The following is a 225,943-nucleotide window of genomic DNA, read 5'->3' as shown; positions in this document are numbered from 1 at the left end:
ATCGTCTGCGTGAGGCTATATCTGAACTCAATGCAGGCGGCGGCGCGGAAAAAGAGCTGATCGTTGAAGCTTAAATTCGCCAGCCTTGCTTGGGCCGATTACATTTTCTGGCAGACGGCAGACACCACGATCCTCTTCAGAATCAACGTCTTGATTGAGGAATGTCGCAGGCACCCGTTCAGCGGAACGGGCAAGCCAGAGGCGTTGAAAGGCAACCTTTCCGGGTTTTGGTCACGAAGGATCACCGCAGAACACCGCCTCGTTTACCGGGTTTCAGGCAGCGGCGACAATCAGATTCTGGAAATCGCGCAATGCCGCCATCATTACTGACCTTGGGTGCCGATAAGGCGTTTCCCCTCACCCCCAAGCGTAATTGAAACTCACGCTGATCCGGTCCTCTTCCGCCATGTTCATCGGCACTTCGTGGCGCAGCCAGCTTTCCCACATCAGCACCTCGCCCGCCTCAGGCGCACGGTAGATAAAGGTCCGCAACTCATCGCGCACCTTGGCCTTGCGCGGCGGGGCGGCCATCATCATCGCAAGCCTTGGGTCTTCAAACTTGATCGCCGAGGTGCCCATCGGCATCGTCACATAGCACGTCCCCGAGATCACGCTATGCGGATGGATATGCGCGCTGTGCATCCCGCCCTGCGGCAAAATATTGATCCACAGGCTGTCGAGTTTCAGCTTTTTCTCGCCCAGATCAAACTGCACATCCTTCACAAAGCCCTCGAGATGCTTGTCCAACACCTTGACCAAGGCTTTGAAAATCGGAAACCGCCACGGCAGATCGTCCAGCGAAGCATAGCTGGTATAGCCCGCATAGCCGTGCTTTTCGCACCAATCCTGCCCCGCCTCATCATCTTCGGCGATGGCGAGGCACGAGTTTTCCAGCTCTGCCAGATCAATCGGCTTGCCCTGCTCGGCCAAAGCCGCGCGATAAAGCCGGGTGACGAAGAGCGATTCAATATTAGACATAATCCGATGTTCTCCTGATGTGGGCAACGCGGTCAAAAGTTAACAAACCCTGAATGACCCCTATCTAACCCATTGATTTTTCATAAACCGATAGCCTGTCCACGCGTGGACAGCTATATCCCCAACCGATCAAACGCCGACTCCAACGGCGCCCAATCCTCAATCCGCAGCCTGACCGGCAGGGTCAAAACCCGAGCCCGGAACGCCTCGGGCAGCCGCACCGCATCCTTTTCCGTCGTCACCAACTGCGCCCCTTTCGCGAAGGCCTCGATTTCCAACCGGGTCAGCAACGCCTCGGACAGCGGCTGATGATCGTCCAAAGCCTCGCCCCGGACCACCACAGCCCCCTCGCCCAGCAGGGTCGCAAAGAACTTCTCTGGCCGCCCGATGCCCGCAAAAGCCAGCACCCGCTCGCCCGTCCAAGCCATCCCCATCGCCAGCACCTCAAGCCGCCCCCGCAAGCAAGCCACGCCTTCCACCGCAAAATCCCCGCCAATCGCCAGCACAAAATCTGCCCGCTTCAGCCCCGCCTCAACCGGCTCCCGCAGCGGCCCCGCCGGAATGCAACGCCCGTTGCCGAACCCCACCGCCGCATCGACCACCACAATCGACAAATCCTTCACCACCGACGGGTTCTGAAATCCATCGTCCAGCAGCACAACATCCACGCCCGCAGCCTCGGCCGCCCGCACCCCCGCCGCGCGATCCTTCGAGACCCAAACCTCACAAAACGCCGCCAGCAACAGCGGCTCGTCCCCCACCTGATCCGCCCGGTGCCGCGCCATATCCACCCGCATCGGCCCCGTCAAAGAGCCGCCATGTCCGCGACTGACCACCGCCACCCGCCGCCCCCGCGCGCCCAATCGTTCCACCAAGGCAATCGCTGTCGGGGTTTTCCCCGTCCCACCCGCATTGATATTGCCAATGCAAATCACCGGAACGCTTGCCTTATACCCCGGCTGCCGCAACCGCCGCGCCGTAGCCCAGCCATAGATCCAGCCCAGCGGCGCCAACACCCGCGCCCAAAGCCCCGGCCTCTCGGGCGGGTTCCGCCAAAATCCCGGCGCACGCATCAGCTCCTCCCGTCCAGCACATCCCGCGCGAAATCAACCACGCGGTCCGTCACCTCAACCCCGTCCGAGGCCAGAGTCCATGCCGCCTGCGCCAGCCGAGCAGCCCTATCCGGCGCCAAAAGATCGCTCAGCGCATCGCCCAGATCGCCCGCCGAGCCCACCGCCCGCGCCGCCTGCGCCGCACCCAAGCGGCCAAAAACGGATCCATACCCCCCCGGCCTTGGCCCGTAAACAATCGCCGATCCCAAAGCCGCAGGCTCCATCGGATTGCGCGCGCACCCCTCGCCCAACAGCGATCCGCCCATATAGCTGACCGGGGCCAGTCGATACCACAGCCCGTATTCAGCATCAGAATCCGGGATATAAACTTCGGTTTCGGTGTCGGGTTCCTGATCCAACGCGCGCTGAGCCACCGTCCAACCCTCGGCTGCTTCCATACCCGCAGCCAGTTCCGCCGCCCGCCCGGCATCCTGCGGCACCAAGATCAGCAGCAACCGATGCGCCAACCGCAACGCCGAGCGATGCGCTGCGATCACCGCCGCCTCTTCCGCCGCAGGCACATCCACCGCCAACCACACCGGTCGCGTCGCCATGAGCCCCGCCAGCATCGCCCGCTCGGGTTCATGATAGCTTAACGCCGCCGAAGGTTCCTCCATCCGCCCCGCCACCGCGACTTCGCCCGCACCCGCGCGTCGAAACGCCCGCGCCGCCGCCTCGTCCACCGCCAGCACCTGCTTGATCGAGCGCAATGCCGTGCGGATCAGCCCCGGATACCAGCCCTCGCGCCCTTGCATCAGATAAGGCGCGCGCGCATCAACCATGATCACAGCCAGCTTGCGCTGTTCGGCCTCGTGCAGCACCGCAGGGCGCAACTCGCCCTCGGCCATGATCACCAAAGCAGGGGCCCAATGTGACAGAAAAGCACGGGCCTCGGCGGGCGTGTCGGCGGGCGGATGCTGATGCAGCATATTGGCGGTAAGTGGCACCTCGTCGGGGCAGGTCAGCAAAATTGTGACGCCCAGTTCCTCGACCAGACGCAGGGCCAGTTGCCGCAACCCACGCGAACAGCCGACCTCGGCCGCATGCAGCCAGATCAGGTCACCCGGTGGACGCGCCGGGCGAGCATCATCACCCCCGCCCGCCCGCCGCGCCGTCAGATTGTAAAGCGTGCGGCCGAGAGAGAGCACCATGAAAAACGGTCGCTTTTACGCGCCCATCTCCTCGGTCAGGGATCCCGGCACACCTTCTTCGCGCAAGCGGTGAATATGCGCGATGAAATAGCGCATATGGGCGTTGTCGACCGTGCGCTGCGCCTCGGCTTTCCATGCGCCAAAGGCGGTCGCATAATCGGGATACATGCCCACAATATGAATCTGGCTGACATCCTTGAACACATTCTTCTGCGGGCTGACAAGTTCGCCGCCAAACACCAGATGAAGTCGCTGCGCCATGCTGAAAATCCTGATTGCTGCACTGCCGCGCAGGGTAGCCTCTGCGCGGGCGCGGTTCAATGGCGCACTTGCGGCGGCGCACTTGCGGGCAAGGCCTGCTGCGCCCATTCTGGCAAAGATGCAGGAGTATGCGATGCGGGTTGTGACAATAGGGGAGTGTATGGTCGAGCTGTCGCCCACTGGTGGCGGTCTGCTGCGGCAGGGCTTTGCTGGCGATACGTTCAACATGGCATGGTATCTGCGCCGGTTGTTACCCGCGGCTTGCAGCGTTGATTATCTGAGTGCCGTCGGAAGTGATGCGTTGTCAGATCAAATGCTGGGCTTCATGCAAACCGCAGGCGTTGGTGTGGCGCATGTTGCGCGCGTCGATGGCCGCTCGGTCGGGATCTACCTGATCACGCTGCAAAATGGCGAGCGTAGCTTTAGCTATTGGCGCGACAGTTCGGCGGCAAAGACACTGGCCGATGATCCCGCCGCCTTGGCGCAAGGATTGGCCGGGGCCGGGTTGGTGGTGTTCTCTGGTATCACTTTGGCGATCCTGTCGCAGGCCGGGCGCGCGACTTTGCTGGCGGCAATCGCGCAGGCGCGCGCGGCGGGCGCGGTCGTGGCCTTCGACCCCAATATGCGCGAACGGCTTTGGCCTGATGCCGCCGATCTGCGCTATTGGATCGCGGCTGCCGCAGCGGGCGCGGATGTGGTTTTGCCGTCGTTTGATGAAGACGCGCGGGTGTTTGGTGACGCCAGCCCTACGGCTACCATCGCGCGCTATCGCGGTTGGGGCGCGGGTTGCGTGGTGGTGAAAAACGGCGCGGGAATCGTTCAGGCTTGGGACGGTGCCACGCATCAGATGCAGCCAGCGCCCAGCCCCGTAGTCGATAGCACGGCGGCGGGTGACAGCTTTAACGCGGGGTTTCTGGCGGCCCGGATACAGGGCGCGGCGATGGCCGCGTGTTTGCACGGTGCCGCGAACTTGGCGGCACAAGTGATCGCAGCACCCGGTGCGTTAGTGGCACCAAAAGCTTAACGATAGGTGAATGACACCCCTCTAAGGCATTGAAATCATATAAAGCGCAAGCTTGTCCACGCGTGGACAGCCACGCTCAATTGAAGCGATTGTCCCGCGGGAAGCCACGCGGCGCCATCCGCCCAGCCGTTGCCCGCGCCCCGATCCATTCGCCCAGATCAGTTTCAGTCCGCGTCCGCCCAGCCGGGTCTTTCCACGCCAATCCAGCCGCCAAAACAAAGGTGGTGGCATCCGAAAGCCCACCGTCCTTATATTTCTGCAGCCGCACGCCCTTACCCTTGGCCATCTCAGGCAAATCCGCCAGCGGGAACACCAGAACCTTGCGGTTATCGCCGACCACGGCGACATGATCACCCACAACCTTGCGGCAGATCGCGGTCTTGACCCCGGCCCCCAAAGACAGCACCTGCTTGCCCGCGCGGGTCTGCGCCAGCACCTCATCCGAGGTGACGACAAAACCATCCCCCGCCGACGAGGCCACCAACAGCTTTTCACCCGAGCGGAAGATTTGCAAATCGACGATCTCGGAATCATTCGGCAGATCAACCATCAGCCGCACAGGTTCCCCCATGCCGCGCCCGCCGGGCAGGTTGACGCCGACCAAAGTATAGAACCGCCCATTCGCGCCGATCAGCAGGATTTTGTCGGTGGTCTCGGCATGGAACGCGAAACGCGCGGTATCGCCGTCTTTGAATTTCTGCTCGGTCGCCAGATCGACATGACCTTTCAACGCCCTGATCCAGCCCATCTGGCTGCAAACCACGGTGATCGGCTCGCGCTCGATCATTGCTTCAAAGCTGACTTCCTCGACCTCGCCCGCCTCGGCGAAGGCGGTGCGACGGCGACCCAAAGCCGTTTCCTTGCCGAACCGCTTGCGAATATCGTCCAGTTCCAGCCCGATCTGCTTCCACTGCAACGCGTCGCTTTCCAGCAGATCAACCAACCCGGCACGCTCGGCCATCAAAGCATCGCGCTCGGCCAGCAGCTCCATTTCCTCAAGCCGCCGCAAAGAGCGCAGGCGCATGTTCAGGATGGCTTCGGTCTGCACCTCTGAAAGCTCACCCTCGCCGGGTTTCGGTGGGACATAATCCTTCTCGGACATCGCGCGCTTGTGCGGCTTGCCCCAGTGTTCAGCCATCAAAGCGGCCTTGGGATCGGTGTCATAGCGAATGATGTCGATGACGCGATCTAGGTTCAGGAACGTGATGATAAAGCCTTCGAGCACCTCAAGCCGGTGATCAATCTTCTCCATCCGATGCGTGCTGCGGCGCTTGAGAACATCGCGGCGGTGATCGAGAAAGGCGCGCAGAACCTCTTTCAGGCTGCACACTTTCGGCTGCCGCCCGTCGATCAGCACGTTCATATTCAGGCTGAACCGCGCCTCAAGATCCGAGCTTTTGAACAAGGCCGCCATCAGCATATCGGCCTCAACCGTGCGAGAGCGCGGTTCAAGCACGATGCGAATATCATCGGCGGATTCGTCGCGCACATCGGCGAGCAAAGGAATACGCTTGGTCTGGATAAGTTCGGCCAGCTTTTCGATCAGCTTGGATTTCTGCACCTGATACGGGATCTCGGTGATGATGATCTGCCAAGTGCCACGGCCCAAATCCTCGACATGCCATTTCGCGCGGGTGCGGAAAGAACCACGCCCGGTGCGATATGCCTCAACCATCGTCGCGCGAGGTTCGATCATCACACCGCCAGTGGGGAAATCTGGGCCGGGGATGATGTCAACCAAGGCGTCATCGCTGATCGCGGGATCGGCCATCATCGCATGGCAACCGAGGATCAGTTCTTCGAGGTTATGCGGCGGAATGTTGGTGGCCATGCCAACGGCGATACCAGACGAGCCATTCGCCAGCAGGTTCGGGAAGGCAGCGGGCATCACGACCGGCTCTTCCAGCGTGCCGTCATAGTTCGGACGGAAATCGACCGCGTTTTCGGTCAACCCCTCCATCAGCGTCTCGGCAATCGCGGTCAGGCGGGCCTCGGTGTAACGCGATGCTGCTGGGTTATCGCCGTCAATGTTGCCGAAGTTGCCTTGGCCATCCACCAGCGGATAGCGGACGTTGAAATCTTGCGCGAGCCGCGCCATCGCGTCGTAAATCGCGGAATCGCCATGCGGGTGATAGTTTCCCATCACATCGCCAGATATTTTTGCAGACTTACGGAACGCAGAGGTCGCTGAAAGCTTTAGCTCTCGCATAGCATAAAGGATACGGCGATGAACGGGCTTCAGACCATCGCGTGCATCCGGCAGGGCGCGATGCATAATGGTGGACAAGGCATAGGTCAGATAGCGTTCACCAATCGCGCGGGCCAAAGGCTCCGCGAGGGTAATCGGCTCTATCTTGGGGTCATCTTCGGCGTCGGACATGGATGTGGTGTAGAGCGGGGGGCGAGGCTGGTCCAGCCGAAAAACGCAAATTCAGCGCCGGCCCTGCGCAGTTTAGGGGGAGAAATCGCTGCTTTTTCCACTCTGTTTCTGGTAGCATTGTGCTATGGCTGCGGGCGATCAGTGGGGTGCCTGTAAGATGTTCAAATTAACTCTGTTTCTCTGTGCGGGCCTTTATGCTGCAATGGTTTTCGGCGGCGTTGATCGTGGCCAGCAACGCTTTGGCATGATAGCGGCGGTGCCCGTGGTGGCCGCACCTGTGATGCTGTCGCAAACCCCAGAACCTGCGGTTTTACCTGTGACGCAGGCGGCTTTCGTGCCGGACGCGCCGCTGATGGCGACGCCGGTTTCAGTCCAAACTACGCCAGAGCCTGTAGTGGCTGCAGCGGGCCTGGTGATGGTGATTGCCTCAACATCCGCTAATGTCCGCTCTGGCCCGGGCAAGGATTATGACGTGGTTGACCGGCTGACCCGTGGCGAATCGGTTCTGGTGGTGGCGCAAGGTGAGGGCGTCGATGGCTGGTCCCTGATCCGCGTCGAAGGGGATGGGATTGAGGGCTATATCGCATCGCGTCTGTTGCGCGAGTGATTTTGCACTGAATGATTGTCGAAACCTGCCGCAGCACCTAGGAAGGGGAAAACCCACAAAGGGGCACAGGCATGGAACGCACAATTTTGATCACGGGATGCTCGTCTGGCATCGGGCTGGACGCGGCGCGCGGCTTGCGGGCGCGGGGCTGGCGGGTGTTTGCAACCTGTCGGCAGGAACCCGATTGCGAGCGTTTGCGCGCCGAGGGCTTGGAAAGTTTCGCGCTGGATTACGCAGATGAGGCAAGCGTCGAGGCCGCGGTAGCGGAGGTGGTCGCGCGCACCGGCGGCAAGCTGGACGCACTTTACAACAATGGCGCTTTTGCCTGCCCCGGCGCGGTGGAAGACCTGCCGCGTGGTGCGTTGCGCGCGATTTTTGAGACCAACCTGTTCGGCTATCACGACCTGACGCGGCGGGTGATCCCTTTGATGCGTGCGCAAGGCGGCGGGCGGATTATCAATTGTTCCTCGGTGCTTGGCCTTGTCGCGCTGAAATGGCGTGGCGCTTATGTGGCGACCAAATTCGCCATGGAAGGGCTGACGGATGTGCTGCGGATTGAGATGGCCGACACCGGCATCAAGATCATTTTGATCGAACCGGGGCCGATCGGAACATCCATCCGCGAAAAGGCGATTCCGCATTTTGAGCGCTGGATTGATTGGCAAAACTCGGCCCGCGCTTCGGAATATGCGTCACTGCGTGGCAGGCTTTATGAAGCAGGCCCGCCTGATCGTTGGGAGTTGCCCGCCTCTGCGGTGACAGAAAAGCTGATCCACGCTTTGGAATCAGCGCGACCAAAGGCGCGGTATTTTGTCACAACGCCGACGTATCTGATGGGCTTTGCCCGGCGGATTCTGCCAACCGCGATGCTGGATTGGCTGATCGCCAAAGGCTGAGGCGTTTTCCGCCTCGCTTTTTCTGCGCAAGCGCCTAAATCAGGGGCAAAGCGAAAGGAGCTCTCATGCCCAGCGACCCGATTTTCATCATCGGCATCCTTGCCTGTTTTCTGGTGCTGATCATCCTGATGATTGGCATCGGCAGCTTTGCCAAGGGTGGCGATTTCAACCGCAAACACTCTAACCGCCTGATGCGCTACAGAATTATCGCGCAGGCCGGGGCAGTCATCATCATCGTGGGCTACGCCTATTATCGCAGCCGGGGGGGCAACTGATGGTCGTTCTGTCAAAGATTTACACCAAAACCGGCGATAAGGGCGAAACCGCTTTGGGCAACGGGGTTCGGGTAGCCAAACACTCGGCCCGCGTCACCGCCTATGGCACGGTGGATGAGACCAATGCGACGGTAGGCTTGGCACGGCAACACAGCAGCGGCGATCTGGATGCGGCTCTGCAGCGGATTTCCAACGACCTGTTCGATCTGGGTGCGGACCTTTGCAGCCCAGACATGGATAAAGATGCCGAGGCCACCTATCCGCCGCTGCGGATGATTGCCGGGCAAGTGGCGCGCCTAGAATCGGAAATTGACGCGATGAACACGCGGCTGACGCCCTTGCGCAGCTTTATTTTGCCCGGTGGCAGCGCTTTGGCGGCGCATCTTCACCTGTGCCGCACAGTCAGCCGACGGGCCGAGCGTTTGGTGGTGGAACTTGCTGCCTCCGAGGCAGTGAACCCCGAGGCGGTGAAATACCTAAACCGGCTGTCCGATTGGTTCTTCGTCGCGGGCCGTATCGCCAACAATGATGGCCGCGATGACGTGCTCTGGGTGCCGGGCCTCACGCGCTAGACGCGACGTAGCGCCGCTTATTTCTGTCGGTTTTGGTCTGTTATACGGACTTGCAACACGATATGACGGCTGCGAGAGCTTGGGCGGCCTTCGGGCCATTGAACGGAGAGATGCGCGATGAAGGTTCTTGTACCTGTCAAACGTGTGATCGACTACAACGTGAAAGTGCGCGTGAAAGCGGACGGTTCCGGGGTTGATCTTGCCAATGTGAAAATGTCGATGAACCCGTTTGACGAGATCGCTGTCGAAGAAGCGATCCGGCTGAAGGAAAAGGGCATCGCAACCGAGGTTGTGGTGGTTTCCATCGGCGTCAAGCAAAGTCAGGAAACCCTGCGCACCGCTTTGGCGATGGGTGCGGATCGCGCGATCCTGATCGAAGCGACTGACAACGTGCATACCGACATTGAGCCGCTTTCGGTGGCGAAACTTCTGGCCGCTGTGGTCAAGGAAGAAGCCCCCGGTATCGTGCTGTGTGGCAAGCAAGCCATTGATAACGATATGAATGCCACCGGCCAGATGCTGTCGGCGCTGCTGGGCTGGTCGCAGGCGACTTTTGTGTCCGAGCTGGCGATTGACGGCGACAAAGCCGTGGTCACCCGGGAAGTGGACGGCGGTTTGCAGACGATTTCGGTGAAAATGCCGACCATCGTTTCGGTCGATCTGCGCCTGAACGAACCGCGCTATGCAAGCCTGCCGAACATCATGAAAGCCAAGGCCAAGCCTTTGGCGATCAAAACCCCGGCTGATTTCGGTGTGGATGTGGCACCGCGTCTGAGCATTGTGAAAACCGTTGAACCTGCGGGCCGCAAGGCTGGCGTCAAAGTAAGCTCGGTTGCCGAGTTGATTGCGAAACTCAAAGACGAAGCGGGGGTGATCTGATGGCCGTTCTGCTGATTGCGGATGTAAACGAAGGCGCTTTGGCGACCGACGCCGTTGCAAAAACCCTGGCTGCCGTGGCTTCGCTGGGCGAGGTGCATGTGCTGGTTGCTGGCACGGGTGGCGATGCTGCGGCGGCCGAAGCTGCCAAATTGTCCGGCGTTTCCAAAGTGTTGTTCGCCGACGATCACGCCTATTGCCACGGCATGGCAGAATCGACCGCAGCTTTGGTGGTTGGTCTGGCTGGCGGTTACAGCCACATCTGTGGAGCTGCCACCGCTTTCAACAAGAACGTGCTGCCGCGTGTGGCTGCCTTGTTGGACGTGATGGTGATCTCTGATGCCACCGCAGTGATCGACGCCGACACGTTCGAGCGCCCGATCTATGCAGGCAACGCTGTGCAAACCGTCAAGTCGGCGGATGCCAAGAAGGTGTTCACCGTCCGCACCGCGACGTTTACCGCCGTTGAAGCCAACGGCTCGGCAGCTGTCGAGAAAATCGGCGGCCCGGGCGAAGCCGGTCTGTCGGCTTGGGTTGAGGATAAAACCGCAACCTCTGATCGTCCCGAGTTGACCTCGGCGGGGATCGTGGTTTCAGGTGGCCGTGGCGTTGGCAGCAAGGAAAGCTTTGATCTGATTGAGAAACTGGCTGACAAGCTCGGCGCCGCCGTTGGTGCTTCGCGTGCGGCTGTCGACAGTGGCTATGCGCCAAACGATTGGCAAGTGGGCCAAACCGGCAAAGTCGTCGCCCCGCAGCTGTATGTCGCGGTTGGGATTTCTGGCGCGATTCAACACCTTGCCGGGATGAAGGACAGCAAAGTCATCGTCGCGATCAACAAGGATGAAGAAGCGCCGATTTTCCAAGTGGCAGATTACGGGCTGGTGGCCGATCTGTTCACCGCAGTGCCGGAACTGATTGAAAAGCTGTAAGCTGTTTGAAGTATGACAGAAGGGCGCCTTAGGGCGCCCTTTTTACATCAACTGATGGATTGCGGGCATCAACATATCTGCGATCTCTTGATGTGCGGCTGGCCCCGGCAGGCCTGCCGCCGCAGGTGCCTCCATCGACGCGAAAGCCATGCCATCCACACCCTGAGACAGTGCCTGAGCGCTGAACACCGCCTGCACATAGCGGGCCACGGGGGCGCGAATCGCGTTGATCATCTCGGTGTCGATCAGCAGCGGATTGCAGGTAAGATCAACCCGGCGCGTAGGCTGCGGCGGCGGCAAGTCAGACGCCCAGAGCAGAATTGTGGTTTTGCCCAGACGTGACAGCAGCAGCTTCATCCGCGTCACCCAAGCCGCGCGCAACTCGTCTGCGACCACCTCAAACTTGTCCACAGAGGCAGACTGCAACGCCATCAGCATGTGGCGGGTAAAATTGAACTCTGTAAAATCCACGCGCGGGAAGATCGTCCGCAGCAACGGCGTTGCCCCCAGAAACCGATCATTGCGGCGCGGATGCACAGCGTAATAGCGATTGGACAGGTTCAACGCCCCCAGCACCTGCACCACAGTGACAGAGGCTTGCGCTGCGATCTCTGTCACTCCTGCTTCGTTGATGAACACATCGGGGCCGGCATTCATGCACCCCAGATTGACAACGGGCATACCCAACTGCCGCTCGATCAGATCGGGGAATGGCACCGGTACGAATTTGCCATAGGTTTCGGTCCCCCCCAGAACAGCAACATAGGCACGCTCGATATCTCGTCTTGGCCCGCGGAATAACACCCGCGAGCTGCCATATCGGCATGGAAAATAATCCAGCGACCCCTCGCCGGGAAACACATAAGCCATAGCCCACCCAATCGTCTTAGCACCCAAGATCAACTTCGCCCGAATCGTCTTTCCAAATTGCTAATGGGCGGATTTATGACAAATTCTAGGCGCTGCCCCGGCCTTGCGCCCGGCGCTTTGGGCTGCGATTGTGCCGCACAGCAGAAAAGGGGCGTTTGGCATGGAAATCCGGTCGGTGGGCATCGTTGGAGCGGGGCAGATGGGCAACGGGATTGCACATGTGTTCGCGCAGGCCGGGTTCGAGGTGTTGCTGAATGATGTGAACCCCGAAATGCTGGCCAAAGCTATCGCCACCATCGACAAGAATATGGAGCGGCAGGTTTCGCGCGGCAAGCTTTTGGCCGAGGATAAGGCGGCGGCGATGGCGCGGATCAGGACCACGGCGGTTTTGGCGGATCTGGGGCCGCTTGATCTGGTGATTGAGGCCGCGACCGAGAAAGAAGCCATCAAGAACGCGATCTTTGACGGGCTGCTGCCGCATCTGGCGCCGCAGACGATTCTGACCTCGAACACCTCATCCATCTCGATCACCCGGCTAGCCAGCCGGACAGACCGGCCCGAGAAGTTCATGGGCTTTCACTTTATGAACCCGGTGCCGGTGATGCAGCTGGTAGAGCTGATCCGGGGTATTGCGACCGATAAAGCAACCTATGACACCTTGCTGGCCGTGGTCGGCAAGCTGGGCAAAACGGCGGCAAGCGCCGAGGATTTCCCAGCTTTCATCGTCAATCGGATTTTGATGCCGATGATCAATGAGGCCGTTTATACCCTGTATGAGGGCGTGGGCTCGGTGAAGTCGATTGATGAGTCGTTGAAATTGGGGGCCAATCATCCGATGGGGCCGCTGGAGCTGGCGGATTTTATCGGGCTGGATACCTGCCTTGCGATCATGAATGTGCTGCATGAGGGCCTAGGCGACACGAAATATCGGCCCTGCCCGCTGCTGTCAAAATATGTCGAGGCAGGCTGGTTGGGCAGGAAAACGCAGCGCGGGTTTTATGATTATCGCGGTGAGGTTCCGGTCCCGACGCGGTAAGTGTCCACGCGTGGACAAATTTTCGATTTAATGAAATCAAAGGGTTGCGAGGGCTGATTAAGCATTTCTTAAGACTTTCGCAGCAAAATCGCCAACCTGGCTGCGAAAAGCCTTACGGCTTTTTGCCCAGATCAAGCGTGTGTTGGCGCAGCCAGGCCAAGAAGCCACGCGGGTTGCCATCCCATTTATCCAACTCGGATGCCGGGATCGGCGCGCCGATATAGGGGCGCTGTGGCTTGAACAAAGCCCGCTTGATCTCGGACAGCAACAGGCCCTGCCGCAAGGTATCTGAAAGCTTGTTGGCAATCAGGAAGGACCGCGAATTCTGCCCGGTGAAATGGATCGGCAGGATCGTCGCCCCCGAGCGCTGAATCATCTTGTGGGTAAAGACGTTCCATTCAGCCTCTATCGCCGGACCAAAAAAGCCTTCGGACATCGCAACCTTGCCCGCCGGAAACACGATAATCACGCCGCCAGCCTTCAGATGCGCCATGGTTTCATTGCGCATCTGCAAGCCCAATTCGCGCGCGTTTTCCTCGTGCGGGAATGGCACCGGGATCATGAATTCTGCAACTTCGGGAATACCCGTCAGAAGGCTTCGGGTCAGGATCTTAAAGTCGGACCGCACCCGGTTGACCATTTCGGCCATGATCATGCCATCGACCAGCCCATGCGGATGGTTCGCCACCACAACCAGCGGCCCGGTCGGCGGAATAAGCGCGATCTCTTCCGGGGGCGTGTCGATTCGGATGCCCATTTGCTTGATCGCTTTGGGCCAGAACGGCGAGCCAAACGGCGCACCCGAGCGCTCAAAATCGCGGATCAGCTTCAAAAGGGTGATCTTGGCGGTCAACCATTCAATCGCGCGAATCGTGCCCGCCTTGAAAGGGTTGCTGAACGTCCCCGCATAGGACAGCCGCCGCATGTCATATTCACGCTTGGCCGGAGCCTGACCTGCGACGGTCTCTGTCTGTGGCGTGTCTGTCACGAAGCGTAAGCCTTCCCCGTCGCGCCTCAGAATTCTTCTCCGAAGCGATTGGCCACCAGAGCCGCCAGAGCCTCGGCAAGCGCCGCAGCGGCTGGCCCACTGGTATCGACCTCAATAGAGGTTCCGCGTGATGCTGCCAACATCAAAAGCCCCATGATGCTGTCGCCCGAGACTGTCATGCCGTCTTTGCTGACCTGTGCCGTCGCGTCAAATTCCTCGACCACCTCGACGAACTTGGCCGAGGCGCGGGCATGCAGGCCCTTTTCGTTCACGATATACAGCGTCTGCGGCGCCATTTCAGGCCCCCCCGCCCAAATCGAGCGAGTTTATATACTTGCGACCCGCTTCTAGCGCAGCCGCGACAGCCTCTGTCACCGGCAGATCACGGGATTTGGCCAGCTTGATCAGCATCGGCAGGTTTGCGCCGTAGATGATGCGCCGCTCGGACGCGGCACAGGCCATCAGCGACAGGTTCGATGGCGAGCCGCCGAACATATCGGTCACCATCACCACACCCTGCCCCTGATCCACCGCATCTGCGGCGTCACAAATTTCGCGCTGCTTGGCGCTGCGGTCATGGTCGTCCTCAATCGCGATCGCCCGCATGGAGGTCTGCGGACCAACCACGTGTTCGACCGCCGAGAGATACTCCCGCGCCAAGCCACCATGTGCCACGATCACGATACCGATCACGCGTGTCTTACCTCGACCCTAGAGCAGGCATAGTCGCTGCCCTGCGTTCCAATTCACGATGCCGTTTTGACACCGGCCAGCCCGCTTCTGCAAGCACATTGCCGAGTTTTTCTGCAACTGCAACAGAGCGATGTTGCCCGCCTGTGCAGCCAAAGCCAATCGAGAGATGCGCTTTGCCTTCCTCAAGATGGGCTGGCAGTAGCATCAGCACAAGCCCCTGCAACCTTTGGAAGAAATCAACAAAGCGTGCATCGGTTTCAATATGGGCGGTCACGGCGGGATCGCGCCCATCCTTGTCGCGCAATTCCGGCTGCCAGTAGGGATTCGCCAGAAACCGGCAGTCAAACACCATATCCAGCCCGCGTGGCAGCCCACGTTTATAGCTGAAGGATTGCAGCGAAACCGCCATTTGCGTCGATTTGCCATGATCAAACCAGCGGCCAATCTCGGCCTTGAGATCGTGCGGTGACATTTCCGACGTGTCTATCAGATGATCCGCGCGCACCCGCACCGGGGTCAGCAGATCAATCTCGCGCGCGATGCCTTCGGTCGGGGTTTCCTGCGGCGCAAGCGGATGGCGGCGGCGGGTCTGCGAATAGCGGCGGATCAGTTCTGACGGGTCGCAGTCCAGATAAATCAGCTCAAGACTGACACGCGGATCGCGGGTTAATGTGTCAATCAGTTCGATCAGTGCGGTGGTGTTGAAATCACGGTTGCGCACATCCAGGCCCAGCGCGATCGGGCGGCCCAGACTGGGGCCATCAATCAACCGCGGCACCAGCGACAGGGGCAGATTGTCGATCACCTCAAACCCCAGATCCTCCAGCGCGTGAATAGCGGTCGAGCGGCCAGCGCCCGAAGGGCCGGTGATCAGCACCAGCTGATGCTCTGCAACAGGTTCCGAATGTTGTGTCACGCCATCCTCATGCCAGTCGTGTCCCTTTGAGATAACACAGAACTGAGGCTGGAAAATGGTTGCTTTGGCTGCCAAGGACAAGGGGCAGTGTGACGTCCAGCAAAGATATCCTGCGGTGTGGCGGCAGGCGATCGGTTTCGGGCTGGTCGAGGTCAATCACAAGGCTGATCGGGGTGGGGCCACAGGCGGGGCTGTGCAGGATGCCGACACCGCGCGCCTCTATCTTACCGCTGATCGAGGCGGGGCATGTGGCGATAAGCTCTTGGTTTTGCGCTGTGATTTCGGTTTGATCATCCGCGACCAGTGCGGCGCCTAAGGCGATCAATTGTAAGGCCAGCGCCGACTTCCCCGCACCCGACGCCCCGAGGATCAACACGCCGCGCCCGTTCACCGCAACGCAAGCGGCGTGCAAAAGCGCCTTTGTCACACCGGCAGACCGACCACAAACCGCGCACCCAGCGGTTCCGAGGTGGGGTCGGCGTTGGTTGGGCGGATGTTTTCTGCCCAGATCACGCCGCCATGCGCCTCGACAATCTGCTTGGAGATCGACAGCCCAAGGCCCGAGTTATTGCCGAAATGCGTCGCGGGACGGTCAGAGTAAAACCGCTTGAACACCTTGGTCAGCGCCTGTTCCGGGATGCCCGGCCCGGTGTCTTCGACCACGATCAGCACGCGGTTTTCCCGCCTGCGCGCCCAAACCCGCACCGCATCGCCATCATCGCAGAACGACACGGCATTGGTGATCAGATTGACGAACACCTGCGCCAAGCGCCCCTCTAGCCCGTGGATCTTGATGGCTTCGGTTGGGAAATCGGTGATAAATTCAACTTGCTTCTCACGCGCCTGATCGCCGAGATATTCGGTCAGGTTGGTAAGGGTTTTCAGCAGGTTGAACTCTTCTTCCTCTTCCTTGACCAGCTCAGAGTCCAACCGCGACGCGTTCGAGATATCGGAAACGAGGCGATCCAGCCGCCGCACATCATGTTCGATCACGTTGAGCAGCTTTTCGCGGTGCTCTTCCTTTTTGACCATCCGCATCGACCCCACGGCAGACCGCAGCGACGCCAGTGGGTTCTTGATTTCATGCGCCACATCGGCGGCGAATTGTTCATTCGCGTCGATGCGGTCGTAAAGCGCCGCGACCATGCCGCGCATGGCAACAGACAGACGGCCAATTTCGTCGGGCCGCGCAGCCAGATCCGGGATTCGCACCCGGCCGGGCGACATTTTGCGGGCATCGCGGTCACGGCCAAGCTCTGCCGCGGCGGCCAAATCAGACAACGGATTGGCGATTGTCGAGGCCAGAACCAGCGACAGGCCAATCGACACCAGCAACGCGATCACGAACATCTGCAAGATCTGCTCGCGCTCATAGCGCACCAGACGGTCAATTTCGCCCTCCGCCGAGATCAGAACGACCGCGCCGATGACAGCGCCGTTCTGTTTCACCGGGCTTGCCACCGAGAATTGCGCGCCGCCATCGACACCGCGCCCGGTGTTCGCAGCCACGTCACCGCCCAGCGCCTTTGAGTAAAGGTTGCGGGCCAAAGCCTCGCCATTCGGGGCAGTGGGCGCAGATGTGCCCGCGCCAAGCAGACCCGAAACGCCCTGCCAAATCGCATCCAGAAAATGGGTGATCACGGTCTTGCGGTCATCGCGCACCGTATCTGTCGCACGGGCCTGACCGATGCTGCGCGACACCAACAAGCCCTTGGTATCAAATACAAAAACCTCAACTCCGGGGCCGATGGCTACGGTGTTCAGACTCGTGGGCAGCACGCCATTCGCATTGGCAGCAAAGCTTTCCACCACATTGGAGGTCAGTTGCGCCTCGGTCACCAAGGCCTTTTCGCGTTGCAACACCAGACTGTCGCGGAACGGGTTCATGAACAAAACACCGGCGACCAGAATAACCAGCGCCATCAGGTTGAACACGATGATCTTGCGCGCCAGCGGCGAGCGGTTCAACGAGACAAGTCCCCGCCGCCCCCGCCCCTCGGACAAGGCGCTATCGGCCACCACTTCGGGCGAGACCCAATCTTCGCCCAAAAGCAGCTCTCCCGGTTTTTTCGCCGGGGTTGCGTCTTTCATGGATATGTTTTGCGCCGCTGTCATCGGATGCGGTCACTCTTCGTTGTAGCGATAACCAATGCCATACAGCGTCTCAATCGCTGCAAAATCATCATCAACCGAGCGCATTTTCTTGCGCAACCGCTTGATATGGCTGTCGATTGTGCGGTCATCGACATAGACCTGATCATCGTAGGCGACATCCATCAACTGATCGCGGCTTTTCACAAAGCCGGGGCGCTGTGCCAAGGCTTGCAGCAACATGAACTCGGTCACGGTCAGCGAGACATCGCGGCCTTTCCAAGCCACCGAATGGCGCAACGGGTCCATGCGCAGATGCCCACGCTCCATAATCTTGGTTTCCTCGGTGACGGCGACTTCACCCGTCACAATCGCATCATTGCGGCGCAACAGCGCGCGGATGCGTTCGACCAAAAGCCGCTGGCTGAACGGCTTTTTGACGTAATCATCAGCCCCCATCCGCAGGCCGAGAACTTCGTCAATTTCATCATCTTTCGAGGTCAGAAAGATCACCGGCATGGTGGATTTCTGGCGCAGACGCTGCAACAAATCCATGCCATCCATCCGGGGCATCTTGATGTCGAGCACGGCCATATCCGGCATGCGACGGTTGAAGGCATCCAAAGCGGATTGCCCGTCGTTAAAAGTTTCAACTTCGAAACCTTCAGCCTCAAGAGTCATTGATACAGACGTCAGGATATTCCTGTCGTCGTCTACAAGGGCGATCCTTGCCATGTTTGGGCTTCCCTATTCTGCTCGGCTTGCCTGATTTTTGACATATATTCCGTTTTCCCGGCCAAGTTAGCAACTGCTAACTGCGAATCACCCCTGACCTGAGAGTCCATCAGGCGCTAAATTTCCAAATGAATGACTAATATGACGCAGTTTTCCTATCGACTCCATTTTGGTTGCGCTAACCCGAAAATGGTTGCGCTAACTGTCGGTTGGCGTCCTATTCCGTGAAAAATCCGTATGTTATAGCGCGAATGTCGGGCCAAAAACTTGGTTCCGCGCGAAAACGCGTGCTTCGCAGGGCGTTTCAGGGATGGAAACTTTATCCCCCATATTGGCGGGAACGGGAGCTTACTATGATGAATGGACGTGTGAACCCATCGCAACGGTTGGAAGATCAGGGCATCAGCGGTCTGGGTCACGTCTATTACAACTATATCGAGCCTGCTTTGGTCGAAGCCGCAGTGTCGCGGGGCGAAGGCCAACTGGGCAAAGGTGGTGCGTTTTTATGCTCGACCGGGCAATTTACCGGCCGCTCGCCCAAGGATAAATTTGTGGTGCGCACCGCTGGCGTCGAGGAGACGATCTGGTGGGACAACAACGCGCCGATGGCCCCCGATGCGTTCGAGCGGCTGTATGCCGATATGCTGGCGCATATGCAGGGCCGCGACTATTTCGTGCAGGATCTGTTCGGGGGCGCCGACCCGGTGCACCGTCTGGACGTGCGGATGGTGACGGAACTGGCATGGCATGGCCTGTTCATCCGCCACATGCTGCGGCGTCCCGCGCGGGCTGAATTGGACAGCTTTGTGCCGGAGTGGACGGTGATCAACTGCCCGTCGTTCGAAGCCGATCCCGCCAAGCATGGCTGCCGCACCACAACCGTGATCGCGCTGAACTTTGAGCGCAAGATGATCCTGATTGGTGGCACCGCTTATGCCGGCGAGAACAAGAAAGCCGTGTTCACGCTGCTGAACTACCTTTTGCCGGAAAAGGGCGTGATGCCGATGCATTGCTCGGCCAACCATGCGATCGGCAACCCGGTGGATTCGGCGGTGTTCTTCGGGCTGTCGGGCACGGGGAAAACCACCTTGTCGGCGGATCCGTCGCGGATCCTGATTGGCGATGATGAACATGGCTGGTCGGATCGCGGCACCTTCAACTTTGAGGGCGGCTGCTATGCCAAGACGATCCATCTGTCGGCCGAGGCGGAACCCGAGATCTATGCCACCACCTCGCGCTTTGGCACGGTGGTTGAGAATATGGTGTTCGATCCCGAAACGCTGGATCTGGATTTCAGCGACACCAGCCTGACCGAAAATATGCGCTGCGCCTATCCGCTGGACTATATCTCGAACGCGTCGGATACGGGCATGGGCGGGCATCCCAAGCATGTGATCATGCTGACCTGCGATGCCTATGGCGTGCTGCCGCCGATTGCGCGGCTGACGCCGGCGCAGGCGATGTATCATTTCCTCTCGGGCTTCACCTCGAAAACGCCGGGGACCGAGCGCGGGATTGTGGAGCCGACGCCGACGTTCTCGACCTGTTTCGGCGCGCCCTTCATGCCGCGGCGACCGGAGATTTACGGCAAGCTGTTGCAGGCCAAGATTGCGCAGTTTGGTGCGTCGTGCTGGCTGGTGAATACGGGCTGGACGGGCGGCAAATATGGCACGGGAAAACGGATGCCGATCAAGGCGACGCGGGCACTGCTGACGGCGGCTTTGGATGGGTCATTGGGCGCGGGGGCGTTCCGGCGCGATCCGAACTTTGGCTTTGAGGTTCCGGTCTCGGTTCCGGGGGTCGATGCGGCGCTGCTGGACCCGCGCGCGACCTGGGGTGATGCGGCGGCTTATGATGCGCAGGCTGCGAAACTGGTGGGGATGTTTGCCGATAATTTCGCGCAATATGTGCCGTTCATTGATGCCGATGTGAAGGCTGCGGCGATTGGCTGAAAAGGAGCGGTCCCAACTCGGGACCGTTTTGCGCCTTTTGATTTCAAGGGCTTACGGCCGCGCCTTTAGGAAATCTTAATCTTTGGCTTGCGGCAGTAAGGCTGGGGGCTTCACACCCCCAGACCCCCGTGGGATATTTGAGCAGAGAGGATGAAACTTTTAAGCAAGTTTTAGCGATTAGAGGCCGAGGGCCCGGCGCATCAGGTTAAGGCCTGTCAGCACCAGCAGGATTTGTGTCCAGCGGCGGAATTTTGATTGATCGAGTCGGTCTTGAATCGCGACGCCGAGCGATTGGCCGATCATGGCGGGCAGCACGAGGGCGGCGGAGAAGGCAGTGGTGCTGGGGGTCATCACGCCAGACTGCAAATGCGCCGCCAGCAGCACGGCGGCACCGATCAGGAACACCACGCCTTGCACCCGGACGGTTTCCAACTTGTCGGCTTTGATCGACAGCAAGTAGACCAGCAGCGGTGGGCCCCAGACGCCGGACAAGCCACCATAAAGCCCGCCGACTGCGCCCAGAATCCACTCCGCGCGGCTGCGATGCTCCAGCCGCAGGGCGAGGCCGACGCCTGCCAGTTGCAAGGCGGCGAAAGCGGTGATCGGCAGGCCCAGCAGCAGCAGGAACAGGTCTTGCGGGATGATGCGGACGAATTGCGCCGAGATCACGATAAAAATCACAGTGGCGATCAGCATGCGGCGGTAGGTGACGGCGGTTTGCCATGCCGGGGCTACGCCTTGGCGGAAGGCTTGGCTGAGGTTTGAGATCAATGTCGGCAGGATCAGGCCTGCAAGCGCGGTTTCGGGCGGCAAAAAGCTGGAGAAGGCGGAGATCATGATCATCGGCATGGCAAAACCGACGGCACCTTTGACGAAGCCTGCAAAGCAAGTGATGGCGAGCGCTGCCACGAAGGCTTGCGGCGTCATGCCTGCCATAAGATATTCCATGTCTACTCTCCCTTGCGCCGCATGTCTAAAGCGAGGTGTCGTGCTGCGCATCCTGAAAATCCAGTGCGACATTTTCGGTCTTATCGCTGCATCTAAGTGAATTATTGTTGCGCTGCGGATGCGAAGGGATTAGGCATTTGCAGATGCAGCATAGGGTGAGGACGCAATGGCTTTGGATCAGAACTCTGGCGTTATGACCGATCTTTTGCGGCTGACCGCCGAAGCCTTGCCCGAGGTTGAGGCGCTGTTTGGGCGCGGGCGCGAGGCTTTGCGTGGGCGGGTTTCGGTGGGCGGAAAAGTCGCCTCTGCCGCGATGGAAGACCATCAGTTTGCCGCGCATAGCCTGTCGTGGCTGGCGACCTATACCGAGGCTTTGCGGCAGTTGCGGGCTTGGGCGGGGCGGCTGGACGCCGATGGCACGTTTGGCGAGATGGAGGCGCTGATCCTGCAGATCGGCTTTGGCGAGTATCTTGCCCAGATCTATGGCGGGATTCCGATGTCGCAGGGCGAGATGGCGCGGCTGGGCGATTTGGGGATTTCGGCGGCTCCTGGGCTTGCTGCGGCGGTGTTGATGGCCGAGGGCAACAGCCCTGCGGCGCGGATGCGACTGGTGGCTTTGATGCAGGACAATCAGGGGCGGGCGACGTTTGGCGCCAGTGGTCTGGATGATGAATTGGAGATGATCCGCGACCAGTTTCGCCGCTTTGCCGATGAAAAGGTCGCGCCCCATGCGCATGGCTGGCATCTGCGCGATGAACTGATCCCGATGGAGATTGTCGAAGCTTTGGCCGAGATGGGGGTGTTTGGCCTGACGATTCCCGAGGAATTCGGCGGCTATGGCTTGTCGAAAGCCTCGATGGTGGTGGTTTCCGAAGAGTTGTCGCGCGGATATATTGGAGTGGGGTCGCTGGGCACCCGGTCCGAGATTGCTGCCGAATTGATCTTGTGCGGCGGGACGGATGCGCAAAAAGCGCAGTGGTTGCCAAAGCTGGCGAGCGGGAAAATTCTGCCAACGGCGGTGTTTACCGAACCGAACACCGGCAGCGATCTGGGGTCTTTGCGCACGCGGGCGGTTGAGGGGAACGGGGCTTGGGAGATCACGGGGAACAAAACGTGGATCACCCATGCGGCGCGCACCCATGTGATGACCCTGCTGGCGCGGACCGATCCTGACAGCACCGACTACAAAGGTTTGTCGATGTTTCTGGCAGAAAAGCTGCCGGGGACCGATGCCGAACCCTTTCCGACGCCAGGGATGACCGGGGGCGAGATTGAGGTTTTGGGCTATCGCGGCATGAAGGAATACGAGCTGGCGTTTGACGGCTTTAAGGTGAAAGGCGAGAACCTTTTGGGCGGGGTGCCGGGGCAAGGTTTCAAGCAGTTGATGCAGACGTTTGAGAGCGCCCGGATACAGACGGCAGCGCGGGCGATTGGGGTGGCGCAGAATGCTTTGGAAGTCGGGATGCAATATGCCACGGACCGGCGACAGTTTGGCAAAGCCTTGATCGCGTTCCCTCGAGTGGCGGGGAAGCTTGCGATGATGGCGGTCGAGGTGATGATCGCACGGCAGCTGACCTATTTCAGCGCTTGGCAGAAGGATCACGGCAAGCGCTGCGATCTGGAGGCGGGGATGGCCAAACTGCTGGGCGCGCGGGTGGCTTGGGCTGCGGCGGATAATGCGTTGCAGATCCATGGCGGCAACGGCTTTGCGCTGGAGTATCAGATCAGCCGGATCCTGTGTGACGCGCGGATTCTGAATATCTTTGAAGGGGCTGCGGAAATTCAGGCCCAGGTGATCGCGCGCAGGCTGTTGGATTAGGGGTTTCCACGCGAGGGCCGCAAGGAGCCCAAGCGCGGATGCAGGCCACCCGCAATGAAATAGGCGGCGGCGAAGGCAAGGCCCGAGGCGGCAAAGATGAAGTTCAGCGGGGCCACCCATAACACAAGCCACGCCATGCCGGGCGTCGCAATACCCGACACATCGCGGAAGCTGGAATAGACGGCGGCCATCTCGGCCCGCTCGGACGGTTTGACAGACATCATGAACGGCAAACCACCAGAGACATCCAGCATCACAAGGCCGAACGAGCCTAAGAACAGGCAGGCGATGGTGATCCACGGCAATGGGGCGGCGATGGTGGCCAAGCAGAACAGGATGGCGCAATAGGCCAGCGCCCAGCGCAACGCGATGCGGACGGACCGGCGGCGCACCCATGATGCCATGAACGGCGACAGCAGCAAGGTGGCGTTGGACACCGACAGCATGAAGCCCCCGAGCTTGTCGCCCAATCCGGCCTCGATGCAGAACACCGGGACATAGACGACATAGACCCACCAGCCGCAGGACCGGATCACCGCGAACAGCCAGCCTGCGATCAGGCGGGGTTGCCGGAAGAATCGCCCAAGATAGGCGAGCGGATTGACCGCTGGGCCCTTGGCGCGGGTGATTTGCTTGCCCGAGCCCAGGCGCAGATACCAGAACACCCCAAACAGGATCACCGAGAACACCGCGGCCACGATGAACGGCAATGGTGCCCAAAGTGCCCGCATATACACCCCGCTCATCGGGCCAATTGCCCAAGGGGCTGCGGCATAGACCATTTGCAAGCTTTGCGTGCGGCCCAGATCGGCGCGCGGCACATAATCCAGCACATAGGCGTTGAAGCAAACAAAGCAGGTCACTGTGGCCATCGACATGATCAGGATGCCCAGTTGCACCGACCATTGCGTGCCCGTCACAAACAGCACCATCGAGATCAGATAGAACACGCATCCCGCCGAATAAACCCAGCGGCGCGGCCAGATCTGCGTCAGGCGCGGCACCATCAGGCCCCAGAACAGGGTGATAACGCCCGCAGTCAGATAGACGGTGGACAGATTCTGCGCCGACCCGAACGCGTCATAAACCGCAATCGGAATCGTGGAAATCAACGTGCCGCGCACCGCCGCCTCTAGCCCCGCAAGCAAAGCGAAATGCTGGAGTTTTGGGTTGGCGGAGTGTTTCAACTCCAAAGACTGATACCGCAGGGCCATGCTGGTATATGGCTTTGCTTGCGGCCCGATATCTGGCTTGCCCGCGACGGCGACTATGCCATCCGCGACTATTATTGCGCGGATTGATCTCGCGCCAAGATGCCCAATAAGCGGGCACGCGCTTCGGGCAGGGGCTTGCCGTTCAGGGTCGGCTCCAACGCGCGATTCAGGAAATGCCCGGTCAGCGCGAAGCCTTGGGCGATTTCGACCGGGCTTGCAGGCCCCTGCCCCAGCAAAACCGCTGGCAACGGCAACAACCGCCCGGCCCAATCGCCTGCCGCATCGCGGTTGACGGCCCGTCCGGTTTTCGGGCTGACATAGGCCAGATCCTCACGGCTGCCAGTGATGGCGCAGCGGGACAGATCCAGCGCAAAGCCCAATTCCTCCAGCAAGGCCAGCTCCCAGCGCAGGTAATCGGGCGGCCAGCCGGGGGTTTCCAGCGCATCCAGCAAGGCAATCGAGCGCGCATAAAGATTGGGATGCGATTCGCGGTCAGGCAAGGCCGCGCGCAGCATGGCACAGACGGCGTTCAGTCCGGCAAGGTTCAGACGGTCAGACAACAGCGCCGCCCGGCTGCGCAAAGGCTCGACCTTAAAGCTGCCGATCTGCTCTGACAGCCGCGCCTGCCAGACCACATCCACCTGACTGCCGGGTTGCAACACTGCCGCCATCCGGCGCGAGGCACCGCCGCGCACCACCCCGGCGTGCAGGCCATGCGCATGCGTGAACACTTCGACAATCGCCGATGTCTCGCCCTGCGGGCGCACCGAAATCACCGCCCCCTGATCGCGCCATTCCATAGACCGCAGTATCGACGCAGCGTCACGACAGAGCAAGGCTTGCTATTTGATCAAATTGGCGCAGATTGCTGCCATGTTTGCGCGTATGTTCGCCTTTGTCCTTGCCATCATCGGCCTTGCCGCTCTGCGCGCCCAGTTTGACGCGCTGATCGGAGTGGCATTGGCAACAGATCGTATCTGGGCGATGGCGGGGTATTTCACCATTTTGACCAATGCCTTACTGGTGACGCACCTGCTGGCGATCACCAAGGGCTGGCAGATCTCGTCTGCGCGGGCAGCAGGTCTGCTGGTCTCGATCGGTGCGGTGGGAATCATTTATCACGCGCTGCTGGCCAGCCAGTTTCCGACGGAAGGCCTGAGCTGGTGGGCCGATCTGGGGCTGCATACGGCGATGCCTTTGGGCTTTGCGCTTTGGTGGCTGGTGTTTGCACCAAAAGCCGTGCAGTGGCGCGATCTGCCACAATGGCTGATCTGGCCCGCGCTTTATGGCGGCTATGCGTTGATCCGCGGCGCGCAAACCGGGTTCTGGCCCTATGCATTCCTGAACGCAGACGCCTTGGGCTGGGCGCATGTCGGGCGCAATCTGGCCGCTTTGGTGCTGGCCCTGACGCTGCTTTGCCTTGCCGTCGCAGCCGCCGCGCGCATCCTGCACGCCAATCGGTTTCAATCGGCCAAACCCGCCTGATCCAACAGACTGCGACCTTGTCGATCCTCTAACTCTATCACCCAAAGATCAGGGTCGCGGCTGCGCTGACGGGCCAACAGCGCGTCCACCTCGGTCTCGGCCCCCTCAGCCAACACCACCCAAACTCGCGCATCCGCCTGCAGATCAAACGAGCGTTGATAGGCCCGCGCCTTGCCATCCAAACTGGCGACCTTGACCAGGACCGCCCCCGCCGTGGGATCGCCCTTGGCGGTGACATAGACTGGTATATCCGCCAACCGCAGCCGGGCGAGATAGGCCGAAACCCAAAGATCAGATGTCAGTCGCGCGACCATCGTTGCTCTTTTTCAAATACTCCCCGCCGGGAGGCTTCACCAGACCCCAAAAGCGCGCGCGTTGACATATCGAATCCGAAATTTGTCACAAATTTCGTGCCGGAATTCGACTGCGAATTCCGTCTGCCTCACGCCTCGCCGTCTTTGAAATCCAGACCCATTTCGGAATAGCGCTCGGGCTCATCCTGCCAATTCTCGCGCACCTTCACCTGCAAGAACAGATGCACAGTGCGGCCCAGAAATTCGGAAATATCGGCGCGCGAGGCTTGGCCGATCGACTTGATCGTCTCACCCTTGTTGCCCAAAACGATGCCCTTATGGCCATCGCGGGACACATAGATGATCTGATCAATCCGGGTGGAGCCGTCGGGTTTGTCTTCCCATTTCTCGGTTTCCACCGTCAATTGATAGGGCAATTCCTCATGCAGCCGCAGCGTCAGCTTTTCGCGCGTCATTTCTGAAGCGATCATCCGCATCGGCAGATCGGCGATCTGATCTTCGGGGTAGAACCATGGGCCATCGGGGATCTGCGCACCCAGCCACTCGCGCAAGTCTTTGACGCCATAGCCTTTTTCCGCCGAGATCATAAAGGTTTTCGCAAACGGAAACGCTTCATTCATCTTTTCTGCCAAGGCCAACAGCACCTCGGCCTTGACCTTGTCGATCTTGTTGATCGCCAAAGCCACTGGTTGGCCCTGCGGGATCTGGTCTTTCATGCGGTCGATGATGGTTTCAACGCCCTCGGTCAGGCCACGGTTCGCCTCGATCAGCAGCACGATGACATCGGCATCGGCAGCACCGCCCCAAGCGGCTTTGACCATGGCGCGGTCCAGACGGCGGCGCGGGCGGAACAGGCCCGGCGTGTCGACGAACACGATCTGCGCAACACCTTCCATCGCCACACCGCGAATACGGGTGCGGGTGGTTTGCACTTTATGCGTCACGATGGAAACCTTGGCTCCCACCACCCGGTTCAACAGGGTGGATTTACCAGCATTCGGCTCGCCGATCAGCGCCACAAAGCCTGCGCGGGTGCCGGGGCCGTCGGGCATGCGCCCGGTCAATTTACTGTCTTCAGTCATCAGAAGTCTCCATCCGGGCCAAAAGGGCGCGGGCTGCGGCTTGTTCGGCCACACGTTTCGATCCGGCGCGGGCAATTTCAGCCTCGCCGCTTTCCAGCTTTACTTCAACGGTGAAGATCGGCTGGTGGTCTGGGCCAGTCCGGCCCTGTTCGGTGTAAACTGGCGGCGGCATGGCGCGGGCCTGAGCCCATTCCTGCAGCGAGGTTTTTGGGTCGCGGGCGTCTTGCTCGACCGCCCCGATGCGCGGCCCCCACAGCCGCAGGATCAGCGCGCGGGCGGCATCAAAGCCGCCATCTTGATAAACGGCGGCAATCACCGCTTCCATCGCATCACCCAGCAGGGCCTCTTTGCGGCGCCCACCTGACAGCATTTCCGAGCGGCCGAGTTTCAGCACATCGCCCAAACCCACCTCGCGCGCGACTTCGGCGCAGGCCTCTTTGCGCACCAATGCGTTGAAACGTGGGGCAAGTTGGCCCTCTGAGGCGGCGGTATCTGCGCTTAGAAGGGCTTCGGCCATCACCAGCCCCAAGACCCGATCGCCAAGGAATTCAAGGCGTTGGTTGTCGGGCCGGGTGCTTGAGGAAATCGACGCATGGGTCACGGCGCGCAGCAGCAGTTCGGGCTGGCTGAATTGATGCCCGATGCGCGCCTCGAAGGCCTTAAGATCCGCCGCGAGCCTCACTCCACCGCCTTGAAGAAGCGGTCGGCGCGCCAAGTCCAGAAATACAGCATCGAGGTGCCAGCAGACGAGAAGATGATGCGGTCGGCGCGGCCGATCAGATATTCGGCGGGCACAAAGCCGACGCCACCAGCGGCCTGCGAAAAGCGGCTGTCCTGAGAGTTGTCGCGGTTGTCGCCCATGAAGAAATACTGGCCTTCGGGCACGGTGAACACATCGGTGTTGTCAGCAAAACTGTCGTCTTCAATGTTCATCACATCATGCACGACCCCGTTCGGCAGGGTTTCGCGGAAGCGCTCTTTCTCGCAGATCGCGCCATCGCCGACCGCGCCATTGCTGCAACGCGGGCGGGATTTCATCGGGCCCTGCGGCTCCATCACTTCTTGGAAGGTGCCATCGGCGACTTGCGGCACCATGGCGCCGTTGATGTACAGCACGCCCGCTTTCATCTGAATCTTGTCACCCGGCAGGCCGATCAGACGCTTGACGAAATCCGAGCCGTTCACCGGATGGCGGAACACCACAACATCGCCGCGCACAGGATCAGAGGCAAGGATACGGCCCGAGATCGGGCAAAGCGCGAAAGGGCAGGAGTATTTGGAATAGCCGTAGGCCATTTTGTTGACGAAAACGAAATCGCCGACCAGCAGGGTGTCTTTCATCGATTCAGACGGAATCCAGAACGGCTGGAAGAACAGAGTGCGGAACGCGCCCGCGATCAGCAGGGCATAGACCACGGTTTTCACCGTCTCGACAATGCCGCCTTCGTTTTTCGCCATGATGCCTGATCCTCAAGTTTTGCCGCTACATGCGCGCCGGGGGGGCGGGAGTCAAGTTGGCGCGGGGCCGGGGCGGGCCTCGATCACCACGAAAGCCTGCGCCCAAGGGTGGTCGTCGGTCAAAGTGACGTGAATGATCGCGTGATGATCGGGCGGCGTCATGCTGGCCAAGCGTTCGGCGGCCCATCCGGTCAGGTGCATCACGGGCTGGCCGGTGCGCAGGTTGGACACCGCCATGTCTTTCCACGAAATCCCCATGCGCAGGCCGGTGCCGAGGGCTTTGGAGCATGCCTCTTTTGCTGCCCAGCGTTTGGCATAGGTGGCAGCAATTGCGCGAGGGCGGCTTTCGGCCTTTTTCTGCTCGCGTTCGGTAAAGACGCGGGTTTTGAAGCGGTCGCCGTGGCGGGCCAAAGTGGCTTCGATCCGCTCGATATTACACAGGTCAGAACCGATGCCGAGGATCATCTAAGCGCGGGCCTGATCCATCAGAACACGCATTTTCTCAATGGCGGCTTCCAGGCCGACATAGATCGCCTCACCAATCAGGAAATGGCCGATGTTCAACTCTGCCACTTCGGGGATAGCGGCGATGGGGGTGACGTTGTCGTAGGTCAGCCCGTGACCGGCGTGGACTTCGAGCCCAAGGCTGTGGGCAAAAGCGGCACCTTTGCGCAGGGCATCCAGTTCAGCCTTGGCCTCTGCCAGACGGCCCTCGGCGTGCAGGTCAGAGTAGTGGCCGGTGTGCAATTCCACCACGGCCGCACCAATGCGGGCAGAAGCCTCAATCTGGGCAGGCGCGTGGCCAATGAACATCGACACCCGGCAACCAGCTTCGCGCAGGGGCGTGATGAAATGGGTCAGCCGATTGGCGTCCGAGGCCACATCAAGGCCGCCTTCGGTGGTCCGCTCGGCCCGGTTTTCCGGCACAAGGCAGACGGCATGCGGCTTCAGGCGCAGAATGATCGCGGCCATCTCATCCGTCGCGGCACATTCAAAGTTCAACGGGATACCTATGCCTGCGGCAAGCGCTGCCATATCTTCATCGCGGATATGGCGGCGATCTTCGCGCAGATGTGCTGTGATGCCATCCGCCCCAGCAGCCTCGGCAATAAGCGCAGCACGCAGGGGATCGGGCCAGACCGAGCCACGGGCGTTGCGCACGGTGGCGACGTGATCAATGTTGATGCCAAGCCGTTGCCGCGCCAGATGTGCCATGCTGTTCTTTCCCGTGATGTCCCAGCCGAATATAGCGGCGAATTTACTGCGCGCCAGCGCCTGTATCATCGCCAGCGGGGCGGCTTTCGCCATCTTTGTCAGTGCGGTGCAACAGGCGGTTCTTGGCGTCTGCGACCGCGAGTTTCAGGCGGTGCCTGCGCTCGCGGCGATCATCGGCCTTGGCGGCGCGGGCCTTCTGATAGGTTTGCACCAAGGGGATGGTCAGGTAATAGGCAACCGCCGAAATCACCAGACCGGGCAGCAATGCACCGATAAAATAGGGCACATAAATCTCGTGCCAAAACCGGATCAGACCGCCCCAATGCATCTGCGCTGGGGTGAACAGCGCCACGAAATTACGCCACAGGTCGGCGCCAGCGACGCCAAAGGCGTCAATAATAGCCTCGAAACTCAGCTTTCCCGGCACTCCCATGATCCAGTGGCCAAAGGACATCGCAAATACGGCAAAGAACGGAGTGGTGACGGGATTGGTGTTGAACGTGCCCAGCAATGCCGCCAGCAAATTGCCGCGCACCAGACGCGCTGCCGCCCAAGCCGCCACGAATTGCAATCCCGGCAGCGGCAGGAAGCCCACCAGAAACCCCGCGAAAATGCCGCGGGCGATGCGGTGCGGATCATCGGGAAGGCGGCTCATGCGGTGGATGACGTAGCGGGTTGCACGTTTGAAGCCACCCTTCGGATAGACCATCTCGCGCATCCAAGCGAGCCATCCCAGCGGTTGCCGACGTTTGAAAACCATAGAGCGGCCCCGCTTCCTTTCTGCCCAACGGGCTAAGCCTTGCGGATATTCCGTTAAGGCTTGCGTGTCATATCACGATGCCGCGACACTTGTGCGACATCGGTTTCAGCCTCGAGGGCCGTCATCACCATGTGCAAGTGTTCGACGTCGCGCAAGTCCACGTCAATGATAAGTCTATAAAAATCCGGTTTGCGTTCGGTAAAGCGCAGATCGGATATGTTGGCTTTCTGCTCGCCAATCAAGGTGCAGATCCGACCTAAAACGCCTTGGTCATTCGAGATGGCAACATCCAGCGCAACCGTGTTGGTGGCTGCGTGACGGCCCGCGTGCCATTGCAGATCGACCCAGCGGTTCGGCTGTTCTTCAAACTCTTCCAAGGCCGGGCAATCAATCGCATGGATCAACACACCTTGGCCGCGATAGGTGATCCCGACGATGCGTTCGCCCGGAAGCGGTTGGCAGCAGGGTGCGCGCCGGAAGGTCTGATCATCCGGCATACCGATGACGGCACGGGCAGATTCGACCTCATCCGCGCCGCGTTGCACCAGTTCCGGGTAAAGGGTTTCGACCACTTTGCGGGCGGTCAACTCAGCCGAGCCGAGGGCCGCCAGAAGCTCGGTTTCATCCGGCATCCCCAGCATTTTGGCGGCGGTGCGCAGGGCCTTGTCTGTGGCCTTTTTGCCGACATGCTCAAAAGCGGCGCGGGCAAGTTCTTGACCAAGCCGCATAAAGCGGCCGCGATCCTCTTCGCGCAGTGATTTGCGAATCGCAGCCTTGGCGCGGCCCGTGGTGACAATGTCGATCCAGGATGCCTGCGGACGCTGACCTTCGGCGGTGATGATTTCAACCGACTGGCCGTTTTTCAGCCGCGTCCACAACGGCACGCGGATGCCGTCGATCTTGGCCGAAACGCAGGAATTGCCGATGCGGGTGTGGATGGAATAGGCGTAATCGAGCGGCGTGGCACCACGCGGCAGTTGCACCACATCACCCTTCGGGGTGAAGCAGAACACCTGATCGGAATACATTTCCAATTTGACGTTTTCGAGGAATTCGTCGTGATCCCCCTCGTCCAGACGTTCGGTCATCGAGGCGATCCATTTGGCGGGATCAACCGCAAACGGGTTCTTGGCGCGCACGCCTTCGCGGTAGGACCAATGTGCTGCGACGCCTGCTTCGGCAACCTCGTGCATCTCACGGGTGCGGATTTGCACCTCAACCCGCTTGCCGTCGCGGCCAGACACCGTGGTGTGGATCGAGCGGTAACCGTTGGATTTCGGCTGAGACAGGTAATCTTTGAAGCGACCTGGCACTGCGCGCCAGCGTTGATGGATCACGCCCAGAATACGGTAGCAATCGGCGACCGAGGCGCAGATGACGCGAAAGCCGTAGATGTCGGACAGGCGCGAAAACGCCAGATCCTTTTCCTGCATCTTGCGCCAGATTGAATAGGGTTTTTTGGCGCGGCCATAAACGTCGGCGTCGATCTGCACCTTTTCCAGCACAGTGCGAATGTCAGCGGTGATCTGATGCACCACATCGCCGGATTCGCGCTGCAAGGTCAGGAAGCGGCGGATGATCGAGTTGCGGGCCTCGGGGTTCAGCACGCGGAACGACAGGTCTTCCAGTTCCTCGCGCATCCACTGCATACCCATACGCCCGGCCAAAGGCGCATAGATTTCCATGGTTTCGCGGGCCTTCTGCGCCTGCTTTTCCGGCTTCATCGACTTGATCGTGCGCATGTTGTGCAGACGGTCGGCCAGCTTGACCAAGATCACCCGCAGGTCTTTCGACATCGCCATGAACAGCTTGCGGAAGTTCTCGGCCTGCTGCGATTCGGTGTTGGACAGTTGCAGGTTGGTCAGCTTGGTGACGCCATCGACCAGCTCCGCCACTTCCTCGCCAAACAGCTTGGCGACCTCGGCATAGGTGGATTTGGTGTCTTCGATGGTGTCGTGCAACAAAGCCGTGATGATGGTTGCATCATCAAGCTGCTGTTCGGTCAGGATGGCGGCAACGGCGACGGGATGGGTGAAATAAGGCTCACCCGATTTGCGCATCTGGCCGTCGTGCATCGCAGCGCCGTAAGCATAGGCACGGCGGATCAGATCAGAATTGCAACGCGGATTGTAGTTTTTGACAAGGGCGATGAGGTCTTCAACGTCGATCATCACCGCCCCGCATTTCGGGAAAACCCGTAATTAAAGCTCGTCCAGACTTACAATTCGCCCTGAGCTTCCATCAGCGCGCGCAGCAGCTTTTCTTCCGACATATCGTCCTGCATCGGGCGATCAACTTCACCCGACATCAGCAAAGCCATCTGGTCTTCTTCCGGCTCGTCCACTTCGATCTGGGTCTGATGACCTTCGATCATGCGTTCGCGCAAGCTGTCCGCCAATTGGGTTTCCTCGGCGATTTCGCGCAAGGCCACCACCGGGTTCTTATCGTTGTCACGATCCACCGTCGCGGCAGAGCCGGACTGGATTTCGCGCGCCCGATGGGCCGCAAGCAAGACAAGTTCGAACCGGTTCGGAACTTTATCGACGCAATCTTCAACCGTCACGCGGGCCATGAAAGACTCCAGTAGGGGAGGGGCTTTGAAGCGGCCTATTTAGGCGCGATGTTGCTGCTTGACAAGGACATAATCAAGCGGACGGCAGCGGGACCACTTCGGCACGGTCTTTTGGCGGCAAGGCGGCCAACATCTGCGCCACATTCAGCCCGGTGATCGGGTGGCGCCAATCTGGGGCCACATCATGCAGCGGCACCAGAACGAAAGCACGCTCGGCCAGACGTGGATGCGGCAGGATCAACTGATCAGGTGCGATGGTGCGCTGATCCTCGGCAGCCAGACCCTGCCAATGCATATAGGTTTGCAGATCAGGCAACACCGATTCGCCCAAAGCCAAAAGGTCGATATCAAGGCTGCGCATGCCCCAACGCTGCACACGTTCGCGTCCGAATTGCGCCTCGATACGATGCAAGCAAGCCAAAATGTCAGCTGCAACCATGCTATGACGCAACGTCACCACGCCTGCCGCATTCACATAATCGGGCCCTGCCCCCGCCGGAAAACATGGCGTTTGATACAGGTTGCTCAGTCGCGTGACCGGCAGCCCAACCGCCGCAAGTTCCGCTATAGCGGCAAGAATTGTTGCCTTTGGCGGCATCTCGCCGAAATTCAGGTTGGCGCCAAACGCAATCAGAGCGTGCTTTTCTGTAAACATGGTTGCTGATATCCTCACAACAGATTGGCTTGCCCGTCCTGCGACGACCCTGCTATTCACGTTTTATTCGCCGCCGACCATCTACATTAGGTAGACCACTCACGAAAGCGCGTTTGGCGATATGTTTTTCGAGGGGAAGACTTATGTTTTACAAGGACGAACGGCTTGCGCTGTTCATTGATGGATCAAACCTTTACGCGGCCGCCAAGGCACTTGGGTTCGACATCGACTACAAGTTACTTCGTTCCGAGTTCATGCGTCGTGGCAAGCTGCTGCGTGCCTTTTACTACACTGCACTGCTGGAGAATGACGAATATTCACCGATCCGCCCGCTGGTGGATTGGCTGAATTACAATGGCTTCACCATGGTAACCAAACCGGCGAAAGAATACACCGACAGCCAAGGCCGCCGTAAGGTCAAAGGCAATATGGATATCGAGCTGACGGTCGATGCGATGGAACTGGCTCCGCGGGTCGATCATATTGTGATCTTCTCGGGGGACGGCGATTTCCGCCCGCTGGTCGAAAGCCTGCAACGGCAGGGCGTCCGGGTTTCGGTGGTCTCGACCATCCGCAGCCAACCGCCCATGATCGCTGATGAATTGCGCCGTCAGGCCGACAATTTCATTGAGCTTGACGAGTTGCGTGACGTGATCGGCCGTCCGCCGCGCGAACCGCGCCTTGAGCAAAACGAACTGGCTGTTGAGGTTAAGTGACAGAAATTCCCCAGATTTCTGACACTGTTTTTGAAAAGCCGAGGCGGGAAACTGCTTCGGCTTTCACCGTTACACCCAGCCGTGATTTTGATGGCGGCTTGCTGCGACGCTGGACCTATCGTTTGGATCGCAGCGACGCATTGGCCTATCTGCAGCTAAAGCGGGAATGGTCCGGCCGGGCAAAATGGGCTTTGGGCGCGTGGTTTATGGCCGGGGACATCGTCTTTGGCTTGCTGCCGGGGTGGATCAAGGGGCCAGATGACGGCTGGCAATCCTGGGCGGTTTTTCTGGGTGCGATGGCGTTGCAATGGGCTTTGGTTTTGCTCGGCATCAATATCTGGCAGAGGTTTCGCGCCGCACGCATGCTGCCCGCCCCGATCCATGCCGAATTTGAAGAATGGGTGGATTGCGTCGCGGGCACCGATATTCTGACGTATGACTGCGCCTATCTGTCGCCCGAATTGATCGGTCAGGTGCTGGAAACCCCAACCCATATCTTCGTGCTGAACTATGACACCGCGATTGTGGTGCCGCTGCGGGCCTTTGCTGATCGTGAAGAAGCTGCCCAGATCGCCCGGCATCTGCGCGCGCTTGCCGCAGGGCCGTATTACTTTGACGCCGAACCCTAGACGCGGCAAACCTCTGGGCTTAGGTCTAGCTGAAACATGAGAAATCCGATGACCCAGCCCGCATTAACCCTCTACCTCGCCGCCCCGCGCGGATTTTGCGCCGGTGTTGACCGCGCGATCAAGATTGTCGAACTGGCGTTGCAGAAATGGGGCGCGCCAGTCTATGTGCGGCATGAAATCGTGCACAACAAATATGTCGTCGATGCCCTGCGCGCCCAAGGTGCGGTGTTTGTTGAAGAATTGGATGAATGTCCGCTCGATCGCCCGGTGATTTTCTCGGCCCACGGCGTGCCGAAATCGGTGCCCGCCGCCGCCGAGGCCCGAAAGATGATTGCGGTTGATGCCACCTGCCCGCTTGTCACCAAAGTGCATAACGAGGCCGAGCGTCATCACCTTGCCGGCCTGCAAATGGTGATGATTGGCCATGACGGCCACCCGGAAACTATTGGCACCATGGGACAATTGCCATTGGGCGAGGTGTTGTTGGTAGAAACCGCCGAGGATGTGGCCGGGCTGGTGGTGCGCGATCCGGGCAAGCTGGCCTACATCACGCAGACGACGCTCTCGGTGGATGACACGGCAGGGATTGTAGCGGCGTTACAGGCGCGGTTTCCGGGAATCGTCGGCCCGCATAAAGAAGACATTTGCTATGCCACCACCAATCGCCAAGCGGCAGTGAAGGCGATTGCGCCGAAAATCGACGCGCTTTTGGTGATTGGCGCACCGAATTCGTCCAACTCGCGGCGACTGGTCGAGGTTGGCCGCTCGGCGGGGTGCACCTATGCGCAACTGGTGCAGCGGGCGACTGATATCGACTGGCGCGCGCTGGAAGGTATCAGCGCTGTTGGGGTGACGGCTGGGGCCTCGGCGCCGGAAATTCTGGTAAACGAAGTGCTGGACGCGTTCCGTGCGCGGTTTGACACCACGGTGGAATTGGTCGAAACCGCACAAGAAAACATCGAATTCAAAGTGCCGCGTATCTTGCGGGAAAGTGTCTAACATGCCGGAATTGTTCGCTTATGCTGATGGCGCGTGCTCGGGTAATCCCGGCCCCGGCGGCTGGGGTGTTCTGATGCTGGCACGCGAAAACGGTGCCGTGGTGAAAGAGCGGACCTTGTCGGGCGGCGAGGCGCATACCACAAACAACCGCATGGAACTGCTGGCGGCGATCTCGGCACTGGAAGCGCTGACTCGGGTGTCAGAGCTGACGATTGTGACGGATTCCGCCTATGTGAAGAATGGCGTGACCGAATGGATTCACGGCTGGAAGCGTAATGGTTGGAAAACCGCAGGCAAAGATCCGGTGAAAAATGTCGATCTTTGGCAAAGGCTTGATGCAGCGCAGGCCAAGCATAAAGTGGTCTGGCGCTGGATCAAAGGCCATGCGGGACACGCCGAAAATGAGCGTGCCGACGAATTGGCGCGGGCAGGCATGGCACCATTCAAGCCAGTAAAATTGCCATAAGCACCGTGCTTGGCTATAAAGTGAATATTTCGTCACATTGGATTTGCAATTCTTGAACATCTGGTCATATTGACTGCATGGCACGCACAAAGCGCATTTCTGATCAAAGCGTTTTCGACATGGTTCTGGCTTTAGCGCTGGAACAGGGCGAAAAATATGTGACTTTCGCAGCGATTTCGGCCGCGACCGGGCTTGCAGCGCCAACACTCGTGCAGCGCTATGGCAGCTGCAACGCCATGATCCTGACGGCAATCAGTCAAGCCTGGGATGGCTTGGATGCCTTGGCAGAAACCGCCGCAATCGACGCCACAACCCAAAGCAAAGGCGTGCCCGGCTTGTTGAAAGCGCTGACTGGGCCAATTGATCCTGGCGCATTGCTGACGCTTAGCCTGCGCGATACAGAGCTTGTTGCCCGGGCGAAATCCTGGCGTGCAGGAGTGGAACAGGCAATCGCCGCACGGCTGGATGTCAGCGCCAAGGCCAAAGAAACCGCCGCGATGATATTTGCGGCATGGCAGGGCCGGATGATGTGGGATGCCGCCGGCGGTAAAGGATTCAGGCTGGGCGATGGGATCAAGCGGCTGGGCTGATCATCGCGCGATATAGATTTTGTAAAGCCAAATCAGCACGATAGCGCCAAGTATCGCGCCGACCAATCCGGCCAGCCAGCTGGTGATCAACACCAGACCGCGCAGTAAGAAGCCGCCGATCAACGCGCCCGCAACGCCTATCACGATCGTTGTTGGCACATCGGTGTCAATTCGCATCAGCCGAGTCGCAAGAAAACCTGCCGCTGTGCCCACAATCACCAAAAACACCAAACCCATCCGCGCCTCCTGACTTGTGCTAGGTCATATGGGCACGGATTGGCGAAATGGAATAGCGCAGTCTGCCGATGCACAAGCAACTCAGACCTTTTGTTCACCGGGCATAGGCAGCCGAGTTACCCTCAGCCAGACATGCGGCTTTAAGCAGTTTTTGGCAGGATCAGACCAGAAATTCCGGCAGTTTCAATCCATTCAGCACCTCGGATGCCAACATCGCGCGCTTGCCTTCACGCTGCGCCGCGACAATTTCAACCGCGCCCTGCCCACAAGCGATATGCAAACCACCAAGCACCTGCCCCGGAAGCCCCGAAGCCGTGGTCACGCGCGATTTCAGCAGCTTTATACGCTCGCCATTGATCTCGCACCACGCGCCGGGGAACGGCGAAAGGCCGCGGATTTTACGATCCACCTCATGCGCAGCCTGCGACCAATCTACCCGTGCCTCGGCCTTGTCGATTTTGGCGGCATAGCTGACGCCCTGCTCTGCTTGCGGGGTCGCGGCCAGTGGCAGCTTCGCAATCGTTTCACAAATCAGCGCGCTGCCAATAGCGGAAAGTCTGTCGTGCAACTCGCCCGTCGTCTCTTCCGCGCCAATCTTGGTGGCGCTACGGGCGAGCACCGGGCCAGTATCAAGCCCGGCCTCCATCTGCATGATACAGATGCCAGTTTCAGCGTCGCCCGCCATAATCGCACGCTGAATTGGCGCCGCCCCGCGCCACCGCGGCAGCAGTGATGCGTGGATGTTCAGGCAGCCCAGACGCGGCATATCCAGCACGGCTTGCGGCAGGATCAGCCCATAAGCCACGACCACGGCGAGATCAGCGCGATGCGCCGCGAAGGCCTGCTGTGCGTCCGTTGAACGCAGCGATACCGGGTGATGCACGGGCAGATCAAGCGCTTCGGCGCAAAGTTGAACCGGGCTTTTCCGGTCTACTTTTCCGCGCCCTGCTGGACGGGGAGGTTGGCAGTAAACCGAAACGATTTCATGATGTTGGGTCAGTGCGCGCAGCACAGAAACCGAAAAATCGGGCGTGCCCATGAAGATGATTTTCATTGCCGTTTCCGCAATTTTTCGGCGCGCGCGATCAGCATTTTGCGCTTGGTTGCCGACAAATGATCGAAGAACATCTTGCCTGCCAGATGGTCGATCTGGTGCTGCACCGACGTTGCCCAAAGGTTCACAAAATCGCGTTCCTCGACTTGGTTGTGCGCGTTCAAAAACCGCACGGTCACGGCGCGCGGACGGCTGATCACCGCAAAAACACCGGGCAGATTTGGCGATGCCTCTTCATGCTCGCGGAACTGTCCCGAGGCATGCAAAACCTCTGGGTTGGCCATCAAAATCGCCTGCCCGCGCTGATCAGAGCAATCGACAACAGCCAGTCGCAACGGCACGCCGATCTGCACAGCCGCCAGCCCGTAGCCCGGCATCGCATCCATCGTATCGACCATATCCGCCCAGATTGCCCGTACTTCATCGGTGATTTCGGGCACCGAAGCCGCTGGCGTTCTAAGGCAGGGATGCGGGTAGGGCAGGCAAAGTCTGATGGTCATGCAAGGGCACTTTCCGCTGTCGCGCGGGCGGTCGGATCAAGGTGATCCAGCGTCAGCACACCGTTCAAGTGGTCAAATTCGTGTTGCGCACAGATCGCAGCAAAGCCAGTGAACATTTCTTCACAAATCTTCCCGGACAGATCCAGCCAGCGCATGTGCACCGATTTCGCACGGGTAATTTCGGTTACTATTCCGGGCAAAGACAGACAGCCTTCGGGGCCTGCAGCGGTCTCTTCCGACTTCCAAAGGATCTCCGGGTTGATCAGCACGCGCGGCGCATAAATGCCCTCTTTCCACGTGCAATCCATCACGAAAATCCGCTGCGTCACGCCAACCTGAGGCGCTGCCAAGCCGCGTCCCGGCGCATCATACATCGTTTCCAGCAGATCGGCGGCCAGCGCACGCGCATCACCGGTGATTTCTGAACAAACAGTTGTTAACCGTGAATCCGGCCAGCGCAGGATCGGCAGAACCGCCATCAGTAATCTGCGCCTGATCGTGCCCGTTCGCGTTTCAGCTTTTCCATCTTGCGGGTTATCATCTGCCGCTTCAGCGGCCCAAGATAATCAATGAACAATTTGCCATCCAGATGGTCGATCTCGTGCTGCACACAGGTCGCCCAAAGGCCCTCAAACATGCGTTCCTGCGCGAGACCTTCGGTGTCCATCCAAACAACTTTCACGCCACTTGGCCGCTTTACCTCGGCATATTGGTCGGGAATTGACAGACACCCCTCTTCGTAGGTCGCAAGATCTTCGGATGACCACAGCACCTTGGGATTTAGCAGAACCATCGGCTCGGGCGGGCCATCTTTGATACAATCCATCACGATGATCCGCTTCATAACGCCAATCTGCGGCGCAGCCAGACCAATTCCGGGCGCATCATACATGGTTTCCAGCATGTCTGACGCCAGAGTCAAAATCTCAGCCGTCACCTCTGCGACAGGCTCGCAGGGCTTTTTCAAACGCGGATCGGGATGGATTAGGATATCGCGGATCATGTTTGGGATTTACGGCGTGGGGGCAAATCGTGCAAGAGGGAGCTGAGATTTCGGTGAAATTCTCGACGCTACGCCACCTCAGGGACGGATTTCCAAGTATCGTTGGTATTTTGGAACTACGTGCTGATATTTTTATTATATTAGGTAAGATTTTCTGTTTTACTTAATATAATCAGAACCAAATACCAACAGCCAGCAGGACAATCATGAGCTTCAACACGCCGATCAATCGCTTTGGAACACATTCCGTCAAGTGGGATTCGATGGAGGCGATCTACGGCGTGCCGGCGGATGACGGCATTGCGATGTGGGTGGCTGACATGGATTTCGCGCCGCCGGCCTGCGTCCAGCGCGCGCTTGAAGGCATGCTGGCGCATGGCGTCTATGGCTATTACGGCGATGATGCTGGCTATCTGGATGCGATCCGTTGGTGGATGCAGACACGTCACGGCTGGACGGTCGAGCGTGATCAGATTTTCACCACCCATGGTTTGGTCAACGGCACGGCGATGTGCATTGACGCTTTTACCAAACCTGGCGACGGCGTTGTGCTGTTCACGCCAATTTATCATGCTTTCGCGCGGGTGATCAAAGCAGCGGACCGGCAGGTGGTGGAGTGCAAGCTTGCCAATGTGAACGGGCGTTACGAAATGGATTTCGACGCTTGGGATGCCCAGATGACCGGCAATGAGACCATGCTGATCCTATGCTCGCCGCATAATCCGGGGGGCCGGGTTTGGTCGGTTGAAGAATTGCAGGGCGTGGCTGATTTCTGCAAGCGCCACAACCTGTTGTTGGTCTCGGATGAAATTCACCATGATTTGGTAATGCCCGGCCAGAAGCATACCGTGATGGCGACCTTGCCCGATATAAGTGAACGTTTGGTCATGATGACGGCCACTACCAAGACATTCAACATTGCAGGCGCACATTCTGGCAATGTCATCATCGCAGATCCAAAATTGCGCGCGACATTTGCGCAACGGATCAATGCAATGGGGGTGTCGCCGAACTCTTTCGGATTGTTCATGGCGGCTGCGGCCTATTCGCCCGAGGGAGCTGCTTGGGTGGACGAGCTTTGCAGCTATTTGCAAGGCAATGCGCAGATTTTCAACGAAGGGATCGCGCAGATCCCAGGTTTGAAATCCATGCCGCTGGAAGCCACCTATCTGGCTTGGGTAGATTTTGCCGCAACCGGCATGCCCGCTGCCGAATTCATTGACCGGGTGCAAAAAGGCGCACGGATCGCCACAAATTATGGCACGCCATTTGGTGCAGGCGGCGAGTCCTATCTGCGCTTTAACCTTGCAACGCCCCGCGCCGTCGTGGTCGAGGCCGTCAAACGTCTGCAAATGGCTTTTGCCGATCTGCAATAAGTTTGTGTAACTAAGCCCGTGGCAACAGCGCCACGGGTGCGTTTTCGTCCCGTTCATAATCCAGCGCGGCGCGGTCCGATACCAGCGTCAGCCGCTTGAATTCGCAGACCAAATCGCCGTTCTCAACCGAGGAAGCCACGATCAGACACTGGAAGATATGGCGCGCCCCGTCATAAACATCGACCAGACCGCGCAGATGCGGCGTCAGCGCCGCGTCCAGAGAAAAGCCGCCATTCCAGAACCGGGTCACCGGAAAGACCGCTTCGCCCACCTGCACCCGCAGCCGCGATTTGCGCGTCGTTTCACGCTTGCGCGCGGCGTCGAGCCCGTCTCGGATATCTTGCGGTAAGAATTCAAGCATTTGTGCCTCCATCACCGGCAAGTTTGCCTGTTAACTGCTTAATTTTGTGACAGGCTTGGGTCGCCACTGAAAAAGCACAGGCCGGAGTGGCGAAAATGTCGCAAACGACCGATGAGCATGCCGAAAACTGGTCTATCGTTGGGGGCAGACTTAGAAAAAGGCGGGCTTGCGATGATCACTTTGGCCGAATTGGATGCGGCGCTGCCGGGTATTTTGGCCGCCCCCAAAACCGATGCACCGATTCGCGGGCTGTGTTTGCGGCCCGGCATCGGCCAACGCGCCTTCCCCGATCGGATCAGCATGAGCAAATCAGGCGGGATTCCGGGCGAGCGTTGGACCACCACGCCGTGGATGAAATTGCCCGATGGCAGCCCAGATCCGCGGATTCAGGTTTCAATTCTGCAAAGCCGGGTGTTGGATCTGGTGTGGCAAGATCGCGGCCAGCCGCATCCCGGCGATCCTATTGTGGCGGATTTAGAGATGTCGGTGGCCAATCTTCCGGTCGGCACGCTGATACAGGCCGGGACGGCGGTGCTGCGGGTGTCGGATGTCTGGAACGACTCCTGCGCGAAGTGGAAGGTGCGCTATGGTCGCGATGCCTATGACTGGGTGCGGCGCGCGCCAGAACTGCGGTTGCGCGGGATTTTGTGCTCCATCGAGGTGGATGGCGAAGTTGGTTTAAACGACCGTTTGCAGGTGCTTCGTTAACATTTTTGGCGTCACATACCCTCATCCCGCTGCCGCGTCACCCGCCGCCAAGTGACGCATTGTGCCACCATTTTCGCGGTTAACTCTGCCCAAAGCGGCAATGTCGCAAGCGTGGCGCGCTGGGTGATCCGGGTTTCACCTTGGTAAATATCCATCGGCGCCTCAGGATGCAGGGCGTTCCAAGCGGCGATCTGTGGGTCGCTTGCGCGCAGCGGCCAAGTTTGTGCCAGCTGCCAGATATTGTCGATTTCCCGCACAGTGAACTCTGGCAAAGCCGGGTTGCTGCGCGCGTAGATCACGTCATCCACCACCTCAATGCCGGTGAAACCAGCCGCGCGCAGGGCTTCTTCCATCACGCGACCAAAGCCTCGGCGCGTTTCAGATCGACCGAGACCAGCTGGCTAACGCCTTGTTCCGCCATGGTAACACCGAACAATCGATCCATCCGCGCCATCGTCACCGCATGGTGGGTGATGATCAGGAAACGGGTTTCGGTGCGGCGCGTCATCTCATCCAGCAGATCGCAGAAACGGGTGACGTTGGCATCGTCCAAAGGCGCATCAACCTCGTCCAACACGCAAATCGGTGCAGGATTGGCAAGGAAAACGCCGAAGATCAGCGCGAGTGCTGTCAGAGTTTGCTCGCCCCCTGACAGCAGCGAAAGTGTCGCCAGCTTTTTGCCGGGCGGTTGGCACATGATCTCTAGCCCGGCTTCCAGCGGATCATCGGATTCAACCAAAACCAGCCGCGCCTCGCCGCCGTTGAACAGATGGGTGAACAAAGTGGCAAAGTTGGCGTTAACCTGTTCAAACGCGGTCAGCAGGCGTTCGCGCCCCTCGCGGTTCAGGCCCGCGATGCCAGAGCGCAGCTTTTTGATCGCCTCTTCCAGATCAATTTTCTCTTGCGCAAGCGCGTCATATTCGTCGGAAACCGATTTCGCATCGTCTTCGGCACGCAGATTGACCGCGCCCAAAGCCTCGCGTTGACGCTTCAGGCGCTGCACATCGGCATCAAGGCTTTCAGCATCCGGCATTTTATCGGGATCGACTTTCAACGTGTCCAAAAGTTGATCGGGGGTGGCGCCCTGTTCTTCGGCGATACGCTCGGCGGCCAATGCCACGGTTTCGCGGGCGGCGTCGGTGCGGGCCTCGGCGCGGGCGCGGGCCTCACGGGCGTCACCCGACAGACGCTCGCCCTCGTGTTCGGTGTCGCGGGCGGTGCGCAGGGCGGCTTCGGCCACGGAAAGCGCATCGGCGGCGACAGCGCGGCGGGCCTCGGATTCGGTGATCGCATCGCTAAGTTCTTCACGCTTGATCGCGATTTCTTCCGGCGCGGCAGAGGCTTCCAGCAATTCTTCCTGCGTCTCGGCGCGGCGGGCGGCAAGTTCGGCGATGCGCTTGGCTGCGGTTTCAAGCCGATGCTTCCAGCCCGACAATTCCTTGACCGCTTCCTGACGCCGTTTCAGCCGCGCATCACCCTCGCGGCGCAACTCATCATGCGCCGAACGCCGCGCCATCATCGTGATGCGGGCGGCTTCTACGGCCAGCTTTGCGGCCTCGACACTTTCGCGGGCGGCGTCCAGATCGGGCAGGTCTTCTTCAGCGGCGACTGCGGCATCCAAACGCTCGCGGGCCTCTGAAGCGTCGCTTTCATAGCGTTCCACGGACAGACGTGCCGCGTCTAACTTACCGCCCGCAATAGATTTATCGGCCTCGGCCCGCGCGGCCAGACGGTTGGCTTCTGACACGCGGGTATCGGCGGCGCGGCGGGCATCACGGGCGCGTTGATCGGCGCTGGCCAGTTCGGCCAGCCGGGATTGCAGCAAAGCATGCGCCTGCGAAGCCCCGGCAGCGCGGGCCGCAACCTCTTCAAGATCGCGTTTCAGCGCGGTTAGGCGGTTCAATTGTTGCAGGCGCAAAGCCGCGGCAGAGGGCGCATCTTCGGCCCCTGCGCGAAAGCCATCCCAGCGCCACAGATCGCCTTCGCGGCTGACCAAACGCTGTCCGGGTTGCAGATCGCCTTGCAGGCGCGGGCCATCGGCGCGGGAAATCAGGCCGATTTGTCCCATGCGGCGGGCCAGAACGCCGGGGGCCCGCACATGGTGTGACAACGGCACGGCCCCGGTTGGCAAGCTTTGCGGTGTTGCGTAATCGGGCAGCATGACCCAACCAGAGGGCTTTTCCGCAGCCACTTCCGGCGCGCGCAGATCGTCGGCCAAGGCGGCCCCGATCGCCTTTTCAAGCCCCGGTTCGACCACCAAAAGATCAAGCAATTGATGGCCAGCCTGCGCCTCGCGCTGCACCAGACGGGTCAGCGCTGCGACCTCGGCGCGCAGGGCACTGGCCTCGCCTTCGGCTTCGGACCGGGCCGCGCGCGCCTCGGCTTCGCGGGATTGCACCTCGGCGCGGGCATCTTCGGCGGCAAGCAGCACCTCTTCAGCGGCTTCGGCAGACTCTGCGGCGGAAATCTGTGATTCCTCTGCGGCTTCAAATGCTTCGGCGGCAGAAACCAGAGCGGATTCCGCAGCACGCACCGCTTCAACCGCACGCGCAGCCTCAGTTTCGGCCTTGTGCACGGCAGCTTTTGTATCGGCCAGCATGCGCTGCACGGATTGGTGGCGGGCAGCAAGGCGCGCGGCATCTTCGGTGGCTTGCGACAGCACGCCTTCGCGGTCAGTCAGCACGGCAGAGGCTTCGCGCGCGATGTCAGAAGCCTCGATCAGGCGATCTTCATGGCCTTCATTGGCGCGCAAAAGCTGCTCGATTTCCCATTCAAGCCGCCCGATCACCTCGCCCGCATCGCGGTTCAGGCTGGCTTCCCGCTCTGCATCGCGGTCAAGTTCAACGATGCGACCACGCAGGGTTTCGATCATCGCGCGGGCGCGGGTTTCCTGTTCGCCCAATTGATCGCGCTGTACCATCAGGCGCTGCAGGATCGCCGCCGCAATGGCCTCCTCTTGGCGCAACGGCGGCAGCGCATCCTCGGCGGTCTCGCGCTGTTTTGCGGCAAGGCGGGCGGCGGCGTCGGCCTGCGCGGCCAAGGTTAAGCGTTGGCGCAGAAGCGTGTCAGCCTCGGCGCGGGCAATTTCGGCCTCGCGCCAGCGGCGATACAACAGTTGACCCTCGGCGCGGCGCAGTTCCTCGCCGATTTCACGATAGCGGGCGGCTTGTTTGGCCTGCCTTGTCAGTTGCGACAACTGCTGCGCCATCGATTCCAACACATCGTCGACGCGCAAAAGATTGGTTTCAGCCCCGGACAGCTTTAGCTCTGCTTCATGCCTGCGCGCGTAAAGTCCTGAAATCCCGGCCGCTTCTTCCAAAATCCGCCGCCGGGCCTTTGGCTTGGCGTTGATCAGTTCGGAAATCTGCCCCTGCCGCACCAAAGCCGGGGAATGCGATCCCGTCGAAGCATCGGCGAACAGCATCTGCACATCGCGGGCGCGCACATCTTTGGTGTTCAGCTTGTAGGCAGAGCCCGCATCACGGGTGATCCGCCGGGTGATTTCGATCATATCGGCGTCGTTGAAGCCCGAAGGCGCGAGGCGGTCGGTGTTGTCCATCACCAAGGCCACTTCGGCGAAATGCCGCGCCCCCCGGGTGGCGGCCCCGTTGAAGATCACATCCTCCATCCCGCCGCCGCGCATCGCCGAGGGGCGGTTTTCGCCCATCACCCAGCGCATCGCCTCCAGCAGATTGGATTTGCCGCAGCCATTCGGGCCAACCACGCCGGTCAGCCCGTCGTGGATGACCAGATCGGTCGGGTCCACAAAGCTTTTGAAGCCATTCAGCCGCAGCTTGGTAAAGCGCAAGTGGGTTTGTCCTGATTCCGTTGGAGGCTGAGTTTCACCCTACGCTTGCGCTGAGTCAACGCAAGGCGGCGGGCAAGATCCGACGCGCAAAGCCGCTAAGCCAGATGCGGGCGAAAACTGGTGACGACTTCCTCATAAACAGCACGCTTGAACGGCACGATAGAGGCGACCATTTCATCCGCGCCAATCCAGCGCCATTTTGAAAACTCGGGGTGATCGGACGCGATATTGACCTGCGCATCCTGCCCCAGAAAACGGAACAAAAACCACTTCTGCCGCTGGCCACGATATTTGCCGCCCCAGACGCGGCCCAGCAATTCGGGTGGCAGATCATACGTCACCCAATCATCGGTCTTGGCCACAAATTCAACCAGATCGGCAGTGACGCCGGTTTCTTCCCACAGTTCACGCAGGGCCGCAGCACGCGGCTTTTCGCCCTCATCTATGCCACCCTGCGGCATCTGCCAGGCGGGCACCGGGTTGTCCAACCGCTGACCCGCAAAGATCAGCCCTGCGGCATTGATCAGAACAACGCCAACGCAAGGACGGTAGGGCAGGCTTTCGGGATCAATGCGCATCGTGGCCTCGGGCAAAAGCAGCCGCGCCAAGACTGTGTAAAGTCATGGCGCGGCAAGGGGTTACAGGATTCTCAGCTTAGGGCGTCGGGGCCACGGCGTTCAAGCCGCGCAAAATATCCACCGCATAGGCCAGCTGATAATCTTCATCGCGCAGCTTGGCTGCTTCTTCGGTGCGGGCGCGCTCATCTTCCAGCTGCTTTTTCTCGTCATCGCTCATCGAGTCATTGCTGATCGCCCCCCGCAACGAGGCTTCGGTGCGCTGTTTGGTCTGATCCTCTGCAGCCTTGGCCTCGGTGCCCTCTGCGGTCGGATCGACCACCGGCTGGTTGACCACGATATCAGGCATCACCCCCAAAGACTGGATCGAGCGGCCCGACGGCGTGTAATACCGCGCCGTCGTCAAGCGCATCGCGCCGTCGCCTTTCAGCGGGATCAGCGTCTGCACCGAACCTTTGCCGAAGCTTTTGGTGCCGACCACAATCGCGCGGCGGTGGTCTTGCAAAGCGCCAGCAACGATTTCAGAGGCCGAGGCCGAGCCGCCATTGATCAGCACCACGATCGGCTTGCCATCGGCCAGATCGCCCGGCGTCGCATTTTCACGCGAGCTGTCTTCCGCAAGTCGCCCACGGGTCGAGACGATTTCACCCTCATTCAAAAACGCGTCCGAGGTCAGGATCGCCTGTTTCAGCAAGCCTCCGGGATTGTTCCGCAAATCAATCACATAGCCTGCGATTTTATCCTTACCGCCAGCTTCTTCGGTCAGCTTCTTAATGCCATCCTGAATACCCGGATAGGTTTGGTCGTTGAACGACGACACCCGCATCACGCCGATATTGCCAACCAAGCGCGACTTTACCGCAGCGACTTTGATCGTGTCGCGGATGATTGAGACATCGAACGGCTCGGCCACACCTTCGCGCACCACCGAGATCACGATTTCAGAGCCAATCGGCCCGCGCATCTTGTCAACGGCAGCGTCCAGGGTCAGCCCCTGCACGTTCTCACCATCAACCGTTGTGATGAAGTCGCCGGGCTTGATGCCAGCCTTATCGGCAGGCGTGCCATCCATTGGCGAGACAACTTTGATATAGCCCTCTTCCATCGTCACTTCGATGCCCAGACCGCCGAACTCGCCGCGCGTCTGGGTGTTCATGTCCTCGAACGCCTTGGCGTCCATATAGCTGGAATGGGGGTCAAGCGAGGTCAGCATGCCGTTGATCGCGGCTTCAACCAGCTTTTTGCTGTCGACATCCTCGACATATTGCGCGCGGATGCGTTCAAACACATCGCCAAACAGATCAAGCTGTTCATAGACGCTCGCGTTCTTCGCCGCGTCCTGCGCGATCAGCGGGCCAGCCACCTGCGTCGTCAGCACACCGCCCGCAATCGAGCCGCACAGCGCCGCGATAATCATCTTCTTCATCGGCTCGTCCTATTCCTCTGCTTTGGCTGTTGCCGCGAACCACGCCATCGGGTCCACTGGCGCAGCGCCTTGCCTCAACTCTATGTAAAGCGTTTCCGTCTCGCGTCCGCCACTGCCTTCTTTAGCCGGTGCCAAAAGATCACCGCTTGCCTGCGCCCCGCCGCCCATCAAACCCAGCGCAGCACCCTTTGCGATCACTTCGCCCACTTCGCCATACACCTGATCCAAGCCGCCCAGAACCATAAGATAGCCGCCGCCGGGCTCTATGATCATCACGTTTCCGTAGTCGAGCAAAGGTCCGCGATAGCGGATGGTCGCAGCCCAAGGGCTTGTCACCAATGCACCCGGCCGGGTGGCAAGCGTCATGCCGGGGCGGGTGACACCGCGCACATCGGTTTCATTCGGTTTCAACAGCAGCGTGCCCAGCGCGGGCAGATCGAGTTTGCCCTGTTGATCGGCAAAGCTGGCATTGCCGGTATCGTCCAAGGCAAGGCCCGCCGCGAAGGATTCCAGCGTATCCGCAGATTCCAATAGGCCCTTCAGCACCTCGGGGTCTTCGGTAAAGCGTTTGGGCAATTTGGTCCGGTCTGACATGGCTTGGCTCAGCTCGGACCGCGCAGTTTGTGCCGCCTGCAGACCCTGCCCCAAAGTTTCGCCCGCGGCTTTCTGCAGGCTGCGCAGATCGGACAGTTCTTGCAATTGCCCTTTCAAATCATTGACTTCGGCTTGTAGCGCTGGCGTCACATCGGCCAGCATCATGCCCGAACGCACCGTGCCCAAAGGCCCGGTCGGGTGCAACAAAAGCAGTGGCCCCGGTTCTGCATCAATGCGCGCAAGCACCCCCAAAAGCTGGGCAATGCGGTCGCGTTTTGCCTGAAATTGCAAGGTCAGCGCGGTTTCGCGCAGCTCGGCCTGCCGCAGGGCTTCACGCAATGCCGCCAGCCCCTCTTCATAGGCCTTGATCGTCTGCGTCAGCGCCGCGACACGATCCTTCGCGCCCTCGGCCTCTTGCAGCGCCGCTACCGCTTGTTGCAACTGCGCGCTGGCCTCTGCCGCATCTTCCGCCACGCCGCCCCACGCCACAGAGGTGGTCAGCATCAAAGCAATGGCAGTTTTGCGGATCATGCCGCGTTAAATCCCGGTCTGCATCAGATCACGCCCGGTCATCTCGGGCGGCTGCGGCAGCCCCATCAGCGCCAGAATTGTCGGCGCAAGATCACCCAAGCGGCCCCCATCGCGCAAAACCGCGCCCGCTGGCCCGCCAACCAGCACCACCGGCACCGGATTGACCGTGTGCGAGGTGTGCGGCCCGCCGGTCACTGGATCAATCATCAGCTCGCAATTGCCATGATCGGCGGTGACAATCATCGCGCCGCCTTTGGCCTGCAACGCCACCAGCGCGCGACCCAGACCGATATCCACCGCCTCACACGCCTTGATCGCCGCCGTCAGGCTGCCGGTATGGCCCACCATATCCGGGTTGGCAAAGTTCACCACGATCAAATCATAGCCCTTCTCAATCGCCATCACGAGGTTATCGGCAACTTCAACCGACGACATCTCCGGCTGCAAATCATAGGTCGCAACCTTCGGCGATTTCGGCATCGCGCGGTCCTCGCCTTCAAACGGCACCTCACGCCCACCATTCAAGAAAAACGTCACATGCGGGTATTTCTCGGTTTCCGCCAGCCGGAACTGCGTCAGCCCCTGCTTGGCCACCCACTCGCCCAAAGTATTGGAAATGCTGCGCTTTGGGTAAGCCGTGGCCATATACTCATTGTGGTCGGTGGAGTATTCCACCATGCCCAGCATCGCCGCCCATTCCGGCCGATCCCCGGTGGCAAAGCCCGCAAAACCGGGTGCCGCCAGTGCGCCTAAAATTTCCCGCGAACGATCCGAGCGGAAATTCAGGCAAAACACCCCGTCGCCGTCAATTGCGCCCTGATAATCTCCGATCACCGTGGGGGCGATAAATTCATCCATCTCGCCCTTGGCGTAGGATTGCGCGACGGCCTGCGCGGGCGTCTCGGCATGTTCGCCATTGGCCATCACCATCGCATCATAAGCGCGCTGCACCCGCTCCCACCGATTGTCGCGGTCCATCGCCCAATAGCGCCCGATCACCGTGGCCACTTTCGCGCCGCTCGGCAGCTGCACCATCAGCACGTCAATGAATTCCGCAGCCGACGAAGGCGACACATCCCGCCCATCGGTGATCGCATGCAGCGCCACAGGAATACCCATCGCCGTGATCACCCGACACGCCGCGATCACATGGGTGATATGGCCATGCACCCCGCCATCCGACACCATGCCCATCAAATGCGCGGTGCCCCCGCTCGCCTTCAGCTTGGCCACAAATTCCAACAGCGAAGGATTGGTGGCAAAGCTGCCATCCTCCACCGCCAGATCAATCGCGCCCAGATCCATCGCCACCACCCGCCCCGCGCCGATATTGGTATGGCCCACTTCCGAGTTGCCCATCTGCCCGGTCGGCAGCCCCACATCCGGACCATAGGTGATCAAGGTAGAGTGCGGACACGTCGCCCAGATCCGGTTGAAGTTCGGCACATTGGCTTGCGCAGGCGCGCTAGAGGTCGGATCGGCATTGATCCCCCAACCATCCAGAATGCACAGAACAACAGGTTTGCGGGACATGTCAGAGCCTTTCCAATGCGTCAGATGCTTCTAGCGCCCTGATTCTGTCAGAGCAACGCCTGCCCCACGCGGGTCGATTTTTTTAGAAAAAATCGTGCCGAATTCCGCGCCGGAATTCGCTTACGCCCGGTGATACGGGCCGCCGCCCAGAATCGTTGCCGCCCGATACAATTGCTCCGCCAGCATCACCCGCACCAGCATATGCGGCCAGACCATGCGCCCAAAGCTGAGGCTAAAGCCCGCCTTCGCGCGCAAGGCTGGGTCAATCCCATCGGCGCCGCCGATCACAAAGGCCACATCCTGCCGCCCGCCATCGCGCCAGCCTGCCAGCATCTCAGCAAATTCCGGCGACGATAAAACGCGCCCGCGTTCATCCAACGTCGCAATCAGCGCCCCCGCAGGAATGGCGCGCTCCAGCAAAACCGCCTCTGCGGCCATGCCAAGGTTTTTCTTGTCTTCAACCTCAAGCTCGCTCACCGGGCCAAGGCTTAGCGCCCGCCCGGTGCGATCCAGCCGCGTGTAGTAGTCATCGACCAGATCGCGTTCAGGCCCAGCCCGCAGCCGACCGACCGCACAGACATGCAGCCGCAAGCCTTACGCCCCGCGATGCGCGCTTCCCGGAAGCCACATCTTTTCAAGATCATAGAACTCACGCACTTCGGGCCGGAAGACATGGACGATCACATCGCCCGCATCAATCAGCACCCAATCGCCGGTCTCTTTGCCTTCCATCCGCGCCGAAAGGTGGAACTGCTCTTTCAGCCGATCCGCCAATTTTTCGGAGATCGAGGCCACTTGCCGGGAGGAGCGGCCCGAGCAGATCACCATATAATCGGCCACATCCGAGCGCCCACGCAGATCAATCTGCACGATCTCTTCAGCTTTATCATCGTCAACCGAGGCCAGCACGGCGGCCAGCATATCTTCGGCGGTATAGTCATCAGAGGCGCGGGCAGCGCGTGGGCCAACCGGCAATCCGGTGGCAGGATCAGAATGTGACAGGACAACGTCCTCCAATTAGCGGGCCGATGCGGGCCCGGCGCAAGATTGATTCCAGCCTATCATTGCAAGGCAACAATCTCAACGGCAGGCGAAGGCGCGCGTCTACCCTGCCAATCGCTGCTTCGCAAGGGCTTGGATCTGCCTCTTGGACAGCAGGCCCGACTAAAAAACGCGCAGAAAGCCATGCGCCCACTGCATGCCAGCAATACTTATTGCATACCTACACATCTACGCTGCAACGCAGCATATTGTCAGCAGGGAGGGAACAACGGAGTAAACACCATGACCAAGTTCCTTAAACTGCTGCCGCGCCGCAAAACGCGCGACGAGGCAGAGCTTGAATATCTCAACGGCGCTGTCAGCATCTATGACCTGGAATGCCGCGAGCGCGAAATCGAACGCGGACGTTTCGCGCAGTTCTGATGCGCCTCGAAGCCTAAATCTGCATCGGGGGCGAACCCGCCCCCGGATGCCCGCGCCAGCAGCGCGCATTTTGCCATAGCGCTTTAGATGACCCTGCCTCGACCCTTGCCTGCAAAGCGGCAAAGGCGTATATCCCCCGCATGATCCGGTTTTTTGACATCGCCGACCATGACCGCCTGCCGTGGCGGTTTTACGGGGCCACCCGCGCCATTCTTGCGCACGTCTGATCGGTTTTCAGGGCTTCATGCCCCGCCTCACGCCAATCCCCTTTCCAAATTCCGAGGATGAGCCAGCCATGACCGCTCGCACGCTTTACGACAAAATCTGGGACGATCACGTCGTTCACCAAGCCGAAGACGGCACCTGCCTTTTGTATATCGACCGCCATCTGGTGCATGAAGTGACCAGCCCGCAAGCCTTTGAAGGCCTGCGGATGACGGGTCGCAAAGTACGCGCACCCGAAAAAACCATCGCCGTGCCGGATCATAACGTGCCCACCACGCTGGACCGGGCCAATGCCGCGACGATGACCGAAGACAGCCGCATCCAGGTGCAGGCCTTGGATCAGAACGCCAAAGATTTCGGCATCCATTACTATCCGGTCTCGGATGTCCGCCAAGGCATCGTGCATATCGTTGGCCCCGAACAGGGCTGGACCCTGCCCGGCATGACCGTGGTGTGCGGTGACAGCCACACCGCCACCCACGGGGCATTCGGCTCTTTGGCGCATGGCATCGGCACCTCGGAAGTCGAGCACGTTTTGGCCACCCAGACGCTGATCCAGCGCAAGGGCCTGAATTTCAAAGTTGAAATCACCGGCTCACTGCGCCCGGGCGTTACCGCCAAAGACATCACCATGGCAGTGATCGGCGAAACCGGAACCGCTGGCGGCACCGGCTATGTCATTGAATATTGTGGCCAAGCCATCCGCGAATTGTCGATGGAAGGCCGCATGACCGTCTGCAACATGGCGATTGAGGGCGGCGCCCGCGCTGGCCTGATCGCACCCGATGAGAAAACCTTCGCCTATTGCATGGGCCGCCCGCACGCACCGAAAGGCGCCGCATGGGAAGCTGCTGTGACCTATTGGAAGACGCTGTTCACCGACGAAGGCGCGCATTTCGACAAGGTTGTGACGATCAAAGGCGAAGACATTGCGCCGCTCGTCACTTGGGGCACCAGCCCCGAAGACGTGCTGCCGATCACCGCAGTCGTGCCCTCGCCGTCTGATTTCACTGGCGGCAAGGTCGAAGCTGTGCAGCGCGCGTTGGACTATATGGGCCTCGTCCCCGGCCAAAAGCTGAGCGATATCAAGATCGACACCGTGTTCATTGGTTCTTGCACCAATGGCCGGATTGAAGACCTGCGCGCTGCAGCCGCGATCCTCAAGGGCAAGAAGAAGAAAGACGGCATCCGCGCGATGGTCGTTCCCGGCTCTGGCCTTGTGCGCGCGCAAGCCGAAGAAGAAGGTCTGGCGCAGATCTTCATTGACGCTGGCTTTGAATGGCGTCTGGCGGGCTGCTCGATGTGCTTGGCGATGAACCCGGACCAATTGGCACCGGGCGAGCGTTGCGCTGCCACCTCTAACCGCAACTTTGAAGGCCGTCAGGGTCGCGGGGGCCGCACCCACCTGCTGTCGCCGGGCATGGCCGCCGCCGCCGCAATCACCGGTCATCTGACCGATGTGCGCGAGTTGATGGCAGAGACGGTTTAAGGAGCTGTAAAGATGGATAAATTCACCACCCTCACCGGCATTGCAGCACCTATGCCCTTGGTCAATATCGACACCGATATGATCATCCCCAAGCAGTTTCTAAAGACCATCAAGCGTTCGGGTCTTGGCGTGAACCTGTTCGACGAGATGCGCTATAATCTTGACGGGACAGAGATCGAAGGTTTCGTGCTGAACCAGCCCGCCTACCGCAAGGCCGAGATCATCGTGGCAGGCGACAACTTCGGGTGTGGTTCGTCGCGCGAACATGCGCCTTGGGCTTTGCTCGATTTCGGCATCCGTTGCGTGATCAGCACCTCTTTCGCCGACATTTTCTACAACAACTGCTTCAAGAACGGCATCCTGCCGATCGTGATGCCGCAAGAGGTTGTCGATGTGCTGATGGCCGATGCGAAAAAGGGTGCCAATGCGCGGCAGACCGTTGATCTGGTGGCCCAAACCGTCACCACCTCCGACGGTCAAAGCTTTGGCTTCGAGGTGGACGGCCACCGCAAGCACTGCCTGATCAATGGACTGGACGATATTGGCCTGACTTTAGAAAAAGCCTCGGCCATTGATTCTTTTGAGAAAAAGAATGCTGTGCTGCACCCTTGGGCCTAAAGCGCCACAAACCACTACATCTAGGGCCGCCCCTTGGGGCGGCCTTTTTGTTACCGCCAGTTTGATTCAATCCTGCAACACCTTGAACACGGAATCGCCACAGATATTACTGATCGTTAAGCCAACTGTTGCCGTGCAGACCGAAAGAAGGCAAGAATTGGGCAATATTGAGGCAACCCGCCTTAAAGTGCGGGATATCTTCGGAACCTTGGCGTGGCAAAACACGAAACAGGGCCGATTGAAGGGTGGCAGGGCAGTGTTTTCGCGGCTAACAGGCGCGATCGTTCGCATGGTTTTGGTGATGGTGCTGGTCGCCACGCCCTCTGTGCTTTTGGTCGACGCAACAGCAGATGCAAAACAGATGGTGGCGCTTGTGGCGCTGTTCATCGGCCTTTTGACCTTTGTGGAATACAACGCCACCTACCCCAGCCTTGTCGAATTCCGCGACGCCCCGCCCTTCAACCGGGTGCGTTTTCTGATGCTGCTGGCCACAGTTGTGTCGCTGTCGATGATCGCGCGCGGCAAGTCCATGCCCTCGACCCTGACCGATTTTACCGATGCCGTCGGCACGCTGATCGGGATTTCGATGGATTTCCCCTATAGCCCGGTGCGGTTGGCGACGCTGATGGTTGCCAATGATGCAACCGCTCAGCAGATCGCCGATGTGCGCACCGCTGCCGGAATGGCTTATCTTATCTCTTTGATTTCGCTGTCCGTTTATGTGGTGATCTTGAAAGCGGGCCGCTGGCCGTCGCGGGGGCGGGCGTTCAACGTCTGGGTCAATCTGCCGACCTTCGATCCGACAGCGGGCGCGGATGTTGTCACCCGGCTTACCCGCGATGCACGCATTAACATTGCATTAGGGTTTTTGCTGCCATTCTTGATTCCAGCCGTGGTGAAGATCGGGTCGACGGGGTTTGAACCGCTGACGCTGACCTCGCCACAAACCTTGATCTGGACGATGACGGCATGGGCCTTCCTACCCGCCAGCCTGTTCATGCGCGGCATTGCGATGAGTCGCATCGCCGACATGATCACCGAAACCCGCGCCGCCAACATGCTTGGCGCCGATGGCAAGCAGTATGCCTCGGCCTGATCTGGCTTTGGGCGTGGCCCGCTTGCGCTGATCTGCGCCCCACTCTGCGCATTGCCACCTATAACATCGACTTTTGGGCAAAAGGTCCCGGTTTGGCGCTGCAATCTTTGCGACGTGGTGACAATCCGGCGCAGATGGCGGCGGTGCAGGTGATTGCCGATCTGGATGCCGATGTGCTGCTGCTGACCGGCATCGACTATGATCTGCAGGGCAAGACTTTGGCCGCGCTGGAAAGCCGTCTGGCAGAGGCCGGGGTGCCCTACCCCTACCGCATGCCACTGCGCCCGAACACCGGGGTTGCGACCGGGTTGGACCTTGATGGCAACGGCATATTTGGCGAGCCGCGCGATGCCCAAGGCTATGGTCGTTGGGTGGGTGAGGGCGGCATGGCCGTGCTGTCAAAACTGCCGATAGATGACAAAAACATCCGCGATTTCAGTGGGTTTCTGTGGGGCGATCTGCCCGGCACATTGATGCCCCCCGACACGCCCCGCACGCAACTGCTGTCCACCACCGGCGCTTACGAAGTGCCGATCCTGCTGCCCAACGGCGAAAGCCTGCGGTTGCTGGCCTATTACGCCAGCCCGCCGATCTTTGATGGGCCAGAAGACCGCAACGGGCGGCGCAACCATGACGAATCGGCGTTCTGGCTGCACCTGCTGGCGGGTGATTTGCCGTTCAAACCGCCGAAACCGCCGTTTGTGATCCTTGGCCAAAGCAACCTTGATCCCGCCGATGGCGCGGGCCGCAAAGATGCGATTGCCGCTTTGTTGCATCATGCCGCGCTGCAAGACCCGAAACCCCGCAGCACTTCGATGCGACATGACCCCGGGCAGACCGGCGATCCGGCGCTGGATACCGCCCTTTATCCGAAAATTGGCGGCCTGCGGGTCGAAGTGATCTTGCCGTCGAAAGATATGCGCGTCTCAGCCGCTGGGGTGGAATGGCCGCCTGACAGCGATCCGGGCGCTGCCAGCCTTGCCACGGCCTCGCGCCACCATCCGGTTTGGCTGGATCTGCTGCCTTAACGGCCATTTCCGGGCGCTGAACCTTGACCCTGCCCCCCCCATTGGCTAGGCCATCGGCAACCCTTCAACGACGGAGCCGAACATGGCCAATCCTTCCCTGCTTATCCTCGCCGGCGACGGCATCGGCCCCGAAGTCATGGCCGAGGTCAAGAAACTGATCAGCTGGTTCGACACCAAAGGCATCGTCAGCTTTGACGTGTCCGAAGGTCTGGTCGGCGGCTGTTCCTACGATGCCCACGGCACGCCGTTGACCGATGAAACCATGGCCCGCGCGCAAGAAGCGGACGCGGTGCTGCTGGGTGCAGTCGGCGGCCCGAAATACGACACGCTCGATTTTTCCGTAAAGCCCGAGCGGGGCTTGCTGCGTCTGCGCAAAGAGATGGACTTGTTCTCTAACCTGCGCCCGGCCCAGTGCTTTGACGCGCTTGCCGATTTCTCCAGCCTGAAACGCGATGTGGTCGCGGGGCTTGATATCGTCATCGTGCGCGAATTGACCAGCGGCGTCTATTTCGGCGAACCGCGCGGCATTTTCGTTGAGGGCAACGAGCGTGTGGGCATCAACACCCAGCGCTACACCGAATCGGAAATCGCCCGCGTTGCGCGATCGGCGTTCGAGTTGGCCCGCAAACGCAACAACAAGGTCTGCTCGATGGAGAAGGCCAATGTGATGGAATCCGGCATCCTGTGGCGCGAAGTTGTGCAGGAAATCCACGACAAGGAATACCCCGACGTGGCGCTGACGCATATGTATGCCGACAATGGCGCGATGCAGCTCTGCCGTTGGCCCAAGCAGTTCGACGTGATCGTAACCGACAACCTGTTCGGCGATGTGCTGTCGGATATGGCCGCGATGCTGACCGGGTCTTTGGGCATGCTGCCCTCGGCCAGCCTTGGGCTGCCGATGGCCAATGGCCGCCCGAAAGCCCTTTACGAGCCCGTGCACGGCTCTGCCCCCGACATCACCGGCATGGGCAAAGCCAACCCGATCGCCTGTATCTTGTCGTTCGCAATGGCGCTGCGCTATTCGTTCAACATGGGGGCGGAGGCCACGCGCGTCGAAAAAGCGGTCGAAAAAGTGCTGGCGGACGGCGTGCGCACGGCCGATCTGATGGGGCCAGAAGGCGGCTCGCCAGTGTCGACGACGCAGATGGGCGATGCGATCATTGCCGCGATGGAAGCCAGTCAGTAATCTGGTCACGCTCAAACTCTCTGGCCTTGGGGGATGACTTCCAAGGCCAGAATGGCCCTTGGGCGACGCGGTTTCGCCACAGACTTTGCGGCCAAAGCGGGCGGGCGCCGCAACCGAGCTAAGCTGCCGAAAAATGATGCAAAATTGCGCCGCATCGCGCTTGCCTCTTGAATTATCCGCCGCAACGCAGGACATCTGTGCGCAGCCGCAACCCCCTCGACCTTGCCCGGATGCCCGCCATGCCTCTTGCCCAATCGAACCTGCGCGGCGCGCTTTTGTCGCTGGCAGCTTTCGGCGTTTACGCCACGCATGACGTGCTGGTGAAACTGCTGGGCGCGCATTACAGCGCGTTTCAACTGATCTTTTTCTCGGGTCTGCTCAGCTTTCCGCTGATCTCGATCATGCTGATGAGCGATCGGACAGATGGCAACCTGATCCCGCGCCATCCGTATTGGTCGGCGCTGCGCACCACCTCTACCGTGCTGAATGGGCTGACCGGGTTCTATGCGTTCTCGGTGTTACCGCTGGCGCAATGCTATGCGATTTTCTTCGCCATGCCTTTGGTGATTACGCTGCTGGCGATCCCGATGCTGGGCGAAAAGATCGGTTTGCATCGGGGTATGGCGGTTTTGATGGGCCTGATCGGCGTGATGATCGTGCTGCGACCGGGGCAAGAACCGCTTAGCCTTGGCCATCTTTCGGCCTTGGCGGCCGCGATTCTGGGCGCGCTGTCCTCGGTGATCGTGCGCAAGATCGGCAGCGAAGAACGCTCGGCTGTTTTGATGCTCTACCCGATGGTGGCGAACTTTGTGGTGATGGCTGTGGCATTGCCGTTTGTCTATGTGCCTGTTCCAATTGGCCATTTGGGCCTGATGGGCACGATGGCCCTGTTCAGTCTGCTGGGCGGGTTTTTGACCATCGCCGCCTACCGTCGCGCGCCTGCGATCATTGTCGCGCCCATGCATTACAGCCAGATTATCTGGGCTTTGGCCTATGGCTATCTGATCTTCGGTGAAGAGGTCGATTTCTGGACGGCCGTTGGCACCGGCGTGATCATCGCGGCTGGCTTCTATATCGTGCTGCGCGAGGATAAGCCCTCGGTCTCGATCAACCGACCAGTGCTAGAGACCCGCTCGCGCTTTGATTTCGGGGCTTTCCCCCGCATCGGTCTGTGGCTGCGCCTGTTTGACCGCCGCCGCCTGCGCGACAAAGTTGAAGGTCTGTCGGGCAGCGAAGGCGACGCATAAATCCTGCACCGCCCTATTGCAAACTGTCCCGCAACGGTTTAACCCCGCGCCACGGTCGGAGCGTAGCGCAGTCTGGTAGCGCACCTGCTTCGGGAGCAGGGGGTCGGAGGTTCGAATCCTCTCGCTCCGACCAATTCAAAAAATCCCGAAAAATCAATGCCTTGAAAATACAACCTGATTGCCCCCGGAACACTTTTTCTGCCCATAGGCCCGGAGCAGTGCTATGCCCGTAAATGAAGAAGCACCTTTTTGGAGTCGCTATTCGGACTAATGATACTTTCGCTCTGGATTTTCTCCATCGCGCCTTCAGTGAGTTCACATCGACCATCCGCTGACCATTGTTTTCGAACGACCAATGACCACGATCCAGGGGCTTTGGGCTGACACAACGGACCTCCTCCAAGCGCGCAAAGATAAGACGCTGAGGCGACCGGTGGTAGATACCACAACAGCAACGCCGCCTTCATGTCAGGGTGGCGCAACCTTCGGTCCTCCAATATCTACAGTCATCAATATAGCTGCGCGCGTCTTGGCTCAGCCTCGCGATTCCCAGCAGCCGTGATAGTTCCAAAACTGGATCAACTGACGCCGAAATACGCGCCGTGTGCCGGTCTTCCATCCAGGCGATTTCGGTCCGGGACACCTCTCTAAGACTTCGCCCTCCAAGCCCGGCGAAGGGAACGCGCGGCACGACACCGCCCTTTGGCCAGAAGAATACCGTGCCATTTTCATCCTGCTGGTCGAGTAACCTATGGAACGTCGCTACCCTTGCCTGAATGCGGCCACCCGTGCGCTGCCAACCATGCAACTGGGCGACGCTGCGTGCCAAGGCCGCCTCTGTCATGGCACCTTGCGTCTGGACCAGTTTGAGCACCAGCGCCGCCAGCGTCGCGGAATAGCCCTCGTCGAAAAAGTTGTCTGGCTGTAGCGTATGCTGGCTCAGCGGCTCCATCTCAGGCTGAGCGACAGGTAGATCAACCGACGCAAACTGAACTGCAGCGGCCGACTCAGGCATGCAGACTGTCACCGGCATAGACGGCAAAATTGGTTTGGACTCCATAGGTGCGGTCGGCGTTTCAGTGGCGATGTCGTCGAGCCGCAGATCAGGCGTGATCTGTGCAGCGTCGCCTAAGCTGTCAGCTTCGGTCACTTCGACTTCGACCACTGCCAGTCTGCGCTGGCGATCCCTCTCCAACACCTCACGCAGCAGCACATCCACCCGATCAGCCGTCGCCACAGGGTTGCGGAACCAGTCGGTGGACCAAATGCGCAAGATCGACCAACCAAGACCTTCCAGAACGGCTTGCCTGATCCGATCACGGTCGCGCGCGGTTGCAGAGCTGTGATAGCGTGCGCCATCGCATTCCACGCCCACAAGCCAGGTTCCAGCATGGTCGGGATGCCGCACGCCAAGGTCAATGCGGAAACCGGAAACGCCGATCTGGCTGTGCAACTCCCATCCCTTCGCGGTAAGGGCAGCCAACACCGCCTCTTCAAACGGCGATTCAACCGGGCCCACAGAGCCTTTGTCTTGTGCCGATAGCGCAATCGCGCCGCGTGCTGCGAAATCGAGGAAGGCTTTAAGATCTTTGACCCCACGCGCGCCTGTCCTCGTCAGGTCAATCTGATCTGCGGTAATCGAGGCAAACACATGCAACTCTGCCCGCGCCCGCGTCACAGCAACATTCAAGCGTTTCTCACCACCGTCCCCATTCAGCGCGCCGAAATTCATCGCGAGCTTACCCGCACCATCCGGCCCGAAGGTGATCGAGAACAGCATCACATCGCGCTCATCACCTTGGATATTCTCAAGGTTCTTCACGATCAACGGCTCCTCACGATCATCTGAAAAGAACCATTCCAGCGCCGGATTGGCTTGGCGTTCGGCATCCAGAAGATCAAGGATCAGGCTTTGCTGCTGCGCGTTAAAGGTGATCACCCCCAGCGTCGGGCGATCTTTTTCCGGCAGTTTCAGCCAATCGTCCAGCCGCTTGCGGATCATCTGCACGATGGCACGGGCCTCATCAGGGTTGGTGCGCCCGGTGCCGCGCATATAGGTGCCAGCGATCTTGTGCAGCTCGACCGCATTGCCCGAGGCATCTGGCGACGGGAAGGTGACAAGGCTGCCGCCATAGTAAAAATGGTTGGAAAACGCGATCAAGGCCTCATCCCGGCTGCGGTAGTGCCAGTTCAGCAGTTGCGTCGGCACACCGGAGGCCGAGACTTCATCCAAGATCGAGGGCATATCCTTTTCGTATTCTGCAAGGTCATCGCCGTCGGCACCATCATCGCTGCGGCCAAAGAAATTGGTCGGCGGCAATTGACGCGGATCACCGACGATGATCGCCTGCTTGCCGCGCGCAATCGCGCCAATCGCATCCCACGTGGAAATCTGTGAAGCCTCGTCGAAGATCACCAGATCAAACTGCGCCTGGCCCGCAGGCAGATATTGCGCAACCGACAAAGGCGACATCAGCACACAAGGAGCGAGTTTGCCGAAGGTTGTCGGCATCTGGCTGATCAGACCCCTGATGGCTGCTGTCGGGCGTTGCAGCCCAAGTTGATGCCGAAGGATGCCGAGTTCGGAATTGCGCGGCACGGAATCGCGCGTCGGCAGATCATTGCCAAGCCGCCGCATCACTTCCGCCGAAGCCATCCCGGTCATCGCATCGTCCAACGCGCGGAACCGCAGGATTAACGCATCGTGTTCCCAATGCGCAAAACTGCGCAACATCGGCGCGGCATCCATAGCAAGGCGCAGCCACCACGCCATATAGGCGCTTTCAAACGCAGCCTCTGCCGCGCCGATCTCCGCGCCTGCTTGAAGCGCGTCGATGATCGGCTGCAACCCCAGTGCCGCTGCCTGCCCGCGCGTCGCCAACCATTTCATCCAATCGGGCAGCCGCGCCTGCAACGCTTCGATGGCCAAAAGGTGCGGCATCAACTGATCAGCGCTGACGTTTGCATCCCCCCCTGCAGCCGTGAACCCCGAAACATCGGCGGCGAGCGCGGTCTCTGCGGCAACCAGACGGCGCAACAGCGGCTCAAATGTGCCACCATCACGCTGCATTAGATTTGCGCGCTGGTCCATCAACCGGGCGCGCGGCAGGCCTGCGTCTGTCAGTGTTGCTTCAAGCCGGGCAAAACCGTCGGCCTCTTCCAGCGCAGCAGACATGGCACCTATATCCGTGCGTTCGCCTGCAAAACCGGGCAATGCAGACAGCGTGGACTTGACGATCAGCGCCTGCGCCCGCAGCAACCGTTTAAGCGCGGCAATATCCGTAACCGGATCAGCGGTGCCGCCGTGCGCATAGGATTGCAGCAGTTTTTGCAGCTTGGTCTTCGCCATGCCGGCCAGGGGCCACATCTTGGTTTGCGCCTCGCGCCATTGAATATCCAGCGCTTCCAAAGGCATATCGGCGATCACATCATCCGTATAACTGGCAGCCAAGGCCTGCCGTTGATCACGGCAGGCCCGCAAAGCTTCGGCAAATGGTGCCAGTTCTGCGCGCAACGCCGGGGCCGCGTTCAAAGCAATCTCTGATACCGCAGGGTGGCCCAAACGGGCGGCAGGCACTTTGCCCAATGCCGCCACAACATCAGCCAAACCGACAACTGCGGCGGGATATCCCAACTGCTGCGCCAACCCGAGCCGTGCTTCTTGCGTTTCGTGCAGCGTGACCCGCAGACGACGTGCCGCCGCAAGAAACGCATCCTGCCAGCCAAATGACCACTCCCCCGGAGCCACCAGCGCCAGCGGACCACCCGTGCTCAGATCAGCCACAATCCGATGCCGCTGACCCAGTTCCGCAGCCAGAGCGCGCAGTCGCAGCCAAGTATCCTGATCGTGGCAATCCTTATTCGGGAACGCCAAAGATAACATCGCAGGCCGCTTCGCCACCCGCCCAATCGCCTGATAAACGCTGAAGCCCTGCGTTCCGGGTGAATGCAGCGCCGCGACATAACCGTTCAACTGATCACGCGTCACCCGCAGATCATCGGTGACGCGCACCCAATCCGCAGCCCCCTGCGTGCTGGCGCGATCCCACGAACGGCCAAGTTGCGTCAAAACCGCCTTGCGGTCAGCTTTGTTCGAGTGCAGCTCTAACACCGCCGTGCCCAATCCATGCCGCTCTAGCCTCCGATGCACCACATCCAATGCGGCGGCCTTCTCGGCCACGAACAGCACGGTGCGGCCCCGGCCCAGCTGATCCGCAATGATGTTGGTGATCGTCTGGCTTTTGCCGGTGCCGGGCGGCCCGATCAGCACATAATCGCGCTGCTGCGCTGCCGCCATCACCGCCGCGAGTTGCGAGCTGTCGGCGGGCAGAGGTGCCAGCAGATCGGCCGGCGCATGTTTGCGGTCAATGTCGGCAGGCTGTGGCATCACCCCGGTGCTGCCTGCAAAACTTTCGGTCGGGCTGTCTACCAGATGCCGCACCAAGCGGCTTTCGCGCAAGTTGTCGGTGCGGTCGACAAGATCTTTCCACATCAGATATTTCGCAAACGAAAAGGTCGAAAGTGCGCAATCCTCCAGCACCTCAAACCCAGCCACATCCCGGACTTTATGGCGTAAAATCTGCAAAATGCGCGGAATGTCCAAACCACTGGCATCGCGCGGCAATTCACATTCCAACTCGGGCATCCGCAATTCAAAATCGCGCTTCAGAAATTCAAGCAATGTGGCGTTGATGCGCACCTCATCTTCAAGCTGCGATAGCCGGAACTCTGATTGCGCGGAGCGACGCTCCAGCTTGACAGGCAGCAAGAGCAACGGCGCGCGGTAATGGCGCGGGTCGCTGTCAGTGCGTTTCCAGCGCAGAAAACCTACCGCCAGAAACAGGGTATTGGTGCCACCCTCAGCGGCATCGCTGCGCGCCTTGCGGTAAAGCTCGGTCAGACGGTTGATCATGTCGCGGCTGGTCAGCGGCACGGCAACCTGCCCCCGCGCCATCGCATCGCGCGCCAACCCGGCTTCAATCTGACGCGCTTCCTCAGCGGCCAAATCGCGGCCAGACACCGCATGTTCATCCTTCAGCGCCAGCAACCTAAACACCGCGCCATCGGCAAGCTGGTCTTCCAGCCCGGAAACATCCGGGCAAATCATCGGGATCGCCAGCTTGGTATCCTTGAAGTTCAGCAAGCGGTTTGCCAATGACAGATCCAGCAACTTGCGCTGCCAGCGCTCAATCCGACCCAAAGCGGTGGTGGGCGCAATTTCGATCAACTCGCCGGGCAGACGGCCCAAATCAAGTGGGCGTGGCAGGGCAGCAGCGGCCACAGCTTCATCATTATTACTCGCCTCTTGCGCCACATGGTGGCTTGCCAACGGGCGAATCCGCGCCGCCCGCGCGCGGTTGATATCGACGACCTGAATGAACTCGGTCTCGCGCGCCTCAGACAGCCGGTCCCGGCCCGCATCAACGGCAGCCTCAAACCCCGTGCTAGGGCGTTTGGTCAAAAGCGTGGTTTCCAGCGGCACGAAATCTCGTGCAGCTGCCGCTTTGCGCACTGCAACCACATCGGGCTCCACCAGCCGCCCAAAATCGCGGGCTACCAGCCAGACACCCACCCAAGCGTGGCCGTGCGAAAACAAGATCGCGGTGTTCAGCCCCGCCGCCTCGAACGCCGCAGCCAGCAACAAGGTGCTGTCCAAACAGGTGGCAAGACCCTCGGCCACGATCCGTTCGGGGTCGCGCACCTTTTGGCCCATCCGTTCAAACGAGGCAGGCGGCACGGCATAGGTCAGCCCCAGCCCGGTCGCCGCCGACCAGATCGCGCCTGCGATCATCCAGACCCGCATAGGATCACCTGACTGATAGCCTTCGAGTGACCCTGAATGCCCTGCCGCCTCTAACAACCGCGATGCCTCTTTCAACAGTCGCGCCACCGCCGACTGGTTGGGCGAGACGAAGGCCGCTAGGATGTTATCCATCTCGGCCAAGCCGCCCCATTCATCGCGGGCAAGGAGTTCAATACGATGCTGAATTTGATCGGTCACCTGACCGTCAATGCTGATTTGAAAACTGATTTGGCCGATTTCGGCCTCATCCAGCCCGCCCAAAATTGCAGTGTCCAGCGGCGTTTCGAGATCGACCAGATCAATCCCCGTCCCCGGTGCGATCCGGTCGATCCGCCAGGATTTATCGCGCAGAATCGCAGGCGTGGCCGTTAACCTTAGCGTCACATTGACCGCCGCCGCCGTCCCCTCATTCACCAGCCGCAAACTGCGAAGCACCGAAACGCCGTTTTGCGCGGACGCAAAGTTCACCTTGCCCGCCAAAACCGCCTTTAGGACGACCAGCGGCTTGGGCTCCGCAAGCTGTTGTTCGGCTTTGGTGGCATCGGTCACATCGGTGGACATTTCGGCTCCAGTTCAACGCAAATCAGAGGGCTTGCAAATCAGTCACCCGCACGTCGGGACAAGCAGCGCGGGCGATATCGCAGAGGTGGCGGTGGTGGGTGAGGTAAATCACCTGTCCCGAGCGCGACATCTCGGCCAGCAAAGTGAAGGCCGCAGCGGCCCGGTCGTCATCAAAGGTTTCCATGATGTCATCGGCGATGAACGGCACGGTGGGGCGACTTTGCGCCAACTCGTGATATCCCGCGATCCGCAGCGCGAGGTAAAGTTGAAACCGCGTGCCCTTTGACAGATCGGCGGCCAGTTTCCCACCACCCGCAGCAGACAAAGCCACCAGCACCTCGGTTGCGCCATCGGGTTGGGCCGCAAGGCCAGTATAAGCGCCCCGGCTTAAGCTGTAAAACGCCGCCGAGGCGCGATCAAGCATGGCGCTGCGGTGGCTGTCGCGGTAGCGGCACAGGCCTTGCTCCACCGCGATCAGACCAAAGCGGCGGGCCAGATGCGCCTGCGCGCCGTCGCGCAGTGCGTTCAGCAGATTGGCACGTTCAGCTTCAAGGCGCGCCACGGCATCATCGCCGCCCACCGCGCTTAGTTGACGCTTTGCTTCAAGTAGGAGGGCGAAAGCGGCCTGCGTTTCGCTGTGCCGCAACTCCAACGCTGCCTGTGTCGCAGCCTCTTGTGCTGTCAAGGCGTTGATATCCAAGCCCTCGGTGGGCTCTGGACGGTTGGCAAGATCAGCGCGCAGGCCGATAACATCATGTCGCAACCGCGCTGCGCGCTGGCAATCCGCGACATGGCTGCCAAGGCTGCCACCACCTTCTGCCCAGCCAACGGCCGCGCCCAATGCGCTTAACGCCAGGGCATTGGCTTCAGCCTGCCGCTGATCTTGCCCCTGCGCGTCACGATCATCGGCCAGATTGCGCGACAGTTCGACCAGCTTTGTGCTGGCATCTTCGGCCTGGCGCAGACGCGCAGGCAGTTCCACCCAAGGTGTTTCAGGCGGCAGTTGGATCGCCGACAGGATCAGCGCCACTGCATCGCGAAAGCCTGCGCGGTTCTGCTCCATCTTGCCAATGCGGTCCGACAATCCGGCGAGCAGCGCTGCATCGCGCCCCAACGCATCCAGAAGATCAAGCATATTGCCCAAGCCTGCGCTGTCAGCGGGCAGCCCTGCAAGCGAAGTGCTGGCACAGGCGGTCTGCCACGCGGCCAGCCATGCCGTTGCATTGGCCTCTGCGGTGGCGTGATCTTTTGCGCGGTCTTGCAGATCAGCCTGCAATTCGGAAAGTTGTCGGCGCGCATCGCGGTGCTTGTCGGAGGCGTCCAGCCGTGCGGTGGCACTCGCCCAAAGCGCATCAAAACCGCCGTGATCGGGGGCAAGCCCAAGTGTGGCCTGCAACGCCGATGTGGCAGCCCGCAAATCTGCCTCAGCGCGGGCCAGAGTATCCTCGGCCTGCCGCAGCGCCGCGCGCACACCCAGCGCTGCAATCCGCAGATCAAGCCAGCGGCGCAAGTCTGCCAACGCGGCCCCCGGCAAACCAAGCGCGGCACAGGTGGCGTCAAGCGTCGCGGTAAGCGCATCGCGTGCAGCGTAGGCCTGCGCCAACTGATCTTGCGCCGCAGACACCGCCGCCGCCAGCTCGACGCGCCGCGTGGCATCTGCCGCGCCCAACCGCGCCCGCGCCATCGTGTCGGCCAAAAGTGCAGCAATCTGATCATCCTGCCGCAGTGCTGCTTCAAAGGCATCGGCACTTGCAGACTTCAAATCAGCGCGGTGGGCGGCCCAGTGGGCTTCGCGCTGGCTGCGCGCCGCAGCCGCCTCAGCTAAAGTGACTCCCGCTGCTACCTCAGCCGCCTGCCCTGCCAACGCCTCGGCACTGGCATGGGCTGATTGCGCCTGTTGCAGCGCGCGCTCGGTATCCGTCACCGCTTGGCGTGTGCGTTCCGCATCAGCAACCCATGCCTCAACCTGCCAACTGGCTGGAACCGCCAACGCAGCCAGCGCATCGGCTTCATCCTGCCACGGCACAAGCGTTTGTAGCGCCGCTTGCATCTGCGCCGCGCAGGCGTCTCGGTCACGCAACGCCATACGCAAAACACCACTTGGATCTGCCGTGCGAAACCGCGTCAGCAACGCCTGCAAACCCGCAAGATCCTCGGGTGTGCCAGGATCACCAAGACGGGTTTGCGCAGCTTCCAGTTTGGCCTTGGCATTCGCGGCCTCGCCCCTCGCACGCTCAACAGCGGTGACGACGCCCGAGCGTTCGGCCAGCAAGCCACGCAACGCGCTAAGCCGCACCGGGTCAAGCAACAGCGGCTCAACAGCAGCACCCGGCCGACCCAAACGCACAAGCGTTTCGCGCAACGCCGTCTCGACGCTTGCCGCCTCATCGCGACGCCGCGGCAAATCCTGCACGGCGGTGTCATGCGCCGAACGCAGCGCATCAGCCGACAAGATTGCATCCCGCACGCCCAAGATCGCGGCGTCTGGCGTCAACGCGGCGCTGCGGGCAGCCAATGTCTCGATCCGCGCGGCACGGTCAGCGATCCGGCTGGCCAATGCGTTGCGGGCCTCATCCAGCGCCTGATGGTTCTGCACCACCGCATCAGCAGCGTCAGGCAAATGCGCAAGCGGGGCATGATCGGCCTCTAGCCGCGCCAGACGGTCGCGCAACGGCAACACGGCCAGCGCATCTTGCAGATCGCGCAGGGCCTGGCTGATTGCCGCTTCGGCATCGCGTGCAGTGGTCCAATCCCGCTCGGCCACAACCACTTCGCGCCCCAAGCGCTGATAGGTCGCAGCCGAGGTATCCAGCGCGCGCCGCTGGCGATCCAACTCGGCCAGCCGGGTCTTTGCCTCATACACCACGCCCTTGCGGCCCCCGGCGCGGTGAAAGCCGTCTAACTCGGCCCGGATTGCCGCAAGCTGCGGGCCAAGTCCGGCAAGCCCGGCGCTGGCCGAAAACAGCATCTCGCCCAGATCGCCGCGGCTGGCAAGAATACCCTCGCCGCCCTTTTCAAGCGTGTCATCATCCAGCGAAAACATCGCCATATAGCCTTCGCGCGAAAGCCCGCCCAACGCCGATTGCAACAAAGTATCGGGAACCACAGCCTCATGCGCATCCAGCAAACTGGAGCCGGTGCGCTTTTGCCGCGCCAGATCCAGCACACCCCCGGCATGGCTGATCTGTGCGCCGATCCGCATCGTGGGCCCGGCATGTTTGAAGTCGTAACGGCTACGCAGCGGGATACCGTAAAGGAAATCCAGCCAAGCCGAGAACAGCGTCGATTTGCCGGCCTCGTTCGGGCCAAAGATCACATGCAGATCAGCGCCACCGGGGGCAGGTGCGGGAAACGCCAGCTTTGCCTCGGTAAAGCGGCCATAACGGGTCAGATCCAAACCTTCCAAACGCATCAGGCAACCTCACCCGCGCCAAGCCGGGCGACGATCTGCACACTGCCCTCCGCCAACAGCAAACCACTCGCGGCGGCAACAGCGGCGGCATCATCGCCCAAGAGATCGCGTAACTCGGGCGGCAAATCGTGCATCAACACGCGCGCAGCTTCGGCCAAGGCCGCCAGAAGTGCCGGATCATTTGGCAGATCAGCCATAACGATCCCGACCAGATCGATAGGCAACTGACTGGTGATCCCGGCCCCCTGCGAGGTGGTGCCATTCTCCAACTTGTCGATCCAGATCCCCCCAACCGAGGCCGCGATGGTATGGGCTTCCTCTGTCAAGCGGTCCAGATCACGGGCAATCCGCCACGCAAGCGGCGTCACCCCCATCAGCATCGGGCGCAGCACCAGATACGCCTCGTGGCGTGTTACATGCGCGATGTCACGCAATGCGGCATCCAATGCCTCAATCACCTCAGCCCAGTCAGACATATCTGCCAGATCAATGCGCAGCCGATCAAACCGCAGCGCCGCAACACTGCACTGTTCAGTCACCACAGCGCCCGCATCATCCACCGTCACTAGCGTCACCGAACAAGTCCCAGCCTCACCAATATCACGGCCCTGCGGGATACCGGGCATCACCACAGTTGCACGGCCACAATGCTCTGATCTGCGATGAATATGGCCAAGCGCCCAATAATCATACCCATGCGCGTCCAGATCAGCGACGCTGCACGGCGCATAGACATCATGCCCGACGCTGCCGTTCAGGCTGCTGTGCATCATGCCGATGTTAAACGCCCCCGCCATCGCCACAGGATACAGTGGCAACAGGCTGCCTGGTGCCACAGGCTCGGCAAAGCTGACGCCATGCACCGCGATCAGATGGCCGCCTGCCTCGAACGTTTCGGTCTTGGCCTTCGGCCCAAACACCCGCGCCCCGCTAGGCGGATCAAGCTCGCGCGTGACCTTTGAGATCGCATCGTGATTGCCCCGGATGATAAAACAGCGAATGCCCGCCTCGTCCAACCGCAGCAATTCCTGCTTCAGAAACCGTGGAGTTTTGGCCGAACTCAGCCCGCCATCCCAAAGATCACCCGCAATCAGCAGCGCATCAACGGCCTCGGCCAGACACAGGTCGACAATCCTGGTCAATGCCGAACGGCTTGCCACACCCACCTGATCAGCAAGATCAGCATTGCGCAGCGCGAGCGAGACCAAGGGCGAGTCTAGATGCAAATCAGCGGTATGGATGAAGCGGAAAGCCAAACTGTGAAACACCATTTATCAAATCGGGCGAGTCACTACACCGAGCGTGCCGCTCTGATTGATTATTCGCAGCGCGCTGCCCAAAATCAAGCGCTATCGGTGCTTGATCTGTCTTTTCGCGTTCGGGTGATGGCAAACAGGACTCGTGAAAGTATTGAAATTAAAAGCTTGCCGGATCTGAACCGGCGAGCTTTTGTCATGCTGCGAAGATCGAGTTTAGGCAGCTTTCAGCTCGAGTTCCTCAATTTCATCCACTGCAACTACAGGACTTTTCATGTCCGCATATTCAGGTGTGGGCAGAGTGATCTCTTCTGGCTTCGTGGCCTTTGACGCCACGGGTCCCGGTCTTGGCATCGAGTTCTCGGTTGCTTGCTTCACGATGATAACCTCAGCAGCTGCGCCGATAACGACAGCGAAAGGGACGAGTTGGAGTTCAACTTCTGACACAACCTCTGACTTCATCCAGCTGCTCGGCATACAGTATTTTCTATTTATAACAGATGTTTACGGCGGTCATGTCACCGCATCCACCGCTATAAATAGGTCATGAAAATTGATAACAGGACGAGATCATGACCATCAAACCGCACAAAGACACCGCGCTCGCGAAGTTCCTCCAGGTGCGCATCCTCGAGTTGAAGCCCAAGACTCAGGCCGAGATCGCGCATGAGGCCGGGTTTCTGAATGCAAACGTTCTCTCGATGCTGCGCTCTGGCAGCACCAAGCTGCCACTCGACCGTGTTCCGGCCCTCGCGCTTGCACTGGACTGCGACCCGGCACGCCTTCTGCGGCTTGCACTCGGTCAGGCTGTCGGTGACACCGCTGCAACTGCGATCGTCGAGATTATGGGAACGCCGATCAGCGCGAACGAACGGGCTTGGATCGAGGAAATCCGCAGCGCCACCGAAGACAGTGATCCGCTTGTCACCGCCCGGTCCCGCACAGCACTGCGCGGGATTTTCGGCAAATGACACGCAAGATGTTCGAAGGCTTCGTAGCGCCGCAAGATGGCTCGCTCACCAAGGCAGAGGAAGGCTGGGTCGAGTTCCTTAGGGTGATTTGCTTTGATAGCGTGCCGCCACCAAGCCTTGAAGTTGTGCAGGCGCTCCGGGGCGCGTTGGATCACCAGAGAAGGCTCCGCGGAAGGGACTGGGAGGTGAAAACAAGAGCAACACCATAACCATATCCATATTCGTCACCGCGCTATCGCAACAAACCAGTTCGTTTATGATCCAACTGGTTGACACCGTAACTAAATTGCGTTCGTCCGTGTCAACCAACCCCCGCAATTCAGCAAAAGATGAGGAAATGCTAGTCGGTGACGGGCTATTTGTCAGAGCAAGAAAAACTAAAAAGACCATTTTGGTTGACAGGAGGTTATGGGCCCGCCGAGCCAGACCTTCATGTTATCCAAACAGCCCTTTCGCGAACATGTTCACTGTGTCATGTTAGAAAAATCCAGATTTTCGAACACGTCGAGTGCAACATGTTAAAACCGACATACAAGCTGCCGACCATGCCGCCTGATGTGACACTGGAAACAGTGGCCGTGCTGAAAGCGCTCAACCGGGCGTCCCGAGCACTGGCAGACCTCAAAGGCCACGCTAAGACGATCCCGAACCAAGGCATCCTGATCGACACGCTGGCGCTTCAGGAGGCGAAGGCGTCATCCGAGGTCGAGAACATTGTCACCACCCAGGATGAGCTGTTCCAGGCCGATGTGTTTCCCGACGAGCCCCCGTCCCCGGCTGCCAAAGAGGTTGCACGCTATCGCGACGCGCTGCGCCTCGGTCACAGCAGGTTGCAAGAGACTGGCGGTCTGATCCCGAACTCGACCTTGATCGACATGTTCAGGCTGCTGAAAGACCGCAGCGACGGCTTCCGCGCAACCCCCGGCACCGCGCTGAAGAACGAACGCAGCGGAGAGGTCGTCTTCGTGCCGCCGCAGGACCCGAACGAGATCGTGGCGCTGATGACGGCGCTGGAGCGGTTCATCAACGACGATGAGATGTCCAGCCTGGATCCGCTGATCAAGATGGCACTGATCCACCATCAGTTCGAGAGCATTCACCCATTTCCGGACGGCAACGGCCGGATCGGCCGCATCCTGAACGTGCTCTACCTGACCCGGACAGGCCTGCTGGATATTCCGGTGCTCTACCTGTCGCGGCACATTACGCGGCACAAGGCTGACTATTACCGGCTCCTTCAAGCAGTCCGTGACGACGGCGCGTGGGAAGACTGGGTTATCTTCATGCTCGATGGCGTGGCCGAAACAGCGGCTACGACCCTACGGCTGGTCGAGGGTATCGGCGATCAGATGCGCGCCGCCAAGCACCGGATGCGCGCCGAGTTGCCGAAGCTCTACAGCCAGGAACTGCTGAACAACCTCTTCCGCCACCCCTACACACGGATCGACTACGTCCTGAACGATCTGACAGTCGCCCGCCAGACCGCAGCCCGATACCTCGACACGTTGGCCGAACACGGCTTTGTCGAGAAGCACCGCGCAGGCAAAAACAACTACTACGTCAACACGGGCTTGGTGCAGCTGCTGATGACTGTGTCTGAGGAAGAACTGAACATCTGAACTTTAGCGCGACGCAGTCTAACACCATATACACATCGTCACCTGCCTAAGAATTCCGGCGACTTCTGGACAGCTCACCCTCCATTTAGAGACGGCACCAGATGATCGAGGAAGAGACCCGGATAGGCAATCGCATTTACCAGTTCTACGCGCTGCTCCAGCATACCCTGTGGCATGATGCCGTAGCGGCCAGTCATGGATTGTTCTGTGTGACCCAGAATGAAGCCGAACTGATTGTCCAAATAACCTGCCCTTCGCAAAGCATCTGCGGCACCATGCCGGAAGGAATAAAGCTTGAGGCCAGGTGCTTACTTCAGGCCAATGCGCGCCAGATACTTGCCAAACTCACGCGAGAAATCTGCCATCATCTGACCTCGCTCATTCCTTTTTGCGCCAGGAAAAAGTTGCTTGTCTCCAGCTTCAACACGCTCGGCATGGTATTTGAGCAACCCAAGGCGCACTAGTTCAGGATGTATGGGGATTACCCGCATTGAACCTTGCGTTTTGACCGACTTCCCCTCGCTGTGGGTTTCGCCCTCAATGGTGATGTGCATAAACCACTGCCCCTGCTGTTGGCGCAAGTCGCTGACAGCGAACTGACCAATCTCTCCGGGCCTCGCACCGGAGAAAAGCATTATAAGCGGCACCCAAAAGCGGTGATCGCGGATCAACACATCTCCGGGCCGTGAGATTAATCGCCACTCGGTCTCGCTCTGTGCTCCTGCGAACAACGGCGATGTGAACAGGATGTTCATCTGTTCGCTCGTGAAGGGCAACGTCGTGGCTCGACGTTCCTTCGGCAAGGCCATACCCGTGCAGGGATTTGCCGGAATGTAGCCGTTTACCTCGGCCCATGAACAGAACGCAGAGAGGCTCGACAGATAGCGATTCACAGTCCTGTCGGACAACACCTGCCGCTTTAGCTCATCATTCGCCATAACGATCTGGCTAATGCTCATCCCGCGAAACGCTACAACCTCTGTCGCACGCACTGGATACTTCATCAAAAGCGCCTTCCACTCGCGAACATGCTTTTTATTGATTTTCGCCACAGGAAACCCGGGGCCGACCGTCTCAATAAAGATGCCAATGTCGCGACATGACTCGTTCATTCGGCTTTTAGAGACGTTCCTCGGATTTTCCTTCTTAAACGCTTTCACTGCCTCAGCAATGCTTTCTCCAACGACAGCAATTTCAGCCGTAGCTCGTCGTTCAAGAGTTGGTGGCTTCACAAGCACATCACGGGGGAGCCCTGAGAAGTCGCCTTGGTCGCGCTCCAGCGTGCGCTCCAAGGCGTCGATCTCCGCACGCATCATGCGCCGAGCGAGGCTCACCCAGTCAGGGGTTGAAGGCTCCACAAACAAGCGATTCACGCGCAGATATTCATCGACTTCATGTGCGATCAGCGCAGTTTCGCCCTTCGCAAGGTGCTTTCGCATCTCAGTCAATTTGACAGTGCGAGCCGTAGTAGATAGCTCCCCGGCCCTCTGAGCAACCTGCAATTCGATTGTCGCCTCCAAGATGGACAGTGGGTCGATCCCCTTGAACTCGCCCCTTTCCACGCGCCCCAGCAAATCAGCTCTCATGGCTTCGATTCCTGCTTCTCCTGGCATCTGCGACCGCTCAACTTCATCACGCTCCAAAACTGCTTTGTGATGATCCCAAACGGCGTGTTCGCGGTCCGCGTCGACCAAGGCCCGACGGGTGCGCAAATCGTCGAACTCGCGTTGCCACTCGGCAATCACAGGCCATAGTCTGAGCTTTGCCTGCCCCAGATCCTTAGTTTTGAGCGACAGCTTCCTCGTCTGTGTTTTGAGGACCGTCACGAGGTCTTCTGGCACATCAATGCGCGCATAGTAGACGGAACCGCGCTTGCTCAGATGAGAAATGTGGCCCATAATACTCTCCAAAGATCACCCTCCGAGACACATGCCCGGAACAGTCGACCGGAACACTGATTTTACTATAAAGTGCTTGTAGTCAATAGGTTGAGTTAGATCAAAAGGTTGAGTGAAACCGGGTTATGTTCCTCTCGCTCCGACCAAATTTTTCCCGACATATCATCATCATACAGCGCGCGGCAGGCACTGGCTTAACCGCCTCATTGCAGCACAACCAAAGCTGCAAGAAAGCCCCGGCACGGCGTCCGCACCGGGGCCTATTGGGATTACATCGCTGGCATCACGGTGAAATCGGTCAGATCGCCCTCGATGCCTTCCAGTTTGCCGACTTCGGTGGCAGCCCCAGTTTCAAGATTGACGGTGTAGAGTGTGCTGGCAGCGATCAACCAAGCGGTGTTGGTGCCATCCGCCGCGGTTTGGATATCAAACGCCGGAGTGGTGTCATCCATCGTGATGCCCAGCTTGCCCACTGCCGCCAAAGTGCCGTCGTTTGGTTTGGTCTGGCGAATAAGCGCGCCGATCTTGGTGTCGATGTCATACATCGCGGTCGCTTCGGGCTTGCCGTAGGCGTTGGTGTAAGCGGCAGCGGCGATCATCGGGGCTTCACCGGCATGCATATCGGCGGCCTCATAGGCAAGGCTGCCATCGACGGTGACTTCTCCGGTGTCCACATTGACGCGGTGATTGGTGGTGCCCGTCATCAGCCGCAGTTTATCCGCCATCGGGTTGAAATCGACCACAACCGGCGTGTCCGCCATCGGCAGCGGCGTGCTCAGCGTCGACAATGCCGTGGCAGCCCCGGTTGCCGGATCAATGGTGACAACCTTGCCATCCGCCGTGACCCCGACCAGCGTTTTGTTTGACGGGCGCAGATCAAGACCAACCAACGGCCCCGCGCCGCTGACCTCAACCATTGACACTTTGGCCGGTGTATCGGTGTCAAACATCACCAGCGTGCTGCCTCCGACCAAACCCACAACCGGGGCCGCAAATGCGACGGTTGCGGAAAGGCCAAAAGCCATGCCTGCGTAAAGAGCTGTGCGAGACGTGTTCATCGTAAGGTCCTTCCAGTGCTGGACTGGCATCATGCCATCCTTGACCCAAAGACACGCCAGCCCCCCGCTTTGGATGCAGCCCCGCTGAATTTTATTTCGCTTTGCATCCAAATGCCCCTGCAGCGTGTCATTAAGACAAGCAGCGGAGCCAGAAAAACAATGCAGGAACTGGACCATAACCACCTCGCCGTGCAACGATGCAAGCCAATGCCCCCTTTGCGCGCAGCCGGGGGCCAATCGCTTGGGCTGCAAGGAGGACCGTGTATGACTCTATCCCCGGCCCCCCGGCCAGATGCCGATGATCACGCCACAGATGATCTGACGGCGGCGCTTGCTGGCTGTGCCGCTGGCGATCAGGCAGCGCTGCGGCTTATTCTGGATCAGGAAGGCGGGCGGATGCTGGGCATTGCGCAGCGCATGTTGCACCGCCGTGATCTGGCCGAAGAAGCCGTGCAGGATGCCTTGGTGCAAATCTGGCGCAAGGCGCAGCAGTTTCGCGCGGGGGAAGGCGCGCCGCGCGCTTGGATCTTTGCCGTGCTGCGCAACCGCTGCCTGAATATCCTGCGCGACGGCAAGCGGCTTTCCACGCTGGCCCCCGACGATCTGACCGCGATGCAAGACGCGCGCTTGCAGTCGGTTGGCGCGGGTTGGGACAGGCTTGGCGACAAAGTGGCGCTGAAAGACTGTTTGGCGGTGCTAGAGCCGCCAACCCGGCATGCGATCCTGTTGGCCTATATCGGCGGCTATAGCCACGGCGAGATTGCCGCGCTGCAATCGGTGCCGCTGGGCACCTGCAAATCCTGGATCCGCCGAGGCTTGGATGCACTGCGGGGGTGCCTGTCATGAATCAGGATTCTGTCATGAACCAAGATTTAGACACCCGCGCCGATGCTTATGTGCTTGGCCTGTTGGATGAAACGGCTTTGGCCGATCTGGAACAGGCATTGGCCGATGACACTGCTTGGCGCGCAGCCGTCACCCGCGCCCGCGACAGGCTGCTGCCGCTCGACATGACCGCCGCGGTCGTGCCGGGTGCCGCGCGGCTTTGGGATGGCATTGCGGCACAGCTTGGCCGCCAAGACGCCGCCCCCGCGCCAAATATTCCGCCGTCCCTGCCGCCGCAAACACCGCAGCCCGCCAACCTGCAAACCGCGCCGCGTCGCTGGTTGCAGCTGGGCTTGGTCGCCTCGGTCGCTTTGTGCATCGGCACGGTTTTTGGCGGCAATTGGTTCACAGCCGAGCCTGTGGTGATCGCCGTGCTGATGGATGACAAAGGTGCGGCAACAGCCATAGTCGAGGATTTTGGCAGCGAAAACGCCCGCATCCGCTTCGTCAATGCCGTCTCCGTGCCCGCTGGCCGTCAGATGCAAGTCTGGACCCTGCCCTCGGCCGAGATGGGGCCAGTGTCCTTGGGCCTGTTGCAGACGGCCAGCACCGAGGGCCTGCACCCGCCCGCGCTGCCGCGCCCTATCGCGGGCCAATTGTATGAAATCACACTGGAACCCGAAGGCGGCTCGCCGACCGGGCGGCCAACCGGGGTCATCCTTGCCAAGGGGCTTGCCGCCCTTCAAACTGGCACTTAGGGCGGGGCCGCGTCAGCGCTGCCGCCAGCAGTCCAGAATATAGGCCGAGGTCATCAGATCCAGATGCGCGCCGCCACCGTTCTTGGCGACGGTGATTTCATCATCGCTGCGCCGGGTATAAAGCCCCTGCGCGATGTCGTAAAAGTCGGCCTTCACATCGGCCTCGGTGATGGTCCCATTGGCAATCGGGTCGATCAACTCGCCAATATGGTGGATCGTCGTCGCCCGCGCATCGACGAATACCGACGCGCGCTGCATCACCGCATCGTCGGCCTCGCGCATCGCCGGGGTATATGCGCCGATCAGGTCGATATGCTGACCCGGTTGCAGCCATGCGCCTTTTATCAGCGGCGCTTTGCTCATCGTGGCCGAACAGATCACATCCGCGCCGCGCACCGCTGCCTCCAGATCGCTGACCGCCGTAACCCTTGGGTCAGCCGCAGCCATCGCTTCTGCCCCGGCGGGCGAACGGTTCCAGATGCTGAACCGCGCATCGGGGAACAGCGAAGAATAAGCCTCGACCATTGATCGCGCCACCGTTCCGGCACCAATCAGCAGGATATTGCGGCTGTCTTTGCGCGCCAGTTTGCTGGCTGACAGCAGGCTGTCGCCAGCGGTTTTCCACTTGGTCACAAGGTGGAAATCAACCAATGCCTCCAACGCGCCGGTGGTATCGTTGAACAGATTGACTGCGCCGTGGATGCTGGGCAGACCACGCGCAGCATTGCCCGGCACCACATTGGCGACTTTCACCAGCGCACCCAGACCGTCGATCCAAGCCGCACGATCCAGCATCGTATCCGACCCGCGCAGCAGCAAAAGGTCGCTGATCTTGGCCTTTGGCAGCCGGTGTCCAGCCTCGATCGCCGCGCACAGACCCTGCCACGACAGCAAGGCTTCGGCCTCTGGCCCAACGATTTCAATGCTCATAACCCTGCCTCTGTTTTGGTCAGCAAGCCCTCGGCGACCAAACGGCCCGCCCAGCCTTGCCAGCTTTCAAATTGATGCGTGCGCCACCCGCGCCGCGCCGCCGCAACTATATTTTCGGGTTTGTCATCGGTGAACAACAAATCCTGCGGCGCGATGCCGCAATCCTCCTCAACCATCTGATAAATCAGCGGATCAGGCTTGATCACGCCCATTTCACCCGAAACATAATGACGGTCGAAATCGGCCAGAAAATCCATCTTTGGCAGGGCTTCTTGAAACGAATAGCGGCCAAAATTGGTCAACGCAAACACCGGAATTCCCTTGGCGCGCAAGGCCCGCTGCAAGGCAATGCTGCCCTCGATGCGGGGCGAGGCAAGCTCGATCCAGCGATCATACCACATGCGGATTTCGTCGGCCCAATCCGGGTGGCGGTCGGCCCATTCATAGATCGTCTCGCGGAACAAAGCGCCTTCATCGACGCGGTCGTTCATCCCATGCAGATCGACCGCCGCGAACAACGCCTGCCTGCGCTCGGCACCAATCGCCCGGTCATAAAACGCCTCGGGCTGCCAGCGCGTCAGCACATTGCCAATGTCAAATATCACCGCTTGGGGCTGCAACATCCAGATCCTTCTTCTTGCGCACCGTCTCACGCCACAGGGTATAAAGCCCCGCACCGCAGATCAACGCAATCCCCACCCAAGCGATATGGTCGGGCACGGTGCCAAACACCACCACCCCCCAGAAAATCGCCATCGGCATGCCGATATATTCAAACGGTGCCACCAGTGCTGCTTCGGTGGTCCGATAGGCCTGCGACATCATCAAACCGCCAACGCCCACCGCAACGCCCGTCGCCAGAAACGCCCACCAATCCGCCATCGGCGGCGTGTGCCATGGGCGGAACAGGAACTCCCATGTGCTGCCCGGCGCTTGCGCCAAATGGCCATCGCCGCCAATAAAACCAAAGCTGAGGCTGACGATGATAAAGCCGATTTGCACAAAGAAATTCAACGTCATAGCGCTTTCGGTGCCACGCATCCTCCGCGTCATCATATGGCTTGAGGCATAGCAAAACGCCGAGATCAGCACCAGAATCGCCGCAGGCTGGATGATCCCCGCCCCCGGCCGCGTCATGATCACCACGCCCAACATCCCCACCGCCACAGCCGCCCAGCGCCTTGGCCCGACCTGCTCGCGCAAAATCAACGCCGACATCAGCGTGACAAACAAAGGCGCCACAAACGCCGTCGCCACCGCATCCGCCAACGGCATCAGCGACAGCCCGACAAAATAGGTCACATTCGAGCACATCACGATGCAGACCCGGAACAGATGATCCAGCGGCCGCTTGGTCAGCAACTGCCGAAAGCCACCGCCCGACACCCAGATCACCCCCAGCACAATTGCCAGACTGATGATCGCACGCAACAAGATCACCTGATGCAGCGCATAAGTCCCCGACAACGCCTTGATCGCCAGATCATTGACCGAAAGCACGATCCCGCCGCCAAGCGCAAAGAAGATGCCGGTATTGGGTTTTTTCGACGTATCAGACATGCCTTAAATTTGCGCAAGGCACCGGGCAAATCTATCGCAGCCGCGACATCACAGCTTCGCTTGCCGCACAACCCGCTCTAAAACTTCCAGAAACCGACTGCGATCCGCCTTCGAGAAAGGCCGCCCACCGCCCTGCCGAAACGGATCAGCGCTGCGCAAATCCTGCATCAGATCCCGCGTCGCCAGCACATTGCCGATGTTCGCCCCGGTCAATTCCTCGCCATTGTGCTTGACCACTTTCGCCCCCGCCGCCACGCATTTCGCGGCCAGCGGAATATCCCCGGTCACCACCACATCGCCGACACCGCAAGCCTCGGCGATCCATTTATCGGCCTCATCCGGGCCAGCCGCGACAAACACGCTTTCCACCAGCGGATTGGCGCTTGGCCGGATACCGCCATTCGACACCAGAATCATCCGCATCTGATGCCGCGTGGCCACCCGCTCTGCCTCGGCTTTCACCGGGCAGGCATCGGCATCAATGAAAATCCGACCACTCATTCCAACACGCTCATGGTCGCGCGAACACCTGAACCCAGTAATATTTCATCGCATAACTCTGGCCCTTCAAGGGCTTGTCATCCGGCTGATAGACCACCGCAATTCCGGTTTCGGTCAGCGCGCAATCCAGAATATTCTTGCGATGCCCCGCACTGCCCAGCCAATCCTTCATGATCCCGGCGGCCGAGGATTGCCCCGCGCCGATGTTTTCCGCGACCTTGCTATAGCGATAGCCCTGCGCCTTGATCCGCCCCGAGAATTTGCCGCCATTCTTGCTGGCATGGCCGAAGAAATTCTGCTCGGCCATCGCCCGCGCATGCCCCCGTGCCGCTGTCTCCAGCTTGGTGTTCGTGGTCAGCGCGCTACAGCCCGCGCTTGCACGCGCCTGATTGACCGCCGCCAACACCTGATCTTCGGCAGCACCAGCCCAGACCGGCCCTGCCAAACCTACCGGGCCTGCCAAACAAGCCAATACCAGTGCAAGTTTACGCATTAAGCGCCCCCGCGTGAAACGCCACATGCTCTTCCATGAACGTGCTGACGAAGAAATAGCTGTGATCATAGCCCTTCTGCATCCGAAAACTGCCGCCCTGACGCCGCTCTGCCATCGCGCCCGCCAAAGCTTCGGGCTTCAACAGATCAAGAAATTGATCGCTGGTGCCCTGATCAATCAGCATCGGACCATCAAAGCCGCGCTTTTTCATCAACAGCGTTGCGTCATGCGCGGCCCAACTTGCCTCATCTGGCCCCAGATAGGCTGCAAATTGCTTGCGGCCCCAATCACTTGCCGTCGGATTGCAGATCGGCGCAAAGGCCGATACCGACCGGAACCGCCCCGGAAAGCTCATCGCGATGGTCAGCGCCCCATGCCCGCCCATCGAGTGGCCCGAAATCGACTGCGCCGCTTCGGCAATCGGAAACGCCTTGAACAATTCGCGCGGCAGCTCTTCCGTCACATAATCCCACATGCGGAAATTCTTGTCCCACGGGCTTTGCGTTGCGTTCACATAGAACCCCGCGCCCTGCCCCAAATCATAGGCCGCGTCATTCGGCACATCTTCGCCGCGCGGGCTGGTATCGGGGAAGATCAGCGCGATGCCGACCTCTGCCGCCCACCTTTGCGCGCCCGCCTTCACCATGGCATTTTCATGCGTGCAGGTCAGCCCTGACAGATACCACAGCACCGGCACCAGACCTTCTTCGGCCTCGGCAGGCAAAAACAGCCCAAAGGTCATATCGGTTCCGGTGGCGTCCGAAGCATGGCTATACACGCCTTGCACGCCGCCAAACGCCCGGTTTTCGGAAATGGTTTTCATCGTCTTGCCCCTTTAGCCCATCTTATTTTCGCAGGCCGTTCAGCCCGTCACAAACGCAATCACCGCCGTCACACTCAGCACCGATGCGGCGGTCGAGATCAGGATAGCGGTCGATACCCGCTGCGGCGCCACCCCGAAATGCTGCGCCAGAATGAACACATTTCCCGCCACAGGCAAAGAGGCCGCCGCCACCATCACACCCGCCGCATAACGCTCCACCGGGAAAATCACCAGCGCGGCCAACGCCACTGCCGCGGGATGCAGCACCAGCTTGGCAAAACTCAGCCAAGCCGCCACCTCCAGCCGCTCTGCACTGCGCCCGGCAAGGCTCGCGCCAATCGCAAACAGCGCGCAGGGTGTCGCCGCAGCCCCGAGCATGGTCATGAATTCGTTCACTGGCACCGGCAGCGCCCATCCGGTCGCCCCCCAAGCCATTCCCAACACCACCGAAACGATCATCGGGTTTTTCAGCAGGCCAACGCCCAGCACCTGAAAGATGCCCCATGACATCCGCCCCTCGCGCAGGCCCACCACAACCAGCGTCAGAACGGAGGTGAACACCAACAAATCCACCGCCAGCACCAACAGCACCGGCCCCACCGCCGCGCGCCCCAAAAGCAGCGTCAGCATCGGGATACCCAGAAAACCGACATTGCCGATGATGCCGGTATGCGCCTCAAACACCGCGACTTCGGGCTTCGCGCCGCGCAGCAGCGCCACCCCCGCCACGATAGCCCACACAAGGCCCGAGGCCAGAAAATACGCCCAGACAAACGCCCATGAGAACACGTCGCTCAGGTCCAGATTGGCGGCAAAGCCAAACAGCATCGCCGACAGCGCAAAGTAGAACACAAATTTCGTCAGATAAGCCGTGGCCTCGGCGCTGAAAAACCGCAGCCGCCCCGCGCCGTAGCCAAGGCCAATCACCGCAAAGAACGGCAGAGTTTTCAACAGGATCGCAAGCATGGGGTCAGAGTTTCACGCGCGCCCGCCCAGCACAAGCCCAGATGGTGCGGCCAGCAGGTTGAGGCTGAAAACTCTGAACAAATCGTTAATTTTTGAAAATTTCCGGCATATCCATTTGATTTGAAAGCAATATATTCTGTCCCCGCGGGGACAGAATTAGCCCCCGTCCCCGTGGGGACAAATCTAAACGCCCGTCCCCGTGGGGACAAATCTAAACGCCCGTCCCCGTGGGGACAAATCTATACGCCTGTCCCCGCGGGGACAGATTTCAAACCTGTCCCCGCGGGGACAGACCCTCAACCGCCCCCAATCAGCACCCCGGTGGCAAATACCAAAGCGCCGCCCACAACCACCTGCAAGGCCGCCCGCAAAAACGGCGTTTCCATGAACTTGTTCTGAATCCACGCAATCGCCCACAATTCCACGAACACCACCACCATCGCGATCGTGGTCGCCGTCCAGAAATCCGGGATCAGATAGGGCAAAGCATGGCCGAGCCCCCCCACCGCGGTCATCACCCCCGAGGCCAACCCCCGCTTGAACGGAGAACCCCGCCCCGAAAGCACCCCATCATCATGCGCGGCCTCGGTGAACCCCATCGAGATCCCCGCCCCCAAGCTGGCCGCCAAGCCCACCAGAAACGTCGTCCAGGTATTCTGGGTCGCAAAAGCCGTCGCAAAGATCGGCGCAAGGGTGGAAACCGACCCATCCATCAACCCCGCCAACCCCGGCTGCACCCAAGTCAGGATAAACTGCCGCTTGGCCACCTTATCCTCACCCGCGCGCACCTGCGGTCCAACCAACTCCGCGCCCAAATGATCGGCATGTTTTTCATGCCCCGCCTCTGCAGCCGCCAAATCCCCCAGCAATTTCCGCGTCGCCGCATCAGATGTCCGCGCCGCCGCCCGCGCATAAAACGACGCCGCCCCCGCCTCCATCGCGCGGGCCTCGTCGCGGATTCGCTCCAGCCCCAGGTTTTCAGTCAACCAAACCGGACGCCGCGCAAAGAACCCCGCCACATGTTCGCGCCGGATCAATGGGATAACCGAGCCAAACCGCACCACATGCAAATCAATCAGCATCTGACGGTGGCCGTCCTCCTCAGCTGCCATCTCATCGAAAACCGCGGCAGAACCCGGATAATCCACCCGCAACCCATGCGCATAACTGCGATAAATCCGCGCGTCATCCTCTTCCGAGGAAATCGCCAGCGCCAACACCTCTTGTTCCGTCAAATCCGAAAAGCGCCTGCGGTTTGAAATGCCAATGCCCATGCTCACCTCAATCTGGAATCATTCTAAATATGCGCAAACCTCAAGGATTGCCAAGTCCAAAACTGAATCTGAACTCAACAGTTCAAAATACTCTTGCCAAACTGAACGAATCGGTTCATTTACATATCTGAACCGTTCAGTTCAAAACAAAGGAACCCATGATGACCCGCTTTGCTGCTGCCCTGTTGCTTTCGCTTGCCGCCGCCACCCAAGCCTCTGCCTTCTCGATGAACGTCAATCTGCCCGACCTGACCTTCCCGCCCAGCACCACCACGATCTCGGCGCAAAATGCCATCCAGCCCAACAAGTGACCAACCGCTTGCCCGCCCCCCTTTGGCCGCTGTAGACTAGCGCCAAGGGGGACAGCATGACTGCCAAGCCGCAACTGATCGTCAAAGGTCGCAAGTTCGATCAAGTGCTGGAAGGCGCGCGCATCGTGTTCATGCGCGACGGGTTCGAGCGCGCCTCTGTTGATGATATCGCGCGCGAAGCTGGGGTGTCGAAAGCCACGCTTTACGCCTATTTCCCCGATAAACGCCTGCTTTTCCTTGAAATCGCCAGCGCCGAATGTCGCCGTCAAGCCGCCGATGCCGAATCCGACATTGACCGCGATGCGCCGATTGACGTGGTTTTGCGCGTGGCGGCGCAGCGGATCACCGCTTTTATGCTGTCGGATTTCGGTCAGCGCATCTTCCGCATTGCCGTCGCAGAATCAGAGAATTTTCCCGCCGTCGCGCACGAATTCTACCACTCGGGGCCGAAACTGGTGAAAGACCGGATCGCTGAAGCCCTGCGCTGCGCGACTGAACGCGGCGAATTGGTGATCGACGACATTCCCTTTGCCGCCGCCCAATTCGCGCAGCTTTGCAAAGTGGATATTCAGGATAGGGTGATCTTCACGCCGCAGCCCTGCTGCACCAAAGCCGACACCACCCGCGTGATTGAGGGGGCGGTGTCGATGTTCATGGCGCGCTATGGGGCGAAAACCTAGCTGTTCTCGCGCAGAACGCCGCCCGCCAGATACAACGAGCCACAAATCAGCACCCGCGCATGAGGCGAGGCCGCTGCGATTGCGGCCAAAGCCTGCGCAACCGAAGCGGCGACCACCGCATCCATGCCCACCGCAGCCGCAGCATCGCGGGTTTCTTCAGCCGGCAATGTGTTCTTTTCACCCGGGATAGACACAGCATGCAGACGGGTCACCTGAGACGCCAGCGGTGCCATATAGCCGCGCACATCTTTTGTGTTCAGCATGCCGCAGATCAAATGGGTTTCGCGTTCTGGCATCCGCGCCAAAGTGGCCGCCACGGCAGCCCCGCCAGCCGGGTTGTGCCCGCCATCCAGCCACAATTCCACGCCCGGCGCAGACTCGACCAGTGGCCCGACCCGCAGCCGCTGCATCCGCGCGGGCCAGAAGGCTTTGGTCACCGCCGCCTCGCACGCCGCCGCATCCTTGCCCAACGCCCGCAAAGCCGCAATCGCAGCGCCCGCATTCTGGATCTGAAACGGCCCCGGCAGGTTCGGCAATGGAAGATCAAGAAGGCCATTTTCGTCCTGATAAACCAGCCGCCCGCGTTCTTCCCAAGCGCTCCATTGCTGACCAAAGGCCAACACCGGGCTGCCCAGCCGCGCCGCCCGAGCTTCGATCACCGCCATCCCGGCGCCATCTTGCGGGCCAATAACGCAAGGCACGCCGCGCTTGATAATCCCGGCCTTTTCGCCCGCAATCTCGGCCAAGGTTTCGCCCAGATATTGCTGATGGTCGATCGACACCGGTGTGATCACCGTCAACACCGGGTTTGCCACCACATTGGTCGCATCAAGCCGCCCGCCAAGACCAACCTCCAGCAAGGTATAATCCGCGTGCACGCGGCTGAACGCGAGGAACGCCGCGCAGGTGGTAATCTCAAAAAACGTGATTTCATCCGGGCCGTTTGCGATCACACATTCGTCCAGCAAATCGGTCAGCGCTTGTTCCGAGATCAGCTCACCCGCAAGCCGGATCCGCTCATGAAACCGCGCCAGATGCGGCGAGGTATAGGCATGCACCAGACTGCCGCCCGCCTCAAGCCCGGCGCGGATCATCGCCTGAGTGCTGCCTTTGCCATTGGTCCCGGCAATGTGGATCACTGGCGGCACGCGGCGTTCGGGGTTGCCCAAAGCGGCCAACAGCCGTTCAACCCGATCCATCACAAGGTCGATCACCTTGGGATGCAACGACATCATCCGCTCCAGAACGGCGTCAGAGCTCACGCTTTGGCCTCGGCTGCCTCGGCGATCTCGCCCGGGGGCGGCAGATCGCCCTTCACTGCCGGACTTTGCCGCATCAGCATGCGCAAGATCGTCACCAACTCTTCGCGCAGGGCTTTGCGATGCGTCACGCGGTCCAGCATACCATGGTCGAGCAGATATTCCGCGCGCTGGAAACCTTCGGGCAGCTTTTCGCGGATCGTTTGTTCAATAACCCGCGGCCCTGCGAAACAGATCAGCGCATTGGGTTCGGCAATCTGCACATCGCCCAGCATCGCATAAGACGCCGTTACGCCGCCGGTGGTCGGATGCGTCAAAACCACGATGTAGGGCAGACCCGCCTCTTTCAGCATCTGCACCGCAACGGTCGTGCGCGGCATCTGCATCAGGCTCAGGATGCCTTCCTGCATGCGAGCGCCCCCGGCCGCCGAGAACAGCACCAACGGTCGTTTGGTTGCCACCGCGCGCTGCGCCGCGGCGATGATGGCATTGCCGACATACATCCCCATCGAGCCTGCCATGAAGCTGAAATCCTGCGCCACAGCGATGATCGGCGTGCGGCCAACCTCACCTTCGGCAACCAACATCGCCTCGCGCTCGCCCGTCGCCTTCTGCGCCGTTTTCAGACGATCCGGGTATTTTTTCTGATCGCGGAATTGCAGGGGATCAACGACAGGCTCCGGCACTTTCACTTCGACAAACACGCCGACATCGAACAGCCCGGTAAACCGATCACGCGGGCTGATCGCCATATGATGCTCGCACGAGGTGCAAACGTTCAAATTCGCCGCAAGTTCGCGGTGAAACAGCATGGTTCCACATTCCGGGCATTTCGTCCAAAGGTTCTCGGGCACCTCGCGGCGCGAAAACAACGAGTTGATCTTCGGGCGGACGTAGTTGGAAATCCAGTTCATCGCGTGTCCTGCGGTAACATCGGTCTATCGTCAGATAGTCCGAGGGGGGCGGAAATGCAATCGCTGCAACGCCCGCGCGCACAGCGGCTGGCAGGGGTGGCCAGAAAGCTGCTGACGTTTTAGGCCATATCCAGCCAAAGCTGTCCATCTCGATACCCGCCCGCGATCACATGGCCGGGGGCGGCCACCTCGGGATGTGCGGTGCGCCAGTCGCGGAAGCGATCATTGCTGACAATCCGCGCGCCCAACGCCTTGGCCGAGGCAAGAATAACCGGATCGGCCGGGGTGCCTTTGTCGACGACCATGACCTGATCAGCGGGCAATCCCAATAGTTTGCCGAGGGCGTAATCGTGCCGATACTTCCCCGCCAGCTTGTAACCCGCGTTGGCATCGAACACCACGCCGGGCGCATAACCTGCAAACCGCAGCCTGTCGACCACCGCCTGCACCGCCTCAATCTGCGGCACGCCATCCTTCCAATGCATCACATTGGAACCGTCAATCACCACATATTTCTGTTTGGATTGCGGGCCCGCAAATAACTTGGGTTTTGGGCGCCCAAACAGCCTTCGACGGGTTGGTTTTGCATCTTGCGCAGAATGGGTATTGCGTCCGTGTTCTAAATCGCGCTGTGCCACGCCACGTCGCGCGTGCGCGCGCTGCAGCAGCCACAGGCTTGCCAGTAGAACCGGCCCCGCCAGCATGACCCAATCTTGCAAACCCGGCAGGGCAATTGCCGAAACCAGCCCGACCAATCCAGAAATTGCCAGTATACATGGCACAATCATCGCAACCCTCCGGCCCAAACGCCGACCTATTCAACCCAACGCAAAACGACGCGGCGTGAATCCGCCAAACCTGATCAGACCCTCAAATGCTTAAGAAACCCGTAATCGAATCGCCAAAACGGGCGACGCAGGCACGCCAGCGCCGACGGTCTAAACTTAAAGTTGCGCGCATATTGCGGTGAACTTACGCATAAATCTGGGCATTGCGATGGCTTCCGCGACGGACCTCGCCGGGTAGCAAAGCGGCGGCAAGATGTGCTGCCGCCGCTTTCTCGCGCTATAATCTTGCTGGACGACTAGCTGGACGACTAGGCAGCCAGCAGATCGTGCACCATTGGGATAACTTTCTCGCCATAAAGCTGGATGCATTTCAGCAACTGATCATGCGGTTGCGGCCCGGTGGCGTATTTCATGTCAAAGCGTTGGATTTTCAGATCCCGCATCGCGCCCGCAATCTTTTTCGCCACGGTTTCCGGCGAGCCTACATAAAGCGAGCCATGATGCACCTCTTCCAAGAACCGTTCTTTGGTTGTCGGCGGCCAACCACGTTCGCGCCCCAAACGACCAAACATGGTCTGGTAATGCGGCCAAAGCGCTTCCTGAGCGGCCTCATCCGTCTCGGCCACAAAGCCCGGCGAGTGAATCCCAATCGGTCGGACGGTTCTACCCAGCTGATCCACCGCCCGATGATAAAGGTCGATATAAGGCAAAAACCGCCGCGGATCGCCGCCAATGATCGCCAGCATCAGTTGCAAATCCTGCCGCACTACCCGCACCACAGATTCCGGGGAACCGCCCACGCCGACCCAAGTGGTCAGCGGCTTTGCGGTTGGCGGATAGACGATCTGATTGTTCAACGCAGTCCGGGTTTGCCCAGACCAAGTCAAACTGGGTTCGCGCACCAGTTTGGCGAAGATATCCAGCTTTTCCTCGAACAACAGCTTGTAATCATCCATCGCATAGCCGAACAACGGATAGCTTTCGGTAAAGCTGCCCCGGCCCAAAATCACCTCGGCCCGGCCGTTTGAGATCGCATTCAGCGTCGAAAAGCGTTGAAACACCCGGATCGGATCATCCGACGACAATACTGTGACAGCCGTCCCAAGATGGATTTTGCTGGTGCGCCCGGCAATCGCAGCCAAGATGACCTCGGGCGCCGAGATTGCGAAATCGGGACGGTGATGCTCGCCAAGGCCAATGAAATGCACGCCTGCCTGATCGGCAACCACGGCCTCTTCAACCACATCGCGGATTACCTGATCCATCGGTTTTTGCTGGCCATTGGCATCAACCGTCACGTCGCCAAAGGTATCAAGGCCCAATTCATACGTCATATCTGTCTCCTGAAGCACTGCCGGATGATCCCGCGATGCTTTTTGTTAAGACAGAGATAAGGGCAGCCGCGCGTCCGGGGAAGTCTGCGCGGCTGCACATCAGCTGTTCAATACGGGATCAGCCGATGTAAGCGCGCAGCGCCGCCTCGCAGCCTTCATCGCGCACGCGGGCAAGCTGGGTGGCAAATGCGGTCTGGAACACCGGATTGTCGGCCAGATCGCCATAGATGGTGCGCTGATCCAACCAAGCCTGCGGATTTTTCTGCGCCAGCTTGGCGGTGGCCTGCAACGCATCCCAATTCGGATCGTTCGGCTCAATCGCCGTGCCTTTGTCGGACAAGCCGTTGCAATAGCGGCACCACAGCGCCGACACCAGCGCCAGACCATCGCAAGACTGCCCCGCCGCCAACCGATCGCGCAACGGCGGCACGATGAATTTCGGCTGCCGGTTTGAGCCATCAAGGCATAGCCGCCGCTCGGTATCTGCCACTTCGGGGTTCGAGAACCGCTCGACGATCTTAGCGTAGTAATCCACCAGATTGGTGTTCGGCACCGGCGCCACCGTCGGAATGATCTCGGTAGTTTCCAGCTTGTTCAAAAAGCCAAGGATCAGCGGATGCGCCATCGCCTCGTGTACATATTCGATGTCCAGCAACCCGCCGGGATACGCGATGGTGGCATGGCCGCCGTTCAGGATGCGAATTTTCATCGCCTCATAGGCATGCACATCGTTGGAAAACGTCACGCCGACGCGCTCCAAGGGGGGGCGGCCAGCGGGGAAGTTATCCTCGACCACCCACTGGCGGAACGGCTCGCAGGTCACCGGCACGGGGTCATCACCAAGGCCGAAAGCGGCGGCCATACTGCGCTCGCGCGGGCCGGTCGCGGGGGTGATCCGGTCGACCATACCATTTGGGAAAGCCACAGTGGCGTCGATCCAATCGGCCAAGGCCGGATCAGACAGCCGCGCAAGGCCAACCACGGCGGCCTGCGCCACATGGCCATTGCCGGGAAGATTGTCGCAAGACATCACTGTAAAGGGTGCAATACCCGCCGCGCGCCGCGCCTTCAGCGCTGCAATGATCGCCCCGAAAGCTGTGCGATGCGGATTGGCGGCATCGGCAGCAATATCGGGCGCGGTCGGATCAAATGCGCCCGTCGCGGGGTCGATGAAATAGCCGCCTTCGGTGACGGTCAGTGACACGATGCGGATCTCGGGCTTGGCCATCGCCGCAATCAAAGTGGCGTTGTCCGGCTGAACCTCGATAAAGCCAATCATCGCGCCGATGCGACGGGCAGATTTGCCTTTCGGGTCCAATTCGATGATCGACGACAGGCAATCCTGCGCCAACATCGCGTCGCGCATCCGGGCATCACCCTCGCGCACGCCAGCGCCCAAGATAGCCCAATCATGCGCCAGACCCAGAGCGAACAGATCATCCAGATACACCGCCATATGCGCGCGGTGAAAGTTGCCCAGACCGATATGCACAATGCCGGGGGTCAGCTTGCTGCGGTCATAGGCGGGCAGTTTTGCTGTTTGTGAAGATGCGTTCATGTTCATGCCATCCAGTTGCCGCCGTCAACGCCGAAGCATTGCGCGACGATGTAATCAGCCTCGGGGGTCGCAAGAAAAACCGCCATTCCGGTCAAATCGGCAGCGGTGCCCATCCGGCCATACGGCACAGCCGCACCCACTTCGCGCTTTTTCTGCCCGGGCTGCTTGTTCTCATATTTGGCGAAGAAGGCATCGACGCCATCCCAATGTTCGCCATCCACCACACCCGGCGCGATCGCGTTGACGTTGATGTTATGCGCGATCAAGCCCAGCCCGGCACTTTGAGTCAGGCTGATCACTGCCGCTTTAGTGGCACAATATATCGCGACCAATCCTTCGCCACGGCGGCCCGCTTGGCTGGCCATATTGATGATTTTGCCACCTTTTCCAGCAGCAATCATGTGACGCGCCGCCGCCTGCATACAAAAGAGCGTGCCAGAGACATTGACTGCGAACAGACGTTCATAATCAGCGCGGGAAATCTCGGCAATCGGCGCGGCTGAAAACAAAGCCGCGTTATTCACCAGAATATCCAACCCACCCAAGCGCGCGATGGCCTCTGCAAACCCCGCATCAATCGAGACCTGCTGCGTTACATCCAACACCACCCCAATCGCCTGCGGCCCCAAGGCTTCGGCAGCTTTGGCGACGGCATCCGCGTTGATATCCGCCAAGGCAACTTTGGCCCCCTCGGCGATATAGGCGCGTGCAAACTCCAACCCTATCCCACGGGCCGAGCCTGTGATCAAAGCGGTTTTGCCTGCCAGTCTCATACCAAAGCCTTGCCGTCTTGGCCAAAGCGGTGGGTTTTGCCCGCCTGCGGCGTCAGATAAACCGTATCGCCGTGGCGCAGATTGACATCACCGCCGCCGCGCACCGTCATCGTGCCGTGGCCTTCGACATTCACATGCAGGAACGTATCCGAACCCAGCAATTCCGCCACCGCAACCGTACCCTTCCACTGCCCCGCCGTGGTCGAAATCTCTAGGTGTTCAGGCCGCACGCCGATGGTCTTGGCACCAACGGCTGCCGCATCCGCACCTTCCAGCAGGTTCATCCGGGGCGAGCCGATAAAGCCCGCAACAAACGCATTGGCCGGGTGGTTGTAGAGTTCCAGCGGCGAGCCGACTTGCTCGATATTGCCCGCCTGCAGCACCACGATCTTGTCAGCCATGGTCATGGCTTCGACCTGATCATGCGTCACGTAGATCATCGTGGTTTTCAGCGTCTGGTGCAGTTCGGTGATCTCAAGCCGCATATTGCCGCGCAACGCCGCATCCAAGTTCGACAAGGGCTCGTCAAACAGAAACGCTGCAGGTTCGCGCACAATCGCGCGGCCAATGGCAACGCGCTGGCGCTGACCACCGGAAAGCTGGCCCGGCTTACGCTCCATGTAATTGGTCAGGTTCAGCACCTTGGCCGCAGCATCGGCTTTCTTGGTCGCGGCTTCTGGGTCCATCCCGGCCATTTTCAGCGGGAACATGATGTTCTTGCGCACCGTCATATGCGGATACAAAGCGTAGGATTGGAACACCATCGCCAGCCCACGCTTGGCGGGCGGCAGCATCGTCGCATCCTTGCCGTCAATCTCGATGGTGCCCGAAGAGGTATCCTCCAACCCTGCGATCAAGCGCAGCAAGGTGGATTTGCCGCAGCCCGAGGGGCCAACGAACACCACAAATTCGCCATTCTCAATCGTCAGATCGACGGACGGGATCACATGCACATCGCCAAAGGATTTGCGGACTTGTTTTAGAACGATTTTACCCATGATATCCTCACTTCACCGCGCCGAAGGTCAGCCCGCGGACGAGTTGTTTCTGGCCAAACCAGCCCATGATCAGAATTGGCGCGATGGCCATTGTCGAAGCCGCCGAAAGCTTGGCGTAGAACAGCCCCTGCGGTGCCGAAAAGCTGGCGATAAAGGCCGACAGCGGGGCCGCGTTTACCGTGGTCAGCGTGATGGTCCAGAACGCCTCATTCCACGCCAGAATGATGTTCAGCAGCATGGTTGACGCGATCCCCGGCACCGCCATCGGCGTCAGAATATACAGGACCTCGTTCTTCAGGCTGGCCCCATCCATCCGGGCGGCCTCAAGGATCTCACCGGGGATTTCCTTGAAATAGGTGTACAGCATCCAGATGATCACCGGCAGGTTCATCAGCATCAGCGCCAGCACCAATCCGATGCGAGTGTCAAACAACCCGGTTTTCTGAAAGATCAGATACATCGGGATCAACACTGCCGCCGCAGGCATCATCTTGGTCGACAGCATCCACATCAGCAGATCTTTGGTCTTTTTGCCCGGAACAAAGGCCATCGACCATGCCGCCGGAATGGCGATCATCAGCCCCAGCAAGGTCGAGCCGATCGAGATGATCACCGAGTTCAGAAAGAAACGTGGGTAATCCGAGCGCGCCCAGACATCGCTGTAATTCTGCAATGTCCAGTCGGCTGTGAACAGTTGCGGCGGCGTGGCCACGGCACTGGCCTCGGTCTTGAAGCTGGTCAGTATCGTCCAAAACACAGGAAAGAAGATAAGCAGGGCGACGGTCCAGGCGGCGAGCGTGAAGAACAGCTTGCGGCGGGGTGTAACTGCGCGGGCCATAATGGTGTTCTCCGAACTATCAGGTGTCTAGATGCTTGCCCATGCTGCGCATGAGGAAGACGGCGACGATGTTGGCAAGGATCACCGCGATGATGCCCCCGGCAGCCGCTCGGCCAATATCCTTGGCGATCAGGGCTTGCTTGTAGATCATGTAGGGCAGCGTGGTAGAGGCCGATCCCGGCCCACCTTGGGTGGTGGTGAAAATCTCGCCGAAGATGCTCAGCAGGAAGATCGTCTGTATCAGGATCACCACGGTGATGGCGCGGGTCATATGCGGCAGGGTGATGAAACGGAACCGGCTTAGGGCAGATGCGCCATCCATCTCGGCGGCCTCAAGCTGCTCGGATGACAAGGATTGCAGCGCGGTCAGCAGGATCAGCGTCGCAAACGGCAGCCATTCCCACGAGGTGATAAAGATGATCGACCCCAGCGGATAGGATTGCAGGAACAAAATCGGCTCCATCCCCAGCCCCTGTGCGGCGGATGCCAGCAGGCCGTTTTGAGGATGCATGAACAGGTTTTTCCAGATCGAGGCAGCCACCGGCGGCATCACGAAAAATGGCGAGATCACCAAAATCCGCAGCGGACCCTGCCCCCAGACCGGCTGATCAATCAACAAGGCAATCAGCACACCGAAGATGATGGTGATCGCCAGCACACCGCCAACCAGCAGCAGGGTGTTGCTGATCCCCAGCCAGAAATCCGGCGAGTTGAAGAACCATGTGTAGTTGCGGATGCCCGCCCAGCCTGTCCGATCCGGCGACAGCAGCCGATAGATGCGGAACGAAAACCAGATCGTCATTGCCAGCGGCACAATCATCCAGACGAACAGCATGATGACAGAGGGCGCGAGCATAAGTCGTGCAGTGGCGCGGGAAGATTGCGTCGCCATGAGGATTCTCCGAAGCAATGACGGGAACGGAAGTCTGAAGTGAAGGGGCAAGCCAAGATCAACAATCGGTTGGCGGCCAGTCTTGTGCGACCAATCTTTCCCTGTTGTCTGGAAACCCTTCCCCGCGCCTTGGGAGATCGCGGGGAAGGTGGCGAAGGCCAGCCGAGGAGGAGCGGCCTTCGGTAGCAACTTGGTCGTCAGCGGTTACTTGGTGTAGCCCGCAGATGCCATCTCATCGACCACCAGCGCTTGTGCTTCGGCCAAAGCCTCGTCAGCGGTCTTCTGGCCAGCCAAAGCTGCCGAGAACAACTCACCCACGCTGGTTGCCATGCCCGCAAATTCCGGGATAGCGACGAACTGCACACCAACATAAGGCACCGGCTTGACGGTCGGTTTGGTCGGGTCAGCCGAGTTGATGCTGTCCAGGGTCATCTTGGCGAACGACACCTTCTGGTATTCCGGGTTTGCGTAAAGCGAGGTGCGCGTGCCCGGAGGAACGTTGGCCCAGCCTTCTTTCGACGCAACCAAAGCCAGATAGTCTTTGTTGGTCGCCCAGTTGATGAACGCCTTGGCAGCGTCTTGTTTTTGCGAAGACGACGGGATCGCCAAAGACCAAGCCCACAGCCAGTTGCCGCGCTTGCCCAGACCGTTATCCGGTGCCAGAGCGAAACCAACCTTGTCAGCGACGGTGCTGTCTTTGCCGGTCACGAACGACGCCGCAACGGTGGCGTCGATCCACATGCCGCACTTGCCTTGTTGGAACAGGGTCAGGTTTTCGTTGAAGCCGTTGTTCGATGCGCCTGCGGGACCGTAGTTGGTCATCAGGTTCAGGTAGAAATCGAGCGTGGCTTTCCATTCAGGCTGATCGAACTGGGCAACCCAGTTTTCATCAAACCAACGCGCGCCGAACGAGTTCGACATCGCGGTCAGGAACGCCATGTTCTCGCCCCAACCAGCTTTGCCGCGCAGGCAGATGCCGTTGATTTCGGCGTCACGGTTGGTCATCGCCTTGGCTGCAGCTTCGATGTCAGTCCAGGTCGGCGCGTCTGGCATGGTCAGGCCAGCGGCTTCCATCAGGTCTTTGCGATACATCACCATCGACGACTCGCCGTAGAACGGTGCGGCCAACAGGTTGCCGTCAACCGTCAGACCGCCAGCGATTGCGGGCAGAATGTCGGCGGCATCATATTCAGCGGGCAGATCGTTCAGGCTGGCGAGCCAACCTTGCTTGCCCCAGATCGGAACTTCATAAGTGCCGATGGTCATCACGTCGTATTGGCCGCCACCAGTTGCGATGTCGGTGGTCACGTTCTGGCGCAGAACGTTTTCTTCCAGCGTAACCCACTCAACTTTGATGTCGGGGTTCTTGGCGTAGAAATCGTCCATCAGCCCTTGCATACGGACCATGTCGCCGTTGTTCACGGTTGCGACAGTGATCGTGGTTTCGGCCGATGCAAGACCCGCAAGGGTAAGCAGAGCCGTCGCGCCAAGCAGCGCGCGAAGCGTCATGTTCATTGGTATCCTCCCAGATCAGCGATTGAGCATTTCATCGCTTACTGAGTAATTGCTCACACAATGGCGTGATACGTCAAGCATTTTCTTTATGCTGCACCTGCGAAGGCAGACAGCCTAATCCATGCCTAAAATTTCAGCAGCAGTGCGCTCATCCGTCACAAGACCGTTCAGAATCTTGCCAAGCAAAGCCGCCCGAATGGCACGGGTTTTGCCATGCCCGCCCGCCACACCAATCACCGGCTGCACCCGCCCCGGCTCTATCCGCAAGGCCCCAACCATCGCATCGCGGTCCGATTTGATATACTGGCCATTGTCGTCATAGACCCAGCTTGCAATCTCGCCCGCCGCCCCTTTGCGTTGAAAACGCGCCATTTCTTCGCGGCTGACAAAGCCATCCACCAACAAGGGCGCATCGTCGCTCATTTGCCCCACACCCACAAAGGTCACATCGGCCTGCTCGACCAAAGCCACCACCGCCTGCACTGGGCGCAGGTGATGATAAAAGGCGCGCTCTTCGGCAGTGTCCGAGATAACCGGCACCGGCATCGGGTAATATGGCGCCACCAGTTTTTCTGCGACGCGGCGAATGACGTCATATAATGTCGCCGAGCCATCCGGCGCGATGTTGCCGATCAATGAGACGATTCGGTGATGCCCGGCTTCGGTCGGGTTGAACAGCTCTGCCATCGCCCGCAATGCCCGGCCAGTGCCAAAGGCGATCACCTGCGGCTCTGGCATCCGCAGGAATCGCTCCAGCTCGGTCGCGGCACTGGGCGCGATTGAATGAACAGGATCACCGCCTGCGCCAAGGCTGGGTGCCACCCGGCAACGCAGCAGATCAAAGCGTTCCGTCAGCCGGGTTTCCAGATCAAGACAATTGCCGATGCGGTGATTCAGCCGCACATGGATCAAGCCTTCGGCCATCGCCCGGCTGACCAGACGCTGCGCCCGCTGACGGCTGACCCCCAATTCCGTCGCGATCTGATCCTGCGTCAACCCGCCGACATAATACAGCCAGCCCGCCCGCGCGGCATCATCATTCAGCGTCGGCTCGGGATCGTTGCGGATCATGACTGCACCTTCAATTCGCGCTCTTCAATTCGGACTCTTCAATTCGGGCGCAATGTCGTAGAAACCGTCAAAGGATGCAAACCTCATATGCGGGCGGGCATCGTCAGGCTCGTCCAGATCGCGCCCGCGCAAATGACTGCCGCCGGTGAACCGCCACACCTGCATGCCCGCAGCCAAGCCTGCCCTGATCCCGGTCAAACTGTCCTCGATCACCAGACAGCGCGCAGGCGCGACCCCCATCTTTGCCGCCGCATACAAGAACAGATCTGGCGCAGGTTTGCCGCGTGCCACCAAAGTCGAGGTGAACAAATGCGGCCCCGCCAGATGCCCAAGCCCCACCAGATCCAGCGATTTCGCCGCCCGCATCGGGCTAGAGGAAGTCGCCACACAATACGGCACCCGCATCTTGGCGATCACCTCGGCGACCCCTGGCATCACCTTCAGATCACGCTCGAACCGCTCCAGCAACTTGGCGCGATAATCGGCTTCAAAATCGGCGGGCAGCGTCAGGTGGAACTCTTCGCGGATGGTGTTCATGACCGTGGGATAGCTGCGCCCCAGAAAGTTCCGCGCCACATAGGCCAGATCAATCTGCACCCCACGCGCGGCCAAAGCATCAATCAGCATCTGCGCCGAGATGATCTCTGAATCGATCAGCACCCCGTCGCAATCAAAGATCACCAGATCAAACATCAAAACAGCGCGGCCAATCTTGCGGTGTCAATTCCCGGCACCATCTGCCCGGCGGGCTTCACCGTCGCCACGTCCTCGCCTGCGACAATCGCATTCACCACCGATTCCTCGACCGCCTGCACCGCCGCCAGATACAATGGATCAATCAACTCGCCATTGATCTCGGTCTTGATCACCACCGCCCCCGCCCGCTGCGGCATCGGCCCCGGATTGGCCACCGACAGCGCCAGAAAAATATCGCCCGACGAATTACCCCCCGGCGTGCCACCGCGCCCGATCCCCAAAGCCGCCCGCTTGGCAACCTGCCGCAGCGACAGCCCCGACAGTGGCGCATCCGTGATCAACACCACTATGATCGAGCCCATTTCCTTTTCGGGCAAGCCCCGGTCAAACACCCCTTCCGGCATCGCCGCCCCCACAGCACGGCCCAACACCTGAAAATCCGGTCGCCGTCCGTGGTTGGCCTGCACCAGACAGCCCATGGTATAGCGCTGCCCGCCAATCTCGAACACGCGCGAAGCCGTCCCCGTTCCTGCCTTGAACTGATAGGCAATCATGCCATTGCCGCCACCGATGGACCCTTCTGCCAGCGCGCCGGACTTCGCCGCCAGCAAAGCCGCCACCGCATGATCAGGCGTCACATGCAACGCATTGATATCGTTCAACACGCCGTCATAGGTTTCGGCCACCACAGGCATTGCCCAGCCGTGGTCTGCTTGAAAGAATTCGCCATAATGCTCGATCATCCAGCGGGTGACGCCGTGATGCACCGCACCCACACCATGCGTATTGGTGATGCAAACCGGCCCGATCATATAGCCCGCATCATCAATCCAATGCGTGCCCGTCATCTCGCCATTGCCATTCAGCGCGTAATGCCCGGCCCAAACCGGCACCGGCACACCTTTGTCGTCGCGCGGACGAATGGCCGTCACCCCCGTCCGCATCCGCAAGGCCGGATCGGTCAAAGTGGTGAACCCCACCGCAACCCCGGCGACATCAGTAATCGCGTTCAACGGGCCGGGCGTCCCCGGGAATGGCAGACCAAGCGCGCGGGCGCGGGGTTTGTGCATCGCATCCTCCTAGTTCAGCCCATCAAGCACGGCATAAACGCAATCGACAAGCCGCTTGCGGCGCGGGTCGATATCATCATCAAAGCCAAGCATCTGGTTGGTTGTATACCCCATGCCAAAGCCCGCCCCCGGATCAGCAAAGCCAAAACTGCCGCCCCAGCCCGAGTGGCCAAAACTGCCTGCCCGCGCGCCTTGCTGCAACAGACCAAACCCCGCCCCGTAGGCAGCAGGCCCACCATGCGCCGCATCCACACCGTCAAACCGCACCTTGGTCGCCTCGGCCAAAGCCTGCGCCGACAGCAACTTGGACGCCCCCGAGACAACATCGCCATAAATCAGCGCCAAAGCCTTTGCCGTCGCCTGCCCGTTCGCCCCCGGAATCTCAGCCGCCCGCCAAGTGCGGGTGTTCGGCTCCACGGGTCGGATCGCCGGATTTTGCCATGCCTGCGGATGCGGCCCCGCCAACACCGCAGCAATCCCATCCGCCGCCCCGCGACCCTCGATAATCTCGGCCACCCTAGGTTCTTCAGCCTCGGGCAGGCCAACAAACATATCTGCCCCCAACGGCCCGGCAATTTCTGCGGCCAAAAATGCGCCAAAACTCTGACCGGTGATCCGACGCAATGGTTCCGCCACCAGACTCCCCAAAGAAATCGCATGATAGACCGACAGACTGCGCGGCGGCCACAAAGGCGCCATCGCTGCCAAAGCCTCGGCATAGGGCGCGCCTGCATATAGCCCGGCTAGATCCATCGTCACCGAAAGCCCGTCAACACCGCCCTGATGCGACAGACATTCGCCGACCGTCAGATCGCCCTTGCCGCCCGCCGCAAATTCCGGCCAATAGCGCGCCATTGGCTGATCATAGTCAATCAATCCCCGATCCACCAACATCGCCATCGCCACCGAGGCAATCCCCTTGGTGCAAGACCACACATTGACCAATGTATCTTGCTGCCAAGGCCGCGTGGCCGCCGCATCCGCAAAGCCACCCCACAGCTCGGCCACCAAAGCCCCGCGATGCACCACCGAGACCGAGCCGCCATGCTGCCCCAGCGCAAAGCAATCCTCAAACGCCGCCCGCAATGGCGCAAATTCCGCCGTCGTTAAACCCTGAACCGACATGCAAATCCCTCTATCCTGCCACAGCCAGCATAATCAGAGCCTACGGCCAAAGCCACCATGCCCTGCGACGCCTTTTGTCGGTTTCCCCCGAAGTTGCGTCGGGAAATGCCGCCGACTCCGCCCATTTTCTACGCTGCACCGCAGCATGTCGCCCATAATTCCGGCAAACCTTTCGCCATGCTGCATTTGCGAGCGGAATCCCGCGCAAGACCGTTGCCGCAAACCGCCCCCCAGCCTTTGCTGCATCTGCTTGGGTCTGCCCGGGCGAAGGCTGTGCGGTAGCGATTGGTTTTCAACGGTCCGACACCGCAGGTTTGCAACAAAAGCTGCCCTCTCATCACGGTCGTTCTTCCCTTGAATGGAAGCGCCAGAGTGGGCCCAACAGGGGACATAAAATGAAACTGACCAGACGCGCGCTCTTGGCTTCCGGCATCGCCTCGCTTGCCCTGCCGCGCATTGCCTTTGCCGCCGGCGAAACCATCAAGATTGGCGTTCTGCACTCGTTGTCGGGCACGATGGCGATTTCGGAAACCACGCTGAAAGACACCATGCTGATGCTGATCGAGGCGCAAAACGCCAAGGGCGGTCTGCTCGGCAAACAATTGGAAGCCGTCGTCGTCGATCCGGCCTCGGATTGGCCGCTGTTCGCCGAAAAGGCCCGCGAGCTGCTGACGGTTTCCAAGGTTGACGTGATGTTCGGCTGCTGGACTTCCGTTTCCCGCAAATCCGTGCTGCCAGTGATCGAAGAACTCAACGGCCTGCTGTTCTACCCCGTGCAGTACGAGGGCGAAGAATCCTCCAAAAACGTGTTCTACACCGGGGCGGCCCCGAACCAGCAAGCCATCCCGGCGGTGGACTACTACCTTGAAGAACTCGGCGTGAAGAAATTCGCCCTGCTGGGCACTGACTATGTCTACCCGCGCACCACCAACAACATTCTGGAAGCCTATCTGATCTCGAAAGGCATCCCGAAAGAGGACATCTTCGTCAACTACACCCCGTTCGGCCATTCCGACTGGTCGAAAATCGTCGGTGACGTGGTGGCCTTGGGTGCTGACGGCAAAAAGGTCGGCGTGATTTCCACCATCAACGGCGATGCCAACATCGGCTTTTACAAAGAGCTCGCCGCCGCTGGTGTGACCGCTGACAAACTCCCCGTCTGCGCCTTCTCGGTCGGTGAAGAAGAACTGGCGGGCCTTGATACCTCGAACCTCGTCGGCCATTTGGCGGCTTGGAACTACTTCATGTCCGCCGATACCCCAGAAAACAAAGCCTTTATCGAGCAGTGGCACGCCTATATCAAAGACACCAAACGCCCGACCAATGACCCGATGGAAGCCCACTATATCGGCTTCAACATGTGGGTGAACGCGGTGACAGCCGCCGGCACCACCGCCGTCGACGCAGTATCCGACGCGATGATCGGTCAGAAATTCCCCAACCTGACCGGCACCGTCGCCGAAATGCTGCCGAACCACCACCTCACCAAACCTGTGCTGATCGGCGAGATTCGCGCCGATGGCCAGTTCGACATCATCTCCCAGACCGAACCGGTTCCGGGCGACGCATGGACCGATTTCCTTCCAGAGTCGGCAGTGCTGGAAGCCGATTGGAAAGACCTGAAATGCGGCATGTATAACAAAGACACCAAAACCTGCGTGCAGATGAAGTCGAACTACTGACACCGCCCAACTGAAACATGCGGAGGGGCCATTGGCCCCTCCCCTCCTCCCCACGCCCGGAATCCTCATGCGCATCCTGCTGGCCTGCCTTCTCGCGCTGCTGTGCGCCGCCCCGCTGCGCGCCGAAACCGCCGCTGAAATCCTCACCGCCAACGCCGCTTTGGTGGAAAAAGCCTCGCGTCAGACCATTGCCCCGGTGATCGACGCCTTGGGCGCCAGCGGCGATCCGACCGCAGCCGCCGTGCTGGAAGCTTGGGCGAATAAGGGCCTTGGCATCCGCAAATCCGACGGCCTGTTCTTTCTGATCACCGCAAATGAAGGTGGCTACGCCCTCACCGATCTGGCAGGCGCGCCCGCAGGCGAAGCCGCCAAATCCGACATCACCGAGTTGAAACCCAACGCAGGTGTGCGCGGCATGATCGCCACCGCTCTGGTGCAATTCACCCTGTCGGACCCTGATGCTGCCAAACGCGCCGCAGCCCTCGACTCCATTGCCAAAGACCCCAAACCCGAGGCCCTCGCCCCCCTCCGCGCCGCCATCACCAACGAACCTGACGCCACACTGAAGGCGCAAAAACAACGCCTCGAACGCCTGCTGACCCTGCGCTTCGACCCCGAGTCAACCGCCCGCATCGCAGCCATCAACAGCTTTGGCGCAGACCTCGGCCTCGATTTGCGCGGCGCGCTCAACCCCCTGCTGGCCACAAAAAAGCTGGCAGCCGCCGAACCGCCAACCGCCAACATCGCCCAAGAACTCAAACCCGGCCGCGACCTGTCCGAGGCCGAAGCCTATGACCTGCTGGTTTCCGCCAACCTCGCCCCAGCCCGCCTGACCATCGAGGCCGCCCGCACCGCCCTGATCGCCAATCTTGCAGGCGGCGCGGTCGGCGGCATCCCCCTCGCTGATCTCAACACCCAAGCCGCCCGCGACCGCGCCTACACAGCGCTGGAAGCCGCAGGCACCGTCCCGCAAGCCGCCACCGATGACGAAGCCGCCGCCGCCCTCAAAGCCCACCACTTCTACGACATCTATATCGAGCCCGACCCCGGCGTCACAACCGCAGCCGCCGCAGCCCTGAAATCCATCGGCCACAAAGTCGCCGCCATGCAGGCCGCCGACCTCGCCCTTGATGGCCTCTCGCTCGCCTCGATCTACTTCCTTGCCGCCATCGGCCTCGCCATCACCTTCGGCGTGATGGGCGTCATCAACATGGCGCATGGCGAGTTCATCACCATGGGCGCTTACACCGGCTATGTCGTGCAGCTTTACGTCCCCAACTACACCGCCTCGATTCTGATCGCCCTGCCGCTGGCCTTCGCCGTCACCTTCGCCGCAGGCGTCGCGATGGAGCGTCTGGTGATCCGCCACCTCTACAAGCGCCCGCTGGAAACCCTGCTCGCCACCTTCGGCATCTCGATCGCACTACAACAAATCCTGAAAAACGTCTTCGGCACCCAAGCCCGACCATTGACCTCCCCAGCATGGCTCGACGGCGCCCTGACTCTCAACGACGTGGTCTCGATCAGCTACATCCGCATCGCCATCTTCGTCCTCGCCCTGCTGTTCCTCACCTTCTTCCTCTGGCTGATGAAACGCACCCGCCTGGGGCTTGAGGTTCGCGCCGTCACCCAAAACCCCACCATGGCGGCCTCCATGGGCATCAACCCCGACCGTATCAACATGCTGACCTTCGGCCTTGGCTCTGGCATCGCAGGCATCGCGGGCGTCGCCATTGGCCTCTTCGCCAAAGTCACCTCCGAACTCGGCACCGACTACATCGTGCAAAGCTTCATGACCGTGGTGGTCGGCGGCGTCGGCAACATCTGGGGGGCACTTGCAGGCGCGACCATGATCGGCGGCCTGCAAAAGCTGATCGAGGTGTTCAACCCCTCAAACACCCTCGCCGCCCAAACCTACATGATCCTGTTCATCATCCTGTTCATCCAATTCCGCCCCCGAGGGATCATCGCCCTCAAAGGCCGCGCGGCAGGAGATTGATCATGCAGCCCCGCTTTCCATTTTCATCTGTTCATAAATATCCCGGGGGTGCGGGGGCTGGCCCCCGCTGCGTAAAGGCATCCAAATGACCCGCAGCTTCTTCCTCCGCACCCCGTCACTGCTGATCTTCCTGATCTGCCTTGCGCTGTTCACCTTCGCCACCACCCTCGCCGCCCACTACGGGCTGATGTCGACCTCCTTCGTGAAAACCCTCGGCAAGACCCTCTGCCTCTGCCTCGCCGCGCTGGCGATGGACCTGATCTGGGGCTATGCAGGCATCCTGTCGCTCGGCCACATGGCCTTCTTCGCGCTTGGTGGCTATATGATCGGCATGTGGCTGATGTATGCCCGCACCGAGGAAATCGTCATCACCTCACTGGCCAATTCCGGCCTCCCCGCCACGCCCGAGGAAATCCAGCAAGGCATCGCTTCCCAAATCTTCGGCGTCGTCGGGGCATCCGATTTGCCCACGATCTGGGCCTTCGCCCACAGCCTGCCGCTGCAACTGTTCCTCGTCATAGCTCTCCCCGGCCTGCTCGCCCTGATCTTCGGCTGGCTCGCCTTCCGCAGCCGCGTCACAGGCGTTTACCTCTCAATCCTGACCCAAGCGATGACCCTCGCCCTCGCCCTCTACCTGTTCCAGAACGACTCTGGCCTGCGCGGTAACAACGGCCTCTCTGGCCTGCAAAACATCCCCGGCCTCGACGCCACCAGCCAAGACAGCATCAGCCTGTGGTTCTTCTGGGCCTCTGCCGCCGCCCTCGCGCTGGCCTACCTCGCCCTGACATGGATCACCTCCGGCAAATTCGGCTCGGTGATCCGCGCCATCCGCGATGACGAAGCCCGCGTCCGCTTCCTTGGCTACTCGGTCGAAGGCTACAAACTGTTCGTCTTCACCCTCACCGCCATCATCACCGCCATCGCAGGCGCGCTCTATTACCCGCAAGCTGGCATCATCAACCCCGCCGAACTCGCGCCCATCGCCTCGATCTATCTCGCGGTCTGGGTCGCCATCGGGGGCCGTGGCCGCCTGTACGGTGCCGTCATCGGGGCCGCTGTCGTCTCGCTGCTGTCCAGTTGGTTCACCGGTGGCCGCGCCCCCTCGATCCCGCTGGGGTTCATGACGATCAACTGGGTTGATTGGTGGCAAGTCCTGCTCGGGGCCGCCTTCGTCTGCGTTACCCTGTTCGCCCCCAAAGGCATCGGCGGCTTGTTTGACCGCTTTGCAGGCTTTCACGCTCCAGACCGCAAAGGCGCCCCCCTCGGCCCAGACCAAGGATCGCTGCAAGAGAAAGAGGCGCTGGAATGAGCCAACTTCTCGAAGTCTCCGGCGTCACCGTCAGCTTCGATGGCTTCCGCGCCATCAACAACCTGACCTTCTCGATTGGCCCTGCCGAACTCCGCGCCATCATCGGCCCCAATGGCGCGGGCAAATCCACTTTCATGGATATCGTCACCGGCAAAACCAAACCCGACAGCGGCACCGTCACCTTTGGCGAGAAATCCGCCTCGCTGCTGAAACTCTCCGAAGCCAAAATCGCCCGCGCAGGTGTGGGCCGCAAATTCCAGCGCCCCACGGTGTTTGAAGACCAGACGGTGACAGAAAACCTCACCCTTGCCCTGAAAGCCGCCCGCAGCCCGTGGCGGGTGCTGGGCTGGCGCGTCAAAGGCCCCGACCTTGACCGCATCACCGCACTGGCGCAGCAAGTCGGCCTCGCAGATCACTTGCCGCGCAAAGCGGGCGAGCTTAGCCACGGCCAAAAGCAATGGCTGGAAATCGCCATGTTGCTGGCGCAAGAGCCTCGCCTTTTGCTGGTCGACGAACCCGCCGCAGGCATGACGCTGGCGGAACGCGAAAAGACCACCGAACTCTTGGTCGATATCGCCAAAACCCGCGCGGTGGTGGTGGTCGAACACGATATGGAATTTGTGCGCCGCCTGAATTGCCGCGTGACAGTGCTGCACGAAGGCTCGGTTCTGGCCGAAGGCTCGCTTGACCATGTGACGAAAAACCAAGACGTGATTGACGTCTATTTAGGGCGCGGATGATGATCAAAACCCAAGGCCTCACCCTGCACTACGGCGGCTCACAAATCTTGCACGGCATTGATTTCACCGCCAAAGCAGGCGAAGTCACCTGTATCATGGGCACCAATGGCGTCGGCAAAACCAGCTTTCTGAAAGCCCTCGCAGGCACCCATATGCGCTCTGCGGGCACGGTCGAACTGGATGGCGAAACCTTGGGCAAACTCCGCCCGCAAGACATGGCCCAGCGCGGCCTCGCCGTTGTGCCGCAAGGCCGTATGATCTTCCCGCTGCTGACCGTCAAAGAAAACCTGGAAACTGCCTTCGCCCTCCTCCCCAAACCCGATCATAAAATCCCGCAGGAAATCTACGACCTGTTCCCGGTGCTGAAAGACATGACCGCCCGCCGTGGCGGCGATCTTTCCGGCGGCCAACAACAGCAACTCGCCATCGCCCGCGCCATGATCATGCGCCCGAAAGTCCTGCTGCTGGACGAGCCGACCGAGGGCATCCAGCCCAACATCATTCAGCAAATTGGCCGAGTCATCGAATACCTGAAGGGCAAAGGCGACATGGCGATCATCCTTGTCGAGCAATACTTCGACTTCGCCTATAACCTTGCCGACCATTTCTATGTGCTGCGCCGCGGCGCTGTCGCCAAATCCGGCGCGCGCGCCGATTTCACCCGCGAAGATCTGCGCGCCGAAGTTTCGGTCTGAACCTTTACCCATCTAAACGTCCCCGCACGGGAACCAATTGCCCAGCACAGCGTTTCGCTAACGGGGTTGACACACACCCCGCCAACGCACCCTCTGGTCTTGGCAATCTTTGGGGCGAAAGGGCGTATATGCCTGGGTATGAACTGACACCACTTCCGCAACAGCCCGGCGGTGGCGCCCGCATCACGATGGCGCAACTTGCCACCGTGGTCGCCGTGGCAGCCGTGCTTTTTGTCGCGCAAGACGTGTTTGTGCCGCTGGCGATTGCCATGCTGATCACCTTTGCGCTGTCGCCTTTGGTGACCGCCCTGCGCCGTCGGGGTCTGCCGCTGTTGTGGACAGTGCTGCTGGTGGTCGCCCTCGCGTTTTCGGCCATCGCCTTGTTTTCATTCATTGTTGCCGGGCAACTCGCGCAGCTGGCGCAGAATCTGCCGATCTTTCAGGCCAATATCATCGCCAAAGTTGAAAGCCTGAAAGCCACGGGCGGCGACAATGGCCTTGTCGCCAAACTGTCGGACATGATCACCGCAATCAACTCCGAGATTGGTGCGGCCCTGCCCACAGGCGTCGACAAACCGATGCCGGTCGAGGTGATCCAATCTTCCAACGCTTTGGCTTTCCTAGAGAATCTGGTGCTGCCGCTGATCAGCCCCATCGCCACCGTCGGCCTTGTCATCGTGGTGGTGATCTTCATGCTGTTGGAACGCGAAGACCTGCGCGACCGCTTCATCCGGCTTGTCGGCACCAACGATCTGTATCGCACCACCCAAGTGCTGGAGGAAGCAGGCTCGCGGGTCGCCAATTACCTGCTGGTGCAGCTTTTGGTGAACACCATTTACGCGGTTCCCATCGGCATCGGCCTGTATTTCATCGGCGTGCCGAACGCCGCCCTATGGGGCATGCTGACCCTGATCCTGCGGTTCGTGCCCTATATCGGTTCGGTTCTTGCCGCCGCCTTCCCGCTGTTTCTGGCCTTCGCCGTCTCGCCAGACTGGTCAGCACTGCTGTGGACCGCAGCGCTGTTCGCCAGCGTCGAGTTGATCACCTCCAATGTGATCGAGCCTTGGCTTTACGGCGCACGCACCGGGGTCAGCCCGCTCGCAATCATCGTCGCCGCAATCTTCTGGACCTTCCTTTGGGGCCCTCTCGGCCTGATCCTGTCAACGCCGCTGACCGTCTGCCTTGTGGTGCTGGGCCGTCACATCCCGCAATTCGCGCTGTTCGACATCCTTTTTGGCGACGAGCCTGTGCTGGCCCCGCATGCCAAACTGTATCAACGCATGCTGGCGGGCGATGCGGTCGAGGCCACCTTTGGCGCGACCGAGGCGATGGAAGAGCTTGATATCGTTGACTACTATCAAACCACGATGATCCCGGCGCTGCTGTTGGCACAAGATGACAGCGAACGCGGTGTGCTGACGCCAGCGCAGCAAGACCGCCTCGCCATGGTCGCAATGCAAGTGGTGAACGATCTGGAAGCCGAGGTTGAGGCAGAGCGCGCCGCGCCGACCGAGACAGCCCTGCCCGGTCTTGGCATCCGCATCGGTGTGATCGGCGGGCGCACGTCGATCGACGATGTCGCCGCCGCCGTTCTGGGGCAAAGCCTCCATGCCGAAGGCGCTGCGGTGCAATCCTATCCGCACACCGATCTGTCGCCGACGCGGCTTGCCGCGCTTGATACCGACAGCACCGATTGCCTGCTGCTGTGCTACCTTGACCCGCGCCCGACCCGCGCATCGCTTCTGCACATCCGCCGGATCAAACGCGCGGCACCGCACCTGCGCGTTGGCGTGGTGATCCTGCAAATGCCGTCCGATCTTCCCAGCGAAGCCTCGGGCGTGCGGCATCTGCAAATCGTGCAGACCGCCAAACTGGCCGAAGCCGAAGACCTCGGCGCTGATTTCGCCGTCACCAGCCTAGAGAGTGCGATGGATGCAGCTTGGCTGCGCGATCCCGCCAAGCCGCTGCCCGCGATGAAAAAGCCGCAGCCGCGCGTCGTTGCCCGCCGCCGCAGCAAGACCCCCAATCTGATACCCCAAGCCTGACACACTCGTCTGAAGAGGATACCATGCCCAAAACCGCAACAGACCAAGACCTTGCCCGGCTCGAGTCCCAGATCGCCGCCCTGCGCGACGACATCGCGCAGATCGTCAGCACCTTGGGCGATCTTGGCCAGACTGGCGCGGAAACCCTGCGCACCACTTTGGCTGCGACTTTGGGCGGCAAACTTGCCGATGTCACCGGGCTGACCGATCTGGGCGAAAGCGCCGAGGCCAAATTGTCCGCCCTGCGCAGCCATACCAGCCGTAACCCGTTGCAGACGCTTGCTTTGGCGGCGGGTGCCGGGCTGCTGCTGGGTCTGATCTGGGGGCGTCGCTAGATGTTGGCGGTGATGATACTGGCGCTGCGTCTGGCCATGGCGCATGCGGCCCGGCGATTGGGGCAGGCGACGGGCCTGTTCGCAGCCGCCGCAATCTTTGCCATCATTGCGCTGATCGGCTTTGCCGCCGCGCTATGGATCTGGCTGGCGCATGTCTTGGGGCCGATCCCCGCGGCTCTGCTGATTGGCGGCAGCGGCCTTGTGCTGGCCGTGGTTTGCCTGCTGCTGGGCCGCGTCAAGCTGCGCTCTGCCAGCCCGCTGCAATCCCCCGCAGCCCAAGCCCTGCTGACCGAGTTGAAGACCAGCAATGTCGATGCCAACTTGTTCACGCTGCTTGGCCCGGCACTGGGGGCCGCACTACTGGGCCTGCTGGTCGGCAAGCCGAAAGGTCCCAAGGAATAGGCGCAGGCGTACCGGGTGGGTGTCAAACCCACCCGAGCCCACCTAAACCGCCACCGAAATCTTGCCCATTGGGTTGGAACAGCAGGCAAGGATATAGCCCTCGGCAATATCATCATCCGAAATCCCGCCGTTGTGCACCATATGCACCTCGCCTGAGAGTTTCTTGATCTTGCATGTCCCGCACAGACCAAAGGTGCAGCCCGATGGAATGTTCAGCCCAGACCGCTTGGCAACCGCCAAAACCGTATCGGTCTCACCACAGCCCACCACCAAGCCACTGTCGGCAAAGGTAATCTCGGCCTTCACACCCTCGCCCGGCGTCACATCGTCGATCACCGGCGCATCAGCCTCGGTCGAGACCGCCAGCCCAAAGCTTTCCTGATGATAGCGCGACATGTCATAGCCAAGGCTTTGCAGCATCTCGCGCACCGCCTGCATGAACGGCTCGGGTCCGCAGCAGAACACTTCGCGCTCCAGATAATCCGGTGCCATCAGGCCCAGCATGATCTGGCTCAAGCGCCCCTTATACCCCGGCCAAGCCCGGAACGGGTCCGACTCTTCGACCGTAAAGCGCAACTGCAACCCCGGAACCCGGTTGGCAAACTGCTCCAGCCGCTCGCGGAAGATGATTTCCGACGGGCGCTTGGCGGCATGCACGAACACGATGTCCGGCATCTGCCCCGAATCCCACGCCCATGTCGTCATCGACATCATCGGCGTAATGCCCGACCCCGCCGAGATCATCAGATATTTCTGCGCCGGATGGCGATGGAAACTGAAAATCCCCGCCGGACCAAACGCCTTGATCTGCATCCCCGGTTTCAGATTGTCCAACATCCAGCGCGTGCCAATGCTGGTGCTTTGCGCCTTCACCGTGATCGAGATCGACAGCGGCCGCGAGGGCGACGACGAAATCGTATAGGTGCGCTGCACATTGCCCTTCGCACCCTTTTTCGGGTCCACCGGCAAATCTAGCGTGATGAACTGCCCCGGCTGATAGTCAAACCAAGCCCCGTTCGGCGCGCGGAAGGTAAAGCTGGCGGTGTCGTCATTTTCCGGCACCACCATCGCACATTCCAGCATCTGGCTGTCGTTCCAAGGTGCGACTTCCCAGTTCAGGCTTTTCTTCGCCATGATCTACTCCGCCGCCATCGCGGGTTTGGGGGCCATGCGCTCGGTCATGGTTTTGCAATACCAATCCACAAACTGGATCACGCCCTCTTCCTGAATCGTCGAGTAGGGGCCGGGCTCATAGGCTGGTGACAGGATGCCCTTCTGGTTTTCCTCTACCACCTGACGATCTTCGTCATTGGTGTGCATCCACACGTCAGTCAAACGCGGCAATTCATAGTCCACACCCTCAACCGCGTCCTTATGCACCAGCCAGGTCGTCGTCACCTGCGTTTCCGTGGCCGAGATCGGCAGCACCCGGAACGTGATTGCGTGATCGCCCAAGAAATGGTTCCAGGTGTTCGGGTAGTGATAGAACAGCAAGCTGCCCGCATCATTGAACGGCATCGCGCCCATACGCTTGGCCACTGCCGCCTTGGTATCCATCGTGTAGCTTTCGGCATTATTCAGCAACGGCACCCGCGCCAGCCGCCATTGCATCGCCGCATCATGGGTAAAGCGCGACGGCAGCCCTGCGGCCTCACACCGCGTCCAATGCGCCAAAATCTCGTCGCTGGCCTCAGTTGGCCCGTTCATCGCACCGATTTTCGGGTTGTCCGAGAACGTCCGGCACAAAGACGGATGCGCGCCGCCGCAGTGATAACACTCGCGGTTGTTTTCGATCACCAGCTTCCAGTTGCCATTTTCCACGATGGTCGAAGAAAACGCCACTTTGGCCTCCTTCAATCCCGAGGGCGCAAGATAGGTCATTGCCGTCTTGGCCAGTTCCGCAATCGGCGGCGGCACCTGCGCGAGGCAAATGAACACCATGCCGCCCAGATCTACGCAATGCAGTTTCTTCAGGCTGTGCTGGCTGGGATCAAAGCCTTCCTGCATATCGCGGGCATATTGCAGCTTACCGTCCAGATCGTAGGTCCACTGATGGTAAGGGCAAACCAGCTTCGGCGAAGATCCGGTTTCCTTGGCGCACAGCCGCTGACCGCGATGGCGGCAGACGTTGTGAAATGCCCGGATCATTCCGTCATTGCCCCGCGTGATCACCACCGGATAAGCGCCAATCTGCAACGTCATGAACGAGCCGTTTTTCGGCAATGCCGCCGCAGGGGCCGCAAACAGCCATTCGCGGTAAAATATCTGCTCAAGATCAGCGTTGTACACGCCCTCATCGCAGTAAAGCGCATGGCTCAGCGCGTAATCCTTCCGGCGCGCACCCAGTTCAGCGTAGATTTCAGCGGGATTCAACATCTGGCACCTCGTAGGTCCACGCCTCCCGCGGGGACAGTTGCATTGGCAAGCCGGCGCGCACGCCCGGCCTTAGGCTGGTCTTTCCGTCGTAAGGCTGGTTTCCGGGCTGCAAGACTGGCCCTTCGGCCCGCGCGACACCTTCCCAAAGCTTGCGCCTCAGTGGCCTCCTGTCACACGTTACGTCTCATCACCGTTGCGGGGGCAGCGCCGGATATGCCCCGGCTTCCCAATTCTCCACCCTTGCGGATGGCACCTTACACAGCGATTAAAACACGGGCGACCGAGTCGCGATAGATCATTTGCGACCAGTCTGAACACGCCAAAGACGCCGCCCCAAATCGCCGCAGATCAGCACCCCAACCGCCCGATTCGCAGGCAACAAAGCAACCCACCCACACGCCGATCGTGCTTAAATCCCGAACGGCACGCCGCCGCTGACAGGAAGGTTGATACCCGTCACATAGGCCCCCTGCGGCCCAGCCAGAAACGCCACCGCATTGGCCACATCCTCGGGCAAACCTGCGTTGCGCAAAGCCACCTGCGCGTAGCGGTCCTGCTTGATCTCGGCCACCGAAAAACCGCGCTCTTTTGCCAAGCGCTCATTCGTCGCCAGATGCATGTCGGTGGCAATATAGCCGGGGCAAACCGTGTTGCACAAAATGCCGTCCGGCCCGAACTCTGCAGCGATGGTTTTGGACAGCCCGACAAGCCCGTGCTTCATCGTGGTATAGGCCGCAAACCCCGGCTCTGCCCCCAGACTGCCCGTCGAGCCAATGTTGATAATCCGGCCACCCCCTGCCTTGCGCATATGCGGGATAACCGCCTGCGCCAGCAGCATCGGCCCCAACAGATTGACCTCAAAGCTTGTCTGCCACTGCGCGGGCGTCGCCGCCAGAAACTCACCCACACCCGACAGCGAGCCCGCATTGTTCACCAGAATATCCAAGCGCTGAAACTGCGCCAGCGTGGTCTCAACGCCAACCGCAATATCAGCAGCACTGGTCACATCCAGCTTCTGTGCAAAGGCCACCCCACCCATTGCCGCAATCTCGGAAACAAGCCCATCCAACAGCGTCAGGCGCAACACATCCGCGCCGTCGATCACCAGACTGCCGGCAACATCCGTCACCACAACCGCCGCGCCATCCGCAGCCAGCCTCAGGGCAATCGCCCGCCCAATGCCGCGCGGCGCAGAGGCCCCCGTCACCAACGCAACCTTGCCCTGTAGTGGCAACATATCGCCCCCCCTCACCGCAGCAGAACCCTGCGCCATCAGCGCCACAGCCCGCTCCATGCTTCAAGCGATTTCTCGTTCGGCAAGCCTTCACCCGCCAAACACAAAGGGCCCGACCGTTGCCGGTCAGGCCCTTAAGTGATGGTGGTGAGCCGGACGGGACTCGAACCCATGACCCGCTGATTAAAAGTCAGCTGCTCTACCAACTGAGCTACCGGCCCACAACTGAGGCGCTGATTAGGGTGAGGGGCGCGGGGGGTCAAGGGGCAAAACGTCACCCTCTGGCAAAAAGCTGCAGCGCGGCGTATATGCGGCGCATGGAAAACGTCGCAAACTCCCCGAAAACCCCAAGCGCCATTGCCTTTATGAAGATGCATGGCGCGGGAAATGACTTCGTGATCATCGACTCGCGGGGCCGCGATGCGGTGGTGACGGCCAAACTGGCACAGGCTTTGGGGGATCGCCACCGCGGCACCGGCTTTGACCAACTGGCCGAGATCCGCGATTCGCAAACCGCCGATTTCGCGTTGGATTTCTGGAACTCTGACGGCAGCCGGGCCGAGGCTTGCGGCAACGCCACCCGCTGCGTCGCCAACTATATGATGCACGACCTTGGCCGCGACGCGCTGACCCTGATCACCAAGCGCGGCCTGTTGCGCGCCGCCCGCCAAACCGATGGCCGGGTTTCCGTCAACATGGGCCACCCGCAACTGGATTGGTCGGAAATCCCGCTGTCCCACGCCACCGACACCCTGCATCTGCCGCTTGCCGGTGATCCCACCGCCGTCGGCATCGGCAATCCGCATTGCGTGTTCTTCGTCGCCGATGCTGACTCCATCGACCTCGCAGCCCTTGGCCCCGGTCTCGAACATCACCCGCTGTTCCCGCAACGCACCAATGTTGAATGGGCGCAGCTGATCGCCCCCGACCATCTGCGCATGCGGGTGTGGGAACGCGGCGCGGGCATCACCCTCGCCTGCGGTTCCGGCACCTGTGCCACCGTGGTCGCCGCCCATCTGCGCGGCCTGACCGGACGCGCCGTCACTGTCGAGGCCGATGGCGGCACCCTGCATGTCGATTGGCGCGATGATGGCGTCTGGCTCACCGGTCCCACCGCGCATATCTTCGACGGCACCCTGACGCCCGCATTTCTGGCCGCGCTATGAACGCCACCCCGCCGATCTTCGCCACCCTCGGCTGCCGCCTGAACGCCTACGAGACCGAGGCGATGAAGGAACTCGCCGCCGCCGCAGGCATATCGGGGGCCGTGGTGGTCAACACCTGCGCCGTCACGTCCGAGGCCGTGCGCAAAGCCAAACAGGAAATCCGCAAACTCGCCCGCGAAAACCCCGGCGCGCAAATCATCGTCACCGGCTGCGCCGCCCAGACCGAGCCTGAAACCTTCGCCGCCATGGCCGAAGTCACCAAGGTGATCGGCAATACCGAGAAAATGCAGGCCGCCACTTGGGCGAACCTCAAAGCCCCCGATCTGATCGGCATCACCGAAAAGGTGCAGGTCGATGACATCATGTCGGTCAAGGAAACCGCAGGCCATCTGATCGACGGCTTTGGCCGCCACCGCGCTTATGTGCAGGTGCAAAACGGCTGCGACCACCGCTGCACCTTCTGCATCATCCCCTACGGTCGCGGCAATTCCCGCTCTGTCCCCGCAGGCGTGGTGGTCGAACAGATCAAACGCCTTGTCGACAAGGGCTTCAACGAAGTCGTCCTCACCGGCGTTGACCTGACCTCATGGGGCGCAGACCTCCCCGCCACCCCACGCCTTGGCGATCTGGTCATGCGCATCCTGCGCCTTGTGCCAGACCTGCCCCGCCTGCGGATTTCTTCCATCGACAGCATCGAGGCTGACGACGCCCTGATGGCGGCCATCGCCACCGAACCCCGGCTGATGCCGCACCTGCACCTGTCCTTGCAGGCAGGCGATGATATGATCCTGAAACGCATGAAACGCCGCCATCTGCGCGACGACGCCATCCGCTTTTGCGAAGACGCCCTGAAACTGCGCCCCGACATGATCTTCGGTGCCGACATCATCGCAGGTTTCCCGACCGAAACCGAAGAAATGTTCGCCAACTCGCTGAAACTGGTCACAGACTGCAATCTGACTTTCCTGCACGTCTTCCCGTTCAGCCCGCGCAAAGGCACCCCCGCCGCCCGCATGCCGCAACTGCAAGGCCCCGAGATCAAAGCCCGCGCCGCCCGTCTGCGCGCCGCAGGCGATCAGGCCCTTGCCCACCACCTGAGCGCACAAGTCGGCCAAACCCACCGCATCCTGCTGGAATCTCCCCGCATGGGCCGCACCGAACAATTCACCGAAGTCGCCTTCATCGCCGCACAGCCGGAGGGTGAAATCATCACCGCGACGATCAGCGGAACCGAAGGCGGTCGATTGCTGGCCTGATCCTTGGCTGCCCTGCAGGAAGCCTCCAGCGAGGAAATTTAGGCCCAAAGATGACCAAGAGCCTATTCTCTGGCCCTTCACATTGGCCTAAATATTCCCGCCGGAGGCTTCCCCAGCCACCACAGACGCAACACCCGCCGCTCATCCCCCGCCTGACCACTCAGACCTAACGCCAGCCCCCACTCCCAAGCCGCCCCGGACTCGATCCGGGGCCTCATGGCCTCAGACAGGCGCACCCGTTCCGCAGCCCCGCACACCGCGCAAACCCGCGCCAAATCTGAACAATATGTTAACGGATGCCCCTTAACCTATTGATCTTACATAAACTGTCGATCTGTCCACGCGTGGACACTGCTCAAATCCGAAACCCTTCTGGGACCGAATCCCGCCCTTCCAACACCAGATCGACCATCACTTCCGCCACCTTAGGGGCCATCCCGAACCCGATCTTGAACCCGCCATTGGCGACAAAATGCCCATCCCGCCCCGGCCACGCCCCCAGCACCGGCGCGCGAGATTTCGACTTCGGCCGCAGCCCTGCCCAGCGCGCCACCACCTCTGCCCCCGCCAGCACCGGCAGCGCCGCCACCGCCCGCGCGTGCAGATCATCAGCCCGATGATCGACGTTCAGATCCTGAAACTCCCGCTCAGACGTGGACCCAACCGCGACAGTGCCATCGACATGCGGCACTACATGCAGCCCCCCCACCAAAAGCTGCGGCAGATCAGGCGCGGCATGGCGCAACAAGATCGCCTGCCCCTTCTCGGCCCCGCCGATGTCGCACCCCAAATCCGCCCCCAGTTCCGCAAGCCCCGCCGCCCCCGTGGCCCAGACCACCGCCCCGACCTCCTCGGCCGCGCCGACAATAACGTCACCCCCCGCCGCCCTGATCGCCGCAACCAGCGCCGCGCAAGCCAGCCGAGGATGCAGCCGCGCGCTCAGATCATCCGCAACCAGCCAGCCCGACGGCGAAACAGGCTCCCACGCTGCCCCCGTAGCAGCCACCACCCGCCAAGCTGCCTGCCCCCGCCACAGCCCCTCCGCCGACACCCCCCGCGCCCGCGCCAGATCAACCGCCGCCTGATCCGCCAATGGCTGCAACCGCCCCAGCCGCCCATATCCCGAAACCAGCCCCGAAGCCGCCTCAACCGCCGCCCACCAGCCAGCTGCCATCAACAGACTCTCCAGCTGAAACGCCTTCTTCTCGTTCCAATTCTCCGGCACATGCGGGCTGAGCGCCCCGACCACCCCGCCCGAAGACCCCGCCCCCACCGCAACGGCCTCGATCACCCGCACCTTCGCGCCCCTCCGCACCGCCTCCCACGCCACCGACAGCCCGAAGATCCCCGCCCCCCGCACCGTCAGATCAACCCTTGCCATTCCGTGCCGCCTTCCCCATGGTCCGCCCGACGCAAGGCATATGACAATGATCCCCTCCTCACAATCTGCCCTCACATGGCAAGACGGCGTGATCCCGGTCTCGACTCGCTTTGATGACCCGTATTTCTCGAAAAACGATGGCCTATCCGAGACCCGCCACGTCTTTCTGCAAGGCAACGACCTGCCCGCCCGCCTGACCCCCGGCTTTCACATAGCCGAGCTTGGCTTCGGCACCGGGCTCAACCTGCTCGCCCTTGCCCTGATCGCCGAAACCCCCACCCGCTTCACCAGCTTTGAGGCCTTCCCCCTCGCATCAGACGACATCGCCCGCGCGCTGGATCACTTCCCCGAAGCCCGCACCATCGCCACCCCCTTCCTGAGCGCATGGGAGCATGGCCAAACCCGCTTCCAGATCGGCCAAGTCAGTGCCGAAATCATCATCGGCGACGCCCGAGAAACCCTCGCCCAATGGCGCCACAAAGCCGACGCATGGTTTCTCGACGGCTTTTCGCCCGCGAAAAACCCCGAACTTTGGTCGCCGGAAATTCTGCACCAAGTTGCCCGCCACACCGCCGCAAACGGCACGTTCGCCACCTACACCGCCGCGGGCCACGTCCGCCGCGCGCTGCAAGATGCGGGCTTTGACGTCACCCGCCGCCCCGGCCACGGCAAAAAGCGCCACATGTCGGCGGGCGTGCTGCGATGAACAACCGCACAGGCATCCTGCTGATGATCGCCGCCATCGCGGCCTTTGCGGTGCAAGACGCATTGTCGCGCCTGCTCGCGGGCAACTACAACACGCTGATGGTGGTGATGATCCGCTATTGGGTGTTCGCCGCCTTCGTGATCACCCTCGCCTTGCGCCGCCCCGAGGGCCTGCGCGCCGCCCTGCGCAGTCGCCGCCCCATCGCCCAAGCCCTGCGCGCCACCCTGCTGGTGGTGGAAATCTGCGTCATGGTCTACGCTTATACCCTGATCGGCCTGATCAACGCCCATGCGGTCTTTGCGGTCTGCCCCTTGATCGTCGTCGCCCTCTCTGGCCCGATCCTTGGCGAAAAGCTGACATGGCAGCGCTGGGCCACCGTAGGCGTCGGCCTGATCGGTGTGCTGATCATCCTGCGCCCCGGTCAAGGCGTGTTCACTTGGCCTGCCCTGCTGCCATTGATCACCGCGCTGTTCTTCGCCGCCTACAGCGTGCTCACCCGCCTGACCGCGCGGGACGAGGCGTTTTTCCCCAGCTTTTTCTGGCCCGCCTTTCTGGGCGCCATCATGATGACAGCCCTTGGCCTGCCGCAATGGCAATCGATCCAACCACAGGATTGGCCGATCTTCGCCGCCTATGCCTGCATCTCGATCCTGTCGAACTGGCTGTTGCAAAAAACCTACGAAAAGGCCGAGGCTTCTGCCGTCCAGCCCTTTGCCTATCTGCATTTCGTCTTTATCGCAGGCATCGGTGTGGCATTCTTCGATGAAAGCCTCGCTGTGCCGGTGGTGATCGGAGCAGCCCTGATCATCGCCGCCGGCTTGTATTCCCTGTGGCAGACCCGTCCGAACGCAAAGGCCAGCCTATGAAAACCGAGCAGAATCTGAAACTCGGCATCTGGCTGATGGTGGCCAGCGCAGTGGTTTTCGCCTTGCAAGATGGCATCTCACGGCATTTAGGCGGCGCTTACAACGTCTACATGGTGGTGATGATCCGGTTCTGGGTGTTCGCGGCCTTTGTGATCGCATTGGCCGCCCGCAGCCCCGGCGGCATCCGAAGCGCCACCCGCACCCGCTTTCCCCTCCAGCAAATCGCCCGAGGCGTTATCTTGGTCGCCGAAGTCTGTGCCATGGTGTTGGCCTTCGTCAATCTGGGGCTGATCCAAAGCCATGCCGTCTTTGCCTGCTACCCCTTGCTGGTCGCTGCCCTCTCCGGCCCGGTTCTGGGCGAGAAAGTCGGCTGGCGGCGTTGGACTGCCATCGCGATCGGCTTTGCAGGCGTGCTGATCATTCTTGAACCGGGGTTTGCGGTGTTCTCACCTTGGGCGCTGATCCCGTTCGTCAGCGCGTTCATGTTTGCAATCTACGGCCTGCTGACGCGGTTCGTCGCCCGCAAAGACCCCGCTTCGGTATCGTTTTTCTGGACAGGCGTGATCGGCGCCATCGCAATGACCCCGGTGGGGCTGTGGCACTGGCAAGCCATGCTGCCCAGCGATTGGTTGTGGATGGGCGCGCTCTGCTGCACCGCAATCATTGGCCACTGGCTGCTGATCAAAGCCTATGCTGTGGCCGAGGCTTCCGCCGTGCAACCCTTCGCCTATCTGCAACTGATGTTCATTGCCCTGTTGGGCGTGTTCCTGTTCGGCGAAACCCTGCGCCCGAATGTCGCCATCGGTGCCTGTGTGGTGGTCGCCGCCGGCCTGTTCACGCTGTGGCGGCAGCGGATCAAAGCGGTGGAGCCGCCGCAGATCTAACGACTGCAGATCTAACGACTGCGGCACTCCCCCCCATCCAACGCCGCCCCGGACTTGATCCGGGGCATCATGGGCAACACAGCCGATTTGAACCCCACAGGGTAAGGCTACACCCCACAGGCCAAATTTACATTCACAACACCGGGCAATGCTCCCCCAATAGGGGGCTGATAAGCAATCAGAAACCCTCCTGATGCCCGCGATTCGCCAACATGGTTAATCCAAGCGTCCATCCAGAAAACGCGCCCGCTCTAAGGCCGCTTTCCAGATTAAATATGGCCGCTTTCTGGGTGATTAACCTTTGCGAAACCGCCCAATTAACAATGCGTTCCCAAGCGCTTACCGCTCAGCGCCCCGTCAACTCGGCAGAAATGCGCACCGGCCCCGCCACGCCCTTCAGCTTAGCGCGATAGATCACCACCCCTTCCGCCACCCGCATCACATAGGTCCGGGTTTCGCCAAACGGGATCATCTCAACCCAATCGACCACATCCACGCTATCCTTGCGCGGATCGCCAAACTGCGTGATCCACTTGCGTGGCCGCCCCGGCCCCGCATTATACCCCGAGGCGATCAGCGCAATCGCAGGGCCAAATTCCTCAATCATATGGCTAAGATAGATCGAACCCATCTTCACATTGAACGGCGGATCGTTGATCAACCGCCGCGCCGAAGATGTCTCACCCAAGCCTTTTGCGACATGATCGGCGGTCGCTGGCATCACCTGCATCAAGCCTCGCGCCCCCGCCTTGCTCTGCGCGCTCGGATCAAATTCGCTTTCACGGCGCGAAATCGACAAAGCCAAAGCCCGGCTGACCGCCAACCCATCGGGCACCATCGCGGGCACCGGATAATAGGCGCGCGGCAAAATCACCCCCCGCTCAGCCGCCTGCTTTGCCACCAGCAAAGCGATATGCGGCTCGTTCAAGCGCAAAGCCAAATCTGCCAGCTGTTCCAATCCCTTAGCGTCCAGCCCCTCCGCCACCTGCAAGAAAAACCGCTTCGCCAAAGTCCGATCCCCAGCTTTCACCAGCGCCATTCCCGCCGCCAACACCGATGAATTGGCAAAGCCCGCAGTCCGCCATTCCGGCGTAGGCTCGCCCACATTCACCAGCGCGGGGTCCAATGGCAGCCCGATTTTCTCGCTGGCCAACATGCCATAATACGCCGTCTGATTGCGCGCAGCCCTTGCATAAGCCGCCTCTGCCCCGGCCTTGTCACCCTTGGCCGCCAGCGCCCGCCCCATCCAATACTCCGCCCGCGCGACGGAAATCGGCGTCGCCACCGCTTCCTTCAAGTGCTTGAAATGCTTGATCGCCACATCCGGCTCACCCAGTTTCCGCAGGGCAATGAACCCGGCTAGAAACTCCAGATCGACATATTCCGTGCCGCTGCTCAGCTGATGATTGGCCGCCACCCGCAAGGCCGTTTTAGGCTCGCCCTGCCGCAACAACACCCGCACCAAATCCGCCCGCCGCTTCGCCCAAGCCTGCGGATCGCCCAAACTGGCAGCCGACTTGCTGCGCTCAAGGATCAATGTGGCCGCATCGTCATAACGATCCGCCCGCATGCGGTAAGTATAGCGCTCATACGCCAACCCCGGATCACCCAGAACCGCCTTTGGCACCGCATCGACCAGATCCACCGCCGCCGGACTATCCGCCCGCAAGGCCATCCGTGCCGCCGCCAAAGCCTGCCAATCCTTTGAAACTCTTGGCAACATGCGCAAAGCCTCGGCCTTGCGCCCGCCCTCCCACAGGATGCGATCCAGCCGCACCTCATGCGCCACCGACAGCGGTTCTGCCATCATGGCCAACATCGCCGCCTCATCTGCCGCGTCAAACTTCAGCGAAGTCCACGCCCGAAATGCAACTGCCTCGGCATCACCAGACCGTCCCAAAGCGTTCAGCGCCCGCACCAAAGCCACAGCCCCGGCCCCGGTCTTGGGCCTGTCCTTGCCAAAATACGCCACCACCCGCGCCGGATCGGTCGAGCGTGCCACCGCAGCCTCGCCCTTTTCACGCAGCAAGGCCAGCCCCGGCCAATCCGGGCGGCGGGCGACAAATCCCTCGTAATCCCCCAGCTTTCCTTGCCCATCCCGCAGCCATTGCCACAAGATCACATCGCCCCCAGCTGCCCCCGCCCCCTGCGCCGCCGTCAGGGCTGCAGGCCAGTCCCCCGCATTCGCCAACCGCAAAGCAGCGGAAAACTCCGCCGCCTGATCAGCGCGCGCCGTGGAAGAAACCGCTAAAGAAATGCCGAATATGATCGCTTTTGCGACCTTGATTATGCTGCTCATCACCAAATTCTGCCCTACCCCCCGGATTCCCACAACCCAAAACCCCGTGAACCCGGCAAATCGCCGCCTATACTTGGCAAAACGCCGATCCCCGGTTAGGTAGGCAGCGCTTACACATTGGCGATTCCAACTCGCCCCAATCAGGAGACGCGCACCATGATCAAAGGGTCCATTCCCGCACTGGTTACGCCGTTTAAAGACGGTGAACTCGATCTGGTGACGCTGAAGAAGCTTGTTGAGTGGCATATCGCCGAAGGCTCGACGGGCCTTGTCCCGGTTGGCACAACCGGCGAAAGCCCGACGTTGAGCCATGAAGAGCATCAGAAAGTCATCGAAGTGGTTGTCGAAACCGCCGCAGGCCGCGTGCCGGTGATCGCGGGAGCGGGCTCGAACAACACGGTTGAAGGCATCTCGCTGATCCGCTTTGCGGAGAAAGTCGGCGCTGATGCGGCCCTTGTGGTCACGCCCTATTACAACAGGCCGACGCAAGCCGGGCTGGTCGCGCATTTCACCGCGCTGCACGACTGCTGTGCGCTGCCCATCGTGATCTATAACATTCCGGGTCGTTCCGTGGTGGATATGTCGCCCGAAACCATGGGCACTCTGGCAAAGCTGCCGCGCATCATCGGCGTCAAAGACGCCACCGGCAAAATCGAGCGTGTGTCGATGCAGCGCGCGACCTGCGGCGCTGATTTCATCCAACTGTCGGGCGAAGACGCCACCGCCTTGGGCTTCAACGCGCATGGTGGGGTCGGCTGTATCTCTGTCACCGCCAACGTGGCCCCTCGCCTCTGCGCCGAATTTCAAGCGGCCACACTGGCTGGCGACTACGCCAAAGCCCTGACCTATCAAGACAAACTGATGCCGCTGCACGAGGCGATCTTCCTTGAACCCGGCCTTGTGGGTGCGAAATACGGTCTGTCCCTGCTGGGCCTTTGCGCCGAGGAAGTCCGCCTGCCATTGGTCACCCTGACCGATCCCACCAAAGCCCGCATCAAAGCCGCGATGCAGCACGCAGGTCTGCTCTAACGCTTTCACACTGGTCTAAATATCCCCGCCGGAGGCTGCCTCGGCCAACCACCGGAGCCTCCGGCGGGAGTATTTCAAAAAGAGCAAATCCCCGAGTGTCCCGATGACCCCTAACCTGCGCGGCAGCCTTTTCATGACCGCCTCGATGGCGGGTTTCGCGGTTGAGGATGCTTTCGTCAAAGCCGCCAGCCGTGATATTCCGGTGGGTCAGGTGGTCTTGATCATGGGCCTGATCGGCATTGCAGTGTTTTCCGCCTTGGCTTTGCGGGCGGGGCATCGCCCGGTTCCGGCGGCGATGTTCACCCGAACCATGGCTTTGCGCTCGGTGTTTGAGATAACCGGGCGCTTGTTCTACGCGCTGGCTTTGGCCCTGACACCGATTTCCAGCGCCTCGGCGATCCTGCAAGCGACACCTTTGGTGGTGGTGCTGGGTGCAGCTTTGCTGTTTGGTGAAAAGGTCAGCTTGCAGCGGTGGCTGTTGATTTTCCTAGGCTTTATCGGCGTTCTGATCATCCTGCGCCCCGGCGTCGCGGGGTTTTCGGCGCTGTCTTTGTTGGCGGTGGTCGGCATGATCGGATTTGCGGGCCGCGATCTGGCCACCCGCGCCGCACCTTTGGCGCTGTCAAACGCGCAGCTTGGCGTCACTGGCTTTATCATGCTGGCGTTGTCTGGCGTCATCATTACCGCTGTCACCGGCAAAGCCGTGATCCCCAGCGCGCAAAGCCTGCCACTGCTGGCCGCAGGTGCGCTGTTCAGCATCACGGCCTATGCCGCGTTGACCGCTGCGATGCGTTCGGGTGAGATCGCCGTGGTCACCCCGTTCCGCTACACCCGCCTGCTGTTCGCGATGATCATCGGTGTCATGGTGTTTGGCGAACGCCCCGATACCGCCACGCTGCTGGGCGCCGCGATCATTGTCGTCTGCGGTGTGATCATCCTCGGCCAGAACCGCCGCCGCGCTTAAATTCCTCGCCCCACGCTGGACTCTGCGCCAGCGAACACCTATTTCCAGCGCATTATGGTAGAAAAATCCGATCCCAACTCCAAATTGATCGCCGAGAACCGGCGCGCCCGCTTTGATTTTGCCATCGAGTGGGATCTGGAGGCTGGCATCATGCTGCACGGCTCCGAGGTGAAATCGCTGCGCAAGGGTGGCTCGAATATCGCCGAAAGCTATGCCAGCGTCGAAGGTGGCGAGCTGTGGTTGATCAATGGCTATATCGCGCCCTATCTGCAAGCCGTGATGTTCCCACATGAGGAACGCCGTCGTCGCAAGTTGTTGGTGAACAAGAAAGAATTGTCGCGCCTTTGGAATGCGGTGGGCCGCGAAGGCATGACCATCGTGCCGTTGAAGATGTATTTCAACGAGCGCGGCATGGTGAAGCTGAAGCTGGGCGTCGCCAAGGGCAAGAAACTGGCGGACAAGCGTGAAACCTCGGCCAAGCGCGACTGGGACCGGCAAAAATCCCGCATCATGAAAGAAGGCATGAAGGCCAAGCTTTAGCGTTTGGCTGAGTAATTTGCCCTAATGCCTTGATCCAAGCATAATTCCCCCTATCCGGTCCTGCACCTCCGGGTCCAGATTTGGCCGGTAGATGCCACGCCACAACGGTGGGCAGTATGTAGGGAAGGAACGAGTATCATGGATATGAACCTGATCATCCAGCTGATCGCTGGTGCTTTGGGCGGCAACGCTGCAGGCGCGGTGCTGAAAAACCTCAACCTCGGCACGTTGGGCAACTCGATTGTTGGTATTCTGGGCGGCGGTCTTGGTGGCCAGATTCTGGGCATGTTGGGCGGCGCGGGTGCAGCAGCGGCGACCACGGGTGGCACTGATATCGGTTCGATCATCGCCTCGGTCGCTTCGGGCGGCGTCGGTGGCGGTGTGCTGATGGCGATTGTCGGTGCGATCAAGAACGCGATGGCGAAAAGCTAATTTTATTGCGCGGGCGCGCCTTGCTGCGCCCGCGCTCTCTTGTTTGGCGCGCGCCTTGGGTTTAACTGCATCGGTATTCCCGCCGATTTTCGCAGCCCGAGGCCCAGATGATCCCCTCTCCGACAGATGATCCGAAAACGCTGGTCAGCACCGCCTGGCTTGCAGCGCATTTGAAAGACCCCGATTTGCGGGTGATTGATGCCAGTTGGTATCTGCCCGACGCGGGCCGCAATGCCCACACCGAATATGCCGCCGCCCATATTCCCGGTGCGCGGTTCTTCGACATTGACGAGATCACCGATCACCGTTCGGCCCTGCCGCATATGGCACCGCCACCCGAAAAGTTCATCTCGCGTCTGCGCGCGATGGGCATTGGCGACGGGCATCAGGTGGTGATCTATGACGGCTCGGGCCTGTTCTCGGCCGCGCGGGTGTGGTGGACCTTCCGTTTGATGGGCAAGACCGATGTGGCCGTGCTGGATGGCGGCCTGCCGAAATGGCAGGCGGAAGGGCATGAGATCGAAGACATGCCCCCGGTCTTGCGCGACCGCCACATGACCGTCAGCCGCCAGAACCATCTGGTGAAAGACGTGACGCAAGTCGCCCATGCCGCCAAACTGGGTGAGGCCGAAATCATCGACGCCCGTGGTGCGCCGCGGTTTCGCGGTGAAGTGCCAGAGCCCCGCCCGGGCCTGCGTTCTGGCCACATTCCGGGTGCAAAAAACGTCCCCTACAGCACTTTGCTGAACGCCGATGGCACTATGAAATCACCCGATGCCCTGCGCGCGGTGTTCGAGGCTGCAGGTGTCAACCTTGCCAAGCCCGCGATCACCTCTTGCGGATCGGGTGTGACGGCAGCAATCCTCAGTTTGGCGCTGGAACGCATCGGCCACCGCAACCACGCGCTTTACGATGGCTCTTGGGCCGAATGGGGCATGTATGACGATCTCGCGGTGGAAAAAGGACCCGCAGGCGCAGGCCTGCAAAACTAGGATAAGGTATGTTAGAAGCTCTCAACCCGCAGCCGCAGGACAAAATTCTGCAACTGATTCAGATGTATAAGGACGATCCGCGCGACAATAAGATCGACCTTGGTGTTGGTGTCTACAAAGACGCCACTGGCCTGACCCCGGTGATGCGCGCAGTGAAGGCTGCTGAGAAAAAGCTGTGGGAAACCGAGAAAACCAAGACCTATACCGGTCTTGCGGGCGAGCCTGCCTATAACGTCGCCATGGTCAAAATGATCTTGGGCGATGGTTATGCCGACCGCGCCGCTTCTGTGGCGACCCCCGGCGGCACGGGTGCCATCCGGCAAGCGTTGGAACTGATCAAACTCGCCAGCCCCACCGCAACCGTCTGGCTGTCGAACCCGACATGGCCGAACCATCCCTCGATCATCAAATACCTTGGCATGAACATGGCCGAGTATCGCTATTTTGACGCCGCTACCCGTGGCATCGACTTCGCGGGCCTGATCGAAGATCTGGGCAGAGTCAAAGCAGGCGACGCGGTTTTGCTGCATGGCTGCTGCCACAACCCGACGGGGGCGAACCTGAACGCCGACCAATGGGCCGAGGTTGCCAAACTGCTGCTGGCCAAGGGCGCCATCCCCTTCGTTGACCTTGCCTATCAGGGCTTTGGCGACGGGCTGGAAGCGGATGCGGCTTCTACGCGCTTGATTGCTGAAACCTTCCCCGAAGTGCTGATCGCCGCCTCTTGCAGCAAGAACTTCGGCATCTACCGCGAACGCACCGGCATCCTGATCGCGCTTGGCGAAGCCTCCCGTCGCGCTATCACCCAAGGCAATTTGAACTTCCTCAATAGGCAAAACTACAGCTTCCCGCCCGATCACGGCGCACGGCTGGTGACGATGATCCTAGAGGACGACACCCTGCGCGCCGATTGGAAAGCCGAGCTGGAAGAGGTCCGCCTGAACATGCTGACCCTGCGCCAAAGCCTTGCCGATGAACTGCGCCGCGCCACCAACTCGGATAGGTTTGATTTCGTGGCCACCCATCGCGGCATGTTCAGCCGTTTGGGTTTGACAGAAGCGCAGGTCAACATCCTGCGTGAGCAGCACGGCATCTATATGGTTGGCGACAGCCGTATCAACATCGCGGGCCTGAACGCCAAAACCGTGCCGATCCTTGCGAAGGCCATCGCCCAACTGGCCGCGTAACCGGAAAATCCCATTTTCCGTGCACGATTTTCGTCTGCGAAAATCGCCCGCCCAATAAAAACGGCCCGCGGGGGGAGGATCCCGCGGGCCGTTCTCTGTCCAGCTATCGGCGGGGAGGAACCGCCGATAGCCGCTTTAACTTCAGCCGTGGTAAGCGGCTTCGCCATGCGAGGCGAGGTCCAGACCCTGACGCTCGGTATCCGCGTCAACACGCAGACCAATGGTCATGTCGATCAGCTTGTAGATGATGAAAGAGATCACAGCCGACCAGACCACGGTGATCGCAACAGCTTCAATCTGGATCCAGGTTTGTGCTGCGATCGAATAATCATCGCCTTTGACGCCGCCCAAAGAGCCCGCCGAGAACACGCCGGTCAGGATCGCGCCAACGATACCGCCCACGCCATGGATGCCGAACACGTCAAGGCTGTCATCGTATTTCAGCTTGTTCTTCACCACGGTAACGAAGAAGTAGCAGGCCAGAACCGCAAGCACACCCAAAGCCAGCGCGCCCATCGGGCCAACCGTGCCACAAGCCGGCGTGATCGCAACCAGACCGGTCACCATGCCCGAAGCAGCCCCCAGCATCGACGCTTTACCGCGTTGGATGCCTTCCAGCAGCGACCATGCCAGCGTTGCAGCAGCGGTTGCAAGGAAGGTGTTGATCATCGCCAAGGTGGCGCCGCCATTGGCTTCCAGATTGGAGCCGACGTTGAAGCCAAACCAGCCAACCCACAGCATCGAGGCACCGATCATGGTCATCACCATCGAGTGCGGAGCCATGTTTTCCTTGCCGTAGCCAACGCGCTTGCCGATCACAAGGCAGCCAACCAAAGCCGCGATCCCTGCGTTGATGTGCACAACCGTGCCGCCCGCAAAGTCAATCGCACCCATTACAAAGATCAGGCCCGACACGTCCCAGACCATGTGGGCGACGGGGAAGTAAACGAAAGTCACCCAAAGCGCGCTGAAGGCCAGAACGGCGGTGAACTTCACCCGCTCGGCAAAGGCACCGATGATCAGGCCGGGAGTGATCGCGGCAAAGGTCATCTGGAAGGCGATGAACAGATATTCCGGGATAACGTAGCCCGCCGAGAATGTTGCGGCCATGCTGTCAGGCGTCACACCCGCCAGGAACAACTTGCCAAAACCGCCCCAATACGGCGAAGTGCCACCGCCGAAGGTTACTGAATAGCCGTAGATCACCCACAAAACCATCACAAGACAGGCGATCAGCGTGGTCTGCATCAGCACCGAAAGCATGTTCTTGCTGCGCACAAGGCCGCCGTAGAACAGTGCTAGGCCGGGGATTGTCATGAACAACACCAGCGCGGTCGAGGTCATCATCCACGACACATCGCCCTTGTCCATCACCGGAGCCGCAGCTTCGACAACAGCTTCAACGACCGGAGCGGTTGCATCCGTTGCGGTTTGCGCCAAGGCAGGCAAGGCCGCCATCATCGCTGCCGCAGAAAGTCCTAGTTTTTTCAGCATGTTCTGTCCCCTCTCACAGCGCGTCGTCATCGACGTCGCCGGTGCGCACCCGCAGGGCGCTCTCTACGTTCAACACGAAAATCTTGCCGTCACCGATTTTGCCGGTGCGGGCGGTCTTGGTGATCGCCTCGACAACCGTATCGGCCAGCGCATCGGTCACGACGATTTCAAGCCGCATTTTCGGCACGAAGTTCACCGCATATTCTGCACCGCGGTAAATTTCGGTATGGCCCGACTGCATGCCGAAACCCTTGATTTCTGTCACCATCATGCCTTGCACGCCGATCACGGTCAGCGCTTCGCGGACCTCGTCCAGCTTGTAAGGTTTGATGGCGGCTATGATCATTTTCACGATGCACCCCTTTGTTTCCCAAGGCCCTTGGCGACCCTCGCTTGTGATCAGGCGGCCTTCGCAGGTGCAGCACAAGTTTCGGGTGGCGTAAAAATTGGGCGGAAGGGAGTATTGCCCACAATTTAATCGCAACCATCGCCGCACGCCGCAAATTTAAGCGGCAAGGAACCGCGAATCGGACACCGCCCCGCTTCGCATTCCCGACTGAACCGAGTAGAGTATTGAAAAGCGCTTAAAAGGGCACAAACAGGCATGGCGACTTCGGGCAAGGGCGGCAAATCACTGGTGGCGGACCGGCGCTATATCACGCAAAAACCCGCCAGCACTGGCGGGCGCGGCACGCCGCCGCCGAAAAAGCCAACACCCAGCAAGGCCACAACGCGCCGTTCGGGCAACATCCTGACCCGGTTTTTTGGCGCGATCTGGCGGATCATCTGGGGCACGTTCTGGCGCATCTCGGCGGTCTGCGGCATGGTGCTGGCTGGCATTGTGTTCTACTTTTATCAACAACTTCCGCCGGTTAATGCGTTGCTCGATGGCCGCGCCAAAGGCTCGGTCACGTTGCTCGACCGCAATGATACCGTGTTTGCATGGCGCGGCGAGACCTTTGGCGGCCAGATCACCGCCGACACCGTCTCGCCCTATCTGCTCCACGCCGTCATCGCGACCGAAGACAAGCGGTTCTACCAGCATTTCGGCGTCAGCCCGCGCGGCATCGCCTCTGCCATCAGCATCAACCTTGCCGCAGGCCGTGGTCCGCTGGAAGGCAACGGCGGCTCGACCATCACCCAGCAGGTCGCCAAACTTCTGTGCCTTGGCGTGCCCTATGATCCCAAAGCCTGGAAATCCGAAGCTGATTACGAGGCCGATTGCCGCTCGGGTGGGGTGAAGCGCAAGCTGAAAGAGATTCCCTATGCCATTGCAATGGAAGCGAAATACACCAAAGAAGAAATCCTGACGATCTACTTCAACCGCGCCTATCTGGGTGCTGGCGCGCGCGGCTTTGAAGCTGCAGCGCAGCGCTATTTTGGCACCTCGGCCAATGATCTGACCCCCGCTCAGGCCGCGATGCTGGCGGGCCTGCTGAAAGCGCCCTCGCGCTATGCCCCTACAAACAGCCTGAAACGTGCGCAAGACCGCGCCGATGTGATCATCGACCTGATGGCGGAACAGGGCTATCTGACGCCTGAAGAGGCCGCCGATGCCCATGCGAATCCGGCGCAGCTTTCCGACGCGGCGCAGACGAAATCGGGGGGATTCTTTGCCGATTGGGTGATGGAAACCGCGCCTGATTTCCTGACCTCGACCACCACTGAAGATGTGGTGATGCGCACCACTTTGGATCAGAAACTGCAACGCGACGCCGAAGAAGCGCTGGCTTGGGTGTTTGACAACAAAGTTGCCAAAGGCTCCAAAGCCCAAGCCGCGATTGTGGTGATGAGCGCGGACGGCGCCGTGCGCGCCATGGTTGGCGGGCGCAAAACCGAAAGCGCAGGTGCCTTCAACCGCGCCACGCAAGCTCTGCGTCAGACCGGATCCTCTTTCAAACCTTTCGTCTATGCCGCAGCCCTTGATCTGGGTTGGTCGCCGTCGGACTATGTGGAAGACGTGCCGCTAACCATGAATATTCCCGGATCGGGGAAGTGGACGCCGGACAACTATGACCGCAAATTCAAAGGCTTGATCACTCTGACCCAAGCGCTTGAAGAAAGCCGCAACATCCCCGCCGTCAAAGTATCCGAAGCTGTGGGCCGCGAAGCGGTGCGCAAAATCGCCCTCGGCTTTGGCATCCAATCCGACCTTGCGGCAGGCCCTGCGCTTGCGCTTGGTGCGTCGGAATCGACACTGATAGAGATGACGGGTGCCTATGCGGGCATCCTGAACGGCGGCTCGTCAGTTACCCCTTACGGCCTTGTTGAACTAAAGCTCAAAGGCGAAGAAGAAAGCCTGATGGGCGCAGGCGGCGGTATTGGCGAGAGGGTTATTTCCGAAAACGCCGCCAAACTGCTGACCTTCATGATGGCGAAAGTCGTGGAAAGCGGCACTGGCACCCGTGCGCGGCTGGAGGGTCGCCCCGCAGCTGGCAAAACCGGCACAACCTCAGCGGCGCGGGATGCGTGGTTCATCGGCTTTACCGCAGATTATGTCGCGGGCGTCTGGATCGGCTATGATGACAACACGCCCTTGAAAGGTGTGACCGGCGGCGGCCTACCCGCCGAAATCTGGCATGAGGTGATGACCCGCGTTGAGGACGGCGTGCCCGTCACCGAACTGCCACTGACCATCCCCGAATATCGCAAACCGCCGAATGGCGGCTATGCGTCAGACCAGCCGGTTGATCCCAATGCCGAAAACCCCGCCTATCAGCAAGAGCCGTCAGAGCCGTTGATGAATCCCAGCGATGATCAGGTCGAGGCTTTGTTGAAAGACATTCTGAACGGGAAGGGCAACTGACGCTCTGCCGCCCCGGACTTGATCCGGGGCCTCGTGGTGCAAACAGAGGCCCCGGATCAAGTCCGGAGCGGCGAGGAAAAGGTGGCAAGTAGGCGCCAACAGCCCAGCAAAAAGGCGCTCTCCGTGCAACGGAAAGCGCCGGTTTATGCAAGCTAATCGCCCGATCAGGCGGTTTTCAGATCGCCGATCAGCGCATCAAGATCACCGCCGCGCTTGTCCAGCATTGCGCCGATTTCCGTGCGCTCGGACGCCAGCATGTTCACACCTTCGATGATGATGTTAAAGAACAGGTTCTTTCCCGATTTGTCCGACACATGCCAGCGCAGATCGAACGGCGCTTGGCCCTTCAGATGCGCCACCGAGATCACCTCATAATAGCTTTTGATCGCGCGGGCATCAGTGACTTCGATCGAGCCGCCGATGAATTCGCGGAAACGCGAGCCATATTTGCGGCTGATATAGCCTTGAAACGCCTTGGTAAAGCTGGCCATCTGAGCCGCCGAGGCCTTCTTGGACGCAACCCCCAAAGCCGAGCGCGCAATCGTGGGCACATCGGCATAGCGGCTGAAAATCCGCTCAAAATCGCCATACATCGCGGTTTGCGACTTGCCACTGGCGATGGTGGTGTTGATCTCAGCCACCGCTTTGCCGATCAGATCCTTGGCATCATCAACCGTCAAAGCCAGCGAAGGCAACGGCAAGGCCAGTGCGACAGAGCCCAAAGCAAACCCAGCCGCAAAGCGGCGACGTGACATCATCGAATGGTTATTGTGCATAGGGGTCCTCAAAGTTTTCATCAGTCGCCGAGTCGCCGCCCAGCGTATAATGGCGATTCTGCAGATACAGCAGGCGCGCCTGCGCATAGGGGTCTGCACTCTCATATAGGATGGAATCGACCGTATCGCTATGACGAGCGCGTGATCCGATCTTATCGACCACTTTCGCCCCGGTCACATAATCACTTTCCGGCGATTTCAGCACGAACCGCAGCGGGTTGATCGCGTAATCAACCAAAATGCCAGCGGTATCGCGCTCGGTTGACGGGCCAAGCAGCGGCAGCATCTGATAATTGCCCTCACCCACGCCCCAGACATACAGCGTCTCACCGAAATCGGTCTCTAGCGCGGGTAGGCCCAGCGCGGTTGACGGATCAAACAACCCGCCCACACCTGCGGTCGAGTTCACCGCAAACCGCAAGGTATTGCGCGCCGCCCGCATCAGACGCAACTGCAGCACGTTGTTGACGATGTCGCCGGGGGTATCGAGGTTGCTGGCGAAATTATGCACGCCGGTCAGAATCGGCCCACGCCCGCTGCCCGCTGCGCTGGCCACTGGCTGCAACACCGCCTTATCGACGCCGACGTTGAAAGCAAAGACCTTGCGGTTAAACGTCTCGGCTGGGTCGCTGACTTGGCTTGCGATAGGGGCTTTTGCGCAGCCTGCCACCGCCAGCATTAACGCAATCCCAACACAACCAGCGCTCAATCGGCTGACTGTTTCACAATTAGATGGAATCACTTGCGCCATACTTCTACATTCCCGCCGAGCTTCACGCGTCAGACATAGATTTTGTCAGTGGAAGACAAGGGATAAGCGGCACGGCGTGCTAAGACAACGGCCAAACGTGGCCAAGGGGTGACGCTGGATGATTTCCGCCGAGCGCTTTGGCCGCAAAAATGGGCTGCGAGCAGGAGAGGGCGATGAGCCAATTTGATAACCGTCGCGGAGAAGCCGAGCTTCGCGCGGCACGGGCCGATCAACGCGGCCTGTTGTGGGCGGTGGCGCTGTTCTCGGTGTTCGCGAACGCGCTGCAGCTGACGGGCTCGCTTTACATGCTGCAGGTCTATGACCGCGTGCTGGGGTCGCGGTCTGAAGCCACTTTGGTCGCGCTGTCAGTGCTGGTGACGTTTCTGTTTGTGGCGCTTGGCATCTTGGACAATGTCCGCGCCCGCGTGATGGCTCGCATCGGGGCCAAGATGCAGGATCGCTTGGACCGCCGGGTGTTTTCCGCCGCAATGCGCCGCCTGACCTTGCAACCCAATGAGGCGACCGCCATCGCAGCCCAGCGCGACCTAGAGGCAATCCAGCGGCTGTGGGCGTCACCCGTGCTGCTGGCTTTGTTCGATCTGCCGTTCATGCCGCTGTTTTTCATCGCAATCTACATCTTCCACCCCTATCTGTTCGCGCTGGCGCTGGTGGGCGGGATCATTCTTGTGATCGTCACCGTGCTGAACCAGCGCCTGACCCTGCAACCGCTGACCCGCACCAACAACCTCACCCTTGGGGCCGAACGGATGTCCGATCTGATCAAGGGCGAATCCGAAACCGTGCAAGCCTTGGGCATGACCAGCGCCACCTTTGATCGCTGGCAAAAGGCGCGCGGCGCGGCCCTTGCCGCCAGCATCAAGGCGGGGGATCTGGCGGGCAGCTTTGGCAGCATCAGCAAAACCTTCCGGGTATTCCTGCAATCGGCCATGCTGGGGCTTGGCGCCTGGCTGGTGCTGCAGGGCGAACTTTCGTCTGGTGCGATGATCGCGGGCTCGATCCTGATGGGGCGTGCCCTGTCCCCGATAGAGCAGGTGATCGGCCAATGGCCCGTCGTCACCCGGGCACAAGAGGCGCAGCGCCGCTTGTCTGATCTGCTGTCGCGCATCCCGGAAGAGCCGCCCCGCACCGCACTGCCGCGCCCGAAAGCCGTGGTAGAGGCGCAAAATCTGACCGTGATTCCACCGGGCGAACAACAAGCCGTGCTGCGCGGCATCAACTTTCGGCTAGAGCCGGGGCAGGCGCTCGGCGTCATCGGCCCATCGGGTGCGGGCAAATCCACCCTTGCCCGCGCGCTGATCAATGTCTGGAAGCCCGCAGGCGGCAAGGTCCGGCTGGATGGCGCAACCTTGGATCAATATGACCCCGACATCCTCGGCAGCTATATCGGCTATCTGCCGCAGCGCATCACCCTGTTTGATGGCACGATTGCCGAGAATATCGCCCGTCTGGCCGACCAACCCGATGCGGCGAAAATCGTCGATGCCGCCAAACGCGCCGCAGCGCATGATATGATCATCAAACTGCCCGAAGGCTACGACACACGCATCAGCCAGATCGGCGGGCGATTGTCGGGCGGGCAAATCCAGCGCATCGGCCTTGCCCGCGCCCTGTATGACAACCCGGTCGTGCTGGTGCTGGATGAACCGAACTCCAACCTCGACAACGACGGCACTGTTGCCTTGAACACCGCGATCCGCGCCACCAAAGCCGCAGGCGGAGCCGTGCTGATCATGGCGCACCGCCCGGCTGCCATTCAGGAATGTGAACTGCTGCTGGTGCTGGAAGAGGGCATGCGCCGCGCCTTTGGCCCGCGCGATGCGGTCCTGCGCGAAATGGTGAAAAATCACAGCCAGATCACCACCGCGACAGCCCCCGGAGGCGTATCATGAGCACACTTCCCGCGCCTCAGACCCAGAAAAATCCGGCCTCGGTGCTGGCCCCGGCTTGGTCCGCCCGTCGCCCGGTGATGGTCGGCCTTGCGACCGTGGCCCTGTTGGTGTTCGGCTTTGGCGGCTGGTCGCTGACCACCGAAATCGACGGCGCCATCGTCGCGCCCGGCCAGATCGAGGTCGATCAGAACCGGCAAATCGTCAACCATCCCGACGGCGGTGTGGTCGCAGAAATCGCGGTGAAAGAGGCGCAAACCGTCAAGGCCGGGGATCTTCTGATCCGGCTGGATGGCAGCCTGTTGCAATCCGAGCTGTCGATCGTCGAAGGCCAGTTGTTTGAAATGATCGCCCGCCGCGCCCGGATGGAGGCAGAGCGGGACGATAAAGACGCGCCCAGCTTTACCGGCGAATTGGCCGATCTGGCCAAGACCCGCCCCGACGTGGCCGAGCAGATCGACGGCCAGCGCAAGCTGTTCTTCGCCCGCAAGGAAAGCCTTGCGCGCCAGACCGAACAATTGGGCAAACGCGCAAGCCAGATCGTCTCGCAGATCAATGGCGTCGATGCACAGATTGATGCGCTGAAACAACAGCTTGCGCTGATTGATCAGGAATTGACCGCGCAACAGACGCTGCTCTCGAAAGGGCTTGCGCAATCCAGTCGGGTGCTGGAATTGCAACGCAATGAGGCCTCTTTGAACGGCAGCATGGGCGAGTTGATCGCCACCAAGGCGCAAGCCCAAGGCCGCGGAACCGAGATTGATCTTGAGGTCTTGCGTCTTGCCGCCGTCCGTCGTGAAGAGGCCAACACCCAGCTGCGCGACCTTGGCCCGCAGGCGCTGGAGTTGGTCGAGCGCCGCCGCGCGTTGATTGAACGCATCACCCGGCTGGACATCCGCGCACCGGTCTCGGGCGTGGTTCTGGGTCTGCAAGTCACCTCGCCGCGCTCGGTTCTGCGCGCGGCGGAACCGGTGCTGTATATCATTCCGCAAGATCGCCCTTTGCTGATCGCGGCGCATGTGCAGCCGATCAATATCGACGAAGTGCATGTCGGCCAGAAGGTGCGCCTTGCCTTCCCGGCGTTTTCCTCGCGCAACATGCCCGAGATTTTCGGCCATGTGGCCACCCTGTCCGCCGATGCTTTGGTCGATCAGCGCAGCCAGACCACCTATTTCCGCACTGAAATTTTGCTGGATGATGGCGAAGTCGCAAAGCTTCAGGAAAAAGTGCTTCTGCCCGGCATGCCGGTCGAGGCATTTATTGAAACCGGCGCGCGCTCGCCGATGAGCTATCTTTTGAAACCGTTCACCGATTACTTCACCATGGCCTTCCGCGAGGGTTGACTGGCAAAAGCTGTCGCTTTGCTAGGCCAAAGCCGGGGGGCACTCCCCCCCATGCCATTGGTTCTCAGGCCAGTGGCGACCCAATGGCATGGGGGGGATATCTGTGCACAGTGGAACGCCATAGGCTTCAATTCCATGTCAATCTGGGCGGAAAGGTTAAAAATACCTTAACATGGACATGTCAACTTATTGATATTGAACATTTAAAAAAGGTCCCGAGTTGGGACCAGCCAAGCCTTGCCCCCGCCCCCTGCCCCGGATAGCCTGCGCGCAACCCAAAGTCAGGAGCCGAAAATGTCCAGCATCGAATCCCGCCTCGCCGAACTTAACGTCACCCTGCCCGATGCGCCCGCCCCCGCCGCGAACTACGTCCCCTTCGTGCAGGTCGGAAACCTCGTCCACATCTCGGGTCAGATCAGCCAGAACGCGGCAGGCCAGATCAAAGGCAAACTCGGCGCAGATCTGTCGATCGAACAGGGGGCAGAGGCTGCGAAAGCCTGCGCGATTTCCCTGCTGGCACAGCTGAAGAAAGCCTGCGGCGGTGATCTTTCCCGCGTGGTGCGGGCCGTGAAACTGGTGGGCTTCGTGAACTCCACCGCCGATTTTACAGACCAACCAAAGGTGATCAACGGCGCGTCCGATTTCATGGTCGCAGTCTTGGGTGACGCAGGCCGCCACGCCCGCTCGGCTGTTTCCGCCGCCTCACTGCCTTTCGGTGTCGCCGTCGAAATCGAAGGCATCTTCGAGATCAACTGATGCGCGTCCCCCTGCCCGCCGCCTTCCTGCAAGCCCCGCTGACGCACCGCGCCTACCACAACCGCGCGGCGGGCCGCCCCGAAAATTCACGCGCTGCTGTGCAGGCGGCGATCTCGGCTGGGTATGGCATCGAGATTGACTTGCAGCTGTCCAAAGATGGCACCGCGATGGTGTTCCATGACGAAGCGTTGGGCCGTCTGACCAGCGCAACCGGGCCGGTCAAGGACCGCACCGCCGCCGAACTGGCCCAGATCAAACTGCACGGTAGCGACGAGACCGTCCCGACTCTGGCCGAGATTCTGGCGCTGGTTGCAGGCCAAGCCCCCTTGCTGATCGAGATCAAGGACCAGACCGACAGCATGTCCGAAACCGATGGTCGACTGGAGACCGAAACCGCCGCCTTGCTGGCGGATTACAAGGGCGCGGTGGCGGTGATGTCGTTCAACCCGCATAGCGTCGCGCGGATGGCAAGCCTTGCCCCACATCTGGCGCGCGGACTGACCACTTCGGCCTATGATCCGGCCGATTGGGCGCCGCTTGCCGCCGAAATCTGTGACCGCCTGCGCCCGATCCCGGATTATGACCGTACGCTTTCCAGCTTTATAAGCCACGAAGCCGCCGATCTGAACCGCCCCCGCGTCGCGGAGCTAAAATTGCAAGGCGCAGCCATTTTGTGCTGGACGATCCGCAGCCCCGCAGCCGAAGCCAAAGCCCGCAAAATCGCACAGAATGTCACCTTTGAAACCTATCCAGCAGCCCTGACAACTTGACGAACGCCGCGCAGGGCCCATCTTTCAGGGCGTGGAAATAAGCAAAGCTTGGCTGGCTAAAGCCGCCCCGGCGCAGGCAAAACAGGCGGATCATGCAAGCAGACCTTCTTGACGGCATGTCCGCGATGACAGCGGAGCAGTGGGATGCATTGGCCTGTCCCGGCCCCGGTCGGCCAGTTGACCCTTTCACCACCTACCGCTTTTTGTCGGCGCTGGATCGGTCTGGTTCAACGGGCAAAGGCACCGGCTGGCTGCCGCGCCCGCTGATCCTGCGCGACACTGACCCGGTTGCAGCACTGCCGCTTTACGTGAAATCACATTCGCAGGGCGAATACATCTTCGACCACGGTTGGGCCGAGGCGCTGGAGCGCGCGGGCGGGCGCTATTATCCGAAACTGCAGGCGGCGGTGCCATTCACCCCGGCCTCTGGCCGGCGGTTTCTGGGTGATCCGGCCTTGCGTGAAACACTGCTTGAGGCAGCGGTTGGGCTGACCGATCAGAATAATCTTTCCAGCCTGCACATCACCTTCTGCACCCAGGAAGAGGCCGAAGCATTGGCGGGCCAGCACGGTTTGCTGCACCGGGTAACCCAGCAATTCCACTGGGAAAATCGCGGCTACGCGGGTTTTGATGATTTCCTGGCTGATCTGTCCAGCCGCAAGCGCAAAATGATCCGCAAAGAGCGTGAAACCGCCCGCGCCAGTGGACTTGAGATCAGTGCGCTGACCGGAGCGCAGATCGAGCCCAACCATTGGGACGCGTTCTGGCAATTTTATCAGGACACCGGCAGCCGCAAATGGGGCACGCCCTATCTGACTCGCGGTTTTTTCGATGAAATTCAAGCAAGTATGCGCGATGATGTGCTGTTGGTGCTGGCCTTTCGCGAAGAGACTCCGGTGGCGGGCGCGTTGAATTTCATTGGCCGCGATACGCTTTTTGGCCGCTATTGGGGCTGTATCGAGGATCACCCCTGCCTGCATTTTGAACTATGCTATTATCAGGCAATCGACTGGGCTATCCTGCACGGTTTGCTGCGTGTCGAAGCAGGCGCGCAGGGCGAGCACAAATTGGCGCGCGGCTATCTGCCGATGCCGGTTCATTCGCTGCACTATATCGCAGATCCGGCTTTCCGCGGTGCCGTTGCGCGCTACCTTGTGGAAGAACGACGCGCCGTTGAGGGCGAAATCGAGGTTCTGACGAGCTATGGTCCGTTCCGGCATGTGGCTTCGGAAGATTAACGGAAAGGAACGGCCATGGCGACGCTGCTTACCACAGAAGAACGCAGCACTTTGCCCGCGTTGGGCGAAACCGGCTGGGGGGCTGTTCCCGACCGGGATGCAATCCGTAAGGTATGGAAGTTTAAAAGTTTTTCTGAGGCCTGGGCTTTCATGACCCGCGCCGCTTTGGCTGCGGAAAAACTGAACCACCACCCGGAATGGTCAAATAAATACAATGTCGTCGATGTCACACTGGTGACGCATGACTGCAATGGCCTGTCTGCGTTGGACATCACTTTGGCCAAGCAGATGGACAAATTTGCAGGTGCCGCCGAGGTCGTTCACAACCATTCAGAGCCTATTTCCTGCCTGTGCGAAAGCCGTGCAAATCGGATCGCCTAATATTTGTGACTCTTCATTCATATCGATATGAATGAAGAGTCACTTATTAACTTAGATCGCCGCAAGCATTGCTTCGCCGCCAGAAATATCGCACTGGCCTGCGTTTTCTTCAGCGTGAAGCACCTTTACCACGCCGTCTACCGCATACAAAGCATAGCGTTTGGAACGGTCAAAGAAGCCAATTGCAGGCACCGAAAACTCCATCCCGATTGCCTTGGTGAAGCTAGCGTCCACGTCGCCCGCCATCGTGATCCCGGCAGCATCGGCACCCATCGATTCGCCCCAGGCTTTCATCACGAAAGCATCGTTCACCGACAGGCAAATCACCTCATCAACGCCTTTGGCGGCCAGCTTTTCTTTGGCGCGAATAAAGCTCGGCACATGCGCGGTGGTGCAAGTGCCGGTATATGCGCCCGGAAGCCCGAAAATCACCACGTTGCGCCCCGCCAGTTTCGACGAAAGCGACACGGCCTCCGGCCCATTTCCGCCCATCACTTGCAAAGATGCGTCCGGCAGTTTGGCTCCTACAGAAATCGTCATATTCTATCCCTCATGCGTTGCGTTACCCGTCCTGCGGGATATAGGGTCCACGCGAACATTCGACCAGAGGGGGCGCGCAGGATGGACGTTGTTGTAATCGGGGCCGGACAGGCTGGGGCCGCTTTGGTGGCCAAATTGCGCGCGCTTGGACATCAGGGCAGCATCACTTTGATCGGCGACGAGGCGGCACCACCCTATCAGCGCCCGCCGCTGTCCAAGGCCTATCTGCTGGGCGAGATGGAGGAAGAGCGGCTTTGGCTGCGCGGCCCGGATTTCTATGCGGAACACGGTATCACTTTGAAATTGGGAGAAAAAGTCTCACTGATCGAGCCGATTACCCGCAAGGTTATGGTCGGTGATGAGGTGATTTCCTATGACGAGCTGGTGCTGGCGACAGGGTCTTATCCGCGTCGGCTGCCCAGCAATATCGGCGGCGATCTGGCCGGGATCTACACGGTGCGCAGTCTGGCTGATGTCGATGCGATGAAGGCAGAATTCGCGCCGGGCCGGCGGTTGGTGATCGTCGGCGGCGGCTATATTGGGCTGGAAGCGGCGGCGGTTGGGGCAAAGCTGGGGCTTGATGTGACGGTACTGGAAATGGCGCCCCGGATTCTGCAACGGGTTGCGGCGCCGGAGACCAGCGATTACTTCCGCGCTTTGCATACCTCGCGGGGTGTGAAGGTTCTGGAATCCACCGGGTTGGAGCGCATTCTGGGCGAAGATCGCGTCTCGAGCGTGCGATTGAGCGATGGCACCGAATTGGCCGCCGATTTCATCATTGCGGGGGTTGGTGTTCTGCCGGGTACTGGTTTGGCCGAAGCTGCGGGTCTGGCGATTGAGAACGGCATCAAGACCGATGAATATGGCCGCACGTCGGACCCGCATATATGGTCGGCGGGCGATTGCGCCAGCTTTCCCCACAAGGGCGGGCGGTGGCGGTTGGAATCGGTGGGCAATGCTATCCATCAGGCCGAGACCATCGCGGAAAATATCATGGGCGCTCAGGTGGTCTATGAGGCACAGCCGTGGTTCTGGTCGGATCAATACGACTGCAAACTGCAAATCGCCGGACTGAATGTCGGTTACGATAACATCGTGACACGCGGTCCGGATGGCGACAGCGTCAGCTTCTGGTATTATCAGGGTGACACATTGCTGGCGGTTGATGCGATGAATGATCCACGTGCGTATATGGTAGGTAAGCGGTTGATTGAAAACGGTAAATCGCCATCAAAAGCCGCAATCGAGAACCCCGCGACCGAGATGAAATCGCTGCTGAAAGCATGAGGATCATTGGCGGCACCGCGCGCGGGCTGCATCTAGCTGCGGTGGGGGAAGGTGACGCGAAAGCGCATCTGCGCCCCACATCGGACCGCGTGCGCGAGTCGATCTTTAACCTGCTGATCAATGGCGGCTACGGCAATCCTTTGCGCGATGCACGGGTGCTGGATGTGTTTGCAGGCACCGGCGCGTTGGGGCTGGAGGCTTTGTCACGCGGGGCGGCTGAGGCGGTCTTTCTGGAAAACGGCGCGGCCGCATTAGCGCTGTTGAAGCGCAACATCGCGCTGATGCGGGCGGTGGATCGTTGCGAGATTTTGCGTCGTGATGCCACCAAACCCGGGATCAATCCGGGGGCAGCTTTTGATGTGGTTTTCCTTGACCCGCCTTATGGCAAAGCGATGGGAGAGCAGGCTCTAACCGCTTTGATCCCGTGGCTTGCCCCGGAAGCCCTTGTAATATGGGAGGAAAGCCTTCCTCCCATCCCTCCTTCTGGCTTCGTGCCGCTGGATCAACGCAAATACGGCGACACGCTTGTTACAATCTTGAAAGCCCCCTCATGACCCCCAAAGCGGTGATTTTCGACTGTGACGGTGTTGTCGTTGACAGTGAACCGATGCTGTTTGATCTGCTGCACGACGCGCTGGCGCAACATGGCCTGTCGATGTCGCTGGAGGTGCTACAAAACACCTTTCTTGGCATGACTTTGCAGGGGTTGCGCGAGAAAGCCAATGCGATGGGCGCTCAGCTGCCTGCTGCATGGTGTGATGATTTTTACGACCAGCTTTATGAGAAACTGCGGCTTGGCACGCCATTGGTGCCGGGGATTTTGGGCGTGCTGGATGCTCTGGACGCGGCGAGAGTTCCGTTCGCAATGGGCTCGAATGGTTCTGAAGAGAAAATGCAGATCACTTTGGGTCAACACGGCTTGCTGCATCGGTTCAAGGGGCTGTTTTCCGGCCAAAGCCTTGGCAAGCCCAAGCCCGCACCCGATGTTTACCTGCACGCGGCGGCTGCGATGGCGGTCGATCCACGACTATGTGTGGTGATCGAAGACAGCCCGACGGGTGCGCGGGCGGCGCGCGCTGCGGCGATGCGCTGCATGGGATATGCGCCGCAAGGCAATGAGGCCCTAGCAGCCGAAGGCGCGCTTCTTTTCAATGATATGAAAGACTTACTGGGCTTGCTTGGGCTTTAAGCCCAGGTTGGGTGGAACTTGTCTGCGGGTGACAAGGTGAAAATCTCACATCCCGTCGCAGTCACCCCAACCGAGTGTTCAAACTGCGCCGACAGTGATTTGTCGCGGGTCACGGCGGTCCAATCATCGGCCAGCACTTTGGTTTCGGGACGCCCCAGATTAACCATAGGTTCGATGGTGAAGATCATGCCTTCTTCCAGCACAGCGCCGGTGCCGGGGCGGCCATAATGCAGCACATTTGGCGGCGCATGGAACACCAGACCAAGGCCGTGGCCGCAGAAATCGCGCACCACCGACATACGATTGGCTTCGACATAGCTTTGAATAGCATAACCAATATCGCCAAATGTATTGCCGGGCTTCACCGCAGCAATACCGCGCATCAAGGATTCATGGGTGACTTCAATCAGCCGTTCAGCTTTGCGCGGCACCGCACCTGCGACATACATTCGGCTGGTATCGCCAAACCAGCCATCGACAATCACCGTCACATCTACATTCAGAATATCGCCATCTGCCAACACTTTAGCGCCCGGAATCCCGTGGCAGACCACATGATTGACGCTGATACAAGAAGCGTGCTGATAGCCCTTGTAGCCGATGGTGGCGGAAACCACGCCGCGCCGCTCGATCTCTTCGCGGATGAAATCGTCAATCACCGAGGTTGTCACTCCCGGCTTGACCAGTTCCGCAACCATATCAAGGATTTCCGCAGCACACCGCCCGGCTTTGTGCATGCCGGTGAAATCCGCCTCTTCATAGATGCGGATGCCATTCTTGGTGACGCGGCCACGGATGTCTTCCACGGGTAATCCTCCGGTTTGGCCTTAAATAGGCGATGCTTTGCGGCTTTGCCAGAGGCGGCGTGCGCTGGCCCATCGCGCACTTTATCTTTATCCAAGAGATGCTGGCCTGCACCCCCGGCTTTGGCTTATGGTCTGCCTTAACAAAAGGAGCAGACGCATGCCCAACCCTACAGCCGCGATGCTGGTGATCGGCGATGAAATTCTGTCGGGACGCACCCGCGATTCGAACCTGCATTATATCGCCTGCGAGTTGACCAAACACGGCATCACTTTGGCCGAAGCGCGGATCGTGGCCGATGATCACCAAGAGATTGTCGCGGCTGTGAATAGTCTGCGGGCGAAATATGACCATTTGTTCACATCGGGCGGCATTGGCCCTACGCATGACGATATTACCGCCGACGCCATCGCTGCGGCGTTTGGCGTGGCCATCAGCCACCGCGCCGATGCGATGGCGCTGATGGCGGCACATTACGAGCGGCAGAACCTGCCGTTCAACGAGGCCCGGCAGCGAATGGCGCGCATCCCGGATGGGGCTGCGCTGATCGACAATCCGGTCTCGATTGCGCCGGGGTTTACCTTGGGCAATGTGCATGTGATGGCAGGGGTGCCGAAGATATTTGAGGCGATGCTGGCTTCAGTTCTGCCGCAGCTGACGGGTGGGCCGCCGTTGCTGTCACAAAACCTGCGCGTGTTGCGCGGCGAAGGCGAGATTGCCGGCGATTTTGGCGCTTTGGCGGCGGCTTTCCCAGACCTTTCGATGGGGTCATATCCTTTCACGCAAAACGGCGCTTATGGCACCAATCTGGTGATCCGTGGCACCGACCCGGGCCGCGTCAGCACCGCCATGCTGCGCCTGACAGAGCTTTTCGGATGAATCCCGAAAAGCTTTTGTCGGTGATGGAGGCGACATGGGTCCCAGCCTCGACCGCTCGACAGGGGCCCTGGACCATCCGCAACGGTCTGGGCGGTGGCAAACGGGTGTCAGCCGCGACGGCCGAGGCTGCATGGCAAGACACCGATATTCCGCAAGCCGAAGCCGCGATGGCAGCCTTGGATCAACCTGCGCTTTTTCTGATCCGCGAAGGTGACGGCATGCTGGATCAGGCGCTGATGGCGCGCGGGTATCGCATTGTCGATCCGGTTGTTGCCTATGCCGCACCGCTCTCAATCTTACCGCAGCCCCCCGATCCCATGACGACCTTTCCACACTGGCCGCCAATGGCGATCGCCTCCGATCTTTGGGCAGAAGGCGGCATAGGCGCCGCGCGACTGGCGGTGATGGCGCGCGTTACCGGACCAAAAACCGCGATCCTCGCGCGGGCACAGGACCGGGCAGCGGGTGCAGCATTTGTTGCGATGAATGACAAGGTGGCGATGCTGCATGCGCTAGAGGTGACGCCAAGCCAACGTCGGCAGGGTTCCGCGCACAATATATTGCGGGCGGCAGTTGTTTGGGCGCAAGCCAATGGGGCAGATACACTGTCGTTGGTGGTGACTGTCGCCAATGATCCTGCGCGCAGGCTTTATGCTTCCTTGGGGATGACGGTTGTGGGACACTATCACTATCGACAGAAATGAGCCCAGCAGAGGCCAGACCAATGAAAACCAGCCCATTCAAAGTGGCTTTTTGTCTTGCCGCCAGCCTGTCCGCTAAAACAGCGCAGGCCGCACCGCAGTTGCAGCTGCAATTCCCCGGCCCGTCCGAAACCACATCGCACCGCAGCGAGGTTGCAGCGTCGTATCGCTTGGCCATCGGCCCGTTTCAAGGCGGCACCATTGCCACCGAATTGACCGAAGGCAGCTTGAGCCAAACCGCATGGAAGATCGCCACGCCAGAAGGCTCCACGCTTGCGATGGTTCAAAGCCTGCGCGCACAAATTGCTGCGGCCGGCTACAAAGTGATGTTTGAATGTGAGACCGAGGCCTGCGGCGGCTATGATTTCCGATATGGCACAGAGGTGGTTGCCGAACCAGATATGCATATTGATCTGGGCGACTTCCGCTATCTGGCGGCAGAAAGAATCGGTACGAAAGGCAAGGAATATCTTGGCCTTATGGTTAGCAAATCCCCTGATAACGGCTATGTGCAACTGACGCAGATTGGTGGGGATGCGGCGGCGCAATTGGCAACGTCAAGCAAATCGGCCGAGCCGCCACAAGCCACCAGCTTTGCGCTGAAACCAGCGATCACGCCACAGTCTGAGCCGACATCCACGAAAGAGATCGGCCAAACACTCGATCAAGGGCAGGCTTTGGTGCTGGAGGATCTGGTGTTCAGCTCGGGTTCTGCGGTGCTGAGCGATGGCAAATACGCGTCACTGGTGGCGCTTGCGGGCTGGCTTGCTGCCAATCCGTCGCAAACGGTGACGCTTGTGGGACATACTGATGATTCAGGTGGCTTGGCGGGGAACATTACGCTCTCAAAAAAGCGCGCCGAAAGTGTGCGGCAGACTTTGATCGCGCAATATGGTGTGGTTGCAGCCCAAATCAGCGCCAACGGCGTCGGCCCACTGGCGCCGCGCGCTAGCAATCTGACGCCGGACGGTCAGCAGCAAAACCGAAGGGTCGAGGTTGTGCTAACCCCGACCCCCAATTGAAACCATCGCACCATTTACCGAAAACGCGATTGGTCGTTTGCGAAAGCCTGCGTGCTCACCAAAGGTCGGGGCCTTTGTCCAGATAGCGCCTCGCCAGAAAGTCGATGAACGCCCGCACTTTTGGCTGGGTGAAACGCCCCGGCGGATAGACCGCATAGATTCCCAAGGTTTCCACTGGCAGGCCCGGAATGGCTTCTTCGACCTGACCGCTTTTCATCGCATCGGCGTAAAGAAAGCTGGGCAGATAGGCGATACCAAGGCCAGAAATTGCAGCGTTCAGAAGGCTTTGGCCATCGTTCACTGTCAGCCAACCCGCCGTGCGAACTTGCCGTTTTTCGCCCGAGGGCGCCGAGACTTTCCACACGTTTCCATTGGCTTGGTTGGAATAGTGCAGCAGCTTGTGGTCGTTCAGGTCGTCAATTTTCATCGGACGGCCATATTTCTGAAAATACGACGGGCTGCCGATCATCCGCTTTGTGGTGTCGGTCAATTTCCGGGCGCGCAGTGAGCTGTCTTCGAGTTCCCCAACCCGAATCGCCATATCAAAGCCTTCAGAAATCAATTCGACATAACGGTTGTTCAGCACCATATTGACGGTGATGTCGGGGTATTCCAGCAGGAAATCCCCCAAAATCGGCGACAGCAGGTTGACGCCAAAATCGGTCGCCACGGAAATCCGCAGCAGCCCCGAAGGAGCGGATTGCATCGAGGTCACCAAGGCATCGGCCTCGCCCGCGTCGTTCAGCACACGACGGGCGCGGTCGTAATAGGCAAGGCCGATCTCGGTCGGTGAGACGCGGCGGGTGGTTCGGTTTAAAAGCCGCGCACCTAAGCGGGCCTCAAGCGCAGAGACGTGCTTTGATACGGCAGATTTTGAAATCCCCATCTTCTTGGCAGCATCTGTAAAGCCGCCTTGGTCTACGACCGTGGCAAAGGCTTCCATTTCAGTGAGTCGGTCCATTGTTTTCCCCAAGCGAGCAGAGTGGGCAGATGTGACCTTATTGATCGCCAAATCAGGCAGGATCGGGGCGCGCTTGCGTTCTATCCGGGGTATTCCGGCGCATCGTTCATGGCATGGAAACACCGAAGCAAGGGCTTAGACCCGTTCAGCTGCCTTATTTGCCAAAAGTCATCGCAGTTGCGAGAGCGCATAAAAAAAACCGCAGGGCGAACCTGCGGTCTTAAGGTGGCCCTCGGGGAGGAAGGCGGGACAGGGAAATCAGGCAGTCAAAGTCGGGATTTTCCATTGAGCAACCGCGACAACAGCGAAATCACGAACAAGGCGATAAAGATGAAGAACAGGATCTTGGCGATGCCAGCAGAGGTGCCCGCAATGCCGCCAAATCCCAAAGCCGCCGCAATCAGCGCGACCACAAGAAAGGTCAAAGCCCAGCTTAGCATGATGTTACTCCTCTCAAGGGCGACGATGGTAAGCCGCGTGATGTTGCTTGGATATTTTGACAACTTGCGGGGGAGGTTCTGGTTCCAACAGCTGGCAATATTTTTATAGATGCGCCGCCTCCAGCTAAATCGCGCGCTAAATCGCGCGGCGCCCATGTTCCCGAAATTTGCGCCGGGACGAATTCTTGTGGGAACCATTTTCAGAATTCCAGCGTTGTAGCACCAGAGACGCAAAGGATCGGATATGTGAAGGCACCCAGCCAAAACTGACCGCTCCAGCGTCCCGGTGGTGCCAACAGGTCCACTGCAAGGTTTCAAATGTGATCTGCTGCCTGACCGTCTGGGGCCAATACAGACGCATGGCCGCGCTATGAGCCAAAGGAAAAATGATGAACGCGAATACTCTGAAAGACACCGTGTCGAACGCTCACAAAGCTGCTGATGATACCGTTGACACCGTTGCGAACAAAGTTTCGCAGATGAGCCGCAAAGCACGCGATACGGCGAGCGATGCGATTGATGATGCGAAAGAAGCTGGTCAGAATACCGCGCGCAAGGTCAAAGCCCAAGCGGCAGAGGCGGCAGCTGCGGCTGAAGATCGCTTGGATGATCTGAGCGATGCAGCCTATTCGGGCTTTCGTTCGGCGAAATCCAAACTCGCTGATGGCGGTGACCGTCTTGCCAACGCTTTGCGCGATGCTGCAGATGGCACCCGTGCCGCCTCTGGTCGTGTGGTGGAAGCGGTCGCAGGCGGCGTTCATGACGTGGCAGACCACCTTCGCGGCGGTTCACTGACCGATCTGGTCAGCAGCACCAAAGCCTATGCGCGCCGCAATCCCGGCGCCGTGGCGGCTGGTGCAGCTGTAGTAGGCTTTGCACTTGCCCGCTACATTCAGCTGCGCAATCGCGGCCCGCGCGGATGATCGCGCCGCATCAGCGCGGAACTTCGGTTCTGTTCAGTGAAGTCCTGAACGGGATGGACCGGCTGCTGCGCGGAGAAGTTGCTTTGGCCAAGGCGGAGGTTCGTCAGAACCTCCGCTCGGTCCGCCAAGCCGCGTTGCAATTCGTGCTGGCGGTGGTGTTTGGTGTGATCGCGCTGAATATTTTGGCGGGCTCTGCCGTGGCAGCGCTGATCGCGGCAGGTCTTTCTCCCGGTTTCGCGGCTTTAACTTTGGGCGTGGTGCTTTTGCTGGCGGCTTACGGCTGCGCACAGTGGGGCATCTGGTTGCTTGACACCGAGCGTCTGACACCCAAGCGCACATTTCAAAATCTCGGCAAGGACTTCGCCAGCCTGAAAGCGGCGGGTCCTGGCAAGCGAGATCAAACGACGATGGGAGAATCTCATGCGAATGGATAATCTTGAACCTGATCTGATCGAGCAGCAGTTGCGGCACGACCGTGCTGCGCTGAAAGCCTCGCTTTCGGCACTGGGCGACCGTTTTTCGCTGCCGAATGTTCCGGGCGATATGCTGACTCATCTGCAAAGTCTGGGCAGTGTCGCGCGGTCCAACCCGGCCTTGGTTTCTTTGGCTGGGGCAGGTCTGGCGTGGTTTTTGCTGCGTCGCAATGGGTCTGGCGTGGGCGCTGATCCGGCCGGTCTAAGCGGCACCGCGTTTGAAGCGCAATCGCGTTGGGAAGACGAAGGTGGCCCGGTGCAAGACCTTGAAGACGAAGACTTTGACTGGATCGCCGAGGCTGAGGCTTTGCGCGCAAAGGCCAATGACAGTTTGCATGGACTGGAAGCGATGGCGCTGGATGGCATTGAATATGCCAAGCAACGCGCCGCCGTGTTGGCAGATTTGGCAGCAGATGTGCGCAAATCCATGCGGCGCGGGCTTGATCAGCTGTCCACCGCCGCGCAGGATCGCATCCTTGCGGCCCGCGAGGCGGCCTACGAGGCGCAACTTTCGCTACGTGCCTCGACCACAAAGGCGATCCATGATCACCCCGTTGCAATCACTGGGGCCGCTTTGGCTTTGGGGGCCGCCATCGGGGCAGCCCTGCAACGCCGTCCCGTTGCAGATCGCAAGCTGGCACAAGAACGTGACCGGCTGCTTGAAGAAACCCGGCGCCTGCTGGCGCACGAGCGTCGTCGCGCCAATGATGCGATGGATATTCTGGCCGGAAGCCGCAGCCTGCGTGACTCCTCGTAGCGTAGGCTGAGGATTTCTGAACCAGCAAAGGCGCCGCTGTCGAAAGACAGCGGCGTTTTTTATTGGTGAAAGCATGATCTTGTCTAAGTAGGTCTGGGGACAGCAAGACTTTGGGTCAAGGCAGCCCTCAAACGATGCGCCCCCAGCCAAGGTAGAGCAGTCAGTTCGTCTCAAAGCCTTCGCGAATCGGGAAATCTACCGACACATCAACAGCATCTGGGGTGTTGTCCTCACTGACCGCGCCACCAATCTGCTGGGCAAAACCACGCACCAGCTGCGCCCCGATCGTGGTGGAGGTTTGATGATCAACCGCCGTAGCCCCCAAAACCGCAGGGCCTTTGATTTGCAGCCGCGCCTTTTGCTCATCCGCAAGCACCCGCAGCGACACCTCGATCCGACCCGCCTGCTCGTCTGACGCAGCCATACCGGCCAGCAGTTCCGTCAACAGCAGGGCCAAAGGCACTGCTTGGTCCGGGATAAGCTGAATCGGTTCAAAATCGGTGGTGATGTCGAGCTTTTTCTTGCTTTGGTTGGCGATACCGCTGATTTGCCGGATCACCCCCGAAAACAGCGCGTCCATACGCACATCTTTCTGCCCGGCAGTTTCATACAGCCCGGTATGCACCGTCGCCAGCGCCATCACCCGATTGTGCAGGCCCTCAAGGATAGCGCGCACGGCTGGGGATTTTTCCTGCCGCATATGGATGCGCATGATCGACGCGATAAGTTGCAAGCTGTTGCCGGTGCGGTGATGCACCTCGCGCAGCAGAATTTCCTTCTGGCGCAGCATGTTTTCCAATTCGGCTTCGTCATGCAGAATTGTCTCGGTCAGAATATCATAGCAGCGCCCGATCTCTCTGATCTCGGCTGGGCTACGTGCAAGGTCCAGCACCATGCGCTTGCGATTGCCACCTGCAAAAGCCGTCATCGCACCGCCAAGCAGCCGCATATGGCGGGCAACCAAGCTTTCCGCCCCAAGCAGGGCCACAACCATCGCTACTAGCCACATCAGCACCGGAAAGACATAGGGGCTGATGTCTTGCCCCAAGACCGTAAAGCCACCCGGTTGCCCCCAAGAGCCCAGCAGAAACAAGCCATCAGCCATTTTCACGACCGAGAAAATCCGCCGCTCTCCCTGCACGGATCTTCCGAGGAATGTATGCGCCTCGGTGGCTGCCAGTTGCTTCAGCGACGCATTTGCTGGCAAGCTGAACGGCGCTGCCGCCAATCCAACCGAAGAGGTTAGCACGGTGCCATCGGCATCAAAGGTCAACAGAACCAAAGGGTCTTTTTCAACCGCAGCCGTCGTATCCGCGTCTTTGGCAGCGGCACCAATTTCACGCAGCGCATGATGCGGCATCGAAATCGCGATAAAGCCCAAGCGCTTGCCATCCAGATCAATAACCGGATGCGTCACGCTCAACACTGAAACACCAGAAACCGCGCCTTTGCTGTTCACCGAAAAAGCAGGAAGCGCCGAGGCCATAACTTTCTTGACCGTAGCGCTTTCCGAAAGGTCGAAATCCTTGTCTTCCGACGAGCAGGTCATCTTGCCAGACAGCGGCACAAACCCCACCAGTGACAGCGCAGGCTCATCTGCCGCCACGCGCTTCATCAATTCCTCACATCGCGCGGCATCGTTGAGGATACCTGCCAAAACCACAGATTTAGACAGTGTGGATGCGATCGTCTGTGCCGCGAGGATCAAGCTGATCTGCGGCGTCGCAACCCGCATGGTTTCATCCATGACCGCCAGATTTGCGCGCTGTTGCGACTGGCTGTTTGCCGACTGCGATTGCACCAGACCCAATAGCCCAAGCGGAAGCATCGCAACCGCCACCATCAAAGCAAGACGCGCGCCCAACCTTTGAAAGAAGGGGGCGCGCGGAGCTGACGTGGCAGCAGAGGGCGTGGACGCAATAGGTTCTGTCATCCGGCAGGAACCGAAGCGCGGCTTAAGACGGCATCGGTTACCGCGTCTATACCCGAGAACATCCCCTCGCCCTCGGCCAGACCCAACAGCTGAGCAAGACGTTTGCGCGCACGGCTGGCGCGGCTTTTCACCGTGCCAGCGGCAACACCCATCATCTCGGCGGCTTCTTCGGTGCTAAAGCCCGATGCACCAACCAAGATCAGAACTTCGCGGTGTTCGTCTGACAATTCATCAAACGCCCGCAAGAAATCGGTAAATGCCATGCGACCATCGTGATCAGGTTTCACGCTCAGGGTTGCTGCATGCGCACCATCTGGATCGGCCACTTCGCGGCGGGTTTTGCGCAAAGAGGAATAGTATGTGTTGCGTAGAATTGTGAACAGCCAAGCCTGCAAATTGCTGCCGCGCTGAAACTTGTCGATGCTCCCCCAAGCCTTCAGAATGGTTTCCTGAACCAGATCGTCCGCCGTCGAGACATTGCGCGTCAGGCTGATCGCAAAGGCCCTCAACGGGCGCAAATGCTCGACAATCTGGTCGCGCGGATCAGTATCAACATTCTTTTCAGGGATCATGGCTGACCCTCTTTAGCAGCGACTTTCTTTTGCGCCTCGGCTACTTTCAACTGATCCAACAGCTGCTTGAAGCGATCCGGCACCTCCTCGACAAGCGCCGACTGGTAGACACGCTTCAGGTTCTCTTCGATCTGCGCTTTGATTTGGTCAGATTGACCTTCTACCTCGGCTTTAGCCATTTCGGCTTTTGACCCCTGATTAGGCATTTTTCACAATTTCCCGTCATACACACGGAACCAAACGTGCAGTCATGCGTTTGGTTCCCAAGAAAATGTATGAGGGAGTAAATAAATGAGCAACGATGCAAGCCCCGATCTTTCGGATATTGTGGCGCTTCATTTGCCGTCGTTGCGCCGCTATGCGCGCGCGTTGACCGGCAATCAGAACAGCGGCGACCAATACGCATTGGCCGCGTTGGAAACTGTTCTGACCGAGCCCGCGCTGATTGGGGAAGCAGCCGATGCGAAAGTGGCCTTGTTCAACGTGTTTCACATGGTCTGGGCCAGCTCCGGCGCACCAGTGGGTCAAGCTGACAACCGCCTGACGGCTGCCGCGCAGGCCCATATGGCTGATCTGACGCCCAACAGCCGCGAAGCGTTGCTGCTGCATTTTGTCGAGGGTTTCACGCTTGGCCAGATCGCCGCGATCATGCAGATCGACGAGGAAGAGGCCCAAGGCTTGATCACGCTTGCGCTGCGCGAGATGACGAGCACCGTCAGCGGTCGTGTCATGGTGATTGAAGATGAAGCCATCATCGCCATGGACATCATCGCCATTGTCGAGGCGATGGGCCATCAGATCACCGGCGTCGCTCGCACCCGCAAAGAAGCCGTGGCGCTGGCCAAGGCCGATATGCCCGATTTGATTCTGGCAGATATCCATTTGGCTGACAGCTCGTCTGGCATTGATGCAGTCAATGATATTCTGGGCGGCTTTGATCAGATCCCCGTCATTTTCATCACCGCTTTCCCCGAGCGGTTGCTGACGGGCGAGCGTCCTGAACCTGCTTTCCTGATCAACAAGCCATATACGGAAGAGCAGGTGCGCTCGTCGGTCAGTCAAGCGATGTTCTTTGCCTCGACCGAAACGCTGATGGATGCGCAGTAAAGCGCTACGTAGCAACGTCTGGCACCGCAAAGGCCGTGGGGCGGTTTGACCGCCCCCGATTTGCTGTTTCCTTTTGCCCTGCTTTGCCCTATAGGCCGCAGGTACATGCGTGTGAGCCCGCTTTTAGGCAGAATCATCCTTTCACTCCTGAAGGGGCCTTTGGGCTTTTGCGCGACAAAATTTAGTTGACCCCAAGGATACCATACCGATGGCAAACACTGCCCAGTCCAAAAAGCGCGCACGTCAGGCCGACGCTCGCCAAGACATCAACAAAGCCCGCCGCTCGCGCATCCGCACCTTCCTGCGCAAAGTTGAAGAAGCCTTGGCTTCCGGCAATCAAGATGCAGCCGCTTTGGCTCTGAAGAACGCGCAGCCGGAACTGGCACGCGGCGTTTCCAAGGGCGTTATGCACAAGAACACCGTCTCGCGCAAAATCTCGCGTCTGGCCTCGCGCGTCAAAGCATTGGCAACCCCGGCAGCCTAAGGCTTTCCGGCGCAAGTCTGGATTCTCCAGATTCGTATTCTATGAGGGCGCGCGCCGAAAGGCCGCGCCCTCATGCATTTGCGCACAGATCCCCGGCGGTCAGCCCACCGCAGAATCGGTCATCAGCGCTGTCGTACTTTGCCAAAACGCAAGCAAATTGCATCTGACGTAGCGTCATTTTCGGTGCTTACGGCCCACAGAGTGGCCAATTTGCACGGGCCGGGGGATTCGCGTGATCAAACTTCTGTCAAGCAACAAGATCGGTTGCAGCGACCTGCGACGGCTTGCTAACTTGCCCAAGCGATTCACTTCGTCTGGGGGACATGACGGCACAAAAGCAGAGAAAATCAGGGGCCACGCTGCCAAGCCACGCCTAAAACAACCTGAAATTATCCTTTTGTGTCTGAATGTTAGACTGCTTGAGCCTCAATTTGGCCAACAGCGACATAGAACACCGTGGCTGGTTTGTCCGGCAGCGGCTGTTAGAATTTTGTCCCCGCCACCGGGCCGGGCAACTTGGTATGGACGGTGTTTTACCGACCCGTGCCAAGTGGTTTTCGGTGGCAGTCAGTTGCAAGTGAACCGCGTGGGAACGTGGGACAACTAGAAAGCGCCATCGGTTTTCCGAAAAGGCGCTTGGGGAAGACAAGACAATGACGAATGAGGCCTGGGGCAGGGTATGCGAGACGCTGGCAAAGCGGATCGGCATTAACAATTACAAAAGCTGGATCGAGCCTTTGCGCTTCGCCGGGCTGAGCGATGGTATCGCGCGCTTTGAAGTGCCAACGACGTTTTTCGGCGACTGGGTGTCGCGCAATTATTCCGACCATATCCTTGGCCTGCTGAACGCCGACGGCCATGCCGCTGGTCGCGCTGAATTTGTGGTTCCCGCACAAACTGCAGCGAACCCGCAACCAACCCACGCGCCGATCGCTGCTGACAAGCCCGCCCGTGCAGCCAAGCCTGCCCGCAACCGCTCTGACGAAGATTTGCCGGGTGCGACGCTGGATGCCCGCTTTACCTTTGACAGCTTTGTAGTTGGCAAGCCCAATGAGCTTGCCCATGCCGCCGCGCGCCGTGTCGCCGAAGGTGGTCCGGTCAGCTTTAACCCGTTGTTTCTGTATGGCGGCGTTGGTTTGGGCAAAACCCACCTGATGCACGCGATTGCCCACGAACTTCAGGCCCGCCAGCCGCAGTTGCGCGTGCTATATCTCTCTGCCGAGCAATTCATGTATCGCTTCGTCCAAGCCCTGCGCGACAAACAGATCATGGATTTCAAAGAATTGTTCCGCTCGGTCGATGTGTTGATGGTGGATGATGTGCAATTCATCGCAGGGAAAGACAGCACCCAAGAAGAATTCTTCCATACGTTCAATGCCTTGATTGATCAAAACAAGCAGATCGTTATTTCCGCAGACCGTGCGCCGGGCGAGATCAAGGATCTGGAAGACCGTATCAAGTCCCGGATGCAATGCGGCCTTGTCGTCGACCTGCACCCCACAGACTATGAATTGCGCCTTGGGATCCTGCAACAAAAGGCCGAGTATTATCGCCAGCAATACAAAGGCTTGGCGATCAGCACCGGGGTTTTGGAGTTTCTTGCACATCGCATCACCACCAATGTCCGTGTGCTGGAAGGCGCTTTGACTCGCCTCTTCGCGTTCGCCAGCCTTGTGGGCCGCGAAATCACGCTGGAACTGGCGCAAGATTGCCTTGCCGACATCCTGCGCGCGTCCGATCGCAAGCTGACGATCGAAGAAATCCAGCGCAAGGTGGCCGAGCATTACAACATCCGCCTGTCCGATATGATCGGCCCGAAACGCCTGCGCAACATCGCGCGGCCCCGGCAAGTAGCGATGTATTTCGCCAAGCAACTGACCTCGCGCAGCCTGCCCGAGATTGGGCGCCGCTTTGGCGGCCGCGATCACACCACGATCATGCACGGCGTTCGCAAGATTGAAGAACTTATGACCACCGATTCGCAGCTTTCCGACGATCTGCAGTTGCTGCGGCGTCAGTTGCAGGCTTGAAGCGCGCCGGGCGGGCTTGACCTGCCCAGCATTCGCCCTCAAAGTCCCGAAAATGCTTGTGAACCGGCGAAAACCGGGTAGTTTTGGCGTCCCTGCAAAGGGGTGCCGCCAAGGGGAATGACATGAAGATCAGCATCGAACGCGCAACTCTGCTCAAGGCGCTGGCGCAGGCGCAATCGGTGGTGGAGCGCCGAAATACCATTCCGATCCTTGCCAACGTGCTGATCGAGGCCGAAGGCAACACCGTCTCCTTCCGCGCCACCGATCTGGATATCGAAGTGGTCGACCGCGCCCCTGCCATGGTGGAACGCGCCGGGGCAACCACGGTTTCCGCCGTGATGCTGCACGAGATCATCCGCAAACTACCCGATGGCGCGCTGGTTGCGTTGACCGAGGATGCAGCCACGGGCCGTCTGACGATTGCGGCGGGGAAATCGACATTCAGCCTTGCCACACTGCCGCGCGAAGATTTCCCGGTTATGGCAACTTCGGAATACTCGTCAAACTTCGCAGCCCCCGCCCCAGTGCTCCGCCGCCTGTTCGACAAGGCGAAATTTGCGATCTCGACCGAGGAAACCCGCTACTACCTGAACGGCGTCTATATGCATGTTTCGACCGGCGATGTCGGCGCGGTACTTCGCTGCGTCGCCACCGATGGCCACCGCCTCGCGCGCATTGACGCCCCCCTGCCCGAAGGCGCGCAGGGCATGCCCGGCGTGATCGTGCCGCGCAAGACTGTGAATGAATTGAAGAAACTGCTTGATGACGATTCCGCTGAAATTGCGGTGTCGGTTTCGGAAACCAAAGTGCGCTTTGCCACACCTTTGATCACCCTGACCTCGAAAGTCATCGACGGCACTTTTCCCGACTACACCCGCGTCATCCCCACCGGCAACACCCGCCGTCTGGAAGTCGATGCCACCGAATTCGCCAAAGCGGTGGACCGCGTGGCAACCGTCTCATCTGAACGCTCGCGCGCGGTAAAGCTCAGCTTGGACGAAGATCGCCTGATCCTGTCGGTCAACGCCCCCGATTCCGGTGCCGCCGAAGAAGAACTTGCCGTGGCTTACGGCGATGAGCGGTTGGAGATTGGCTTCAACGCCAAATACCTGCTGGAAATCGCGTCGCAGGTCGACCGTGAAAATGCCGTGTTCCTGTTCAACTCGTCAGGCGATCCAACGCTGATGCGCGAGGGCAATGACATGTCGGCGGTCTATGTCGTCATGCCGATGCGGGTTTGACAAACGGCTGGGGCTAGTTCGCCGCTCCGCAGTTTCTTCGCTCCTTCGGGGAAACTTCTCCGCTTCCCCAGAGTATTGAGGCCAATGTGAAAGGGATGAGCGTGAGCGGGCTGGCCATCACCACGCTAACCCTCTCGCATTTTCGCAGCCACAAGGCGGCGCGGCTGGTATTTGATGGCCGTCCGGTGGCGATTGTCGGCCCCAATGGTGCGGGCAAAACCAACATCCTTGAAGCCGTATCGCTGCTGTCACCAGGTCGCGGCTTGCGGCGTGCGGCGGCAGAGGACATCGCCCGCAAACCCGAGGCTTTGGGCTGGAAAATCAGCGCCGATCTCCGCGGGTTCGGCGCCGATCATCAGGTGGAAACCTGGGCAGAGCCGAGCGAAAGCCGCGCTGTCCGCATCGACGGCAAACTGGCAACGCAAACCGCGCTGGGTCGCATCGCACGCGTGCTGTGGTTGGTTCCCGCGATGGACCGGCTGTGGATCGAGGCTGCCGAGGGGCGCCGCCGGTTTCTGGATCGTATGACCCTCTCATTCTCCCCTGATCATGCCGAGGCGGTGTTGGCCTATGAGAAGGCCATGCGCGACCGCAACCGCCTGCTGAAAGATCAGATCAGCGATGCGCATTGGTATGGCGCTTTGGAATCCCAAATGGCGAGCGCTGGCGCCCAGATCACCGCAAATCGCCAAGCCGCTTTGGCACGCTTGCAGACAGCGCAGCAAGACGCCGAAACCGCCTTTCCCCGCGCCGATCTGACCTTGACGGGCGAGGATGCAGTCGACCTTGCCGCAGCGCTCGCCGAGAGCCGTCGCCGCGATATGGCGGCAGGGCGTAGCCTGATCGGCCCGCACCGCGCCGATATGCAGGCGATTTTTGCCGCCAAAGCCACCCCCGCCGAACAGTGCTCCACCGGCGAGCAAAAGGCCCTTCTGATCAGCCTGATCCTTGCCAATGCCCGCGCCCTTTCAGCCGACTTTGGCTCAGCCCCGATCCTACTGCTGGATGAGGTCGCCGCCCATCTCGACACCGCCCGCCGCGCCGCCCTTTATGATGAGATCTGCGCCTTGGGCGCACAGGCGCTGATGACCGGCACCGAAGCCACGCTGTTCGACAGCCTTGGCCCGCGCGCGCAAACGCTGCATATCAGCGAAACCAATGGCACATCGCAGGTCAGCACATGATCGAGATCATCCCCGAATGGGCCCTGACGCCCGATGACGAAGCCCAGATCGCCCAACTGATCACCCTTTGCTTTGGCGATGATTTCGACAACCGCAGCTATCACCGCCACCGCCCGCATCTGCGCGTGATCCTGCGCGACCAAGGCCAGATCATCGGCCATATCGCCTTGCTGCTCCGCCCCGTCCGCCTTGGCACCAGGCTGACCGAAACCACTGGTCTTGCCGAGGTCTGCAGCCACCCCGACCATCGCGGCACAGGTATCGCTGGCCGCCTGCTGCAAACTGCCATCCGCCACGCCCGCACAGCCCAAACCGAATATATCATCCTGTTCGGCACCGCGCCCCTGTATGCAGGCCATGGCTTTACCCGGCAAACCAACATCCTGACCTTTGTCGATCTTGCGCAAAACCGCACCACGGCGATCATATCGGAACCCGCTGAAACCCTGATGGTGCTGCCGCTGCGCGGTCAGATCTGGCCCGACAACGCCCCGCTGGACATGCTCGGCCCGCTGTTCTAGGCAAGCCGAAGGGAGAGCCAACATGACCATAACGCTTAGCCAGTTGATGTTTTACGCTTGGGGCATGGCCCTGCTTTGGGTGATCCCCGGCCCGGTCTGGGTGGCACTGACCGCCCGCGCGCTTTCGGGCGGCATGGCAAGCGCCTGGCCCTTGGCAATAGGCGTGGCGATGGGCGATCTGATCTGGCCGCTGGCCGCGATCTTTGGCCTGTCGTGGATCTTGTCAGTCTATGGCGATTTCCTGCACATGCTGCGCTGGCTCGCGGCGGTGGTCTTTGTGATCATGGGGATTTTGCTGATCCGCAAACCGGCAGTAGCCCCCACCACCGACGGGCGCATGACGAAACCCGGCATGTGGGCGGGCTTTGCGGTTGGCGTGGCAGCGGTGATCGGCAATCCTAAAGCCATTTTGTTTTACATGGGCATGCTGCCGGGTTTCTTCGATCTTTCCCGCGTCAAAGCCCCGGATATCGCCGCCATCCTGCTGGTGTCTGCCGCCGTGCCGATGCTGGGCAACCTTGGTCTTGCGCTGTTTCTTGACCGTGCGCGCCAACTGCTTTCCAGCCCCAAAAGTATCCGCAGGCTGAACCTTGGTTCGGGGATTTTGCTGATCGGTGTGGGTATCGTGATTGCGGCGTCAAACCACTAAATATGGGGCGCAAGGCGTGACATTCCCCCCCCGAACCGCTATATTCCGAGGGTAATTCAAGGGGTGAAAACCACATGGCCGAAGAGCCCAAGAAACCGGAATCCTATGGCGCAGATTCCATCAAAATTCTCAAAGGCTTAGAGGCTGTTCGCAAGCGTCCGGGCATGTATATCGGCGATACCGACGATGGCTCGGGCCTGCACCATATGGTGTATGAAGTCGTCGACAACGGCATTGACGAAGCTTTGGCTGGGCATGCCACCGCTGTGACGGTGAAAATTCACGCCGACAACTCGGTTTCGGTGCGTGACAATGGGCGCGGCATCCCGGTTGATATCCATAAGGAAGAGGGAGTGTCGGCGGCCGAGGTCATCATGACTCAGCTGCACGCGGGCGGCAAATTTAACAACACCGACGATTCCGGCAATGCCTATAAGGTCTCGGGCGGCCTGCACGGCGTCGGTGTTTCCGTCGTCAACGCGCTGTCGGAATGGTTGGAGCTGACCGTCTGGCGCAACGACATCGAATACCGTGCCCGCTTCGAGCATGGCGAATGTGTGGTGCATGTGCATGAGATCGGCCCCGCGCCGGGCATGCGTGGCACCGAAGTGCGCTTTCTTGCCTCGGCGAAAACCAACATCCCGGAAGGCACGTTTTCCAATCTGGAATACAGCTTCAAAACGCTTGAACATCGCCTGCGCGAATTGGCCTTCCTGAATTCAGGCGTGCGCATCATCATCGAAGATGAACGCCCTGCAGAGCCTTTGCACACCGAGCTTTACTATGACGGCGGCGTGAAAGAGTTCGTGAAATATATCGACAGATCAAAGACCTCGATCATGGCCGAACCGATCTACATGATTGGCGAACGCAACGGCATCGTGGTTGAAGTCGCGATGTGGTGGAATGACAGCTACAATGAAATGGTGCTGCCGTTTACCAATAACATCCCGCAACGCGACGGCGGCACCCATCTGGCGGGCTTCCGCGGCGCGCTGACCCGCACCATCAACGCCTATGCGCAGTCTTCTGGCATCGCAAAGCGCGAGAAGGTTGATTTCACCGGCGATGACGCGCGCGAGGGTCTTACCTGCGTGCTGTCGGTCAAGGTTCCTGATCCGAAATTCTCCAGCCAGACCAAAGACAAACTGGTGTCGTCCGAGGTGCGTCCGGCGGTCGAAAATATGGTCAACGAAAAACTGGCCGAATGGTTTGAAGAGAATCCGCAGAACGCCAAAGTGATTGTCGGCAAGATCGTCGAGGCCGCGATGGCCCGCGAAGCCGCCCGCAAGGCCCGCGAACTGACCCGACGCAAATCGGCGCTGGATGTATCAAACCTGCCCGGCAAGCTGGCCGATTGTCAGGAGAAAGACGCCTCCAAGGCCGAGTTGTTCCTTGTCGAGGGTGACTCGGCTGGTGGTTCCGCCAAGCAGGGCCGAAGCCGCGCCAACCAGGCCGTGCTGCCCTTGAAAGGCAAGATCCTGAACGTCGAACGCGCCCGGTTTGATCGCATGCTTGCAAGCCAAGAAATCGGCACGCTGATCACCGCGATGGGGACAGGCATTGGCCGCGATGAGTTCAACCTCGCCAAGCTGCGCTACCACAAGATCGTTATCATGACCGACGCTGATGTGGATGGCGCGCATATCCGCACCTTGATCCTGACCTTCTTCTTCCGGCAGATGCCGCAGTTGATCGAGGCAGGCCACCTCTATATCGCGCAACCGCCGCTTTACAAAGTCGCGCGCGGCAAGTCCGAGGTTTACATCAAAGATCAGGCCGCGCTTGAGGATTACTTGGTGACCATGGGCGTCGAAGGCGCGGTTTTGCGGCTGGGCAGCGGCGAAGAACTTGCTGGCGACGACCTGCTGCGGGTGATTGACGGCGCACGGCAATTCCGCCGGGTCTTGGAAAGCTTCCCGACCAACTATCCGCGCGGCATCCTTGAACAAGCCGCCCTCGCTGGCGCGTTTGATGCAGGTGGGCGTGATCTGCAACAGGTCGCCGATACGGTCGCGCATCGGTTGAATCTGATTGCCGCCGAATATGAAAAGGGCTGGACCGGTCGCATCACCCAAGACCAAGGCATCCGCCTCAGCCGCGTGCTGCGTGGCGTGGAAGAGTTGCGCACGTTGGACGGTGCGGTGCTGCGCTCGGGTGAAGCCCGCCGCCTTGCCGCCATCGCCCGCGACACCCGTGATGCCTATCAAGACCAGTCGCGCCTTGCCCGCAAAGACCGCGAGCAGTTGGTGCATGGCCCGATTGATCTGCTGAAAGCCATTCTGGCTGAGGGCGAAAAGGGCCTGACCCTGCAACGCTACAAAGGCTTGGGCGAGATGAATCCCGAGCAGCTTTGGGAAACCACCCTCGACCCTGAAGCCCGCACTTTGCTGCAAGTCAAGGTCGAAGACCTTGCCGAAGCCGATGACATTTTCACCAAACTGATGGGCGATGTGGTCGAACCTCGGCGCGAATTCATCCAAGCCAACGCGCTGAATGTCGAGCACCTCGACGCCTAAGCGGCTTTGCAACGCCACAAAATTCAGCCCCGTGCCGCAAGGCCGGGGCTTTTTCGTTCTGATGATCTTGCAGATTTGGTGACCCCGGCGTGATTCGAACACGCGGCCTACGGTTTAGGAAACCGTCGCTCTATCCGGCTGAGCTACGGAGCCACGGCCCCTACATGCGAAAAATCGCGCCGCGATGCAACTGTCTTGGCACAACTTGCTGGAAGGGAATTAAGGGGGAGTGAAGTTTTGGCCCACCACTCCCCCTCGGGTCCGTCGCGTCTGGAATGAGAGCTTGCAGGACGCGCCGAATATCGCCGGCATCGCTGCCGTTACCGCTAACATAGCCCAGCCCATGCAATGGAACAAGCCTTATATTGCGGTTGGCCAGCGGCGGAATTGGCGATAACAAGGTGTAACCCTTTTTGACAGGCATTTCCCTTGAGCAAACCGCCCTCTCCCGAACCGCGCCGCACCCTTACCCTTCGTGATGTCTCGGAAGCCTCGGGCGTCAGCGAAATGACGGTCAGCCGGGTGTTGCGCAATCGCGGCGATGTGTCAGAAACCACCCGCGAACGGGTGTTAGAGGCTGCGCGCCGCTTGGGCTATGTGCCGAACAAGATCGCCGGGGCTCTGGCCAGTCAGCGCGTCAATCTGGTGGCGGTGATCATCCCGTCGCTGTCAAACATGGTGTTCCCCGAAGTGATGACCGGGATCTCGGACACGCTGGAAGACACCGGGCTGCAACCCGTTGTTGGCGTGACCAATTATTCGCCAGACCGCGAGGAATCCGTCCTGTACGAGATGCTGTCGTGGCGGCCCTCGGGCGTGATTATTGCCGGGCTGGAGCACACCGAAGCCGCACAGGCGATGCTGGCGCAGGCCGGGATTCCGATTGTTGAAATCATGGATATCGACGGCAATCCCGTTGATAGCGCTGTTGGCATTTCGCATCGGCGCGCCGGGCGGCAAATGGCCGAGGCGATCATCGCCGCAGGTTACCGCAACATCGCCTTTCTGGGCACGATGATGCCCTATGATCACCGCGCCCGCAAACGGCTTGAAGGATTTGAAGAAGCGCTGGCCAAGGCTGGCCTTGTGCTGGTTGACCGCGAGTTTTATTCGGGGGGCTCTGCCCTGCTGAAGGGCCGCGAGATGACCGAAGCCGTGTTGACGCGCAGCCCGCAGGTCGATTTTCTGTATTACTCCAACGATATGATCGGTGCTGGTGGTCTTTTGTATTGCCTGCACAAAGGCATCGACGTGCCGGGGCAAATTGGCCTTGCGGGCTTTAACGGCGTCGAATTGCTGGATGGCCTGCCGCGCAAATTGGCGACGATGGATGCCTGTCGCTTGGAAATCGGCCGTGTTGCTGCTGAAATCATCGCAGGCAAGCATCCCAGCGGCCAGATCGGCGGCGAGGTGATCGAGTTGTTTCCGACTCTGCAAAAAGGCGACACGATTCGCGGCTAGCCCCGCAGGCAAAACCGCAAGTTTGGCTCAGGCCAAACGCGCAATTTTCGGCAACATTCGACAATCCACGTGCATCCCTTGCAAAACTGATCCAACTAGGGCTTTGATGCGTATCTCTTGAAACAGCTCAGGAGGTATCATGAACCCGCTTATCCGCTTGGCTGGTTTTACCACGGCACTGGTTGCGATTGTATTCACCATCGCCGCGCCAAAGGCCAAAGCCGCCGACACCGCCCCCAGCTTTACCTTCGCCTCGATAGACGGCGGCACCTACGACACGGCCAAGTGGCGCGGCAAGCCGGTGTTGGTGGTCAACACCGCTTCGATGTGCGGCTACACCCCGCAATATGCAGATTTGCAAGCACTCTCTGACCATTACGGCGACAAGGCCGTGGTGCTGGCGGTGCCGTCGGATGATTTCAGCCAAGAGCTGGGCTCGGATGCCGAGGTGAAAGAGTTTTGCGAGCTGAACTATGCGCTGACCTTGCCGATGACGACGATTGCGCATGTCGCAACGGGCAAGGTTGATCCGTTTTACGCTTGGGTTGCAAAGACCGAGGGCTTTAAGCCCGGTTGGAATTTTAACAAGGTGCTGATCGGGCCGGATGGCCGTTTTGTCAAAGCCTGGGGTTCAAACGCCAAACCGATGGGCGCGATCAAGGATAAGATTGACGCGGTTTTGGCTGCGGGCAAGTCTTAAGGTAAGCCCGTAAGGCATTGAGGCTCTGAAAAGCTAAAACCTGTCGACGCGCGGACGCTAAAGCTTTGCAGCCAAACGCGCGCCTTGATCAATCGCCCGTTTGGCGTCCAATTCCGCCGCCACATCCGCCCCACCGATGACATGAGCTGCGATTCCGGCCTCTGCCAGCTGATCGGCCAAGGTGCGCTCAGGCACCTGACCGGCACAAAGGATCACCTGATCGACCGGCAGCAGTTCCTCGACGCCGTCTCTGGAAATCCGCAGGCCGCCAGCCTCGATCCCCAGATAGCTGACACCGCCCCACATCTTGACGCCTTTCATCTGCAGGGCTGCCCGATGGATCCATCCGGTGGTTTTCCCCAAACCGCGGCCCGGCTTTTCAGCCTTTCTTTGCAGCAACCAAACCTGCCGCGCGGGCGCATCGGGTGCCGGTTCGGCAAGCCCCCCCGGCGTCAGGCTGGGATCTCCGACCCCCCATTCGCGCCGCCATTCTTCGGGGTGCTGGGTGGTGGAGTGACCGCCCGCGACCAGAAACTCGGCAACATCAAAGCCGATACCCCCTGCCCCGATCACCGCCACTTTCGCGCCGATCTTGGCTCCGCGCAGGGTTTCTATATAGGAAAGTCCACGCTCTTGACCCTTGATACCGGGATCGCGCGGTGCGACGCCGGTGGCGATGATAACCTCGTCAAAGGCGCGCAGATCCTCGACACCCGCTGCGTGGCCCAGCCGGGTTTCGATGCCTGCGGCGGAGACACTGGCGGCAAGCCAACTGACCAGTCCGTTGAACTCCTCTTTCCCCGGCACCAGTCGCGCAAGGTTCAGCTGGCCGCCAAGCTGGCTGGAGCGGTCAAACAGCGTCACCCGATGACCGCGTTTTGCCGTGACGAGGGCGGCCATCATGCCAGCCGGACCGGCACCAACCACGGCGACCGACTTTGACACGGGGGCCGCGTCATAGGTCAGCACGGTTTCATGGCAGGCGCGGGGATTGACGAGGCACGAGGTCAGCTTGCCCGAGAATGTGTGATCCAGACAGGCCTGATTGCAGGCGATGCAGGGCGCGATCTGATCGGCGCGGCCCGCCGCCGCTTTGGCTACGAAATCAGGGTCCGCAAGGAAGGGTCGCGCCATGGAGATCATGTCGGCGGTGCCGGATGCCAGCAATGTTTCAGCCATTTCGGGGGTGTTGATGCGGTTAGAGGTGATCACCGGGATCGACACTTCGGCGCGCAACCGGGCGGTCAGATGCGCGAAGGCGGCACGGGGCACTGAGGTCGCGATGGTCGGCACGCGGGCTTCGTGCCAGCCGATGCCGGTGTTCAGGATGCTGGCCCCGGCGGTCTGAATGGCGCGGGCCAGCTGGGCGACCTCGTCCCAACTGGAGCCGTTGGGGATCAGGTCGATCAGGCTGATGCGGTAGATCAGGATGAAATCAGCGCCAACGGCGGCACGGACGCGGGACACCACCTCGACCGGCAGGCGCATGCGGTTTTCATAGGTCCCGCCCCAGCGATCTGTGCGGTGATTGGTGTGCGAGACGAGGAATTGGTTGAGGAAGTAGCCCTCTGATCCCATCACCTCGACCCCGTCATACCCGGCCTCGCGGGCGCGGATGGCGGCGGTGGTGATGTCAGCGATTTGCTTTTCGATGCCCGCTTCATCCAATTCGCGGGGCGGAAACGGCGAGATTGGCGATTTGACGGCAGAGGCCGACACGCAGTCTTTGGAATAGGCGTAGCGGCCTGCGTGCAGGATCTGCATGGCGATCAGCCCGCCGGATTGGTGCACGCGGTCGGTGACGATGCGGTGGTTTGCAATGTCTTGCGCGCTGAACAGGCCAGCGGCACCGGGGAAAACCCCGCCTTCTGGATTGGGGGCCATGCCGCCCGTGACCATCAGACCGACACCGCCGCGCGCGCGGGTGGCGTAAAATTCGGCGACGCGGTTCCAGTCGCCGGTTTCCTCTAACCCGGTGTGCATTGACCCCATCAGCACGCGATTTTTCAGGGTGACATGGCCCAGATCAAGCGGGGTAAACAGGTTTGGATAGGGCATTGTGGTTCTCCGGGTTGGGTGCAGGATGCCCCGGATTGCCGGGCCTGTCATGCAAAACGCGGCGTCACGCGCAGGAGAAGGCGGGCGGCTGCGGTGTTCCCTTAATCTGTCCCCGCGGGGACAGAGTTGTGGATGCGGTATCTGTCCCAGCGGGGACAGACTTGTGGTGGTTGTGGGCAGATCCACTACATATAGAGGGAACAGAGACGCGGGCCATCAGTGCATCGGGGCAATTGCTGCGCAGCAATAGGGCGAAATTGCTGCAGTTATGCTGCGCAGCAATTGTTTAGTATCAATGTCTTACAAAGAGGGGCGCGACAGAAGTTTTTTCAGATTTTCAGGCAGGCTGCATGTGCCATCCCTGCGTGCGGTTTACATCGCGGATTCAAGGCAATGCCGCCGAAATGCCCGCTTGAGCATATCCAGCTCGGCCCGCAACAGGTCGATTTCGGCGCGCAGATCATCTTCCATGGCGACGCCGGTGATGATGGTGAAATGCGCCAGCGTCTCGCCGGTGCTGCGGTTGCGGATCAGGAAGGTCTGCACGCCTTCGCTGAGCGCATCTACCGGGATCGCCACTTGCACCGCAAAATCGTTGGGGCGGTCCGGGATCGCCACGACCTTTACCCCATCAATGGCCTTTTCAAGGTGCATCACATCCAACACAGGCAAAGCGGCGGGGCCGGTCAGCACGCCTTCCCAGACGCCAGCGCGGATGCGGGTTTTGGTGAGTGTGGTTTCAGGCATCACAACCTCAGAGTTCGGCGCGCGGACGGCGCGAGAAAGTCACATCGCGCAGGATGATCTGGTTCATTTCGGGGCCTTCAAAGATCAGGTCAACCCACAGTTTTTCGACCCGCTTTTCATTGATCTTGGAATAGGCGAGGTCAAATTCGACCATCACCTCTTCTTCATTCAGCGGCAGTTCGCGGACGATCTGTTCGATGTTCGGACCGTGTTTGATGTTCAGCCGGGCAAAGATTTCCAGCGGCTTTTCCATCTCGACGATCACATCCATGCGGATCACATGCTGTTGTTTCAGGCCACGCGCCGCGTCTTCGGGCAGATCGACCACCAGCGACAAGAACGAGCCGTCAAAGCGGAACACATCCATGCGAAAGCCGAACGGAGCGATGTCAGCCTCGCGCGTGTTGCGGATCTGGCGCACGGTGAGTTCCGAGCGGCGGCAATCGTGAAACACTGTGGCGCCTTCATAAATCGGCGCTTTGCCGGGGACCGAGGCAAAACCGGGCACCGGGATCGTGCCTTTCCACAGCTCTGGCCGCCACGCCCAATCGGTGCCAAGTGGTTTGCGGATGATGTTGGAGCCGATCACAGGCAGGGCAAGGCGATGCTCGGCCTCGTGGATCACGCGGTCAAGATTACGGCGCAACGCGCGTGCGCGTGCGCGCATGCCGCGCAAGCCATCAAGATCGGTGCCGGGTGCTGCATCGGCAGCCTCGCCCCAACGGCGCAAGCTGCGCCTGTGCAGCAGCCGATCTAGTAATCCTGACATTTGCCCCGCCATGAAGCCTTCCTGAATGTTCTGTGATGCTGCTGCCGCGCCCAACGCCTTTCGTGCGCATTGTTGAGCCTATGGAAACTATGCTGTTATTGCTGCAAAAATCTTAATACTCCACCCCAAAGACAAGCGATTGGCCAGAACTGCCGAGAAGTTCGTCGAGATTCTGGTCAGGCCGGGGCTTTGTTGGCGGCGCGCAAGGCGTCCAACGCCTGATCCAGCACCCGGCGTCCCTCTGCCGGATCCAGTGGCAGAGCGTCGGTGCCAGTGGCAGAGACCGTGACAAGCCGGGCTTTGACGCCGATCACCGCGCGCCAATACTCGCCCGCGCTGCGGTCTTGCAGATGCAACAGGAACGCATCCCCCGCGCCCAAAGCTGATATAAGGCGCACATCGGCGGCACGGCCCGAGCGTGACAGCGTGGCGCGGCCCTGCGACGAAGCAAAATAGGCGGCAAGTGCCGGGCCACCTGCGGTCATCACCCCCGCAGAGCCACTTTGCCCGATCGAGACCGTGATCAGCGCCGGGGTGGCTTTCATCGCATCCGTGCAGCGGCCCATCAGGATCACCGCGGTGTCTTTGCTTTCGCGGCTGGCCTTGCCATCAATGCAATAGCCGGGCGGCACACCGATCTGCAACGCACCTCCTAAAACCGGGGCGGCACGCGATGACGTGAAACCGCCGCCGACCTGACAGCTGCACAGCACAAGCAGGGCAAGCAGGGTGACAGCGCGGTGCAAGGGGGATGGCATGGGGGGCTCCGATCTGGCGGGTTGCGCAAGCGATAAAGCCGGGGGCGCTTTGACACAAGGCGGATATGTGGCTAGCACGAAAGCATGGCACCGGGAGTTTGGGATGAGCAGTATTCGTGACATTGCTGCGCGGGCCGGGGCCTCGGTGGCGACGGTGTCGCGGGTGATCAATCACAGCGGCTATGTGGCGGCGGCTACCCGCGCCCGCGTCGAGCGCGCGATTGCCGAGTTGGACTATACGCCCAATGCCGGTGCGCGGCGGATGCGCAGTGGCGCAAGCTGGATGGTCGGGGTGGTGCTGCCCGCGCTGGATGTGCCGTTTTTTGGCATCATGGCGCATGTATTGGAGCGCGAGCTGTTCCGGCGCGGCTATCAGGCGCTGATCTGCTGCACCGATGAAAGTGCGGATCAAGAGGCGCGGTATATCTCGATGCTGTTGTCACAGCAGGTCGATGGCGTGCTGGCGGCGAGTGTTTTGGAAGATAGCAGGCAATATCAGCGCCTTGTGGATGCAGGCGTGCCGATTGTCGGGCTGGATCGTGGCTTTCCGGGGCTGGCTGCGGTCAGCGTTGCGGTGGATCATCACGCAGGCGGGCGGATGATGGCCGAGCATCTTTTGGCATTGGGGCATCGGCGGTTTGCGGTGATTGGCGCGCCGCGGCACAGCCCTCCGGTGCAGGCGCGGGTGCTGGGGGTGGAGAAGCGTCTGGCCGAGGCCGGGTTGGCGGCGCGCGTCGCCTTGGGGGATGCGCATGATTTCGATGCGTGCCGGGTTTTGGCAGCGCAGGTGATGACCAAGGGGCTGACGGCAGTGATTGGAACCACCGATATTGCCGCGATTGCGGCGGTGCATGCGGCGATCGGGATGGGGCTTTCGGTGCCGGGGGATGTATCGGTGATCGGCTTTGATGACTTGCCAGAGGCGCGCTATGTGCTGCCTGCCTTGACCACCGTGGCGCAGCCGCTGCGCGAGATCGGGGTGCAGGCGGTTGCGCAGTTGTGCGGCTTGATCGCGGGGCAAGCTGTGCCGATGGAAGCCTTGCCATTGCGGTTGGTGCTGCGCGATACCACCGGGCCAGTTGCTGAGGGGCCAGTTGCCGGATAGGCCGCGCAGGGGGATTCATACCCCCGGCCCCCCGTGGGATATTTGCGCACAGAGGATAAAAATTTTCAGATACGTTTTAAAGGTTCAGAACGGCCAGCGGTGGGATGCCATCCGTCGCCGTCGCACCTTTCAATGAGGCTGCGGCGGCTTTGTGACCGAGGCGGAGCGCTTGGGCCGGGCCTTGGCCTTGGTGGATTGCGTAGATGGCACCGGCGCAAAAGGCATCGCCGGCACCGACTGGGCTGAGAATTTCGGCAGGATCGACAGGATCGGGGCTGGACCAGAGCGCAGCATCTTCCAGCCAAAGCGCAAGGGTGCCGGTGTGCAGGATCACGGTCTTCGCACCTGCGGCTTGCAGCGCAGTTGCGGCTTCCAGCAAGCGGGCGCGGTCGTCGGGGGCGATATCGGCGCGGTTGGTGGCGCGGGCGGCCTCGATTTCGTTCAGAAACAGGTAATCTGCGTGCGGTAACGTGGCTTTGACGGTGGCCGCAAAATCGGCATTGGCGGCGGACACAAGATCGACGCAGGTGATCATGCCTGCGGCGCGGGCACGCGACAGAAGGCGTGCGGCGGGGGTTTCTCCGTCAGGTTCGACGGCATCAAGCGTGGCAAGCAGGTTCGGATAGCCGAGGTAAAAGATCTTGGCGTTTTCGGCGGCGATGGCCTCGACCGGGATATCAGATTCCGCGAGGGCGTCATTGGCACCGGGATGGTAAAAGAAGGTGCGGCTGTCACCGGGGACGTTCATGACTTGGGTGTGGGCGGTCGGGTGGGTGGCGGTTTGTTTCAGCCAGCGCGTGTCGACCTTGGCCGCTTTGCAGGCCGCAAGGCAGAGGTCAGCGTGCGTGTCCGTGCCGATCAGACCCACCGCGTAAAGCGGCAGGCCCGTTTGAAAAGCGGCGAGGTCGAGGATGACATTGGCTGCACCGCCGCCGACGCCTGTGGCCTCGTGGCGGATGCGGACAAGTTCGCTTTTCTGCGGCCACGCGTCGATGCTGTGGACGATATCAACGATCCAGTTTCCGGCGCAGGCGATGCCTTGTCTTGGCGCAAGCGTCGTCATGCGTAATCCACGGCGACGGTGCGGTTTTCGCGGCCTGCGGTCAGGGCTGCGGTCAGCACGGCGTGATGCGCTGCAGCCTCGGACGGATGGGCGCAGGGGAAGCCCGCAGCATCGCCGCCTGCAAGTTCGTCGATATAGGCGGCCCACATTTGCTGAATGGCATCGGTGAAGCCAAACTCGAAGATGCCGCCCGTGAGGCCGGGAAAAAGCGGGGTGTAGCCGAGGTCTTCGGTTTGCCAGGTTTGGTTGCCGCCGTTCTTGTAGTGCATGAACTGCCATTGGCGCGGCGATTTGGTGGTGAAAAACGCAGAGCCCTTCATGCCAAGCACGCGCAGCGACCACGTGTTGGCCTCGCCCGGGGCTATGCGCCAAGTCTTTAGCACCATTGGGAAATTGCCGTAATCGGTGGGGACGCGCGCGGTGATGGTGGCGTTATCCCATGTCTCGCAGGGGACCAGATTGCCTTTGCCGTCAGGACGCTGGGAGACTCGTTTGACAAGGCTGGCTTGCACTGTATCGGGACGCCAGCCGAGGCGAAGGGGGACGTGCAGAACATGCATCCCGAGATCGCCCATGCAGCCGTACTCGCCGTTGACGGCTTGCATGCGCTTCCAGTTGATCACCTTGTCGGGGTTGATGTCGGACGAATGGAGGAAGCTGGCCTCGACTTCGAGGATCTCGCCGACCGCGCCCGAGTTCACAAAGTCGATGACCTTTTGCGCGCCGGGGTAGAATGGCATCTCGGACGAGCAGCGCACAATGAGGTCGGGATGCGCTGCGACGGCGGCCATGATCGCGCGGTTCTGGGCGGCATCCATGCCGAAAGGCTTTTCACCAAACAGGTGTTTTCCGGCGGCCAGAATATCGGGATACATCTGTGCGTGCAGCACATGCGGCACGGCGCAGTAAACTGCGTCAACCTCTGGGTTGGCCAGTAGGGCGTGGTAGTCGGTGGTGGTCTGGATCGCGCCCAGATGGGTGGCGAACCAATCCATCAAGGCGGGGTTGGTGTCGCAGACCGCGACGATGCGCGGTTTGGCTTTGGGATTGGTAAGGTGTAGCCAACGCGCGGCGGCGGAGGCGAATTCGCGGCCCATCAAGCCGCAACCAATGATACCGAAGCGGATTTCCTGCATGGGTCAGGCCAGATGCTTGGCGGCGTCGGCGGCGGTGGCTTTGTCATGCACAATCGCCATCAAAGCACGGGTCATGCCGCCGGGGTTGGCGTGTTGCACGACATTGCGGCCATAGACGATGCCGCGCGCGCCTTGCTGCATCAGCTGATGCGTGCGCGACAGAATTTCGGCGTCGGACACGCGACCGCCGCCACGCACCAGAACCGGCACGCCTTGGGCGATTTCGATGACGCGGTGATATTCGGAGACATCGGTGCAGGGGTCAGCCTTGATGATGTCAGCGCCAAGTTCGGCGGCTTGGCGGACCAGCGGCAGGATTTTGGTGATGTCGCCATCGACCATATAGCCGCCCTTGGAATTGTCTTGCATCACGAGGGGTTCGACCATCAGGGGCATGCCCATGATCTCACATTCGCGCTTCAGGGCGTTCACGTTGCGGACGCAATCGCGGTAAAGGTCGGGCTGGTTGGGCAGCAGCAGCAGGTTGACGACAATGCAGGCGGCGTCGAGGACGAGACCCTGTTGAACCGGGCGGTCGATGACTTCGGAATACAGGCTGCGCGGCAAGGGAGTGCCGTAGACGTTCGCAATGTCGGTGCGCAAAACCAGCGCGGGGCGGTTCTTGCCGGGGATGGCCTGCAGGATTTTCGCGGTGCCGGGGGGAAGTTGGATCGCATCGGGGGCGGCGGCGGCAACGGTCTGGATGGATTTGGTCATGTTTTCAATGCCGCCAAGGAACGAGGCTTCGTTAAACATGCCGTGGTCGATCGCCACGTCAAAGCAGTTGCCCGAAGGCGCGAACAGGCGGTTGAGGCGGGCGGCTTTCATGGTGCAATCCTTCGTATGGAAACGTTTTCACAATCGGTATCGAGCGCTGGTGGATCTGTCAATCTCTGCCTGAATTATCAGCGGAAAACGAACGAGGATTGGGTTTACCGCTGGTGTGGCGATGGTCTAGCCTTGGGTGGCAAGAAGGAGACGTAGCATGGACTCGAACCAGTATCTTGATGCAGAGCAGGCGCGGTTTGTGCAGGAATTGCTTGCGTTTGTGCGGATACCCTCGGTTTCGGCCAAGCCTGAGAATATCCCTGATGTGGTCAGGGCTGCGGACTGGGTGGCGGCACGGTTGACGGCGGCGGGAGTGGAGGGTGCGGAGGTGCTGCCCACGGACGGGCATCCGGTGGTCTGCGGCCATTGGCTTCATGCCGGCGCGGACAAGCCGACGGTGCTGATTTACGGGCATTTTGACGTACAACCCGCCGAGCCATTTGATCTGTGGGACAGCCCGCCGTTTGAACCTGAGATCCGGGATGGTCGGGTTTGGGGGCGCGGGGCTTCGGATGACAAGGGCGGCATGTTGGTGCCGATTCTGGCGGTGGAATCGCTGCTGAAAACCACGGGCCGACTGCCGGTGAATGTGAAGTTTTTCTTTGAGGGGCAGGAAGAGATCGGCTCGCCTGATCTGCCGCCATTTGTCGCCGCCAATGTCGATCGGCTGACGGCGGATATGATTTTCTCGGCGGATGGGCTGCAATATGCGCCAGATCAGCCGCAGATTGTCGAGGCGTTGAAAGGGCTGGTGAAGGCGGAAATCGTGGTGCGGGGGCCGCGGTCGGATCAACACTCGGGCCTGCATGGTGGCGGGATTGCCAATCCGGCGATGGCTTTGGCGCATCTGCTGGCTTCGATGAAATCGGCGGATGGGTTGGTGACGGTCGAAGGGTTTTATGACGATGTGATTGATCTGGGCCTCGATGACCGCGCGGCCATCGCGCGGATACCCTATGATGAGGTCAGTTATCTTGCGGAAACGGGTGCGGTGTCGGTGTTTGGCGAGCTGGGCTATTCAACGCGGGAACGGCTGTGGGCGCGGCCGACGCTGGATGTGAACGGGCTGACGAGTGGCTGGCAGGGAATTGGGTCGAAAACCGTTTTGCCAGCAGAGGCGCGGGCCAAGATCACGTGTCGATTGGTGGCGGCGCAAGATCCGGCGGCGGTCTTGGCGGCTTTGGCTGCGCATGTGCAGGCGCATTGCCCGGCGGGGGTGACGGCAGAGTTGCTGCCGGGGCAAGGCGGGGCGGGTCCGTTTCTGGTGCCATCGGGGCATAATGCCACCGGAGTCGCGGCGCAGGTGTTGGAGGAGGTGTATGGCAAACGGCCTTACCGGACACGATTGGGTGGGTCGATCCCGGTGATGACGACCTTGCTGGACGTGTTGGGCGTTCATGCTGTGATGTTCGGGTTTTCGCATGATGACGAGAACCTGCACGCGCCGAATGAGTTCTTTCGGCTGGAGGCTTTTCGCCTCGGCCAGACAGCGTATGTGCGGCTGTTGCAACGGCTGGGCGGCTGAGGGCCGAAGCTGTCGTCGCAGGCGAAGGATTTGCGGCAAATGTCTTTGGCGCCAGCTTAGACGCGGTGCATCAGGCGGGGCGGCCCAATCAGCGGTGGAGCGTGCAAATCAGGAAAATGCTGTGCGGGGCCGTGGTATAGACGACGAAGTTCATGTGCGATCAAGCACCGCAGCCTTCAAATTACAACCATAGGGTGCGCAATGCGCAGCCCTCAGCCGTGAAGGCTGTAGCAAAGTAATCCATCTGTAACGCGAAAGCCGCAAATGTGGCGGAATTGAGGGGGAAATTGAGCAAAAACGAATCATGCCCCGTCTAAACACTGGAAATTGCATCGGAACCTCGATATCTTTTTCCTCAATCAGCCCCCGAAAGTGGGGCGTATAACACTCGGGCGCCAAAGTCCGGGCTTTTGAGGCGGAGTAGTACGATGGTTAAAGCGATTGATTTCGCTGTTCGCACTGGTGCGGGCGGTGCGCAGCGTGGCAGCGTGGCTGGTGACAGCCAAGGCAATTTCATTCAGGTGGGTTCGGGCGATTCGGTTTCGCTAAACCTCTCGCAGGCAAGCGTTGTTGCCTATGAGCAGCACGGCGGCGATTTGCTGATCAAGCTGTCGGATGGACGCAGCATCGTGCTGAGCAACTACTTCAACGAGCAGCCGGGCGATGTGAACCATCTGTACCTGTCGTCTGAGGGCGAAATCACCGAGGTGATCGTTCACGAAGGTCAGGACGGCGTGTTGGCGGCCAATTATGGCCCGGTCAGCGGCTGGGACAAGTGGAGCCCCTTGGACGAAATGCGCTTTACCCAAGCGGATAGCATTGCCGATGTGGCGATGGTGTCGAACGAGCCTGCCGGGATGGCGCCGTTCGTGCCGGGCCTGTTGGGCGGTCTTGGCGGTTTGGGCGCGATTGCGGCGGGCGCTGGTGCGATTGCAGTCATTGGCGCTGTTGGTGGCGGTGGTGGTGGCGGCGGCGGTGGCGGCGGCGGTGGTGGTGGCGGCGGCACGCCCGACACAACCCCGCCTGCGGTGACCATCACCGAGGGCACCAGATCGGTGAACCATGTCGAAAACGGCGCGGATTATGTGAACGGCGTGGTGATTGGCGGCACCAGCGAACCGGGTGCGGCGATCTCTGTTCTGGTCAATGGCCATACCCAGACCACCACGGTCGGCAGTGACGGTCATTGGACCGTGACCTTCCCGACAACACAGGTCGACCCCGGCGAATATGAAATTCCGGTGGTGGTGCGGGCCACCGACGCGGCTGGCAACTCGACCACCCTGAATGATGCTTTGGTTGTCGACACCATCCCGAACCCGATCAACTTTGACGCCGTGACCGGCGATGACAGAGTGAACTTTGTCGAGAACGCGACCGGTCTTGTGGTGAATGGCACCTCGATTGCTGGTGCAACGCTGCAAGTGACGCTGAACGGCGTGACGAACACTGTGGTGGTAGGCACCGATGGGCATTGGACCACGACCTATCCGGTCGGCACCCTGCCCGCTGGCGAGTATACCCAGACCATCACGGCAACTTCGACCGACAACCACGGCAACGTCTCGACTTCTTCCCACACTTTCGCGGTGGATACGCAGACTTCGGTGGCTTTCACCGGCACTCCGGGCGGCGATGGCACGGTGAACGCGGCGGAAGCGGCGGCGGGTGTGGTGCTGAACGGCACTGCGCAGGCTGGGTCTTCGGTTTCGGTGGTGTGGAACGGCACGACCTTGACCACGGTTGCCAATTCGAGTGGCGTGTGGACGGTAACCTATCCGGCAGGTGCGGTTACTGCGGGAACATATACCTCGACGGCGACAGCCACGGCGACCGACAGCTTTGGCAACACCGCGACCGCCACGCAAGTGGTGCATGTTGACACTGAAACTGCGGTGACGGTGAACAACGGCCAGTCCGGCGGCGATGATGTGATCTCGGGCAGCGAGGCTGCGGCCGGAGTGGCATTGACTGGCACGGCTGAGCCGGGTGCCACGGTTGTGGTGACGCTGGAAGGCGTGTCGCATACTGTGACAGCGGGATCGAACGGCACTTGGATCGCGACGTTCAGCACCAGCGAAATCCGCCAAGGCACCTATGACTCGGTGGTTTCGGTAACCTCGACCGATCTGGCGGGCAACACGGCTTCGACCACGCATAACCTGCATGTCGACACCCAGACCTCGGTTGCAGTGAATCCGGGTCAGGCTGGCGGCGATGACATGGTCAACTCTGCGGAAGCGTCGTCTGGGCTGACCTTGACCGGCACCGCTGAAGCCGGAGCGCAGGTGACGGTGACGTTTGAAGGCGTCACCAGGACCGTGACCGCAGGCGCGAATGGCACTTGGACGGCCAATTACACCAGCAGTGAAGTGCGCGGCGGAACCTACGATTCGACCGTACAAGTGTCGTCGGTGGACAGCGTTGGCAACACCGCGACCACCAGCCATCTGTTGCATGTTGACACCCAGATCGCGGTTGCGATCCCGGCGGGTCAGGCAGGCGGCGATGATGCGATTTCTGGCGCAGAGAAAGCGGCAGGCGTGGCGCTGACGGGCACCGCAGATGCGGGCGCAACCGTTGTTGTCACCATGGGTGGCGTCAGCCACACTGTCACAGCAACCAGCGCCGGCACCTGGAGCGTGAATTTCGCGGCCAGCGAAGTGCGCGCAGGCACTTATGACACCGTGGTATCGGTGACCGCGACGGATGCGGCTGGCAACTCTGCCACCGCCACACACAGCGTTCATGTCGATACCGAAACCAATGTTGCGATCAACGTCGGCCAAGCGGGTGGCGATGATATCATCAGCGGTGCAGAAGAAGCCGTTGGCGTGGCGCTGACTGGCACTGCCGAAGCCGGTGCGACGGTGGTGGTGACGATGGATGGTGTCAGCCATACTGTCACCGCGACCAGCGGCGGCACTTGGACGGCGAATTTCTCGTCCAGCGAGATCCGCTCGGGCACTTACACGGCCACCGCGACGGCTGTTGCAACGGATGCTTTGGGCAACACGGCGACCAGCAGCCACACTGTGAATGTCGATACCGAGGTTGTGCCGTTTGACCGCGCAACGCTTTCGACCGGTTCAGACAATATCCTGAACGCGGCAGAGGCCACCAGCGGCTTGACCGTGACGGGCCATGTCGAAGCGGGCTCGACCGTCATGATCAGGTTCGGCAGCGGCGCGCAGCATGCGGCAAACGTGGCGGCAGATGGCAGCTGGAGCTTCACCATTCCCGCGGGCGAAATCCCGGCGGGCGAAAACTCGGTGACTTTGACGGCGGTTGCGACCGATCATGTTGGCAACGTCTCGACCCTGACTGAACAAGTTGCGGTGGACACAATCGTGCGCAACTTCACCCATGCAGAGGTGATTGCGGGCGACGACATCTTGAACGCAGCCGAGCGCGCAGCAGGTCTGACGCTGACTGGCACGTCAGAGCCGTTCTCGACACTGGTTCTGCATCTGGCAAATGGGTCGGAAGTGACGACTTCGGTCGGCGCGAACGGGCTGTGGAGTGCGACCTTCCCGGCATCGTCTTTGCCAACCGGCGAAGGCACCACCACGGTGACGGTGACGGCGACGGATCATGCGGGCAACACTGCCAGCTACACCGACAGCTTCCAGTATGACACTGTGATGCCAAGCGATCCATGGATCACCAATGATGCGGGCACAGGCAACCTGATCTCGGGTGTGGCTTCGGCGGTTTCGCCAGACGCCTTGACCTATCATGCGGTTGCGGCGACGGGTGCAGCGATTGATCTGCACACCACGGCGCAGTTTGATGCGGGCGTCGATGTCAACGGCACCAATGTGCCAAGCCACTGGGCGTTCTTCACCAATCCGGTTGCCGATGGCAGCTATCTGGTGATCAACGACACCGATGCGGCAGGCAACGAGCAAAGTACGCTGTATTTGCGATCGACCACGGGCGTGACGGTCGATCTGGGTCGGGAAGGTCTGCAAGGCTTTGATTTCGGGACGATTGACCTGACGTCGTCGCATGCGACGCTGACGCTGACCGAGGCGCAGATCAACAACCTGACTGGTGCGGATCAGCAGATGACGATCCGGGGTGCTGGCGATGATCAGGTGAATATCGCGGGTGCAGTTGCTGGCGGCCATCAGATGGTGAACGGCGAAAGCTATACGCTTTACACCTTGGGCAGCAGTGGCGCTTCGGTGCTGGTGGACGACGATATCGTCGTGAACACGAGCACTGGCGTCTGATCCGGGACAAGGGCCATGCCCAAGGACCGCAAAAACGGGTCCGGGATCGGGGTTAAACGCCTTATCCCGGCGCTGGCAGGGCTTGCCCTGCTGGCAGGTTGCATGGGGGGAGCGGAAGCGCCCTCGATGCTGCAAACACATGAAAATGCTGGACCGAATTCGGTGGGTGCCTTGGGGCAGCCTGCAGGCACAGGTCTGATCGGAAACTTGCAGGCGCGGCGGTCGGTTTTGCCGCCGGGCGGGGCCTATGCCAAAGTGGCCGACGCGGTGATCACTGCGGGCTCAGGCGCGGCGCAGGCAGAGTTGCGCGTGGCGCAGCTGAAGGCCAATGCACAGGCGAAGAATTGGCTGCCATCCATTGGGCCGTCGGTCAATCTGACCTCTTTGGGCGGTTTGGCGGCAAGCATGCTGCTGGAGCAAGCGCTGTTTGACAACGGACGGCGCAAGGCCGAGCGGGCATTTGCCTCGGCTGATGTCGAGGTGGCTGCGGTCAGTCTTTCCACCACGATGAACCAGCGCGTCTTTGAGGGTCTGTCGTATTATGTCAACGCCGAGCGGGCGCGGGCGCAGGCGCAGGTCGGCCAATCGGCTGCTGTGCGGCTGCAAGAGTTCAACAATATCATGGGCAAGCGCGTCGCGGGCGGCTTGTCAGATGGATCAGAGCAACAGGTTCTGAATCAGCGCGTTGCTGAAATGCAGGCGACGGTCTCGGTTGATATGCAGACCGAGGCAAGCCAGATGGCGCAGCTGACTGCTTTGGCGGGGCAACCGCTGAATGGCATCAGCGGGATTGATACGCTGTCGGGTCTTAACGACAGCACGACCGAGCCTTTGTCGGTGGTACAAGCGCACGGCGAAGGCACGCGGGCGATTGCGCAGGCACAGATGCAACTGGCTGGCCTGAAATTTGGGCTGGGTGCGACAGCGGGCTTGAATGAAAGCGGCATCAATCCGGGCGTGCGGTTGAATGGCGCAGGGCTGCTGAACCCCGGCGCAAAGGATAACATCGCTGCGTTGCAGCAGACCGGCGATGTGGTGGATCGGCAGACGGCAGAGGCCGCCGAGACCGCCAATCGCCGCATCGTCGCCTTGCAGGCGCAGAAGGCCAATCTGGCCGCGCGTCAGGCGCAGGGGGCCGAAGTGGTGCGGCAGACCGGGGCCAACCTTGATCTGTTCACCCAGCAATACAAAGTTGGGCGGCGGACGCTGCTGGAACTGGTTGGGCAGTATGATGCCTATGCGCGGCTGCAGCGTGATCAAACCTCGCTGCGGTATGACATGGCGCTGATTGATCTGGAAATTGCCCGCGATCGCGGGATGTTGGTAGATGGGGCACGGATGTGAATGATCGGGTTGTTGCCTTTGATATCAATGCAGGCCGCGTGGCTGCGGGCGACGTGCGCACTGCGGTCGACAACCGGGCACCACAGGGCCGCCACAATGCGCGGGTTGTAAACCGGGCGCAGCTGGCCTCGGTTTACGCGGGGCTTTGCGGCACAGATTTGGCGGTGGCTGATCTGGTCGAGCAGATTCAACTGGCATCGGATGCGGGCCAGTTGGGTTTGCCAGAAGTGGCGCGGGCGTTGCGCAGTTGTGGCGTCGCGGCACAGGTCGATCCGGTGCAGGCAACCGATCCTAAGCATTGGCCAGCCCTTGCCGAGATGACCTCGGGCCAGATCGTTCTGGTGTTGGGCGAAACAGCCGATGGCGTCGAAGTTTACGACACCAGTGTTGACACGATGCGGGCCGAAGTCTCGCATGATGATTTCGCGCAGGTTTATGCGGGGCGGCTGCTGCGGGTGCGCACTTCGGTAGCCGAGCTGGAGACCCGGCATGTCGAAGCCGCCAAAACTCCGCATTGGTTCTGGGGCGAGTTCAAACGCTATAAGCGGCAATTGGGCGAGGTGGCGGCAGGGTCACTGGTGGCGAATATGCTGGCGGTGGCGGTGTCGCTGTTCTCGATGCAAGTGTATGATCGGGTGATCCCGTATCAATCGGAGCCGACGCTTTGGGTGCTGGCTTTGGGCGCGATGCTGGCGATTGTGCTGGAAGCTGCGCTGAAGCTGGCGCGGTCTGGGCTGATGGATAGCACGGGCAAGCGGATAGAGCTGAGCGTGCAGGCGCGGCTGATGGACAAGCTGCTGGGCATGAAGCACGGGCCAGGTCAGCGCAGCCCTTCGAGCCTATTTGCCGCGATGCGCGAGTTTTCTTCGGTACGCGAGTTTTTCACCGCGACGACGATCGGCACGATGGCAGATTTGCCGTTTATCTTGATTTTTCTGGCACTGGTGGCGTCGATTGGCGGCAATCTGGTGTGGATCTTGATTGCAGGCGGCATCCTGATGGTGCTGCCGGGCTTTCTGTTTCAAAGGCGCATGGTGGCTTTGACGGCGGCCACGCAGGGCGCCTCCACGCGGGCGGCGCGGCTGCTCTATGAAGCGATCTTCGAGGCTGAAACCGTCACCACCCAACGCGGCGAGGATCGGATCAAACGGATCTGGGCTGAATTGTCGACTTTGTCGGCAGTGAAATCCAGCGATCAGCGCCATCTGACGGCGATGCTGGGCTATTGGGCGCAGGGCGTGCAGCAGGCGACCTATATTTTGGCCGTGGTTGCCGGGGCATATCTTGTGTTTGCGGGCGATTTCACCGTGGGCACGATCATCGCGATTGGTATTCTAGCGGGGCGGACCTTGGGGCCACTCGCGGCTTTGTCGTCAACCATGTCGAAATGGACCAATGTGAAAGCGGCGCTGGACGGGTTGGAGGCGATTGCGCAGTCCAATCAGGCCGAGGAAGCCGGGCGGCACTATCTGCGCCGAGACAAGCTGGTGGGCGCGTTCGAGTTGCGCAATGTCGAGTTTCGCTATGATCCGAAAGCGGCGGCGACAGTGGAAATCAACGGGCTTTCTATTCCGGCAGGGCAGCATATCGCGGTGCTGGGGGCGAATGGCTCGGGCAAATCGACGCTGCTTCGGGTGCTGGCGGGGCTTTACGAACCCTCGGCAGGCCGGGTTTTGATTGATGGCGTTGATCTGAACCAAGTGCATCCGCGCGATTTGCGGCGCGGCGTCGGCTATCTGGGACAAGAGGTGCGGCTGTTCGCCGGAACCTTGCGCGATAACCTGAACATGAGCCAGCTTGAGCGCAATGACGACCGCTTGTTCGATGCGCTGGATTTTTCCGGGCTTGGGCCATTCGTGCGCAGTCATCCGCGCGGGCTTGATCTGGAAATCCGCGAGATGGGTGAGGGTTTGTCGGTTGGCCAGCGCCAAAGCATAGGCTGGGCGCGGATTTGGCTGCAAAATCCGGCGGTTGCTATTCTGGATGAACCCACAGCGGCGCTGGATCAGACTTTGGAAACCACGTTGGTTTCGCGGCTGAAGACTTGGCTGGACGGGCGCACGGCGATCATTGCCACCCACCGCGTGCCGATTTTGCAGCTGACCAACCGTGTGGTGATCATGCAAAATGGGCGACTGGTGGTGGATGGTCCGCGTGAAGCGGTGCTGGCGCATCTGAACGGCGGCGGTGTCGCGGCGCAGGCCCCCGCTTCAAGCCGACCCCCGGCTGCTGGCGTGGCGATTGGCAGCATCACTCCGGTGAAAAAGGCCTTTTCCATGCAGGTTGGGGGTGCGCAGCCATGAGCCTTGCCACCTATGACGACAGTTTTGCCGAGAAAACCCGTGGCCCCAGCCGCACGATCTGGATGATCGTGGCCGTGATGGTGGTGTTTGTGGCCTGGGCCTCGGTGGCTTGGGTTGATGAAATCGTGCGGGCGCAGGGCGAGGTGGTATCCTCAAGCCGCCCGCAGATTATTCAGAACCTTGAAGGTGGGATTCTCGCCGAGTTGAACGTCGCCGAGGGTGATGTGGTCGAGCCGGGGCAAACATTGGCGCGGCTGTATGGCACGCAGTATCAGGCGGCGGTGGACGAGCTTTCAGACGAGATTGCCACGCTGGAAATTCGCCGTTTGCGGATCGAGGCCGAAATCAACAGCGCGCCGGATTTCGACGTGCCAGAGGTGATGGCCAAGCGGGTGCCTGCGGTGGTTGCCTCGGAAAAATCTTTGCTGACAGCACGTTTGGACGAATATGACGCGCGGGTCGAAGGTGCGAAAGCAGTGCTGGAGCAGACCTCGAAAGAGGCTGAACTGCTGGAGAAAATGTACAAACAGGACATCGCGCCGCTGATCGAGGTGACGCGGGCGCGGCGAGACAATTCCGATGCAAAGAACAAGCTGAGCCAAGCGCGCACCACCACGGAAATGGAACGCGCAACCGATTACGCCAAGACCGAAAGCGATCTGGCAAGTCTGCGGCAAAAGCTGAAACTGGCGCAGGACCAGTTGTCGCGCACCGTATTGGTGGCCCCGATGAAGGGCGTGGTCAACAAGTTGTCGATCACCACGATTGGCGGCGTTGTAAAGCCGGGCGAAGAGATTTTGCAGATTATCCCGCTGGATGACGCCGTGTTCATCGAGGCACGGGTGAAGCCGCGCGACATCGCCTCGGTCCGTGAGGGTTTGGATGCAACGGTCAAGCTATCGGCTTATGACTATACGATTTACGGGTCTTTGAAGGCCAAGGTGGTGTTTATCTCCGCTGATACGTTCAAGGATGAGCGGTCCCGCGATCCAAATGGCGATCCGCATTACAAGGTGACATTGGCGGTCGATCAGACCAAGTTCACCGAGCGGCAGAAAGGTTTGGAAATCAAGCCCGGCATGCAGGCGGATGTCGAGCTGGAGACCGGCGGCAAGACGATTCTGACCTATCTGACCAAGCCCTTGTACAAGTCGAACGAAGCTTTGCGCGAGCGTTAGTTTGCTTTGGAAAGAATTGGGGCTCTCACCCCACCCCGCTACGAGTTTGCTGCGCCCTTTGCCGGGAAATAGCTAAAATCCAATCGCTTAAGCCTTGGTAAAGCCTGTTGCCCTATTCTGGCCATGGGTGTGAAACATGGGTGTGTGATGGTCGGGCAATCAAATGCCGCGCCAGTCATCATCAAGCGGAAGAAAATTATCAAAGGTGGCGGTCATCACGGTGGTGCGTGGAAAGTGGCCTATGCTGACTTTGTGACGGCCATGATGGCCTTCTTCATGCTGATGTGGCTGTTAAACGCGACAACGGAAAAACAACGCAAAGGTATCTCGGACTATTTCAGTCCGACGATCGCGGTCAGCCGGATTTCGGGTGGTGGCGATGGCATGTTTGGCGGTGACTCTACTTTCACCGAGCAGACTATGGCGCATAATGGCACCGGGGCAAGCGCGCGAACTCCGACAGAGGCTGAAAAGGCGCGCGGCGAAGCTGCCACCGGTGAAGCCGCCGCTGCCGCTGCGGCAGAACAGGGTCGGATGGCGCAGATCGCGCAGGCTTTGATGGCGCAGGGCGGCGAAAGCATGACCATGGAGCGGATGCTGCGGCATGTCGTCACCAAGGTCACCGACGAAGGCTTGGTCGTTGAAATATTTGACCTTCCAGACGCGCCGTTGTTCGTCGACGATACGGCGGAACCAACGGGGGAAACGCGCAAAATTACCGCATTGATCGCCGAAGTTCTGCAGTTGGCTCAGAACCAAGTGGCCGTTAACGGACATATGCGCAGGCTGCCGATCACGTTGAAAAACAACCCCGCATGGGATCTGACAGCGGCGCGCGCGCAGGCTTTGCGACAGATGCTGGAAAGTGATGGGATCGACGCGACCCGGATGGCAAGGATAAGCGGCCATGCCGACCGCAAGCCTGCAACGCAAGATCCAAGCGCGATCCGCAACAACCGGATGGAGATCATTCTGCTGCGGAAGGATCGCTGAGATGATTCAAATTTGAACTGTTAGGGCGATCTTAAGGCGCATCGGGCAGGTTCGATCCAACACAGGTCGAAGCTGCAGAAAGGCGCTTTCCATGACGATTTCCTCCTCTCTCAATGCAGGGGTGGCGGGGCTGAATGCCATCGCCAACCGCCTTGCGACAATTGCTGACAATATCGCAAACTCATCGACCTATGGCTACAGACGGGCCGAAACCGATTTTCATTCGGTTGCTTTGCAAGGCAATTCGAGCTCGGCCTACGTCGCGGGCGGGGTGCGGACTTCAAACATGCGGCTGATTGATGAGCGCGGGCCGCTGATTTCAACCGCGAATGCAACCGATCTGGCCGTGGATGGCCGGGGCTTTCTGCCAGTGACCGATATTGGATCAGTTGACGGTGCTGACGGCGCCTATCCGATTTCACTGGTCACCACCGGGTCGTTTCGGCCTGATGCATCGGGCGTGTTGCGCACGGATACCGGGCTTGTTCTGATGGGCTGGCCTGCCAACGCCGATGGCAGCGTTGCGACCTTTCCGCGTGACACGATGGCAGCACTGGAGCCTGTGCGCATCAACGCAACCCAGTATATCGGCAACCCCACCACAGCGATGACGTTGGGCATCAATCTGCCCGCGACTGACAGCACCGCCGGCAGTGCGGGCGACCCGCGCGACCTTACCATTGAGTATTTTGGCAACCTTGGCACCTCGGAATCGCTCGATTTCAGCTTTACGCCAACGGTGCCTACGACAGGTGCCTCGAATACCTGGACGATGACGATCCGTGACAGCGCATCCGGTGGCACTGTGATTGGCGAATACACCCTTACCTTCGATCCATCACAAGCGGCGGGCGGCACATTGGCTTCGGTCACAGCAGTTTCAGGGGGTGCCTATAACGGCGCTGACGGCACAATTCCGATTTCGGTCGCAGGTGGCAGCATTGATCTGAAGATAGGTGAACTGGGGCAACCCAATGGAATGACACAGCTTTCCAGCAATTTCGCGCCGGTGTCGATCAGCAAGAATGGCTCTCCAGTTGCCAGCTTGACCTCGGTTGAGGTGGATGAAAAGGGCGATCTCTATGCGATTTATGACCAGGGATTCAGCCGCCGAATTTATCAGCTGCCGGTGGTGGACGTGCCAAATCCGAATGGGCTAACCACGCTGAACAACCAGACTTATCAAACCTCGGCAGCCTCGGGCCCGTTTTATCTTTGGAACGCGGGCGATGGGCCGACTGGCAGCGTGGTGGGATATGCGCGCGAAGAATCTTCAACCGATGTGGCATCAGAGCTAACGCAATTGATCCAGACCCAGCGCGCTTATTCATCGAACGCAAAGGTCATCCAAACGGCAGATGAGATGTTGCAAGAAGCCACAAATATCAAACGATAGGATGCTTGAATGTCAATCACAGCGGGGCTTTCATCAGCACTATCCGGGTTGAACGCGGCAGCGCGCGCGGCCGAAATTGTGTCTTCCAACATCGCCAATGCGATGACCGATGGTTACGGTCGCCGCGAACTGCAGCTGAGCGCGCGCACCGTTGGCAGCACAGGTCAGGGCGTCAGCATCACCAGCGTGGTGCGGCACAGCGATCCGATTGTGCTGGGGGATCGACGTCTGGCCGAGGCCGAAAGTGGCAGCAGCGCGACCACCGCAAGTTTTCTGAAACGCTTGGAGTCGGTGCTGGGCACGGTCGACAGCGCGGTTTCACTGGGCAGCCGGATCAACGATTTCGACACGGCTTTGCTGCAGGCAAGCTCGCGTCCCGAATCGGAAGCCCGGCTGTCAAACGTGATGCAATCCGCAAAGGCTTTGGCAGCGCATATAGCAACCGCAGGGGCCGATATCCAAATCGTGCGTTCGACCGCCGATGATCAGATTGAAAATCAGGTCGGGCAGGTCAACACCGCATTGTCGCGGATCGCGGATCTGAATGGCCAGATCCGCTCAAACACCGGTACTGGCCGTGATGCGTCGGCGTTGATCGATCAGCGCCAGCAGATGATCGACAGCATTGCCAAGATCATCCCACTGCGCGAAGTGCCACGCGACAAGGGCGAAGTCGCCCTGATTACCACGGGTGGCGCCGTCCTGCTGGATGGATTGCCTGTGCAGTTGGGTTTCAACCCGGTGGGCGAGGTCGTGGCAGATATGACGCAAGCCAGCGGAGGCTTGTCGGGCCTGACCTTGAACGGCAAGCCGATCTCAACGCGTGCCGAAGGCGGACCTGTTTCGGGTGGGACACTGGCGGCGCAATTCGCGATTCGCGACGATCTCGCGCTGCAGGCCCAACAGAAACTGGATGCGGTGGCCCGCGATCTGATTGAACGATTCGCCGCTTCTGGCCTTGATGCCACCCGCACAACGGGCAGCGCGGGATTGTTCACCGATGCGGGTGCAGCCTTCAACTTTGCCGCGGAAACAGGTCTGGCCCAGCGCCTGAGCATCAATGCGGCGGCAGATCCGGCACAGGGCGGCGCACTTTGGCGATTGCGTGACGGGCTGGGCGCCGCGACCCCGGGTGCGACGGGCAACAGTCAGCTTCTGAACGGCCTGCAAGCGGCGCTGACCGCGCAACGGGTCCCAGCCTCGGGCGGCTTTATGACTGGCGCGCGCAGCTTTGCCATGCTGGCCGCTGATTTGGTGTCTGGCACGGCAACAGCGCGGGTGCAGATGGACAGCGAAGCCACTTACGCCTCGGCGCGACTTGATACGCTGAAGTCGATGCAGATGGAGCAAGGCGTTGATACCGATCAGGAAATGCAATCCTTACTGGTGATCGAGCAGGCCTATGCAGCCAATGCCAAAGTGATCGCAGCGATTGGCGAGATGATGCAAAAACTGCTGGAGATGTAACAAATGAGCGCGATTTCCCTAGGCGATATGGCGCGATCATTCATGTTGCGCCGCCACACGCTTGATCTGAAACAGACCATGCAGCAGTTGACCAACGAGGTCGCGACGGGCCAGGTCGGCGATGTCGCAGCACGGGTTTCAGGTGATTTGATACCAATCGCGAGCATTGATGCGTCGCTGGCACGGTTAAAGGGCTATACGGCAGTCACAACGGAAGCGGGACTTTTCGTCGGCGCGATGCAGACCGCGCTTGGCACAGTGGATAAACTTGCGGGGACTCTCAGCAATACGCTGATCTCCACCACAACGGGGGCGTCCGCTTCCTTGCTCGATGCGGCAGGCCGGCAAGCCGAGCAAGATCTGCAAACGGCCTTATCAGTGTTCAACACCCGTTTTGGCGACCGCAGCCTTTTTGCGGGAACGGCGACCTCAAACGCCCCGCTGGTTGCTTCTGACACGCTGCTATCCGCTCTGGTCAGCGCAGTCTCGGGGGCTGTCAGTGCGCAAGATGTTGAAACGGCAGTAACAAACTGGTTTGCAGACCCCAACGGATATGATGCGCTTGCCTATCAGGGAGGCGACGCTCTGGCAGCTTTGGCCATCGCACCCGGCGAGCAGACCCATATTGACGTGACTGCGAAAGATCCCGCTTTGCGAAACACTATCAAAGGCCTTGCGATGGCGGCTTTGCTCAATCGTGGTGTGCTGGCGGACCAAAATACCGGGCGTCAGGATCTGGCGCGCCGGGCTGGACTTGGCCTGCTGGAAAACAAGAGCGATCGCACCAATGTCGCCGCCAAGCTTGGTCTTGTTGAAGCACAGATTGATGCTGCTGCAACCCGCAACGCGACCGAAAACTACGCGCTGCAAATCGCCCGCAATGGCATCACCGAGGCCGATCCATACGAAACCGCGTCGAGGCTTGAAGAGACGCAGGCACAGCTGGAAAAGATTTATGCCATCACCGCGCGGATGTCGCGCCTAAGCCTATTGGATTACTTGTGATGAGAAGAATTCTCTGCGCGGTCATGGTCGGCCTGCTGTCTACGGCTGCTTGGTCGGGCCCGATCAGGATCAAAGATCTGGTTGAGTTTGACGGCGTGCGTGCGAATGATCTGGTCGGCTATGGCTTGGTCGTTGGGCTGAACGGCACGGGCGACGGATTGCGCAATGCGCCCTTCACGGAAGAGATCATGTCCAACTTGCTGGAACGGCTGGGCGTCAACGTTACTGGTGAGCAATATCAGCCGAAAAACGTTGCTGCCGTTTTTGTGACCGCAACCCTGCCAGCGTTCGCGCGGGCGGGCGGTCAGATTGACGTGACGGTCTCGGCGATTGGCGATGCGAAAAGCCTTTTGGGTGGCACGTTGATCATGACGCCTTTGAATGGGGCCGATGGTCAAATCTATGCGGTCGCTCAGGGCGCCATCATCGCCGGCGGGATTTCGGCAGATGGGGAGGCGGCAAAAGTCGTGCAAGGCGTGCCGACCGCCGGCATGATCCCATCGGGCGGCCGCGTTGAGCGTGAGGTGGAGTTTGATTTCACCCAGTTGGAGTCTATGCGTCTGGCTTTGCGCGAACCCGATTTCACCACAGCCGAGCGGATCGAATCCGCGATCAACGCCAAGATGGGCAGAGGCTCGGCTGAAATGCTTGACGCAGGCACTGTGCTGCTGTCGACAAACGGCCGCTCGCCCGCGCATCTGCTCAGCCGCGTCGAAAACATTCAGGTCGAGCCTGAAACCAAGGCGCGCGTGGTGGTGGATCAACGATCTGGCACCATCGTCATGGGCGCAGATGTGCGGATCAGCCGGGTCGCTGTGGCGCAGGGCAATCTGACACTACGGATCGCGGAAACGCCGACCGTATCGCAGCCAAACCCATTTTCGGAAGGCGAGACGATCTTACTGCCGCGCAGTTCTGTCGATATTCAGAACGAACCCGGCACGGGATTGGCCGAAGTGTCAGGCGGCACCAACCTGTCAGAGGTTATGGCCGGTTTGAACGCGCTGGGCGTCGCGCCACATGACATGATCGACATTCTGAAAAGCATTAACTCGGCCGGGGCATTGCATGCAGAGTTCGTGGTGAATTGAGTTGAGCGGGCAAGCTCCCGCCAGATTCCTGATCGTTGGACATCCTAGAAGTAGCTGCGAACCAACGCGCCCGATACCAAGCTCCACCCATCAGCCACCACGAAAAATGCCAGCTTGAACGGCAAGGATACGACCGCAGGCGGCACCATCATCATGCCCATCGACATCAGCACGGCAGCGACAACCAAGTCGATGATCAGGAATGGCAGAAAGATCAGAAAGCCGATCTCAAACGCGCGCTGAATTTCAGACAGGATGAACGAAGGCACCAGCAGCGAAAGCGGCGCATCAATTGGCAAGACCGCCGCGGCGTTAGGGCGCAAATTCTGCAGCGCAGCGAAAGTATCGCTGTCCAGCCGATGCGCCATAAATCCACGAAACGGCCCCAAGATCAATGGTATAGCCTGTTGCAAGTCAATGCTGCCCGCGTTCAACGGCTCCACCCCTTTTGCCCAGGCTTCGGTGAACACCGGGTCCATCACGAACCATGTCAGAAACAACGCAAGGCTGACGATCAGCATATTAGGGGGCGATTGCTGCAAACCAATGGCTTGACGCAAGATTGACAGCACCGTGACGATGAACGGAAAGCACGTGATCATAACGGCCAACCCCGGAACCAGGCTGAGCACCGTCATCACCACCAGCAACTGAACTGATCGTGTCGAAAGCGCCGTTCCGTCACCAAAGTCGATCGACATGCCCTGTGCCAGCATTGGCGCGGTGAACATCAGCAGAAACCCCAGCGCCAATGCCAGCCTTTGCATCACAGCCCGCCTCGCAGATTTGCAACTTCGGTCAAACGCACGGCAAGCTGGCCCGAACTACCGCCCTCAAGCTCTTGCAGCTCGCCACGCGCGATCAGGCGATCACCAACATAAAGCTCGACCGGATCATCAACCTTACGATCTAGTGCCAACACCGCATCGCGCGTCAGTCGCAACAGATCCCGAACCAAAGGCCGGGCTTTGCCTACCGAGATTGTCACCTCAATCGGAACCTGACCGAAGGGGTTGCTGTCTGGCAATTCATCCATGTTTCTTCTCCTGCATCGAAATTTCAAAGAATCCGTGCACTGCGGCCGTGATTTCGGCGATGGCGCGGTCGAGGTTGACGTGAGTTTCACTGCTGCCCAGCTTCAGATAGACCTGACCCTCGCTGAGGCTGGGTTCTTCGGTCAGGATCAGCGGCAGGCCCGTCGCTTCTTCAAGCAAGGTTTCAAGTGCCGCGCGCGAGGCTGGGTTCAGCACCAAAGTGACCGGGGTATCCGCCAGCTTTTCTGCTATCGGCATTAAGGCTTCCAGCACCACCTGCGCCAAAGTTTCGCGGGCAAGCGCGGGCAAAAGCCTGCCAACCATCTCTGTCATCAGGGGTTGCAAGGCGCGCAGCACGTGCTGGCGAGCCTCATGAAATGTGAAGGACAGCGCCTGCAAATTGCGCGCAAGATCGGCGCGGACCCGGGTTTGATCCCCCGCCTGTGCTGCGGCGGCATCCTCCCATCCCGAGGTGTAGCCAGAATCGTAAGAAGCAAGCTTGGTCTCTTCAAGATGCAGGGCATCGAGCACGACGGTCTTGCCAGTGCCTGCCACCTGTTCCGTCTCAAACACTTCCAAACGCAGCACCATCACCGCACCTCTTCTTCAACTTCCATCCAACCGCGCAATATCTCGACGGATTCTGACTGGCGTTCTTCGATCAACTGACGCAATCGGCTCATGGGGTCGCGACTGCTTTCAGAACCGGGCACGCCCCCAACCACAGACAGCGGTGGCAGATCTTTGCCATCGTCAATCTCACCCGTAAGCGCCTGCTGACGTTCAATGCCACTGGCAGCAGGCAATGCCAAAATGGGCGTAGGCCCTGGCAAAGCCGTCCTGCGCGCCGCAGAAGCGAACACCGGTCTGATCACGAAAAGCCCTAAAATCAGTGCGACCAAAGCCAGCACGCAGGTTTGAATAAGCGTCATCAGATTGATTTCACCAAAGGAAAGCATGCTGGCTGCGATCGGATCACCGCTTTGCGGCAACGGCTGAAACTCCAGTGATTTCAAGGTAAGTACATCGCCCCGCGTCGTATCTAACCCAGCAGCCGAGCTGACAAGCTCGCGCAACACGCCCAACTCTTCCTCGGCGCGCGGCTGAAACGTCACTGTGCCATCGGCCGCCGCAACAGGAACCGCATCAACCAGTACGGCGATAGAGATTTTGCGAACCGAACCCGGTGCCTTCACCAACTGGCGATTGGTCTCGGACACCTCATAGTTCACCTTCTCGCGGGTTTCAGAACTGTCACTTTTGCCACCGCCGCCCGCTGCAGCAGTATTGGCGGGCAGGTTTGAGGCAACGGTCACATCACCGCCCGGTTGCGTGCTGGCTTCGGTCCGCTGAGTGTTGTCAGTTGAAATGGCCACCCGGCTTTGCGGGTCAAAACTGCGCTCAGTGATTTGTTCCGCATCGGTTACGACATCCACCGCGACCTCGACCACCGCTTTGCCCGCCCCGACCCTTGCGGCCAACAGACGTTCGACGTTTTCTTTGATCTCGGCCGCCTTATTGCCAGCCGCGACCGGTGCCGCCTCATCGGTTTCCGAAGCGATCAGACCCGCCACCGAATCGATCACAGCCACCTCATCCGGGGTCATCCCAGGCACCGCAGCCGCGATCAGATGCCGCAACGCCTTGGCTTGCACAGCCGACAGGGTCCCCCCGACAGAGGTGATCGTGACGCTTGCACTGGGCTTCACATCGCGCTGAAACGGTTGCGAGGGCGCTTGGGCGATATGCACCCGCGCGTTGCGGATTTGCGGATTGGACAGAATCGTCCGCGACAGCTCGCCTTCTTTGGCCCGCCAATAGGCCGCATCAAACATCTGCGCTGTGGTGCCAAAGCCCGATAGCGAATCAAGCAATTCGTATCCGGTGCCAGAATTTGCGGGCAAACCTTCGGCCGCCAAGGTCATCCGCAACGCATCCCGCTGTGCTTCTGCGACATAGATTGCCTGACCACGCACCTCATATGGCACGCCCTTCTGATCCAGAGCCGTGATCACATCCCCAGCCGCTGAGCCATCCAAGCCTGCGTAAAGTAAGGACATTCCCGGTGTACCCGCCATCCGCGACATCACTACAATGGCCAAAAACATCGCAAGCGATGCACCAAGAACGACAATGCGTTTGCGGCCATCAAGGTTTTGCCAAATCTGCAAAAGGTTCTGCACTGGTTGGTCTCCGATAACGGGCTTCTGCCCTATGAAGCCAGTTTTGGCGGATTGGCCTTAACAATCGGTTAGTGAGCTTCGGTCTATATTTGCCGCACAAGCAAAACGGAGGACCCCGTGGCCGAAACTGAGCAGCCGCAGGAAGCGGCAACAAAAAAGGGCTCGAAAAAGCCTCTGATCATCGGCCTTGTGCTTGGTCTTTTGATGGCTGGCGGCGGCTTTTATGCAAGCTGGAGCGGGCTGATACTCGGCAGTGGAGATGGCCATGCCGCCGACGAGGCCGCCCCAAATCCGCTGCCTGACATCAGCTTCGTCCCTGTCGATTCGGTAATCGTTTCTATTGGGCCGGGCGAAGACGGCAGGCATTTGCGCTTTACATCACAGCTTGAGGTTGCGGGGCCGCGCACTGCCGAAGTGACCAGCCTGCTGCCGCGTATCGTTGATGTGATGAACAGCTATCTGCGAGCGCTTGACGCCAATGAATTCGACGATCCTGCGGCACTGGTTCGGATGCGCGCGCAATTGTTGCGCCGGATTCAGATTGTGACGGGCGAAAACCGGGTGCGCGATCTTCTTGTCACTGAATTTGTGTTGAACTGAAGGAGATAGCTATGGTGCTGATCGCAGATATTCTGATGGCAGCGGGCGCGTTCGGGGCAGCGATATATTGCTATGTTCTGTCGTCTCGGCTCAAAAAATTCACCACGCTCGAATCCGGTATGGGCGGCGCGATCGCAGTGCTGTCAGCCCAAGTTGACGACATGACGCGCGCGCTGGAGCAGGCACGCGCCGCGGGGAATCGCTCGGCTGATGGATTGGTTGCGTTAACCGCACGGGCTGAAACGGTCGCTGGTCGACTGGAACTGCTTGTCGCTTCGCTACATGATTTGCCAAATCCGGACCCCGCAGAACCCCAAGCTCTACAAACCGACCGACAGCTCCGTTTCGTGCGGCGGCGGCAATCGCGGGATGACTTGGAGGCTGCAGAGTGAAAAAATCTCCATCAGGCCGCGGCGTTTTGTTGATACTGACGCTATTTCTTTCAGCGTCGGGCGCTTTGCGGCTGGGATCGGGGGTCGGGATGGCGCTGGCCAATGCCGAGGCTGAACCAGCCCTAACAGCGGATGCCCCCACAAGCTGTCCGACACCGCCGCTTGCGCTGGTAGAGGCATTGAACATCCGCGAAAGCAAAGTCTCTGCGCGCGAAACGGTTCTGAATGACCGTTTGGCTGCGTTATCGCTGGCAGAGGCGGCAATCACAGCCCGTATCGAAGAAATGACGGCAGCCGAGGCTGAACTGAAGAAGACCTTACAGATCGCCGATGGCGCGGCTGAGGCCGATCTGGCCCGACTGACTGCGGTGTATGAAGCCATGAAGCCGGTCGATGCTGCCAAACTGTTTGGAGAGATGGCCCCTGAATTTGCTGCAGGCTTTCTTGGCCGCATGACTCCGGGCGCTGCTGCGGCGGCTATGGCAGGCATGGATCCCGCGAAGGTCTATGCGATCTCGGTCTTGATCGCAGGCCGAAATGCCATGGCCCCGAAAAACTAGACTCAGGGTTTCTTAACCCGGCGCTGCGATGTTGCAGGGCGGGAAATTTTAGCAAGGTTCAGCCATGTTCGGAATCGTCGGTATCATTGTCATCCTCGTCATGGTGTTTGGCGGATTTGTCATCCACGGCGGACACCTTGCCCCCATCATGGAGGCATTGCCGTTTGAAATGATCATGATTGGTGGCGCGGCACTGGGATCATTTCTGGTTTCGAACGATCTGGCCGCCGTGAAGCACACTGCGAAAGATGTAAGCAAGGTTTTCAAGGGTCCAAAGTGGAAGCCCGACGATTTCCGCGACCTTTTATGTTTGCTGTTTGAGTTGATCCGCATCGCACGCGCCAATCCTGTTGGGCTTGAAGAGCATATTGAAAAGCCCGGTGAATCGTCGATATTTGGCAAGTACCCCAAAATTCAGCACGACCACGAGACTGTTGACCTGATCGCCGATACGTTTCGCGCGGCCGCGATGAACTACGATGATCCGCATCAAGTTGAAGAGGTGCTGGACAAGCGGGTTGAGGCCGCTTTGGCGCATGCAATGCACTCCAGCCATGCGCTGCAATCCATGGCCGATGCTCTGCCCGCGCTGGGCATTGTCGCCGCCGTTCTTGGCGTGATCAAGACGATGGGCTCTTTGGACCAACCCCCTGAAATATTAGGAGAAATGATTGGTTCTGCCTTGGTTGGCACCTTTCTGGGGGTGTTTCTCGCCTATGGCATTATGGGGCCGTTTGCTGCCAGAGTGAAAACCGTGGTCGAGGATGATGGGCATTTCTATCAACTTGTCCGTGAAGTTTTGGTGGCCAATTTGCACCGGCATGCCCCCAACATCTGCATCGAAGTCGGACGTCAAAACACGCCACATCACGTACGCCCAACCTTTGCTGCAATTGAGGAATCGCTTCGGGCGCTGAAGCAGGAGGCCGCATGATCCGTTTCGCCTTCGCTTTTTGGTTGGTTTTGCTCAACGCAGCTGCCGCAGACCCGGTTTTGGTGAAATCAGGTGAACATGACGGCTTTACGCGGCTGGTACTTGAATTTGAAAGTCCAGTGGATTGGCAAGTTGGCCGCACCGATGACGGCTATCTGCTGCACGTTCGCAATGTCAGTCCAAATTATGATTTCAGCCAAGCGTTCAAGGCAATTGGCAAGGGTCGGCTGGCCGGCATTTCCTCTGATCCCGATTCTGGTGATTTGCAGCTTGCCGTTGCCTGTGCGTGCTATGCCATTCCTTTCGAGTTTCGTCCGGGTATTGTGGTGATTGATCTGAAAGATGGAAAGCCACCGAAAGGCTCTTCATTTGAGGAACCTCTTGCGGCACGACACAAACCTGAAAGCGCGAAGTTACCGGTGCCACACTATGATTGGGCGCAGAATGTTGTTCTTGATCTGCGTGCTGAGCGTGAACCAATCCCCCAAGCAACTTTAGCCCCACCACCGTCCAGTGATCCCGCGCTGCAGACGCTCCGCGAATCCCTGTTGCACCAACTTAGTCGCGGGGCGTCGCAAGGGGTGATTGATATTGCCATAACTCCTGCCGCCAGCGCAGATACCGAAAATCACGCGCCTGCTTCCGCGCGCATAGGTCTGGGTGAGCTGCCCGGACTATCCGTGACAGATGGTCTGCCCACTCACGATACCATTGGCGCAGAGGGCCAAAATTGCATTGATCCTGAGCGGCTTGCGGTTTCAACCTGGGGCGACGACACTCCAATCTTTGCGCAGATGGCTGCTTCAAGCCAAGGCCTCGTTGGGGAATTTGATCAGCAGGATGACCTGATCCTTGAACGTGCCATTCGCTTTCACCTCTTCATCGGATTCGGTGCAGAAGCCAAGCAACTGTTGCTGGCCTTTCCAGGCGATCAGCCTGACCGCGCGATTTGGCAGAGCATGGCCAATCTGGTCGATGGTAACCCTGATCCACAATCTGCATTTTTGGCTCAGCAATCATGTGATGGCCCGTCCGCGCTGTGGGCTATACTCGCTCAAGACAACCTCAAAGATGCGCATGGCGTTAACACGAATGCCGCATTTTTGGCGTTTTCCGCTTTGCCGATTGGCCTTAGGCGTGGGCTTGGGCCAACACTGGCAGACCGGCTCATGGCAGTCGGTGCGACGGATGTCGCGATGCGGGTACGGGATGCCATCCTGCGCGCGCCGGGTGGCGCGGGTTCAGAGACCAGCCTGCTGCAGGCCAAGCTGGAAATGTATCAAGGCCAGCCCGCGATTGCAGAAGCGACATTGAAAACAATGGTTGTCGATCCCGGCCCCGGCACACCTGCCGCTTTGGTTGCTTTGATTGAAGCGCAAGTTGCGCAAGATTTGCCCGTTGATCCGAACATCGTCACTGCACTTGAGGCGGTCGTTGCAGAGCAACCAGATTTGGCAGCTGCACCCGCTGCGCTGCTGTTGGCCAAAGCTGCGTCGGGGGATCTGGATGGCGCTTTCGCCCTGCTGCCGACTGCGCCTGAAACAGAGCCAAAGCTCTGGCGCATCTTGGCACTTTTAGGCACAGATGATGAGATTCTAAGGCATGCCGTGCTGCCGCGCGAAGCGGCCATGCCTGCGAGCCAACCAGATGCCGGGCCCATGCTGGCGAAAAGGCTGCTTAATTTGGGGCTCGCCGACGCCAGCCTGCAATGGCTGGACGCTGAAACCACCGCTGATCCTTTATTGCTTGCCACAATTCACTTACAAAGGCGAGACGGGCGCGCGGTTGTGCGCGTGCTGACAGGCGAAAACTCTAAGCCCGCTCTGGTTCTTCGGGCACAAGCGATGCAACAAATCGGTGACGAAGCCGCAGCCGCACTGATCTACGCGCAGGCGGGTGACGCAATCGCAGAATCACGCGCCCTTGCCAAATCTGAAAACTGGCAGCAAGTCAGCTTGCGTGGTGAAGAGCACTGGAAGCAAGCGGCAAGCGCTTTGATACAACCAGCCGCATCGGGTGCTGCGGGCGACGGACCGCTCGCAGAGGGAAAGCGCTTGATCGACAACAGCGACGCGACGCTTGGCGTAGTGCAATCTTTGCTGGCGCAAGTTGAAGCACCATAATTTCCGGCTTTGCTTACCTTTTAGAAAGGTTCGGACCCTAGTCTGACTTCAGCACCCACACAGAATGTGTCGGAGAATTCGGATAAAATCTATGCGTTTGGGATCAAACTCGGTCGGCCACCGATGCTGTCTGTTGGCAATCGCGGCGTTGAGTGTCAGTGGCGCTTCGCACAGCGCACCTTACACTGAAATGTGTGATCTGGCGGCGCGCCACGCCGCGCAAAACAGCATCGTACCCCTTGAACTTCTACTCGCAATCACGCGCGTCGAAGCGGGGCGCAGCAGATCCGGCGAAACGGAAGCGTGGCCTTGGGCCATGAACCAGGCCGGCCAAGGCTATTGGTTCGACGATGCAACCAAAGCCATCAACTTTGCGGATGACCTTCTGGCCAAGGGTGAAGATAACTACGATGTCGGTTGTTTTCAGATAAATATGCACTGGCATGGAAAGAACTTTGACTCAACCGAAGCCATGTTTGACCCAGAAATCAACGCCCGTTATGCGGCTGAATTTCTTACAGAATTATTCGTATCAGAAGGTGGTTGGCCACAAGCGGTCGCCGCCTATCACTCCCGCAGCCCCGAGCAAGCTGAGGGATATCTCGTTAAGGTTGAAGCTGCTCTGAATGAACTGCGGGGAACGGGTGCCGCGCTGCCAGCCGATGAGGCTCAGGCAATGTCGATACGACCGCAGATATCCCGCAACAATAACTTTCCGCTGTTGCAAGCGGGCTCTCGCGGGGTGGGCGCGTCACTTGTGCCAATGACTGCAGGCAACCCGCCACTATTTGCAGCGGTGCCGTAAGATGCCGAAACTTCAGATCACCGCAGCGACATTCTACCAACCGACGATCTGGCTTGCCTTAGCCTTGATGTCGGTCATCATGATGATGGTCTTGCCGATGCCCGCTTGGGTGCTGGATCTGGGCCTGGCATTGTCCTTTGCATTGGCCATTCTGATGCTGACAGTCACCCTGTTTATTGAGCGCCCCTTAGATTTCTCTGCATTTCCCACAATTCTGCTGGCGTCTTTGATGCTGCGTTTATCGCTGAACATCTCATCCACCAAGTTGATCATCGGACAAGGCCATACTGGGACAGCTGCGGCTGGTCATGTCATTCAAGGGTTTGCCGAATTCATTATGGGCGGCAACCTGTTGCTCGGTTTGGTAATTTTCTGTGTCCTGCTGATCGTCAACTTTATCGTGATCACCAAAGGCGCGGGGCGGATGGCCGAGGTTGGTGCGCGCTTTGCGTTGGACGGCATGCCGGGAAAACAATTGGCGATCGATGCCGATATGGCCGCAGGCGCCATTGACCATGCAGAAGCCAAACGGCGACGCGAAATGGAACTGGCAGAAACCACATTCTTCGGCTCGTTGGATGGCGCGTCGAAATTCGTCAAGGGCGACGCCGTGGCTGGCCTGATGATCACTGGCTTGAATATCGTGATGGGCTTGATCATGGGCACGGTGATGCACGGCATGCCAATAGGTCAAGCCTTTGAGACGTATGCCATTTTAACCGTTGGCGATGGCTTGGTCAGCCAAATTCCTGCAGTCATCATTTCGGTAGCCGCAGCGTTGCTGCTGTCTCGCGGTGGCGCCAAAGGTGCGGCGGACGTGTCATTTTTTGCACAGCTTGGACGCTACCCTGGTGCTTTGGGAACTGTCGCTGCGTTGATGGCACTGTTTGCCTTGGTTCCGGGTATGCCGTTTCTTCCCTTTATATCCAGTGCTGCCCTGATGGCTTGGGCGTCATGGGGAATGTCACGCAAAGCCCGGCGCGCAGCAGCTCTACCCGAACCAAAAGCAGATCCACCGCGTCGCAAACAAATGGGGGATGTGTTGGATTTCGATGAGATTCATATCGAGTTTGCGCCGAATCTGGTGGGCATGGTACTTGACCCTGCAACAGGGCTGGATGTGCGAATTTCCAATATGCGCACACATGTCGCATCTGCCTTTGGCCTGATCCTGCCCGAAGTTCGCCTGACAGATGAGGCCAATTTAAGCCCCGGCACCTACCGCATCCGTCTGCAAGGGGTCGAGCGGGTACATGATGTCCTGATGCCCGATAAAGTCTTGATCTTGCTTGCGGATGGCGTCGATGCCCCCCCCGGCCAAGACGTGCGAGAGCCAGTCTATGGCGCCCCCGCGCGGTGGATCAGGCCCGATAGCCAAGAAGATGCTGCCCTTACGGGTCTGACCGTCGTATCGCCCGCAGAAGTGTTGGCCACCCATCTGCTCGAAGTGATCCGGGGCAACCTCGCCCGGCTGCTGTCTCTGCGCGGATTGCGTCGCTTGCTTGACGAATTTGCAACGCTTTCTGATACAAGCCGCAGCGAAGCAAACCGCCGCTTGCTTGATGAGCTTGTGCCAGAAAAAGTGCCAGTGGATCTGTTGCTGACGGTACTGCGCCTGTTGTTGGAAGAGCGGGTTTCGATACGAAACCTGCCTCTGATCCTTGAAGGCATTGCCGAGGCCCGCGGCCTAGGCTCGCCCGAAGCGATTTGCGAACATGTCCGCCAACGTCTAGGCTTTCAACTTGTGGCCGAGCTGAAACGGGAAGACGGCACGATACCACTTATTCAACTGGCACCCGACTGGGAAAAAACCTTTGCCAGCTATCAAATTGAAGGTGACCGCGGTCAACGTGACATAGCATTGCCGCCCGATCAATTCAGCCGTCTGGCGAACGCAATCGCAGATCGGCTCAATCGCGCGGCTGAAACTGGAACTTATCCGGCGTTGGTCACCTCGACTTTGCGCCGCCGCTTTTTGCGCACAGTCCTCGCCGCGAAAGGCATGTCCGCGCCAGTGCTGTCTTACGAAGAAATCGGGATGGAGGCCCGTCCCGCCATGGTTGGAATCGTGCCGCCATGAATGAGTTGATAAAAGATGCAAATGCGCTGACCGGGATTGCGGCAGACTTGTTGTGGCTGGGCGCTTTGGTTTTCATGCGGGTCGGATCGATGATGTCATTGCTTCCGGCATTTGGCGAACAATCGGTGCCGCAGCGCGTGCGCCTGGTCTTGGCATTAACCTTCACGGCAGTGGTGGCCCCGGCCGCGCAAGCTTCGCCTGATCCAACCCAGGCCACGCTTGCGCCACTGCTGATCGAGGCGGTTGTCGGTCTGATGCTGGGCATCGGTCTGCGGATGTTTGTTCTGGCATTGCAAATAGCGGGCGCGATTGCAGCGCAGGCCACAAGCTTGTCGCAGATGTTTGGGGGGGCCGGACCGGAGCCTCAGCCTGCCATAGGCAATCTCATGGTGATGGCAGGTCTGGCGCTGGCGGTGGCGGCAGGATTGCATGTCCGTGCCGCCGAACTCATCATTCTGTCTTATCAGCTTTTGCCAATGGGCCGGCTGCCAGCTGCGGCAGATGTTGCCCAATGGGGCCTGTCGCAAGTGACCCATGCGTTTTCGCTGGCATTCTGCCTTGCCGCCCCGTTCACCATTGCGGCTTTGCTTTACAACGTAGCGATTGGCGTCATCAACCGCGCTATGCCCGCGCTCATGGTGTCGTTGATCGGAGCACCAGCCTTGACGTTGGGCGGTCTGATATTGATGGCACTTTCATTGCCCTTGGCACTGGCACTTTGGTCGCAATCTTTGCAGGGATTCTTTGTCTCGCCCTTTTCGGCTATGCCATGAGTGATGAGGATGATGACAAGCAGCACGAACCCTCGCAAAAACGTTTGGATGAGGCCCGTGCACGCGGCGAGATTCCAAGATCGGCAGACCTGAACACAGCGGCAAGCTATGCTGGGTTTGTACTGGTTGGGTTGGCCGGCGGTTCCGCTCTGCTGCAACACTTTGGTCAGATCGCGATGGCGATGCTTCAGCAACCTGAGCGGCTTGCGCCCATGGTTTTCGGCAATGCTGCCGCCCCACTGGCAGGGATCGAGCTAAGCTTCGCCTCTACCGCACTGCCGCTGTTTGCCGTGCCGATGATCGCGGTGGTATTGGTTCTATTTGCGCAGCGCGCTGTTCACTTTGCCCCGGAAAAACTGCTGGTGAAATGGTCTCGCATCTCCCCAGCTGCCATAGCAAAGCAAAAGTTTGGGCCCGATGGGCTGTTTGAATTTGGTAAAAGCTTCGCAAAACTGCTGATTGTCACCCTTGTTTTGGTTCTGCAACTCTCAGGTAGCGCCGCCGACATTCTCGCCAGCTTGACCATGGAACCCAAGCAAATCATCGTGCTGATGCTCAAGCTACTGATGAAATTCATGGTGTTGGTTGCGATCATCATCACCATTTTCGGCGTAGTCGATTACATTTGGCAATATATACAGCACCGTCGTCGCAACATGATGTCACGCAAAGACATGATGGACGAAATGAAGGATGCCGAGGGCGATCCGCATGTCAAACAACACCGGCGGCAGCGGGCCCAAGAAATAGCGACCAACCGCATGTTACAAGATGTGGCCAAAGCCGACGTGGTTGTGGTTAACCCGACCCATTACGCAGTCGCGTTGAAGTGGAACCGCAAAGGCCGTGGCGCGCCCATTTGTGTAGCGAAGGGCGTCGATGAAGTGGCGGCGCGCATCCGTGCCAAAGCAGCAGAAGCCGGAGTTCCGTTGCAACCCGACCCGCCGACCGCACGCGCGATCTATGCCAGCGTTGAGATCGGCCAGCAAATTCGTCCCGAACACTATCGTGCGGTGGCCGCCGCAATCCGCTTTGCCGAAGCCATGCGCAAGCGTAGAAAGGTCTATGTGAGATGAGCCAGAAGCAGCAGCTTGCCAAACTTGAGCAATTGTCGAGTCTGCTGCTCGACATCCGGCTGACCACTTTACAGGCAGCCGCGCGTGCCAAGTTGGAAAGTGAAACGCAACTGGCCGGGCTGACGCTACCAAGCTATGCGCCCCACGATCTGTCAGAGATTGCTGCAGCGATGACTGCATTGAACTACGAAAGGTGGGCAGATGCGCGGCGGGCCGAGTTGAACATGCTGCTCGCCCGTCAAACTGTTACACTGATGGAAGCACGAGATGCCGCGCGCGAGGCCTTTGGTAAAAAGCATGCCCTGGGCGGTTTGGCCCAGAAGTTGGCAAATCGGAAGCGATACGAAGACTAGACTAGCTGTCCTGCCGCGCGATGTCGCTGATCAGCACATCGGTCACATTCGGGCCAATCACGGTTTGCGCCGATTCGAGCAGCGCGCGACGCAACAGCACCAGATTGGCGCCGTCGGTAAAAGAACCATTGAAGCCGCCTGAGTTGGCATGGTCGAATAGGACCTGCAGAAAGCCATCACGCAATTTCGGTTCACGGGCATAGATTTCCTCACCAGTGCCCCCGCCAGCCTCCAAGGTCAGGGCAATAATCACCATTGAAACGACCTTGCCCTTTTCAACAACCGGGATCACAAACTGGTTGCTTAGCTTTATATATTCTGGACCAGCCTCAGAGGTCTCGGACTGCTCGGTTTCAGTTGCGCCAACATGCTCTGTCGTTGCATGGTCGGCGCCTTCTTTTGGTGCAGCATGCTCTTCATCTGCTTCAGCACCATGTCCAGATTCCGCAGCAGACGCCTCAGCACCCTCTGCTTTGGCAACCTCGTGCCCGGCTGGACGCAGAAACAACCCTGCCCCCAAACCGATGCCAAGGCCAATCAGACCCAAAAGTACGGGAATAAGCTTGCGGATCATCATGCACCTCAGAACGGCAAAACGATATCGGCCACTTGTTGGCCATAGCGGGGTTGCTGCACGTCTGTGATCTGGCCACGCCCGCCATAAGAGATCTGCGCCCCAGCGATCTTGTCATAGGTGATTTCATTTTGGCGTGAGATATCGACCGGGCGCACGTATCCCGTCACCAGCAGCACCCGCATTTCAAAGTTTACGCGAACCTCTTGTTGGCCTTCAATGCGCAGCACACCGTTTGGAAGCTGCTCCACCACCGTCGCAGCCACCCGCAACGTCAGCTTTTCGTTCCGTTTGACCGATCCATCCCCCTTATAGCTGGATTGCGACGAGGTATTCACAGCGTCATCCAATGTTGCGCCATCGGGAAGGTCCGGGTTGACTGACTCTGGCACACCAAACAGCGACGGAATCGCCATTTTCTCTGATCCCGCGCGACTGCGCCCGGAGGCATTCTTGATCTCTGCGCTGTCGTTGATCTCAATCACAACCGTCAGAATATCACCGGTGCGCGCTGCGCGTCTGTCGCCAAAAAGCGAACTGCTGCCAGCCTGCCACAGCGAAGAGGCGTCTGTCGGCCCATTCTGTGGCGCATTTTCCGGCAGCGGAGTCGAATACATCGCGTGATGCTGATAGCTGCCTTCCAAAGGCGTGAAATCTGGCGCACGGCCAACCTGCTCCATCCGGCCACAAGCAGTCAGCACACTCAGCGAGCACAGTAAGAGACGCATGGTTTGTCCTTTAAAAAGAGGGGCCAACACGCAACACACCGTCCAGGCCAATCAGGCCTGCAACCTTTGCGCGTGAGGACAGATTCATAACTTCGATGGTTTCACCGACACCGCCGCGCGCCAAAGCCCGGCCTTCGGTCAGAATACTCAGACCACCCGCGCTGTAGGACAGTGGTACAATCTGGTTGCGCTCAACGATGGCATTGGGGCCAATTTGGTCTGCATGAATGGGCTTGCCCGCATAGATCGCAACACGGGTTTCCTGGCCAATCGCGCCCGCAGTATCAGTCAGCGCCCCCTGAATATCCATTGCCACCAATGTCATATCATCGGCAGTCAAAAGACTGTGCGCACGGATGGTCCGGGTGGCGACAACACTGTCAGCAAGGGCTGGAAACGCCAGAAAAATCAACAGGAAACGCCACATCAACGCACCTGCGTCGTGGCAGATAGCATCTGGTCAGCAGCAGTGATCACCTTGGCGTTCAACTCGTATCCACGCTGTGCCTTGATCAACTCGGTCACTTCGCGCACTGAATCCACGGTGCTTTCCTCAAGATAGCCTTGCCGCAGCGTGCCTAAGCCATCCAAACCAGCAGTGCTGACATTCGCCGGCCCAGAAGCTGCTGTTTCAATGAACAAATCCGAGCCGATCGCCTCTAGGCCTTTGCCATTGGTGAAGTTCGCTAGGGTCAACTGGCCAAGCAGTTGCGGCTGAGTCTGATTGGCGAAACTGGCATAAATTTCACCACTGGCATTGATGCTGATGTCGCGCGCATCCGTCGGAATAGTGATACCGGGTGAAACTTGAAACCCATCATTGGTTACAATCAGCCCGTCCGCCGTGCGTTTCAGCGCGCCGTCACGGGTATAGCCGGTGCCGCCGGTTGGCAGCGAAACCTCAAGGTAGCCTTTGCCCTCAATTGCCACATCAAGGTCACCGCCGGTTTGGGTCAAAGTGCCCTGACCCAGCACCACCGAAACCGATGAAGGCCGCACCCCAAGACCCATTTGAACACCAGTTGGCAGCACCGATCCGTCCTGTGCCGAAACCGTGCCCGGTCTTGTAAGCTGTTGATAATGCAGATCAGCAAAATCTGCCCTGCGCGGATTATAGCCGGTGGTAGACATGTTCGCGAGATTGTTTGCCACCACATCGACCCGCATTTGCTGCGCGCTCATGCCAGTGGCTGCGATTTGAAGGGCGTTCATCTTGATCTCCTATCGGCCCAGCGTGTCGATGACGCCGCGCATGCGTTTATCTTCCTGATCCATAAAGCTTTGGCCCAACTCGTAGGCGCGTTGGACCTCTATCATCCGAGCAATTTCCTGCACCGGCTGCACATTGCTGTCTTCCAGATAGCCCTGCATAATCACGCCGCCGGTCGCGGGCTGCATCGCATTCGCCGAAAACAGAGTGCCCGATTGGTGCTGCAGGCTAAGGGGATCAGCCGGTTGCCACAGGCCGATCTTCGCCAAAGGCACGCCATTTGCCGAAACCGAACCATCCTGCGCGATTGCGATCTGCCCCACATCGGCCGGGATCACCACCGCTGTTCCACCCTCATCCAGAAGCGGATAGCCATCATTTGTCACCATCTCGCCTGTCGCCGAGGGGGTGAAACTGCCCGCCCGAGTCAGTCTTGGGCCATCCGGACTTTGCACCTGAAAGAAGCCATCACCCTGAATTGCCAGATCAAATGTACCGCCTGTTTCTGCAACCCCGGCTTGGGCCAGATCGACCACCCTTGCATTTCCCGTGGCCATAGACAGCGAAGGTCCATCGTCGATGTTTTTGATATATTCTTCAAAAACAACACCTTCTCGACGAAAGCCAGTAGTTGAGATGTTGGCTATATTATTCGCAACAACCTGCATTTCGCGCATCAACCCAGATTGACGGGTCAGCGAAGTATAGTAGGCGGAGTCCATCTTAACCTCCCGCAATCATCGGAATGATGCGATCTTGAAAAAACGCTACCAGCGTGGCGGTCATGAAGCTCATCGAGGCCCAGAAAACCACCAGCATCGCGCCGACTTTTGGCACGAAGGTCAGGGTATTTTCCTGAATAGAGGTCAGCGCCTGAAACAACCCGATAACGACCCCTGCAACCAACGCAACCGCAAGCATCGGTGCCGACATCAACACGGCAGCCCAGAGGGCTTGGCGCAAAATGTCGTAGATCGTCTGATCGGTCATACTGGCATCCTCAGGATTTCCTGATATGCCTCCACCACCTTGTCGCGCACGGTGGCAACCGTTTCTACCGCCAGCTGCGAGCTGGCCAAGGCCTGCACCAAAGCATGCGGATCTGCATTGCCAGTCATAGCTGCGCGGGCGGTTTGCTCGCCTTGGGCCAAGGTTTCGGCAAAATTGCCAACAGCCCGGCCAATCATCGCCTCGGCGCTGTCCGCAGCAGGCTCTGGGGCCGCTGCGGATCGTGCTTGGCTATAGGATTGGGTGGCAAGTGACGTTCTGATATCCATTCTGGATCTCCTATCTGCGCAAGAGGTCGAACAGGCTCTGCGTCATTTGACGCGCCTGATCGAACAGTTTGAGGTTTGCGTCGTAACTGCGCTGCGCTTCGCGCGCGTCAGCAATTTCGATCACCAGATCGACGTTCGATCCATCATAGTGACCGTTGGCGTCCGCAAGCGGATTGCCCGGATCATAAACGCTGGTGAGCGCGCTTTGATCCAAATGAACTGGCGTGGTTTCAACCAAACCAGTGTCCATTGCTTCCCGAAAACCAACCAATTTGCGGTGGTATCCCGGAGTGTCAGCGTTGGCGATGTTTTCAGAAACATGCCGCAGTCGCTGCGCCTGAGCCTCCATTCCGGAGGCTGCAAAGCTTAATGAGGTGGAAAGATCGCTCATCCCTACCCCCTATCGCGCCCGGCCGAGGCTGGCACGAATGATCTCGGAAGTGTTGCGATAGATCGCCAAGGCCATATCGTGGTCTTGGCGAATCGTCACAGTTTTCACCATTTCCTGTTCCAGTGAAACGGTATTGCCGTTGGGCGCACCGGAACCTTTAGCACCACGCAGAATCGAAGCGGAGGTCTGATCCTGCCCCATCATATGCTCGGGCCGCGTCATCCGCATTGGGGTACCACCGTCTTGATAAGTATCGGCAAAAGACGGAGTATCCATCGTCTTGTAACCGGGTGTGTCGGCATTGGCGATATTCTGCGCCACAACCCCCATCCGGGCACCGGCACGTTCTGCCATGGCATTGGCCATATTGGTCAGCTGAAGTTTTTCAAACATCGGGATTCTCCCTGGATCGCTTCACCAAGGCTTAACGGTGATTCCTTTAGAAAGGGTAAGCACGAACAAAGAGAGAATCTCATGGACCAAGTTTTTCAGGGTTTGCGCGCAGAGATTGCGACTGTAGCGCCGACAAAGCCTTTAGGCCGGGTTGCGGAAATCGCCAGGGGCATTGTGCGGGTTACGGGACTTGAGCGGAGCGCGCGAAAGGGCGACAGGGTTGTGATCGACGGCTACTTAGGTGGCGAGGTGCTGAACCTTTCGGCACAAGGGCTGATCGTTCTGACCGACGGTTCACCCGAAGGGCTTGCCATCGATGCCGGAGTTGAGCTGTTGGGTGCAGCTGGCCTTGCGCCTGACGACAGCTGGATTGGTCGCATCGTTGACCCCTTCGGGCGCCCGATGGATGGCCGCCCGCTGTTTCGCGGCCCGGTCGAGCGCCCCTTACATGCAGCGGCTCCGGCAGCTGCGCAACGGCGACGTTTGGGCGAACGACTGTCAACTGGAGTTGCGATTTTTGACACGCTTTTGCCTTTGGTGCGCGGCCAACGGATCGGATTGTTTGCAGGTTCTGGTGTAGGTAAATCTTCGCTACTGGCGAAATTCGCGCGTGGGGTGGATGCCGATGTTGTGGTGATCGCATTGGTTGGCGAACGCGGTCGAGAATTGCGAGAGTTTGTTGAACGTGTGCTGGGGCCAGAGGGGATGAAACGCTCGGTTCTGGTCACTGCCACCTCGGATCAGTCGGCCTTGGCCCGACGCCGCTGCGCTATGGCCGCAATGTCCGTCGCCGAGCATTTTCGTGCACAAGGTCTGCATGTGCTTTACCTTGCCGATTCGATCACCCGTTTTGCAGAGGCGCATCGAGAAGTCGCACTCGCTTCTGGTGAAACAGCGGCTCTGCGAGGCTATCCGCCTTCAGTCGCGCAAGCGATCATGTCGCTGGCCGAACGCGCCGGGCCTGGGCCAGAGCAGGAAGGTGACATCACGGCAGTTTTTTCAGTGCTGGTTGCAGGGTCAGATATGGAAGAAACCATTGCAGACATTCTACGCGGCGTCTTGGATGGTCATGTTGTCATGGATCGCAAGATTGCTGAGCGCGGTCGCTATCCAGCTATTGATTTGCTGCGTTCGGTCTCTCGTAGCTTGCCTGAGGCCGCGACTGAGGTGGAAAATGCGATAATCGCGCAAACTCGTCAGCTGCTCGGCGCTTGGGATCGGGCAGAGATGATGATCCAAGCCGGACTTTACGTCAAAGGCTCTGATCCAATGGTGGATGCGGCAATGAAAATCTGGCCAAGCTTGGACGGATTTCTTGCCGAGGCAGCGCCGCTTGAAGGTGTCTCTGGCAGCTTTAGTCGTCTCGCAACGATCTTAGGGGTCAAGTATACCGCGACCTAGCGTTACTCGATATTTGCTGCATCAAGAGCAGGGCCGCATTGCCGCTACCCGATTGCGCATAGCTTTGCGCTTCTGATCGCACGAGAAAACGTCGCGTAAGGATCTCTAACTTGGCGGGATCGGCGAAGTCTGCGACAGCGTCGGTGCCAAGTTGTGCCTTGGCTTTGGCTTTGAAAGCCGCCAGTTGGCGATCCAGATCCAAGGCACCAATGCTTCTGGGAAGGCCCAGCGCCTTTTCAAACACGGTACGCAGTGGTGTGTTGCCCAGAATCGTGAACCACTTACTGTTATCCGAACTGCTAGTTTTGGCCGCAAGTAAAGGTAGCTCGCGCTCGACATTCAACGCCAAGCGCAGATCATCGTTCTGATCGCCGACAGCCGTTTCAAACTGTCTGACTTTATATGCCGCGATGATACCATCTGCAAAAGTTGATATCTGCGTGCTCGGCACAGCGTAATCGCCAAATCCAAACGCTGCAGATAGCTTCTGATACTGCTTGTCAGCCAGTTTATTGGCGAGAGTTCCGGTCTTCAGTGTGCCGTCTTGCAGCACTTTCTCTATGAAGAATTTGTTATTCAGATCTTTCTCAAGTCCAAAAGCCCCCAATGCCACTTTCAACAAGCGTCGGTCTGCCACGAGTTGCGCTGCCGTTGTGACTTTGCCGATGTTAGCACGAAAATATGACTCATCGCTTTTGACTTCGGGGGTGTTATTGAGAGCTTTGCTTTGTGCTGCCATCGTGCGCTTAAGATACGCCCAGCCGGCATAGCCACCAAGTGGAATGGCTGGGGAATAACTCATATCGCGTGCGCCGCGAACAAACGCTCTTCCCTCGGCAGCAGCCCACGTAGGGCTTTCAGCGCTTGATAATGTTGATCATCCAACACCGCTGCCGTGGCCTGTGCCAACAGAGCCCGGCTGTCGTGATCTACCAGCACCTGACTGAGTTGCTCGATACCACGCAACAAAGGCATTTTGGAGCCACTCGCCTCGGCATCGCCTGACAGCACAAGCTGCGCGAGGTAGCACACCCTGCGCACCGGTGTGCTGGCATGTTCAGGGTGAATTGCATCCCGCAATCGCAAAATGTTCGCATTTGGCGTCATTATTGCAAGCCGCGAGCGCTTGTCACCGTTTTCGATCACTGCCCCGTTGATTAGCACCCGTTCGTGTGGACCAAGCTTTAAAACCAGACCGCTCATGCATCACCGCCGTGGCCACGCAAACCGCGCATTACCGCGGTGTTGATATCGACCAAAACCTCTACCGAGCCCTTGTCATTGCGTATCGCGCGGCTATGCAAACTTGTGAACTCATAAAGGTAAAAAAGTTGGGCACGCAATTTTTGCGGCAAAGTGTTTCCAGCGTCTGCGACATCGGCAGCCAATGTTGACCACAGCCGCAGGTTTTCGTCCAATGCCGCAATAAATCCGGGGTGGTTTTCACGCCGCGCCGCCGCCGCTTGGGTCAGGCGCTGGGTGATACGTGCAAGCAAATCATATTCAAGCGAGCGCGGGGTTTTTTGCGGAGCTTCGGGTCGTGCATAGACCGAGCGCGCCGCCGTAAAGTGAGCTGTCACGGGCTTTCCTTCCTGGAAATCTGAGGGGTCAGAGAACGCTGATCATCAAGAAACGCGGCCGGAGGCAGTAAAACCCCCGGCCCAGTCTATCAGCGGAACAGAGCCAGGATGTTCTGCGGCTGCTGGTTTGCAATCGACAAAGACTGCGTCGCAAGCTGTTGTTGCACCTGCAGTGCCTGCAGCCGTGCCGAGGTCTCTTCCATGTCAGCATCAACCAACGAGCCGATACCCGCCTTCAGCGCATCCGACAGTTTGCCGATGAAGTCCGACTGAGTCTCAATCCGGGTTTGAGTCGAGCCGAACTCTGCCGCAGCGTCGATCGATGTTTGCACCATTGCTTCAATGCTGCCCAACGCCGTCGCAGCGCCCGCCGAGGTCGTCACATCCACCGATGCCAGCGCACCCAGACCGCCTGCCGTGGCGTTTTTGAATTGGCCGCTGACCGAAAGGTCACTGGTGCCGTCATTTGTAAACGCCAGTTGTCCCGGGTTTGCCGAATCATAATCAACCGTCAGCCCCGAAATGCCCAATGCATCGATGGCGTTTTTCATGCCGACTGCCACCAGATCGGCGATCGCATTGGCCCCACTGGTCACATCGCTTGCCGAGATTGTATAGGATGCGGTTTTATCGCCAATCCGCATGCTGATCTTATCGCCCGCCGCCCAAGCGGTCGCCCCGTCTTGAATGGTGATGTCATCGGTGCCCCCCCCCTGATCCAAGGTCAGCACGAATGTATCGGCATCCGTGGACACAGTGCCGCCGGTGCTTGCACCAAACACATCATTCGCAGTGTAAGATCCGGTTGACAGGTTTTGCGCGGTAACGGTGATTTTTGACGCAGAAACCCCCGAGCCGCTACGATCCAACGAAGACAGCACATCCACCGTGGATTGCGAGCCATCGAGCAGATTGAGCCCGTTGAACTGAGCAGCGCCGACCACTGAGTCGATCTGGCTTTTCAGGGCATCAATATCGGTCTGGATCTTGGTGCGGTCGACGTTGCTCTCCTGCGCGGCTACGATCTTTCCTTTGATCTTGGTCAGCAGATCAGTCACCGTTTCCGAAGCTTCCCGTGCGACAGTCAACGTCGATGAGCCCAAGCTGAGGCTGTCCGAGATGCCCTTGAAGCCTTCGACATCTGATTCCATCACCTTGGAAATCGCCCACACTGCAGCATTGTCTTTGGCGGTTGAAACCGACTTGCCCGTCGAAATTTCCGACTGGGTTTTATTCATGTTACTGTTGATGTTTTTCATGGTCTGAAGCGCAACCATGGCACTGGTGTTAGTCAAAATAGACGACATAGGCCGTTCCTTCGCGATCTGCCTGCGCTTTGCGCCCGGCATGGTGCACCATCTTGCGATGGCTGATGTGGCGTTCTACCCGGTGCAGATAGGGAGTGTCCCAACTGCGCCACCCCGTCGTGGGATGCATGTTGAGTAAAGCGACAGAAGTTCTAACAGAGTTCTAATGCGCCCGGCCCATATCCATCGCATTTAAAGTAAACCTTCACAGCCGCCGCGAAAATTCGGGCTGGCCGCCACGCTCGACCCGCTGGCCATCTTCGCCGTAAGTCACCAACCCGTTTAGGCTTTGCCGCACTTCATTCAGCCGCCGGATCGCGGCGCGTACGCCCTTTGCCGCTGCGGTAGCACATATGGCGTTCCTCTCTGCCTTGCGCTGCAAGCGCAGAATCAGGGCGGAGTCACTTGGTTGTGCCAAGCGGCCCAGCGCCGCATCCAGTTCCGGCGAGAGCCTTGCCAACTCTGTATAGTCGGCCGATAGAATCGCCGCATGAATGGCATCCAGCAAGCCTTCAATCTGCATGTCATCCCGCATCATTTTTGCCCTTTGTCATCGCATTAAACAGCTGTTCAGCCAGACCAATTCCGCCTTTTTCAACCATCTGGCGGGCCTGTTCGTCGCGCAGAAAAGAGCCAAACTGTTCCTCGCCAATACCGCCACCAAACCCCTCAGGGGTCTTGCCAACACCGGCATAGTTCAACATTTCTGACAAGAAACTCGCCTCAAGCGCGCGCGCTTGCACCATCAGCGGGCGATCGTCGAGCGACCTTGGTCGCGGATGCGTAGCAAGGGTTGGGGGAATTTCCATCGAAGGCTCCAGATCGTTCAGATTTTCATGAGTATCCACGGTGGCGGTAAACAGGTGGTAACCAATATCGACGATAAGAGCCCAGTAACGGCAGAAGTCGGTGGAAGATGATTTCGAAAATCCCTCAAAGTTTAGTCATCGCTCCGGCAATGCCGGAGTTCTCTTCGTCTGAGATGCCGGAAGCTATCGGTTTCGGTACCGCATTTGATGAGGCCGCAGCCGACGCCGAAGAACCCGAAGCGGATGCCGCTGGACTGCTCTCGCTGGCACTCGGTCATGGGTTTTTACAGTTCGCTGAAATCAAGCAAAAATTGACAGTTATGCCGACCCGGACAGCCGAAGCCACGTCCGATCGGATCCCTGTAGCTATACCGATCCCATTGGCTGATGCACCGCTGTCCCAAATGCCTATTCGACTCGATAGCGCCGAACCTTCTCCACTGAAGGGAGATTTATCCGATGTGTCGATGGTAAAGCCACAGATGCGACTTGCCCCAGTGCAGCCCGTTTTGACCAGATCGGCCGAAACCCCAGCTGAACCTGCGACAAGCGAAACCAGTTTAGCAAGCCTGCCTTTTGATCAGCGCGAGGCCGATCAAGGCATCTTAGGACAAGAGGGGCCTCCGATGATGCAGATGTGGTTACCCGCACCGATCGGCACCCTGACAATGCAGTCGGTTGACGGAATCAGTTTGACCGAAAGCGCGGTTGATTCACGAAGTGCCGTCAAACGGGCGGCACCGCACTTAGATGTTTTGCCTACATTGGCCGTTGAAGTGCCCGTCGAAGAAGCGACAGGCACACTGGACCTTGAAGCTCCCCCACAACCAGTCTCGCAGGCAGAGACGGTTTGGCATGCGCGCATGCAGCACCCAGCCTCGACGCCCAGCCAGGCCACAATTCCCGTTGGTGCCCAGATGTTGGTGGCAGACGCCGAGACCGTAGAACGTTTGCCATCAGATTGGCGTCCGATCTCCGCAGAACTCACTGATAGACAAATACAAAAAGCGGCCCCGGGACTGCGCGCGCAAGTGCTTTGGCAGACACATACCATGACCTCGCCCAAAGCTCTGGGCGAACCAGGAGAGCCAACCTTGCCTGCGGCAGACGTTATCCCTTTGGATGTGACTGACGCCCAAGTAGATGAAGCCAACTCGGTCTCTGCAAAGGATGTACTTTCAGATAAAACCATGGCGTCAGATACCGCGCTCGCTGTCAGCGGTGTGCAGAGCGGCGGGGTGAGTCGTCCGACTATAGCATATGCACCTGATCTGCTTGGCACGCCCCCACCCCATAATAGCAACACCATGCTGCAAACGATGCCGACCTCGGTACCCTTGCAATTGGTCCAACACCTATCAAGCGCCGCGCTTAGCCCAGTTGAGGTATTGCTGTCGCCTGAAGAGCTTGGCCACGTCAAATTTCAACTGCATCAGAACGGCGATACAGTCCGGGTCGTTCTTTCTGCCGAGCGCCCCGAAACGCTCGACATGCTACGACGCCACTCGGATCAGTTGTTGCAAGAATTTCGTCAAGCGGGCTTTTCTCAAGCGTCTTTGGACTTTGGCCAATGGTCGCAGCGATCAAGAGCATCACCGCCACCAAAGCAGGCACCCGCCCTAACTGATGAGACGACAACACATATCGCACCCCGCCAATCACACCCGTCGGCCACGGCAGCAACGGGGCGGGGTTTAAACCTCCGCCTTTGAAAAGGAAAATGAGATGGAAACCTCTCCGATCACCGCCACCCAGACCGTTGTCAGCAGGAATAGCTCCAAGGCTGCGATCTCCGCTGATTTTGATACGTTTTTGAAGATGATGACGACTCAGATGAAAAATCAGGACCCTATGAACCCAATTGACTCGGCGGATTACGCAGTTCAGCTGGCGACGTTTTCCAGCGTGGAGCAGCAGACCAAAACCAATCAGTTGCTTGAAGGTCTGACCAGCCAATTTGGTGTGCTGGGCATGGCACAGCTGGCGGGGTGGGTCGGCCAAGAAGCGCGCTCGGCAGCGCCAGTGTATCTAGGAGATGCAGCGGTGACGATAAGCTATCAACCTGCAAGTCAGGCTGATCGTGCCGTGCTGGTGGTAAAAAATGCCCAAGATCAGGTTGTCTCGCGGGAAGATGTCTCGCTGGAGGGCGGCACATATCAATGGCTTGGCGCGGATGCGACCGGAACGCCACTCCCAAATGGTCTCTATAGCCTGAGCCTTGAAAGCTACAGCGGAGAGCAGCAGCTGGGCGATGCCAGTGCCGTCGAATCTTACGCGCAGATCCTTGAGGCACGGGGGGGAAGCGATGGACCGACTCTGGTTCTGGCGGGAGGAGTTGAGGTCAGGGCGACTGAAATCACTGCTTTGCGGGTGCCATAGCTACAGAAAATGACCTATCAAGATTCCCATCGCGAACACGGCAAATGCCGCGCAAACCAGACGCAATGCAAACAGACGGGGGCGGGCGTTAATCGTTGGCGGAGCTTCAGCCTGCGCAATCAAAAGAGCCTCTACCAGACGCGGCAGACGCGGCCCAAATCGCGCCAACACCCGCGCAGTTTGGCCCAAATCCCGGATCAACGCCAACGGCCCGACATTGCGCGCGACATAGGTTTCAACCACTGGCTTCGCGACCTGCCAGATATTTATATTGGGATCAAGCCCACGCGCAACACCTTCAACCACCACCATTGTGCGTTGCAGCAAGATCAACTCGGTTCGGGTTTCCATGCCAAATCTCTCAGTAACCTCAAAGAGATAAGACAGAAGCCGCGCCATCGAAACACGCGTGGCCTCCAACCCGAAAATAGGCTCTCCCACGGCGCGCAACGCACGAGCGAATTCGTCGATATCGCGGTCGGGCGGCACATAGCCCGCTTCAAAATGCACTTCGGCAACACGCCGATAATCGCGGCCGATGAAACCCATCAGAATCTCGGCGTAGACGCGCCGGGTGTATTCGTCGATACGCCCCATGATGCCGAAATCATACGCAATCAGATTGCCATTCGCAGCGACTTTCAGATTGCCCTGATGCATATCGCCGTGAAAAAAGCCATCACGCAATGCGTGGCTAAGAAACAACTGCAGCACGCGGGCACCCAACGCTCGGCGGTCTATTCCGGCCGCATCAATCGCAGCATTATCCGCCAGATTGATCCCCTCGGCCCAATCCAGAGTCATCACGGAACGCCCCGACAGATCCCAAACGACTTTCGGCACCTGAAACCCTGCGTCCTTGGAGGTGTTGTCTGCAAATTCGGATGCTGCCGAGGATTCCAGCCGCAAATCCAACTCGCCCAGAACCACACCTTCAAAATGCGTGATCACATCCAAAGGCCGCAAGCGGCGCGATGCAGGTGAGACAAATTCAATTGCCCGCGCCGCGAAATAAAACGCATCAATATCGCGGCGAAACGCCCGCTCAATCCCCGGACGCAGCACTTTCACCGCCACATCCTGACCATTGCTGCGCAGTGTAGCGCGATGCACCTGCGCGATAGAGGCAGCTGCAACCGGTTCGGAAAAGCTGGAGAACACCTCATCCACAGGCAGCCGCAATTCTTCCTCAACCATAGCTTTGGCCACGCTGGTTGAAAATGGCGGCAACTGATCTTGCAGATATTTCAACTGCATAGCCAGTTCTTCACCGACAATATCGGGCCGTGTCGACAAAATCTGACCAAACTTGATATAGGCTGGCCCCAGTGCGGTCAGCGCCCGCGTCACGGGCGGCAGTGCCAAATCGCCCTGCAAGCCCAACCACTTGAATGGCCAGCCCAGCAAACGCGCGGCAAACCGCAGACGCGGCGTGACCTGCATCGCCTCGAGCGCAACGGCCATCGCCCCAGTGCGTTCAAACGTCGCCCCAGTGCGGATCAGGCGCCAGATGTTATGCGGTCCTCTCACAGTTTCCAGCCTGAGTGTAGGGCTGCAATACCCAGCGACAGGTTGCGGTACTTTACCTGATCAAAGCCAGCAGTTCGGATCATGCTGGCGAATACCTCTTGTTCCGGGAACTTGCGGATTGACTCGACCAGATACTGATAGCTGTCGCGATCCCCGGCCACCACCTGCCCCATCACTGGAATAACATTGAAGCTGTATTTATCATAGACCCACTGCGCCAAGTCATTGGGAATCCGTGAAAACTCTAGCACCATCAACCGCCCGCCGGGCCGTAGAACGCGGTAGGCTTCCTTCAACGCATCGCCAATCCGCGTCACATTCCTGATCCCGAAAGAAATCGTGTAAACATCGAAGGAGTTATCAGCAAACGGGAGCGCCATCGCATCGCCAACAATCCAATCCAAGCGAGACGCCATCTGATCAGCCTCGGCCCGCGTGCGACCCGACACCAGCATCGATTCGGTCAGGTCGCAAACCACGGCGGTTGCCCCCTCTGCCCGGTTCATAAACCGAAACGCCACATCCCCGGTGCCGCCCGCCACGTCCAGCAGCCTCTGCCCCGGCCGTGGTGCCAGCCAATCCATCATCGCGTCTTTCCAAAGCCGGTGCATCCCGCCCGACATCAGATCGTTCATCACGTCATACCTGCTGGCGACCCGCGTGAACACACCATGCACCATCCCAGCCTTGTCGGCCTCTGGCACGGTTTGATAGCCGAAATGCGTGGTGCTGTCGTTCATCTCTTGCCGTCCTGTGATTGCACCCCCCTTATAGGGGCGCGCGGCGCAAGCCTCAATGCGCCCAACTGTCGCCCGCCCTATCTATCCAGAGGATATATGCCCGAACTGCCCGAAGTCGAAACCGTCCGTCGTGGCCTTATACCCGCTATGGAAGGCCGCCTGATCCAACTGGCCGAGGTTAACCGCCCAGATCTGCGCTGGCCCCTGCCCGCCAACATGCCCGAACGGCTGACGGGAAAGCGCGTGCTGGCCCTGCGCCGCCGCTCAAAATACATTCTTGCCGATCTGTCCTCGGGCGAGAGCCTGCTGATCCATCTGGGCATGTCAGGCCGGATGCTGGTTTCGGGCATCACACTGGGCAATTTCTTTCACGACCACCCAGCGCCCGCGAAACACGACCATATCGTGTTGCATCTAGAGGGCGGCGCCCGCGTCACATTCAACGATGCGCGTCGCTTTGGTGCGATGGATCTTTTGCCCACTGCTACAGCCGAAGCTCACCCTCTGCTGTCGGGAATCGGACCTGAACCCCTAGGCAATGCTTTTGATGAATCATACTTCGCCGCCACACTTCAAGGCCGCAACACGCCCATAAAATCAGCCCTGCTCGACCAACATCTCGTCGCGGGCCTTGGCAATATCTATGCCTGCGAAGTGCTCTACCGCGCCCGCATCGCCCCCAACACCCGTGCCGGAGCCATTACCGATGCCGGCCGCCTTGTCGCCATCATCCGCGACGTGCTGCTGGAGGCCATCGAGGCAGGTGGCTCCAGTCTGAAAGATTACCGCCGCACCGATGGCGAACTGGGCTATTTCCAGAAAGCCTTCGCCGTCTATGGCCGGGAAGGCCAACCTTGCCAAACCCCCGGCTGCACCGCCACCATCGCGCGCATTGTGCAATCGGGCCGCTCATCTTTCTACTGTCCCAACTGCCAAAAATAGGAGCCGACATGCAGCAAACCCTGATCATCGAACCGCACGGCGCTGTCGCCCTGATCCGACTGAACCGCCCCGAGGCACTAAATGCGCTGAACCAACAACTCATGTCCGAACTTGCCCAAACCCTTCAGGCTATGGACACGGATGATTCCATCCGTTGCATCGTGCTTGCAGGCTCTGAAAAAGCCTTTGCCGCCGGGGCAGACATTCGTGAGATGGCCGGAAAATCCTTCGCCGAAGCCTTCACCTCCGATATTTTCGGCCCCGAAGCCGAAGCCATCCAGCGCATCCGCAAGCCGATCATCGCAGCTGTTGCAGGCTTTGCCTTGGGCGGCGGCTGCGAACTGGCAATGATGTGCGATTTCATCCTCGCTGCCGATACCGCCAAATTCGGCCAACCCGAGATCAACCTTGGCATCATCGCAGGCATGGGCGGCACCCAGCGGCTGACCCGCGCCGTCGGCAAAGCCAAAGCGATGGAGATGAACCTCACCGGCCGCATGATGGATGCCGCCGAGGCCGAGCGCGCAGGCCTTGTCAGCCGCATTATCCCCGCCGCTGACCTGATCGACGAAGCGCTGAAAACCGCCGGAAAAATCGCCGCGAAATCAGCTATCTCTGTCCGCGCCGCGAAAGAAGCCGTCAACCGCGCAGACGAATCCACCCTGCGCGAAGGCCTGTTGCACGAGCGTCGCCTGTTCCACGCCATGTTCGCCACCGAGGATCAGAAAGAAGGCATGGCAGCCTTTGTCGAAAAGCGCCCCGCCAAATTCACGGACAATTAGGTCGTGTGGACTTAGTCTGTACACAGGTTTCAACCAACCCCTAGAAACGAGCTTAGCGGACGAGGTTCTAGAGTCAGAATCCATTGATTTGCTTGAAGCTGCCGCCGATGCGTGAGTCAAGACCCCTGAGCTGTGTGGGTGATCATAAGCAATCTATTACGGCTGACGTACAAGCAGGTGGAGCGGCTGAGACCCTTATCTCCGAAGTGCCATGGGAAGCCGAGCGTCGATGATCGGCGGGTTTTGAGCGGCATAATCTTTATAAATCGCGATCGCTTGAGGTGGTTCGTTGCGCACAACGAATATGACCCTCCGAAGACGCTTCACAACCGATGGAAGCGGAGGGGTGACATCGGGATCTTCGCCAGGAAGATGGAGGGACTGGCCTCAAATGGTACCAAGTGTTGATTTCCACGCAGAAGTGACCCGGGTTTTTCATCGAGAATTGACCCGCCTGAAGGTTATGTCCTGCGGGTTATGCTTGGGTCAAGACATACGAGGTCTCCCTTTTGGTTTTGGCTCCTGCTGAGCTTGCCTTGAAGCGGCAGCTGTAGGCCGGGAAGCGGGCGGACTTCATGTGATAGGCGATCAACCGAACCTGACGCTCGGCCAGTTCGGCCTTCAGAAGTTGAGACAAGATCGGCACCGAAGCATAGAGGGCAGGGGCGCCTTGCTCGATCAGATCGGTGACGGCCTTGCTGCGCTCGACAAAACCGTCAAATGCGGGCGGCAATTGCATTAGGGTTGCCCTCTCTTCGGCCCAGACATCGGCCACGCTGCCGGGCAAGGTGCCATGCGGGATCTCGTGCCACAACTCCATGCAGCGCCGCTCAAGCCACGCATTCAGCGCTGGCAGATCAGGAAACTCCGGCATCGGTTGCCAAAGCCGGTAGCGAGAATCCTGCACGTTCTTCTCTACCTGGCCTTTCTCCCAGCCCGCCGCCGGGTTGCAGAACTCGGGCTCGAACACATAGTGGCTGGCCATCGCCGGAAACCGGGCATTGACCTGCCGTTCCTTGCCCCGACCAACACGGTCAACCGCAGTGCGCATATTGTCATAGATGCCGCGCCCCGGCACGCCACCAAACACCCGGAACCCATGCACATGGGCGTTAAATAGCATCTCTTGGGTCTGCAAAGGGTAAGCCCGCAGCAAGAACGCCCGGCTGTGCGACAGCTTGGCGCACGCGACGAGGGCGTTGCGCAGGACTACTGCGATTTCACTGCCGAGGGTTGCCGCCCGAAACTTACCGCGTTAGCTTTACTGATCTTTTGCATCAGCGTCAGCCCGTCCGACTTGCCGTAGCAGCAAGCGCTCTGCTTGAAGCTATGCCGGCGCAATCAGAACCACCTGAATTACTACGCGCGTTGCTGCGAGACGCCCCCGCCCCTGTGGCCCCGATCTCACTGCCGATCAGCAGGATGACCCGACTAGGAGGCTCTGTCTTAGCGCTGGCGCTTGAGCCCACGCACAGCGCCGGCGATCTGATGGACGGGGCGGCGGAATGGCGCAAGTGGCTAGACTGGCGGACAGAAGTGCTGGCGCGGCTAGCAGCCAGCTTTGATCTGCCGCCGTCGCCGTTTCGCCCGCATCTGACTCTTGGCTATTTTGCCAATCCCTATCTAGTGGCAGAAGATGATGCCGATCTGGCGGAACTTTCCGATCAGATCACCAACGCACTGTCGGGGATTGTGCTGACTTGGCAGGCAGTTGGGCTGTACCGCTTCACCTCAATGGCCAAGATTACGCGTGTGGCGCGACAAAAACCTTGACGCTCCTGTTGTGACACGCCATCCGATACGACATATTTGACGAAAAGGGCATTTTGGCATGGCGATAGATGCAGTCTTTACTTTGGTAGACGGCCATGATCCGGCTTTTCTTGCCAATCAAGCGGCGCTGGCACATTTTACGCCACCGCCGCCTTTGGACAAATGGCAGACGATCAACCTTGGCCGTCGTGATGCAAGCGTCACTGCCGCTCTGACAGCGGCGTCGGCGGCCGGTGCCGATCCGTTCTGGGTCGGCTATCACCGACTGCGGCTGCTGCGGCTCGCCGGTCAAGAGGCGCAGATTGCGGCCCTTGTCGCAGAAATTGTGCAAACCGGCGCGCATGTAGAAAGTCTGCTTCGGCTTGGGCGCGAGTGGCGAGAGAGCGGGCACGCCCCAATGTCGTTGCAGTTGCACGTGGGACTGCGTAGTGTGCGCCCACTTCATGGCCCAACCGCGATGGCTTGGGCCGATCTGGCACTTGGTCTTGGCGAAACTGGCGAAGACATTGAAGCGGCGCTTTAATGTGCGCTTGCGCAAGGCGGCGATATCTATTGGACCCGGTATCACCGGCTGCGGCTGTTTCTGGCGCAAGCGCGCGTCGAACGTGCGCGCACCGAGGCCGCAATGGTCGAATGTCGCGCCATTGCAACACTTGGTGGGAGGCACGATCCTTTTGCATATCTTATTGATAACGCAGATTATCTTGATCAAGAAGACCGCCATGCCTTGCATCTTGCGCTTCAGAGGCCACGCAATGATGCGTGAGCCTTTATCTAAGTTGCTCCTAAGCAAGAGTTTTTGCGTCGGGAGAATGAACAGGGCCGAAAAATCGTGATACCGAGTGCAAGCATTGCGGTGGTCGGGGCCGGGGCATTTGGCACAGCTTTGGCAATTTCACTTGCGTCCAATGGACAGCCTACGCTGCTCTGGGGTCGCGATGCTGCGCAGATGGGCGCGATGGCTAAAGCACGCCAAAATGCCCAACGGCTGGCTGGCTTGCGCTTTCCCGAAACACTGGAGGTGACTGCTGATATCACCAAGATTCCCCTTAAAGCGGTGATACTTTTAGCGGTGCCAACCCAAGCACTCCGCGCGACTTTGATTCAGCATCGGCACATCCTGCACTCGCATATGCTAATCGCTTGTTGCAAAGGCGTCGAGCGCGGCAGCGGGCTCTTGCCTCTTGAGGTGATTGCCGATGTCCTGCCAAGCGTGCGCAGCGCTATTCTTACTGGCCCCAGCTTTGCAAATGATATTGCCGCAGGGCTGCCAACTGCGCTGACGCTCGCGACTAAGGATGTCGACGCCAAAACTCTACAAACGTTGCTCTCCACACCTGCATTGCGGCTCTATCTTAGCGATGATCCGATCGGCGCCCAGCTCGGAGGTGCGCTGAAGAACGTGGTTGCGATTGCCGCAGGTATCGCGATCGGGGCCGGGTTGGGCGACTCGGCGCGCGCGGCCCTAATGACCCGGGGATTTGCGGAGATGGTTCGTTTTGCTGTCCTGCGGGGCGCCGCACGCGACACGCTATTTGGTCTCTCGGGTTTTGGCGATCTAGTGCTGACATGCACCTCAACACAATCCCGCAACCTGCGCTACGGCACTGCCATCGGCACGGGCCAAACTGTTTCTGAGACAGCGACCGTAGAAGGCGTGATGACCGCCCATGCAATCATCGAGAGCCTCTTGACCAACGAAAATGACGCGACAGATCTGCCGATCACTCGCATGGTCTCCGCAGTGCTTAAAGAAGAGCTGAACATGGCACAGGCTATCGAGTCGCTGCTGTCACGGCCGCTGCGCCGAGAAACTGATTTGGCGTAAAGTCGATTTATTCCCGTTAGGGAAGCCGCCCGTTCGTAGTTGGCGGCTTTAGCTGCAAAACTTGTTCGGCGCAGAATCAATAGAAGTGCTTCACGATACCTGTCTGATTCTTGTGATAAAGGTCGATTATAGCGTCAGCCACAACTTCTGGCTTGAGATTAGGGCCTTGATCCTCGTTGGGAAAGGCGTATCTGCACGACGAGGCACCACGCAGCTTACCTGCGCCGCAACTGTATATAGATCATTTTTGGCCGATTGAAAGACTGGCGCCGCGGTGCAACCCGTTACGACCGAAAAGTAAAGACCTTCCTTTCCCCCGTCGCCCTCGCAGCAACTGTAATCTTCTGGCTTTGTCGATCTATGAGTCTGGACCCTAGGAGTAAAATGCAAAGTTTAACATTAAGTCATTGAAAAACACTTGAAAAAGCCTTTTTTTCCCAAGTCTCAAAATCCTAAAGAAAATTACTCACTTTGATGGGCGTCGCTGAAAACCTAGCAACCGCATAAAGATCATGTTCGACAGGTTCAAGGACTGGCCACACTTCACAACCCGTTTTGCTCGCTGCCATGTCGTCTTGCTATCTGCCATCCCCTTCACAGCCAATGCCTTCTTCCGGCTGTGAAAGTTAGTTAGTCTGAAGCCTAAGGCAAGTTGATTGGCTTTACGGTCAGATTTGCCTTAGAAAGACGCATGGATAACGCCCTCACGCCCCTTAACCGCGAAGTTTCCCCGTTGAGTAATCACGCCTTGGCGGATCTGGTGGCATGCCCACAGTGTGATACTTTGCACCGCTTGGTTCTGGTGGCTGCGGGGCAGAAGGCGCGGTGTCGGCGTTGTCACTCAGTGCTGATGTCGCCGCATGCCAGTGCGATGACCAAAATCGTTATGCTGGCTTTGACGGCGACTGTTTTGATGATTGCCGCGATCACCTTTCCATTTTTGACCTTGGAAGCGCGCGGGCTGACGCAAAGAAACTCAGTGATTGATGCGATATTGGCCTTCTCTTCCGGCTTGATGCTGCCACTATCTCTGGCAATTGCGGGCTTGATCGTGGTTTTGCCGCTCATGCGCTTGGCCGCGATCCTTTATGTCTTGGCGCCGATGGCGATAGGTTGGGCACCAGCCAAGGGCGCCATGCGGGCTTTCCGGTTTGCACAGGTTCTGAAACCTTGGGCGATGGCAGAGATTTTTATCGTCGGCGTGGCAGTCGCACTGGTCAAAGTGGCTGGGTTGGCTATCTTAACGATTGGTCCTGCGTTTTGGGCGTTCACTGCTTTGGTGTTGGTCACGGTTCTGAATGATAATTTTATGTGCAGGTTGACGATATGGCGCACTCTGGAGGCTCGCAGACCCCACCTCTGACGGCGCGCGCGGCGGGGCTGGTGGCTTGCCCCACCTGCGGGCGCGTGCATCAGGCCCAGACTGTGCATTGCCTGCGCTGTGGCCAGGTGTTGGCAAGCCGCGATGGCACGAGTATGCAACGGGTCTGGGCTTGGTTGGTGGCAGGCTTCATGGCCTATATCCCGGCCAATCTATATCCGATGCTGGAGACAACGACGCTAGGCAAAACCCAGTCCAACACTTTGTTGGGCGGGGTAATCGAACTGGTGCTGCACCACTCCTACGGCGTGGCGGCTATCGTTTTTTTCGCCAGTATTGTCATTCCGATCGGCAAATTCGTTGCCATTTCTTATCTTGCTCTGCAGGTTCAGCGCCCCGATAGAAACTCGGTGCACCTGAAACACCGCATGCTTGAGGTGGTAGAGTTCATCGGGCGCTGGTCGATGATTGATGTCTTCGTGGTTGCGCTTTTGTCGTCGCTGGTTCAACTGGGGTCTGTGGTCAGCGTTCAGCCAGGCATTGCAGCGATCAGTTTTGCGCTGTCCGTAGTGTTTACAATGCTTTCCGCAATGAGCTTTGACAGCCGACTGATCTGGGACACCGACACCAAAGATAGTGAGACAGCGTGACTGACTTAAACCTGCCCGAGCTTGAAATCGACCCACCGCGCCGCTCGTTGCTGCGCAATTTATCTGTGGTTTGGCTGGTGCCGGTACTGGCTGTAGTGGTGTCGTTAGGGATCGCGTGGAAAAACTTCAGCGACCGCGGAACTCTGGTGACTATCACGTTTTCCACTGCCGCTGGTGTGATTCCGGGTGAAACGACGCTGAAATTCCGCGAAGTCGTTATCGGTACTGTCGAGAATGTGCAGTTTACCCCCGATCTGCAAAAGGTGATCATCTCTGCACGGATCCAAAAGGATGTTGCCGAGACGCTGCCGTCTGACAGTCAGTTCTGGGTGGTGCGCCCCAATGTCAGCGCCAACGGCGTCACGGGCCTGTCGACGGTTCTGTCAGGGGTCTATATCGAAGGGGCTTGGTTGCCTGTCTCGGGGTCTGTGGTGCATAGCTTTACTGGTCTGGAGGCAGAACCCATCCTGCGCCCCGGTCGCAAAGGGATGCGCATTACTCTGCGCAGCAAGAGTGGATCCCTGTTACCAGCTGGCGGACCAATCCTGTTTCATGGCGTTGAAGTCGGCAAACTGGACGTGCCCCGCATCACTGACACTGGTGACAGCGTGCTGGTCGATGCCTTTATCAACGCGCCGAATGACAAATATATCACCACAGCTACACGGTTCTGGGACACGTCTGGGTTCTCGGTAAAATTGGGACCAAGTGGGGTTGCTTTGGATGTGTCCAGCCTGGGTTCGCTGTTGCGCGGCGGTATCGCCTTTGACACTACCTTTACCGGCGGAGAGCCTATCAAAGACACGACGGTGTTCAATTTGTTTGACGACGAAGACGCTGCGCGACAAAGCATCTTCACCCAGATTGGCGATGATGCAGTGCCGCTTGCGGTGATCTTTACAGGATCTGTCAATGGCTTGGCAGCGGGCGCGCAGGTCGAGTATCACGGATTTCGCATCGGCCAAGTCACCGGCATCAATGCATTTATTGAACGCACCAGCGGCAATGGCCGTGTGGTAAAACTACGGACAGAAATTGAGATCGACCCACAAGCCTTGGGGCTGCAAGCAAGCACCGGAAAATCCGAGGTGCTCGCGTTTTTGCGAGATGCAGTCAGTAACGGTCTGCGGGCTCGCTTGGTCACGACCAGTATCTTCAGCCCGGCTTTGAAAATTGAACTTGCAGAACTTCCCGATGAGCCCAAAGCCGAAATGATTATCGGCGCGGATTCGGTGCCGGTGCTCCCAAGTGTTGTGTCTGATTTGCCAGACTTGAATGCGACGGCTGACGGTATGCTGAAGCGCATCAATGGCTTACCAATTGAAGAGCTGATGCAACAGGCGATTTCTCTTATGGCTTCCATCGAGGCTGTGGCTGGGTCGGATGACACGCGGGCTGCACCGGGGGCATTGGTCAAGTTGTTGGATGACACCCGAGGCCTGATCAACAAAGACGACACCCAAGCTATCCCGACCGAGTTGCGTGGCGCGATTGTTGATCTGCGCAAAGTCGTGGAAGATCTGCAAAAGCGCGGCGCGAGCGAGAAACTTGTGACCCTGTTAGAGAATGCCAACAAGGTGAGTGCAAACCTTGACCAGGCCTCGCAGAGTTTCCCGCAACTGATAAAAGACCTGCAAGAACTTGCGGCGAAAGCCAAGGGACTGAAGGCGGAAGAGCTGATCGACAGCACCACGAAACTTATTCAGGACGCGAATGCAGTCATCGGCACAGATGGGATGAAATCTCTGCCTGCTGATCTTTCTGGGGCATTGGTTCAGATTCAGGCTGCGTTGAAAGAGCTGCGCGAAGGTGGCGCAGTAGATAACGTCAACGCGGCCTTGGCATCGGCAAAGGATGCGGCAGATTCAGTGGCACAGGCTGCGGACGGTCTGCCGAAATTGACCGCGGAACTGGATGCGCTGGTTGGCAAAGCCAATGCTTTGGTCGCAGCCTATGGTGCGAAGTCAAACTTCAACGATCAAACCCTGCAATTGCTGCGTGACTTGCAGGCTGCCGCAAAAGCCGCGACTCAACTTGCAAGAACAATAGAGCGTAACCCCAATTCCTTGCTGATCGGACGATAAAATGCGCCTTTCTTTGTTCATGCTGTCTGTTCTGATCGGCTTGACCGCCTGCGGTGATAAAAAGGCGCGTTTCCTGATCAGCCCGCCCGAAACTACGGCACAGGCCCGGTTGCGCGTCGCTAGCATTGAGGTGCGCGATGTCTCATTGCCCGCCTATGCCTCTGCTTCTGAAATTGTGGTAGAAGATGCCACGGGTGCGTTGCGCCCGGTGCCTAAAGCGATTTGGGCGGATGATCCTGCCCGCGGTGTGACAGGCGCTTTGGCGCGCAGTCTTGGGGCAGCGTCCACATCCACAGTTGCAGCCGAACCTTGGCCGCTGAACGATGCGCCGCAAGCGCGGCTGCAGGTGCGCATTGACCAGATGATCGCTAAGTTCGATGGCGGCTTTCAACTGGAGGGTCAGTTTGCAATTTCATCGACGCAGGGCGCCGTCTCGGACAGTCTGAGCCGCTTCGAGATTTCAGTGCCGATGGCTGATCTGACCCCTGCATCCGTGGCCGCCGCGACAGGAGTGGCACTGGACCAACTAGCCGCGAAAATTGTGGCAAAACTGAAGGCATAAGGCAGGACATACCGCGCATCTTTTCGAATACCGGCTTCAAGGGGTTCTCTGCGAATCCTTTCATCCAACCCCTGAACTGCGCGCGCTCTGCCTCGAAGAGTAGTCTTTCGAAGCCAAATTTCTTTAATCTATAAGAAATGGGGTCATCCTCCCATTTTTAACGGGGTGCAGTCGTAGAATTCACGCGGCAATTTTCAGTTTTTGGGCGGGTGTGATGCCGCCGATGCCCCGTTGCCAGACAATGGTTTGCCTGCAAACCATGAAAGGGATGTTCGTGCGGCCGTTGTTATAAGCCCAGAGCCATTGTGTGGCGAAGTCCTGCGCCTCATCAATGCTTTCTATGATGTATTGGTCGAGCCATTCGTGGCGGACCGTGCGGTTGTAGCGCTCGATATAGGCGTTTTGCTGCGGCTGTCCGGGTTGGATGTGCTGGATGATAACCCCTTGTTTCTCTGTCCATTCCATCAGCTTGCCGCTCATGTATTCAGGGCCATTGTCGACCCTTATGGTGGCGGGTTTGCCTCGCCATTCGATGATCCGGTCAAGGCTGCGGATGACCCGTTCGGCTGTCCATATAGGGCCAATCGCTTCGGTGAGTTCACCAATGGGGTTGCGGGATGTCGATGCACTTCACTCCCTGTCGCGACACCTCACTGCGATCGACGTCGGCGCCGTGCAGGCCGCGCGAGCGATTTCGAGCGAACTACCAGTTGTGGTGATCTGAGCTACTTCCCAACTCTTGGACAGATTTCCGGCTGAGTTAAGCTACTGCCTGAATAGCCCCTAGTTTGCTAGACGCCTCGCAGTTTCTGTTTCTGCTGCTGTTCAAA

General features: G+C 59.6%; 224 protein-coding genes, 3 tRNA genes, 4 pseudogenes and 1 riboswitch (1 of these 232 cut by a window edge). Of the genes and pseudogenes, 114 read left to right on the top strand and 117 right to left on the bottom strand.

The window, feature by feature from the left end:
• On the top strand, nt 1–74 hold the final stretch of the coding sequence (locus QQJ98_RS01820; protein WP_284323607.1) for a type II toxin-antitoxin system Phd/YefM family antitoxin. Its footprint begins 250 nt before the window's first position; 74 of the gene's 324 nt are visible here — the last part of the coding sequence; the start codon falls outside the window, past its left edge; the stop codon is at nt 72–74.
• On the top strand, nt 64–330 hold the full coding sequence (locus QQJ98_RS01815) for a Txe/YoeB family addiction module toxin (protein ID WP_284323606.1): 267 nt from the start codon (nt 64–66) through the stop codon (nt 328–330). The genes QQJ98_RS01820 and QQJ98_RS01815 overlap by 11 nt, the downstream gene beginning before the upstream one ends.
• A 27-nt stretch (nt 331–357) precedes the next feature.
• Here QQJ98_RS01815 and QQJ98_RS01810 read toward each other — a convergent pair whose 3' ends face one another.
• The 4 genes from QQJ98_RS01810 to QQJ98_RS01795 all read right to left on the bottom strand — a co-directional run bounded on the left by QQJ98_RS01810 (nt 358) and on the right by QQJ98_RS01795 (nt 3,502).
• Nucleotides 358–978, bottom strand: coding sequence for a TIGR02466 family protein (locus QQJ98_RS01810; RefSeq protein ID WP_284323605.1), 621 nt, complete (start codon nt 976–978; stop codon nt 358–360).
• Between the two features lie 113 nt (nt 979–1,091).
• The gene (lpxK, locus tag QQJ98_RS01805; RefSeq protein WP_284323604.1) at nt 1,092–2,051 is read right to left on the bottom strand and encodes a tetraacyldisaccharide 4'-kinase; all 960 of its coding nucleotides are present in this window, start codon (nt 2,049–2,051) and stop codon (nt 1,092–1,094) included.
• Nucleotides 2,051–3,241: a 3-deoxy-D-manno-octulosonic acid transferase gene (locus QQJ98_RS01800; RefSeq protein ID WP_284323603.1), complete on the bottom strand. Its 1,191-nt coding sequence runs from the start codon at nt 3,239–3,241 to the stop codon at nt 2,051–2,053. Before QQJ98_RS01800 ends, lpxK begins: the two co-directional genes overlap by 1 nt.
• A 15-nt stretch (nt 3,242–3,256) precedes the next feature.
• Nucleotides 3,257–3,502, bottom strand: a complete 246-nt coding sequence (locus QQJ98_RS01795) for a DUF4170 domain-containing protein (RefSeq protein WP_284323602.1) — start codon at nt 3,500–3,502, stop codon at nt 3,257–3,259.
• Nucleotides 3,503–3,635: 133 nt separating this feature from the next.
• On the opposite strand from QQJ98_RS01795, the gene QQJ98_RS01790 reads away from it, so the two are divergent.
• The gene (locus tag QQJ98_RS01790; protein ID WP_284323601.1) at nt 3,636–4,526 is read left to right on the top strand and encodes a sugar kinase; all 891 of its coding nucleotides are present in this window, start codon (nt 3,636–3,638) and stop codon (nt 4,524–4,526) included.
• Between the two features lie 76 nt (nt 4,527–4,602).
• Here QQJ98_RS01790 and QQJ98_RS01785 read toward each other — a convergent pair whose 3' ends face one another.
• Nucleotides 4,603–6,906 (bottom strand): DNA topoisomerase IV subunit A, encoded by a 2,304-nt coding sequence (locus QQJ98_RS01785; RefSeq protein ID WP_284323600.1) that lies wholly within the window; start codon nt 6,904–6,906, stop codon nt 4,603–4,605.
• A gap of 157 nt (nt 6,907–7,063) precedes the next feature.
• Here QQJ98_RS01785 and QQJ98_RS01780 point away from each other — a divergent pair, with 157 nt between their 5' ends.
• From QQJ98_RS01780 to QQJ98_RS01755, 6 genes are all read left to right on the top strand, one after another.
• On the top strand, nt 7,064–7,513 hold the full coding sequence (locus tag QQJ98_RS01780) for an SH3 domain-containing protein (protein WP_284323599.1): 450 nt from the start codon (nt 7,064–7,066) through the stop codon (nt 7,511–7,513).
• A gap of 71 nt (nt 7,514–7,584) precedes the next feature.
• Nucleotides 7,585–8,409, top strand: coding sequence for an SDR family NAD(P)-dependent oxidoreductase (locus tag QQJ98_RS01775; protein ID WP_284323598.1), 825 nt, complete (start codon nt 7,585–7,587; stop codon nt 8,407–8,409).
• A gap of 65 nt (nt 8,410–8,474) precedes the next feature.
• A complete protein-coding gene (locus QQJ98_RS01770) occupies nt 8,475–8,684 on the top strand; it encodes a twin transmembrane helix small protein (RefSeq protein WP_284323597.1) in 210 nt (69 codons plus the stop codon).
• Nucleotides 8,684–9,256 carry a cob(I)yrinic acid a,c-diamide adenosyltransferase gene (locus tag QQJ98_RS01765; protein WP_284323596.1) on the top strand — a complete coding sequence of 191 codons (573 nt, stop codon included), beginning with the start codon at nt 8,684–8,686 and terminating at the stop codon, nt 9,254–9,256. Before QQJ98_RS01770 ends, QQJ98_RS01765 begins: the two co-directional genes overlap by 1 nt.
• Nucleotides 9,257–9,373: 117 nt before the next feature.
• The gene (locus QQJ98_RS01760; RefSeq protein WP_284323595.1) at nt 9,374–10,135 is read left to right on the top strand and encodes an electron transfer flavoprotein subunit beta/FixA family protein; all 762 of its coding nucleotides are present in this window, start codon (nt 9,374–9,376) and stop codon (nt 10,133–10,135) included.
• Nucleotides 10,135–11,061 (top strand): electron transfer flavoprotein subunit alpha/FixB family protein, encoded by a 927-nt coding sequence (locus tag QQJ98_RS01755; RefSeq protein ID WP_284323594.1) that lies wholly within the window; start codon nt 10,135–10,137, stop codon nt 11,059–11,061. Before QQJ98_RS01760 ends, QQJ98_RS01755 begins: the two co-directional genes overlap by 1 nt.
• A gap of 42 nt (nt 11,062–11,103) precedes the next feature.
• Here the strand turns inward: QQJ98_RS01755 and QQJ98_RS01750 are convergent, their stop codons facing one another.
• On the bottom strand, nt 11,104–11,931 hold the full coding sequence (locus QQJ98_RS01750; RefSeq protein WP_284323593.1) for a DUF6473 family protein: 828 nt from the start codon (nt 11,929–11,931) through the stop codon (nt 11,104–11,106).
• Nucleotides 11,932–12,091: 160 nt separating this feature from the next.
• On the opposite strand from QQJ98_RS01750, the gene QQJ98_RS01745 reads away from it, so the two are divergent.
• Nucleotides 12,092–12,967 carry a 3-hydroxybutyryl-CoA dehydrogenase gene (locus QQJ98_RS01745; RefSeq protein ID WP_284323592.1) on the top strand — a complete coding sequence of 292 codons (876 nt, stop codon included), beginning with the start codon at nt 12,092–12,094 and terminating at the stop codon, nt 12,965–12,967.
• A gap of 112 nt (nt 12,968–13,079) precedes the next feature.
• Here QQJ98_RS01745 and QQJ98_RS01740 read toward each other — a convergent pair whose 3' ends face one another.
• From QQJ98_RS01740 to QQJ98_RS01710, 7 genes are read right to left on the bottom strand one after another with little or no spacing between them, the layout of a single operon-like run.
• On the bottom strand, nt 13,080–13,955 hold the full coding sequence (locus QQJ98_RS01740) for a lysophospholipid acyltransferase family protein (RefSeq protein ID WP_284323591.1): 876 nt from the start codon (nt 13,953–13,955) through the stop codon (nt 13,080–13,082).
• Between the two features lie 26 nt (nt 13,956–13,981).
• A complete protein-coding gene (locus tag QQJ98_RS01735; RefSeq protein ID WP_284323590.1) occupies nt 13,982–14,251 on the bottom strand; it encodes an HPr family phosphocarrier protein in 270 nt (89 codons plus the stop codon).
• A gap of 1 nt (nt 14,252) precedes the next feature.
• The gene (locus QQJ98_RS01730; RefSeq protein WP_284323589.1) at nt 14,253–14,648 is read right to left on the bottom strand and encodes a PTS sugar transporter subunit IIA; all 396 of its coding nucleotides are present in this window, start codon (nt 14,646–14,648) and stop codon (nt 14,253–14,255) included.
• 7 nt (nt 14,649–14,655) lie between these two features.
• Nucleotides 14,656–15,564, bottom strand: a complete 909-nt coding sequence (rapZ, locus tag QQJ98_RS01725; RefSeq protein ID WP_284323588.1) for an RNase adapter RapZ — start codon at nt 15,562–15,564, stop codon at nt 14,656–14,658.
• 7 nt (nt 15,565–15,571) lie between these two features.
• On the bottom strand, nt 15,572–15,991 hold the full coding sequence (locus QQJ98_RS01720; protein WP_284323587.1) for an HPr kinase/phosphorylase: 420 nt from the start codon (nt 15,989–15,991) through the stop codon (nt 15,572–15,574).
• Complete coding sequence (locus tag QQJ98_RS01715) at nt 15,988–17,679, bottom strand: sensor histidine kinase (protein WP_431307773.1); 1,692 nt, start codon at nt 17,677–17,679, stop codon at nt 15,988–15,990. Before QQJ98_RS01715 ends, QQJ98_RS01720 begins: the two co-directional genes overlap by 4 nt.
• A gap of 9 nt (nt 17,680–17,688) precedes the next feature.
• Nucleotides 17,689–18,390, bottom strand: a complete 702-nt coding sequence (locus QQJ98_RS01710; RefSeq protein ID WP_284323585.1) for a response regulator transcription factor — start codon at nt 18,388–18,390, stop codon at nt 17,689–17,691.
• 353 nt (nt 18,391–18,743) lie between these two features.
• Between QQJ98_RS01710 and QQJ98_RS01705 the strand changes: the two genes are divergently transcribed.
• On the top strand, nt 18,744–20,342 hold the full coding sequence (locus QQJ98_RS01705) for a phosphoenolpyruvate carboxykinase (RefSeq protein ID WP_284323584.1): 1,599 nt from the start codon (nt 18,744–18,746) through the stop codon (nt 20,340–20,342).
• A gap of 177 nt (nt 20,343–20,519) precedes the next feature.
• Here the strand turns inward: QQJ98_RS01705 and QQJ98_RS01700 are convergent, their stop codons facing one another.
• A complete protein-coding gene (locus QQJ98_RS01700; RefSeq protein WP_284323583.1) occupies nt 20,520–21,290 on the bottom strand; it encodes a sulfite exporter TauE/SafE family protein in 771 nt (256 codons plus the stop codon).
• A gap of 166 nt (nt 21,291–21,456) precedes the next feature.
• Here QQJ98_RS01700 and QQJ98_RS01695 point away from each other — a divergent pair, with 166 nt between their 5' ends.
• Nucleotides 21,457–23,109: an acyl-CoA dehydrogenase family protein gene (locus tag QQJ98_RS01695; RefSeq protein WP_284323582.1), complete on the top strand. Its 1,653-nt coding sequence runs from the start codon at nt 21,457–21,459 to the stop codon at nt 23,107–23,109.
• Here the strand turns inward: QQJ98_RS01695 and QQJ98_RS01690 are convergent.
• Nucleotides 23,106–24,323, bottom strand: coding sequence for an MFS transporter (locus QQJ98_RS01690; RefSeq protein ID WP_284323581.1), 1,218 nt, complete (start codon nt 24,321–24,323; stop codon nt 23,106–23,108). The genes QQJ98_RS01695 and QQJ98_RS01690 overlap by 4 nt on opposite strands.
• A gap of 71 nt (nt 24,324–24,394) precedes the next feature.
• Entirely contained in the window at nt 24,395–25,123 is a 729-nt protein-coding gene (gene recO, locus QQJ98_RS01685; RefSeq protein ID WP_284323580.1) for a DNA repair protein RecO, read from the bottom strand.
• A 73-nt stretch (nt 25,124–25,196) separates the two neighbouring features.
• Here recO and QQJ98_RS01680 point away from each other — a divergent pair, with 73 nt between their 5' ends.
• A complete protein-coding gene (locus tag QQJ98_RS01680; protein WP_284323579.1) occupies nt 25,197–25,808 on the top strand; it encodes a Pr6Pr family membrane protein in 612 nt (203 codons plus the stop codon).
• Here QQJ98_RS01680 and QQJ98_RS01675 read toward each other — a convergent pair.
• The 10 genes from QQJ98_RS01675 to folK form a co-directional block, all read right to left on the bottom strand.
• Entirely contained in the window at nt 25,787–26,122 is a 336-nt protein-coding gene (locus QQJ98_RS01675) for a DUF1491 family protein (protein WP_284323578.1), read from the bottom strand. The genes QQJ98_RS01680 and QQJ98_RS01675 overlap by 22 nt on opposite strands.
• A gap of 128 nt (nt 26,123–26,250) precedes the next feature.
• Nucleotides 26,251–27,174 (bottom strand): GTPase Era, encoded by a 924-nt coding sequence (era, locus tag QQJ98_RS01670; protein WP_284323790.1) that lies wholly within the window; start codon nt 27,172–27,174, stop codon nt 26,251–26,253.
• Between the two features lie 22 nt (nt 27,175–27,196).
• Nucleotides 27,197–27,886, bottom strand: coding sequence for a ribonuclease III (gene rnc / locus QQJ98_RS01665; RefSeq protein WP_284323577.1), 690 nt, complete (start codon nt 27,884–27,886; stop codon nt 27,197–27,199).
• The gene (gene lepB, locus QQJ98_RS01660) at nt 27,883–28,662 is read right to left on the bottom strand and encodes a signal peptidase I (protein ID WP_284323576.1); all 780 of its coding nucleotides are present in this window, start codon (nt 28,660–28,662) and stop codon (nt 27,883–27,885) included. Before lepB ends, rnc begins: the two co-directional genes overlap by 4 nt.
• Before the next feature lie 51 nt (nt 28,663–28,713).
• Nucleotides 28,714–29,127, bottom strand: coding sequence for a holo-ACP synthase (gene acpS, locus QQJ98_RS01655; RefSeq protein ID WP_284323575.1), 414 nt, complete (start codon nt 29,125–29,127; stop codon nt 28,714–28,716).
• Nucleotides 29,128–29,877, bottom strand: coding sequence for a pyridoxine 5'-phosphate synthase (locus tag QQJ98_RS01650; protein WP_284323789.1), 750 nt, complete (start codon nt 29,875–29,877; stop codon nt 29,128–29,130).
• Between the two features lie 43 nt (nt 29,878–29,920).
• Nucleotides 29,921–30,637 (bottom strand): DUF2062 domain-containing protein, encoded by a 717-nt coding sequence (locus tag QQJ98_RS01645; RefSeq protein WP_284323574.1) that lies wholly within the window; start codon nt 30,635–30,637, stop codon nt 29,921–29,923.
• 53 nt (nt 30,638–30,690) lie between these two features.
• Nucleotides 30,691–32,808: a RelA/SpoT family protein gene (locus tag QQJ98_RS01640; protein ID WP_284323573.1), complete on the bottom strand. Its 2,118-nt coding sequence runs from the start codon at nt 32,806–32,808 to the stop codon at nt 30,691–30,693.
• 47 nt (nt 32,809–32,855) lie between these two features.
• Nucleotides 32,856–33,209 carry a DNA-directed RNA polymerase subunit omega gene (gene rpoZ / locus QQJ98_RS01635; RefSeq protein ID WP_284323572.1) on the bottom strand — a complete coding sequence of 118 codons (354 nt, stop codon included), beginning with the start codon at nt 33,207–33,209 and terminating at the stop codon, nt 32,856–32,858.
• 73 nt (nt 33,210–33,282) lie between these two features.
• Nucleotides 33,283–33,864 carry a 2-amino-4-hydroxy-6-hydroxymethyldihydropteridine diphosphokinase gene (gene folK, locus QQJ98_RS01630; protein ID WP_284323571.1) on the bottom strand — a complete coding sequence of 194 codons (582 nt, stop codon included), beginning with the start codon at nt 33,862–33,864 and terminating at the stop codon, nt 33,283–33,285.
• A 143-nt stretch (nt 33,865–34,007) separates the two neighbouring features.
• Between folK and QQJ98_RS01625 the strand changes: the two genes are divergently transcribed.
• From QQJ98_RS01625 to QQJ98_RS01605, 5 genes are all read left to right on the top strand, one after another.
• Nucleotides 34,008–34,580: a LabA-like NYN domain-containing protein gene (locus QQJ98_RS01625; protein ID WP_284323570.1), complete on the top strand. Its 573-nt coding sequence runs from the start codon at nt 34,008–34,010 to the stop codon at nt 34,578–34,580.
• Nucleotides 34,577–35,209, top strand: coding sequence for a hypothetical protein (locus QQJ98_RS01620; RefSeq protein WP_284323569.1), 633 nt, complete (start codon nt 34,577–34,579; stop codon nt 35,207–35,209). The genes QQJ98_RS01625 and QQJ98_RS01620 overlap by 4 nt, the downstream gene beginning before the upstream one ends.
• A 48-nt stretch (nt 35,210–35,257) precedes the next feature.
• Nucleotides 35,258–36,208, top strand: a complete 951-nt coding sequence (gene ispH / locus QQJ98_RS01615) for a 4-hydroxy-3-methylbut-2-enyl diphosphate reductase (protein WP_284323568.1) — start codon at nt 35,258–35,260, stop codon at nt 36,206–36,208.
• A gap of 1 nt (nt 36,209) precedes the next feature.
• On the top strand, nt 36,210–36,674 hold the full coding sequence (gene rnhA, locus QQJ98_RS01610) for a ribonuclease HI (RefSeq protein WP_284323567.1): 465 nt from the start codon (nt 36,210–36,212) through the stop codon (nt 36,672–36,674).
• A gap of 119 nt (nt 36,675–36,793) precedes the next feature.
• The gene (locus QQJ98_RS01605; protein ID WP_284323566.1) at nt 36,794–37,264 is read left to right on the top strand and encodes a transcriptional regulator; all 471 of its coding nucleotides are present in this window, start codon (nt 36,794–36,796) and stop codon (nt 37,262–37,264) included.
• Here the strand turns inward: QQJ98_RS01605 and QQJ98_RS01600 are convergent, their stop codons facing one another.
• From QQJ98_RS01600 to def (QQJ98_RS01580), 5 genes are all read right to left on the bottom strand, one after another.
• On the bottom strand, nt 37,265–37,501 hold the full coding sequence (locus QQJ98_RS01600) for a GlsB/YeaQ/YmgE family stress response membrane protein (protein WP_284323565.1): 237 nt from the start codon (nt 37,499–37,501) through the stop codon (nt 37,265–37,267).
• A gap of 160 nt (nt 37,502–37,661) precedes the next feature.
• Entirely contained in the window at nt 37,662–38,555 is an 894-nt protein-coding gene (gene fmt, locus QQJ98_RS01595) for a methionyl-tRNA formyltransferase (protein WP_284323564.1), read from the bottom strand.
• Nucleotides 38,552–39,055 carry a peptide deformylase gene (gene def, locus QQJ98_RS01590; protein ID WP_284323563.1) on the bottom strand — a complete coding sequence of 168 codons (504 nt, stop codon included), beginning with the start codon at nt 39,053–39,055 and terminating at the stop codon, nt 38,552–38,554. Before def (QQJ98_RS01590) ends, fmt begins: the two co-directional genes overlap by 4 nt.
• Nucleotides 39,052–39,534, bottom strand: coding sequence for a peptide deformylase (def, locus tag QQJ98_RS01585; RefSeq protein WP_284323562.1), 483 nt, complete (start codon nt 39,532–39,534; stop codon nt 39,052–39,054). The genes def (QQJ98_RS01590) and def (QQJ98_RS01585) overlap by 4 nt, the downstream gene beginning before the upstream one ends.
• Nucleotides 39,534–40,058, bottom strand: coding sequence for a peptide deformylase (gene def, locus QQJ98_RS01580; protein ID WP_284323561.1), 525 nt, complete (start codon nt 40,056–40,058; stop codon nt 39,534–39,536). Before def (QQJ98_RS01580) ends, def (QQJ98_RS01585) begins: the two co-directional genes overlap by 1 nt.
• 206 nt (nt 40,059–40,264) lie before the next feature.
• Here def (QQJ98_RS01580) and QQJ98_RS01575 point away from each other — a divergent pair, with 206 nt between their 5' ends.
• Complete coding sequence (locus tag QQJ98_RS01575) at nt 40,265–41,434, top strand: MalY/PatB family protein (RefSeq protein WP_284323560.1); 1,170 nt, start codon at nt 40,265–40,267, stop codon at nt 41,432–41,434.
• Between the two features lie 10 nt (nt 41,435–41,444).
• Here QQJ98_RS01575 and QQJ98_RS01570 read toward each other — a convergent pair whose 3' ends face one another.
• The gene (locus QQJ98_RS01570; RefSeq protein WP_284323559.1) at nt 41,445–41,795 is read right to left on the bottom strand and encodes a hypothetical protein; all 351 of its coding nucleotides are present in this window, start codon (nt 41,793–41,795) and stop codon (nt 41,445–41,447) included.
• A gap of 171 nt (nt 41,796–41,966) precedes the next feature.
• Between QQJ98_RS01570 and QQJ98_RS01565 the strand changes: the two genes are divergently transcribed.
• On the top strand, nt 41,967–42,503 hold the full coding sequence (locus tag QQJ98_RS01565) for a hypothetical protein (RefSeq protein WP_284323558.1): 537 nt from the start codon (nt 41,967–41,969) through the stop codon (nt 42,501–42,503).
• Between the two features lie 11 nt (nt 42,504–42,514).
• On the opposite strand, the gene QQJ98_RS01560 is transcribed toward QQJ98_RS01565, so the two are convergent.
• The 8 genes from QQJ98_RS01560 to rsfS all read right to left on the bottom strand — a co-directional run bounded on the left by QQJ98_RS01560 (nt 42,515) and on the right by rsfS (nt 51,879).
• On the bottom strand, nt 42,515–42,856 hold the full coding sequence (locus QQJ98_RS01560) for a hypothetical protein (RefSeq protein WP_284323557.1): 342 nt from the start codon (nt 42,854–42,856) through the stop codon (nt 42,515–42,517).
• The gene (gene smc, locus QQJ98_RS01555) at nt 42,856–46,311 is read right to left on the bottom strand and encodes a chromosome segregation protein SMC (RefSeq protein ID WP_284323556.1); all 3,456 of its coding nucleotides are present in this window, start codon (nt 46,309–46,311) and stop codon (nt 42,856–42,858) included. Before smc ends, QQJ98_RS01560 begins: the two co-directional genes overlap by 1 nt.
• 95 nt (nt 46,312–46,406) lie before the next feature.
• Nucleotides 46,407–46,889 carry an RNA pyrophosphohydrolase gene (locus QQJ98_RS01550; protein WP_284323555.1) on the bottom strand — a complete coding sequence of 161 codons (483 nt, stop codon included), beginning with the start codon at nt 46,887–46,889 and terminating at the stop codon, nt 46,407–46,409.
• A 76-nt stretch (nt 46,890–46,965) separates the two neighbouring features.
• Complete coding sequence (locus QQJ98_RS01545) at nt 46,966–48,312, bottom strand: S41 family peptidase (RefSeq protein ID WP_284323554.1); 1,347 nt, start codon at nt 48,310–48,312, stop codon at nt 46,966–46,968.
• Nucleotides 48,313–48,321: 9 nt separating this feature from the next.
• The gene (locus tag QQJ98_RS01540; protein ID WP_284323553.1) at nt 48,322–49,437 is read right to left on the bottom strand and encodes a murein hydrolase activator EnvC family protein; all 1,116 of its coding nucleotides are present in this window, start codon (nt 49,435–49,437) and stop codon (nt 48,322–48,324) included.
• A gap of 6 nt (nt 49,438–49,443) precedes the next feature.
• Complete coding sequence (gene gpmI / locus QQJ98_RS01535; RefSeq protein ID WP_284323552.1) at nt 49,444–50,970, bottom strand: 2,3-bisphosphoglycerate-independent phosphoglycerate mutase; 1,527 nt, start codon at nt 50,968–50,970, stop codon at nt 49,444–49,446.
• Nucleotides 50,971–51,090: 120 nt separating this feature from the next.
• Nucleotides 51,091–51,561, bottom strand: coding sequence for a 23S rRNA (pseudouridine(1915)-N(3))-methyltransferase RlmH (gene rlmH / locus QQJ98_RS01530; protein WP_284323551.1), 471 nt, complete (start codon nt 51,559–51,561; stop codon nt 51,091–51,093).
• A 3-nt stretch (nt 51,562–51,564) separates the two neighbouring features.
• Entirely contained in the window at nt 51,565–51,879 is a 315-nt protein-coding gene (gene rsfS / locus QQJ98_RS01525) for a ribosome silencing factor (RefSeq protein ID WP_348523121.1), read from the bottom strand.
• A 375-nt stretch (nt 51,880–52,254) separates the two neighbouring features.
• On the opposite strand from rsfS, the gene QQJ98_RS01520 reads away from it, so the two are divergent.
• From QQJ98_RS01520 to QQJ98_RS01485, 8 genes are all read left to right on the top strand, one after another.
• Entirely contained in the window at nt 52,255–52,395 is a 141-nt protein-coding gene (locus QQJ98_RS01520; protein WP_284323550.1) for a hypothetical protein, read from the top strand.
• Nucleotides 52,396–52,690: 295 nt separating this feature from the next.
• On the top strand, nt 52,691–54,109 hold the full coding sequence (leuC, locus tag QQJ98_RS01515; protein ID WP_284323549.1) for a 3-isopropylmalate dehydratase large subunit: 1,419 nt from the start codon (nt 52,691–52,693) through the stop codon (nt 54,107–54,109).
• Between the two features lie 12 nt (nt 54,110–54,121).
• Nucleotides 54,122–54,727, top strand: coding sequence for a 3-isopropylmalate dehydratase small subunit (leuD, locus tag QQJ98_RS01510; RefSeq protein ID WP_284323548.1), 606 nt, complete (start codon nt 54,122–54,124; stop codon nt 54,725–54,727).
• Nucleotides 54,728–55,016: 289 nt separating this feature from the next.
• On the top strand, nt 55,017–55,823 hold the full coding sequence (locus QQJ98_RS01505; RefSeq protein WP_284323547.1) for a hypothetical protein: 807 nt from the start codon (nt 55,017–55,019) through the stop codon (nt 55,821–55,823).
• A gap of 92 nt (nt 55,824–55,915) precedes the next feature.
• The gene (locus QQJ98_RS01500; protein WP_284323546.1) at nt 55,916–56,851 is read left to right on the top strand and encodes an endonuclease/exonuclease/phosphatase family protein; all 936 of its coding nucleotides are present in this window, start codon (nt 55,916–55,918) and stop codon (nt 56,849–56,851) included.
• A gap of 82 nt (nt 56,852–56,933) precedes the next feature.
• Nucleotides 56,934–58,040 (top strand): 3-isopropylmalate dehydrogenase, encoded by a 1,107-nt coding sequence (leuB, locus tag QQJ98_RS01495; RefSeq protein ID WP_284323545.1) that lies wholly within the window; start codon nt 56,934–56,936, stop codon nt 58,038–58,040.
• A 239-nt stretch (nt 58,041–58,279) separates the two neighbouring features.
• On the top strand, nt 58,280–59,287 hold the full coding sequence (locus QQJ98_RS01490) for a DMT family transporter (protein ID WP_284323544.1): 1,008 nt from the start codon (nt 58,280–58,282) through the stop codon (nt 59,285–59,287).
• A 56-nt stretch (nt 59,288–59,343) separates the two neighbouring features.
• Nucleotides 59,344–59,420: transfer RNA gene (locus QQJ98_RS01485), tRNA-Pro, on the top strand.
• Nucleotides 59,421–59,750: 330 nt separating this feature from the next.
• On the opposite strand, the gene proA is transcribed toward QQJ98_RS01485, so the two are convergent.
• The 3 genes from proA to QQJ98_RS01470 are packed head-to-tail and all read right to left on the bottom strand — an operon-like array spanning nt 59,751 to nt 70,271.
• Nucleotides 59,751–65,651, bottom strand: a complete 5,901-nt coding sequence (gene proA, locus QQJ98_RS01480) for an anti-phage protein ProA (RefSeq protein ID WP_284323543.1) — start codon at nt 65,649–65,651, stop codon at nt 59,751–59,753.
• 22 nt (nt 65,652–65,673) lie between these two features.
• The gene (locus QQJ98_RS01475; RefSeq protein ID WP_284323542.1) at nt 65,674–69,063 is read right to left on the bottom strand and encodes a YhaN family protein; all 3,390 of its coding nucleotides are present in this window, start codon (nt 69,061–69,063) and stop codon (nt 65,674–65,676) included.
• On the bottom strand, nt 69,063–70,271 hold the full coding sequence (locus tag QQJ98_RS01470) for a metallophosphoesterase family protein (RefSeq protein WP_284323541.1): 1,209 nt from the start codon (nt 70,269–70,271) through the stop codon (nt 69,063–69,065). The genes QQJ98_RS01475 and QQJ98_RS01470 overlap by 1 nt, the downstream gene beginning before the upstream one ends.
• Nucleotides 70,272–70,283: 12 nt before the next feature.
• On the opposite strand from QQJ98_RS01470, the gene QQJ98_RS01465 reads away from it, so the two are divergent.
• The 3 genes from QQJ98_RS01465 to QQJ98_RS01455 all read left to right on the top strand — a co-directional run bounded on the left by QQJ98_RS01465 (nt 70,284) and on the right by QQJ98_RS01455 (nt 72,909).
• On the top strand, nt 70,284–70,649 hold the full coding sequence (locus tag QQJ98_RS01465) for a hypothetical protein (RefSeq protein WP_284323540.1): 366 nt from the start codon (nt 70,284–70,286) through the stop codon (nt 70,647–70,649).
• A gap of 242 nt (nt 70,650–70,891) precedes the next feature.
• Nucleotides 70,892–71,290 (top strand): XRE family transcriptional regulator, encoded by a 399-nt coding sequence (locus QQJ98_RS01460; RefSeq protein WP_284323539.1) that lies wholly within the window; start codon nt 70,892–70,894, stop codon nt 71,288–71,290.
• Between the two features lie 515 nt (nt 71,291–71,805).
• Nucleotides 71,806–72,909, top strand: a complete 1,104-nt coding sequence (locus tag QQJ98_RS01455) for a Fic family protein (RefSeq protein WP_284323538.1) — start codon at nt 71,806–71,808, stop codon at nt 72,907–72,909.
• Between the two features lie 74 nt (nt 72,910–72,983).
• Here QQJ98_RS01455 and QQJ98_RS01450 read toward each other — a convergent pair whose 3' ends face one another.
• The 3 genes from QQJ98_RS01450 to QQJ98_RS01440 form a co-directional block, all read right to left on the bottom strand.
• The gene (locus QQJ98_RS01450; RefSeq protein ID WP_284323537.1) at nt 72,984–73,151 is read right to left on the bottom strand and encodes a hypothetical protein; all 168 of its coding nucleotides are present in this window, start codon (nt 73,149–73,151) and stop codon (nt 72,984–72,986) included.
• A gap of 66 nt (nt 73,152–73,217) precedes the next feature.
• Complete coding sequence (locus tag QQJ98_RS01445) at nt 73,218–74,807, bottom strand: DUF6538 domain-containing protein (RefSeq protein WP_284323536.1); 1,590 nt, start codon at nt 74,805–74,807, stop codon at nt 73,218–73,220.
• A gap of 269 nt (nt 74,808–75,076) precedes the next feature.
• Nucleotides 75,077–75,865 (bottom strand): DUF4394 domain-containing protein, encoded by a 789-nt coding sequence (locus tag QQJ98_RS01440; RefSeq protein WP_284323535.1) that lies wholly within the window; start codon nt 75,863–75,865, stop codon nt 75,077–75,079.
• 264 nt (nt 75,866–76,129) lie between these two features.
• Between QQJ98_RS01440 and QQJ98_RS01435 the strand changes: the two genes are divergently transcribed.
• On the top strand, nt 76,130–76,711 hold the full coding sequence (locus tag QQJ98_RS01435) for a sigma-70 family RNA polymerase sigma factor (protein ID WP_284323534.1): 582 nt from the start codon (nt 76,130–76,132) through the stop codon (nt 76,709–76,711).
• A 14-nt stretch (nt 76,712–76,725) separates the two neighbouring features.
• Nucleotides 76,726–77,448 (top strand): anti-sigma factor, encoded by a 723-nt coding sequence (locus QQJ98_RS01430; RefSeq protein WP_284323533.1) that lies wholly within the window; start codon nt 76,726–76,728, stop codon nt 77,446–77,448.
• Between the two features lie 12 nt (nt 77,449–77,460).
• Here QQJ98_RS01430 and QQJ98_RS01425 read toward each other — a convergent pair whose 3' ends face one another.
• From QQJ98_RS01425 to mbfA, 8 genes are all read right to left on the bottom strand, one after another.
• A complete protein-coding gene (locus QQJ98_RS01425) occupies nt 77,461–78,378 on the bottom strand; it encodes an ornithine cyclodeaminase family protein (protein ID WP_284323532.1) in 918 nt (305 codons plus the stop codon).
• A complete protein-coding gene (locus QQJ98_RS01420; RefSeq protein ID WP_431307772.1) occupies nt 78,375–79,001 on the bottom strand; it encodes an HAD family hydrolase in 627 nt (208 codons plus the stop codon). Before QQJ98_RS01420 ends, QQJ98_RS01425 begins: the two co-directional genes overlap by 4 nt.
• On the bottom strand, nt 78,973–79,938 hold the full coding sequence (locus tag QQJ98_RS01415; RefSeq protein ID WP_284323531.1) for a DMT family transporter: 966 nt from the start codon (nt 79,936–79,938) through the stop codon (nt 78,973–78,975). The genes QQJ98_RS01420 and QQJ98_RS01415 overlap by 29 nt, the downstream gene beginning before the upstream one ends.
• 48 nt (nt 79,939–79,986) lie before the next feature.
• The gene (locus QQJ98_RS01410; RefSeq protein ID WP_284323530.1) at nt 79,987–80,439 is read right to left on the bottom strand and encodes a YaiI/YqxD family protein; all 453 of its coding nucleotides are present in this window, start codon (nt 80,437–80,439) and stop codon (nt 79,987–79,989) included.
• A gap of 10 nt (nt 80,440–80,449) precedes the next feature.
• On the bottom strand, nt 80,450–80,932 hold the full coding sequence (locus QQJ98_RS01405) for a CAP domain-containing protein (protein WP_284323529.1): 483 nt from the start codon (nt 80,930–80,932) through the stop codon (nt 80,450–80,452).
• Entirely contained in the window at nt 80,925–81,755 is an 831-nt protein-coding gene (gene fghA / locus QQJ98_RS01400; protein ID WP_284323528.1) for an S-formylglutathione hydrolase, read from the bottom strand. Before fghA ends, QQJ98_RS01405 begins: the two co-directional genes overlap by 8 nt.
• Before the next feature lie 39 nt (nt 81,756–81,794).
• The gene (locus tag QQJ98_RS01395; protein ID WP_284323527.1) at nt 81,795–82,721 is read right to left on the bottom strand and encodes an AEC family transporter; all 927 of its coding nucleotides are present in this window, start codon (nt 82,719–82,721) and stop codon (nt 81,795–81,797) included.
• Between the two features lie 296 nt (nt 82,722–83,017).
• Nucleotides 83,018–83,995 carry an iron exporter MbfA gene (gene mbfA / locus QQJ98_RS01390; protein ID WP_284323526.1) on the bottom strand — a complete coding sequence of 326 codons (978 nt, stop codon included), beginning with the start codon at nt 83,993–83,995 and terminating at the stop codon, nt 83,018–83,020.
• 161 nt (nt 83,996–84,156) lie between these two features.
• Here mbfA and QQJ98_RS01385 point away from each other — a divergent pair, with 161 nt between their 5' ends.
• A complete protein-coding gene (locus tag QQJ98_RS01385; RefSeq protein WP_284323525.1) occupies nt 84,157–84,306 on the top strand; it encodes a hypothetical protein in 150 nt (49 codons plus the stop codon).
• Between the two features lie 56 nt (nt 84,307–84,362).
• Nucleotides 84,363–84,986, top strand: coding sequence for a TetR/AcrR family transcriptional regulator (locus QQJ98_RS01380; protein ID WP_284323524.1), 624 nt, complete (start codon nt 84,363–84,365; stop codon nt 84,984–84,986).
• On the opposite strand, the gene QQJ98_RS01375 is transcribed toward QQJ98_RS01380, so the two are convergent.
• The 14 genes from QQJ98_RS01375 to QQJ98_RS01310 all read right to left on the bottom strand — a co-directional run bounded on the left by QQJ98_RS01375 (nt 84,983) and on the right by QQJ98_RS01310 (nt 99,817).
• The gene (locus tag QQJ98_RS01375; RefSeq protein ID WP_284323786.1) at nt 84,983–86,221 is read right to left on the bottom strand and encodes a bifunctional folylpolyglutamate synthase/dihydrofolate synthase; all 1,239 of its coding nucleotides are present in this window, start codon (nt 86,219–86,221) and stop codon (nt 84,983–84,985) included. The two genes, QQJ98_RS01380 and QQJ98_RS01375, sit on opposite strands and share 4 nt — an antisense overlap.
• A 23-nt stretch (nt 86,222–86,244) precedes the next feature.
• A complete protein-coding gene (gene accD, locus QQJ98_RS01370) occupies nt 86,245–87,159 on the bottom strand; it encodes an acetyl-CoA carboxylase, carboxyltransferase subunit beta (protein ID WP_284323523.1) in 915 nt (304 codons plus the stop codon).
• 119 nt (nt 87,160–87,278) lie between these two features.
• Entirely contained in the window at nt 87,279–87,665 is a 387-nt protein-coding gene (locus tag QQJ98_RS01365) for an NYN domain-containing protein (RefSeq protein ID WP_284323522.1), read from the bottom strand.
• A gap of 590 nt (nt 87,666–88,255) precedes the next feature.
• The gene (locus QQJ98_RS01360; RefSeq protein ID WP_284323521.1) at nt 88,256–89,281 is read right to left on the bottom strand and encodes an LLM class flavin-dependent oxidoreductase; all 1,026 of its coding nucleotides are present in this window, start codon (nt 89,279–89,281) and stop codon (nt 88,256–88,258) included.
• A gap of 118 nt (nt 89,282–89,399) precedes the next feature.
• Complete coding sequence (locus QQJ98_RS01355) at nt 89,400–90,839, bottom strand: mannitol dehydrogenase family protein (RefSeq protein WP_284323520.1); 1,440 nt, start codon at nt 90,837–90,839, stop codon at nt 89,400–89,402.
• A 2-nt stretch (nt 90,840–90,841) separates the two neighbouring features.
• Entirely contained in the window at nt 90,842–91,612 is a 771-nt protein-coding gene (locus tag QQJ98_RS01350) for an L-iditol 2-dehydrogenase (RefSeq protein ID WP_284323519.1), read from the bottom strand.
• Nucleotides 91,609–92,610: an ABC transporter ATP-binding protein gene (locus QQJ98_RS01345; protein WP_284323518.1), complete on the bottom strand. Its 1,002-nt coding sequence runs from the start codon at nt 92,608–92,610 to the stop codon at nt 91,609–91,611. Before QQJ98_RS01345 ends, QQJ98_RS01350 begins: the two co-directional genes overlap by 4 nt.
• Nucleotides 92,611–92,617: 7 nt before the next feature.
• Entirely contained in the window at nt 92,618–93,448 is an 831-nt protein-coding gene (locus QQJ98_RS01340; RefSeq protein ID WP_284323517.1) for a carbohydrate ABC transporter permease, read from the bottom strand.
• 19 nt (nt 93,449–93,467) lie between these two features.
• Nucleotides 93,468–94,340, bottom strand: coding sequence for a carbohydrate ABC transporter permease (locus QQJ98_RS01335; protein WP_284323516.1), 873 nt, complete (start codon nt 94,338–94,340; stop codon nt 93,468–93,470).
• A gap of 204 nt (nt 94,341–94,544) precedes the next feature.
• Nucleotides 94,545–95,855 (bottom strand): ABC transporter substrate-binding protein, encoded by a 1,311-nt coding sequence (locus QQJ98_RS01330; protein ID WP_284323515.1) that lies wholly within the window; start codon nt 95,853–95,855, stop codon nt 94,545–94,547.
• A 114-nt stretch (nt 95,856–95,969) separates the two neighbouring features.
• Nucleotides 95,970–96,926 (bottom strand): sugar-binding transcriptional regulator, encoded by a 957-nt coding sequence (locus QQJ98_RS01325; RefSeq protein ID WP_284323514.1) that lies wholly within the window; start codon nt 96,924–96,926, stop codon nt 95,970–95,972.
• 24 nt (nt 96,927–96,950) lie between these two features.
• Entirely contained in the window at nt 96,951–97,619 is a 669-nt protein-coding gene (locus QQJ98_RS01320) for an HAD family hydrolase (RefSeq protein WP_284323513.1), read from the bottom strand.
• Nucleotides 97,619–98,692 carry a DmpA family aminopeptidase gene (locus QQJ98_RS01315; protein WP_284323512.1) on the bottom strand — a complete coding sequence of 358 codons (1,074 nt, stop codon included), beginning with the start codon at nt 98,690–98,692 and terminating at the stop codon, nt 97,619–97,621. The genes QQJ98_RS01320 and QQJ98_RS01315 overlap by 1 nt, the downstream gene beginning before the upstream one ends.
• A gap of 9 nt (nt 98,693–98,701) precedes the next feature.
• The gene (locus tag QQJ98_RS01310; protein WP_284323511.1) at nt 98,702–99,817 is read right to left on the bottom strand and encodes a serine hydrolase domain-containing protein; all 1,116 of its coding nucleotides are present in this window, start codon (nt 99,815–99,817) and stop codon (nt 98,702–98,704) included.
• A 395-nt stretch (nt 99,818–100,212) separates the two neighbouring features.
• Between QQJ98_RS01310 and urtA the strand changes: the two genes are divergently transcribed.
• The 8 genes from urtA to QQJ98_RS01270 all read left to right on the top strand — a co-directional run bounded on the left by urtA (nt 100,213) and on the right by QQJ98_RS01270 (nt 109,024).
• Nucleotides 100,213–101,499, top strand: a complete 1,287-nt coding sequence (urtA, locus tag QQJ98_RS01305) for an urea ABC transporter substrate-binding protein (RefSeq protein ID WP_284323510.1) — start codon at nt 100,213–100,215, stop codon at nt 101,497–101,499.
• A 67-nt stretch (nt 101,500–101,566) separates the two neighbouring features.
• Nucleotides 101,567–103,498 (top strand): urea ABC transporter permease subunit UrtB, encoded by a 1,932-nt coding sequence (gene urtB, locus QQJ98_RS01300; protein ID WP_284323509.1) that lies wholly within the window; start codon nt 101,567–101,569, stop codon nt 103,496–103,498.
• An 85-nt stretch (nt 103,499–103,583) separates the two neighbouring features.
• A complete protein-coding gene (urtC, locus tag QQJ98_RS01295; protein ID WP_284323508.1) occupies nt 103,584–104,807 on the top strand; it encodes an urea ABC transporter permease subunit UrtC in 1,224 nt (407 codons plus the stop codon).
• Nucleotides 104,804–105,547 carry an urea ABC transporter ATP-binding protein UrtD gene (urtD, locus tag QQJ98_RS01290; protein WP_284323507.1) on the top strand — a complete coding sequence of 248 codons (744 nt, stop codon included), beginning with the start codon at nt 104,804–104,806 and terminating at the stop codon, nt 105,545–105,547. Before urtC ends, urtD begins: the two co-directional genes overlap by 4 nt.
• A complete protein-coding gene (gene urtE / locus QQJ98_RS01285; protein ID WP_284323506.1) occupies nt 105,544–106,242 on the top strand; it encodes an urea ABC transporter ATP-binding subunit UrtE in 699 nt (232 codons plus the stop codon). Before urtD ends, urtE begins: the two co-directional genes overlap by 4 nt.
• A 128-nt stretch (nt 106,243–106,370) precedes the next feature.
• Nucleotides 106,371–108,287, top strand: coding sequence for an AI-2E family transporter (locus QQJ98_RS01280; RefSeq protein WP_284323505.1), 1,917 nt, complete (start codon nt 106,371–106,373; stop codon nt 108,285–108,287).
• A 23-nt stretch (nt 108,288–108,310) separates the two neighbouring features.
• Nucleotides 108,311–108,622 carry a hypothetical protein gene (locus tag QQJ98_RS01275; protein WP_284323504.1) on the top strand — a complete coding sequence of 104 codons (312 nt, stop codon included), beginning with the start codon at nt 108,311–108,313 and terminating at the stop codon, nt 108,620–108,622.
• Nucleotides 108,623–109,024 carry a phage holin family protein gene (locus QQJ98_RS01270; RefSeq protein ID WP_284323503.1) on the top strand — a complete coding sequence of 134 codons (402 nt, stop codon included), beginning with the start codon at nt 108,623–108,625 and terminating at the stop codon, nt 109,022–109,024.
• Nucleotides 109,025–109,066: 42 nt separating this feature from the next.
• Here the strand turns inward: QQJ98_RS01270 and QQJ98_RS01265 are convergent, their stop codons facing one another.
• The 4 genes from QQJ98_RS01265 to QQJ98_RS01250 all read right to left on the bottom strand — a co-directional run bounded on the left by QQJ98_RS01265 (nt 109,067) and on the right by QQJ98_RS01250 (nt 112,855).
• Nucleotides 109,067–110,158: an FAD-binding oxidoreductase gene (locus QQJ98_RS01265; protein WP_284323502.1), complete on the bottom strand. Its 1,092-nt coding sequence runs from the start codon at nt 110,156–110,158 to the stop codon at nt 109,067–109,069.
• Nucleotides 110,159–110,161: 3 nt separating this feature from the next.
• Nucleotides 110,162–111,400 carry an aromatic ring-hydroxylating oxygenase subunit alpha gene (locus tag QQJ98_RS01260; RefSeq protein ID WP_284323501.1) on the bottom strand — a complete coding sequence of 413 codons (1,239 nt, stop codon included), beginning with the start codon at nt 111,398–111,400 and terminating at the stop codon, nt 110,162–110,164.
• A gap of 75 nt (nt 111,401–111,475) precedes the next feature.
• Nucleotides 111,476–111,672, bottom strand: a riboswitch (cobalamin riboswitch).
• A gap of 137 nt (nt 111,673–111,809) precedes the next feature.
• On the bottom strand, nt 111,810–112,637 hold the full coding sequence (locus tag QQJ98_RS01255; protein WP_284323500.1) for an SDR family NAD(P)-dependent oxidoreductase: 828 nt from the start codon (nt 112,635–112,637) through the stop codon (nt 111,810–111,812).
• Nucleotides 112,638–112,779: 142 nt separating this feature from the next.
• Nucleotides 112,780–112,855, bottom strand: a tRNA-Lys gene (locus tag QQJ98_RS01250).
• A 96-nt stretch (nt 112,856–112,951) separates the two neighbouring features.
• Here QQJ98_RS01250 and dapF point away from each other — a divergent pair.
• Both dapF and mtaB read left to right on the top strand, forming a co-directional pair.
• The gene (dapF, locus tag QQJ98_RS01245) at nt 112,952–113,800 is read left to right on the top strand and encodes a diaminopimelate epimerase (RefSeq protein ID WP_284323499.1); all 849 of its coding nucleotides are present in this window, start codon (nt 112,952–112,954) and stop codon (nt 113,798–113,800) included.
• Nucleotides 113,797–115,056, top strand: a complete 1,260-nt coding sequence (gene mtaB / locus QQJ98_RS01240) for a tRNA (N(6)-L-threonylcarbamoyladenosine(37)-C(2))-methylthiotransferase MtaB (RefSeq protein WP_284323498.1) — start codon at nt 113,797–113,799, stop codon at nt 115,054–115,056. Before dapF ends, mtaB begins: the two co-directional genes overlap by 4 nt.
• A 355-nt stretch (nt 115,057–115,411) precedes the next feature.
• On the opposite strand, the gene QQJ98_RS01235 is transcribed toward mtaB, so the two are convergent.
• On the bottom strand, nt 115,412–116,437 hold the full coding sequence (locus tag QQJ98_RS01235) for an NAD(P)/FAD-dependent oxidoreductase (protein WP_284323497.1): 1,026 nt from the start codon (nt 116,435–116,437) through the stop codon (nt 115,412–115,414).
• Nucleotides 116,438–116,483: 46 nt separating this feature from the next.
• On the opposite strand from QQJ98_RS01235, the gene mnmC2 reads away from it, so the two are divergent.
• The 3 genes from mnmC2 to QQJ98_RS01220 are packed head-to-tail and all read left to right on the top strand — an operon-like array spanning nt 116,484 to nt 118,893.
• Nucleotides 116,484–117,143 (top strand): tRNA (5-methylaminomethyl-2-thiouridine)(34)-methyltransferase MnmC2, encoded by a 660-nt coding sequence (gene mnmC2, locus QQJ98_RS01230; RefSeq protein ID WP_284323496.1) that lies wholly within the window; start codon nt 116,484–116,486, stop codon nt 117,141–117,143.
• A complete protein-coding gene (locus QQJ98_RS01225; RefSeq protein ID WP_284323495.1) occupies nt 117,140–118,009 on the top strand; it encodes a DMT family transporter in 870 nt (289 codons plus the stop codon). Before mnmC2 ends, QQJ98_RS01225 begins: the two co-directional genes overlap by 4 nt.
• On the top strand, nt 118,006–118,893 hold the full coding sequence (locus tag QQJ98_RS01220) for a DMT family transporter (protein ID WP_284323494.1): 888 nt from the start codon (nt 118,006–118,008) through the stop codon (nt 118,891–118,893). The genes QQJ98_RS01225 and QQJ98_RS01220 overlap by 4 nt, the downstream gene beginning before the upstream one ends.
• Nucleotides 118,894–119,239: 346 nt before the next feature.
• Here QQJ98_RS01220 and QQJ98_RS01215 read toward each other — a convergent pair whose 3' ends face one another.
• Nucleotides 119,240–121,192 carry a lytic transglycosylase domain-containing protein gene (locus QQJ98_RS01215; protein WP_284323493.1) on the bottom strand — a complete coding sequence of 651 codons (1,953 nt, stop codon included), beginning with the start codon at nt 121,190–121,192 and terminating at the stop codon, nt 119,240–119,242.
• A gap of 156 nt (nt 121,193–121,348) precedes the next feature.
• On the opposite strand from QQJ98_RS01215, the gene dapA reads away from it, so the two are divergent.
• The 6 genes from dapA (at nt 121,349) to QQJ98_RS01185 (ending at nt 126,336) form a co-directional block, all read left to right on the top strand.
• Nucleotides 121,349–122,221, top strand: a complete 873-nt coding sequence (dapA, locus tag QQJ98_RS01210; RefSeq protein WP_284323492.1) for a 4-hydroxy-tetrahydrodipicolinate synthase — start codon at nt 121,349–121,351, stop codon at nt 122,219–122,221.
• A gap of 103 nt (nt 122,222–122,324) precedes the next feature.
• On the top strand, nt 122,325–123,185 hold the full coding sequence (locus tag QQJ98_RS01205) for a DMT family transporter (protein ID WP_284323491.1): 861 nt from the start codon (nt 122,325–122,327) through the stop codon (nt 123,183–123,185).
• A 54-nt stretch (nt 123,186–123,239) separates the two neighbouring features.
• Nucleotides 123,240–123,725: an SsrA-binding protein SmpB gene (gene smpB / locus QQJ98_RS01200; protein ID WP_284323490.1), complete on the top strand. Its 486-nt coding sequence runs from the start codon at nt 123,240–123,242 to the stop codon at nt 123,723–123,725.
• 138 nt (nt 123,726–123,863) lie between these two features.
• Nucleotides 123,864–124,157, top strand: a complete 294-nt coding sequence (locus tag QQJ98_RS01195; protein ID WP_348523120.1) for a hypothetical protein — start codon at nt 123,864–123,866, stop codon at nt 124,155–124,157.
• Nucleotides 124,158–124,264: 107 nt separating this feature from the next.
• A complete protein-coding gene (sseA, locus tag QQJ98_RS01190) occupies nt 124,265–125,149 on the top strand; it encodes a 3-mercaptopyruvate sulfurtransferase (RefSeq protein WP_284323489.1) in 885 nt (294 codons plus the stop codon).
• An 8-nt stretch (nt 125,150–125,157) separates the two neighbouring features.
• A complete protein-coding gene (locus QQJ98_RS01185) occupies nt 125,158–126,336 on the top strand; it encodes an amino acid aminotransferase (protein ID WP_284323488.1) in 1,179 nt (392 codons plus the stop codon).
• A gap of 141 nt (nt 126,337–126,477) precedes the next feature.
• On the opposite strand, the gene QQJ98_RS01180 is transcribed toward QQJ98_RS01185, so the two are convergent.
• Nucleotides 126,478–127,830, bottom strand: coding sequence for an ammonium transporter (locus QQJ98_RS01180; protein WP_284323487.1), 1,353 nt, complete (start codon nt 127,828–127,830; stop codon nt 126,478–126,480).
• Nucleotides 127,831–127,843: 13 nt separating this feature from the next.
• On the bottom strand, nt 127,844–128,182 hold the full coding sequence (locus QQJ98_RS01175) for a P-II family nitrogen regulator (RefSeq protein ID WP_284323486.1): 339 nt from the start codon (nt 128,180–128,182) through the stop codon (nt 127,844–127,846).
• Between the two features lie 252 nt (nt 128,183–128,434).
• On the opposite strand from QQJ98_RS01175, the gene QQJ98_RS01170 reads away from it, so the two are divergent.
• Nucleotides 128,435–130,636, top strand: coding sequence for a transglycosylase domain-containing protein (locus QQJ98_RS01170; protein ID WP_284323485.1), 2,202 nt, complete (start codon nt 128,435–128,437; stop codon nt 130,634–130,636).
• Nucleotides 130,637–130,800: 164 nt separating this feature from the next.
• Here the strand turns inward: QQJ98_RS01170 and QQJ98_RS01165 are convergent, their stop codons facing one another.
• Both QQJ98_RS01165 and QQJ98_RS01160 read right to left on the bottom strand, forming a co-directional pair.
• Nucleotides 130,801–131,412 (bottom strand): MlaC/ttg2D family ABC transporter substrate-binding protein, encoded by a 612-nt coding sequence (locus QQJ98_RS01165; RefSeq protein ID WP_284323484.1) that lies wholly within the window; start codon nt 131,410–131,412, stop codon nt 130,801–130,803.
• A complete protein-coding gene (locus tag QQJ98_RS01160) occupies nt 131,402–132,091 on the bottom strand; it encodes an MlaA family lipoprotein (protein ID WP_284323483.1) in 690 nt (229 codons plus the stop codon). Before QQJ98_RS01160 ends, QQJ98_RS01165 begins: the two co-directional genes overlap by 11 nt.
• Nucleotides 132,092–132,336: 245 nt before the next feature.
• Here QQJ98_RS01160 and QQJ98_RS01155 point away from each other — a divergent pair, with 245 nt between their 5' ends.
• The 6 genes from QQJ98_RS01155 (at nt 132,337) to QQJ98_RS01130 (ending at nt 138,558) form a co-directional block, all read left to right on the top strand.
• Complete coding sequence (locus tag QQJ98_RS01155; RefSeq protein WP_284323482.1) at nt 132,337–134,073, top strand: type I secretion system permease/ATPase; 1,737 nt, start codon at nt 132,337–132,339, stop codon at nt 134,071–134,073.
• The gene (locus tag QQJ98_RS01150; protein WP_284323481.1) at nt 134,070–135,413 is read left to right on the top strand and encodes an HlyD family type I secretion periplasmic adaptor subunit; all 1,344 of its coding nucleotides are present in this window, start codon (nt 134,070–134,072) and stop codon (nt 135,411–135,413) included. The genes QQJ98_RS01155 and QQJ98_RS01150 overlap by 4 nt, the downstream gene beginning before the upstream one ends.
• A gap of 294 nt (nt 135,414–135,707) precedes the next feature.
• Nucleotides 135,708–136,169, top strand: a complete 462-nt coding sequence (locus QQJ98_RS01145) for a RidA family protein (RefSeq protein WP_284323480.1) — start codon at nt 135,708–135,710, stop codon at nt 136,167–136,169.
• Complete coding sequence (locus tag QQJ98_RS01140; RefSeq protein ID WP_284323479.1) at nt 136,169–136,939, top strand: glycerophosphodiester phosphodiesterase family protein; 771 nt, start codon at nt 136,169–136,171, stop codon at nt 136,937–136,939. Before QQJ98_RS01145 ends, QQJ98_RS01140 begins: the two co-directional genes overlap by 1 nt.
• A gap of 92 nt (nt 136,940–137,031) precedes the next feature.
• Nucleotides 137,032–138,177: a GNAT family N-acetyltransferase gene (locus QQJ98_RS01135; RefSeq protein ID WP_284323478.1), complete on the top strand. Its 1,146-nt coding sequence runs from the start codon at nt 137,032–137,034 to the stop codon at nt 138,175–138,177.
• Between the two features lie 15 nt (nt 138,178–138,192).
• Complete coding sequence (locus QQJ98_RS01130) at nt 138,193–138,558, top strand: 4a-hydroxytetrahydrobiopterin dehydratase (RefSeq protein WP_348523119.1); 366 nt, start codon at nt 138,193–138,195, stop codon at nt 138,556–138,558.
• 51 nt (nt 138,559–138,609) lie between these two features.
• Here QQJ98_RS01130 and QQJ98_RS01125 read toward each other — a convergent pair whose 3' ends face one another.
• Entirely contained in the window at nt 138,610–139,098 is a 489-nt protein-coding gene (locus QQJ98_RS01125) for a peroxiredoxin (RefSeq protein ID WP_284323477.1), read from the bottom strand.
• An 81-nt stretch (nt 139,099–139,179) separates the two neighbouring features.
• Between QQJ98_RS01125 and QQJ98_RS01120 the strand changes: the two genes are divergently transcribed.
• Genes QQJ98_RS01120 through QQJ98_RS01110 form a run of 3 tightly spaced genes read left to right on the top strand, consistent with a single transcriptional unit; the run spans nt 139,180 to nt 141,574 of the window.
• Nucleotides 139,180–140,385, top strand: coding sequence for an NAD(P)/FAD-dependent oxidoreductase (locus QQJ98_RS01120; protein WP_284323476.1), 1,206 nt, complete (start codon nt 139,180–139,182; stop codon nt 140,383–140,385).
• The gene (rsmD, locus tag QQJ98_RS01115) at nt 140,382–140,939 is read left to right on the top strand and encodes a 16S rRNA (guanine(966)-N(2))-methyltransferase RsmD (protein WP_284323475.1); all 558 of its coding nucleotides are present in this window, start codon (nt 140,382–140,384) and stop codon (nt 140,937–140,939) included. The genes QQJ98_RS01120 and rsmD overlap by 4 nt, the downstream gene beginning before the upstream one ends.
• Nucleotides 140,936–141,574 carry an HAD family hydrolase gene (locus tag QQJ98_RS01110; protein WP_284323474.1) on the top strand — a complete coding sequence of 213 codons (639 nt, stop codon included), beginning with the start codon at nt 140,936–140,938 and terminating at the stop codon, nt 141,572–141,574. The genes rsmD and QQJ98_RS01110 overlap by 4 nt, the downstream gene beginning before the upstream one ends.
• On the opposite strand, the gene map is transcribed toward QQJ98_RS01110, so the two are convergent.
• Nucleotides 141,571–142,380 (bottom strand): type I methionyl aminopeptidase, encoded by an 810-nt coding sequence (gene map, locus QQJ98_RS01105; protein ID WP_284323473.1) that lies wholly within the window; start codon nt 142,378–142,380, stop codon nt 141,571–141,573. The two genes, QQJ98_RS01110 and map, sit on opposite strands and share 4 nt — an antisense overlap.
• 157 nt (nt 142,381–142,537) lie before the next feature.
• On the opposite strand from map, the gene QQJ98_RS01100 reads away from it, so the two are divergent.
• Genes QQJ98_RS01100 through QQJ98_RS01090 form a run of 3 tightly spaced genes read left to right on the top strand, consistent with a single transcriptional unit; the run spans nt 142,538 to nt 144,980 of the window.
• Nucleotides 142,538–143,257 carry a competence/damage-inducible protein A gene (locus tag QQJ98_RS01100; RefSeq protein WP_284323472.1) on the top strand — a complete coding sequence of 240 codons (720 nt, stop codon included), beginning with the start codon at nt 142,538–142,540 and terminating at the stop codon, nt 143,255–143,257.
• Nucleotides 143,254–143,961, top strand: coding sequence for a GNAT family N-acetyltransferase (locus tag QQJ98_RS01095; RefSeq protein WP_284323471.1), 708 nt, complete (start codon nt 143,254–143,256; stop codon nt 143,959–143,961). The genes QQJ98_RS01100 and QQJ98_RS01095 overlap by 4 nt, the downstream gene beginning before the upstream one ends.
• Before the next feature lie 20 nt (nt 143,962–143,981).
• The gene (locus QQJ98_RS01090; RefSeq protein WP_284323470.1) at nt 143,982–144,980 is read left to right on the top strand and encodes an OmpA family protein; all 999 of its coding nucleotides are present in this window, start codon (nt 143,982–143,984) and stop codon (nt 144,978–144,980) included.
• Nucleotides 144,981–145,035: 55 nt separating this feature from the next.
• Here QQJ98_RS01090 and QQJ98_RS01085 read toward each other — a convergent pair whose 3' ends face one another.
• Together QQJ98_RS01085 and QQJ98_RS01080 are read right to left on the bottom strand one after the other, a co-directional pair.
• Entirely contained in the window at nt 145,036–145,941 is a 906-nt protein-coding gene (locus tag QQJ98_RS01085; RefSeq protein WP_284323469.1) for a LysR family transcriptional regulator, read from the bottom strand.
• A gap of 266 nt (nt 145,942–146,207) precedes the next feature.
• Nucleotides 146,208–146,381, bottom strand: a complete 174-nt coding sequence (locus QQJ98_RS01080) for a DUF1328 domain-containing protein (RefSeq protein ID WP_284323468.1) — start codon at nt 146,379–146,381, stop codon at nt 146,208–146,210.
• Nucleotides 146,382–146,770: 389 nt separating this feature from the next.
• Between QQJ98_RS01080 and QQJ98_RS01075 the strand changes: the two genes are divergently transcribed.
• From QQJ98_RS01075 to QQJ98_RS01065, 3 genes are read left to right on the top strand one after another with little or no spacing between them, the layout of a single operon-like run.
• Nucleotides 146,771–147,304: a hypothetical protein gene (locus tag QQJ98_RS01075; protein WP_284323467.1), complete on the top strand. Its 534-nt coding sequence runs from the start codon at nt 146,771–146,773 to the stop codon at nt 147,302–147,304.
• On the top strand, nt 147,301–147,738 hold the full coding sequence (locus QQJ98_RS01070; RefSeq protein WP_284323466.1) for a phage holin family protein: 438 nt from the start codon (nt 147,301–147,303) through the stop codon (nt 147,736–147,738). Before QQJ98_RS01075 ends, QQJ98_RS01070 begins: the two co-directional genes overlap by 4 nt.
• Nucleotides 147,731–148,534 (top strand): hypothetical protein, encoded by an 804-nt coding sequence (locus tag QQJ98_RS01065; protein WP_284323465.1) that lies wholly within the window; start codon nt 147,731–147,733, stop codon nt 148,532–148,534. The genes QQJ98_RS01070 and QQJ98_RS01065 overlap by 8 nt, the downstream gene beginning before the upstream one ends.
• A 160-nt stretch (nt 148,535–148,694) precedes the next feature.
• Here QQJ98_RS01065 and QQJ98_RS01060 read toward each other — a convergent pair whose 3' ends face one another.
• The 3 genes from QQJ98_RS01060 to QQJ98_RS01050 form a co-directional block, all read right to left on the bottom strand.
• Nucleotides 148,695–150,362 carry a sensor histidine kinase gene (locus tag QQJ98_RS01060; protein ID WP_284323464.1) on the bottom strand — a complete coding sequence of 556 codons (1,668 nt, stop codon included), beginning with the start codon at nt 150,360–150,362 and terminating at the stop codon, nt 148,695–148,697.
• A gap of 101 nt (nt 150,363–150,463) precedes the next feature.
• Nucleotides 150,464–151,039, bottom strand: coding sequence for an RNA polymerase sigma factor (locus QQJ98_RS01055; protein WP_284323463.1), 576 nt, complete (start codon nt 151,037–151,039; stop codon nt 150,464–150,466).
• Nucleotides 151,036–151,218: a NepR family anti-sigma factor gene (locus tag QQJ98_RS01050; protein ID WP_284323462.1), complete on the bottom strand. Its 183-nt coding sequence runs from the start codon at nt 151,216–151,218 to the stop codon at nt 151,036–151,038. Before QQJ98_RS01050 ends, QQJ98_RS01055 begins: the two co-directional genes overlap by 4 nt.
• 112 nt (nt 151,219–151,330) lie before the next feature.
• Here QQJ98_RS01050 and QQJ98_RS01045 point away from each other — a divergent pair, with 112 nt between their 5' ends.
• The 8 genes from QQJ98_RS01045 (at nt 151,331) to gyrB (ending at nt 160,774) form a co-directional block, all read left to right on the top strand.
• Nucleotides 151,331–152,146: a response regulator gene (locus QQJ98_RS01045; RefSeq protein ID WP_284323461.1), complete on the top strand. Its 816-nt coding sequence runs from the start codon at nt 151,331–151,333 to the stop codon at nt 152,144–152,146.
• A 208-nt stretch (nt 152,147–152,354) separates the two neighbouring features.
• Nucleotides 152,355–152,630 carry a 30S ribosomal protein S20 gene (rpsT, locus tag QQJ98_RS01040; protein WP_054008238.1) on the top strand — a complete coding sequence of 92 codons (276 nt, stop codon included), beginning with the start codon at nt 152,355–152,357 and terminating at the stop codon, nt 152,628–152,630.
• Between the two features lie 653 nt (nt 152,631–153,283).
• Nucleotides 153,284–154,660, top strand: a complete 1,377-nt coding sequence (dnaA, locus tag QQJ98_RS01035; protein WP_284323460.1) for a chromosomal replication initiator protein DnaA — start codon at nt 153,284–153,286, stop codon at nt 154,658–154,660.
• Nucleotides 154,661–154,782: 122 nt separating this feature from the next.
• Complete coding sequence (gene dnaN / locus QQJ98_RS01030; RefSeq protein ID WP_284323459.1) at nt 154,783–155,901, top strand: DNA polymerase III subunit beta; 1,119 nt, start codon at nt 154,783–154,785, stop codon at nt 155,899–155,901.
• A 101-nt stretch (nt 155,902–156,002) separates the two neighbouring features.
• Nucleotides 156,003–157,085, top strand: a complete 1,083-nt coding sequence (gene recF, locus QQJ98_RS01025) for a DNA replication/repair protein RecF (protein ID WP_284323458.1) — start codon at nt 156,003–156,005, stop codon at nt 157,083–157,085.
• Nucleotides 157,082–157,606 carry a GNAT family N-acetyltransferase gene (locus QQJ98_RS01020; RefSeq protein ID WP_284323457.1) on the top strand — a complete coding sequence of 175 codons (525 nt, stop codon included), beginning with the start codon at nt 157,082–157,084 and terminating at the stop codon, nt 157,604–157,606. Before recF ends, QQJ98_RS01020 begins: the two co-directional genes overlap by 4 nt.
• 22 nt (nt 157,607–157,628) lie before the next feature.
• Nucleotides 157,629–158,255 carry a LysE family translocator gene (locus QQJ98_RS01015; RefSeq protein WP_284323456.1) on the top strand — a complete coding sequence of 209 codons (627 nt, stop codon included), beginning with the start codon at nt 157,629–157,631 and terminating at the stop codon, nt 158,253–158,255.
• Nucleotides 158,256–158,329: 74 nt separating this feature from the next.
• Entirely contained in the window at nt 158,330–160,774 is a 2,445-nt protein-coding gene (gene gyrB / locus QQJ98_RS01010) for a DNA topoisomerase (ATP-hydrolyzing) subunit B (RefSeq protein ID WP_284323455.1), read from the top strand.
• A 76-nt stretch (nt 160,775–160,850) separates the two neighbouring features.
• Here the strand turns inward: gyrB and QQJ98_RS01005 are convergent.
• Nucleotides 160,851–160,927, bottom strand: a tRNA-Arg gene (locus tag QQJ98_RS01005).
• A 276-nt stretch (nt 160,928–161,203) separates the two neighbouring features.
• Here QQJ98_RS01005 and QQJ98_RS01000 point away from each other — a divergent pair.
• Nucleotides 161,204–162,235 carry a LacI family DNA-binding transcriptional regulator gene (locus tag QQJ98_RS01000; protein ID WP_284323454.1) on the top strand — a complete coding sequence of 344 codons (1,032 nt, stop codon included), beginning with the start codon at nt 161,204–161,206 and terminating at the stop codon, nt 162,233–162,235.
• Between the two features lie 139 nt (nt 162,236–162,374).
• Nucleotides 162,375–162,935 carry a glutathione peroxidase gene (locus tag QQJ98_RS00995; protein ID WP_284323453.1) on the top strand — a complete coding sequence of 187 codons (561 nt, stop codon included), beginning with the start codon at nt 162,375–162,377 and terminating at the stop codon, nt 162,933–162,935.
• A 57-nt stretch (nt 162,936–162,992) separates the two neighbouring features.
• Here QQJ98_RS00995 and QQJ98_RS00990 read toward each other — a convergent pair whose 3' ends face one another.
• The 4 genes from QQJ98_RS00990 to QQJ98_RS00975 form a co-directional block, all read right to left on the bottom strand.
• Nucleotides 162,993–164,993, bottom strand: a complete 2,001-nt coding sequence (locus tag QQJ98_RS00990) for an NADPH-dependent 2,4-dienoyl-CoA reductase (protein ID WP_284323452.1) — start codon at nt 164,991–164,993, stop codon at nt 162,993–162,995.
• A gap of 372 nt (nt 164,994–165,365) precedes the next feature.
• The gene (locus QQJ98_RS00985) at nt 165,366–165,740 is read right to left on the bottom strand and encodes a hypothetical protein (protein WP_284323451.1); all 375 of its coding nucleotides are present in this window, start codon (nt 165,738–165,740) and stop codon (nt 165,366–165,368) included.
• Nucleotides 165,741–165,747: 7 nt separating this feature from the next.
• Nucleotides 165,748–166,509, bottom strand: a complete 762-nt coding sequence (locus tag QQJ98_RS00980) for a DUF6478 family protein (protein WP_284323450.1) — start codon at nt 166,507–166,509, stop codon at nt 165,748–165,750.
• A gap of 176 nt (nt 166,510–166,685) precedes the next feature.
• Nucleotides 166,686–167,267, bottom strand: a complete 582-nt coding sequence (locus QQJ98_RS00975) for a hypothetical protein (RefSeq protein WP_284323449.1) — start codon at nt 167,265–167,267, stop codon at nt 166,686–166,688.
• Nucleotides 167,268–167,370: 103 nt separating this feature from the next.
• Between QQJ98_RS00975 and QQJ98_RS00970 the strand changes: the two genes are divergently transcribed.
• On the top strand, nt 167,371–168,372 hold the full coding sequence (locus tag QQJ98_RS00970) for a LacI family DNA-binding transcriptional regulator (RefSeq protein ID WP_284323448.1): 1,002 nt from the start codon (nt 167,371–167,373) through the stop codon (nt 168,370–168,372).
• Between the two features lie 76 nt (nt 168,373–168,448).
• On the opposite strand, the gene QQJ98_RS00965 is transcribed toward QQJ98_RS00970, so the two are convergent.
• The 3 genes from QQJ98_RS00965 to QQJ98_RS00955 are packed head-to-tail and all read right to left on the bottom strand — an operon-like array spanning nt 168,449 to nt 171,399.
• A complete protein-coding gene (locus QQJ98_RS00965; RefSeq protein ID WP_284323447.1) occupies nt 168,449–169,435 on the bottom strand; it encodes a carbohydrate kinase family protein in 987 nt (328 codons plus the stop codon).
• The gene (locus tag QQJ98_RS00960; RefSeq protein WP_284323446.1) at nt 169,432–170,571 is read right to left on the bottom strand and encodes a Gfo/Idh/MocA family protein; all 1,140 of its coding nucleotides are present in this window, start codon (nt 170,569–170,571) and stop codon (nt 169,432–169,434) included. The genes QQJ98_RS00965 and QQJ98_RS00960 overlap by 4 nt, the downstream gene beginning before the upstream one ends.
• 3 nt (nt 170,572–170,574) lie before the next feature.
• A complete protein-coding gene (locus tag QQJ98_RS00955; RefSeq protein ID WP_284323445.1) occupies nt 170,575–171,399 on the bottom strand; it encodes a class I fructose-bisphosphate aldolase in 825 nt (274 codons plus the stop codon).
• A 157-nt stretch (nt 171,400–171,556) separates the two neighbouring features.
• Here QQJ98_RS00955 and QQJ98_RS00950 point away from each other — a divergent pair, with 157 nt between their 5' ends.
• From QQJ98_RS00950 to QQJ98_RS00905, 10 genes are all read left to right on the top strand, one after another.
• Complete coding sequence (locus QQJ98_RS00950) at nt 171,557–172,924, top strand: dipeptidase (RefSeq protein ID WP_284323444.1); 1,368 nt, start codon at nt 171,557–171,559, stop codon at nt 172,922–172,924.
• Nucleotides 172,925–173,352: 428 nt separating this feature from the next.
• Nucleotides 173,353–177,162: a beta strand repeat-containing protein gene (locus QQJ98_RS00945; protein WP_284323443.1), complete on the top strand. Its 3,810-nt coding sequence runs from the start codon at nt 173,353–173,355 to the stop codon at nt 177,160–177,162.
• A gap of 15 nt (nt 177,163–177,177) precedes the next feature.
• Nucleotides 177,178–178,506 (top strand): TolC family protein, encoded by a 1,329-nt coding sequence (locus QQJ98_RS00940; RefSeq protein WP_284323442.1) that lies wholly within the window; start codon nt 177,178–177,180, stop codon nt 178,504–178,506.
• Nucleotides 178,503–180,809: an ATP-binding cassette domain-containing protein gene (locus QQJ98_RS00935; protein WP_284323441.1), complete on the top strand. Its 2,307-nt coding sequence runs from the start codon at nt 178,503–178,505 to the stop codon at nt 180,807–180,809. The genes QQJ98_RS00940 and QQJ98_RS00935 overlap by 4 nt, the downstream gene beginning before the upstream one ends.
• Nucleotides 180,806–181,987 carry an HlyD family type I secretion periplasmic adaptor subunit gene (locus QQJ98_RS00930; protein ID WP_284323440.1) on the top strand — a complete coding sequence of 394 codons (1,182 nt, stop codon included), beginning with the start codon at nt 180,806–180,808 and terminating at the stop codon, nt 181,985–181,987. Before QQJ98_RS00935 ends, QQJ98_RS00930 begins: the two co-directional genes overlap by 4 nt.
• 147 nt (nt 181,988–182,134) lie before the next feature.
• Complete coding sequence (locus QQJ98_RS00925) at nt 182,135–182,980, top strand: OmpA/MotB family protein (protein WP_284323439.1); 846 nt, start codon at nt 182,135–182,137, stop codon at nt 182,978–182,980.
• 91 nt (nt 182,981–183,071) lie between these two features.
• A complete protein-coding gene (locus tag QQJ98_RS00920) occupies nt 183,072–184,376 on the top strand; it encodes a flagellar hook protein FlgE (RefSeq protein ID WP_284323438.1) in 1,305 nt (434 codons plus the stop codon).
• Nucleotides 184,377–184,385: 9 nt separating this feature from the next.
• Complete coding sequence (gene flgK, locus QQJ98_RS00915) at nt 184,386–185,843, top strand: flagellar hook-associated protein FlgK (protein WP_284323437.1); 1,458 nt, start codon at nt 184,386–184,388, stop codon at nt 185,841–185,843.
• A 3-nt stretch (nt 185,844–185,846) separates the two neighbouring features.
• Entirely contained in the window at nt 185,847–186,848 is a 1,002-nt protein-coding gene (locus QQJ98_RS00910; protein WP_284323436.1) for a flagellin, read from the top strand.
• Nucleotides 186,848–187,939, top strand: a complete 1,092-nt coding sequence (locus QQJ98_RS00905) for a flagellar basal body P-ring protein FlgI (RefSeq protein ID WP_284323435.1) — start codon at nt 186,848–186,850, stop codon at nt 187,937–187,939. The genes QQJ98_RS00910 and QQJ98_RS00905 overlap by 1 nt, the downstream gene beginning before the upstream one ends.
• Nucleotides 187,940–187,983: 44 nt before the next feature.
• Here the strand turns inward: QQJ98_RS00905 and fliP are convergent, their stop codons facing one another.
• Genes fliP through fliF form a run of 4 tightly spaced genes read right to left on the bottom strand, consistent with a single transcriptional unit; the run spans nt 187,984 to nt 191,156 of the window.
• Nucleotides 187,984–188,706: a flagellar type III secretion system pore protein FliP gene (fliP, locus tag QQJ98_RS00900; protein WP_284323434.1), complete on the bottom strand. Its 723-nt coding sequence runs from the start codon at nt 188,704–188,706 to the stop codon at nt 187,984–187,986.
• Nucleotides 188,706–188,975, bottom strand: coding sequence for a FliM/FliN family flagellar motor switch protein (locus QQJ98_RS00895; protein WP_284323433.1), 270 nt, complete (start codon nt 188,973–188,975; stop codon nt 188,706–188,708). Before QQJ98_RS00895 ends, fliP begins: the two co-directional genes overlap by 1 nt.
• Entirely contained in the window at nt 188,968–189,564 is a 597-nt protein-coding gene (locus tag QQJ98_RS00890; RefSeq protein WP_284323432.1) for a FliH/SctL family protein, read from the bottom strand. Before QQJ98_RS00890 ends, QQJ98_RS00895 begins: the two co-directional genes overlap by 8 nt.
• Nucleotides 189,564–191,156 carry a flagellar basal-body MS-ring/collar protein FliF gene (gene fliF / locus QQJ98_RS00885; RefSeq protein WP_284323431.1) on the bottom strand — a complete coding sequence of 531 codons (1,593 nt, stop codon included), beginning with the start codon at nt 191,154–191,156 and terminating at the stop codon, nt 189,564–189,566. The genes QQJ98_RS00890 and fliF overlap by 1 nt, the downstream gene beginning before the upstream one ends.
• 117 nt (nt 191,157–191,273) lie before the next feature.
• Here fliF and QQJ98_RS00880 point away from each other — a divergent pair, with 117 nt between their 5' ends.
• The 10 genes from QQJ98_RS00880 to QQJ98_RS00835 all read left to right on the top strand — a co-directional run bounded on the left by QQJ98_RS00880 (nt 191,274) and on the right by QQJ98_RS00835 (nt 200,852).
• Nucleotides 191,274–191,756 carry a flagellar basal body-associated FliL family protein gene (locus tag QQJ98_RS00880; RefSeq protein ID WP_284323430.1) on the top strand — a complete coding sequence of 161 codons (483 nt, stop codon included), beginning with the start codon at nt 191,274–191,276 and terminating at the stop codon, nt 191,754–191,756.
• A gap of 11 nt (nt 191,757–191,767) precedes the next feature.
• A complete protein-coding gene (locus QQJ98_RS00875) occupies nt 191,768–192,148 on the top strand; it encodes a hypothetical protein (protein ID WP_284323429.1) in 381 nt (126 codons plus the stop codon).
• The gene (locus QQJ98_RS00870; protein WP_284323428.1) at nt 192,145–192,708 is read left to right on the top strand and encodes a MotE family protein; all 564 of its coding nucleotides are present in this window, start codon (nt 192,145–192,147) and stop codon (nt 192,706–192,708) included. Before QQJ98_RS00875 ends, QQJ98_RS00870 begins: the two co-directional genes overlap by 4 nt.
• Nucleotides 192,709–192,772: 64 nt before the next feature.
• Nucleotides 192,773–193,642: a flagellar motor stator protein MotA gene (gene motA, locus QQJ98_RS00865; RefSeq protein ID WP_284323427.1), complete on the top strand. Its 870-nt coding sequence runs from the start codon at nt 192,773–192,775 to the stop codon at nt 193,640–193,642.
• Nucleotides 193,639–195,765 (top strand): hypothetical protein, encoded by a 2,127-nt coding sequence (locus tag QQJ98_RS00860; protein WP_284323426.1) that lies wholly within the window; start codon nt 193,639–193,641, stop codon nt 195,763–195,765. Before motA ends, QQJ98_RS00860 begins: the two co-directional genes overlap by 4 nt.
• Before the next feature lie 91 nt (nt 195,766–195,856).
• Nucleotides 195,857–196,570, top strand: coding sequence for a transglycosylase SLT domain-containing protein (locus QQJ98_RS00855; protein WP_284323425.1), 714 nt, complete (start codon nt 195,857–195,859; stop codon nt 196,568–196,570).
• Nucleotide 196,571: 1 nt separating this feature from the next.
• Nucleotides 196,572–198,650: a flagellar biosynthesis protein FlhA gene (gene flhA, locus QQJ98_RS00850; protein ID WP_284323424.1), complete on the top strand. Its 2,079-nt coding sequence runs from the start codon at nt 196,572–196,574 to the stop codon at nt 198,648–198,650.
• On the top strand, nt 198,647–199,423 hold the full coding sequence (locus tag QQJ98_RS00845) for a flagellar biosynthetic protein FliR (protein WP_284323423.1): 777 nt from the start codon (nt 198,647–198,649) through the stop codon (nt 199,421–199,423). Before flhA ends, QQJ98_RS00845 begins: the two co-directional genes overlap by 4 nt.
• Complete coding sequence (locus tag QQJ98_RS00840; RefSeq protein ID WP_284323422.1) at nt 199,420–200,499, top strand: EscU/YscU/HrcU family type III secretion system export apparatus switch protein; 1,080 nt, start codon at nt 199,420–199,422, stop codon at nt 200,497–200,499. The genes QQJ98_RS00845 and QQJ98_RS00840 overlap by 4 nt, the downstream gene beginning before the upstream one ends.
• On the top strand, nt 200,496–200,852 hold the full coding sequence (locus tag QQJ98_RS00835) for a hypothetical protein (RefSeq protein ID WP_284323421.1): 357 nt from the start codon (nt 200,496–200,498) through the stop codon (nt 200,850–200,852). Before QQJ98_RS00840 ends, QQJ98_RS00835 begins: the two co-directional genes overlap by 4 nt.
• 1 nt (nt 200,853) lies before the next feature.
• On the opposite strand, the gene QQJ98_RS00830 is transcribed toward QQJ98_RS00835, so the two are convergent.
• The 9 genes from QQJ98_RS00830 to QQJ98_RS00790 are packed head-to-tail and all read right to left on the bottom strand — an operon-like array spanning nt 200,854 to nt 205,425.
• Nucleotides 200,854–201,426 (bottom strand): flagellar basal body-associated protein FliL, encoded by a 573-nt coding sequence (locus tag QQJ98_RS00830; protein ID WP_284323784.1) that lies wholly within the window; start codon nt 201,424–201,426, stop codon nt 200,854–200,856.
• Between the two features lie 8 nt (nt 201,427–201,434).
• Nucleotides 201,435–202,154, bottom strand: coding sequence for a flagellar basal body L-ring protein FlgH (flgH, locus tag QQJ98_RS00825; RefSeq protein ID WP_284323420.1), 720 nt, complete (start codon nt 202,152–202,154; stop codon nt 201,435–201,437).
• A gap of 10 nt (nt 202,155–202,164) precedes the next feature.
• The gene (gene flgA / locus QQJ98_RS00820; RefSeq protein WP_284323419.1) at nt 202,165–202,581 is read right to left on the bottom strand and encodes a flagellar basal body P-ring formation chaperone FlgA; all 417 of its coding nucleotides are present in this window, start codon (nt 202,579–202,581) and stop codon (nt 202,165–202,167) included.
• Nucleotides 202,581–203,366 (bottom strand): flagellar basal-body rod protein FlgG, encoded by a 786-nt coding sequence (gene flgG, locus QQJ98_RS00815; RefSeq protein ID WP_284323418.1) that lies wholly within the window; start codon nt 203,364–203,366, stop codon nt 202,581–202,583. Before flgG ends, flgA begins: the two co-directional genes overlap by 1 nt.
• A 9-nt stretch (nt 203,367–203,375) precedes the next feature.
• Nucleotides 203,376–204,086, bottom strand: a complete 711-nt coding sequence (locus QQJ98_RS00810; protein ID WP_284323417.1) for a flagellar hook-basal body complex protein — start codon at nt 204,084–204,086, stop codon at nt 203,376–203,378.
• A 1-nt stretch (nt 204,087) separates the two neighbouring features.
• Nucleotides 204,088–204,354 carry a flagellar biosynthetic protein FliQ gene (locus QQJ98_RS00805; RefSeq protein WP_284323416.1) on the bottom strand — a complete coding sequence of 89 codons (267 nt, stop codon included), beginning with the start codon at nt 204,352–204,354 and terminating at the stop codon, nt 204,088–204,090.
• The gene (gene fliE / locus QQJ98_RS00800) at nt 204,351–204,641 is read right to left on the bottom strand and encodes a flagellar hook-basal body complex protein FliE (protein WP_284323415.1); all 291 of its coding nucleotides are present in this window, start codon (nt 204,639–204,641) and stop codon (nt 204,351–204,353) included. The genes QQJ98_RS00805 and fliE overlap by 4 nt, the downstream gene beginning before the upstream one ends.
• Before the next feature lie 10 nt (nt 204,642–204,651).
• Complete coding sequence (flgC, locus tag QQJ98_RS00795; protein WP_284323414.1) at nt 204,652–205,032, bottom strand: flagellar basal body rod protein FlgC; 381 nt, start codon at nt 205,030–205,032, stop codon at nt 204,652–204,654.
• Nucleotides 205,033–205,041: 9 nt separating this feature from the next.
• Entirely contained in the window at nt 205,042–205,425 is a 384-nt protein-coding gene (locus tag QQJ98_RS00790) for a FlgB family protein (RefSeq protein ID WP_284323413.1), read from the bottom strand.
• Between the two features lie 81 nt (nt 205,426–205,506).
• Between QQJ98_RS00790 and QQJ98_RS00785 the strand changes: the two genes are divergently transcribed.
• Nucleotides 205,507–206,826, top strand: a complete 1,320-nt coding sequence (locus tag QQJ98_RS00785) for a FliI/YscN family ATPase (RefSeq protein WP_284323412.1) — start codon at nt 205,507–205,509, stop codon at nt 206,824–206,826.
• Here QQJ98_RS00785 and QQJ98_RS00780 read toward each other — a convergent pair.
• From QQJ98_RS00780 to QQJ98_RS00755, 6 genes are all read right to left on the bottom strand, one after another.
• A complete protein-coding gene (locus QQJ98_RS00780; protein WP_284323411.1) occupies nt 206,807–207,628 on the bottom strand; it encodes a DUF1217 domain-containing protein in 822 nt (273 codons plus the stop codon). The genes QQJ98_RS00785 and QQJ98_RS00780 overlap by 20 nt on opposite strands.
• Complete coding sequence (gene flbT / locus QQJ98_RS00775; RefSeq protein WP_284323410.1) at nt 207,625–208,029, bottom strand: flagellar biosynthesis repressor FlbT; 405 nt, start codon at nt 208,027–208,029, stop codon at nt 207,625–207,627. The genes QQJ98_RS00780 and flbT overlap by 4 nt, the downstream gene beginning before the upstream one ends.
• Entirely contained in the window at nt 208,026–208,406 is a 381-nt protein-coding gene (gene flaF / locus QQJ98_RS00770) for a flagellar biosynthesis regulator FlaF (protein ID WP_284323409.1), read from the bottom strand. Before flaF ends, flbT begins: the two co-directional genes overlap by 4 nt.
• An 89-nt stretch (nt 208,407–208,495) precedes the next feature.
• Nucleotides 208,496–209,713, bottom strand: coding sequence for a flagellin N-terminal helical domain-containing protein (locus tag QQJ98_RS00765; RefSeq protein ID WP_284323408.1), 1,218 nt, complete (start codon nt 209,711–209,713; stop codon nt 208,496–208,498).
• A 205-nt stretch (nt 209,714–209,918) separates the two neighbouring features.
• Nucleotides 209,919–210,251, bottom strand: coding sequence for a hypothetical protein (locus QQJ98_RS00760; RefSeq protein ID WP_284323407.1), 333 nt, complete (start codon nt 210,249–210,251; stop codon nt 209,919–209,921).
• The gene (locus QQJ98_RS00755; protein WP_431307771.1) at nt 210,238–210,522 is read right to left on the bottom strand and encodes a rod-binding protein; all 285 of its coding nucleotides are present in this window, start codon (nt 210,520–210,522) and stop codon (nt 210,238–210,240) included. Before QQJ98_RS00755 ends, QQJ98_RS00760 begins: the two co-directional genes overlap by 14 nt.
• 107 nt (nt 210,523–210,629) lie before the next feature.
• Between QQJ98_RS00755 and QQJ98_RS00750 the strand changes: the two genes are divergently transcribed.
• Nucleotides 210,630–212,234: a flagellar hook-length control protein FliK gene (locus tag QQJ98_RS00750; RefSeq protein WP_284323405.1), complete on the top strand. Its 1,605-nt coding sequence runs from the start codon at nt 210,630–210,632 to the stop codon at nt 212,232–212,234.
• A gap of 13 nt (nt 212,235–212,247) precedes the next feature.
• Entirely contained in the window at nt 212,248–212,901 is a 654-nt protein-coding gene (locus tag QQJ98_RS00745) for a flagellar hook capping FlgD N-terminal domain-containing protein (RefSeq protein WP_284323404.1), read from the top strand.
• On the opposite strand, the gene ubiB is transcribed toward QQJ98_RS00745, so the two are convergent.
• Together ubiB and ubiE are read right to left on the bottom strand one after the other, a co-directional pair.
• The gene (gene ubiB, locus QQJ98_RS00740) at nt 212,902–214,431 is read right to left on the bottom strand and encodes a 2-polyprenylphenol 6-hydroxylase (RefSeq protein ID WP_284323403.1); all 1,530 of its coding nucleotides are present in this window, start codon (nt 214,429–214,431) and stop codon (nt 212,902–212,904) included.
• Nucleotides 214,428–215,171: a bifunctional demethylmenaquinone methyltransferase/2-methoxy-6-polyprenyl-1,4-benzoquinol methylase UbiE gene (gene ubiE, locus QQJ98_RS00735; protein ID WP_284323402.1), complete on the bottom strand. Its 744-nt coding sequence runs from the start codon at nt 215,169–215,171 to the stop codon at nt 214,428–214,430. Before ubiE ends, ubiB begins: the two co-directional genes overlap by 4 nt.
• Before the next feature lie 96 nt (nt 215,172–215,267).
• On the opposite strand from ubiE, the gene mutM reads away from it, so the two are divergent.
• From mutM to QQJ98_RS00720, 3 genes and pseudogenes are all read left to right on the top strand, one after another.
• Entirely contained in the window at nt 215,268–216,113 is an 846-nt protein-coding gene (mutM, locus tag QQJ98_RS00730) for a bifunctional DNA-formamidopyrimidine glycosylase/DNA-(apurinic or apyrimidinic site) lyase (RefSeq protein WP_284323401.1), read from the top strand.
• An 8-nt stretch (nt 216,114–216,121) separates the two neighbouring features.
• A complete protein-coding gene (locus QQJ98_RS00725; RefSeq protein WP_284323400.1) occupies nt 216,122–216,895 on the top strand; it encodes an enoyl-CoA hydratase in 774 nt (257 codons plus the stop codon).
• 144 nt (nt 216,896–217,039) lie between these two features.
• Nucleotides 217,040–217,291, top strand: a pseudogene (locus tag QQJ98_RS00720) (transposase); the annotation flags it as partial.
• Between the two features lie 241 nt (nt 217,292–217,532).
• Here the strand turns inward: QQJ98_RS00720 and istA are convergent.
• A pseudogene (gene istA / locus QQJ98_RS00710) lies at nt 217,533–218,087 on the bottom strand (IS21 family transposase); the annotation flags it as partial.
• A gap of 230 nt (nt 218,088–218,317) precedes the next feature.
• On the opposite strand from istA, the gene QQJ98_RS00705 reads away from it, so the two are divergent.
• Entirely contained in the window at nt 218,318–218,668 is a 351-nt protein-coding gene (locus QQJ98_RS00705; protein WP_284323399.1) for a hypothetical protein, read from the top strand.
• Here the strand turns inward: QQJ98_RS00705 and QQJ98_RS00700 are convergent.
• Complete coding sequence (locus QQJ98_RS00700) at nt 218,640–219,392, bottom strand: hypothetical protein (protein ID WP_284323398.1); 753 nt, start codon at nt 219,390–219,392, stop codon at nt 218,640–218,642. The genes QQJ98_RS00705 and QQJ98_RS00700 overlap by 29 nt on opposite strands.
• Before the next feature lie 75 nt (nt 219,393–219,467).
• Between QQJ98_RS00700 and QQJ98_RS00695 the strand changes: the two genes are divergently transcribed.
• The 6 genes and pseudogenes from QQJ98_RS00695 to QQJ98_RS00670 all read left to right on the top strand — a co-directional run bounded on the left by QQJ98_RS00695 (nt 219,468) and on the right by QQJ98_RS00670 (nt 225,113).
• Nucleotides 219,468–220,496 (top strand): NAD(P)H-dependent glycerol-3-phosphate dehydrogenase, encoded by a 1,029-nt coding sequence (locus tag QQJ98_RS00695; RefSeq protein ID WP_284323397.1) that lies wholly within the window; start codon nt 219,468–219,470, stop codon nt 220,494–220,496.
• 240 nt (nt 220,497–220,736) lie between these two features.
• Nucleotides 220,737–220,847, top strand: a pseudogene (locus QQJ98_RS00690) (IS5/IS1182 family transposase); the annotation flags it as partial.
• Between the two features lie 301 nt (nt 220,848–221,148).
• Complete coding sequence (locus QQJ98_RS00685) at nt 221,149–221,859, top strand: paraquat-inducible protein A (RefSeq protein ID WP_284323396.1); 711 nt, start codon at nt 221,149–221,151, stop codon at nt 221,857–221,859.
• The gene (locus QQJ98_RS00680) at nt 221,823–222,467 is read left to right on the top strand and encodes a paraquat-inducible protein A (protein ID WP_284323783.1); all 645 of its coding nucleotides are present in this window, start codon (nt 221,823–221,825) and stop codon (nt 222,465–222,467) included. Before QQJ98_RS00685 ends, QQJ98_RS00680 begins: the two co-directional genes overlap by 37 nt.
• A complete protein-coding gene (locus tag QQJ98_RS00675; protein ID WP_284323395.1) occupies nt 222,464–224,551 on the top strand; it encodes a PqiB family protein in 2,088 nt (695 codons plus the stop codon). The genes QQJ98_RS00680 and QQJ98_RS00675 overlap by 4 nt, the downstream gene beginning before the upstream one ends.
• 1 nt (nt 224,552) lies before the next feature.
• Nucleotides 224,553–225,113, top strand: coding sequence for a PqiC family protein (locus tag QQJ98_RS00670; protein ID WP_284323394.1), 561 nt, complete (start codon nt 224,553–224,555; stop codon nt 225,111–225,113).
• Between the two features lie 180 nt (nt 225,114–225,293).
• Here the strand turns inward: QQJ98_RS00670 and QQJ98_RS00665 are convergent.
• Nucleotides 225,294–225,680, bottom strand: a pseudogene (locus QQJ98_RS00665) (transposase); the annotation flags it as partial.
• Between the last annotated feature and the right edge of the window lie 263 nt (nt 225,681–225,943).

The sequence above is a fragment of the Cypionkella aquatica genome (assembly GCF_030161095.1).
In the GTDB taxonomy this organism is placed as follows: Bacteria; Pseudomonadota; Alphaproteobacteria; order Rhodobacterales; family Rhodobacteraceae; genus Cypionkella; species Cypionkella aquatica.
Note: the sequence above shows the minus strand (reverse complement) of the source record. Positions and strands in the feature narration are given on the sequence as shown.

Bases quoted from the DNA above. Each gene is read 5' to 3' on its own strand.
- fliE (WP_284323415.1), bottom strand. From the start codon at position 204,641: ATGGATATCAGAACGTCACTTGCCACCCAATCCTATAGCCAAGCACGA.
- QQJ98_RS01445 (WP_284323536.1), bottom strand. From the start codon at position 74,807: ATGGGCCACATTTCTCATCTGAGCAAGCGCGGTTCCGTCTACTATGCG.
- ispH (WP_284323568.1), top strand. From the start codon at position 35,258: ATGACCCAGCCCGCATTAACCCTCTACCTCGCCGCCCCGCGCGGATTT.
- QQJ98_RS01760 (WP_284323595.1), top strand. From the start codon at position 9,374: ATGAAGGTTCTTGTACCTGTCAAACGTGTGATCGACTACAACGTGAAA.
- flhA (WP_284323424.1), top strand. From the start codon at position 196,572: ATGCCGAAACTTCAGATCACCGCAGCGACATTCTACCAACCGACGATC.
- QQJ98_RS01505 (WP_284323547.1), top strand. From the start codon at position 55,017: ATGGTTTTGGTGATGGTGCTGGTCGCCACGCCCTCTGTGCTTTTGGTC.
- QQJ98_RS01710 (WP_284323585.1), bottom strand. From the start codon at position 18,390: ATGGCAAGGATCGCCCTTGTAGACGACGACAGGAATATCCTGACGTCT.
- QQJ98_RS00930 (WP_284323440.1), top strand. From the start codon at position 180,806: ATGAGCCTTGCCACCTATGACGACAGTTTTGCCGAGAAAACCCGTGGC.
- QQJ98_RS00940 (WP_284323442.1), top strand. From the start codon at position 177,178: ATGCCCAAGGACCGCAAAAACGGGTCCGGGATCGGGGTTAAACGCCTT.
- QQJ98_RS01065 (WP_284323465.1), top strand. From the start codon at position 147,731: ATGGATAATCTTGAACCTGATCTGATCGAGCAGCAGTTGCGGCACGAC.
- QQJ98_RS01430 (WP_284323533.1), top strand. From the start codon at position 76,726: ATGAACCAAGATTTAGACACCCGCGCCGATGCTTATGTGCTTGGCCTG.
- QQJ98_RS01165 (WP_284323484.1), bottom strand. From the start codon at position 131,412: ATGCACAATAACCATTCGATGATGTCACGTCGCCGCTTTGCGGCTGGG.
- QQJ98_RS00760 (WP_284323407.1), bottom strand. From the start codon at position 210,251: ATGATGCGGGATGACATGCAGATTGAAGGCTTGCTGGATGCCATTCAT.
- QQJ98_RS01340 (WP_284323517.1), bottom strand. From the start codon at position 93,448: ATGGCCCGCGCAGTTACACCCCGCCGCAAGCTGTTCTTCACGCTCGCC.
- QQJ98_RS01225 (WP_284323495.1), top strand. From the start codon at position 117,140: ATGAACAACCGCACAGGCATCCTGCTGATGATCGCCGCCATCGCGGCC.
- QQJ98_RS00965 (WP_284323447.1), bottom strand. From the start codon at position 169,435: ATGACGACGCTTGCGCCAAGACAAGGCATCGCCTGCGCCGGAAACTGG.
- QQJ98_RS00780 (WP_284323411.1), bottom strand. From the start codon at position 207,628: ATGAGTTATTCCCCAGCCATTCCACTTGGTGGCTATGCCGGCTGGGCG.
- QQJ98_RS01605 (WP_284323566.1), top strand. From the start codon at position 36,794: ATGGTTCTGGCTTTAGCGCTGGAACAGGGCGAAAAATATGTGACTTTC.
- QQJ98_RS01020 (WP_284323457.1), top strand. From the start codon at position 157,082: ATGATCGAGATCATCCCCGAATGGGCCCTGACGCCCGATGACGAAGCC.
- flgH (WP_284323420.1), bottom strand. From the start codon at position 202,154: ATGCGTCTCTTACTGTGCTCGCTGAGTGTGCTGACTGCTTGTGGCCGG.
- sseA (WP_284323489.1), top strand. From the start codon at position 124,265: ATGATCCCCTCTCCGACAGATGATCCGAAAACGCTGGTCAGCACCGCC.
- QQJ98_RS01705 (WP_284323584.1), top strand. From the start codon at position 18,744: ATGATGAATGGACGTGTGAACCCATCGCAACGGTTGGAAGATCAGGGC.
- QQJ98_RS01045 (WP_284323461.1), top strand. From the start codon at position 151,331: ATGAGCAACGATGCAAGCCCCGATCTTTCGGATATTGTGGCGCTTCAT.
- QQJ98_RS00910 (WP_284323436.1), top strand. From the start codon at position 185,847: ATGAGCGCGATTTCCCTAGGCGATATGGCGCGATCATTCATGTTGCGC.
- QQJ98_RS01650 (WP_284323789.1), bottom strand. From the start codon at position 29,877: ATGGCACATCTGGCGCGGCAACGGCTTGGCATCAACATTGATCACGTC.
- QQJ98_RS01275 (WP_284323504.1), top strand. From the start codon at position 108,311: ATGCCCAAAACCGCAACAGACCAAGACCTTGCCCGGCTCGAGTCCCAG.
- QQJ98_RS01540 (WP_284323553.1), bottom strand. From the start codon at position 49,437: ATGATCCGCAAAACTGCCATTGCTTTGATGCTGACCACCTCTGTGGCG.
- folK (WP_284323571.1), bottom strand. From the start codon at position 33,864: ATGTTTACAGAAAAGCACGCTCTGATTGCGTTTGGCGCCAACCTGAAT.
- QQJ98_RS01410 (WP_284323530.1), bottom strand. From the start codon at position 80,439: ATGAGTGGTCGGATTTTCATTGATGCCGATGCCTGCCCGGTGAAAGCC.
- QQJ98_RS01780 (WP_284323599.1), top strand. From the start codon at position 7,064: ATGTTCAAATTAACTCTGTTTCTCTGTGCGGGCCTTTATGCTGCAATG.
- QQJ98_RS01405 (WP_284323529.1), bottom strand. From the start codon at position 80,932: ATGCGTAAACTTGCACTGGTATTGGCTTGTTTGGCAGGCCCGGTAGGT.
- QQJ98_RS01265 (WP_284323502.1), bottom strand. From the start codon at position 110,158: ATGGCGAAGAAAAGCCTGAACTGGGAAGTCGCACCTTGGAACGACAGC.
- QQJ98_RS00890 (WP_284323432.1), bottom strand. From the start codon at position 189,564: ATGGTGCTGCGTTTGGAAGTGTTTGAGACGGAACAGGTGGCAGGCACT.
- motA (WP_284323427.1), top strand. From the start codon at position 192,773: ATGTTCGGAATCGTCGGTATCATTGTCATCCTCGTCATGGTGTTTGGC.
- flbT (WP_284323410.1), bottom strand. From the start codon at position 208,029: ATGAGCGGTCTGGTTTTAAAGCTTGGTCCACACGAACGGGTGCTAATC.
- rnhA (WP_284323567.1), top strand. From the start codon at position 36,210: ATGCCGGAATTGTTCGCTTATGCTGATGGCGCGTGCTCGGGTAATCCC.
- QQJ98_RS01460 (WP_284323539.1), top strand. From the start codon at position 70,892: ATGACCATCAAACCGCACAAAGACACCGCGCTCGCGAAGTTCCTCCAG.
- QQJ98_RS01745 (WP_284323592.1), top strand. From the start codon at position 12,092: ATGGAAATCCGGTCGGTGGGCATCGTTGGAGCGGGGCAGATGGGCAAC.
- QQJ98_RS01775 (WP_284323598.1), top strand. From the start codon at position 7,585: ATGGAACGCACAATTTTGATCACGGGATGCTCGTCTGGCATCGGGCTG.
- QQJ98_RS01680 (WP_284323579.1), top strand. From the start codon at position 25,197: ATGTTTGCGCGTATGTTCGCCTTTGTCCTTGCCATCATCGGCCTTGCC.
- mnmC2 (WP_284323496.1), top strand. From the start codon at position 116,484: ATGATCCCCTCCTCACAATCTGCCCTCACATGGCAAGACGGCGTGATC.
- leuC (WP_284323549.1), top strand. From the start codon at position 52,691: ATGACCGCTCGCACGCTTTACGACAAAATCTGGGACGATCACGTCGTT.
- QQJ98_RS01050 (WP_284323462.1), bottom strand. From the start codon at position 151,218: ATGGCTAAAGCCGAGGTAGAAGGTCAATCTGACCAAATCAAAGCGCAG.
- QQJ98_RS01640 (WP_284323573.1), bottom strand. From the start codon at position 32,808: ATGATCGACGTTGAAGACCTCATCGCCCTTGTCAAAAACTACAATCCG.
- rpsT (WP_054008238.1), top strand. From the start codon at position 152,355: ATGGCAAACACTGCCCAGTCCAAAAAGCGCGCACGTCAGGCCGACGCT.
- QQJ98_RS01270 (WP_284323503.1), top strand. From the start codon at position 108,623: ATGTTGGCGGTGATGATACTGGCGCTGCGTCTGGCCATGGCGCATGCG.
- QQJ98_RS00975 (WP_284323449.1), bottom strand. From the start codon at position 167,267: ATGCCATCCCCCTTGCACCGCGCTGTCACCCTGCTTGCCCTGCTTGTG.
- QQJ98_RS00955 (WP_284323445.1), bottom strand. From the start codon at position 171,399: ATGAAAGCCGCCCGCCTCAACCGCCTGTTCGCGCCTTCGGGCAACTGC.
- QQJ98_RS01475 (WP_284323542.1), bottom strand. From the start codon at position 69,063: ATGCGTTTGGAAGGTTTGGATCTGACCCGTTATGGCCGCTTTACCGAG.
- QQJ98_RS01075 (WP_284323467.1), top strand. From the start codon at position 146,771: ATGAACGCGAATACTCTGAAAGACACCGTGTCGAACGCTCACAAAGCT.
- QQJ98_RS00875 (WP_284323429.1), top strand. From the start codon at position 191,768: ATGGTGCTGATCGCAGATATTCTGATGGCAGCGGGCGCGTTCGGGGCA.
- QQJ98_RS01085 (WP_284323469.1), bottom strand. From the start codon at position 145,941: ATGGACCGACTCACTGAAATGGAAGCCTTTGCCACGGTCGTAGACCAA.
- QQJ98_RS00895 (WP_284323433.1), bottom strand. From the start codon at position 188,975: ATGGATGAATTGCCAGACAGCAACCCCTTCGGTCAGGTTCCGATTGAG.
- QQJ98_RS01600 (WP_284323565.1), bottom strand. From the start codon at position 37,501: ATGGGTTTGGTGTTTTTGGTGATTGTGGGCACAGCGGCAGGTTTTCTT.
- QQJ98_RS01785 (WP_284323600.1), bottom strand. From the start codon at position 6,906: ATGTCCGACGCCGAAGATGACCCCAAGATAGAGCCGATTACCCTCGCG.
- flgA (WP_284323419.1), bottom strand. From the start codon at position 202,581: ATGTGGCGTTTCCTGTTGATTTTTCTGGCGTTTCCAGCCCTTGCTGAC.
- QQJ98_RS01570 (WP_284323559.1), bottom strand. From the start codon at position 41,795: ATGCTTGAATTCTTACCGCAAGATATCCGAGACGGGCTCGACGCCGCG.
- QQJ98_RS00960 (WP_284323446.1), bottom strand. From the start codon at position 170,571: ATGCAGGAAATCCGCTTCGGTATCATTGGTTGCGGCTTGATGGGCCGC.
- leuB (WP_284323545.1), top strand. From the start codon at position 56,934: ATGGCCAATCCTTCCCTGCTTATCCTCGCCGGCGACGGCATCGGCCCC.
- QQJ98_RS01170 (WP_284323485.1), top strand. From the start codon at position 128,435: ATGGCGACTTCGGGCAAGGGCGGCAAATCACTGGTGGCGGACCGGCGC.
- QQJ98_RS00925 (WP_284323439.1), top strand. From the start codon at position 182,135: ATGGTCGGGCAATCAAATGCCGCGCCAGTCATCATCAAGCGGAAGAAA.
- QQJ98_RS01090 (WP_284323470.1), top strand. From the start codon at position 143,982: ATGAAAACCAGCCCATTCAAAGTGGCTTTTTGTCTTGCCGCCAGCCTG.
- QQJ98_RS01770 (WP_284323597.1), top strand. From the start codon at position 8,475: ATGCCCAGCGACCCGATTTTCATCATCGGCATCCTTGCCTGTTTTCTG.
- QQJ98_RS00750 (WP_284323405.1), top strand. From the start codon at position 210,630: ATGATTTCGAAAATCCCTCAAAGTTTAGTCATCGCTCCGGCAATGCCG.
- QQJ98_RS01550 (WP_284323555.1), bottom strand. From the start codon at position 46,889: ATGCGCATTGATCCCGAAAGCCTGCCCTACCGTCCTTGCGTTGGCGTT.
- QQJ98_RS01520 (WP_284323550.1), top strand. From the start codon at position 52,255: ATGACCAAGTTCCTTAAACTGCTGCCGCGCCGCAAAACGCGCGACGAG.
- QQJ98_RS01790 (WP_284323601.1), top strand. From the start codon at position 3,636: ATGCGGGTTGTGACAATAGGGGAGTGTATGGTCGAGCTGTCGCCCACT.
- QQJ98_RS01575 (WP_284323560.1), top strand. From the start codon at position 40,265: ATGAGCTTCAACACGCCGATCAATCGCTTTGGAACACATTCCGTCAAG.
- QQJ98_RS00860 (WP_284323426.1), top strand. From the start codon at position 193,639: ATGATCCGTTTCGCCTTCGCTTTTTGGTTGGTTTTGCTCAACGCAGCT.
- QQJ98_RS00980 (WP_284323450.1), bottom strand. From the start codon at position 166,509: ATGTCAGGATTACTAGATCGGCTGCTGCACAGGCGCAGCTTGCGCCGT.
- QQJ98_RS01350 (WP_284323519.1), bottom strand. From the start codon at position 91,612: ATGAGACTGGCAGGCAAAACCGCTTTGATCACAGGCTCGGCCCGTGGG.
- mtaB (WP_284323498.1), top strand. From the start codon at position 113,797: ATGAACGCCACCCCGCCGATCTTCGCCACCCTCGGCTGCCGCCTGAAC.
- QQJ98_RS00765 (WP_284323408.1), bottom strand. From the start codon at position 209,713: ATGTCGTCTATTTTGACTAACACCAGTGCCATGGTTGCGCTTCAGACC.
- QQJ98_RS01395 (WP_284323527.1), bottom strand. From the start codon at position 82,721: ATGCTTGCGATCCTGTTGAAAACTCTGCCGTTCTTTGCGGTGATTGGC.
- flgG (WP_284323418.1), bottom strand. From the start codon at position 203,366: ATGAACGCCCTTCAAATCGCAGCCACTGGCATGAGCGCGCAGCAAATG.
- lpxK (WP_284323604.1), bottom strand. From the start codon at position 2,051: ATGCGTGCGCCGGGATTTTGGCGGAACCCGCCCGAGAGGCCGGGGCTT.
- QQJ98_RS01560 (WP_284323557.1), bottom strand. From the start codon at position 42,856: ATGGAAGAAGCCCTGCGCGCGGCTGGTTTCACCGGCATTGAGGTGGTG.
- QQJ98_RS01100 (WP_284323472.1), top strand. From the start codon at position 142,538: ATGCCCAACCCTACAGCCGCGATGCTGGTGATCGGCGATGAAATTCTG.
- QQJ98_RS01335 (WP_284323516.1), bottom strand. From the start codon at position 94,340: ATGGCGACGCAATCTTCCCGCGCCACTGCACGACTTATGCTCGCGCCC.
- QQJ98_RS01180 (WP_284323487.1), bottom strand. From the start codon at position 127,830: ATGCTGAAAAAACTAGGACTTTCTGCGGCAGCGATGATGGCGGCCTTG.
- rsmD (WP_284323475.1), top strand. From the start codon at position 140,382: ATGAGGATCATTGGCGGCACCGCGCGCGGGCTGCATCTAGCTGCGGTG.
- def (WP_284323562.1), bottom strand. From the start codon at position 39,534: ATGGCGGTTCTGCCGATCCTGCGCTGGCCGGATTCACGGTTAACAACT.
- recO (WP_284323580.1), bottom strand. From the start codon at position 25,123: ATGGAATGGCGCGATCAGGGGGCGGTGATTTCGGTGCGCCCGCAGGGC.
- QQJ98_RS01205 (WP_284323491.1), top strand. From the start codon at position 122,325: ATGACCCCTAACCTGCGCGGCAGCCTTTTCATGACCGCCTCGATGGCG.
- fmt (WP_284323564.1), bottom strand. From the start codon at position 38,555: ATGAAAATCATCTTCATGGGCACGCCCGATTTTTCGGTTTCTGTGCTG.
- QQJ98_RS01185 (WP_284323488.1), top strand. From the start codon at position 125,158: ATGTTAGAAGCTCTCAACCCGCAGCCGCAGGACAAAATTCTGCAACTG.
- def (WP_284323563.1), bottom strand. From the start codon at position 39,055: ATGACCATCAGACTTTGCCTGCCCTACCCGCATCCCTGCCTTAGAACG.
- leuD (WP_284323548.1), top strand. From the start codon at position 54,122: ATGGATAAATTCACCACCCTCACCGGCATTGCAGCACCTATGCCCTTG.
- QQJ98_RS01280 (WP_284323505.1), top strand. From the start codon at position 106,371: ATGCCTGGGTATGAACTGACACCACTTCCGCAACAGCCCGGCGGTGGC.
- QQJ98_RS01385 (WP_284323525.1), top strand. From the start codon at position 84,157: ATGACCCGCTTTGCTGCTGCCCTGTTGCTTTCGCTTGCCGCCGCCACC.
- QQJ98_RS01675 (WP_284323578.1), bottom strand. From the start codon at position 26,122: ATGGTCGCGCGACTGACATCTGATCTTTGGGTTTCGGCCTATCTCGCC.
- QQJ98_RS01150 (WP_284323481.1), top strand. From the start codon at position 134,070: ATGAGCACACTTCCCGCGCCTCAGACCCAGAAAAATCCGGCCTCGGTG.
- QQJ98_RS01380 (WP_284323524.1), top strand. From the start codon at position 84,363: ATGACTGCCAAGCCGCAACTGATCGTCAAAGGTCGCAAGTTCGATCAA.
- QQJ98_RS01440 (WP_284323535.1), bottom strand. From the start codon at position 75,865: ATGAACACGTCTCGCACAGCTCTTTACGCAGGCATGGCTTTTGGCCTT.
- QQJ98_RS00700 (WP_284323398.1), bottom strand. From the start codon at position 219,392: ATGGCGGTCTTCTTGATCAAGATAATCTGCGTTATCAATAAGATATGC.
- QQJ98_RS01095 (WP_284323471.1), top strand. From the start codon at position 143,254: ATGAATCCCGAAAAGCTTTTGTCGGTGATGGAGGCGACATGGGTCCCA.
- QQJ98_RS00680 (WP_284323783.1), top strand. From the start codon at position 221,823: ATGGCGCACTCTGGAGGCTCGCAGACCCCACCTCTGACGGCGCGCGCG.
- proA (WP_284323543.1), bottom strand. From the start codon at position 65,651: ATGTCCACCGATGTGACCGATGCCACCAAAGCCGAACAACAGCTTGCG.
- gyrB (WP_284323455.1), top strand. From the start codon at position 158,330: ATGGCCGAAGAGCCCAAGAAACCGGAATCCTATGGCGCAGATTCCATC.
- QQJ98_RS00840 (WP_284323422.1), top strand. From the start codon at position 199,420: ATGAGTGATGAGGATGATGACAAGCAGCACGAACCCTCGCAAAAACGT.
- flgK (WP_284323437.1), top strand. From the start codon at position 184,386: ATGTCAATCACAGCGGGGCTTTCATCAGCACTATCCGGGTTGAACGCG.
- QQJ98_RS01060 (WP_284323464.1), bottom strand. From the start codon at position 150,362: ATGCTTCCGCTTGGGCTATTGGGTCTGGTGCAATCGCAGTCGGCAAAC.
- QQJ98_RS01155 (WP_284323482.1), top strand. From the start codon at position 132,337: ATGAGCCAATTTGATAACCGTCGCGGAGAAGCCGAGCTTCGCGCGGCA.
- urtA (WP_284323510.1), top strand. From the start codon at position 100,213: ATGAAACTGACCAGACGCGCGCTCTTGGCTTCCGGCATCGCCTCGCTT.
- QQJ98_RS01545 (WP_284323554.1), bottom strand. From the start codon at position 48,312: ATGAAGAAGATGATTATCGCGGCGCTGTGCGGCTCGATTGCGGGCGGT.
- QQJ98_RS01140 (WP_284323479.1), top strand. From the start codon at position 136,169: ATGCGCGTCCCCCTGCCCGCCGCCTTCCTGCAAGCCCCGCTGACGCAC.
- QQJ98_RS01320 (WP_284323513.1), bottom strand. From the start codon at position 97,619: ATGTTTGATCTGGTGATCTTTGATTGCGACGGGGTGCTGATCGATTCA.
- QQJ98_RS01325 (WP_284323514.1), bottom strand. From the start codon at position 96,926: ATGATCCGCAACGATCCCGAGCCGACGCTGAATGATGATGCCGCGCGG.
- QQJ98_RS01360 (WP_284323521.1), bottom strand. From the start codon at position 89,281: ATGACGTATGAATTGGGCCTTGATACCTTTGGCGACGTGACGGTTGAT.
- QQJ98_RS01160 (WP_284323483.1), bottom strand. From the start codon at position 132,091: ATGCTGGCGGTGGCAGGCTGCGCAAAAGCCCCTATCGCAAGCCAAGTC.
- QQJ98_RS00920 (WP_284323438.1), top strand. From the start codon at position 183,072: ATGACGATTTCCTCCTCTCTCAATGCAGGGGTGGCGGGGCTGAATGCC.
- QQJ98_RS01695 (WP_284323582.1), top strand. From the start codon at position 21,457: ATGGCTTTGGATCAGAACTCTGGCGTTATGACCGATCTTTTGCGGCTG.
- QQJ98_RS00785 (WP_284323412.1), top strand. From the start codon at position 205,507: ATGGACCAAGTTTTTCAGGGTTTGCGCGCAGAGATTGCGACTGTAGCG.
- dnaN (WP_284323459.1), top strand. From the start codon at position 154,783: ATGAAGATCAGCATCGAACGCGCAACTCTGCTCAAGGCGCTGGCGCAG.
- QQJ98_RS00810 (WP_284323417.1), bottom strand. From the start codon at position 204,086: ATGGACTCCGCCTACTATACTTCGCTGACCCGTCAATCTGGGTTGATG.
- QQJ98_RS01755 (WP_284323594.1), top strand. From the start codon at position 10,135: ATGGCCGTTCTGCTGATTGCGGATGTAAACGAAGGCGCTTTGGCGACC.
- QQJ98_RS01345 (WP_284323518.1), bottom strand. From the start codon at position 92,610: ATGGGTAAAATCGTTCTAAAACAAGTCCGCAAATCCTTTGGCGATGTG.
- QQJ98_RS00725 (WP_284323400.1), top strand. From the start codon at position 216,122: ATGCAGCAAACCCTGATCATCGAACCGCACGGCGCTGTCGCCCTGATC.
- QQJ98_RS00950 (WP_284323444.1), top strand. From the start codon at position 171,557: ATGGACTCGAACCAGTATCTTGATGCAGAGCAGGCGCGGTTTGTGCAG.
- QQJ98_RS00705 (WP_284323399.1), top strand. From the start codon at position 218,318: ATGACCCGACTAGGAGGCTCTGTCTTAGCGCTGGCGCTTGAGCCCACG.
- QQJ98_RS00670 (WP_284323394.1), top strand. From the start codon at position 224,553: ATGCGCCTTTCTTTGTTCATGCTGTCTGTTCTGATCGGCTTGACCGCC.
- QQJ98_RS01810 (WP_284323605.1), bottom strand. From the start codon at position 978: ATGTCTAATATTGAATCGCTCTTCGTCACCCGGCTTTATCGCGCGGCT.
- QQJ98_RS00995 (WP_284323453.1), top strand. From the start codon at position 162,375: ATGAACCCGCTTATCCGCTTGGCTGGTTTTACCACGGCACTGGTTGCG.
- QQJ98_RS01015 (WP_284323456.1), top strand. From the start codon at position 157,629: ATGACCATAACGCTTAGCCAGTTGATGTTTTACGCTTGGGGCATGGCC.
- gpmI (WP_284323552.1), bottom strand. From the start codon at position 50,970: ATGTCCCGCAAACCTGTTGTTCTGTGCATTCTGGATGGTTGGGGGATC.
- QQJ98_RS00970 (WP_284323448.1), top strand. From the start codon at position 167,371: ATGAGCAGTATTCGTGACATTGCTGCGCGGGCCGGGGCCTCGGTGGCG.
- QQJ98_RS00830 (WP_284323784.1), bottom strand. From the start codon at position 201,426: ATGATCCGCAAGCTTATTCCCGTACTTTTGGGTCTGATTGGCCTTGGC.
- QQJ98_RS01455 (WP_284323538.1), top strand. From the start codon at position 71,806: ATGTTAAAACCGACATACAAGCTGCCGACCATGCCGCCTGATGTGACA.
- def (WP_284323561.1), bottom strand. From the start codon at position 40,058: ATGATCCGCGATATCCTAATCCATCCCGATCCGCGTTTGAAAAAGCCC.
- mutM (WP_284323401.1), top strand. From the start codon at position 215,268: ATGCCCGAACTGCCCGAAGTCGAAACCGTCCGTCGTGGCCTTATACCC.
- QQJ98_RS01235 (WP_284323497.1), bottom strand. From the start codon at position 116,437: ATGGCAAGGGTTGATCTGACGGTGCGGGGGGCGGGGATCTTCGGGCTG.
- QQJ98_RS01625 (WP_284323570.1), top strand. From the start codon at position 34,008: ATGTTTTACAAGGACGAACGGCTTGCGCTGTTCATTGATGGATCAAAC.
- QQJ98_RS00845 (WP_284323423.1), top strand. From the start codon at position 198,647: ATGAATGAGTTGATAAAAGATGCAAATGCGCTGACCGGGATTGCGGCA.
- QQJ98_RS01420 (WP_431307772.1), bottom strand. From the start codon at position 79,001: ATGTTGCAGCCCCAAGCGGTGATATTTGACATTGGCAATGTGCTGACG.
- ubiE (WP_284323402.1), bottom strand. From the start codon at position 215,171: ATGAACGACAGCACCACGCATTTCGGCTATCAAACCGTGCCAGAGGCC.
- QQJ98_RS01735 (WP_284323590.1), bottom strand. From the start codon at position 14,251: ATGGCGCCGCAGACGCTGTATATCGTGAACGAAAAGGGCCTGCATGCC.
- fghA (WP_284323528.1), bottom strand. From the start codon at position 81,755: ATGAAAACCATTTCCGAAAACCGGGCGTTTGGCGGCGTGCAAGGCGTG.
- QQJ98_RS00755 (WP_431307771.1), bottom strand. From the start codon at position 210,522: ATGGAAATTCCCCCAACCCTTGCTACGCATCCGCGACCAAGGTCGCTC.
- urtE (WP_284323506.1), top strand. From the start codon at position 105,544: ATGATGATCAAAACCCAAGGCCTCACCCTGCACTACGGCGGCTCACAA.
- accD (WP_284323523.1), bottom strand. From the start codon at position 87,159: ATGAACTGGATTTCCAACTACGTCCGCCCGAAGATCAACTCGTTGTTT.
- QQJ98_RS01215 (WP_284323493.1), bottom strand. From the start codon at position 121,192: ATGAGCAGCATAATCAAGGTCGCAAAAGCGATCATATTCGGCATTTCT.
- QQJ98_RS01645 (WP_284323574.1), bottom strand. From the start codon at position 30,637: ATGGTTTTCAAACGTCGGCAACCGCTGGGATGGCTCGCTTGGATGCGC.
- urtD (WP_284323507.1), top strand. From the start codon at position 104,804: ATGAGCCAACTTCTCGAAGTCTCCGGCGTCACCGTCAGCTTCGATGGC.
- QQJ98_RS00835 (WP_284323421.1), top strand. From the start codon at position 200,496: ATGAGCCAGAAGCAGCAGCTTGCCAAACTTGAGCAATTGTCGAGTCTG.
- fliP (WP_284323434.1), bottom strand. From the start codon at position 188,706: ATGCAAAGGCTGGCATTGGCGCTGGGGTTTCTGCTGATGTTCACCGCG.
- QQJ98_RS01145 (WP_284323480.1), top strand. From the start codon at position 135,708: ATGTCCAGCATCGAATCCCGCCTCGCCGAACTTAACGTCACCCTGCCC.
- QQJ98_RS01310 (WP_284323511.1), bottom strand. From the start codon at position 99,817: ATGTCGGTTCAGGGTTTAACGACGGCGGAATTTGCGCCATTGCGGGCG.
- mbfA (WP_284323526.1), bottom strand. From the start codon at position 83,995: ATGGGCATTGGCATTTCAAACCGCAGGCGCTTTTCGGATTTGACGGAA.
- urtC (WP_284323508.1), top strand. From the start codon at position 103,584: ATGACCCGCAGCTTCTTCCTCCGCACCCCGTCACTGCTGATCTTCCTG.
- QQJ98_RS01055 (WP_284323463.1), bottom strand. From the start codon at position 151,039: ATGATCCCTGAAAAGAATGTTGATACTGATCCGCGCGACCAGATTGTC.
- QQJ98_RS01080 (WP_284323468.1), bottom strand. From the start codon at position 146,381: ATGCTAAGCTGGGCTTTGACCTTTCTTGTGGTCGCGCTGATTGCGGCG.
- dapA (WP_284323492.1), top strand. From the start codon at position 121,349: ATGATCAAAGGGTCCATTCCCGCACTGGTTACGCCGTTTAAAGACGGT.
- QQJ98_RS01490 (WP_284323544.1), top strand. From the start codon at position 58,280: ATGCCTCTTGCCCAATCGAACCTGCGCGGCGCGCTTTTGTCGCTGGCA.
- QQJ98_RS01070 (WP_284323466.1), top strand. From the start codon at position 147,301: ATGATCGCGCCGCATCAGCGCGGAACTTCGGTTCTGTTCAGTGAAGTC.
- QQJ98_RS01800 (WP_284323603.1), bottom strand. From the start codon at position 3,241: ATGGTGCTCTCTCTCGGCCGCACGCTTTACAATCTGACGGCGCGGCGG.
- dapF (WP_284323499.1), top strand. From the start codon at position 112,952: ATGGAAAACGTCGCAAACTCCCCGAAAACCCCAAGCGCCATTGCCTTT.
- QQJ98_RS01795 (WP_284323602.1), bottom strand. From the start codon at position 3,502: ATGGCGCAGCGACTTCATCTGGTGTTTGGCGGCGAACTTGTCAGCCCG.
- QQJ98_RS00745 (WP_284323404.1), top strand. From the start codon at position 212,248: ATGGAAACCTCTCCGATCACCGCCACCCAGACCGTTGTCAGCAGGAAT.
- acpS (WP_284323575.1), bottom strand. From the start codon at position 29,127: ATGATCCTCGGCATCGGTTCTGACCTGTGTAATATCGAGCGGATCGAA.
- QQJ98_RS01110 (WP_284323474.1), top strand. From the start codon at position 140,936: ATGACCCCCAAAGCGGTGATTTTCGACTGTGACGGTGTTGTCGTTGAC.
- QQJ98_RS01120 (WP_284323476.1), top strand. From the start codon at position 139,180: ATGGACGTTGTTGTAATCGGGGCCGGACAGGCTGGGGCCGCTTTGGTG.
- QQJ98_RS00805 (WP_284323416.1), bottom strand. From the start codon at position 204,354: ATGACCGATCAGACGATCTACGACATTTTGCGCCAAGCCCTCTGGGCT.
- flgC (WP_284323414.1), bottom strand. From the start codon at position 205,032: ATGAGCGATCTTTCCACCTCATTAAGCTTTGCAGCCTCCGGAATGGAG.
- QQJ98_RS00985 (WP_284323451.1), bottom strand. From the start codon at position 165,740: ATGCCTGAAACCACACTCACCAAAACCCGCATCCGCGCTGGCGTCTGG.
- QQJ98_RS01715 (WP_431307773.1), bottom strand. From the start codon at position 17,679: ATGACAGCGGCGCAAAACATATCCATGAAAGACGCAACCCCGGCGAAA.
- lepB (WP_284323576.1), bottom strand. From the start codon at position 28,662: ATGGCGAAAAACGAAGGCGGCATTGTCGAGACGGTGAAAACCGTGGTC.
- QQJ98_RS01125 (WP_284323477.1), bottom strand. From the start codon at position 139,098: ATGACGATTTCTGTAGGAGCCAAACTGCCGGACGCATCTTTGCAAGTG.
- QQJ98_RS01260 (WP_284323501.1), bottom strand. From the start codon at position 111,400: ATGTTGAATCCCGCTGAAATCTACGCTGAACTGGGTGCGCGCCGGAAG.
- QQJ98_RS01135 (WP_284323478.1), top strand. From the start codon at position 137,032: ATGCAAGCAGACCTTCTTGACGGCATGTCCGCGATGACAGCGGAGCAG.
- dnaA (WP_284323460.1), top strand. From the start codon at position 153,284: ATGACGAATGAGGCCTGGGGCAGGGTATGCGAGACGCTGGCAAAGCGG.
- QQJ98_RS01255 (WP_284323500.1), bottom strand. From the start codon at position 112,637: ATGTTGCCACTACAGGGCAAGGTTGCGTTGGTGACGGGGGCCTCTGCG.
- QQJ98_RS01315 (WP_284323512.1), bottom strand. From the start codon at position 98,692: ATGCACAAACCCCGCGCCCGCGCGCTTGGTCTGCCATTCCCGGGGACG.
- QQJ98_RS01415 (WP_284323531.1), bottom strand. From the start codon at position 79,938: ATGTCTGATACGTCGAAAAAACCCAATACCGGCATCTTCTTTGCGCTT.
- smpB (WP_284323490.1), top strand. From the start codon at position 123,240: ATGGTAGAAAAATCCGATCCCAACTCCAAATTGATCGCCGAGAACCGG.
- QQJ98_RS01195 (WP_348523120.1), top strand. From the start codon at position 123,864: ATGGATATGAACCTGATCATCCAGCTGATCGCTGGTGCTTTGGGCGGC.
- QQJ98_RS01130 (WP_348523119.1), top strand. From the start codon at position 138,193: ATGGCGACGCTGCTTACCACAGAAGAACGCAGCACTTTGCCCGCGTTG.
- QQJ98_RS00790 (WP_284323413.1), bottom strand. From the start codon at position 205,425: ATGTTTGAAAAACTTCAGCTGACCAATATGGCCAATGCCATGGCAGAA.
- rpoZ (WP_284323572.1), bottom strand. From the start codon at position 33,209: ATGGCCCGCGTGACGGTTGAAGATTGCGTCGATAAAGTTCCGAACCGG.
- QQJ98_RS01375 (WP_284323786.1), bottom strand. From the start codon at position 86,221: ATGATGTCGTTGCATCCCAAGGTGATCGACCTTGTGATGGATCGGGTT.
- QQJ98_RS01700 (WP_284323583.1), bottom strand. From the start codon at position 21,290: ATGGAATATCTTATGGCAGGCATGACGCCGCAAGCCTTCGTGGCAGCG.
- QQJ98_RS01765 (WP_284323596.1), top strand. From the start codon at position 8,684: ATGGTCGTTCTGTCAAAGATTTACACCAAAACCGGCGATAAGGGCGAA.
- QQJ98_RS00905 (WP_284323435.1), top strand. From the start codon at position 186,848: ATGAGAAGAATTCTCTGCGCGGTCATGGTCGGCCTGCTGTCTACGGCT.
- QQJ98_RS01690 (WP_284323581.1), bottom strand. From the start codon at position 24,323: ATGGCCCTGCGGTATCAGTCTTTGGAGTTGAAACACTCCGCCAACCCA.
- QQJ98_RS01330 (WP_284323515.1), bottom strand. From the start codon at position 95,855: ATGAACATGACGCTTCGCGCGCTGCTTGGCGCGACGGCTCTGCTTACC.
- QQJ98_RS01435 (WP_284323534.1), top strand. From the start codon at position 76,130: ATGACTCTATCCCCGGCCCCCCGGCCAGATGCCGATGATCACGCCACA.
- QQJ98_RS00990 (WP_284323452.1), bottom strand. From the start codon at position 164,993: ATGCCCTATCCAAACCTGTTTACCCCGCTTGATCTGGGCCATGTCACC.
- QQJ98_RS01750 (WP_284323593.1), bottom strand. From the start codon at position 11,931: ATGGCTTATGTGTTTCCCGGCGAGGGGTCGCTGGATTATTTTCCATGC.
- QQJ98_RS01355 (WP_284323520.1), bottom strand. From the start codon at position 90,839: ATGAACGCATCTTCACAAACAGCAAAACTGCCCGCCTATGACCGCAGC.
- era (WP_284323790.1), bottom strand. From the start codon at position 27,174: ATGCCCGACGGCCCCGGCACCCGCGCAGGCTTTGTGGCGCTGATCGGC.
- QQJ98_RS01565 (WP_284323558.1), top strand. From the start codon at position 41,967: ATGATCACTTTGGCCGAATTGGATGCGGCGCTGCCGGGTATTTTGGCC.
- QQJ98_RS01220 (WP_284323494.1), top strand. From the start codon at position 118,006: ATGAAAACCGAGCAGAATCTGAAACTCGGCATCTGGCTGATGGTGGCC.
- QQJ98_RS00945 (WP_284323443.1), top strand. From the start codon at position 173,353: ATGGTTAAAGCGATTGATTTCGCTGTTCGCACTGGTGCGGGCGGTGCG.
- QQJ98_RS01425 (WP_284323532.1), bottom strand. From the start codon at position 78,378: ATGAGCATTGAAATCGTTGGGCCAGAGGCCGAAGCCTTGCTGTCGTGG.
- urtB (WP_284323509.1), top strand. From the start codon at position 101,567: ATGCGCATCCTGCTGGCCTGCCTTCTCGCGCTGCTGTGCGCCGCCCCG.
- QQJ98_RS01465 (WP_284323540.1), top strand. From the start codon at position 70,284: ATGCAAATCAGCGGTATGGATGAAGCGGAAAGCCAAACTGTGAAACAC.
- QQJ98_RS00855 (WP_284323425.1), top strand. From the start codon at position 195,857: ATGCGTTTGGGATCAAACTCGGTCGGCCACCGATGCTGTCTGTTGGCA.